Here is a 225,431-nt window from a genome sequence, read left to right as displayed (position 1 = left end):
CGTGCGAGGCCGTCGCGCTGCGGCGGCGATTGCCGAGCGGTATCCGGAAGCGACCTGGGAGTGCTCGCACCTGGGCGGGGACCGTTTCGCCGCGACGATGCTCGTATTGCCACACGGTCTGTACTACGGGCGTGTGGACCAGGCGCAGGACCCGGCCGACATCGTCGCGCGCTATGAGCAGGGCCGGGTCGACCCGCGGTACCTCCGCGGCCGCAGCAGCTATCCGGGAGTCGTGCAGGTCGCGCAGCACCATGCACGGATGTCCATGGGAGACGACCGTATCGACGCGTACGCCCCCCTCGCCGTCGTCGAGTCGGACGGTGAGGTGGAGGTGACGCTGGACGGGCCGCACGGCCCGGTGGTGGTGCGGCTACGGGAAACCTTCTCCGAGCCGATCTTCACGATGTGTCAGGCGCGCGCGCCCGGCCCCGTCAAGCAATGGGACCTGCTCGAGATCACGGGCCGCACGTAGCGGCGGATCCCGGCGGGATCCGCCGCCGTGGATCAGGTGTGGTTCCAGCTCGTCACCGGCGCCACCACGTTGCCGTCGGCGTCGTAGGTGTAGAAGCCCTCACCGTCACCCAGTCCGGTCTTGCCGGCGTCGATGCCCTTCTGCAGGATCTCCGCGAACTTTTGCTGCTTCTCGTCGCCCATGCGCGAGATGTTGGCGGCCACGTTGAATCCCACGGTGTCGAACACCTGGAACGGCCCGTGGGGTGACTGGGTGGCGGTGCGCCATACGTTGTCGATGTCCGCGGGGTTGGCGACGCCGTCGACGTAGAGGTTCGCGCCCGCCTGCAGCCACGGAACGAGAAGTCCGTTGAGCAGGTAGCCGGGCGTCTCCTTGAGAATGGGGATCGGTACCAGGCCGATCTCGTCGGCGAACTCCAACACGATGTCGAAGTACTTCTGCTCGGTCTCCTTGGCCACCATCACCTCGCCTGTGTTGTAGCGCCAGACGAGGTTGGCGAAGTGCAGGGCGAGGAACTTCTCGGGGCGGCCCGTCTCGGCGGCGAAGTCGCTGGGACGCAGGGTGGAGGTGTTGGTGGCGAAGATGGTCTTCTCCGGCGCACGCTCACCGATCTGTGCCCACACCTTCTTCTTGAGGTCGAGCTGCTCCGGGATGGCCTCGATCACCAGGTCGGCGTCGGCGACCGCTTCGGCGATGTCGGTGGTGGTGGTAATGGACTCGATCGCCGCGTCGAACCGCTTCTCATCGAAATCCGGCAGGTCGCGCCTGTAGTAGCCGCGCATCCACTCCCAGCGCTCGGGGAGCTTGGCAAGGAGGTCGTCGGAGATGTCGTAACCGGTCACGGTCTTGCCGTGGTAGGCCGCCTGCATCATGATCTGCGAACCGAGGACCCCGGTTCCGAAGACGGTGACGTTGGTGATCTCAGTCATTGTTCACTCCTGTGGTCGATCGGTCGGCTGTTGTCCCGCGCTGGCGGGTCCGTGCGTACTGCTGCGGCTGGTACACGACCACCTGCGGCCGACTGGTGGTGAGGTAGTCCCGGAACCACGACACGAGGGCCGCGATTCGCTGTTGCATGCCGGAGAGCAGCACCAGGTGGACGGCGAGCCAAGACAGGAACGCCAGCAGCCCGTTGATCTGGAATCGGCGCGGTGTGACCTCCGCGACCGCGTGGCCGCGTCCGATCATGGCCATGAAGCCGAGGTCACGGTATCCAAATGGCGTGGGGGCCTGCCCTGCGAGTTCGGCTTGGATGTTGTCTGCGGCCCACTGGCCGGACTGCTTGGCGACCGAACCCAGTTGGGGGAGTGTGCGGCCCTTGGCGTCGACGATGTTGGCGGCGTCGCCCAGTACGTAGACGCCGGGGAAGTCCGGGACGGTGAGGTCGGGTCGGACATCGACCCGACCTCCGCGTCCGGTGGGCAGACCGGCGGCGCCGAGTAGCCCGGACGCTTTGAGACCGGCTGTCCACACGACGATGCCGGCCGGGATGGTGGTGTCGTCCGCGAGCGTCACGCCGTTCTCCGTCACCGAGGCGACGGCTGCGCCCAGGTGGATGATGATGCCGAGGTCCTGGAGGCTACGGCGGGTGTACTTCTGCGACTGTTTCGAGAACGGTGGGAGGACCGTGTCGCCCATGTCGATCAGGTGGACGTTGATCGAGGCGGCGAAGTCAGGTGAGTACTGTTCGGACACCACGGCGTTGATGTTCTCCGCGATGGCGCCTGCCGTCTCGACCCCGGTGGGGCCCGCGCCGACGACGGCGACGCCGAACGGGCGCCGTTCCCCGCCGGCTTCCTGGGTGGCTGCTGCTCGTTCCAGTGCACCGAGCATCGCCGAGGACAGGCTCGTGGCATCGTCCACTGAGTACAGCGGGTAGGCGAGTTCACGTGCTCCGGGCGTGTTGAAAAAGTTGGGTTCGGTGCCCACGGCGATCACCAGGATCTTGCCACGGTAGACAAGGCCGTCTTCGGTGGTGACGGTCTTGGTGGTGGCATCGACATCCGCGACCCGAGCCGTCCGGATCTTCACGTGGTCCCGTTCGCCACGCAGGATCTCGCGTAGCGGTCGGGCGACGGTCGAGATTGCGATTTGTGAGGTGGCCGCCTGATAGAGCAGGGGCTGGAACTGGTGGTAGGGGTTCTGGTCCAGCAGGAGGACGTCGACTCCCGCTCGCCCGAGCTTTTTGGCGGCGTACAGACCGGCGAAACCCGCGCCAACTATCACCACGTCGTGGTCGAGGACCGTTGGCGATTCGGGGTGACTGGGTTCCGCGGCGGGGTGTTGGGTCATGTCTTGTCCTTACGCGAGTGGAGGTGCGTTGTCTACCAGTGTGACGCGTTTGGAGTGCCGCGGCGGACCGGTTGACGACGACGAAAACGACGACGACGAGGGCCCGCACCCAGTGCTTTCTCGCCGCGTCAGACTCCTAGGACGGACGCCTGTGCGAGAACGTCAGCGGGCATCGGTCGGCGGAGCGCCCATCTGATCTGGATCGGTCGCTCGCCGGAGTGAGACACGTAGTCAGCATTACCCAGCAAGACGAAAGGCGCCGTCGTGACGTCATCCTTCGGGGAGTTGCGAACCGCGAGCAACACGTTGGTTCCGGCTTCACGTTGGCCGAGGTAACGGCGGCCTGTCGCAGAAGTCTGGGTGGTGTTCGACTGTGATTCCCAGTCGAACAGGGTTGGCGAGACTGGGACATCCCGATACATCGTTGACGGGCTGAACGCGCTTTCATCCTTGTGAAGATTGATAAAGAAGATGTCGGTCTGGTGGGTGGCGCACCAGGCGACGCCCTCCCGCAGCGTCTTCGGGCGACCGTCCTCTGCGCGCCAATCAAGCGCGGACAGCAGTTCTTCACGGCTGTAGCTCGCATGAGTCCGCAGTGGAAGTGTGGCGAGATCGCCGTCAAGGGGAAGCGGTACGTGGTGAATGTTCCGAGTGGCTGCATCCATCAGCTGGATCAATTCCTCGAATAGCCGCGGAAACCCTGCGAGATCGCTGACCGTTTCATTGAAGTCGGCCGTGTACTGAACGGGCACCAGGAAGTCAATCAGCATCGACGCCCACACGTCATCGCGGGCGCACGACTTTCCTGCCAAGATGTCCTCGCCCACCCGTGTGTACTCGCGGATCCGGTCTAGATCATCGACCGTCCTGAGTCGCTGAAGTTTCTTGAGGAGGAGTTTTTCTCTGCCCTCAGGTTCTGGCTGCCCCGTTGCGATCGTAACGATTGTTGTCCACGAACGGTCAGCTCGGTAGATGTCGTCCAGATCGCGATTGGTCTCATCGAGAAACTCGGCGAGCACTGGAACGGCGCCGAGTGAGCGCAGGTCATTCGCCAATGCCTTCTTCGTGTTCGCCTTCACCGCCTGCTTAATGGAGCGCAAGACCTCACCCCGGGAAACCTCGTCGAGAACAATCCGCGACGCGCCGGGAAGCGAAGGAAAGCCAACTTCAAGATCGGTTTCGAGGCGACGCCTCGACAGCCCTGTCATTGCGTGATATCGGCCGGCAAGGTTGAAGTCAGCCCGATGGTGGCCCACAAAATCCAAGACAATCAGCACAGCCTTGCCTGGTGACCGACGCAATCCACGGCCGAGCTGTTGGATGAACACTGTCGAACTCGCGGTGGGACGCAGCATAAGGACAACATCAACCGAAGGGATGTCGACACCTTCGTTGAAGACATCAACGGTGAAGATGCAACGCAGATCCCCGGCTTTGAGACGCTCGACCAGAGCGCGCCGCTCGTCCGGGTCAGTGGTGCCGACGATGGCAGCGGACGGAAGACCGCGCGCTGTAAATGACTCGGCCATGTATTTCGCATGGTCAACCGACACGCAGAACCCAAGCGCGCGCATCCGTGTCGCGTCGAGGACCTTCTCCCGTAGGGCCTTGAGAATTAGCAAAGTCCTGGCGTCGTTGCCGGTGTATAAATCGGAAAGGGCTCCGGGGCTGTATTGACCTGCGCTCCACTCAACGTCCCGCAGATCCGTGTTGTCGGAAATGCCGTAGTAGTGGAACGGGCACAACAGATCCTGCTCCAGCGCATCCCACAGGCGAAGTTCGTATGCAGTGCGTCCGTGAAAAAATTCCCGTACGTCGACGCCGTCTGCACGCTCTGGTGTTGCAGTCAGGCCAAGAACTTCGGTCGCGGTGAACCGGGAGAAGAGTCGTCGATAGCTTGCCGCTTCAGCGTGGTGGAACTCGTCGACGACAAGGATTTCCCAGTCCTCCGGCACGTGGTGGTCCCGATCGAGAGATTGCACGCTGGCAAACACATGCTTCCAGTGACGAGGTTTCTCGCCGCCGACGAAGAGTTCGCCGAAAGAGCCATCACCAAGAACTGCGCGATATGTGCGCAGAGCTTGCACAAGAATTTCTTTTCTGTGGGCGACGAATAGCAAAGATGGTTGTCTGCTGTCTGCCTGCTCGGATAGCGCGCGGTAGTCGAGGGCTGCAACGACGGTCTTGCCAGTGCCGGTGGCTGCGACTAACAGGTTGAGATGGTGGTCAAACACGTTTCGTTCGGTCGCCAGCGCATCGAGCATCAGTTGCTGGTGGCCATAAGGACGTACCTCTAAGCCTGCGAGGGAGACAAGGACGGAAGTAGATTTGCGCCCCCCTGCCTCCTCGAGTGCTCTGTCTAATTTTTCGGCGTCGGTATCAGGGTTGTACAACTCGAAATCGGCCAAGTTCCAATAGGAATCGAAGACCGTCCGAAACTTCGCTATCTGAGCCGCGTGCGCGACGGAGGACAGGCGGACGTTCCATTCGAGTCCATCTACGAGCGCAGATCGGGAGAGGTTTGAACTTCCGACGTAAGCCGTGTCGAAACCGCTATGTCGCCGAAAAAGCCATGCTTTAGCGTGGAGGCGGGTGGAGGCTTTCTCGAACCGCACTTTAACTCGCGCTCCGAAGTCATTGACTAGAACGTCTAGGGCCCGCCGATCTGTGGCTCCCATATACGTCGTAGTGAGAATGCGTGGTGCGATGCCACGCTCAGCGAGCAGTTCAAATTGCGGTGCCAATACCGTTACACCAGTGAACTTTACAAAGGCACATAAGAGATCGACCTCGTCAGATGATTCCATCTCTAGGGCGAGTTCATTTCCGAGGCCGGGCTCGTCACGCGCGTTCGTAAGAAGTGCGCCTTCGGAGAGCGGAGTCGATGGGCGACGCGGTTCTGTTCTCCCGGTGGGGTAAATGGACTGAAGGATCGACCCACCTGCGAGGTCGTCACCATCAGAGTCGAGCGCATTAATGAACTGTTCGGCCACCTCGAGCCGTTTGGCCGGGTCGATGGACTCGAGGTGCCTGCGAACCGCGTCACCGACGTGCCGTCCAAGAATTTCAGGGGCGAGCCCCGGATCCAGGTCGATGATTCGTGACGACGCGGCTGTCGCATCGAGACGTTCTTGAAGCCGCGGGGTAATGACTGACTCGTAGAGTCCTTCGGGCAACGGGGCGCTCATGTGCGATCCTCGACGGGCTTGTGCCCGGTGGATGAAAGGACGGTCACCGCGGGGAGGTCCGGAGTGGCCCAATCAAGGGAAGGCAAAGCGTCGATGGATACCCAACGCAGTTGGTCGTGATCAGTACTCCGGAACGGTAATTCCTTCGACGAGACGATGTAGCAGGCTAGGTCGATCTCGAGATGATCGACCGTCGTCACAGTTCTATCGACGAGTTCGCCCACCGAGATGGAAATTCCAAGCTCTTCGTGAATTTCGCGAACCAGTGCGGTCGCAGGGGTCTCGCCGTCGTCAATCTTCCCGCCCGGAAACTCCCACTTGCCCGCTGCGGACTTACCCGGCGCTCGTCTACAGGCGAGGACGTTGCCATCTCGGTAGAACACTGCCGCCACTACTTTGATCCGTGGCAATGAAGCTCCCTCATCAGCGCGATCCACATTCGGGAGTAGACCTTATCTGCAGCGGCTCCGACTACTTGTCCTTATCGCCCCAGTCGGCGAAGCCTGACGGATCGTGCGGATCCGGTTTGGCGCATTCGAACAGGTTTCACGCGGATCCTCGGAACTAATCGTTCGCGGGCGCGGCCGGAGTGGGCGGCGATCAGTCGCTCTCAGTCCGCGATCAACCGCTCGAGCATGGTGTGGTGCAGGACGTACTCGTCCGGGCTGGCCGGGGCCTCCTGCTCACCGAAGTGGACACGACGGCGAGCGATTCTCGCCATGATGATCGCGTGCCGCAGCCCGGCGTACACGTAGTAGAACGGCAGATCCCTGACGGTGGAGCCGGTCTGGCTCTCGTACTGCTCGACGACCTCGCCGTGATCGAATACGTGCGGAATCCCCGGGAACTCGAAGGCCACCGCGAGGTCCTGGAACAGGTCGTGGAAATACAGGAACCAGCCCAAGTCGACTTCGGCCGGGGCGATCGCCGCCATCTCCCAGTCCAGCACAGCGGTCGGGGTGGTGCCCTCGTAGAGGATGTTGCCGATGCGGGCGTCGCCCCAGCTCAGCACGTCCGGGCCGGTCTCGGCGGGCCAGTGGGCCTCGATCCAGTCGAATGCGCGCTCGATGACCGGGATCGCCATCCCGTCCTCGCGGGTCGTCCACTCGTAGTAGGCGCGCTGTTCATCGACGTGGACCCGCAGCGCACTCATGCCGTCGGCGGGGGCCAGGGAGGCGACAAGGTCAGCCGGGCGCGGGATCTGGTGGATCTCCGCGAGCACCGCCACGGACGCGTCGCGCAGCTCCCGCTGCTGCTCCGCAGCCATTTCCAGCAACCAGCCGTCGAACACGTACGGAGGATTGTCCACCGGCGCCCGCCCGGAAGCCCGGTCCATCACCAGGAACGGCGCGCCCAGGATGGCCGGGTCCTGCTCGAGCCACCGGACGCGGGGAACCGGCAGTCGGGTGTTCTCGCCGACCACCCGCATCACATCGAACTGTGTGGCCAGGTCGTAGACGGGAAAAACCGGGAACGCCTCGTCCTGCGGGCACATCCGGGCGACCAGCTGAGCAGACCGGCGCCCGGCCGCGCCCCCTGGAGCGGCCGTTCCGGCGGGGGTCCAGGTGGCGTCGAAGAGCACCGAAATGTTCGACATCCCCGAGGACTCCGGCCTGCTCACCTCCGAGATCTCGACTCCAGCGGCGGCGTCGACCTCGTCGCGGGCGGCGAGCCACGCCGTGAGGCGCTCGCGGAACTCATCGAGGTCGGCCTCGCCCGAGGTCACCCGCTGATGCAACGGCTCGCTGGAGTGTGTCTGCGTCATGTGGTCGACCCCTTTGTGCAGCAGTAGTACGCGGGCTAGACCCGCGACTCACACAGTGTGACCTACTGCACAGTTCGACGGCTCTGGATCGCGCATCCTCGCAGTCGCTCACGCGGTCTGGGGCGGCGCACCTCGTCGTCGTCGCACTTTCGAGCCGATACGGTCCACGCCGACGTTCGCCAGGGAACAGTAGGCCAGAACAGACATGTTCGACCCAGCGGCGAAAGGTGCCACCATGCCCGAAACTCCCGAAGACCTCCAGAGGCCGCAACCACTGCGCGTCGACCCGGCGGACGAGGGCGCGCACCCGCCCGAGCCGGGCGAGCCGCTGTGGAGCGAGAGCCACTACATGGACGCCATCAGCGACGACGGCACTGTGGGCGTCTACGCCCGGCTCGGTGACACGGCGAACCTGGATGTGTCCATGATGTCGTTCGCCATCACCCGCCCGGGCCTGCCGTCGATCATCCTCAACGACACGGCTGCACCACCGCCGACCCGCGACGAGTTCAGATTCACGGTCGAGGCGCCCACGTACACCGCCTCGTTTGAGGTCACCGACCCCGTCAAGGCCTACGTCGTGACCTTCGAGGGCGCGGCGTACGAATACGCCGACGAGGGCGCGATCCTGCGCGGCGAGCCCGGCACGCCCACCCACGTCAAAGCAGATCTCACGTGGCTGACCGACGGCATCGACTACCAGTGGTCCATCACCACTCGCTACGAGATGCCGTGCCGCGTCACCGGGACCCTCACAATCGACGGCGAGGAGTTCCAGTTCGCCGGCGACGGTCAACGCGACCACTCCTGGGCCACACGCGACTGGTGGGGAGCGACGTGGATGTGGAATGCCTTCCGGCTCGACGACGGCGAGGGACTCACCACCGGAACCAAGATCCACAGCGTGGTGATGGACGGCATGGAGTACGCCTTCGGATACGTGCAGAAGGGCGAGGACCTCACCGAACTGTCCCGGGGTGCATCGAACGCGGAGTACGACGGCGACGGGCGCATAGCCAACGCCCGGATCCGCCTCGAGGACGTGGACCTGGAATTCACTGTCACCCCCACGGCGTACGCCAACCTCCTGCTGACCTCCGAGGAGGGCAAGGTCGCACACTTCGTCCGCGCCATGGCCGACTTCGCCGCCTCCGACGGGCGCACCGGGCGGGGCTGGATCGAGTGGGAGCGCGTAATCGACTGACCGGTCGCACTGCGCGCCAGCCCCACCAGGTCTATGACCCATCACCAAGATGGCGGGATGGGTAGCCTCGACCCATCGGCCGTCAAGGCCCGCACTAGCAAAAGTGAACGTAGAAGAGGTGTCCGTTGTCCGTCCCATTGAGCATTCTCGACCTGGTCTCCATCTCCGAGGGGTCCACCGCGCGTGAGGCGATCGCCGCGTCCATGAAGTCCGCGACGCTGGCCGACCAGCTCGGGTACACGCGGCTGTGGTTCGCCGAGCACCACAACACGCCCAACCTCGCCTCCAAGGCCACCTCGCTGCTGATCTCTCAGGCCGCCTCGGTGACCGAGCGGATCCGCGTGGGCTCCGGCGGCGTCATGCTGCCCAACCACGCGCCGCTCATGGTGGCCGAGCAGTACGGCACACTGGCCAACATCCACGGCGACCGGATCGACCTGGGCCTGGGCCGTGCACCCGGCACCGACGGGATGACCGCACAGGCACTGAGCCGCTCGTCCGCCGAACCGCAGGCCTTCGCCCGGCACATCTACGACCTGCAAGGCTGGTTCGGGGAGACCGGAACCGCGCACAGCACCCCCATCCTGTCGTCGGTCTCGCAGGGGATGGAGGTGCCGATCTGGGTGCTCGGCTCCACCGTCAACGGCGCCTCGATCGCAGGGCAGCTCGGACTGCCGTTCTCGCTGGCCTCGCACTTCGCGCCCGACCAGATCGACGACGCCATTCGCGTCTACCGCGAGACGTTCAGCACCTCCGCGCCCACCGCACGGATCGAGAAGCCACAGGTGATGGCAGGCATCAACGTGGTGGTCGCCGACACCGACGCCGAAGCGCAGCGGCAGTTCACAACCCTCCAGCAGATGTTTCTCGACCTGCGGGCTGGTCGCAGGCGCAAGATCCAGCCGCCCGTCGACCCGGCGGAGTTCGCCGGCAGCACGCCCTCGATGCTCGAGATCAGCGCCGTGGGCTCGCCGACCACCGTCAAGGCGCAGCTCGAGCAGTTCATCGAGCGCACCGGAGCCGACGAACTCATCACCGTCACCTACGCGTACGACCCGGAGGTGCGGAACCGGTCGATCGAGCTGCTCGCCGACCTCTGGTTCTAGGCTCCCGGGGTCGCACGGTCGGGCAGAGTGGGGTCGCCGGGGAACAGTCGCGGGCCGAGCCACAGCGCGACGTAGACCAGCCCGACCAACACGGGCACCTCGATGAGCGGACCCACGACGCCCGCCAGCGCCTGCCCGGAGGCGATGCCGAACGTGCCGATGGACACCGCGATCGCGAGCTCGAAGTTGTTGCCCGAAGCGGTGAAGGCCACGCTCGTGGACTTGGCGTAGTTCAGACCGATCGCGCGGGACACGAGCAGGCTGAAGAAGAACATCAGCACGAAGTACAGCAGGAGCGGCACTGCCATCCGAGCCACGTCCAGTGGTCGGGAGGTGATGGCCTGCCCCTGCATCGCGAACAGCAGCACGATCGTGAACAGCAGGCCGTACAGCGCCCACGGCCCGATCCGAGGCAGGAATGTCTCCTCGTACCACTGCCGCCCCTTGGCTCGCTCGCCCAGGACGCGGGTGAGGAAGCCGGCGAGCAGGGGGATCCCGAGGAACACGAGCACCGACGCCACGATCGCCCAGACGGAGAATTGCGCCGAGGTGGTCTCCAGCCCCAGCCACGACGGCAGCACCTGAAGGTAGAACCAGCCCAGCGCGCCGAAGGCCACCACCTGGAACACCGAATTGATGGCCACCAGCACCGCCGCGGCCTCCCTATCGCCGCACGCCAAGTCGTTCCAGATGAACACCATGGCGATGCACCGGGCGAGCCCCACGATGATCAACCCTGTGCGGAATTCGGGCAGGTCGGGCAGGAAGACCCAGGCCAGAGTGAACATGAACGCCGGGCCGAGGATCCAGTTGAGGATGAGCGACAGGGTGAGAAGTTTTCGGTCTCCGGTCACCCGGTTGGTTTCGTCGTAGCGGACCTTGGCCAGGACTGGGTACATCATGACCAGCAGTCCGACGGCGATGGGGACCGAGATGCCGCCGATCTTCACCGAGTCCAGGGCGCGGTCCAGGCCAGGGACAAAGCGACCTAGTAGCAGGCCGACCGCCATCGCCGCGAGGATCCAGACGGCCAGGTAGCGGTCGAGGAACGACATCTCTTTGGCGACCGGGGCGACGCTGCGCGCAGAAGTGGTGGCGCTCATCAGATGCGAGGCTCCCGTCAGATCGGTGGATGTTCAGGAGCGAGGTTAGGGTGACATATCGACGGACGTCAATCTGACTTCGGCAGGGGGCGGTGCGGGTATGACGACGACGGATTCAGTGGCTGGCGCGGGGCTCGCGAGTGCTGGGCTGGTCGGCGATACCGCGGTGGACGAACGCTGCTCCGTTCGGCGTACGCCCATCGACGCAGCCACGGCGGACGAGATGGCGACTCGGTTCAAAGCGCTGGCCGACCCGACCCGGCTCCAGCTCCTATCGCACATCGCGGCGAGCGGCTGCGAGTCCGTGTGCGCCTGCGACCTCCTCGACATAGTGGATATCGGCCAGCCGACCGTCAGCCATCACCTCAAGCGACTCGTCGACGCCGGCCTGCTGACCCGCGAGCAGCGCGGCAAGTGGGCCCACTACTCCGTGGCCCGCGAGGCCCTGGACGACCTGCGCGGACTCCTTGACCTGGCCTGATTGATGCGTTTGCGGCTGGCGACCGTGAAATCGCATTGCGCGAAGGCGGTGCCGGCCGCAGCGCCTCCCTTTGAGTCGTCCGTCGTCGCGCCGCCGGTCATCTCGGGCCCAGCTCGGAGGACGGGACTCACGGCACGAGGGTGTCCAACGGGGTGTCAGAGTCAGCCAGTGCGTCCGCGTCAACGGGGACGCGGGCGGCCACGAGTGCATCAAGCTGATCGCCGGCATCCCAGATATTGACGTTCATGGCGGCCAGGACTATCCCGGTGTCGTCGAGCCAGAACGCCAGGAACTGGAGCCCCTTCACGTCTCCCCGATACACGACCCGGGTGTAATCCGATGTCACGCCCCGGAACTCCATCCCCAGGTCGTACTGGTCTGTGAAGAAGTACGGGACCTTGTCGTACACGGCCTCCCGGCCACAAATCGTGGCTGCAGCCACGGCCGGCTGATTAAGGGCGGTTGCCCAGTGCTCGGTGCGTAGGTATCGCCCGTACATCGGGTAATCCACGGCGGCGATGTCGCCGACCGCGTAGACATTGGCCACCGCGGTGCGCAATCCGGCGTCCACGCGGACTCCACCGTCGACCACCGTCACTTCGGTGCCCTCCAGTATTTCGACGTTCGGCCGGGCGCCAACGGCGACCAACACGACGTCCGCTCCCACCACCTCGCCGCCGGCCAACTGCACGCCGGTAGCACGCCCTCCCTCGGTGGCGATCGACTCGACCCGGACGCCGAAGTGAAAGTGCACCCCGCGCTGACGGTGCAGGTCTGCGAACACCTCGCCCAGTTCGTCGCCAAGCGCCGTGTGCAGCGGGTGGGTGCCCGCCTCGATGATGGTGACCCCACACCCGCGGCCCATCGCGGCGGCCGCGACTTCGAGGCCAATCCAGCCCGCGCCAATGATGACGAGCCTGGCGCCCCGGACGAGCTCGTCAGCGAGCCGGGAGGCGTCGTCAATGCTGCGCAGGTAGTGAACGCCACTCGCCTCGCGCCCCTCGAACGGCGGCACGGCGGACCGCGACCCGGTGGCGAGGATGAGCGAGGAGTAGGTCAGCTTCTCCCCGTCCGCGAGCGTCACCGAGCGTTCCCCGGTGTCGACGGCCGTGACCGCGACCCCCAGCCGTAGTTCCACCCGATGTGCGTCGTACCAGTCGCGATCATGCACCGTGAACTCGTGTTGAGGCGTCCCGTCGATGAGGAAGCCCTTGGACAAGGGGGGCCGTTCATACGGGAGATGGGCCTCGTCGCCGATGAGAACAATAGGTCCGGCGAAACCTTCGGACCGCAAGGCTTCCGCAGACTTGGCGCCCGCGAGGCCGGCCCCGACGATGATCACCGACTCCGATGCTGAACTCGTCGTGGATGTCGTATCACTCATGGCGAACTCCGTGGTCGAGGGGACGTATGGGCCCCGCGATCTTTAAAATTCGCCCGAAACTGTTCTAGATCGTGGTGTACGACACAGTACAGCAGAAATTGCCGCATTTGCGCTGGTCGCGTGATAGGGGAATCCGGTGCGCCGAACAGGTTCCCCGACATCGGCATCCCCATGGCGAACCCGCCTAGGGCTTTCAGCCCCCCGAGATGTGCACCGAGCCACGGCACGTGGCGGTTAAAGCGTCCTCGTCGAACCACCCCGGCGCGCAGCGGACGAACTCGGCAGGGGAGAGGGCGCCAGCCCCCTCGGGAATCCTGCCTAGCACTGGCACTCTGGTGAGTCGCGGCAGGTCCTCGAGATTGCAGCGCTCGGCCAGGCTCGGATCGTCAGGCCACGACCCCACGACTATCCCCGCGCAGCGCAGCCCCGCCGACTCGATGGCGCGAACCGTGAGTTCAGTGTCGGACAGGGTGCCCAGTCCCGCGCGCGCGACCACGATCACCGGCGCACCCAGTGACCGGGCGAGGTCGAGGACGGTGAGGTCGGTGCCGAGTCGCACGAGAATCCCGCCCGCGCCCTCGACGAGGTCGAGGCGGGGTGTGCTTGCCGCCGGGCCACTGGGTGTGCCGAGCCACGCGCGGATCGGGTCGAGCAGCTCGGGCAGTGTGGACTGCGGTACCCCGGCCACACGAGCAGCGGTCTCGGGCGCCAGCGGATCGGGTAACCGCCGCACCTCCAGCACCCGTTCCACGCCGGACAGGCGCGCGGCCTCCTGCGCATCGCCGGGCTCGCCGGGCCCGAGGCCTGTCTGGACCGGCTTGCAGATGCTTACATCCAGGCCGGCGGAACGCCCGAGCGCAGCCAGCGCAGCGGTGGCGATTGTCTTTCCGACATCAGTGCCCGTGCCCGTGACGATGACAGGCGCGGCTGCCACGCCGCCGGAGGAGCCGCCAGCACTCATGGGCGGGCCCCAGCGGATGCGTCGGCGAGCGCGGGGTTGGCCACGTGGTGCCCGTGCTCGTCGAGGACGCGGGTGAGCACGTCGCCAGCCCGCGCCAGGTCGGCGTCGGACAGATCGGCACGGGCCGTGAGGCGCAGCCGCGCGGTGCCCTCGGGAACCGACGGCGGCCGGAAGCAACCGACGCGCAGGCCCAACTCCAGGCATCTGCCTGCCGCGGAGACCGCGCGCGCGGGATCACCGAGGATCACCGACACCACCGCCGACCGCGGCCGCTCCGCGCCGGTCACCGCCGCCAGGTGCTCGGCGACCTCCACCACGCGCGTGGCCAGCGCGGGCTCGCGGCGCAGGACGGCGAGCGCCGCCCGGGCCGCGCCCACCGCGGCGGGTGCCAGACCGGTGTCGAAGATGAAGGTCCGGGCACTGCTGATGAGGTGTTCGCGAACCCGCTCCGAGGTCAGCACCACCCCGCCCTGCGAGCCGAGCGCCTTGGACAGCGTCGCCGTGACCACGACATCCTCGTGGCCGGCCAACCCGAGTTCTTGCACGAGCCCCCGCCCCCCGCTGCCACGCGCGCCGAGACCGTGGGCCTCGTCGACCAGCAGGACCGCGCCGTGCGCGCGGCTCGCATCGTGCAGCGCGAGCAGGGGTGCGAGCTCGCCGTCAGCGCTGTACACCGAGTCGGTGACGACCAGTGCCCGCTCCTCGGTCCGCTCGGCCAGAGCCCTGGACACTGCGCCGACGTCGCCCCGGTCGACGACGACAACGCGTGCCCTCGACAACCGGCACGCATCCACGAGCGAGGCGTGGGAACCGCCGTCGGAGACGATGAGCGATCCCCGCCCGGACAGCGCGACCACGGCCCCGAGGTTGGCGGTGTATCCGGAGGAGAACACCAGCGCGGCAGGCGTGCCGCAAAATTCCGCGAGCTCTGCCTCCAGTGCAGCGTGATCGGCGGTCGTGCCGGTAACCAGCCTCGAACCGGTGGCGCCCGCGCCCCAGCGGCGGGTCGCCGCCACTGCCGCCTCGACGACCTCCGGGTGCTGGCCCAGGCCCAGATAGTCATTAGACGCGAGGTCGATCACCCCGTCGTCGGGCAGTCGCGGTCTCAGGACCCGGCCGGTATGGCGGGCGGCCCGGTCGTCGGCGGCGGCGTCGAGCCAATCCAGGGCGGGGGAGCGGTGTCCGGTCATCGGCCCGCCCCCGCCGCCGCGTCCGCCCCGGCAACGGCTGCCGCACAGATCTGGTCGATCTCGTCGTCCGTCGAGGTGAACGGCGGCATCGTGTAGATGAGGTCCCGGAAGGGGCGGAGCCACACGCCGCGGTCGGTGATCGCGGTCGTCGTCGTCGCCATGTCCACCGCGGCGTCGAGCTGGATCACCCCGATCGCCCCCAATACCCGCACGTCCACCACGCCGGGTAGCTCGCGTGCGGGCGCCAGGCCGCGGCGCAGGCGCGCCTCGATCCGCGGCACGTCGCGCCGCCACCCGCCGGCCTCCACCAGGTCCAGCGACGCGCACGCCACCGCGCACGCCAGCGGATTGCCCATGAACGTCGGCCCGTGCGCCAGGCCACCCGCCTCGCCGGCACTGATGACCTCGGCCACGTGGTCCGTGGTCAGGGTCGCCGCGAGGGTGAGATACCCGCCGGTCAGGGCCTTGCCGACGCACATCACGTCGGGTGCGACGCCAGCATGGTCGGCGGCGAACAGTTCACCAGTGCGGCCGAAGCCGGTGGCGATCTCGTCAAAGATGAGCAGTGCGCCGGTCTCGTCGGCCAGCCGCCGCAGGTCATGCAGATAATCCGGGTGGTGGAAGCGCATCCCCCCCGCGCCCTGGACCATCGGCTCCACGATGATCCCGGCCAGCTCGTCGGCGTGTCCGCGGATCACCCGCTCGAGCTGAGTCACGTAGCTGGGGTCGTAGTCGGCGGGCGGCATCGGCGCGAACACCTGCTCGGCCACGACGCCCCGCCACATGCTGTGCATACCGCCGTCGGGATCGCACACGCTCATCGGGGAGAGTGTGTCGCCGTGGTAGCCGCCGCGCCACGTCGCCAAACGGGTATGTCGCGAGTGTCCCAGCGAACGCTGGTACTGGATGGCCATCTTGGCGGCGACCTCGACGGACACGGAACCCGAGTCGGCCAGGAACACCTTGTTCAAATCGCCCGGGGCCATCCGCGCGAGGCGGGTCGCGAGCTCGACGGCCGGGGCGTGGGTGAGCCCGCCGAACATCACGTGACTCATCGTGTCGACCTGCCGGTGCGCGGCGGCGTCGAGGTGCGGGTGCCGGTAGCCGTGGATCGCCGACCACCACGAGCTCATCCCGTCGATCAGCTCGCGCCCGTCGGTCAGGCGCAGTCGCACTCCGTCGGCGGAGGCCACCGGCAGTGGCTGCGTCGACGCCGGGAACCCGCCGTAGGGGTGCCAGACGTGCTCGGCGTCGGCGGCCAGCAACGCCCCCGTGGCGGCCTTCTGGGCGGCGCGACCCAACTCCCGCGCCGGGGGAACCTGGAGCGAAGCGGACATGTCAGGCGTTCGCGGGCTCGCTAGTGCCGGCCCCGCGCGTACGGATGGCGACCTTCTCGTCACGGCCAGTGGCGGCGGGCACGACCGGGCCCTCGGCGGTGGCCGCGTCGGCCGGCTGCTCCATCTGCAGGACCTCGAGACCGGCGTCGGCGATCATCTGCAGGTCTTCGCCGCCGGGCTGGCCCTCGCTGGTGAGGTAATCGCCCAGGAACAGCGAGTTGGCGACGTACAGCGCGATGCCCTGCAGGTGGCCGAGATGGCGCTCGCGGCCAGCGGCCACCCGGATCTCCGTATCGGGCGCGACGAAGCGGACCATCGCGAGGATGCGCAGGCAGTCGCGCGGGTTGAGCGTGTCCACGCCCTCTAGCGGGGTGCCGTCGAAGGGCAGCAGGAAGTTGACCGGGATCGAGTCCACGCCCTTGGCGCGCAGGTCGAAGGCCAACTCGACGAGCTGCTCGTGGGTCTCACCCATGCCGGCGATGAAACCCGAGCAGGCAGACAGGCCGGCACCGTGGGCCTGGGCAACCGTGTGCTCGCGATCGGCGTAGGTGTGGGTGGTGCAGATGTCCTCGTAGTGGCTCTCGGCCGTGTTGAGGTTGTGGTTGTAGGCGTCCGCGCCGCTCCCGCAGAGCTTCTCGGCCTGGCCGTCCTTGAGCGCGCCGAGGCAGGCGCACACCTCGACCCCCGGGGTGTCGGACTTGAGGGCCTCGATGATGTCGGTGACCTTGTCGACCTCACGATTGCTGGGCCCGGTGCCGCTGGCGACCAGGCAGACCCGGGAGGCGCCGGCCGCGATGCCGGCCTTGGCGGCGGTGACGGCCTCCTCGGTGTCCAGCCAGGTGTAGCGCAGGATTCCGGCGGTGGAGTTGAGCCGCTGCGAGCAGTAGAAGCAGTCCTCCGGGCACAGGCCGCTCTTGAGGTTGACCAGGTAGTTGACCTTGACCTTGTTGTCGAAGTGCTGGAATCGCAGCCGGGACGCGGCCGCGACGACCTCCATGAGCTCGGAGTCCGGGGACTGGAGCACGGCGAGAGCGTCGGCTGAGGTGACGACTCCACCGCCTAGTACGTGATCCGCGAGCTCGTGCCAACGGGGGGTCGTGGTGGCCATAGTTCCTCCTGAACGCCGTTCATTGAACGCCGTTCAAGGTAGCCGACTGGTCCGGTCTTGTACAGCGTTCAGGAGGTGGGTGTGGCGGCCGGTAGGATCAGCGCTCGTGGCCCTGACAAAAACGGCGGTCGTCGACACCGCACTGGAACTGCTCCGCGAGTCGGGGCTGCCCGGCATGTCGATGCGCACGCTGGCGACTCGGCTTCACGTCCAGCCGAGCGCGTTGTACTGGCACGTGCCGTCCAAGCAGGCGCTGCTCACCGTCGTCGCGGAACGGATTCTGGCGACCATGGGCCCCATCGGGGCCGGGCACTCGGCCTCCGAAGAACTCCGCGCGGTCGGCGAGGCCCTGCGCGTAGCCGTCACGGGCATCCCGGACGGCGCCGAGATCGTGGCGCTGGGCTTGGCGGCAGGGGTGGCGAACCCGGTTGCCGAGGTGGTCGAGGCGACGTGCGAGCGCCACGGGCTCGCGGGCCGGGCGCCGGGGCTCACCACAGCGCTGACCGGTTACGTGGTGGGCGTGAGCCTGGAGGAGCAGACCCACCACAACCTCACCGTCGCAGACCCGGCGACCCCGCCGGTCGAGTTCGATCCGCGCTTCGAGCGAGGGCTCGACGCGCTGCTCGCCGGCGTCGCGCCGTAACCACCGCAAACGCTCAGCCCACTCGCGAACGCGGGCCCTCAAGCGGAGGTCAGTACCGGGCGAAGACCTGGGTCGCGTAGAGCTTGCCGTCGGCGGCGACCACGGCACCCATCCCCATCGCGGTGTGGCCCGGGTTGAGCAGGTTCGCGCGGTGGCCGGGGGAGTTCATCCACTGGTCCACCAGTTGCTGGGCGGTGGCATGCGCGTAGTTCTGCAGGACATTCTCTCCGTAATGGGCCCACCCTCGGGGGATCTGCGCCCCGACCTCCGGGTTGTGGAACATCCGGTTCTGTGCGGCCTGTGTGGCGCTCCAGTTGGTCGCCACCTCGGTGAGGCCGCCGTTGACCGCGAGCGGGGCCAGGCCGTGTGCGGCGCGGGCAGCGTTCGTGGCGTTCTCGAGCTGAGCCCGGTATTCGGCGGAGGCGGGGTCGATCGCGGGCGCGCGGGCAGGCGCGGGCTCGGCGAAACCGATCGTCAGGCCCGGCAGGTGTATCTGGGGCAACTGGATCTGCGGTATTTGGACCTGCGACGCCTGGGCCGAGGCCTGCGGGGCCGCGCCCAGGGCGAGGGCTGTGGTGGTGGCGGCTATCAGCACCAGGCCACGCCGGAGGGGATGGGGAGCTCGGGTCACGGGTGTCGTTACCTTCCGCGTGCTGCGACCCGACGGTCGGATCGCCGGACGCCACGGTAGGCACCGGCATTCGCCCTAAGCCAGAGGTTACTAAGCACACGGGCCCAGAGCACCGGCGACGGACCCGGTCGCCGGTGCTCTGGACGGATGTTCGTGAGTCAGTGGCGCGCGAAGTCCTGGACCACGTGGACGGTGCCGTCCTCGGCGGTGGCCACGCCCACCCCGACCCGGACGAACTGTCCGTCCAGCATCCGCTCGCGCATACCCGTATCGCTGAGTAGTGCCGTGAGTGCCTTCTGTGGGGTCGCACCCGCGGGCAGTGCCAGCACGGTGCGGTCGGCGGACCTGGTCTCCACCGTGCCGGGAGCGCCGGTGGCGTCGCCATCCCCGGCGTCCGCGGGGACGGGGAGGTCACCGGTCGTGGGGTCGCCCTCGGCGAGCTGGACCGCACGCTCGCGGGCCGACGCCTCGAGTGCGGGGTCTGCGACAAGCCGTTCGGCGCCCACCGCGAGGCGCGCTTCGTTCACCGCGGCGACCACACTGCCCTCGAACGCCATCAGCCTGACCTCCTCCGGCACCAGTTCGGCCGCGGCCGCTGCGGCCGGGTCGGTCTCTGTGCCGGGGGCGGTCTCGGGGGCGATCGAGGCCAGTCCGGGGATCGCGGAGAAGAGCGGCAGTGCGAGCTCCAGAGAGCCCTGCGCGGCCGCCGTGCCGGCGCCGGAGGCGAGCAGTAGGGCGGCCGCGCCCGTGGCGACGGCGGAACGAATGGAATGACGCACGCGATGGTCCTTTCCTCGGGCCGCGGTTCGCGCCGCGGCCTGCGTGTGGAGCAGTGCCGCACCAGGCGTAGTCGCCCAGCGGTGATCACTCCTACCTCTGTCGTCACTCTAGTCACATGCGTTACAGCTGTGTGAGTCGACGTGCGCCGATTCCGCGGACTACTTCAGGCGGACGAAATTCTGGGTGGAGTACAACTTCCGGCTATCCGCGACCGCCGCTCCCACGCCGAGGTGAGTGTGTGCCGGGTTGAGCAGATTGAGGCGGTGGGGTGTCGAGTTCATCCACTGCGCGACGAGCGCCTCGCCGGTCGCGCCGCACCAGTTCTGCAGGACGTTCTCGCCGTAACTGCTCCACTGACGCGGATAGGTCGCCTCGACCTGGCCACGGATGCCCGGGTTGTGGTACATCCGGTTCTCCTCCGCCATCTGCTGGCTCCAGTTCCGGGCGATCCGCTCCAGACTGTCGAGTCGCTTGACGGGGGCCACTGTGGCAGCGGCACGCTCGCGGTTGGTGTGCTCGTAGATGTCGTCGACCACCTGCTCGAGCTCTGCCGACGTGGCCTTCTCGCACGGCGCTGGCGTGCCTACGCTGAGCTGGAGTGATTGGGCGCCGGTGACCGGCGCGGACAGGGCGATGAAGGTGGCAGCCGCAGCTGCGACGGCTCCGATGCGCCGGCTGGCGATGCTTCGCATGAGGGAGGTGTCCTGAGGGGGTCGGGGGACGTCGGGAAGATGGCTGGGGGACGCCACTAGGTGAGAATAGAGTCGCGTTCGCGGAGATGTCCCCACAATCGCCTGCTTCGCCGCCGGTCCGGTAATGACGGTTTGTCTGCGGCATGCACCCACGCTTGGCACAGTCTGAGGCGAGGGAAGGGGAAATGATGAAGAAGACATCTCTGACGGCGCTCGCGCGCCAGCAGCTGGAACGCGCCCGTCAAGCGAAGAGCGGTCGGAGCGCGGACACGGTGTTCGGAGGACACGAACACGTCATGCGCCAGACGCTGATCGCCCTCCGCGCGGGCACCGCGCTGAGCGAACACGAGAACCCGGGGGAGGCGACGGTGTACGTCCTCGAGGGTCGGGTGTCGCTCACCGCCGAGGGTGATGCCTGGAACGGTTCGCCGGGAGACCTGCTCCGTGTCCCCGATAGTCGGCATGCCCTCGAGGCACTCGAGGACTCGGTCGTCTTGCTGACGGTGGCCAAACTCGGGTAGGAGTCCGGCCACCCGACTCTGCGCGACTGGTGGTGTCAGCAGCGCTTCTCGCGGCGACGGTCGACAATGCTGAACGCCAACGCGCCCGACGCCAGCGTCGCGATCAGCCCGAGCGCCACCCGGAACGCCAGCAGCCAGTCGTCCTGGGTCTCGACGATCCAGAACAACACGCCCGGCACGATTGCCGTGCCCACCGCGGTGCCCATGCGCTGGCCCAGCGAGATGATGCTGCCCGCGACTCCGCCGTACGCGGGATCCACCGCGCGCAATGTCAGCGTCTGGTTGGGAGAGATGGTCATGCCCTGCGCGGTGCCCATGAGGGTGGCGGGGACCATGAAGATCAGATAGCTCACCGCGCCCGATTCCACGACGCCCGCGAGCAGGATGAACGCGAGTAACGCGGTAATGGTGAGGCAGAAGCCGGCGATGACCATCCGTCGCCCGAGCTGGAGCACGAACCGCCCCGCCACCTGCGCCGAGATGGCAGCCATGATCGAGGCGGGCAGGCTGACGAGCGCCGAGTTGACGGGCGCGTAGCCCAGGTGGAACTGCAGGTACATCGGCATGACGATCCACAGGCTCGTGCCGCCCACGAAATAGATCGACACGATGATCATGCCGTTGCGAAACGCCGGATCGCGGAAGATGTCGGGGTTGACCAGCGGCGGACGTCCGATTCGCTCGTACCGTCGCTCCCACCACACGAACACGGCCAGGACACCCAGCCCGACCGGCACCAGCGCCCAGTAGGCGAGGCTCCCACCACGGGTCAGGAACGGGAGCATCAGAGACAGCACCGCCACGCCGAGCAGGATGATGCCGACGGGGTCGAGGTCCAGTCGGGCCCGCCGGTTCCCCCGGGTCGGCTTCGGCAGGGCCGCGTTCACCGCAGCGGTGAGCCGGGAGGCGCGGCCGGCCCCGTCGTCGTACACCCCACTGCGGTCACGATCGGTGTCGTCACCCCGCTCCGCGAGGAGTCGCGCCATGTCGCCGGCACGCGCGGCGGACCCGCCCACATCCGGCCCCTCGTTGCCGGGCGGGAGGCGGCGGTCGTCCGGCAACCACCGCTGCCCCAGCACCATCGCTACCACGCCCAGCGGGACGTTGACCAGGAACATCGCCCGCCAGCCGAGGTCGTCGCCGAGGGCCTCGATGAGCAGGCCGCCCACGAGCGGCCCGGACGCGGTGGCGATGGAGACCGTCGTGGCCAGCGTGGCGAACGCCCGTGCCCGTGCCTCGCCGCGGAAATACTTCTGGATGAGGCCGAACGTCTGCGGGTTGAGCATCCCGGAGCCGACGCCCTGGATCAGGCGCGCCAGGTTGAGCATCTCGATCGACTGCGCAAACCCCGCGACCACAGCACCGCCGACGAACACCGCCACGCCCGCCAGGAACAGGCGCTTGCGGCCGGTCGCGTCACCCATCCGGCCCGACGGCACGAGCAGGAGCCCGAACGCCAGCGCGTACCCGGACACCACCCACTGCAGGCCCCGAGAATCCGAATCGAGGGCGGTGCCGATCACCGGCAGCGCCACGTTGATCACCGACAGCGCGAGCAGCGCCATGAACATGGGGACCATCAGGGTCGTGAGGACCCGGGCGGTGCTCACCGGCCGTGTCGTCGCGGACGCGGTTGTCTGGAGCTCATCGGTCACTTCCGCGATGATATCCGCGCCGGCCGACATGCTCACGCGACCGCGCGCCGGCCACCGGGGCCGGAAGGTCACGGCGCCACAACAACCCGGTCACATCCTCGCCAACTCGCGCCGATATCAGTAACGTCAGGTCATGGCTGATGTCACCCGTACCGCAGAAGTCGATCCGATCCCTACGACCGATCTCGCCGAGCTGGGAACCGCCACCGGCAGGTCGGTGTCCATATTCATGCCCACCGCCCGCGGCGGCGCCGAGGTGCGCGAGAATCCCATCCGCGCCAAGGCGCTCATCAAGGAAGCCGAGGCGCAGCTCAAGGCGCACGGCGCAGCGCAGGAGGAGTCCGACGAGATCCTCGGCCCACTGGTCGCGCTGCTCGAAGACGACGCCTACTGGCAGCACCTCGCCGACGGCTTGGCGCTGTACGCCTCCAAGGGATTCTGGCGCGCATACCGCGTGGCAAAGGACTTCCCGGAGGCGGTCCACGTCAGCGACAGGTTCGCCGTCCGGCCCATCGTGCCCGCTGCGGTCGGCGACGGTGAGTTCGTGGTGCTGGCGGTGAGCCAGAACAAGGTGCGCCTCTTCGAGGGGACCGCCGCCACCATCCGCGAACTGGAGCTCGGGTCGATCCCGTCCTCGATGGATGACATGCCCGGGGAGGACCTGCCTCCCTCGCAGCAACAGTTCAGCCCAGGCCCGGCCTCCGGCTCGGTCTCGCGCAGCGTCGGCGGAGGCGTGCTCCACACCCACGGCACCGGCGCCGAGGTGGGCGACGTCCAACTGAAGAAGTTCCTACGGCAGGTCTCCCAAGGGCTCGACGAGGTGTTGGACCCCAACGACCGCCGCCCCGTCGTGCTGGCCTCCGTGTCCGAGTACCACGCACCGATTCGTGACAGCCTGCAGCACGGCAACCTCGTGGACGGTGTCGCGGCTGGCAACCCCGACGCCCTTTCACCGGCTGAGCTGCACGAGCGCGCGTGGGCAGTGGTCCAGCCGGAGATGAAGCAGAAGGCGGACGCAGACGCGGACCGCTTCGGCGACGCGCTCGGTGCTGGCCGCGCGCTTGCCGGCGGCGGCTCGGACATCCTGCACAGCGCCCGCGAGGGGCGCGTCGACACCCTGCTGCTGACGCGCCGCCGGTGCACTGCCGATCACGGCCCTGACGATCTGGACGCCGCCGTCGGTCACGTGCTGGCCACGTCCGGTTCCGTAGTGGTGGTCGACACGCTGCCGCAGGACGTGGCGGAGGGCGCGATCCTCCGGTTCTGATGAGGCTGAGGCTGAGGCGGGGGCGGGCGGTGTGCTTCGGTGCACCGCCCGCACCCGACCGTGTCCGGTGCACAGCTCCCGCCTATCTCGGATGTGTACCGTCGGCGTCTTCACGCACACGAACAACGTGAGGAGATCGAGTGCGCACAAGAACGTGGCGGGCGGCCGTCGCCGCCGTGGGAGCCGTACTGGTGGTCGCGGGCTGCGGCGCCGGGGGCGACGACGACGAGACCGGCGCGGCTGAAGCGCAGGCAGCGGCCGAGCAGTCCGAACAGGCGCCAGGGCCGGGGCAGGATGGCGAGCAGTCCGCGGACGGGCCCGACACGTCCGACATCCCCGACCCGGTGGCCGAGGTGAACGGCACCGAGATCTCGCGAGACGAGTTCGTCTCGGTGTTCCGGAACCAGTACCAGCAGATGACCATGCAGGCTCAGATGACCGGCCAGCCCGTCGACGAGGCCCAGCTCAAGAAGCTGACCGCCGACGGGTTGATCGGCACCGAACTGCTCACGCAGGAGGCCGGCAAGCGCGGGATCGACGTCTCCGAGGAGGAGATCCGGGCCGAGCTCGCGGTGTTCGCCGAGCGGAACCAGGTGAGCACCGACGAGTTCATCGAGGCGATGGGCAAGCAGGGGCTGGACCGTGAGGCGGTGCTGGACCAGATCGACAAGCAACTGCGCGTGGAGAAGCTGATCGTCGCCGAGTACGGGGAGTTCGAGGTGACCGACGCCGACGTCGAGGCCGCCTACGAGCAGGTCCGCCAGCAGCAGGCGATGTCCGGCGGCGGCGCGGCCGGTGGTGGCGAGCTGCCCCCGCTCGAGCAGGTCCGGGACCAGGTCGAGGAACAGGTGCGGGCCGAGCAGGAGGCCGGGTCGATGGAGAAACTGTCGCAGAAGCTCCGCAAGGATGCGGACGTGACCGTTCACCTGTAGATCGGTCGGACTCCTACACGGTGACGTCGGTGTGCGGCAGTTGTGCCGCCACCCACGGGAACACGACCTCCATGAGAATCAGGAACACCGCCGTCACCAAGATGAGGACGAGCAGGATCTTGACCGGCCGAGGGCCGGGTAGCGATCGCCAGAAGTAGGCGTACATTGTCTCACTCCTCCAGGGCGGCCGGCAGGCCGGCGGTCTTCGAGATGGTCTCCACCAGGGCGGCGTGCACGATGAGCCGCTCGGCGTTTGAGTACATCGGGTGGCAGGTCGTCAGGGTGAGCAGCCGCTCGGGGGCTTCAGCGATGTCGGCGCTCCCGGGCACGGGCGCGATCACGCCGACGTCGCCCGGAGTCGTGATGTGTCGGCCCGTCATGTGGGCGTAGTCGCCGGAGGTGACGCGGTCGACCTGATGCGGGGTGAGGCAGTCTCGCGCGGCGGCCAGTCGTTCCTCGCCGCCCCCCTCCACCGGCAGGAGACGGTAGGTCTGCCACTGCGTCTCGGTCTCGACGACGATCGCGTCGCACGAGTTCAACCGGTCGAGATGTTCGAAGACCGCGCCCGAGCCGTTGCGGTGCCCGGCAAGTGCGGCGTTGCCGGGCTCCCCGGGCATCTGGGTCCCCGGGTAGTGGCCGGGCCCGGTGCGTAGGTCCTCGGCCCGGACGCCCTCCACTGCCACGTAGACCGCGCCCTCACCGAGTGATGGCAGATGGACGCGGGCGAACGGCTCACCGAGCGGCGGAACGGGCGGCGGTATCGGTTCACCCGTCGCTACGGCGGCGGGATCGTCGCCCCACCGTTCCTCGAGGCCGGCGGCAGCCTCGGCCTGCAGGCGCCCGGCGGCCAGGTTTGTCCAGAACGCCTCGTAGAACGCGTACAGCAGCAGGACCGCCGCGACGGTGAGCAGGAGTTCGCCGACGATCCGGGCAGCCCCCGCGCGCGACGTGCGTGCGCTCATCAGCTCGATCTCCTCATCTGCCCCCGGTGGAGCCCATGGTCTCATGACGGGTCCGGCCCGCAGCGCGAGCGAGCGTGGCGGCGCCTCGAAGCGGGCGGATTGAATCACGACTAGCTTTTCCTCGCCCAGGAGCTGGCGGACAGCTCGTACCCGCATTCAGGCGGCAGTCATGAATGATCCAGCGGCCACCTTGTTCATGAAGCCAGGGAGCCAGAAAGGCGGGTAGACAGGGATCGGGATGGCGCGGATAGCGGTCAATGACCGGCAAGGCCGTGCGACAGATGCCACACTGATAGCGGAGTCCGCACCCGGCGTAAGCTCGAGGCCAAGGGGCCGTGGCACTTGCAGCCGAAGCGCCAGCCCGTCAAGAGGGGAACGCCGTCGTGACCAAGATTGTGGCCAGAGTCAGTCCCCGCCAATGGGCCGGTCTCATCATCGCGATTCTGGCGATAGTCTTCGTCCTCATGAACCGCGGCGAGATCCCGATCAACCTCTTTGGTGTGCAGGTCACCGGGCCCGCGTGGGTTCTCCTGTTGCTCGTGTTTCTCGTCGGCTGGCTCGTAGGGGTGCTCACCAACCGCAGGAGCCGCAAGTAGGCCCGCGGGCCCGCGCCGTCGCCGCGCTTGAGTTGTTTTGGCTCCGGGCGCTACAGACCCGGAGCCCGACTCGATAGTCGGGGACGCCTACTGCCGCGAAGCGGCGACGCGAGCGATTTCCGCCGGGTCGATCAGGTGTGAGTGATCGTCCTGGCCGACGTCGATCTGCACCACATCTATGCGTCCGTTGAATTTGGATGCTTCGCCGTAGTCGGTAGACACCGGCATCCCGTAGTCGTCGCCGATGTCTGTTGTCTCTTCGGCGGAGAAGACCATCGGTTGAGTCTGCTCGACGCGTCCCGATCCCACTGGCCGCCCGTCGTAGTAGAGCATTACATCGCCGCCCTTGGCGAGCCCACCTCCGTCATAGGTGAATGACGCTTGAATTTGCACGCTAGCTTCGGGAAGGTCCTCCGTCGCCGCTACGACGAACTCGCGCATGCCGAGCAGGTTGTAGACGAACTTTGCGCGTCCTTCCCGGATGTACAGCGCCCACCCTCCGAAGCGCCCGCCCTGGGCGATGAGAACCCCGTTGGCGACTGCGTCCCGTGGGGGATCGATCGCCGCCGTGACGGAGAACGATCGATTCTTGATGTCGATGACGCTGTTCTCGCTAAGGCGCTTCATTCCGGGAAATAACACTTGGGACGTGCCGGTCACGAGCTGCGGCCGGCCCGCGATCGTGGCATTGAGCCGTTCGAAGCGTCGATCGTCGATGGGTAGAACGTTGTACTTCACCGCCTCGATGAGCCACAGTCGCTGCAACGCCGCGAGCCTGTCAGGCATCTCCGCGGCTAGGTCTGTCGACTGGGTCCAGTCGACAGACCCGTCGTAGAGCTCCCAGACGTCATCGTCGAGTTCGGGCAGCTTCTCGTTGGGGAGCCATGGCGTGCTGTGGCGGGTCACGGCACTCCACCCCTTGTAATAGACCCCCCGATTGCCTGCCATCTCGAAGTACTGCAGATCATGACGCTCCGGTGCGTCCGGATCATTGAAGCTGTAAACCATGCTGTTGCCCTCGATCGGCGACTGCTGGATGCCGTTGACGAAGGTCGGCTCGGGTAGACCTGCGGCTTCGAGGACTGTGGGCGCCACGTCTATGACGTGGGCAAATTGCGATCGGATCTCGCCGCTGTGAGTAATACCGGACGGCCAGTGGACGATGGCCCCGTTGCGGGTGCCACCCCAGTGGGACGCGACCTGTTTCGTCCACTGGAACGGGGCGCACATCGCCCATGCCCACCCGACGGAGTAGTGGTTATATGCCTCGGGGGTGCCGAGTTTGTGGTTAACCTCTGCCAGGAATTCGGGGGTCTCGATGGCCGCGAGGCCATTGAAGTTGGCCATCTCGTTGAAGGCTCCGTTGACGGTGCCCTCGGCAGAGGCTCCATTGTCGCCGATGATGTAGTAGATGAGCGTGTTGTCGAGAGCGCCGAGGGCATCGATCGCGTCGACCACGCGACCCACGTGAAAGTCAGTGTGCTCGAGAAACCCCGCGTACACCTCCATCTGGCGCTCGAGCACTGGCTTGAGCTCCTCGCTCATGTCGCTCCACGCCGGAATGGCAGCAGGACGCGGTGTGAGCTCGGCATCCGCAGGGGCGATTCCTTTGTCGCGTTGCCGAGCAAGTGTCGCTTCGCGCTGGGCATCCCAGCCGTTGGCAAATCGCCCGGTATATCTGTCCGACCATTCTGTGGGAACGTGGTGCGGCGCATGGGTTGCCCCGGGAGCGAAGTACACGAAGAACGGTTTTTTCGGCGCCAGCGCCTTCTGGGTACGCACCCAGTCGATGGCCTTATCGGCAAGATCCTCGGTCAGGTGATAGCCGTCTTCGGGGCCCTTCTCGGCCTCGATTGGAGTGGTTCCCTCATAGAGCGCGGGGTAATACTGGTTATTCTCGCCGCCGATGAAACCGTAGAAATACTCGAACCCTCCGCCGCCGGTGGGCCACGCGTCAAACGGCCCTACCGGCGAGGTCTGCCAGGGCGGGACTTCGTGGCACTTGCCGAATTGAGCTGTCGAATAGCCGTTGAGCTTGAGTGTCTCGGCCAAGGTCGCCTTGGTGTTGGGGCGCAGTCCTGATGAGCCGGGCGCCGAGGTCGCGGTTTCGGTGATCATGCCCATGCCGACCGAATGGTGGTTGCGGCCACTGAGCAGGGCTGCCCTGGTGGGCGCGCACAGGGCAGTCGTATGGAACCTGTTGTAGGCGAGTCCGCCCCGGTGGAGGCGTTCAGCCGTGGGGGTGTTGATAGGGCCACCGAACGCACTGCTCGCGCCGAAACCGACGTCGTCAAGCAGGACTACCAGAACATTCGGGGCGGTGCCAGGGGGGAGCACGGGCGTTATGGGCGGGAAGGAGGTGTCAGGGTCCTTCGCGTCGTAGGTCACATGTCCAAGATAAGGGCGGTCCGGAATGGGTAGGACGGATCGCTGGCGGTCGGTTGCATCGTTCATGGGGACCCCCCGGTGAGTGGTCCTGCTGATGCTATGGCACGGGTACGCCGAAGACAATGGGGTAAACATTTGGGGTTCGGGGGTGGACTGCCAAAGCAGGCGACAGTTCCGGAGTTGAGCTTACCTGTGCGTTTCCGGTTCTATTCGATGCTTCGGCGCGTAGGCGGCGCGAGGCCATTTGAGAAAAGGCACAGAATTATGATATAGACGGCGTCCACACCGTCGTCTACCATCTGAAGCCAGTGTTGATTCGTCCATCGGTACCGCTGCCTGTGGCCAGCGCTCGTTTATAAGGAGATCGCCATGGCCACAACAGCAGAGCATCGAACCGACGTGGATCAGGAGGTGAGATTCAGTGGCGGCGCAGGGGCGGCGACCCTGGCGGCCGCAATACTGCTTCTGGTTTCAGGCGCCGCTCTCATCCTCCAGGGCATCGCAGCACTGCTGAAGGATGACCTCTTCATAGTCGGAGTCCAGTACATCTACAGCTTCAGCCTGACCGGCTGGGGGTGGGTGCATGTGATCGTCGGGATCCTAGTCGTGCTTTCCGCGCTCGGTTTGTTCAGTGGGGCGACGTGGGCCCGAGTGGTGGCGATCGGAATAGCAGGCGTGTCGATCATCGCGAACTTCCTGTGGCTCCCTTACTTCCCATGGTGGGCGATCCTGATCATCGCCCTGGATATCGTGGTGATCTGGGCGCTCGCAACCTGGGAGCCGCGCCCTACGACGAATCACGGGCGTCGCTGACCGGAGCGAACGGGCGTTCGCTCCGGCGCGGGGACTCCGAAAGTTGCGAACTCAGGGTCCCACCGGCCCCTGGGGTGATGAAATCGCTCCTATGGGAACAGTCAAACGACTCAGGGCGGCAGCGTCTGCGGCGATTGCCCTCGCCGCGGGCCTCTCCGCACTCCAAGCCCCCGTGGTCGTGGCGCGAGATGTTGCACCGCCGGGTCTCGGGCCCGCCGGCACGGCCACGGTCCACGGCGATGCCGCCGCGACCGACACGCTGCCCGGGCGCGGTCCCGGCATGAACCCGGCAATCGCCTCCGCGCTGACCGGGGCGACCTGTTCGACCGTGTTTGTCGGCGCCGACGGCATGCCGGTCGCCCTGTGCACCTCGTACGTCGGACTCAACCCGCCGACCCCGCTCGCGCCGACGGTCAAGCTCTTCCATCCGGACACCGCGGCGGTACTGGCGGAGGTGCAGTTGGCCAAGGGTGCTTTGCTCGGCGGCGTGTACGGCTACCTCGACGACCGTGACCGCGTGGTGGTCGCGGACGGCAATCGCAGACTGCTGGCCGTCGGGCACGAGCGCACCGCAGACGGCCCGTGGCGCATGACGGTCGACGTCCTGGCCGATCTGTCCCCGGCCGTGCCCGACGGCGACGCGATCACCGGGCTCATGCCTGGCTTCGACGGCCGGGTGTGGTTCGCGACCTCCGGCGGGGTGGTGGGGACGGTGCGCCCCGGTGGCGACGACGACGGGCTCCGCTTCTTCGCACTACCGGCAGGGGAGAAGATCACCAACGGGCTGACGATCCGGCCCGGGGGTGCGTCGGTGATCACCACCCGAGCCCTCTACGAGATCGATTCCTCGGCAGACGGGACACCGACCGTGCGCTGGAGGCACGGCTACGAGGTGGCTCCGGCGCGGAAGCCCGGCCTGCTCGCGCACGGGTCTGGGACCACGCCCACCTATTTCGGACCCGGTGACTCGTTCGTGGCGATCACCGATGACGCGGAGCATCCCGAACTGATCGTGCTGCGCCGCGACGATGGGACGCAGGTGTGCCGGATGCCCGCGTTCGCCACGACCTTGCGGCCCGAGTCCGCTGCCGCAGACGGGGTCCTCATCAACGGCCCCGCGGCCACGGAGAACTCGATCATCTCGTTCGGGCGGGCGCTGGTTCTGGTCAACACCTACGGCTTCGAGTACCCGCCGTTCGCCGTCGACGGGCCCGCAGCGCCCCCGTCGGCTCCGTACACCGGCGGGATGACACGGATCGATGTCGACGAGGACGGCTCGTGCTCGCGTGCCTGGACCTCGCTGGAACGCACGGCGTCCCTTCCCAAACTCACCACCGCTGACGGACAGATCCACGCCCTCGCCTACGGCCCGCCGCGTGCAGTCCCTGGACTCGAATCGGTGCCCGGCTCGTCGCCCGGCCCGGTGCTCGATCAGGGACTGGCGCAGAAGTTCGGCCCGGTGGACGTCATCTCGACCGATGTGGAGACCGGCCGCGAACTTTCCCGCACCTTCGTCGGCCACGCCCCGCTGGAGGAGCCCATGGAGCTCACCGGGACGATCACGTCCCGAGGCGACGCACCCGGGGTGATGTGGCAGCCCACCCTTACCCGCATGCTCCGGATCGGTCCCGCCTAGCCGACCCGACCTGCTCCGCCGACACCGCGGGCGCAGGCTTTGCGACGGTCGGACGGTGAGTCGGTCAGTCGGTCGGGCGGATGACCGCGACCGCGCACGGCGCCGTCTGCAGCAACCGCCGGCTCACCGAGCCCAGCAGCAGCCCGGCAAAGCCGCCGTGGCCCCGCGAGCCCGTGACCAGTAGTGATGCCCCCGCCGCCTCGTCGGAAATCGTCACGGAGGGCTCACCGACTACGAGGATGAGTTCGACGGTGACGTCCGGGTGGCGAGCCTCGTGCGGGGCGAGGGCGTCGAGGACCTCCTTCTCGTCCTCGGCGAGAACGCTCTCGGCTAACTGGTCGAGGTCGAACAGCGACGCACCCGGCAGCCGCGGGACCTCGACAGAGTGGACCGCACGCAGGGTGGTGCTCCGGCGCTCGGCCTCGGCGAAGGCGAACGCAACGGCAGCGTCGCTCGCGGCCGATCCGTCGGCCGCCAAGACGACCGGGCCCACGGCGGGGCTCTCCGGGGTCCGCGGGGTGATGACGATGACCGGACAGGTCGCGTGCTCGACCACGCCGGCAGAAGTCGACCCCATCGCGAAATCCTCGCGCGCGGTGAGACCGCGGCTGCCCACGATGATCGCCGAGGCGTCCCGCCCGGCCTCGACGAGCGCACCGACAGGGCTGTCCGCGATAACGCGGTAGCTGGTCGGGACGTCAGAGGTGAGCCCGGTGAGTTGCTCGCGCATCGCGCCCTCGACATTCGTGCGGGCCGTCTCGTCGAACGCCACGACGCGACCCACCGCGCGGTCGGCGGAGATCACCTCGAGCGGGGCGTCATGGTCGCGGGCCCAGGCGGCTGCCCAGGCCACGGCCCTGCGGGAGTCCTGTGAGCCGTCATAACCGCACACGACCGGTCCGATGGCGGTCTCCGACATGGCTTCCTCCTGCTGGTTCGGGGTTGCGGGTCAGCCTAGTCGTCGACTCCAGGCCCCGGTGTAGATGCCGCCTCGACCGAGACCTGCGACGTCTGGCCGCGGATGCGCCCCGCGCTGGGTCGGAGCTACTCCCATATCGGAATCTGACAAGTTCTGGACTGATTCCAGAATGTGGGCTATTGTGGTGAGCATGACGACAGCAATAGAGGACCAGGGAGCACTGCTCCGCGAGGCCGGTTTGAGGGTGACCTCTCCGCGTCTCGCGGTCCTCGCCGTCGTCGCCAGTCGTCCCCACGTCGCGGCGGAGGACGTCGCGTCGCTCGTCCGGGAGCGGTTAGGGGCGGTGTCCACGCAAACCGTCTACGACGCCCTGCGTGTGTGCACTGACGTCGGCCTCATGCGGCGCATCGAGCCCGCCGGCTCGCCGGCGCGGTACGAACGGCGGACGGGGGACAATCACCACCATCTCGTGTGCCGGCAATGTGGGCGCATCGAGGACGTTGAATGCGCGGTCGGGCACGCGCCCTGCCTCATTGCTGACAGTGACCACGGCTTCGAGATAGACGAGGCGGAGGTCAACTACTGGGGCACTTGTCCCGAATGTCGGGCGAAGCGCGCCCCTTCGTCGCAGACTGAGACTTAGACCACTTGTTTGTGCACCCGCCCGACCGCAAAACTATCGAGGAGTATCCGATGACCACACATCCCGCCGATCGCGGCGTTCGCCACATCGACCCGAAGGCGCCCACCACTACCGATAGCGGTGTGCCCGTCCCGCACGACGAGTTCAGTGCCCAGGTCGGTCGGCAGGGCCCCCAGCCGCTCCACGATTTCTACCTGATCGAGAAGCTCGCCCACTTCAACCGCGAGAACGTTCCCGAGCGGATTCCCCACGCCAAGGGATCGGGCGCCTTCGGCGAGTTCGAGACCACCGAGGACATCTCCGACATCACCTGCGCCGGCCTGTTCCAGAAGGGCGTCAAGACGCCCATGCTCGCCCGCTTCTCCACCGTCGCCGGGGAGAAGGGCAGCCCGGACACCTGGCGCGACCCGCGTGGCTTCGCCCTGAAGTTCTACACCGAAGAGGGCAACTACGACCTGGTCGGTAACAACACGCCGATCTTCTTCATTCGCGACGCCATCAAGTTCCCGGACTTTATCCACTCGCAGCGCCGGAAGAACGCCTCCGGCCTGCGCAGCCATGCGATGCAGTGGGACTTCTGGACCAAGAGCCCCGAGACGACCCACCAGGTCACGTGGCTCATGGGTGACCGCGGGATCCCCAAGACCTGGCGTCACATGGACGGCTTCGGCTCGCACACCTACCAGATGATCAACGCCGAGGGCGTCCGCCACTGGGTCAAGTTCCACTTCAAGACCAACCAGGGCATCGACTTCCTCACCCAGGAAGAGGCCGACACGCTGGCCGGTGAGAACGCCGACTACCACCGCCAGGACCTGTTCGAGTCCATCAAGAACGGGGAGTTCCCCTCCTGGGACCTGCACATCCAGGTGATGCCGGTCGACGAGGCGGAGACCTACAAGTACAACCCGTTCGACCTCACCAAGATCTGGTCGCAGAAGGACTACCCGCTGCGCAAGGTCGGCACCATGACGCTGAACCGGAATCCGCAGAACCATCATGCGCAGATCGAGCAGGCTGCGTTCGCGCCGACCAACATCGTGCGCGGCATTGGCTTCTCGCCGGACAAGATGCTGCTGGGCCGCGTCTTCGCATACCCGGACATCCAGCGCTACCGCATCGGGACGAACTACCAGCAGTTGCCCGTGAACTCGCCGCTGTCGCCTGTCAACTCCTACTCCAAGGAGGGCAACATGCAGTACGAGTACAACCATCCGGCGGTAGCCGAGTACCACCCCAATTCGATCGACGGCCCCACCGCCGACCCGTCCAAGGCCTACGACCTCGGGGAGTGGGACACCAAGGGTTCGGAGATCTTCCGCGGTGACGTCGAACCGCACGCGGAGGACACCGACCAAGCCCAGGCCACCATCCTGTACCGCGAGGTCATGGACGATGCCGCACGGGAGCGCCTGCAGAACAACATCGCCGGCCACGTGAGCGCGATCGACCCGTCCGAGACGGAGCTGCTCGATCGCGTGTACGCCTACTGGGCCGCGGTGGACCCGGATCTCGGTGCCGCCGTGAAGTCCAAGGTCGAGGCGTCTGAGCGCGGCAACACCCGCCTGCAGGACTGACCTGGCGGTAAGCAAGTGAGCTCGCCACAGGGCCCGATCTCGCACGACGCGAGATCGGGCCCTGTGGCGTTTCTGGCTGATCGGTCGGCCCCGCGGCCCCGTCCCTCCCGGAGGGTGCGTGTCCGGAATGGTCCCAAGGCGACGCACAAGTGGGGTGAGTGCGTACGTTCAGGGCGCGCGCCCCAGGGAGGGGCGGTGGCGTCGGCGTGTTGACCCGGCCCGGGCCACCGCCAGGAGGTGTGCGGCAGTGCCGGCCAGGCGGCGCCCGTCTACAAGCCCAGGACCGCCCGCGCGATGAGGAAGTACACCACCAGGCCGGTGGCATCGACGAAGGTCGAGATGAACGGGTTGGAGAACACGGCCGGGTCGGCGCGCAACGTCTTGGCGAGCATCGGCATGACCCCGCCGACCGACGCCGCGACCGTGCACAACGACAGCAGGGTCAGCCCGATCACTATCCCGAAGTTCATGCCGTAGACGAGCCCCGCCACACAGAACGCGACGATCCCCAGGATGAGCCCCAGGGTGAACCCGGTGCGGACTTCCTGCCAGAGCACGCGGAAAGTGTCCCGGGGGCTCACGTCGCCCAACGCCAGCGCGCGGGTGACCGTGGTAGCGGCCTGATTACCGGTATTACCGCCCGTGCCGATGATCAGGGGAACGAACAGGGACAGCGCCACGACCTGTTCGAGTGTCGACTCGAAAACTTCCAGAACCTGAACCGTGAGCGCGGCGCCCACGGCGAGTACGAGCAACCACAGCACGCGAGAACGGACGAGCGACCGCAGCGGCGTCGAGAGGTAGGGGCGCCGCAGGGGCTCGACACCACCCTGCCGGGCGGTGTCCTCGGAGTCGGCATCCTCGAGGATGCGCAGCGCGTCGTCGAAGGTGAGGATCCCGACAAGCCGGTCCTCGTTGTCGACGATCGGGAGCACGATGAATCGCTCGCCCGAGCATCGGCGGGCCGCCTTCTCGGCCGACTCGCGTGCGCGGGCGCTCACGGCGTCGTTCATCAGCTCACGGATCGGGGTCTCGGGATCCGCCCGCATCACCGCGCGCAGCCCCACGATCCCGACGAGTGTGCGCTCCTCGTCGGTCACCGGCAGGGCGTAGATCGTCTCAACGTCGTCGATCTTGCGCGAGACTCGTTCGAGCGTCTCGGCCGCTGTGGTGTCGGGGTGGGTGGAGACGAACTGCGGAGTCATGCGGCGACCCACCGAGCCGACGGGGTAATCGAGGACGACGGCGGTGAGTGCCTGCTCCTCGGGTGAGAGGTCCCGCATCAACCGGGTCGCCACATCGGCGGGGAGTTCGTCGATGAGACCCGCGCGGTCGTCCGGGTCGAGTTCGGAGAATATCTGTCGTACTCGGTCGTCTTGCAGGTCGTGGATCAGTTCGGACTGCAGCGGGGGGACGAGCGACTGGAACGCGAAATGTGCGTCGGCCTTCGGGAGCAGGCGGAAGAGGACGGCGCGGTCTTTCGCGCCGCTGCGTTCGAGGACGTCGACCACCAACCAGGTCGGCATGGACGACACCAGTTCGGCGGCGTCATGGAGGCCACCGGCAGCGATGAGGATATCGAGTTGGCGAGCGGCCACGCTCGGATCGCGCAACGCGACGGCGGTCATCTCCGCATCGGACGGATCCGTGACAGGGGAGCCGTGGTGGTCGTCGTCGCGGGTCTCTCCGTATTCGAGCATGTCAGTACTCCTCCGCGATGTCGTCGTACGCCGTCAATGGGTCGAGCTTGCCGTCGGCGCGGTAGGCGGCACGGGCCAGAGTGATGGAGGCGACCGAGGTCACCACCACCGTCGCGCCGAGGGCCACGAACGCCTTTGCGAGCTCCACCCAGCTGAACCCGGACCTCAGCTCATGCACGTACGCCGAGGAGATGAACAGCATCATCCCCAGGCCGGTCGCCACCGACAAGATATTGATGCGGGTGAGTGCGTCCCCGGCCCGGAACATGGTCACCGCGGCGACCAGGAAGCAGAGCGACCCGAGCAACGCCGGCACGCCGATCAGCAGGTCTGTGATCATCGTTCCCTCCACTGACGTCACCGGCGCCCACGCGAGAGCAGCCTCGCCAGGGCGACGGTCGAGAGCACACCGATGAGCGAACCGAGCATGACCACGTCCAGAGCCACCGTGGATCCCCGGCGGATCACGAAGAGCACGAACAGTGCCACGGCGCAGAAGTAGCTCAGGTCGGCCATGACGGCACGGTTGGCGTCGCCCGGCCCGCGTACCGCGCGGACCGCCGCCACCACCATGCTCGCCACGACGATCACGGTCGACACGGCCAGTAGCCCCGTCAGGAGTGGGCTCATCTCTCATCCCCCCGCAGTACGGAGAGGATCCGGTCCTCGGTGTGACCCAGCAACTCGATCATCTCCTCCCGGGGGCCGCCCATCACCACGTGGACCCACAACTCGTCATCACCGATGACGGTCACCAGTGTGCCGGGAGTCACTGTGATCGCCCAGGCCAGGGCCGTGATCTCGACGTCGGTGCGGCAGCGCATGGGGTATCGCACCAAGACCGGCGTCCCGATCGGTCCGGGAGTCAACGCCTCCTTGGCCAGCGCCCACGAGGAGAGCACGACATTCCACAGCAGCCAGCCCAGGACGAGCGGGGCGCGGAGCACGCGGCGGATCACGAGCCTCCCCCGATCGTGGAGGCTGTCATCGCGTCCGGACCGTCGAGCACGGCTGAGACGTACGCGCCGGTGTCGACGAGGCCGGCCACCGCGCGGTCCATCTCTGGGGCGACCGCTCCGTATCCCAGGAACAACGCCACCGACACGGCCGTGAGTGCGCCACCGGGAACGAGCATGCGCGCCGGCACGCGCAGCGTCCAGGGGGACTCGTCGTCGTCCGTCGGCGCGGCCTCGTCGATCCGGTCGGCGTCACCAGCAGGGTGGTTCGGCCCGCCCCACATCGTGCCGCGCCACAGGCGGAGCATCGCCACGAGCCCGATGAGGGAGGCTGCGAGGACGACGACGACGGTGACGACCCCCCACGGGCCGCCCGTCCCGAGGGCGGCGGTGATGACCTCCAGTTTGCCGATCAGTCCCGAGGTGGGCGGCAGTCCCACCAGGGCCGCGATGGCGAGCACCAGCAGAACGGCCAGGGGACGTTCGCGGTACCACAGCCCGGACAACCCACCGAGTTGACCGCTGCGATAGACGTGCTCGGCGGCACCGAACAGCATCACCAACGCCCCGATGGTGACCATGTGGTGGATCATGTAGACGATCGCGCCGCCGGGAGCCTGCGCGACGGCGAGCGCGGCCAGGATGACGCCGACCCCGGAGACCATCTGCCAGGCGAGGATCTCGCGGGCGCCGTCGGGGGCTGCCGAGGCGACGGCGCCCCACAGTGTGGTCACCAGCGCCACTACAAGCATCACGCGGCCCCACGCGGGGTCGAGGTCGAACGCGGTCGCCCAGATCCGGATGATCGCGTAGAGCGCCACCTTCGTGTGCAGCGCGGAGAACAGCGCCATCACGCCTGCGGAGGTGCCGGGGTAGGCGCGGGGCAGCCATCCGTGGACGGGGACTGCGCCGGCCTTGATGCACAGGGCCATCAACACCACACCCAGCGCGGCGCCGACCCGACCGTCGGCCATCGCGGCCCCCGCGAGCACAGCCAGGTTGACGCTTCCGGCGGTGGCGTACACAAAACCCACGCCCGCGAGCAGCAGTGTCGAGGTGAGCAGGTTGATCACCACGAACAATCGGCCCACCCCGAGCCGGCGCCACGTGCCCGTCATGGCGATGAGCGCGTACGAGGGCAGCAGCATGACCTCGACAAAGACGAAGAGGTTGAACAAATCACCGGTGAGCAGGGCGCCGTTGGCGCCGGCGAGCAGCAGCAACGCGAGCGGGGCGAAGTAGCGACTGCGACCGAACTCGCCGGTCTGAGAACAGAACACCAGGGACATCAGCGCCACCACGCCGGTGGTGACGAGCATGAGTGCGGTGAAGGAATCGGCGACGAAGGGGATCGCCACGCCCGGGATGAACCCGCCCACAGCGGTGGCGATCACCGGGTCCGAGCGGTGCAGCACCAGCAGTGCGACACCGGCGACCGCGGTGGCCGTCGGGACTGCCAGCGCCACGAGTCGTCCGAACAGTCGAGACGGTGCGACGGCGGTCACGGCGGCGGCCATCACCGGGATGGCGGCAAGCAAGGGCAGGAGCAGGGCGGTCACGACGCGTGGTCCTCACCGGTGGGCGGAACGACGTGGGTGTCGTCGTCGCGGCTCACCACGGCGAGGGCGAGCATGAACACCGTCACCGCGAGCGTGATGACGATCGCAGTGAGGACGAACGCCTGAGGCAGTGGGTCGGCCGACACGTCGGTCCCGTTCACGTCGGCGAGCGGCTCGGCCCGCCACGCGGCCACACCTGAGCTGAGCAGCGCGAGGTTGACCGCATGGCTGATCAGCGACAGGCCGAACACCACGCGGACCATGCCCCGCTGCATCATCAGGTACACGCCGCCGGCGGTGATGACTCCGATCATGATCGCGATGGTCACCGGACCACCTCCGCGTCAGCTCCGCGACGGGCTCGGCCGGGGCCGCGCGCTCGGCGGTGACCGGTACTCGGCGCATCCGGGCCCGGCACGACCTCGGTGGGGGCGCGGCCGGCACCGAGAGTGTTGAACGCGGTCATGACCAACCCGAGAACGGCGGCGAACACCCCGAGGTCAAAGATGAGGGCGCTGGAAATGTGCTGGCCCGCCACGAGCCAGTGGGCGGGCTCGAGGAACTGCCCGAGCGCATAGCCACCGATCCCGGTGAGCCCCGTGAGCAGCAGACCCACGCCGATGAGCGAGACCGGCGTCGAGGGCCGGCTGACTGGACGGTCCGACTCACGGGCCAGATAGATCAGGGCGAAGGCGCACGATGCCACCAGAGCAGCGATGAAACCGCCCCCGGGCTCATTGTGACCACGCCACAGCAGAATGAGCGAGATCAGGGCAAGGACCGGGGTCACCCCACGCGCCAGCAGTTGCAGCGGAACGGTGTTGCGGGCGGCGTCCTCCAGCGCTTCCGCGGCTGATCCGGTGCTCTGTTCAGTGCCGGGGAGCAATTCCTGATCAGTGGCGGACGCCACGGTGTCGGCGGGGGTCCGGACCGAGCCGAGGACGGCGAGGATCGCGACGCCGGCTACCCCCAGCACGGCCACCTCGCCGAGGGTGTCGAGTGCGCGGAACTCCACCAGGATCGTGTTCACCACGTTGTTCCCGCCCGTGATCCGGGGGCCGTTCTCCAACAGGTACATGCCGATCGGGGAACGCTCCCGACGCCCGGTGAAGACCAGTACACCAACGGTGGCGACGACGCCGGTGAGCGCGGCCACGATGAGGGCGGCGGTGTTCCTGCGGCGTGAGGCGGCGATGAAGTCGCGGGGCAGACGTCGCAGGACCAGCACGAACATAATGATCGTGAGCGCTTCGACCAGCAGTTGGGTCAGGCCGACATCGGGCGCGCCGAGGCCGAAGATCTGGACAGTCACGGCGATACCGACCGCCGACAGCAGCACTGCCGCGGACAGCCGCGAGCGCGCGATACACAGCCCGACCACGGCTACCGCGACCACCAGGAGCAGCATCACGTCGATCGCGCTGTCGAGCCCGGCGACGCGAGGAGGGATCGAGGCGCCGCTCACCAAGGCCCACCCGCCGACCCCGACGGTGTAGACGATCAGCGCCGCTAGCAGGGCGCCGGCATGGCGGGCGGGCGAGTCCGACGCGGTCGGCCGGACCAGGGCCCGGCCGGCGCGAGTGGTGGCCGTCATCAGTCCCTCGAGCGCGGAGGCGCCGGTGAACGGCAGCAGCTCGCGCGCGAGCACGCGGTCGATCGTCGCGCGCCGCCAGACCAACACCACGCCGACCACCAGGATGAGGGCGGTGAGCCCGGCCTCGAGGGTCAGCCCGTGCCACAACGCGAAGTGGGCCTCGTAGGTCAGGTCGTCGATCGTCCCGGCGGGCGCGGTTCCGTAGGCGACCGCGGCGCCCGGCTCGTGCGGGGGCCAGCCGAACGGCCCGGCAGCGGACTCGGCGATCGCCGACATCGGCACGTCGAACACCCAGACCACCAGCGCCAGAGGCAACCCGATCGCGGCGGGTAGCGCGGCAGGCAACCAGAGGCGTGCCTGGCCCTCGTGGACCTCGCCCGCGTCGGCAGCCGGGCGGGCCGGGTCGCGGTAGACGCCGAGGAAGCCGCCCAGCACGATGCGCGCACAATAGAGAAACGTGAGGATCGCTCCGATCACCGCGGCGGTGAGCAGGGCGGTGACCGCCACCGGGTGTCCACCAGCCACGTCACCGAACGCGATGAGCATGGACTCCTTGGAGACGTAACCGAGGGTGGGGGGCACGGCGGCCATGGCGCCCGCGCCGAGCACGGTGGCGCCGAACGCCCACGGCATGCGCCGCCACAGCGGGTCGAGCTCCCGAATATCGCGCGTCCCCGCCCCGTGGTCCACGACGCCGACCAGCATGAACAGTCCGGACTTGAACAGGGCGTGGGCGACGGTGTGGAGTGCTGCCGCGGCGAGCGCCCCCTGCGTCCCGACCCCGATCGCAGTGATGATCCACCCCAGTTGGCTGACGGTGGAATAGGCCAGGAGTTGCTTGAGGTCGGTCTTCTGCAGCGCGAACACGGCCGCCATCACCGCGGTACCCATACCCACGGACACGAGCAGTGCGTTCCACACCGGCACATCGTGGAACGCGGGTGAGAATCGCATCAACAGGAAGATGCCAGCCTTGACCACTGCTGCGGCGTGAAGGTAGGCGCTCACCGGGGTCGAAGCGGCCATCGCGTCGGGCAGCCAGAAGTGGAACGGGAACTGCGCGGACTTGGTGAAAGCCGCGATCGCCACGGCCACCGCCACCGCGGCGGTGAATCCGGGGTCCGCGGCCCACACGTCGTCGCTGAGGGCTGCAGAGATGGACGTGGTACCAGTGCGCAGCCAGATGGCCACGAGAGCGCCCAGCAGGACCAAGCCGCCGACGATCGTCACCGTGAGGGTGCGCAGAGCGGCCGCGTATGCGGGGCGACCCGAGTTGGCGATCAGCGCGAACGACGCCAGGGACGTGAGCTCCCAGCACACGTAGAGCAACACCATCGAATCGGTGAGGACGAGCCCCAGCATCGAGACCGTGAACAGGGTCATGAGCTGGTAGAAACCGTAGTGCTGCGGGCGGCCCCCGCCGCCGCGCCCGCGGTTGCCGTCGTCGGAGAGATACGACGACGAGTAGATCAACACGACCGCGCCGATCACCAGCGCGAGCATCGCGAACAGCAGGCCCGTGGGGTCCGCGAACAGGTCGAGGGTCCAGTCGCGGGCTGGCACCCAAGGGATGCGCACGACCGCGGTCGGCATCCCCGACAGGGCCAGAGACAGCGGTGACAACAGCGCGAACGCCCCGACGAGATACAGCAGCGCGAGAGGCCACCCGGCGCCGCGGCCCAGCCACCGCGTGAGCGGCCAAGCGAGTGTCGTCGCCAGGCCTGTGACAGCAATCGCGAGGACGGGGCTCATAGCTCCTTCCTGCGCGCGACGGGTGGTGAGGGTGGGCGAGGGTGTGCGGGGAGTTTATCAACAGGTCCGACAGCCGATACGGGGGCATGCCGAGTGACCTGCGGGAACGTCGGTTTCGCCCGGTTACGATCCGTCCATGAACTCCTCGGACACCCCCTCGGAGCCCTCGACGGACACCGACATCCTGCCGGTCGCCGAACACAGTCCCAGCACGGGGCTCGCCCGGCGCCTGCTGGGCCTGGTGGTGCTCGTGGCCCCACTGGTCCTCGCCGCCCTGTGGGCGGTGGTCGGCCCGACCCCGCAGCAGCCGGAAACCGCACCGGGGGCCGGCGGGCCCCTGCGCTCGGCCCTGTCTGAGGCTTCGGCCAACTCGTCGTTCACTGTCGCCGGGGCGGAGCAGCTGCGCTCCGGGACCAGCGAACTCGCCGACGGCGCCGGGCAACTGCGGGACGGCTCCGCCGAACTGGCCACCGGCATGGAGCAGCTGCAGGCAGGCATGGGGCAGGCCGGATCCGGAGCCGACGAGGTCGCAGGCGGCGTCAGCCAGGTCGTCGGGGCAGTCCGCGGGGTCGCCGTGATCCAGGGGCAGGTCTCCACCGCCATCGAAGACGCGCTGTCCCGACTCCGGGGGGACGCCCCCGAGGTCGTCCAGGCACGCAACGCCCTGACCGGACTACGCGACCAGCTGGCCGCCCAGGGGCTCGACCAGAACACGTTGAGCAACCTCGACCAACTCGACTCCGGCGCCACCGAACTCGCCCGGCAGCTCTCCGCCCCGGGCGCCGACCTGCGCGACGGTGTCTACGAGGCGACCCGCGGCGCCCGCGCACTCGCAGGCGGAGCGGGCGAGCTCGCCACCGGAGCCGACGCCCTGCGCGACGGCGCGGCCAGCGTCGCGGACTCCGCCGGCCGCACCCAGGAATCCATCGGAAAGACCGGACGGGCACTGGCCGTCGAGCAGGGCGACGCCGGGGTGGAGGCCGCCGAAGCCGCCGACGACTCCCAGCGCCGCACCTCCGCCGGGATCCTCGGCGTCGCCGCGGCCGCCGTGCTCGGAGCACTGCTCGTCCAGCTGGTCCGCCGGCCCGGCTCATCGATCGCCGAGTCGGTCCTCGCACTGGCCCTGCTGACTGCGGGCCTATCCGCATGGGCGCTGGCCACAGCCGACGTCCACTCTGCGGCCGGGGCGACTGCGGCCGTCGGTGTCGTCGCCCTCGTCGTCGTCGCCTCCGCCGCCCTGTGGCGCGCGCTCGTCGCGGTGCTCGGCCCCTGGCCCGGGCGGATCGCGGCGGCGATCCTCGCCGCTGCCTCGGCCGGCGCGGCGTGGTGGGTGTGGGTCGCCGGCGGCGCACCGTCCGCGGTCGTCACCGCCACCTCCGCCACAACGACCGGGCAGGCGACCGCAGCCCTCGACGCGGTGCTGCTCGCCGGCCCCGCCGCCGTCGCGTGGACCGGTGCGGCCGTCCTCGTCGCGGTCGCCGTGTTCTCGCTGCTGGCCGCCCGCATCGCCGGACGGCCCCGGCCCCGCGCGTAGGAGTCGAGTGGGCAGCCGGCTCAGTCGGCCAGGCCCGCGACCTCATACTCGTCGGCGGGCTCATCGGTGATCGTGTCCACGCCGCCATCGGTGAGCATGGGCACCTCAAAGACGAATTCCGGGATCGCGAACGCGTCCACCAAGGTGCGCGCCCGTCCCGCCAGCTTCGTGCACAACCGGTTACGGTCGGCCGTCGCGGCCTTCGTGCGCTCGGTGGTGAGACGGTTGTGCTCGAGGAACCAGCCCTTGTCGTGGTCGACGATGTCCAGCACGTACAGGTCGCACAGCATCCCCAGCACCTCCTTCGCCTCGGGATCGTCACACGCGTCCACGGCCTCGGCGAAGCGGGCGAACACCCAACTGTCCATGTGCGCACGGCCAGCCTGGAGGAGGTGATCCTGAGCCGAATTGAACACCTTGAACGCCGCAGACCCGTCCTGGCCCTCCGCCTTGCGTAGGCGGCGGGCAACGGTCTCCAGCAGGTGCTCCTCGCGATCAACGAGCAACTGGAGCTGATTGCCCCGGTCGAGCAGGTCCGTGTGCTCACGGTCGGTCACCGCGTCGACGAGCTTCTGCCACAGCGTGGACGTCCGGGCCTTCTCCTGCACCACGTCGACGGCGGTGCTGAGCGCGAACGCCACGGTCTCACGCTGGTCCATATTGCCGAACTCTGCGGCGTAGGCGCTCATGAGCTCCTTACCGACGAGCTGGGTGAGCACCACGTTGTCGCCTTCGAAGGTCGAGAAGACGTCGCAGTCCTTGCGGATCTCGGTGATGCGGTTCTCCGCCATGTAGCCGGCGCCGCCGCAGGCCAGGCGTGCCTCAGTGAGGGTGTCGTTGGCGAACGCCGTGACCGTGGCTTTGATGCCCGCGGCGTGGGTCTCCATCTCGCGGCGGCGGACCTCGTCGTAGGCCTCCGGGTTCCTCTCGAACTCGTCGAGCTGGGAGATGATCGCGTTTTGGGCGCACGCGTACGCGTACGCGCGGGCGACCCGCGGCATGAGCCGCCGCTGGTGCTCGCGGTATTCCAACAGCGGGATACCCCGGCCGGTCTCCGGGTGGTCGAACTGGCGGCGGACCAGTGAGTACCGCACAGCCATCGCCAGCGCGGTGCGGCCCGCCGCACCGGCCGCCGCGCCCACCGATACGCGTCCGCGGATGAGCGTGCCGAGCATCGTGAAGAAGCGGGCGCCCACAGACTCGATCGGGGAGGAGTACTCGCCGTTGGCGTCGACGGTGCCGAAGCGGTCGAGCAGCGCCTCGCGGGGGACGCGCACGTCGTCGAACCAGATGCGACCGTTGTCCACCCCGTCGAGACCGCCCTTGTGGCCGTGGTCGGTGGTCCGGACGCCCGGCAGGTCGTTGCCCGCCTCGTCCCGGATCGGCACCAGAAGGCAGTGCACACCGTGGCGGAGCTCTCCGCCGTCGTCGGCGGTGGTGATCAGCTGGGCGAACACTGCGGCCATCCGGCCGTCACGTCCGGCGTTGCCGATGTAGGCCTTCTCCGCGCTGGGGGTGGGGGTGTTGATGACGAACTCGTCGGTCTCACGGTCGAACGTGGCGGTGGTCTCCAGATTCTGCACATCGGAGCCCCCGCCGACCTCGGTCATCGCGAAGCAGCCGAGCAGGTCGAGCGACATAACGTCGGGGATGTACTTCTTGCGGGTCTCGGAGTTGCCGAGGTTGGCGATCGCGCCGCCGAACAGGCCCCACTGGACGCCGGCCTTGACCATGAGCGACAGGTCCACGTGCCCGAGCATCTCGAAGGACGTCAGCGCGCCACCCGTGTCCCCGGTACCACCGTCCTCCTTCCGGAACCCGAGCTCGGGCATGCCCGAGTCCGAGAGTCGCTTCATCTGCGCCATGACGTGGTCACGATGCTCTTCCAGGGTCAGCCCGATGGGATTGAGCATGTCCGAGGTCAGGGATTTGCGAGTGAGCTCGCGGACATCCGCCCGCGGCCCGTCGAGGACCTTTTGAAGCTCGGCCGCGACGGCCACGTTTCCCGCGCCGGTCGTGGTGATCCGGCCGTAGTTCGGGTGCACGATCCGGCCGGGTTCGGGTGCACTGTCTCCTGCGGCGGCATTCTGGACGTCGGTCTCGGAGGTCATGACACGACTCTACGGAGAGTCCGCGCTGCTGTGCACCGGAAAACCGGCCCCACGTGTGCGGCACCACGCCCAACAGAGCGGGAAATGAGCGGGGATCGAGATGAGCGGGGAGCGAAATGGCCGAGGGCCCGGAACACTCACGTGATCCGGGCCCTCGCATTGTCGGGGTGGCGGGATTTGAACCCACGGCCTCTTCGTCCCGAACGAAGCGCGCTACCAAGCTGCGCCACACCCCGGTCGACAACGAGGGATACTTTAGCGTCCCGCCGCCGGATTCGCGAAACCGGGTCAGACGGGCAGGGGCACCTTCACCCGCTGCGGGGTCACCGGCACCTTGGATTCCTCCCCGCCGCCACCGGGCGCGGCCACCAGTTCCAGCAGCGTGGCCTCCGGGCGGCAGAACGTGCGGACCGGAACGTACGGCGAGGTGCCGAGCCCCGCGGAGACGTGCAGAACCAGGTTCCGGCCCCACGCGGACAGGCCCTGCGCTCGCGAACGGTCGATCCCGCAATTGGTGACGATCGCGCCGGTCGGCAGACAGAGCTGACCGCCGTGGGTGTGCCCGGCAAGCGCGAGGTCGTACCCATCGGCATCGAATCGGTCCAGCACTCGCGGCTCCGGCGAGTGCAGCAACCCGATCCTCAGGTCGAAGGCCGGCCCGGCGGGCCCGGCGATCTCGTTGTAGCGGTCGCGGCCGATGTGGGGGTCGTCGACCCCGGTGACCAGCACGCGTCGGCCGTCCACGGCGATCTCGGAGCGCTTGTGGGTGGCGTCGACCCAGCCCCGCTCGGTGAAGGCGGCCTTGAGATCGCGCCACGGCAGTGGGATGGTCGAGTGCTTCTTGCGGCCGATCCCGATATACGGCAGCGGGTTCTTGGGGACCGGGGCGAAGTAGTCGTTGGAGCCGAACACGAACGCGCCGGGCCGGGCGAGCAGCGGGCCGAGGGACTGGACAACGGACGGCACCGCCTTGACGTCCGAGAGATTGTCCCCGGTATTGACGACCAGATCGGGCTCCAGAGCCGCCAGCGAAGCGACGAACTGCTGCTTGCGTTTCTGGCCCGGCATCATGTGCAGGTCAGAGATGTGGAGGATCGTGAGCGGCTGCGACCCGGCCGCGAGCAGGGGCAGGGTGTGTCGGCGCAGGGTGAAGGCGTTGCGCTCCCAGCCCGTGGCGTACACGGCCCCGGCCACGACCGTCCCGGCGAGGACGGCCGCCGCGCGGGCGGGGGAGGTCATCGAACCCTGGGTCTTCCGTGAGGGGCGTGGCATCCATCCAGACTACCGACGTCCCGGGCGGTCACCGCGGTGGTGAGATCGTGATGGGCGCCAGGCCCGGCACGTTGATCACGACGGGCTGGTCGCCGATCGCCGCCCCTGGGCCGGAGGTGCCCTGATCCTGTGTTCCGGCTGCGCCCCCGCCACTGCCTCCCGATCCATCGGACACGCGGAGCGTGACCTGGGATCCTGGGATCCCGGTGCCGCCGTCGACGCCGACGACCGTGCCGTACGGCCGGCCGGTACCGGACACGAACTGGGAATTGACGATGAACCCGGCGTTGGTGAGCAGGGATGTCGCCGCGGACTGACTCATGCCCTCGACGTCGGGCATGGCGGCTCCACTGGTCCCGGCCTGGTAGGCGGGGTCCGGTTCCGGCAGCTGGACCGGGCCGTAGACGTCGGCGATCGGGGAAAAGGCCGAGAACCAGGTCTGTGCGGGTTCGCGACCGCCGAAGAGGTTGCCGTACGAGCACTGGCGCAGCGGGCTGGTACACAACTCGGTCGTGGTGGTGCCGTCGTTGAACGCGTAGACGGCCGCCGCGTAGTGGTTGGTGAACCCCAGGAATGCCGAGGAACGGTTGGCCTCGGAGGTCCCCGTCTTCCCGGACATCGGCCGACTCCAGCCGGCCCCCGATGCGGCGGCGGCCGCCGTGCCGGCGCCGACGGCGTCCTTGGACATGGCGACGGCGAGGGTGTCGGCCAGCCCCTCCTCGACCACTTGCTCGCACTTCGGCTCGTTCAGTTCGACGCGTGCGCCCGTGCGGTCTGTGATCGATTCGATGGGGCTGGGGGGACACCAGACACCACCGGACGAGATGGTGGCACCGACGTTGGACAATTCCAGCGCGTTGACGGCGGTGGGCCCGAGCGTGAATGACCCGAGGTTGCTCTTCTTGACGAACCCGCTGATCGAGTCGCCCCCGGGGGCGGTGCCCTTGCGGTCGAAGGAACGCATGCCGAGCCGGACCGCCATGTCGACGGTGGGGGTCACGCCCACGTCTTTGATGAGGTTGACGAACGTCGTGTTGGGTGACTGGGCGAGGGCATCGGTCACCGACAGCGCGGAGGGGTACGAGCCGGCGTTCTCCACGCAATATTGGGCGGCCGGACAGCCGGCGGCGCCACCCGCCCCGAACCCGGAGATCTGGACGCGGCTCGGCACCGGGAGGGTGGTGTTGGTGCCCATGCCCTTCTCCATGGCGGCGGCCACGGTGAAGACCTTGAAAACCGACCCTCCACCATCGCCGACCAGGGAGAACGGCTGCGGTTGGACGGTCTGGCTATCGCCCAGTTCAAGCCCGTACTGGCGACTGGAGGCCATTGCGACGACCTTGTGGGAGTCCTTGCCGGGGCGGACGACGCTCATCACCTCGGCCACGCCCTGGGCAGTCGGGTTCCCGTAGGTGTTGACGGCGCGCTGGACGTTGCTCTGCACGGTCTCGTCGAGGGTGGTGCGGATGGTGTAGCCGCCCTGCTCCACCATCTCGCGGGTCAGACCATTCTCCTGGAGGTACTGCAGTACGTAGTCGCAGAAGAACCCACTGCTGCCGGCGGTGATGCACCCGCGGGGCAGCGGATTGGGCCGCTCAAGCACTCCGAGCGGTTCGGCGGTGTAGGCCTCGCCCTCGGCCGGGGTGATGGCGCCGGTCTCGACCATGGTGGCGATGACCGTGTCCCGACGTTGCTGGGTGTCCTCGGGGTTGGTGTACGGGTTGAACCGGCTCGTGGACTGCACCATGCCCGCGAGCATCGCCGCCTGGGGAACGGTGAGGTCCCGGGCGTCGACACCGAAGTAGGTCTGCGCGGCGGTCTGTACACCGAACGTGCCGTTGCCGAACGAGACTAGGTTGAGGTACTTGGAGAGGATCGCGTCTTTGCTCAATTCCGCGTCCAGGGTGAGCGCCATCCGGATCTCTTTGACCTTGCGGGCTGGTGTGGTCTCGACGGCGGCGCGACGCTCCGCGTCGTTCTCGGCGGAAACGAGGAACTGGTAATTCTTGACCAGCTGTTGGTCGATGGTCGAGGCGCCCTGCTCGACCTCCCCGGACGTCGCGTTAGTCAGGGCCGCACGGAGGGTGCCGCGCCAGTCGACACCGCTGTGGTCAGCGAACCTGCGGTCTTCGATGGCGATGATCGCCAGCTTCATCTGCTGCGAGATGTCTTCACTCGCAACCGGCACGCGCTGCTGGTCGTAGAGCCACGCGATAGGAGTCCCGGCGGCGTCGGTCACCGTGGAGATCGAAGGCAGGTCACCCTTGATGAGGTCCGCAGACGTCCCGGCCAACGAGTCGGCCATCTTGTTGGACGCGAGACCGGCGGCACCGGCTATCGGGAACATGGATCCCGCCGCGACCACCCCGGCGGCGACACACGTCGCGACCAGCTTTCCCAGCGAACTCATAGCCGACACAAGCTCAGGGTACGTGACCACCCCTGTCGGCCCACCCTCCGCGCCGTGATGATGAGGCAACTCTTTACTTCTGTTGTGTGACTGCGGTAACAATATGGGGGAACGCGGGACGGATCGGACCGGAATGGGATCGCAGTACGTGGATTCCAGGGACCGGGCGCCCGCGCTACAGGGAGCCCGCCGCGCCAGGCGGGCTCAGAAGGCCGGAGGCGTGCGCGGTGAACCCGTTCACGCCTCCACACAGACTAGGGGTATTTCGATGACGGCCACTCTCCCCGGGACCACCCGCTCCTTCGGCAACGGGGTCCGCCCAGGTGCAAGCAACCCCCTCGGATCCGAGGAGACCATCATCGGGGAGGGGCGACAGGAATGGGTTGCCCAGGCCCGGTGCAGGGACATCGACCCGGACGAGTTGTTCGTCCGCGGGGCGGCCCAGCGTAAGGCCGCCTCGATTTGTCGCCATTGCCCGGTCCTGCTGCAGTGCCGGGCCGATGCCTTGGACAACCGCGTCGAGTTCGGAGTCTGGGGTGGCATGACCGAGCGCCAGCGCCGCGCCCTGCTCAAGCAGCATCCCGAGGTCCGTTCCTGGGCCGACTTCTTCGCCCAGCAGCTCGAGCGACACTCCACCGCCTACTGAGTCACCGCCCGACGACCCGGCACTACTCCGGGCCAGACCTCGCGCCCGCGGCCCGCGGCAAACGCCGCGGGCCGCCTACGTCCCGGTCAGCCGCAGAGTTGGTCACCCACTGAACGCAGCGCCTCCAGGTTAGAGATCTCGAACGGCAGCGAGGGAACGCCGACGATCCGCACGTCCGGGTGGGTGTCGGTGAACGACTCGAGCAGGCGGACCTCCTGCTTGGCGGTGCCCGCTCGGTCGGCGTGGATTCGGAGCACCGCTTCCGCTTCCGGGTTGTCGCCGGCCAGTCGATCGGCGGCCGCGCAGGCCTGCTCGGCGCTGAGGTCCGTCAGTCGCGGGTGCGTGCGGTTGACCACGACCCCCGCCAGCGGCATCTTCTCCTCGGCAAGCCGCTCCGCGAAGAACGCTGCCTCGCGCAGCGCCGGGCGCTCTGCGGAGGAAACGACCAGGAATTCGGTGCCCTTGCGGCGCAGGATGGCCTGCGTCCGCGCCGCGCGCGTGGTGAAGCCGCCGAACGTGGAGTCCAGCGCCACCACCACCTCTGAGGCGTCCCGGAGCATCGACGACCCCACCACCGCGGAAACCCCGCGCATCGCGGTGCTCATCGCGCCGCTCACCAGTCGCCCCACTCCGCGGCCGGGCGTCGACAGCAGCCGCATGAGACGGCTGTCGAGGAACGCGCCGAGGCGACGAGGAGCGTCGAGGAAGTCCAGAGCGTTGCGCGACGGCGGGGTGTCGACGACGACGAGATCCCACGCCGAATTGTCGAGCAACTGCCCCAACTTCTCCATGGCCATGTACTCCTGCGTCCCGGCGAAGGAGGTGACCATGGTGTTGTAAAAGCGGTTGTCCAGGATCGCCTGCGCCTTCTTTTCCGAGGTGTTCGCCACCACGAGTTCGTCGAAGGTGCGACGCATGTCCAGCATCATCGCGTGCAGCGAGCCGCCACTCGAGGCCGCCCCGTCCCCGAGGTCGACGGGGGAGGGTTCGTTGGACAGGTCGTCGATGCCGAGGGCCTGCGCGAGGCGACGGGCCGGGTCGATGGTCAACACGACCGTGTCGCGGCCGAGCTCGGCGGCCCGCAGGGCGACCGCCGCGGCGGTGGTCGTCTTACCCACGCCGCCGGCCCCCGTGCACACCACGACTCGGGTGGCGGGGTCGGTGAGCATGGCTGTGATGTCGAGGCGACGTGTCATGTCAGTGGACTCCCTGGTCGACGAGGGCGGAGGCGAGGTCGTACAGGTCCGAGACCTCCACGCCGTGGGGCAGTGCCGGCAGGACGAGAGTGGGGCATCCGGCGGACGTGAGGGTCTCGCCGGCCCGGAGTTGGCCCCGCGCCACGCGTGCGTGCTCGATGGCCTGCACCAGGAGGCCCTGCAAGCCCTCGTCGTCGACCTCCACGCCGGCCTTGTCGAGGCCGTCCGCCACCGCCTCGGCGTCGATGTCCTCCTCGGCGATCCGTTGGAGTGCCTCGTCGTCGAGGTGTCGGGTCTCGGCTCGGTTGATGATCACCTGGCCGACCCGCAGACCGTGACTCTTCAGTTCGGCGATCGCCTCGATGGTCTCCTGCACCGGTAGTGACTCCAGCAACGTCACCAGGTGCACGACCGTCCGGCTGGAGTGGACCAGCTCGGACACGGCCTCGGCCTGGCGGCGGATGGGGCCGCCCCCGCCGGCGAGATCGGCCATCGCGGTGGTGACGTCGAGGAACTTGCCGATCCGGCCCGTGGGCGGGGCGTCGACCACGACGGCGTCGTAGACGACCTCGCGTTTGGCGTGCTCGCGCGCCACGACCTCGTAGATTTTGCCGGTGAGCAGAACGTCTTTGAGCCCGGGCGCGATGGTGGTGGCGAATTCGATCGCCCCGACCGACTTCATCACCTTGCCGACGACCCCCAGGTGGTAGAAGGTGTCGAGGTAGTCGAGCATTGCGGCCTCGGTATCTATCGCGAGAGCGAACACCTTGCCGCCACCGTCGACCCTGGCCACGAGCTCCTCGCGGTAGGGCAGGGGGGCTCGGTCGAAGATCCGCGCGATGCCCTGACGCTCCTCCACCTCCACCAACAGCACCCGCTTGCCGGTCGACGCCAACGCCAGTGCGAGGGATGTGGCGACGGTCGTCTTTCCCGTCCCGCCCTTCCCGGAGACGTAGTGCAATTCGGCCCGTTCGGAGCTATCGGACCATCCGGTGGACAGTTCGTCGGCGATGGTCGACCGCGTCGACTGCGTACCTGGTCTCTCTGTGGACGGCATGCGCTACACATTATGCGCTCACACCACTGCGCGCGGTCTGCTCGTGACTTACCTAGAGTGGGGCACATGAGTGAATCCACTGGAGCAGCCCGGTTCGAGTACGTGACGGTCCCGCTGCTGACGCACGCCACCAAGCAGATCCTCGACCAGTGGGGGAGCGACGGCTGGGAGCTGGTCTCCGTGCTGCCCGGTCCCACAGGTGAGCAGCACGTCGCCTACATGAAGCGCCAGTTGTGATGCCCGAGAGCGAACCCGTCGGTTATTGGAGCCGCAAGCTCGAGCAGCTCGGCCTCGAGTTGCCGACGGTCGTCCCGCCCCTCGCCAGCTACGTCCCGGCCGTGCGCACCGGCGCATTCGTCTACACCTCCGGGCAGCTTCCTATAGTCGACGGATCCCTGGTCGCGACCGGAAAGGTGGGGTCCGAGGTCACTGCTGACCAGGCCGCCGACCTAGCCCGCACCTGCGCCCTCAACGCCCTGGCTGCCGTCGACGGTCTCGTCGGTATCGACTCGGTGGTGAAGATCGTCAAGGTCGTCGGGTTCGTCGCCTCGGCTCCCGGATTCAGCGGGCAGCCCGGGGTCCTCAACGGCGCGTCCGACCTGTTCGGCGAGATCTTCGGCGACGCCGGCGTCCACGCCCGGTCGGCGGTCGGAGTCTCAGAGTTGCCGCTCGATGCGCCCGTCGAGGTCGAGCTCGTGGTCGAGGTCGAGGGGTAGCAGCGATGTCCGCAGGCCTGGCCCCGATCAGCTTCCCGGCATATGAGACTCTCCGGCCTGTCACAGAGCTGTCCGGGGTCATCCTCTGCGACAACCCCTCCGAGATGACCTTCGAGGGGACCAACACGGTCATCCTGCGGGCCCCGGGGTCGCCCACCTGCGTGGTGGTGGACCCCGGGCCCGACGACCGCGCGCACGCCGAGCGGATCGCGGCCATCGTGGGGGAGATCGAGCTCGTCGTCGTCACCCATCGCCACGGCGACCACACCGATGGCATCGACCATCTGCGCGCGCACACCCCCGCCCCCGTCCGGGCCATCCAAGAGCGCTTCTGCCGCGATGGCGCACCGCTTCACGACGGCGAGGAGATCCACGCCGCCGGCCTGGACATCATCGTTCTTTCCACCCCGGGGCACACGGCCGACTCGATCTGTCTCGAGGTTCGGGCCGCGGGTACCGGGTTCACGGCTCCGCCGGACTGCGTGGTCCTCGGGGACACCATCCTCGGCCGGGATTCGACCGTGCTGGACTCGACCGATGGCGATCTTGGTGACTACCTGGGCAGCATGGATCTGCTCGCGTCGCGTGCCGACGGCGTCACCGGCATCCCCGGGCACGGGCCCGACGTCGAGAACACCGGCCGCGCCGCCCAGGTCCTCGGACGGCACCGGCGCGACCGGCTCGAGCAGATCGTGGCGGCCCGCGCCGAACTCGGCCGCGACGCCTCGGCCGAGGCGATCACGCAGCACATCTACCGGGACGTGACGCCGTTCCTGCTCAAGGTGGCCGAGCAGTCGACCAAGGTCGCGCTGCGCTACCTCGACCGACTCGACGCCGCCGAGGCAGATGGTGAGGTTGGCGGGGCCGGGCGGTAACGCCAGCAGCCTCGTCCCGCCGCCCGCCCGCGACCCGACGGCGCTGGCGACCCGACTGCATTCGCCCGCCGCCCGCGACCCGACGGCGCCCGCGATCGCGTGGAGTCACTCCGTCAGCGCCGGGGCGCACACCTCCTGGGAAATCACTGCACGCAGCGACTCCACGCAAGGGAGATGGACCGGCGTGGATCAGGCGAGCCGTCCCCGCTCCTCACAGGGGCTAGCTGGAGTCAGCGGGCGCGGCGGGCCAGGCGCTCGGTGTCGGAGATGATGACGCTCTTGCCCTCGAGTCGCAGCCAACCGCGGTGCGCGAACTCGGCCAAGGCCTTGTTCACGGTCTCGCGGGACGCGCCGACGAGCTGGGCGATCTCCTCCTGCGTGAGGTCGTGCGTCACACGGATGTTGCCGCCCTCCTGCGTTCCGAAACGCTGGGCCAACTGCAGCAGGGCCTTGGCGACACGGCCGGGGACGTCGGTGAAGATGAGGTCGGCGAGGTTGTTGTTCGTGCGGCGCAGGCGGCGGGCCAGGACGCGCAGCAACTGATCGGAGATCTCGGGGCGCTCGGCGATCCAGCGCTTCAGGGCGGAGCGGTCCATGGCCTGGACGGTCACATCGGTGACGCACACCGCCGAGGAGGTACGCGGGCCCGGGTCGAAGATGGACAGCTCGCCGAACATATCGGACGGCCCGAGGATCGAGAGCAGGTTCTCGCGACCGTCGGGTGCCTTGCGGGAGAGCTTCACCTTGCCCGAGGTGACGATGTAGAGGCTGTCGCCTTGCTCGCCCTCGCGGATGATCACGTCACCCTTCGAGTACTCCTCGCGGGTCAGGTCGGCTCGCAGGGCGGAGACGGCTGCCGGCTCCACGCCCTGGAAAATTCCGGCTCTGGTGAGGACGTCGTCAGCAGACTGGTCCGTGCGGCGATCAATCGTCACAGTCTGTGACCCTCCGTTCGGGGGCGCGGACAGGCTCGTCCGCGCCATGGCGTGCGTGTGGCGAAAACCACTGTAGTCGTTCGCGCGTCATAGATGGTGCCGACCCGCGATCAGCGCGACAGTTCAGGAGTCGATCTGTTCCGGTTGGTCGAGTATCGCGTTCTCGAACCGGTCCATGAGAAGCGCGAACCCGGCGAGGAGAACCGGCACCAGGACGACGAGGATTCCCTGCATGCCGTCGATTATCCACCCCCGGACGCGGCGATGCACACGCGCCCGGCCGGAGCGGGTCCGCAGCGAGCGCGTTCCGGGCCGTAATGTGGACTCATGCCCGACCCCGCTCCAGCCGTGACGCGCCGCAGACCAGGGGTGGCCGCGAGGGGGGTGGAGACCGACCTCGGGCGCACCCGCCGCGCGAGACGCATGCTCCGCACTCTCGAGGAGGCCTTCCCACACGTGTACTGCGAGCTCGACTTCACCGACCCACTCGAGTTGAGTGTCGCCACGATCCTGTCCGCGCAGTGCACCGACAAGCGGGTAAACGAGGTCACTCCGGCGCTGTTCGCGCGCTATCGGACGGCCGCCGACTACGCCGGCGCGGACCGCGAGGAGCTGGAGGAGCTGATCCGGCCGACCGGTTTCTACCGCAACAAGGCGCGGAGCATCCAGGGACTGGGCGCGGCGCTCGTGGAAAAGTACGACGGCGAGGTGCCGCAGCGGCTTGAGGACCTGGTCACCCTCCCGGGATTCGGACGGAAGACGGCCAATGTGGTGCTGGGGAACGCCTTCGGGGTGCCGGGTCTGACCGTCGACACCCACTTCATGCGGCTGGTGGCCCGGTGGAAGTGGACGGACGCCCCCGACCCGGTCCGCATCGAAAGGGAAGTGGCCCGCCTGCTACCCCAGCCCACCTGGACCGACGCCAGCCACCGGATCATCTTCCACGGCCGCCGGGTGTGCCACGCACGGACCGCGGCCTGCGGTGCCTGCGTGCTGGCCGACGACTGCCCGTCGGCGGGCGAGGCTGGCCCGCTCGACCCGGTCGCCGCCGCTCGCCTCGTGGCGGGACCCGAGCGTGACCACCTTCTGGAACTGGTCGGACTGGGGGATCTCGCGTGAGCTCCTCCACTCGCTGGTCTTTGGTCGCTCTCGTGGCGCTGGTCGGCGTCGTCGTCGCGCTCGTCTCCACCCTCGGCGGCTCCGACGGCGACAGCAGCGCCGCCCGATCCGGTGACACCGGGGGCACGACACTGTCATCGCAGGCCGCCCCTCCTCCCGGGGGTCCTCCGGCCGACGAGCCGATCACGGTGGTCGACCCGGACACTCGCGCGACCGTCGACCTGCCCGAGTGTCGCGACAGTGCCGTCGCCGCCACCACCGACGGTCCGGTCGCCGGGCTCATGGTGCGCTGCATGGACGACGGATCCACCACCACGCTCGGCAAGATCCAGGCCGGCAAGCCGATGGTGGTCAACATGTGGGCGTACTGGTGCGAACCGTGCCGCCGGGAACTGCCCGCCATCCAGGACGCCGCCGCCACCCTGGGCGACGAGGTGCGCGTGGTGGTCTCCCACACCGACCCGTCCGAGACCAAGGGCTTCGACACGCTGGGGGCCCTGGGCGTCGACGAGCTGATATCGGTATCCGACCAGGAAGAGGAGTTGCCCACCATCCTCGGAGCGCCCCCCGTCCTGCCGCTGACGCTGTTCGTCCGCGCTGACGGGACGGTCGCGCACGTGCTGGTCCAGCCCATGTACAGCGAACAGGACGTGCTGGACGCCGTAGCCGAGTACCTAGGGGTGACCGCGTGAGAGACGACGTGAACGGCCGCACGCATGGCGACGCGGTCGGCCGCACAGGTTCTCCTGCAGGCGAGTCCGCGAGGACTTTTGTGCCCCGGCCCGGCGACGTCACAGGCGTCCCACACCCCGGTTGGATGGATCCGCTCATGGCGGCGTGCACCGACGGGCGTTTCGACGGGCTACTGCCGAGACGGCGCCCGCCCGAGGACCGCGGCCCCAACGAGGTCGGCCGCCCGCACCGCGACGCCGCCGTGCTGGTGCTGTTCTCCGGCTCGGAGCACGCACCGGGCCCGCAGCCGCCCGCCGATGCCCGAGTCCTGCTCACCCATCGCGCTCCCACCCTGCGCAACCACTCTGGGCAGATCTCGTTCCCGGGTGGCGGCGTCGACGCCACCGATAGCGGCCCGGTGGAGGCCGCGTTGCGCGAGGCGTGGGAGGAGACCGGCCTCGACCCGGACGGAGTAGACGTACTCGCGGTGCTGCCCGAGCTGTACATCCCGGTCTCGAACTACTCCGTCGCCCCGGTGCTCGGGTACTGGCGGGATCCGATGGAGGTCGGCGTCGTCGACCCGGGTGAGACCGCGCGCGTGATGACCGTGCCGGTCAGCGAAATGCTCGACCCGGCGAACCGTTTCCTGCTCCGGCACACCACAGGGTGGACCGGGCCAGCGTTCCAGCACGACGACCTCGTGGTGTGGGGTTTCACGGCGGGCATCCTCGCTGCGATGTTCCACTCCGCCGGATGGGATCTGGACTGGGACACCACCGACATCCGGGACCTCGAGAGGACCTTGGCCGCGTCTGCGAACGGTGAACAGCACCGCATGTCGGCCGAGGAAGCCCGGCGGGAATCAGCGGATCCACTGGCCGATCGCACGGTCGCCGGGGTGCCCGGGGTGCGCGCGGGCTCAGCCGCCGGCGTCGCCGACACCGCCGACGTGGCCCGCGACGCCGGGCAGACTGCCGAACGCGATCGCGCCGAGGGGCTGGGAGACGGCCGCGAGGAGCCGCTCGACCTGCCCGCTGACAATCCCCGCAGGGGGTACCGGTGACGGGCTCACAGTGGCTCGACCTGGCACTTTTCGCGCTCGCCGCGGCCGCGGCGATCTCCGGCTGGATCAACGGAGCCGCGTCGTCGGCCTTCGCGTTGCTCGGCGTGGGCATCGGCGCGACCTCGGGGCTGCTGGTCGCGCCGCACCTGGTGCGGGAGATCGACTCACCGCTGGGCAGGTTGACGGCGGGCCTAGCGATCATCGCAGTGATGGTGATCATTGGACAGATCGCTGGCGTGACTATCGGCCGCGCTGCCCGGCGTTTCATCTCCGGATCCGGAGCCAGACTCCTCGACAGCACGGTGGGCGCCATTCTGCAGGCCGCCGCCATGCTGCTGGTGGCTTGGCTGGTCGCCGTGCCGATCGCCGCGCAGGAGGGGCCCGGACTCGGTAAGGCGGTGCGGGGATCGTCCGTGCTGGCCAAGATCGACGACGTCGCCCCCGAGCAGCTGCAACGGATCCCCGCGACGTTCACCTCGGTGCTCGGCACCACCGGGTTCCCGGACATCCTCGGCCCGTTCGGCACCACCCCGATGCAGGAGGTGCCGCCGCCTGATCCGTTGCTGGCCGGTTCCGAGGTGGTGGCCAGGGTGCAACCGTCCGTGGTGAAGATCAGGGGGCGGGCCGAGTCCTGCAGGCGCGCACTGGAGGGATCCGGCTTCGTGGCCGCCCCGGGACTGGTGATGACCAATGCCCACGTGGTGGCGGGCACCGGGTCGGTGACCGTGGAGGCCGGCGGCGAGGAGTTGGAGGCCGAGGTCGTGGTCTATGACTCCAGTGTGGACATCGCGGTATTGCGCGTGAACGGTCTGGACGCGCAGGCCCTGCCGTTCGCCGATGACCGCGCCCGCAGCGGCGATGATGCGATCGTCGTGGGCTACCCGGGCAACGGACCCTACCGGCCGGACGCTGCGCGGATCCGCGAGCGCGTCACCCTGCGCGGTCCGGACATCTACCGCGAGCAGACTGTCGAGCGCGAGGTGTACATCCTCCGGGGCTCCGTCCGTGAGGGCAATTCCGGTGGGCCGCTGTTGACGCCGCAGGGGCAGGTCGCCGGCGTCGTGTTCGGCGCCGCGATGGATGCCGCCGACACCGGGTACGCGCTGACGGTGGAGCAGGTGCTGCCGCAGCTCCAGCTCGCGGTCGATGCGCGGGAGTCGGTATCGACGGGCCGGTGCGTGGGCGTTCGCTGACCGGCCCTCCCGGGGAGCGACCGTGGCTCGGCGGTCCGGTCGAACTGCGGTGTGCGCACTGGCAGTTCACTGACGCCGGCGGCCCAGCGCGTTCGGCTTGCCCTGCCCGCTGGCCGGCGTGCCCTGCTTGCAGACGTGCCCCGCCGACTTACCCTCGGCCGACGAGTCCCCGCCTACTCACCCCTTCGGCCGACGAGTCCCCGCCTACTCACCCCTTCGGCCGACGAGTCCCCGCCAACTTGCGCTGCGTGAATGGTCCATTCCGGGCGCGCATGTCGAAGAATGCGTGCACGGAGGACGCGTAAGCCGAAGGGGCAGCGTAAGCCGAGGCGGATGCGCGGCGATTCTGCCCGCATCTGCGTGCTGCAGGGACCACCAGTCGGGCCGGGTGCGGTCCAGAGGCGAATCCCAGCGGGCCGCGCCAGGCGGTGTGCCGGTCGCGCGGCGGTCGAGCGGCGGGAAGACGGCTCAAAGCCGGGTGGTGCGTCTCGCGAAGTCCACGATCAGCCGGGAGGTGGCCTCTGGGGCCTCCATCGCGGGATAGTGCCCGGCCCCCGCGACCAGTTCGGTGGTGAAGTCGCGTGCCCAGGCGGAGGACGCGCCGACGGTCGCCGGCAGGATAAACGTGTCCTCGGCTCCACTGATGCCGAGCACAGGCTGGGATAGCTTGCCCGAGACCGCGCGGCGGAAATCGCGGCCGTCGGGGCGGAATTGGCTCCGCACTATCCAGCGGCGGCTCTCCAGAGTCAAGTGGGCGACCTTCGGGATGAGCATGGCCTGCCTGAGGAGGTCCGCGGAGTCGCGGAAATCCTCGGTGTCGGGCCACGCGGCGCCTGATCGACTGCGGAGCATCGCCTCCACCGCCGCGGCGCCGTCACGGGTGAGACGCCGTTCGGGCAATCGCGGCGCCTGATCGGCGAGCAGGCGCGGGACGAGCGCGCGGCGTTGGGAGCGGTCCAGCAGCGCAGCGCGGCGGGTGGCGAGCGGGTGGGGGGATCCGACGACGACGAGGCCCCGCACCGCGCGGGGCCGGCGGTAGGCGGCGGTCCACGCTATGAATCCGCCTTCGCCCTGGCCGACGATCACAGCAGTGGAGTGACCAAGCGCCCGCACGAGATTGGTGATGTCCGAGGCTAACGTCCACGCGTCGTACCCACGAGGAGGCTTGTCCGAGTCACCGTGTCCCCGGAGGTCGACGGCCACGGCGTGGAATCCGGCTTCTGCCAGCGCGAGCATGGGTGCCCGCATCGTCCACCAGATGCCGCTGAGCCCGTGGATGAGCAGGACCAGCGGCGGAAGTCGGCCCGGCGGGGTATCGACCGGCAACGCCTCGGCTACGTGCAGGCGGATGCCGTTGGCCGAAACGTCACGATGCCGCCACGACCCGTCGATCCTGACGATCGACGGGTCGGGCGGCCTGTGGGCGAAAGTTCTCAGGGTCGCGCGGCGGGCAAGGGCGTCTCGGTGACACGCACCGTGCCGGGGCGGGGCTCGGTGCCCTTGGGCATGGCCAATTTCAGATCCGACACCGAGTCGATGGTGCGCTGCGGCTTACGGATCTTCTTGACCTTGCGGTAACCGAGCAGTCCGAAAACTACGGCCAGCAGGACCAGGACCACGAACACGATGAGGAAGCCCATCCAGTCCCAGGTCTTGGTACCGAACCACATCGAGATGAGCTTGGCCCACATGAACACGAACGGAAAGAACGACATCATGAGGAAGATCAGCGCGGCCACGAAGAACCCGGACCCGGTCGCAGCCTTCTTCACCTGTTCGGTGATCTCGGTCTTCGCCAGTTCGATCTCGGCACGGACGAGCGTCGAGACCTGCGTCGTGGCGTTCTTGACCAGCGTCCCGATACTGGCGTCGCCACGACCGATCGAGTCGGCGTCATGCAGGGGGATCGAGGCCTCAGTCGGCTTGTGCGTTCCCTGGGCGTGGCTCACGGTTGTTCCTCCATTGTCCGGCGACGGATGCACCGTCGTCCATCGTGCCACGACGCGTGGCTGCGTTCACCCGCTACCCGGTCAACCGCGCGTGCCCTTCTCGCGGATCTGGTCCATGATGGTCGGATCCGACAGGGTCGAGGTGTCGCCGCCTTCCTTTCCTTCGGCCAGGTTCTTCAGCAGACGGCGCATGATCTTGCCTGAACGGGTCTTCGGCAGCTCGGGCACGATCGTGATGTCGCGCGGCTTGGCGATCGGCGAGATCTCCCGCGACACCTCGGCGCGCAACTCGGCGATGAGCTTCTGGTGGTCGACCTCCTCGCCGGCACTGGTCCGCAGGATCACGTACGCCACGATCGCCTGGCCGGTGGTGTCGTCGTCCGCGCCGACCACGGCCGCCTCCGCTACGGAGTCGTGGCCGACGAGGGCGGACTCGACCTCCGAGGTGGAGATCCGGTGTCCGGAGATGTTCATGACGTCGTCGACACGCCCCAGCACCCACAGTGCACCGTCGGCGTCCCACTTGGCGCCGTCACCGGCGAAGTAGTAACCCTCTTCGGCGAACCGGGACCAGTAGGTGTCGCGGTACCGATCCATATCGCCCCAGATTCCGCGGAGCATGGCGGGCCACGGTTCGGTGATCACGAGGAAGCCCTGCTCCTCGGCCGCGACCTTCTTGGCGTCCCCGTCCACGACGGAGGCTTCGATGCCGGGAAGCGCTCGCATGGCCGAACCCGGCTTGGTCTCCGTGACGCCCGGCAGGGGCGAAATCATGATCGCTCCGGTCTCGGTCTGCCACCAGGTGTCGACGATGGGGACCCTGCCGCCGCCGATGTGGTCGCGGTACCAACGCCACGCTTCCGGGTTGATCGGTTCGCCGACCGAGCCGAGCAGGCGGATCGAGGACAGGTCGTGTTGGGCGGGGATGTTTCTGCCCCACTTCATGAATGTGCGGATCAGAGTGGGGGCGGCGTAGTAGATCGTGACGCCGTACTTCTCGATGATCTGGAAGTGGCGGTGCTCGTCCGGGGAGTTGGGGGTGCCCTCGTAGACGATGCACTCGGCGCCGTTGGACAGCGGGGCGTACACCCCGTACGTGTGGCCGGTGACCCAGCCTACGTCCGCAGTGCACCAGTAGATGTCCTCGCCGGGCTTGTGGTCGAACACGACGTGGTGGGTGTAGGACGCCTGAGTGAGGTAGCCGCCGGTGGTGTGGACGATGCCCTTGGGCTTGCCCGTGGTGCCCGAGGTGTATAGCAGGAACAGCGGGTGCTCCGAGTCGAAGGCCTCCGGAGTGTGGTCGGTGGACTGGGAGGGGATGACCTCGTCCCACCAGACGTCGCGCCCGTCCGTCCACTCCACGTCGAGGCCGGTGCGGCGGACCACCAGCACGTTCTGGACGGAATCGGCCGGACCGTCGACTCCGTCGAGATTGCCGGCGAGTGCATCGTCGACCCCGGCCTTGAGGGGTGCGGGCTTGCCGCGGCGGAACTGTCCGTCGGCGGTGATGACCACCTTGGCTTCGGCATCGTCGATGCGTGAGCGCAGGGCGGCGGGGGAGAAGCCCGCGAACACGACGGAGTGGGTCAAGCCGAGGCGGGCGCAGGCGAGCATCGCGATGTAGACCTCGGGCAGCAGCGGCATGTAGATCGCCACCCGGTCGCCCGCGACCAGCCCGAGGGAGGTGAGGTAGTTGGCGGTGCGACTGACCTCGTCCTTGAGTTCGGCGTAGGTGATGTCGCGGGAGTCGCCCTCGGGCTCACCGATCCAGTGGATGGCCACCCGGTCGCCGTTGCCGGCCTCGACGTGTCGGTCGACGCAGTTGTGGGCCACGTTGAGTTTTCCGCCGACGAACCACTTGGCGACCGGGGCGTCGGACCAGTCGAGGACCTCAGACCACTCGGTGTCCCAGTCCAGTCGACGGGCCTGCTCATCCCAGAAGGCGAGACGATCGTCCGCTGCGATGTCGTAGAGGTCGGCGTGCGCGTTCGCCTGGGCCGCGAACTCGGGATCAGGAGCAAAGGACGGGACGTTTTCGGGAGCGGACATCGACGGCTCTCTCTCGGAATCAGGTTGCACGGACGGCCGGAATCGTCACGGCAGACGCGACCGGACCAGTGCGTGTGAGCGTAGTCACATGGGATGTGCCGTGTTGGGCAACTCACCCGTCGGGGGGGTGTCGAGGGTGGTCCCGCCCGCCCCCGATCAGCCGCGACCGAGGCCCGTGCTTTTCCCCGCTGTGTCCCCGGACGGCTTACGGTCCGGCGTGGCGGGGTCGGGGCTGGCGGCCTTCGCGGGGGCCGGGACGTCGGCGGGCGAAGGAGAGTTTGTGGAGTTCGTCGTCGTCGACTCGTGGCCGCGCTGTGGCGCCGCGCCCTTTGCCGGGGCCCCCGCCGTGGTCGGAGGGGTCTTCGGCCGGGGCTTGGTGCTGCCGCTCGACGTCTTGGACCCGCTCTGCTCAGCGCCTGTGGAGGCAGTTTCAGCTCCGCTCGGGGTTGTGGCCCCGCTCGATGTATTGGCCCCGCTTGGTGTCTTGGCATCGCTCTGCGCGGCGTCGCTCGTCGTCTCGCGTGCGGTCTGCGTCTTTCCACCGCTCGATGGAGCCTTGTCGGGCGTGCCGGGCATTTCAGCGCCCTTGGGCTTGTCAGTGGTGCCGGGCTTGCCCTCCATCGCCTTGCCCATCTTCGCCTTGCCGTCGCTCGCCGCCGCCTTACCCGCCTCCGTCGCGGACTCGCGTGAGGCCGCCCCACGGAGCCGCGTCGGGGTCTCGATCCCGTAGTACTCCTGCAGCTTCACTTCCTGCTCGGGAGTGAGCGCGTCGTCAGTGTTCTCAGGGCGGGGGGAATCGCGGATGACGGCGCGGGTGTGGTCGACGTGGAGCTCGTTGTCGAGGAGCCGGGCGCCGTGGAGCGGGACGATCGCGTCGGCGGAGAAGATCCCGGTGGCGACAGTCGCGAATGTGGCCTTGCCGCTCGCATCGTCCACATAGATCTGGCGAACGGCGCCGACTTTGGCCCCCGTCGAGTCGAAGGCGGTCGAGTCGAGCAACGCGTCGAGCTGTTCCTTGAGGTTCACAGGGTCCTCCGGGGTCGAGGGGAAGGGACTGAGCCGGGCGCGGGCCCCGACGACTTGAGCTGATTACACCAGCTCGACAACGGTTGAGTCAGCTGAAAATCACCTGTGTCGGCCGATTCGGGTCGGGTGGGTAACCTCGACCCGTGACCTCCGCGACCCCCGACCCGCTCGCCCCGCTTCTGACTCTGCCCGGCGTGGCCGAGGCTGCGGACGCAGCCCGGGCCGCCCTGGCCTCGATTCACCGGCACCCCGCGAACCGACGAGGTTGGCCCACCACCGCCGCCGAATCGGTGTTGCGCGGCGCGCGCGCGTCCGCTGGGGTTGAGGGCGCCTCCGTGCGCTTGGACACCGACACCGAGCCGGATGAGGTGCTCTCTGCCGCGCTGCGGGTCGCCGGCGAACTGACAGGTGAGTCCCTCGACCGCGCCGTCGCGGTGTGGACCCGCTCGCCCCTGCAAGAACTCGCTCATCTTCATCTCCTCGCCGCCTCCGGGGCGGGGGTGGACCCGCAGGGCCTTGGCCGACCACGCTCCGAGCAGGGCGTCGCCGAGCGTCTCCAGGGCCTAGCCGAACTCGTCACCGGTGGCACTCGCGCACCTGCGCCCGTGCTGGCCGCGGTCGTCCTCGGTGAACTCTCGGGGCTCCGCCCGTTCGGGTCCGCGGACGGGATCGTCGCCCGTGCGGCATTCCGGCTGGTCGCGGTGTCCACCGGGCTCGATCCGCACTGCCTGGGCGTGCCCGAGGTGACCTTTTACCGCGACCCCGAGGGCCACCGCGCCGCTGTCGCGGGTTACATGTCCGGAACCGAGGAGGGCGTGGCCGCCTGGCTTCTCCACTGTTGTGGAGCGTTGGAGGCGGGGGCGCGGGAGGCGGTCTCGATCGCCGACGCTGCCGGGGCCTGACAGAGTGCCGCCGCGGCCGGGGCCTGGTCGACCGCAATGCGGCCCGGGCAACCGGGGTGGCGCCCTGACGAGCGAACGGCGGGCCGGCCGAAGCCGACCCGCCAACTCACTGCGGTCCATCGAGAGATCCGGGTACCAAGCGTCCTGTGGTCCGCCGTGTCGCCGGCCCGGGACAACCGTCGGTGACGGCTGGCGCGGACCCACGGCTGGTGTTGCCTCTCGGGCGTCATCCGTCGCGTGGGTTTCCGAATGTCGATGACGGTGAATCTGGCGGGGGGCCGAGACTTCTCTTCCGTCGCGGTCCTAGCGTCGTCAACACCGTGCCCTGAGCATGCCGCCTGAGACCGCCGCGGGGCGATGGTGGAACCCCACAAGGAACGCGGTGAGTCGTGGGGTGGTCCGGCTATCGCCCGATGCCATCAGCCGAGCCCATGATGAAGTGTTGGCGGCTCGTGTCACCGCCTCCGTCTGACGCCCCAGCCCTACCGTGTCGCGTGCCGGGCGGCGCGGGCGAACGATACGGCGGCGGCGCCCACCGCCACGGCGATGGCGGTGACCCCGACGATCGGTCCCGTCGCGCGTTCTAAGGTGGGCAGCAGAGGTGTGGGATTCTCGAACGTGAGGATCGGCCACCCGCGTTGGAGAGCCTCGCGCCGCAGCGCACGGTCGGGGTTGATCACCGTGGGGTGACCCACCGTCTCGAGCATGGGCAGGTCGGTCGAGGAGTCGGAATAGGCGTAACTCGCATCGAGGTCGTAGCCGTAGCGCTCGGCGAACCCCTGGATCGCCTCGGCTTTCCCGGGCCCCTGACAGTAGAACTCGATCTCCCCGCCGTAGCGCCCGTCGGCGTCCCGGTTCATGCGGGTGCCGGCGTAATGGTCCACGCCGAGCATCCGGGCGATGGGCGCCACCAGTTCTTCGCCCGAGGCGGACACGATGACCAGGTCGTGGCCCAGCGCGCGGTGCTCGGCGAGCAGGTCCTGGGCCTCGGAGTACACGGTAGGGGAGACGGTCTCGGTAAGGGCCTCGGTCACGATCCGCTCTACCTGCTCGGGCGCCCACCCCTTGGTGGCGGTCGCCATGGCCTGGCGGACCTTCTGCATTTGTTCGTCATCGGCGTCCGACAGGCTGAAGGCGAGCTGCGTGTAGGCCAGGTCGATCACCGACCTCCGCGACAGTAGACCCTCGCCGAGGAAGGATTTGTTGAACGCGAAGACCGATGAGGTCGCGATGATCGTCTTGTCGAGATCGAAGAACGCGGCGACCCGGCGAGGGCGATGCGACATCCTGGAACGCGTGGGGCGTGTGGCGGACACACCTCAACGATACGGATCTTGTGATGTCCACGCAGATGGGTAATACTGACCGTGCCCGTAATGGGCATCCCCCTAAAGGTGCCCAGTTCCGCCCCCCGAGAACTGGCGCTTTGAGAGACCGCGGCACCCCCCTGCCGCGGTCTCTTGCATTTCCGCGCAATTCCACAGCCCGCTCCCCCTCCACAGGCCGTCGGCCGTGGGCCCCCACGACGCCGGTCACGGCCGGATCGATGGTCGAGGCTGGGCTCCGTGAACACGACTACGAGAGCGCGGTCCGTCACGGTGGCCGTCGCCGACCCCGACCTGGACGCCGATGTGCGCGCCGTGGTGGCCGCTCTGGCCCTGGACCCGGGCACAGTGGGTGGGTCGCCCACCGATGTGGTGGTCACCGATCGTGCGGACGCGGCGACGTGGGCCGGAGGGTCACGCGTCGTACGGGTCGGGTCCGACAGGGAACCGGACGACGACGACGGGGTGGTCCGCCTGCCGTCAGGCACCGGCGATCTCGTGGGGGCGCTGCTCGCGCCGCTGCAGACCAGGTCAGGGCCGTTCATCGTGGTCACGGGCGCGGTGGGCGGCTGCGGGGCCAGCACGCTGGCGGCGGCACTGGCGGTGCGGGCCGCTCCGTCACTCCGGACCCTGCTGGTGGAAGCGGACCCGCACGGCACCGGCCTCGACCTCCTGCTGGGTGCCGAGGGCAGGCCCGGGCTGCGAATCGAGGACGTGCGCGCAGATCTGGGCGGGCCCGATCCGGAAGCCCTGTGGGGCGCGGTGCCGGAGGCGCAGCCAGGGCTCGGCGTGCTGGCCAGGTCCAGGAGTCGACCTGCCGACGCCGACCCGGCCCGCGTCCCCGATGGTGCTCCGGGCGCGGTGCAGGCCCACCGGGCGGCCGGGGGGCTTGTGGTGAGCGATCTCGGCGGTCTGGCCGACGCCGGGCCAGCGCTCGCCGGCGCCGATCTCGTCGTCGTCGCCACCAGGGCCGATATCCAGGGCGCGGTCGCCGCTGGCCGTGCGGTGAGCGACGTACCCGGCGCAGTTCTGGTGGTCCGGGCCGGACGCGGCGACCCCCTGCACGCGGCCGACATCGCCGATTCGGCCGGGGCGGCGCACTGGTATGTCCTGCCCGAGATCGGCGCGGTGCGCCGCGCGGCCGGCGCAGGCGGACTGGGCGACTCTCTGCGCCGCGGCCGGGCGGGCCGGGTGCGGAGACTCGCCGCGGTCGCCGACTCGTTACTGGAGCAGGTGACTCTCGGTGAACGGTGACGATCCGGGCGTGGTCGCGCCTTCCGCCGACCTCGTGGACAGGGTCCGCGCGCGGCTCGCGGGACTGGGAGTGGAGCCCGAGCCGGACGAGGTGGTTCGCGCCGTGAGGGCCGAGTCCGGGGTGCTGCACGGGCACCTCGATCTGCTGCAGACCGCCCGATTGGTCCGCGAGCACCTCGCCGGTGCCGGACCGCTTGAGGCATTGTTGGCGAGCCCGGGGGTAACCGACGTAGTGGTCGACGGACCCGGCCCGGCGCTGGTGGACCGCGGGCGGGGACTGGAGGAGACGGACGTCGTGGTGCCGACCGAGGCCGAGCTGCGGACCCTCGCGGTGCGACTGGCCGGGCGGGCCGGCCAGCGGCTCGACGACGCGCGCCCCTGGGCCGACGGAGTGGTGCGCTCACGAGACGGGATGGCGTGGCGGCTGCACGCGGTGCTGCCGCCGGTGGCCGTGGACGGGACCTGCCTGTCCCTGCGGGTGTCGAGGCCGGCGCAGGCGACGTTCGACCGGCTCGTTGAGGCGGGAACGGTTCCCGCCACCGCTGAGCCGCTGCTGCGCGGTCTGGTCGATGCCCGGGTGGGGTATCTCGTGGTGGGCGGGACCGGCTCGGGAAAAACCACCATGCTCGCGGCGCTGCTGGGGCTCGTCCCAGCGACCGAGAGGCTTCTGTGCGTCGAGGACTCTCCGGAGTTGCGGCCCGCCCACCCGCACGTCGTGCGCCTGGTGGTCCGGCACGGCAACGTTGAGGGCGCCGGCGAGGTGACCATGGCCGACCTGGTCCGGCAGGCCCTGCGCATGCGCCCGGACCGGATCGCGGTGGGGGAGGTGCGCGGCGGCGAGGTCGCTGACCTGCTGGCCGCTCTCAATACCGGGCACGACGGCAGCGCCGGCACCGTCCACGCCAACTCGCCGACCGAGCTGCCGGCCCGACTGGAAGCGCTCGGTGCGCTCGGTGGCCTCGACCGGGCGGCCCTGTCGGCGCAGGTCGCGGCGTCGTTGCGAGTGGTGGTGGGGATGCGCCGGTTACCCGACGGGCGACGGGGGGTCGACTCGATCGGGGTGGTTCGGCGCGGGGTGCACGGGATCGTCGTGGACCCGGCCTGGCGGGCGGACGGGGGAACAGCCCCAGGTCGTGCGGCTCTGGTCGCACTCCTCGAGGAGCGGGCTCCGTGACGGTCGCGCTGCTCCTGGCAGCTGCGCTGCTGGTCTGGCCGGGCGGGGTCGCGGTCGGACGCCTTCGTGCCCTCGGGGCCGACGGCGGCATATCGGGCCGCGGCTCGGGCGTCGGCGGTCGCGCTACCGTCAGCGGTCGTCCGGGGGTCGGCGCGTGGCCCACCGGCGTGCGCAGTGCGCTCGCGCAGGTACCGGCAGGAGTGCTGTGGCCCCTCATCGCGGGCACCGTCGGGCTCATGGGGGCGGGCCCATTCCACGCGTGCGCGGCCGCCGTACTCGGCGGAACTGCTGCTGACCTGTACCGTCGGGCCACCGAGCGCCGGAAGCGCCTCGTGCGGTTGGAAGCGTGGGAGCGCGCTCTCGACGATGCCTCGTCGGCTCTGCGCGCCGGCGCCAGTCCGGGGCGCGCCCTCGGGCAGGCCGCCGACGCGGCGGGGGCACACGACCCGCAGGTGGCCGGGATACTCACCACGGCCGGCTCCCATGCTCGCCTGGGGGGCGACGTCGCCGCAGCCCTGCGTCCGGCGGGCGGTGCAGGTCCGGGCGAAGACCGGGTCGCCGGTGAACTGGCCGGCGCCTGGCTCCTGGCCAACCGGCACGGCGTCGTGCTGGCCGACGTCGTCGACGGACTGCGGGCCGACGTGGCCTCCCGGCGGCAGCGCGCGATCCGGGTGGACGCCACCCTGGCCGGGCCACGCGCCACCGCCGTCATCCTCACCGCCCTTCCCGGACTGGGCGTGCTCCTGGGGTCCGGATTCGGCGCCGACCCCCTGGGAGTCCTCCTGGACGGCGCGCTCGGCGGCGTGTTGTGCCTGGCCGGGGCGGTCCTGCTGGCCGCCGGGCTGCTGTGGACTGACCGGATCGCGGGCGGTGCCGCCCGATGACCGCTGCCGTCCTGATGCTCGCGGCCGCGCTGTGCGTGGCGCCGTGGCGTGCACGTGCCGCCGACAGGGTGGACGAGCTCCGGACTGGGGCCGGCGCACCGCCACCCCGGGTCCGCGGCCGTGCCCGATCCGGCGCCCGGTTCCTGCCGCTGTCGGTGGCCGGTGTCCTCGGCCGGATTGTCCGTCCACGCACCGCCCCCGCCGACACCGGAGCCCTGGCCCAACTGGTGGATCTGCTGGGGGCTGCGCTGCTGGCAGGACTCCCCGCACCCGACGCACTGTCGGCGGTCTCCGACGCGGTCGAGCACACCGACCCTGCCTCGGCACGCCCATTGCGGGCGGCTGCAGCACGGATGCGTCTCGGCGCCACTCCCGCCGAGGCCTGGCGTGAGGTCACGGGCGCCGCCCGGCTGGCCCCGATCGCCTCGGAGTTGGCTCGCGCGACCGACGGCGGCGGATCCGTGCGAGCGGCCCTCGAGCACGCGGCCGGCCGGCTGCGCTCCGAGGCCGACGCCACAGCCATGGCCCGCGCCGAGCGGGCTGCCGTCCTGGTCGCAGGTCCTCTTGGCCTGTGCTTCCTCCCGGCGTTTGTGTGCCTGGGAGTTCTCCCCGTCGTGGTGGGACTAGCCGACGGGATGCTGCCGGGAGTCCTGCCGTGAGCGGACCCGCCGGCCACACCGATTCCGGGGCGGAGACGCCGACCCGGTCACTGAAGAAGGAGAACGCAGATGAACACGCACCTCACCAGCACGACGGCCGCCCGGATCATCGCCGCCCCCGGGATGGCGGCCATCAGGGCCCGTGCAACGCTGTCCCGGCGGTTCAGTTCCGTGAGCAAGCGGGATGCCGGCATGTCGACGGTCGAGTACGCCGTGGGCACTATCGCCGCGGCGGCATTCGGCGCGGTCCTCTACACCGTGGTCAGCGGCGATTCGATACCCGACGCGCTCGGCGGGATCATCGAGCAGGCGCTCAACACCTCGGTGTGATGATGCTGCGGTGGCACCGCGCGGCGACGGCCCGCGACGACGGGTCGGTGACGGTGGAGGCCGCCCTGGGCATCGCCTCACTCGTCGTGGTGATCAGCGTCGCCGCCGCCGGGGCCGCCGCGGCGCTTGCTCAGATACGGGTTGTCGATGCGGCACGGGAGGCGGCGCGGGTGGCGGCCATGTCCGGGCCGGCCGACGGGGTATCGGCTGGCCGGGCCGTGGCATCCGACGCCGAGGTATCCGTGGACGTCGGCGGACCGTACGTCACCGCCGTAGTCGTGGCGCCGGCGCGCGGGCTCCCCGGCGTCGAGCTCCGCGGCCGGGCCGTCGCGCGATCAGAACCGGGGGTGGTCGGATGACAGGCCGCAGCCGGTGGCTGCGGGTCGTCGGCGACGACAGGGGCGCCATGACCGTCATGACCGCCTTCGCCGTGGCCGCAGTCCTGGCCCTGACAGTGGCGGTACTTATGGTGGGCCGGGCGTCGGCGGCCGCGCACACCGCCCGGGCGGCAGCCGACCTCGCCGCGCTGGCCGGGGCGCACGCGCTGCGGGCGGGCGAGCCCGCGTGCACGGTCGCGGACCGGGTCGCCGGAGAGAACCGGGCACGTCTCGGGGCGTGCGTCATCGACGGCGTCGACGTCGTGGTGCGGGCCGAGGTACAGGTCGACCTCGGGGTGGTCCGTTCGCGGTCGGCCGTGGCGGTCGCCCGGGCCGGGCCGGCGTGAGGCCGACCCGTCCCGGGAGCGCAGGCCCGGCGTCGTTACTCCGCCAGGATCCAGTTGCCGCAGAACATCGATGTGAACACGGCATCTGATTCCAGAATCGTGACCGTCAGTGACGGGGCCGCCGAGACCGTGGCACTGTCCAGGATATTTCCCCGGGAATCAGCGCGTTCCCAGGAACAGTCCGACACCGGTTCCCGGATCGTGTAGGTGCCCGCTCGTATCTCCTCGCCGACCAGGAACCTCCCGGTGCCGAACTCGGTGGCCAGTGCCTTCTCGAACCTTCCGGCGCGGGCATCGTCGAGGACCTGCTGCTGGTCGGGGCACAAGGTGGGGACGATGACCGTCTCCATCACCTCCGGGCGGAGGTCCCCCTCGGGCCACTCCGCATTGCCGACCCCCCACACGTCGTGGACGAACTGGGCCGACGACAACGCAGGGAACCGGGCGTTTCCCTTGGTTTCGCCGTTTCGAAGTGTCTCGCAGATATCCCTGTGGTGCGCGTATGCCTGCTCGTCGGCTCCGTTTGAGTACGGCTCGTACGCTGCCGCCCACGCCTCGTACCGGCCCCGCTCGTCACCGGGGGTGGACGTGGACGTGGCCGTGTCGGCGGAGGGGTCGGGGACCGCGTCGTCGGTCGCGGGCTCCGCCCCGCAGGCGGTGAGCGCCCCGCAGGCGACGAGCGCCGAGCTGGCGAGGGCGAACCGCAGGGCCTCCATGGTGCGCATAGAGCGAAGGTAACCCATCGGGCGCCAGGACACGGACGGATCCGTGCACCGCAATTGCCCAGGCGGGGCCGACGAGGACTGGGAGGAGATCAGACCGCCCGGAGTTGTCCCACCACCTCGGTGAGCAGCGCGATCGCGCCCGGCTTGGACAGGGGGTCGTTGCCGTTGCCGCATTTGGGTGACTGGATGCAGGAGGGACAGCCGGACTCGCACTCGCAGGAGCGGATCGCGGCCAGTGTCGCGCCCAGCCACGAGGTGGCGCGCCGGAATCCGCGCTCGGCGAATCCCGCACCACCGGCGTAGCCGTCGTAGACGAACACCGTGGGTAGTCCGGTGTCCGGGTGCAGGGCGGTCGACACCCCACCGATATCCCAGCGGTCGCACGTCGCCACCAGTGGCAGCAACCCGATCGCGGCATGCTCGGCCGCGTGCAACGCGCCCGGCCAATCCGCCTCCTCCAGCCCGGCGACCCGCAGCAGCTGTGGGGCGAGCGTGTAGATCACGGCCCGCGTGGCCAGCGTCGTCTCGGGCAGATCCAGTGGGGTCACGTCCAGGATCTCGCCGCCGCGCAGCCGTCGTTGGTAGCCGGTGACGCGGGTGGTCACCTCCACGTCGGCCAGCGAGAGTGTGACCGGGCCGGCGGGCACCGACTCCAGGGTGTCCACCAGGTCGATCGACACCTGCTCGCGCGCACTGGTTGTCCACTCCGGCACCTCCGGGTGACACAGCGCGAGGCCATCCTCCAGGTTCAACTCGTCCACAACAAACGACTCGCCCTGGTGCAGGTAAAGCGCCCCCGGATGGACCTGGGAGCGGGCACGGACGGAGTCGATCGTGCCAAGCATGCGTCCGTCGGCGGCGTCGACGATCACCACCTCGGCCCCGCCCGTGCCGCGGATGTCGACCTCGGTGTGCGGGTTGTGGTCGTCGGCGGCCGGGTACCAGCCGGCCGGCCGACGCCGCACCAGCCCGTCGTCGGCGAGCCGTTCCAGCACTTCGGTGGCGCCCCACGCCCGGGCCTCCTCGTGAGACATCGGCCGCTCGCTCACAGCACACCGCAGCTGCCCGGCCAGGAGAACCGGGTTGCGGGGATCGGTGACGGTTGCTTCGACCGGGCGGCCCAGAAGCGCCTCGGGGTGGTGGACCAGGTAGGTGTCCAGCGGGTCGTCCCGTGCCACCAGCATCACGAGCGCGCCCTGCCCGCGACGCCCGGCACGTCCGGCCTGCTGCCAGAACGAGGCGATGGTGCCCGGGAAGCCGGCGCTGACCACGGCGTCGAGCCCGGAAATGTCCACGCCCAGCTCAAGCGCCGACGTCGACGCCACCCCCACCAGCTCCCCGTCGGCGAGGCCGCGCTCGAGGGCGCGGCGGTCGTCGGCGAGGTACCCGGCGCGGTAGGCGGCGATCCGTCCGGCCAGTTCGCGGCCGCGGGCGCCATGCTCGGAGGCCAACCGTTCGCGGGCGCGCAGCGCGGTGGACTCGGCGCCAGCCCGGGACCGGACGAAGGTCAGGGTCCGCGCGCCCTCGGCGACGAGGGTGGCCATCAGTGTGGACGCCTCGACCGGCGCGGGCCGCCGGACAGGGGCCCCATGTTCGCCGGACAGGCCCTCCATCAGCGGCGGCTCCCACAGGGCGACGGTCCGCCCGCCCTGTGGAGAGGCGTCGTCGGTGACCTCCACGCAGTCGCGGCCGACCAGAGTGGTCGCGGCGACGCCGGCGTCCGAGGTGGTGGCCGAGGCCAGGATAAATGTCGGGGCAGCACCGAGCGCCCGTGCGAGGCGGTCGAGCCGGCGCAGGACGAGGGCGACGTTGGAGCCGAACACGCCACGGTAGGAATGACATTCATCGACGACGACAAAACGGAGCCCCCGAAGAATCCGAGTCCATTGCCGGGCCCTGCCGAGCAATGACAGGTGGAGCATGTCGGGATTGGTGACGATCCATCTGGAGTTCTCCCGGATCCAGGGTCGGGCATCGGTCGGGGTGTCACCGTCGTAGGAGGCAGGTGCCACGTGGGAGAGCGCGGGCACGGCGTCCACCAGTGAGATGACAGACGACAGCTGGTCCTGCCCGAGGGCCTTGGTCGGGGCCAGGTACAGCACGCAGGCGTTGCGGTCCGCCGCGAGCGCGCTGAGCGCGGGCAGTTGGTAACCGAGGGACTTGCCCGACGCGGTGCCCGTCGCGACCACCACGTTGCGGCCGGCGTGGGCGTGTTCGGCCGTGGCCACCTGGTGAGCCCACGGGCGGTCGACCCCGCGGCCGCGTAGCTCGTCGGCCAGACCGGGGTGAGTCCAGGAAGGCCAGTCGTCATACCGGGCGTCGCGGGCGGGCAGGTCCACGGCATGTGTGAGCGGCGACGGCCCGGCCGGCATCTGCTCGAGCAGGTGGCCCAGGAGTTCGCGTCCGTAAGTCGTCACCCCTCGACCGTAGAGGGAGCGCGGCGTTCTGACCGCCTCGCCGGGTGGGAGCGCGGGCAGCCGCCGCGGGTGGGGGCGGCCGGCGGGCGGCAGCGAATTCCCGTCGGGTGCGAGCGTCCTGCCCCGGATCTGTTCTCCTCCTGCTGCCGTCATGGTGTACTGGAGCCGGTCGTCATCACCGTCCGCGGGCAGCCGCGGCCGGGGTCGCCGGCCCGACACGCGTGGCCATCCCGCGAGTCGCACCTGGCAGTACGGAAAAGGAACGCATCAGATATGGCACAGGGCACCGTCAAGTGGTTCAACGCGGAGAAGGGCTACGGGTTCATCGCCCCTGAGGACGGATCCGCCGACCTCTTCGTCCACTACTCCTCCATCGAGGGCTCGGGCTTCAAGTCGCTCGAGGAGAACCAGCGCGTCGAGTTCGAGGTCGGCGAGGGGCAGAAGGGACCGCAGGCCCAGGAGGTCCGCGCCATCTGACCGATCCGGTCGATCTCGGCGAGGCCCCCACCGCACGCGCGGGTGGGGGCCTCGCGATGTGTCGGGGGTCGACCGTAGGCTTTCGTCCGTGACGCAGCTGTCGTTCTTCGCCGCGGACGACCACGTCCCGGAGCCCTCGGATCTAGAGGGGGCGTTGGCCGCCCGGGGCCAGTCCACCCTGGCGGGCGGGCTCGCTCAGGTGTCCGTCGCCCTCGACGCGGCCTGGCGGGCGGACGCTCTGGAGATTCTCCTGGCTGAGGCGGGTCTCGAGCCGGTTCGCTCGGATGCGGGTCCGGACGGCCGGTGCACGGTGTCCACTGCACGAACCCCGGCCCTCGTCCCGGTCGTACGCCGGTGGCGGCGTGGCGCCGTCACCGCGGTGCCGGAGGGATGGACGCCCTCCGCCGGTGCGCTGCGCCTCTGGGTTCTCACCGCTGGCCGCAGCACGGACGGGGGAGCGGTCGAGCTGGGCATTGACGCCGTGGCGGAGCACCATGCGCCCCGACGTGACGCGCTCCGCGCAGCCCTGGACCGCGTCGGGATCCGGACGACGTATGTCGGCCCCAAGGGCGGTGGGCCGCTGCTGCGGCTCGGCACGGCGCGCGCCCGCGCGCGACTGGCACAGAGCATTGGCCCTGCGCCCGCCGGCGCGCCCCCGGAGCACTGGCCCGGTTAGTGCCGCGGCGTCCCCGCTAGGTCCGTGTTGTGGCCGCGGGGTTTGCGCTGCGTTGACTCCGCCGGAAGTACCGTGGGGGTATGTGCATGTTGGTCATCGCCCGCCGGGTCCACCCCCTCTACCCGCTGATCGTGGTGGCCAACCGGGACGAGGTCCTGAGTCGGCCGACCGAGCCGTTGCACGAGTGGGTCGCCGACCGGGACGGGGTCGGGGGCGTCGTCGCCGGCCGGGACGTGTCCGCGGGCGGGACCTGGCTCGCCGTGGCACCGGGTGGACGATTCGCGGCGGTGACCAACGTGCGTGAGGCCGGGCCTTCGCAACCCGCCCCCGCATCCCGTGGCGAGCTGCCGCTCGATGCGCTCACCGGGCCGGTGCCCGTCACGGAGTTCGCCCACCACGTCGTCGACGATCTCGACCGCTACGGGCCCGTGAACCTCCTGGCCGGTGACCTGGACCGGATGTGGTGGGCCTCCAACCGCTCCACGCGCGGCCCATTACCGCTCGGGATCGGCGTTCACGGGTTGTCGAATGCGTCCCTGGACACTCCCTGGCCGAAGGTGGTGGGCGCGGTCCACGATGTGCGGGCGCTCATGAGCACCGACGCGATGACGGGCCCGGAATGGTCAGAGACGCTGCTGGATGTGCTCGCCGACCGCCGGCCGGCATCCCCGTGGAAGATGCCGCGCACGGGCGTGCCCCTCACCCACGAATGGCGACTGTCGTCGCGGTTCGTCCGCCTCGGTCGCCAGTACGGCACCCGGTCGACCACCGCCGTACGAATTGACCAGCACGGCACGGCCGACGTGGTGGAGCGCACGTGGGACGCCCGTGGACGCGTTACGGGGACGGTCACCGAGCGCATCTGACCTGGTGACCGCCCCCGCGGGCGGGTGTGTCGGCGCCGTTGACGCGGCGAGGGGCGCGCCCCCGTCCGCGACGACGGCCCTAGTCGACGGTCCAGGTGTTGGGGCCGTCGAGCAGGGCCTGCAGATCGCTGGTGGCAGTCTCCTTGGCAGCGGCGACCTGGCCGCGGGCGAGGTCGTCGTAGGTGTCGCGTCGCACCTGCCGGATGATGCCGGTGACCGTGTACTCGAGGTCCTGGCTGGACAGTGTGGCCAGGGCGTGAGCGTAGGTGGGGTCGTCGGTGTAGGCGTCGTGGACGATGATGTCTGCCTCGTCCACGTCCGCGGTCGCGGCGACGGCGAGAGAGAAGCCGCGGCGGACGACGCAGTGCTGTCCCTCGTCGCCGAACACGATCTTCTCGCCGTGGCGCACCGGGATGAGGTGGTCGGCGGCGTCTTCCTTGCGTAGCAGGTCGAACGAGCCGTCGTTGAAGATCGGGCAGTCCTGCATGATCTCCACGAAGCTGGTGCCGCGGTGGTGGGCGGCAGCCTCAAGGACCTCGGTGAGCCCCTTGCGGTCCGAGTCGAGAGCGCGGGCGACGAAGGTGCCCTGGGCGCCCAGGGCCAGCGACAGGGTGTTGAACGGGTGGTCCAGCGAACCCATCGGGCTGGACTTGGTGATCTTGCCCGTCTCCGAGGTCGGCGAGTACTGCCCCTTGGTCAGGCCGTAGATCCGGTTGTTGAACAGCAGAATGTTCATGTTCACGTTGCGGCGCAGCGTGTGGATCAGGTGGTTGCCGCCGATCGACATGGCGTCACCGTCACCAGTGACCACCCACACCGACTGGTCGGGACGGGCGGTGGCCAGCCCGGTGGCGATCGCCGGGGCGCGGCCGTGGATCGAGTGCATCCCGTAGGTCTCGAGGTAGTACGGAAAGCGGCTCGAGCAGCCGATGCCGGAGATGAACGTGATGTTCTCGCGCTTGAGGCCGAGCTTGGGCAGAAGGGCACGGATGGTGGCCAGGATGACGTAGTCACCACAGCCCGGGCACCAGCGCACCTCCTGGTCAGACGTGTAGTCCTTTGGCTTCTGCGGTGCCGAGCCCTCGGGGGCCTTGGGCACCGAGGCCAGGGCGTCGAGCGGCAGCGGGCTGCCGACGAGTCCGGAATCGGTGGGGGTCATGGGGATCCTCTCCTCGCTCGCAGGTCAGCGGGTTCGGTTGGCGGTGGCGGTGCCGGTTGCGGTGTGGCCGACCCGAGGAGCGGGGGCCGCGGGCTCACCGGTGGTGGTGATGACCCCGTCGAGCGCCAAGCGGTACTTGTCGTGCTCGGTGTGGGTCAGGCGGCCGGCGAACTCGGCCTCGATGGCGGTCTGCAGCTCTTCCGCGGAGAAGGCCATGCCGTGCACCTTCGTGATGGGCTGGATGTCGGCGGGGAACCGGGCCTTGAGCAGCATCGCCAGCTGGCCCAGGTTCATCTCCGGAACCAGGATACGCCGGTACTTCCCGAGCACGTCGGCGATGTTGTGGGGCAGGGGATTGAGGTGACGCACGTGCGCTCGGGCCACGCGGTGACCGTTGGCACGGGCGCGGCGAACGGCCTCGCCAATGGGCCCGTAGGACGAGCCCCAACCCACGACCAGCACGTCGGCGTCGTCCGTGGGGTCGTCGACCTCGAGGTCCGGCACGTCGATCCGCGCGATCCGCAGCGCGCGGGTCCGGGTCATGAGGTCGTGATTCTCCGGCGTGTAGGAGATGTTGCCGGTGCCGTTGGCCTTCTCGAGCCCGCCGATGCGGTGCTCGAGGCCCGGCTCACCCGGGACCGCCCAGTCGCGGGCGAGGGTCTGCGGGTCGCGGGCGTACGGCAGGTACGCCGGGGCGTCCTCGCCTTCGGGCGCGGTGGCGAGGTTCTTCTCGATGGCCGGCAGCGTGGAGACCTCGGGCAGCAGCCACGGTTCCGAGCCGTTGGCGATCGCGCCGTCGGACAGCACGATGACCGGGGTGCGGTAGGTGACCGCGATGCGGGCGGCCTCGCGCGCTATCTCGAAGCAGTCGGCCGGCGACTGCGGGGCCACTACGGCCACGGGCGATTCGCCGTTGCGGCCGAACAGGGCCTGCAGCAGGTCGGACTGCTCGGTCTTGGTGGGCAGACCGGTCGAGGGTCCGCCACGCTGGACGTCGATGACCACCAGTGGTAGTTCGGTCATCACCGCCAGCCCGATGGCCTCGGACTTCAGCGCCAGGCCGGGGCCGGAAGTCGACGTCACGCCGAGTGCTCCGCCGTAGGAGGCGCCCAGTGCCGCGCCGATCCCGGCGATCTCGTCCTCGGCCTGGAACGTGGTCACGTCGAACTGCTTGAGCTTGCTCAGTTCATGCAGGATGTCGGAGGCCGGGGTGATGGGGTAGGTGCCCAGGAACACCGGCATCTCGGCGGACTTACCGGCGGTCACCAGCCCGTAGGCCAGGGCGGTGTTACCGGTGACCTGGCGGTAGCGGCCCGAGGGCAGCTTGGCGGGGGCGATCTCGTACTCCGAGGCGAACGCCTCGGTGGTCTCTCCGTAGTTCCAGCCCGACCGCAGCGCGAGGATGTTGGCCTCGAGGATGGCCGGCTTCTTGCCGAACTTGTCGGAGAGGAAGTTCTCAATCGAGTCGACCGTGCGACCGTACATCCACATGAGCAGGCCCAGCGCGAACATGTTCTTGCAGCGCTCGGCGTCCTTCTTGCCGATGTCCACACTCTCGACCGCGCCGATCGTCAACGTACTCATCGCGACCTCGTGCACCTGGAACGCCTCGAAGGCCGGCGACCCCAGTGGGTTGGACTCGTAGCCGACCTTGGTCAGATTGCGCTTGGTGAACTCGTCGGAGTTGACGATGAGGATCCCGCCCGAGGGGAGGTCGTCGATGTTGGCCTTGAGGGCTGCCGGGTTCATCGCCACCAGAACATCGGGGCGGTCACCGGCCGTGAGGATGTCGTAGTCCGCGATCTGGATCTGGAAGCTCGAGACACCGTGGATGGTGCCCTGGGGAGCGCGGATCTCGGCCGGGTAGTTGGGCTGGGTCGCCAGGTCGTTACCGAAGGCGGCGGCCTCGGAGGTGAACTGGTCACCGGCGAGCTGCATACCGTCACCCGAGTCACCCGCAATGCGGATGACCACCTTGTCCAGCTTGGTCTTGGACGCATTGCCCACCGGTGCTGACCTCCAAAAAGTCGTGATGAGTCGGGGCGTGTCGTGGGTCCCGTACGGCCATCGACGGTACGCCGATTCCGGCGCAACCCGCGGCCACGACCGAATTGCCAAAACTGTAACAGGTTGCAATAGCGGAACGTGATCGCTACTCGGCACTATAGACCGATCGGTCTATCAATGTCACTCGCGCCCGGTCAGTGCGGGGGACGACGTCGAGTCCGGAATCGGCGGAGTCAGTACATATAGAGGTGATTGCGGGAACCCGGGCAGCGGAGCGCCGGGGGGCGGCGGGCGGTGCCGCTCACCCCCCGTGGGGTCGATCACGGGGTAACGCGCGTTTCTCGTCGGGGGCATCTCTCCTGGTATGAATTCCTATAGAAGGGCCCCGGCACGCGTACCGTAGCCGGGACCGGACGCCGGTGATGGGCGTCGGCGACGGATCAGCGCAGGTTGGGAGCACTCCAGTGGCGAGCAAGAAGGCAGCATCGGGCGGCAAGCGGAGCCTGGTGATCGTCGAGTCCGCCACCAAGGCGCGCAAGATTCAGCCCTACCTGGGCTCCGACTACGTGGTCGAGGCATCGGTCGGACACATCCGCGATCTACCCAAGGGTGCTGCTGACATCCCGGCCAAGTACAAGAAGGAACCCTGGGCGCGGCTCGGCGTGAACCCGGACCACGACTTCGAACCCATCTACGTCGTCAGCGCCGACAAGAAGAAGAAGGTCGCGGAACTCAAGAAGCAACTCGCCGGGGTGGACCAGCTTCTGCTGGCCACAGACCCCGACCGCGAGGGCGAGGCGATCGCCTGGCATCTGCTGGAGGTGCTCAAGCCCAAGGTCCCGGTCAAGCGGATGGTCTTCCACGAGATCACCAAGCCGGCCATTCTCGCCGCCGCCGAGAACACCCGCGAGCTGGACACCGACCTCGTCGACGCCCAGGAAACCCGTCGTATCCTGGATCGGCTCTACGGCTACGAGGTCTCCCCGGTGCTGTGGAAGAAGGTCATGCCGCGGCTGTCCGCAGGCCGCGTGCAGTCGGTGGCCACCCGCGTCATCGTCGAGCGCGAGCGCGAACGCATGGCGTTCGTCGCCGCCGACTACTGGGACATCACCGCGACCCTGGCCACGCAGCAGACCGCCGGTGGGGACGCAGGTGAACCGCGCAGCTTCACAGCCCGACTCTCCGCCGTCGACGGCGCCCGGGTCGCGCAGGGCCGCGACTTCGGCCAGGACGGTCGCCTGAAGACCACCGGCGCGGCCAAGGACTCGGTCATCCTCGGGGAGTCGGCGGCCCGGGCGCTGGCTGACTCGCTGAAGGGTGCCGATTTCGTCGTCGACTCCGTCGAATCAAAGCCCTACACGCGGCGCCCCTACGCGCCGTTCATGACCTCCACGCTCCAGCAGGAGGCCGGGCGCAAGCTGCGGTACACCTCCGAGCGCACCATGCGGATCGCGCAGCGGCTGTACGAGAACGGCTACATCACCTACATGCGCACCGACTCCACAACCCTGTCCGAGGGCGGCATCGCGGCCGCCCGGGCGCAGGCCACGGAGCTCTATGGCAGCGAGTACGTCTCACCCACGCCGCGGCAGTACACCCGCAAGGTCAAGAATTCGCAGGAGGCCCACGAGGCCATCCGGCCCGCCGGAGAGACCTTCGCTACCCCCGGGCAGCTCCACAGTGTGCTCGACGCGGAGGAGTACCGCCTCTACGAGCTCATCTGGCAGCGCACCGTCGCCTCGCAGATGGCGGACGCCCGCGGCACCACCGTCAGCATTCGCATCAGCGGTGACGCCGGCGACAACGCCTCCGGGTACGCGCGCGCCACCTTCGCAGCCTCGGGTCGCACCATCACTTTCCCCGGTTTCCTCAAGGCCTACGTTGAGGCCACCGACGAGTCCTCCGAGTCCACCGACAAGCCGATGGCGGACGACGCCGAGCGGCGCCTGCCCCGTCTCGACGAGGGGCAACACCTCACCGGCGCCGACCTGATCGCCGACGGCCACACCACCAGCCCGCCGGCCCGCTACACCGAAGCGAGCCTGGTCAAGGCGATGGAGGAGATGGGCATCGGACGCCCGTCCACCTACGCCAGTATCATCCGCACCATCCAGGACCGCGGGTACGTCTACGTCCGCGGCAACGCGTTGGTGCCCAGCTGGGTCGCGTTCGCCGTGGTCGGACTTTTGGAGCAGAACTTCGGCAGGCTGGTCGACTACGACTTCACCTCGCTCATGGAGGACGAACTCGACGCGATTGCTGAGGGGCGCGAGAACCGTGACGACTGGCTACGGCGCTTCTACTTCGGCGCAGCAGAGGGCTCCGGCGACGAGAACAACGCGAACTACGCCGTGGGTCTCAAGAACCTCGTCGACGTCAACCTCGAGGCCATCGACGCCCGCAGCATCAACTCGATCCGCGTGTTCGACGACGCCGAGGGGCGTCCGGTCCACGTCCGGGTAGGACGCTACGGCCCGTACCTCGAGCGCATGGTGACCGGTGACGACGGCGCCGAGGAGTCTCAGCGCGCCAACCTTCCCGAGGGGATGAGCCCGGACGAGCTCACGCTCGAGGTGGCGGAGAAACTCTTCTCCACCCCCCAGGACGGCCGCCCGCTGGGCGTCGACCCCGAGACCGGACACGAGATCGTGGTCAAGGACGGGCGCTACGGCCCCTACGTCACGGAGAAGCTGCCCGAGCCCACCGACGCCGAGAAGGCCGAATGGGCCAAGAAGGTCCTCGCCGAGGCCGAGTCGGAGAAGGAGCGTATCGTCGCCGAGCGCGACGCCGCGATCGCCGCCGCCGCGGACGACGACGCCAAGGCCGAGGCCAAGAAGGCCGCGACCAAGGCCAAGGCCGCCGTGACCCGCCGGGCGAAGAAGGAGGCGGAGAATCCGACGGGGCCGAAGCCCCGCACGGGCTCGCTGATGCAGTCCATGGAGCCGGCGACGGTGACGCTCTCCGACGCGCTCAAGCTCCTGTCGCTGCCCCGCGTCGTGGGCGTCGACCCGGCGAGTGGCGAGGAGATCACCGCTCAGCTCGGCCGCTACGGGCCGTACCTGAAGAAGGGCACCGATTCCCGCACACTCGAGTCCGAGGATGCGGTCTTCACGGTGACGCTCGACGAGGCGGTGAAGATCTATTCCGAACCCAAACGTCGGGGACGGCAGGCCGCCGCTCCGAAGGCACTGCGCGAGATGGGGATCGACGAGGTCTCCGGCAAGCAGATGCTGGTCAAGGACGGACGCTTCGGCCCGTACGTGACCGACGGCGAGTCCAACGCTTCGCTGCGCAAGGGGGACACGGTGGAGAGCCTCACCGATGCGCGTGCCTCCGAGTTGCTCTCGGAGCGGCGGGCCAAGGCCCCGCCGAAGAAGACACCCGCGAAGAAGGCCTCGGCCCGCACGTCGCCGGCGAAGAAGACGGCTGCCTCGCGCCGCTGACGCGCCGGAGCGGGGGACTCAGTGCGCTGGGTCGTCGACCGGTCGCAGAGCGACGGTGCCCGCCTGCCACCGATCCGCGAGGGTCGGTCGCAGCGGGCGGGCGAGCTGGGTCATGATGCCGCGGCCGCGCAGTTCGACGCTGCGGCCCAGTACCCAGCGCGCCGCCTCGGGCGCGTCGGCCTGATGGATCGCGGCCGCTGAGGCGAGGACGTGTCCCTGCTCCATCTTGGCCAGCGTCGTGAGTCGCGCGGCCTCGTTGACCGGGTCGCCGATAACCGTGTACTCGAACCGCTTGGCGTGGCCGATGTGTCCAGCGATGACGGTGCCGTAGGAGACGCCGATCCCCGCCGAGAGCGGTGAGAGCTCCGTGAGCCGGCTCTGCAGCGCCCGCGCGGCTCGGAGTGCGCGGCCAGCCTCGTTCTCGACCTCCAGCGGTGCCCCGAATACCGCGAGTAGGGCGTCACCCTGGAACTTGTTGATGTATCCGCCGTTGGAGTCGACGGACTCGACGGCAATCCGGAAGAACTCGTTGAGCACGGACACCACCTCGGCGGGGTCATTCGCCGCCGCGAACTCCGTCGAGCCGGTGAGATCGACGAAGAGCACCGCGACCTGGCGTTCCTGACCGCCGAGTTCGGTGCCACGCTCGAGCGCGTTGCGGGCGACGTCCTCGCCGACGTAGCGACCGAACAGGTCCTGGATGGCCTCGCGTTCCTGCAGGCCCGTCACCATCTCGTTGAACCCCTGCGCGAGCCGGCCGATCTCAGAGCTGTCGTAGATCGTCACGCGGGTCTCGAGGTCCCCCTGCTTGACGCGACTGACGCCCGCCTGCATCTCACGCACCGGGTCGGCGATCGAGTCCGAGACCAGTCCCATGCCGATGGCTCCGGCGATCACGGCGACGCTGGCCAGCACGGCGAGCGGAACGAGGATCAATTCGGGGTCGTCGCCGAACAGGCCGAACCAGTGGCCGGTGAGGATGAGCAGGGCGCCGGCGATCGGGATGACCGTGGTGAGCGACCAGCCCAGGAAGATCCGGCGACGCACCCCGGGGACGTGCCGGTTCGCCGGCACCCCGCGGGACAGGGCGCGGACAGTGATCGGACGCATGATCCGCTCGGCCTGGAGGTAGGAGATCAGGCACGTCGTGCTGCCGCCAAGGAGGCTGGTCACGGCGACGATGAGCGCCAACCTGGGGGAGTGCCCCACATTCACGGCGACGAACAGCACCGTTCCGATCACCCACATGGCGCCCGAGATGAGCGCTTGGTGGAGTGGCAGCCGCAGGGTGCGACGCCGGATGGCGCCGTCGAACTCCGCGCCGGAACGGTCGACCTTCAAGACGGGGAGGAGTAGGAGGGTCGAGGCGATGACCCCGCCGATGAACGCCAGGACAAGGTAGCCGATGAACAGGTATTGGTTGAGGAATCGGAACTCGTTGAGATCGACGAACCGGTCCATCGGCAGGACGAAGCGTAGGAACGCGAACACGAAGACCGCGCCGATGATGTTGGCCTGCACCATCGTCAAGGCATAGACCGGCCAGGGCGTGGCCCACAGCCACCTGAACAACCTAGCCCATCGTTCCATCGGTCCCAGACTAGTTCGCGCCGGTTGTCCCGGAGACGCAGGTGTGTCGGGGGGCGAGGTTAGGGTAGGGGTCATGCCCGGGGTGTTCGATCGGTTGGCCGGACAGGCCGACGTCGTGGCGGAGCTGACCGCTGCCGCCACGGCAGCCCGTGCCCGGGTGCCGGGGCAGGGGTGGGACTCCTCGGACGCTCGGATGGTCCACGCGTGGCTGTTCACCGGCCCGCCGGGCAGCGGCCGGAGCGTGGCGGCCATGGCGTTCGCCGCTGCGCTGCAGTGCGAGCATCCGGACGTCGTGGGCTGCGGGGAGTGCCGAGCGTGCCACACGGTCCTCGCAGGTACCCACGCGGACGTGCACCTACTCGCGCCACAGGGCGTGAACATCCTGCTCAAGGACGTCAAGGAGACCATCCACCGCGCGGCTAGCCGCCCCGGCACCGGGCGCTGGCAGATCGTGGTGGTCGAGGAGGCGGACCGTCTCACCGAGCAGTCCGGCAACGCGCTGCTCAAGGTGGTCGAGGAGCCGCCCAGCCGGACCGTCTTCCTGCTCTGCTCGCCGACCACCGACCCGATGGACATCATGGTGACGCTGCGGTCGCGGTCGCGGAACGTCGCTTTGCGTCAGCCGAACGCGGCGGCGGTGGAGCGCGCGCTGCTCGCCGACGGGGAACCGATTGATCCCGACCTGGCCCGGTGGGCGGCTTCGGTGTCCTCCGGGCACGTGGGTCGCGCACGATGGCTGGCCACCGACGAGGCGACCCGGGAGCGAAGAGACGTCGTGCTCCAACTGCCCATGGTCATGCACAATCCCGGGCGGGCGTTCCCGCTCGCTGACCGGCTCGTCAGCGCCGCGGAGCAGGAGTCCCAGGCACGTAACACCGAGTCCGACGAACGCGAAGTCGAGGAATTGCGCACCGCGCTGGGTGCGGGCGGCACAGGCAAGGGCACCGCGTCGGCCGGGAGGGGTGCCACCGGGGCGGTCAAAGAGCTCGAGAAGGCCCAGAAGTCGCGGCGGACCCGCTCGACCCGCGACTCGCTGGATCTCTCGCTGGTCGACCTGGCCGGGTTCTACCGTGATGCGCTCATGGCCGCGATGGGTGCTCGCGACGTCGACCCGGTGCATCCGGACAAGGCAGACGAGGCGGCCCGCCTCGGCGGCCACTATCCGGCAGCTTCGATCCTCCAGGCGATCGAGGCTGTCCAGGAATGCCGAGCCGCGATCGAAGTCAATGTCAAGCCGAAGTTCGCCGTGTCGGCGATGGTGGGGGCGATCCGCGCTGCGCTCGGATCCTGATGCCGACGAGCGGATGGTCTAACGGGCCGGAGTCCAGCTCGTTTTCGGCGGCGGGGGTCGGTCGGATATAGTTGCGTCGCCCCACAAGGGCTCGCCGCGTTAGCTCAGTCGGTAGAGCATTTCACTCGTAATGAAAAGGTCGTCGGTTCGATTCCGACACGCGGCTCCATCAGGAAGAACTCGAACCCCGGTCCGTCCAGGCCGGGGTTTCGTCGTCTCCGGCCCAGGACCCCCGGGCGCAGTGGCCACTGCGGGAACGATGACGGCGGCGGTGGGCGCTGACTACAGTCGGAGTGAGATTGACGGAGTCAGAACACGGATCGTCAGAACACGGACTGTCGGAACGTGGACCGGAACCTCTACCCAGGAAGAAGCCCCATGGCCTCAACTCCCCTGCTCGTCGAGCGAGCCGACCACATCGAGACGTGGACCCTCAACCTGCCCGAGGCTCGCAACCCCATTTCCGATCCAGCCATTGTTGACGCGATCTGCGAACAGGTGGCGGTGGTCAACGCGGACCACGACGTGCGGGCGGTCGTGCTCACCGGGGCGGGATCCGCGTTCTCCGCGGGCGGCAACGTCAAGGACATGGTCAACAGGTCCGGGATGTTCGGAGGTAGCCCGTATGAGCTCCGCGACGGGTACCGCCAGGGCATCCAGCGGATCCCGCGCGCGCTGTATCACTGCGAGGTTCCGGTAGTCGCGGCGGTCAACGGGCCGGCGGTCGGGGCAGGGTGCGACCTCGCCGTGATGTGTGACCTCCGAGTCGCCTCCACCACGGCGTGGTTCGCCGAGAGCTTTGTCCAGCTGGGCATCATTCCCGGCGACGGCGGGGCCTGGCTGCTCACCAAGGCGATCGGCCCGGCGCGAGCCGCGGAGATGGCACTGACCGGGGACCGGGTCACGGCCGAGCAGGCCGCCGAGTGGGGCCTGGTCAACCGGGTGGTTGACCCCGACGCACTGATGGGCGCTGCCCGCGAGCTGGCGGCCAGGGTGGCCAAGAACCCGCCGCACGCGGTGCGGATGGCCAAGAGACTCCTGCGCGAGTCCCAACACCAATCGCTTGAGTCGCTGCTCGAACTCTCGGCCACGATGCAGGCGCTCGCCCACCACACCGAGGACCACCGCGAGGCACTTGCCGCGTTCGGGGAGAAGCGTCCCGGCAACTTCACCGGCCGCTAGCGGTATCGATGCCGACGCGAATCGCCCCACCGACCACGCTGGCGTCGGGGGAGATGGCCGCACTGAGAGCCGAGGTGCGGGCCTTTCTCGCGGAAGAGATCGACGCGGGGCGGCTCACCCCGTGGATCGACACGTGGCTGACCAGGTGGGATGAGGACTTCACCCGCCGGTTGGCTCAACGGGGTTGGGTGGGGATGACGATCCCCACCGAGTACGGGGGCCGCGGGCGTACCTTCCTCGAACGCTTCGTCGTGACCGAGGAACTGCTCTCGGTGGGCGCGCCCGTCGCGGCGCAGTGGGTCGCCGACCGTCAGATCGCCCCGTCCCTGCTGCGGTACGGAACGGAGGAGCAGAAGCGCGAGTACCTGCCCCGGATCGCCGCGGGCGAGTGCTGCTTCGGCATCGGGATGAGTGAACCGGACTCGGGCTCCGACCTCGCGAGTGTCCGGACAAAGGGGGTCCGCGTCGACGGCGGCTGGTCGATCACCGGGACAAAAGTGTGGACGTCCGGCGCCCAGCATGCCGAGGCCTTCATCGCCTTGTGCCGGACCGAACCCCTCGATACGTCGAACCGTCACGCGGGCCTGAGTCAGTTCATCGTGGACCTACGCAGCGAGGGTGTCACCATCCGCCCGATCGTGTCGCTGTCGGGGGATCACCACTTCAACGAGGTGGTTCTCGATGAGGTGTTCGTGCCTGACCAGATGGTCTTCGGCACCCTCGGCCACGGCTGGGAGCAGGTCAACTCCGAGCTTGCGTTCGAGAGGAGTGGCCCCGAGCGGTTCCTGTCCTCGTTCCGCGTGTTCGCCGCTGAGATCGGTGCGGTCGCGGCGGGGGCGCTGCCCGCCCGCGCGGACCTCGGCCGGTCGGTGGCCCGCATGGCCGGGCTACACGCCCTCAGCCAGAACATCGCCGGTTCCCTCCAGCGAGGCGAGCCGGCAGACACCGCGGCGGCACTGGTCAAGCTGCTCGGAACCACTACCGAGGGTGATCTCGTGGATGCGGTGTCCGCCGGTCTCGGTGACGAGTTCGCCGCCGGGGACCTCCCGGTGGTGGCTGAACTCTCTGACCTACTCAGGGCCGGGCTGCACCAACGCCCCGGTTTCACGCTCCGTGGCGGGACCAATGAGATCCTGCGCGGCGTGATCGCGCGAGCACTGGGGATGCGATGAGCGGCGTCATCGATCCGAGCTCCGTTGATCCGAGCGCCGCGGCCGCCGCTCTCGCCGTCGACGAGGACCTCCTCGCGATGATGGGCGACGTCCTCGCCGGGCACTCAGGCTCGGACGTCGAGCCCGACCCGGTGAAGGTGTGGCAGAGCCTCGTCGAGGTGGGGCTGGCCCGGCTCACCGCCCCCGAGTCCAGCGGCGGCAGCGGCGCGAGCTGGGCGGAGGCGGCTGCGCTCCTCCGTCTGTCCGCGGCCGCGGGAGTGGCCACCCCTTACGCCGAGACCGACCTCGTCGTCGGGCCTCTTCGCCGCGCCGCAGCCCTCAACGATGCCACCGACGGGACGGCGACCCTCGCAGTGATCGGCCACGATGGGCACGCGCGGCGCGTGGCCTGGGCGGGCGGCACGGACTCTGTCCTGTTCGTCCGACGAGCCGGAGGGGACGACGACGAGGTGCGCTCGGGCGGGGCCAGAGGCTACGAACTCGCCGAGGTGCCGACAGGTCGAACCGGGGTCACGTCCGCCCAGGGGATCTCGGCGGTCCCGCTGGGCGATCTTCGACCGCCGCCGGATGCGGCGTGGACTGCGGTCGACGGTGCTGCGGTCGAGGCCGCGGTGCTGCGAGGAGCGCTGGCCAGGGCGCTGCAGTGCGTGGGCGCCGCGGAGGGGATGCTCGACTCGGCGATCGCCCACTCGATCGAGCGGAATCAGTTCGGCCGGCCACTGGCCCGGTTCCAGTCAGTGCAAAACCTCGTCGTCGACATCGCCGCGGAGACGGTCCTCGCGCGGGCGGCGGTCGACCAGGCCGTCGCTGACGCCCTCACCTCGGACCTCGCCGGGCCGCTGTCCGGTTTCCGGGTGGCCGTGGCGCGTAGCGTCGTCTCACAGGCGCTGGCGGTGGCTGTCCGCAACGCCCACCAGGTCCACGGCGCGATGGGCACCACCCACGAGCACCCCCTGCATCGCCTGACCCTGCCCGCCCTGCAGTGGCGTGGCGAATTCGGATCCGCTGCATTCTGGGAGTCGTTGCTCGCCGACGCGGCCGTGGCCGGGGGAATGGACGGGGCGTGGCCGATGGTCGTCGAGGGCGCCCCAGTCGAGGGCGCCGCGGCTGCGTGGCTCGACTGTGTGACGGGAGCCCACTCACGTGGTCGCCGGGCGGCCGAGCCCCGATAGGACCGCGCGCCCGCAAGCCGTGATCTCGGTACCCTCGGGAACAGTACCGAGAAAGGTCGTGTCGTGGAGTTTCTCCTCATCGCCGCAGTGATCGCGTTGGCCGTCGCTGTGGTCTCCCGCAGCCAGAACAAGGGTCAGACCCAGCTGGAGGCGCACCACAACCGCCACCTCGAGGACTATCGGGCCGAGGCGGCCCGGTGGATCGAGCGACTCGGTGGCCAGGTGTTCAACCTCGACGGCACGGACGAGGCGTCCAAGCAGGCCATGGCAGACGCGTCGGAGCGCTATACAGCGTCCGTGTCCGAGTTGGAGAACGCCCGCACCCCGGTTCAGGCGCAGCTGGCCAAGGACACCGCCCTGGAGGGCTTGTACTACGTGCGAGCCGCCCGCTCGGCGATGGGCCTGGACCCGGGGCCCGAGCTGCCCACTACCCCCGGTCAGGACCGCGCGGGCCGGGTGACCGAAGACCGCACCGTCGACGTCGAGGGTCGGACCATGAAGGCGGCGACCGAGCCGAGTGACGAGACTCCGCACTACTACCCGGGTGGCGTCGTGGCCGGTCGACCGGTCCCGGCCGGCTGGTACTCGGAGCCCTGGTGGGCGTCGGCCCTGTCCACGGGCGTGTGGATGATGGGCTCGATGATGATGTTCAACATGATGTTCGCCGGGATGGGGGGCGTCGGTTACTCCGGTGAGGATTTCGCTGCCGGTATCGGCGAAGGCGGCGTCGACGTCGGCGACATGGGGGGTGACGGCGGCGATGGGTTCTTCGACGGGGGACTCATGGGCGGTGACGGCGGAGACGCCGGCGGCGATGGCGGGGGCTTCTTCGACGGTGGACTGTTCGGCGGCGACGGTGGGGGAGACGGCGGCGGGGGCTTCTTCGACGGTGGCCTGTTCGGTGGCGACGGCGGCGGCTTCTTCGACTTCTGATCCGGCCGCATCGCGCCCCGGCCAGCCCCGGTCCGCGCACCGCCGGGATCAACAGCCGGCGAGGACACGGTCCATCGCGTCCCGCTCGGCCTGCGTCACCCACAGCCCGTAGCGCTCCTTGACCAACACCTGCCGTGACACGTACGAGCAGCGGAACTCGCGACGCGGCGGGAGCCAGGTGGCGGTATCGCCGTCGCCCTTCTGCTGATTGGCCCGGCCCGCCACAGCCAGCAGGTTGAGCGGGTCGTTCGCGAAGTCACGCCGCTGCTCCTCGGTCAGTTGCTGCGCACCCTTCTGCCAGGCGTCCGACAGGGCCACCACGTGGTCGATCTGCACCTGCGACGATGTGGCCTGTCCGCGGACGAACTCGATTCGCTCCCCGGTGTACGGCCCGTCCAATACTCCGGTGAGCACCACGCAGTCCCTGGTCCCTGGGCGGAAAGTGACGTCCTGCAGGTCCCGTTTGAGGATGTCGTTGCGAGTGTCGCAACCATTGCGTCCAAACTCGACGGACACGTCGTCGGTCCACGACTGCCCGAACAGGGCGCGGTCGTACCCCGTTTTGGGCGCACGCCCCTTGACCGCGAGCCGGGGCAACGCCCCGCGCGCTGAGGCGATGAGGGGATCGCCCGCCGTGTCGCCCCCGGGCGCGGCCGGAGGCGCGTGCTCGTCCGGGCTCGCCGACTCCGCACCGGCGGTGGGCGCCGGTACCGGCGACGACGGCGAGATGGTCCTTTCCGGAACGACCACCGACGTCGGGGGAATGCCGATCGTTCCCGGGCGGGCGTCCTCGGCCTCGGCGCACCACCCGATCCCGGCCAACACCACCACACCGAGGACGACGGCACCGATTGCGCGAGGGGTTCCGGAACTCATGCCGGTCACCATAGGAGACCCCTGAACACGGCGTCCTGTACGCCCTAGGGTGACTAGCAGGCCAAACCGAGGTGCAGCGACCGCCGCACCCGTTGATGCCCTGCTCGCGAACCGAAAGGTCTCATCTCATGGTGGATCCGGACTTTCCGCTCTGGCTACGCACGGCCCACCTGCTCAACTTCGTCCTCATCGGGATCCTGCTGCGCAGTGGCTGGGAAATCATCGCGTCGCTGCCCCGCTTGTGGTGGCGGAACGACTGCAAACCCGGTACCGAATGGATCAAGTTCACCCGGCGCGCACTGCCGGAGGAGGAGGGTGTCTACACCTCGCTCATGGATGAGCGCTCGGCCAGCCCGCTGCTGACCCTGCCGGGGCACAAGAACATCGGGCTCGGCCGGCATTGGCACGGTCTCGGCGTCACCTTGTGGCTCATCAACGGCATCGCCTACGTGGTCCTGCTGTTCGCCACCGGGCTGTGGCGGCGCATCGTGCCCACCTCCTGGGACGTGATGCCCGACGCTTGGGAGTCGATGAAGATCTACGCCGGACTCGGCGTGCCGTCGATCGAGCACTTCCAGCCGTACGACGCCCTCCAGATGCTCACCTACACCGGCGTGGTGTTCCTCCTCGCGCCGCTGCTCATCTTCACGGGCATTGCCATGTCCCCGGCGGTGCGGTCCCGTTTCCCCTGGTACGTCAAAATGTGGGGCGGACACCAGGGTGCCCGGTCGCTGCACTTCATCGGCATGGTTCTCATGACGCTGTTCATCATCATGCACGTCGGCCTGGTTTTTCTCGTGCACACCGAGTACAACCTGCCGCACATGGTCTTCGGCGTCACCGACACCGCCCGGTTCGCGCAGGCGTTCACCATCACCCTCATCACGATCGCCGCCGTCATCGCCTTCTGGATCGCGCTGAGCTACCTCACGCTGCTCGACCGCGCCCGGTCGCAGCGCATCCTCGTCGCACTCACCGAGCCGGTCCGCAAGCTCACCCTCAACTGGATGAAGCCCCGTTGGGGCCAGCAGAACACCTTTACCGAGGACGACATCTCAGAGTTCCACTGGACAAACGGCCTGCCCCCCACAGACGACGAGTCGCCCGAATGGCTCCGGTTCAAGGCGGACAACTTCGTCGACTGGCGGCTTGAACTCGGCGGTGAGCTCAACGGCGAGACGCGGTACCTCAACCTGGAGGACCTGCGGGCCCTGCCGAAGACTGAGTACATCGCCGTGCACTCCTGCATGCAGGGGTGGACCGCGACGGCCAAGTGGGGCGGGGTGAGACTGCGCGACGTCCTGGACCTGCTCGGACCGAGGCCGGCGAACGGCAACTACGTGATGGTCACGTCCCACGGTCTGGCCCAGGAGATGTACGACCACCGTCCTCGGGAGCCGTTCTACGCGGTGCTCGACCTCGACATGGTCGCGGAGGACGACACGATCCTCGCGTATGAGCGCAACGATCATCCGCTCGACATCCACCTCGGGGCGCCTCTACGTCTGCGCGTCGAGTCCAACCACGGGTACAAGATGGTCAAGTGGATCAAGTCCATCGAGTGGATCGAGGACTACTCGGAGTACGGTGACGGTCGCGGCGGGACCCGGGAGGACGCCGCCCTGCAGGCGTTCAACGGCCGCATCTGACGCGGCGGCGAGAGGATCCACGATGAAGAGCACGATCTACTTGGTCAGCGGGATGACCTGCGACCGCTGCGCCCGGGCGATCAAGGACAGCGTGAGCACCGTGACGGGCGTCGGCGGGGTGGCCGTCGAGATACTTCCTGACGGCAAGTCCCGGCTCATCTTCAAGCACAAGGACGACGTCGAACTGGATCGGTCCGAGGTCGAGGCCGCGGTACATCGTGCGGGTGACTATCGCCTCCTCTGAGTCCGCGGTGAAAAGACACTCCCGGCCGGCGGATAGTCCTCTCCCCCTTCTGGCGGCCTGTGCCCTCGTGGTGGTGGCGGCCACTGCGCTACGTGCGTGGGTCGCGGCGGCGGGCTGGTTCTACTGGGATGACCTCATCCTGCACAGCAGGGCGGCCGCGCGACCGTTCCCGGACCTCCCGTTCCTGTTCGCGGACCACGACGGTCACCTCATGCCCGGCGGGATGGCGCTGACCTGGATCGCCGCCCACGCCGCACCGTTGGACTTCCGCATGCCGCTGCTGCAGATCGCGGTGCTCCAACTGGTGGCTGGCGCCGCGCTCGCCCGGATGCTCTGGGTCCAGCTGTCCGGGCGCACGGTGATGCTGGTCCCGCTCGTCGCGGCGCTCGCGATCCCCCTCGGACTGCCCTCGGCCACATGGTGGGCGGCCGCCCTCAACGCGCTGCCGCTCACCGCCGCGATGGCGTGGACGGTGGCGTCGATGGTCCGGCTCGGGCGGACGGGTCGTCGACGGCACGCTGTGGGCGCCGCGGTGGCCACTGTGGTCGGGCTGCTGTTCGTGGAAAAAGCTCTCCTCATCCCGGTGGTGGCCGCCGCAGTGCTCGCGGGCTCGTGGTGGACTGCCGGAGGGAGCCGCGCTGAACTGCAGCTGCTCTGGCGCCGGACCCGCTGCGCCTGGTCGGCGCTGGCCGCGATCGTGACGGTGTGGGCGGCGATCTTCGTCGTCGTCGTCGGTCGTGTGGGCGGGGCGTCGTCAGGCCCCCTCCCCGTTGAGCGCGAGGCCGGCGCCGGGGGCGCCGGTCCCGGCGTCATCGAGCTGCTGGACCACGCCTACAGGCTGGCGGTGGTGCCGACGCTGGGCGGGGGACCCTGGCGGTGGGGCCGCTGGCACCCGGGACCCCCCATGGCCGACCCGCCTGTGGTCGCCGTCGTCGTGGGCTTCCTGGCCGTCGCGACCGTGCTGACGTGGTCCCTGATCGCCCGGCGGCGAACCGGCGCCATCTGGGCGGCTGCGGCACTGTACCCGCTGGTCTCGGTGGTCCTGGTCGCAGTCGGGCGCACCGGCCCGGACACCGCGGCGGAGATCGTCCAGACCCTCCGGTACCACGCGGAACTGCCGGTGGTACTCGCCGCGGCTGCCGCCCTGGCGATCGCGGCACCGCGATCGGAGCACGGAGAACAGCGTCTCAGCCACGCCAGGAGGTGGCTGCCGGCGTCAGGCGCGCTCGGCCTGGCCGTGCTGGTCGCCTCCTCCGTCGTCTCGACCGTCACGTACCGGCACGTCTGGTCCGAGCAGCCCTCCCGCGACTACACCGAGCCGCTGCTCGCCACGCTGCGGGAGCGCACCGAGCCCCTGCTGGACACGGAGGTCCCGCTCGAGGTGCTGCTGCCCGTCACGACGCCCGCGAACCGACTGTCCGCGCTGCTGACCGGCGTGCCCGATGTCCCGGAGGTGGGGGCATGGACCCGCGACCCGGTGGCGATCGACGCGCACGGTGCCCTGCATCCCGCCGACGTGGTCCCTGGCCGCTCCCTCCCGCAGGGGCCCGAACCCGGCTGCGGTCACCGCGTCGGCCCGGACGGCGCCCGGCTCGCGTTGGACGGGCCGCTGCTCGGGCGCGACTGGGTGGTCCGGCTCAACCTCTTTGCGGACGCCGACGGTCACGTGGCCGTCCGACTCGACGATGGCGATGAGGTGACGGCCCCCGTGGAGTCCGGGTTGGGGACGGTGTTCGTCCGCGTCGAGGGCGGAGGGACGAGAGTGACCGTCACCCCGGGCGGGGGTGCATCCGAGCTCTGCGTGGGGAGCGGGCCGGTGGGCGTGCTGGTGCCGCGCTGAGGTTTCCGGATCCGGTGGACCATAATGGGAGGTCTGACGACAAGGCCGCGGGCAGGGCGACGAACGGAGGCGGGTCATCGACATCGCGTTGGTCATGATGACCCTCACCGCACTCTTGGTGGTGCCCGGCGCGTTCGTCGGCGTCGCCGCACAGTTGCCCTTGCGCCTCGCGGTGGGCACGTCGATCCCGGTCTCATTCGGCATTGCCGCGATCGCCGGATACGTCTACGGGCGGTTCGAGGTGCCCTGGTCACTCGGCGGGTACGCAATCGCCACGGCCGCCACCGCCGCGGTGGTCGGTGTCGTGGGTCTGCTCATCACCGGGGTGACGTGGGTGTGGCGACGACGACGTCGCAACGCGGAGTCGGCGGGCGGCCGGGACGGGGGCCGCCGAGCCGGTCAGCGCTCGTGGTGGTGGTTGCTCCCGGGCGCGGCGATACTCGTCAGCGCCTGGCTGATCGGTCAGATGATCCTCACCGAGCTCTCGGCGACCCCCGGTGGGACGGCGAACGTTTTCCAGGGCTGGGACGCGCACTGGCACGCCAACTACATTCGCTTCATCCACGACGCCGGACTGGCCTCGCCCGATCAAGCGGGGCAACTGCGCTACCCCGAGAACGGTGCGGCCCTCTACTACCCGAGCACGTGGCACGCGATCGCCGCGCTGGTCATGGGCCTGCGTGGGATCGGCGCGGTCGAGACGTACAACCTCGTGCAGATCGGCAGCGTGGCCCTGGTGTTCCCGCTGGGTGTAGCGGCGCTGGCCTGGCTGATCACCCATCGCCGGTTCTCGCGGCCGGTCGTCGCCACTTCGGCGGCCGTCGCGGCGATGGCCACTCCGCTGTTCCCGGGCCTGCCGTTCGTCGAGGTCATGGTGGCCGCGACCCCCTCCGCTGTGGCCAACGGCATGTCCGGGCTGGGGGCTGCTGTCGTCGTGGCGGCCCTGGCCGATCGGCGCCTCATCCCTGCCGCCGCGCTCGGGTTGGTAGGCATCGGCGGTGTCCACCCCTCGGCCATGGTCACTGCCGGCGTGTTCGTTCTGTTCTGGTGGCTCTTCGACGGGCTGTGGCGACCGGTCCGTGGCCGCGTCCGGGATTTCGTGGTCCTGGCCGGCATCGGGTTGGCCGGTGTCCTCACCCTGCTGCCGCAGGTGCTCACGGTGTCCGAGGAAGCCGACGACATTTCCGCCTTCGAGTTCGAGATCAACGCCGATCGCGCCGCCACCTGGGGCAAAGCGGTGGGCCTACAAGTGCGCCACGTCCAGGATTGGGGCGTGCGATGGGTGCTGCTCTCCCTGGCCGCGCTGGGACTGCTAGTGATGCTGCGCCAAAAGATCTTCTGGCCGCTTCTGCTGTGGGGCGGGCTGCTGGTGGTGTGCGTCAACTCGATGAGCGTGTTCGGAAACTGGACCGGCGGCGTACTCCGCGGGATGGGCAGCGTCTACTACAACGACCCGCGCCGGATCGGCGTGGCGCTGGCCGTCGTGGTGGCCGCCGCGGTGGGTGTGGGCGTGGGGGCGACCGCGCAGATGCTGGCGGGCTGGCTGGGCCGGTTGGTCGACCCCATCACCGACCCGGACGGCGGCGGGGTGCTGCTCGCCCGGGTGGCCGTGGCGCTTGCTGCCCTGGTAGGGGTGGGCTCCTGGGTTATCCAAGCTGCTCCCGAGTACGCGTCGGCGGCCGGGCTCAGCCAACGCTGGGGCCGCATGGTCGACGAGCACGACCTGCGCGCCTTCCGGTGGCTGTCCGAGCAACCCAACGCCTACTCGGGCTTGATCTACACCAACCCCGACGAGGGGTCCGGCTGGATGTACGCCACCGACGGGCTGCCGTCGACCTCGCGGCACTACCTGCAGCCCGGTCCCACCGCCCCGCTGACCTCCTTCCTGTCGAACCGGATGGACCAGGCCGGAGTCGACCCGCGGGTCGACCGCGCGTTGGCGGACCTGGGCGTGACCTACGTGTACATCAGCCCGCCGAATTATTGGGGCTTCCAAAAGCCGAACGAGCATCTGCTGCGATTGGACAGCACGCCCGGGTTGGTCAGGGTGTACGGCGAGTCGCAGGTGCGGATCTACGCCGTCCGGGCCGCGTTCACCGACGCCGAGTTGGCGCAGGTGCTGGCGGACTCGCCGTTCCCTCCCGAGCGACGTACCCCGCTCACAAGGGCGACGGGGCTGTACGGCCCGGAGTGATTTCGCGACCTGGCCGCCGGTCGTATCCTGAGCAGTGGCTTCCGGCAGGGGAGCCGCGGCGGGTTCGCCGCATGACGTGAGGGGATCAGATGCGCGCACTCGTGACGGGAGGGGCCGGATTTATCGGTTCGACCCTGGTGGACAGGTTGTTGGGCGAGGGTCATGAGGTGACCGTGGTGGACAACCTGTCGCGCGGCCGGCTGGAGAACCTCGCAGGCGCCCGTGAGGCCGGTGACCGCTTCGAGTTCCACGAGCTCGACCTGACCGACCCGGCCATCGAGGACGTCATCGCCCGCGACCGGCCGGAGGTGATCTTCCACTTGGCCGCGCAGATCGACGTGCGCCTGTCGGTCGACGACCCGGTCCACGACGCCGAGGTCAATGTCGTGGGCACCGTGCGGCTGGCTGAGGCTGCCCGCAAGGTCGGCGTGCGGCGGATCGTCTTCACCTCCTCCGGTGGGTCCATCTACGGTCCCGTCACCGAACTCCCCGTCGCCGAGACCCGGCCCGTGGACCCGCTGAGCCCGTACGCCGCGGGCAAGGTGGCGGGGGAGATCTATCTGGAGATGTTCTCCCGCCTGTACGGCATCGAGTGGGCGGGCGTGGCTCCGGCCAACGTGTACGGTCCGCGCCAGGACCCACACGGCGAGGCCGGAGTGGTGGCGATCTTCTCCCAGCGACTACTGGCAGGTCAGCCCACGCGCGTGTTCGGCGACGGGGGCAACACCCGTGACTACGTGTACGTCGACGACGTGGTGGACGCCTTTGTCCGGGCCGCCGAGGTCCCGGCCGCCGCGGGCCTGCGTTTCAACGTCGGCACCGGCGTGGAGACCACTGACCGTGGGTTGCACACGCTGGTAGCCGAGGCCGCAGGGGCAGCTGACGATCCCGAAACCGCACCCGCCCGCCTGGGCGACGTCGCACGGTCGGCGCTCGATTCTGAGCGCGCCGCCGAGGTGCTCGGGTGGACACCGAGGGTGACGATCCGCGAGGGAGTCGCCCGGACCGTCGACTTCTTTCGCGACTGAGGCGCTAGTCCTCGTCGGTGCCGGCTGCGCCCGCCGGAGCCGGCGCTACCGCACCCGCGTCAGCCGCGCCGGCTCCGGCAGCCTCGGCGCGGACGGTGTTCGGCTGCGGGGCCACGTTGGGGCGGGGCAGGAACGGGCGGAGCAGGTCGGGGAATCCGGGTGCGGGGCGGGGGCCTTCGGGCTGCCTGACGTCGAGTCCGCCCTCGCCGGCATCGTCGACACCGCCCGCAGCGTCGCCCGCCGCGTCAGCCTCCGCTCCCGTTCCGCCCGCATCTTCGGCAGGCGCCGCCGCAGCGGCAGCCGGGGCCGGGGCCGCCGGCACGATCGGGACCTGACGGGCGGCGGCGACCTGCGGAACTGGGGCCACGGTCGGCACACTGGTCGCTGGCGCCCCAGGCTGGGACACAGGGTCGGTCTGATCGTCGGCGACCGCGGCCCGGTGAGCCTCGGTCGGCTCTTCCGTGCCCTGCTCTTCTGTGGTGGGGTCAGTGCTGCTCGGTTCAGTGCGGCGCTCGGAGGTCGTTCCGGCGATCCGCTCGGCGGTGGACCCAGCGGTTTGTGCGGATTCGACCTGCATGCGGGCCCGCTCGACGGCCTGGGCGCTGCGGTGCGAGTCGTACCAGAGGCCGGTGGAGATCAACCCGACAGACAGGACGCCCAAGACGCCCATCCCCACGGCGGTGAAAGACGGTCGGGTGAACCGGGTGTCGAGCCAAGCCATGGGCTCCAGTATCAAACAGCCCCAGCGGGAACGCCAACCTCGTCCACTGCCGCGCGCGTCGCCGGCGGGACCGTGGTCAGTCGCTCCGGCGCCTCCCAGAGCACGGTCGCGTCGCCGTACGGGTCCTGATCGCGACGGAGCAACAGCCCCACGGTGTGTCGACGGAGGATGGGGACGATCCGCCCCTCTTCGCCGCGGCCGACGCTGGTGTGGCGCGCCCGAATCTCCCGTTCTCGCCAGAGGGCGACCGGACCGCCGAGCATCACGGTGAGCATCGCCCGGAACGCGCCACAGTCCCGGTCGAATACTCCGCCGTGGCCGCGGGTGCCGTAGACCGGGGAACCGTCGGTGAAATAGCCGGTATCGAGCCGCACGGTGCCGTCACCCAGGTCGGAGTGCGACCATCGCCGCCGCAGACCGAACCGGACCTGCAGGAGTTCCACCGGGTCGCCGGGAGCGGTGAGGGAGTACCGGCGCACCGGGCCGGGGGAGCGCCAATCCGACGGCACTGTGACGCCGGCCCCGAGATCCGGCGACTCAGCGTAGATCACCCGGTCGGCGCGCAGGCCCAACCGTTCGGCGGTGCCCACGATCCGTCCGCCGTACGAGTGGCCTACCACCGTGAGCGCGGCGCCAGGGCACTCGATCTCCATGACCCTGTCAACCTCGCGGCAGAACCGGACCAGGCGTGGAGCCATGGTCTCGGCGAATCGAGGATTGCCGGCGTCGGCCATGATGTCCTGCGGGAACTCGCCGTCGAGGAACGTCAGCACTGCCAGGCGTCCGCCGCCGGCGTCGACGAGGTCCAGTGCGACGTCGGTGTTGACGTGGGACATGTCCAGGTTGGTGCCGGTGCCGGGCACGTAGACCGCCACCGCCTCGGTATTCCGGCCGAGCTCGCCCACCAGCTCGATCATCTTCCCACCGCGGTGCGGCGAGAACGCCGGAAAGGAACGACGACGACGAGCATCGCGTCGCGCCATCGTCTCCAGACGCCCGATGCGCGGGCTCCACGGAGTACCCGCCAGTTGTTCGCGGTGGAGCGTCCTGCGCACGGCCACCGCGTTGGCCCGGGCCCGCACCGGCCAAGGCACGCCGTACGTCCCGCCCACGGCCTCGGGCTCCGCCAATGCCAGGAGCCGCCGGTCGGCGACGGGCATTTTCTCGATGCTGGCATAGACCTGTTCGGGTTCGGCCGAGGCCCAGGAAGTGACCGTCGTGGCGGTGTCGAGTCCGTCCGACTCGACCGCTTCTTCCGGTTCGTCCGGCTCGCGAGCCGAGCCCGCCGAGCCCGCCGGGACCCCGGCCAGCCTGGCCAGATCGGTGAACGCGTTGTCCACGGCGCGGTCCAGTTTCTCCCGCAAGGCCTCGCGCTCGGGTCGGGGGAGCGGGTCCGGGCCGTCGAGGTCGTCCCAGGAGTCCTCTGCGAGCTCGACCAGCCGGTACACGCCCGCCAGGATCTCGGTCAGTCCCCGGGCCTCGCCGTCGACCGCGTCGGCGCACGCGTCCAGGGCGGGGGAGCGGATGGCCGAGGTGAGCAGCGCGTTGCGAGCCGTCGCCAACGCATCCCGCACCGAGACGAGCGCTGCCGCCAGGTCGAGTAGTCGGGTTACCCGGGCCGGTGGCGGGTTTTCCGGGAGTGCACCGGTCACCGTGGCCGCCGGTGCGGCTGGGTGCCCGCCACCGCCCGGACCGCATCCCCGGTTGACGCCTCGGGCAGCGTGCCGTCCGCAAACGCCTCGGTCAGCTCGACCAGGCGCGCAATCCGGGCGGCCGCGGGCTGAAGGAGGGCGCGGATCTCGTCGTCGTCGTCGATACGAGCGATACCCTCGCCCGGCCCGGCCCCCACGGCGGCGACGCCGGCACCCACACGGTCCCCTGCACCGGCGAGGATCGCGTCGAGGCGGTCGCGCGCGACCTCGAGTCGGCGCCGCAACCGCGCGGCCTCACCAGCGATGTCCTCGTTCACGGGTGGGTCAGGGCGCCATCGGGTCGTCGTCGTGCGGGGCCGGCTTCATCGCTCCCGCGTCGACCCGGTCTCCGGGACGCACCGCGTTCTGCAACGCGATCGTCCGGGCCAGACGCGAGTACCGCAGCTCCTGTTCACGGAACCGGACATACGTGGAGACGGTGACAAAGGCGAAGCCCATGACCAGCGCGTACAACACCAGATCGGTGCCGCGCTGCACCCCGAGTGAGTTGGCGACCACGGTGAGATCATCGGGACGGATCACGGCGTACACCATGAACACCACGAACAGTACGAACCCGATCTTCACCCCGGCTTTCGCCCTCGCCTTGCGGCGGTTGGCCAAGAAGAACACGACCAGCGCGGCGCCGGCCAACAGAAGCAGGACTTTGATCATCGGGGCAGTCTCTTTCCCACGAACCCGTCGGAGAGGATGTTGATGCCGTTGAGCAACGACTGGCCCTTGGACATCGAGTATTCGGTGTAGAGGATGTCCACCGGTTGCTCGGCCACCCTCCAGCCGTGTGAGTCCATGAGTTCCACGAACTCGCTGGCGTGGCTCATCCCGTTCATCCGCAGGTTGAGGTCGTCCGCGACGCGACGGTTGAACACGCGCAGGCCGTTGTGGGCGTCGGTCAGACCGAGCCGCCGGGTGCGCGGGCTCAGCAGCACCACGGTGCGCAGCACGAGACGCTTGATCAGCGGGACCTGGTCGTCGCCGCCGCGAGGGCGGCCGAAGCGGGTGCCGACGATGATATCCACCGGCTCGGCGCGCAGCCGCCCCACCATGGCCAGCACGTCCTTGACCTGGTGCTGACCGTCGGCGTCGAAGGTGACGAAGTAGCGGGCCCCCGGCTGCGCGCGGGCGTACTCCACACCGGTCTGGATGGCCGCGCCCTGCCCCAGGTTCACGGGGTGGCGCACCAGGTGGGCGCCCGCACGGTGGATCGCCACAGCCGAATTGTCCGCCGAACCGTCGTCCACCGCCACGATGTTGGGGAACGTCTCGAGCGCCGAGCGCAGCACGTCCTCGATCACGGAGCCTTCGTTGAAGCAGGGAACGATCAACCAGACATCGCGGTTCTCGACGGTCAGATCCCCGCCGGCCGCGCCCGGCCCCGTATCCCGCACACTGTCCCCGTTCATCGGAGGTCGATACTATGCGATCGAACGGACAATCCGGTGACGAGAAGGACGGCGGTTCCCCTGATGGCCATCGACGTGATGCTCCCCTACTACGGGGACGTCGACCATTTCAAGAAGGCCGTGGACAGTGTCCTCGCGCAGAGCTACCGCGATTTCCGGCTGGTCGTGGTGGACGACGGCTACCCGGATCCGGAGCCGGCCCGCTACATGGGCGAGATCACCGCGCGCGACGAGCGGGTGACTTACGAGAAGAACGAGACCAACCTCGGCGCCAACGGAAACTACCGCAAGTGCGTCGGCATGGTCACCGCGCCGGTTGTCGTGATCATGGGTGCCGACGACATCATGCTGCCCAATTACCTACAGGTCGTGGCGGACGGATTCGACGCCGTGCCCGACGCTGCGGTGATGGAGGTGGGCGTCAGCGTGATCGACGAGCACGGCGCGCCCGTCCGGGGACTGTCCGACTCGGTGAAGGCGCTCACCCAGCCCAAGGCGCAGGGCCGCACAGTGCTGCACGGCGAGAAACTCATGACCTCGCTCATGCACGGCAACTGGACCTACTTTCCGTCGCTGGCGTGGAACTCCGAGTGGGTTAAGCGGATCGGGTTCCGTGAGGGCCTCGACGTGGTCCAGGACCTCGCTCTGCTGGTCGACGTCATCACCGGCGGCGGCCACATGATCTACGACCCCACCCTGGCGTTCCTTTACCGCCGGCACGGGGCGTCCGACTCGTCGGTGCGTGCACTCGATGGCCGTCGGTTCGACGAGGAGGCTCGCTTTTTTGCCGGTGAGGCCGACGCGTTTGCTGCCCGCGGGTGGAAGAGCGCCGAGCGGGCTGCGCGCCTGCATGTGACGTCACGGCTCAACGCGCTGTCCCTGCTGCCGACCGCGGCGAAGGCCGGCAAGCTCGCCGAAGGCGGGAAGAAGTTGCTCGGGCACACGTTCCGCAAGTTCTGACCCGAGGTCCGGCGCCGTGCGGGGGAGGGCACGGATGATCGACTGGCACGAGGCGGAGGAGATCCTCAACGGCATCGGCCTGCGATTTCTGATTGCGTGACAGAGCGCCGGGCGTCAGCTGCCCAGGGTGAGAGCGTGGCCGACGCCCGCCACCAGCGCGAGACTGGCCGACATGAACGCGCCGAGAATTGTGTACGGCGGGAGGTTCCCCGTCTGGAGCCAGTCTGTGAATTCGGCTGACAATTGGGATGTCGAGCCCAATGACATGTCGAACATCGCTGCACCTCCGTGCGGTCGACGGCCACGGGCATGGCCGATAGCCCTAGCCTAGCGGCCGACCTCGGTACCAGCGGCTGATCCGGCTGTGGAGAACGCGTTCGTGACGAGATCGGCGATGGCGTCGATGGCGGTGGGGCCGATCTCGTTATGGCCGAATGTGGTGTTCAACAACAGTGGTCCGACGATGATCTCCAGGACAAAGCGCGGGTTGACGTCATCGCGCACCTCGCCGCGTGCTTTGGCCCGGTCGACGACCCGGGACAGGTCCCGCAAGATCGGGGCCCAATGTTCGCGTTGGGTCTTCGCGACTTCGGAGTCTCTGTCGGAGGCGAGCACCGCGTTCATCGCTGCCTCGACGGGGTCTGAGAAGAATTCCGCTAGTTCGCGCGTAAGGGCGTCGATGTCCGTAGCCCAGGAACCCGTGTCGGGTACGACCAGGCGGGCGGTGTGAAGCGTCAGCGCCTCCTTGATGAGTTCGAGGCGGGTGGGCCACCAGCGGTACACCGTAGAGCGATGGATTCCGGCGCGCTTCGCCACTTCCGCAACGGAGAACGCCGAGTTTCCCTGGCGCAGCATCTCCAGCACCGTGGTCGCCACGGTCTGGCGGACGATTTCGCTACGTCCACCGGCGCGTATTCGCTGCGTGCGCGGTTCTCCACTGGACATGCGCCTCACCCTACTCATCGACGGGCCAGGCTCTGGAGGGGACGATCGCGAGCACTAACGCAACAAATGTTGCGTTAAGCGGGGTCGGCGTGGTTTGATGTTGTCCAGATCACAGCAACCTGCACCGTCCACGTTGTACAAGGAGTTCTCATGGCTGAACTGACCCGGGTCCACGCGTCCGCGCCGATCGCGACCATCACCGATACCCTCCTCGAGCAGGGCGCAGTGCTCGTCGAGGATCTACTGGATACCGACCTGCTCGCCCGTTTCAACACTGAGCTGGACCAGCATCTGACGGAATCGGCGCAGGGCGCCGAGCGGGGGTTCGTCAATGAGGGTGTCGCCGCGTTCTTCGGCAATCGCACGGAACACCTGGCCGGGCTGGCGGCTAAATCGCAGGTCTTCGCCACCGAGATCCTCACCCACCCCATCTACCGGGCGGTGTGCGACGAGGTGCTCTTGCCGAACTGTGCCGCGTACCAACTCAACCTGGCTCATGTGCTCAACAGGGGCCCCGGCGGTACGCCACAGATGTTGCACCGTGATGAGGAGGTCTGGTCGCAGCTGCCGTCGCCCCGCCCGAACGTTCAGCTCGCATCGGTGGTCGCGCTGCGCGACTTCACCGCGGAGAACGGCGCCACGCGGGTCGTGCCGGGCAGTCACCTGTGGGACCGCGACCGTCAGCCCACCGAGGACGAGATCGTTCCCGCGGTGATGAAGGCCGGGTCCGGCATCATCTACCTCGGCTCGACCATCCACGCCGCAGGCGCGAACACCACCGCGGACCAGTGGCGTCGTGGAATGCACATCAGCTACTGCCTCGGCTGGCTGCGCACGGAAGAAAACCAATACCTTTCGATCCCGCTGGAGCAGGCGCGCCAGCTGCCGCGTGAATCGATGGAGCTGCTGGGCTTCGGTGTTCACGACGCGATCGCCGATGGCGGTGGATACGTGGGCACCGTCGACCTGGCCGACCCGGTGGACCTGATCGCCGCCGGCAGACTCTGACTGCTGAGCCCGCCGCCGTGCGGGGTCACCGGCGGACGATCACCATCTGCGACCCGACCCGGCGAACGTCGAACAGTGCGGGGTCATCGAATTGCCGCGGTCGGAAGACGATCTCCTCCCGCGAGTTGTTCTTGATGCGCGGCATCTCATTGACCACCGCGGGGAAAATCCACCGGCGGGACCCTTCCCGGGTGAGTACGAGCACGTCGGGACTGCGGAATGCGCTCGACTCCAGTGCTGCGTTCAGTTCCTCGGGGGTCGTGGTGTCCGCCCACTGGCGGATCTCGTCGAGGCGCTCGCCGTACCGGGCCGCCGGTGTCGCGTAGGCCTGCGCAGGGCCCTGGAAGGTGAAGTACGGCCTGTAGACGTACAGGGTCGGGTCTGCGGTCAGCACCACCAGTTCGGAAGGCTCCCGGTCGCCGGTCATGTCGTCGATCGCATCGAGGACACGGTGGGGTACGGCAGGAGTCTGTCTGGCGGCGGCGGCGAAGTGCGTGTCCTCCTCGGAGACGTGTTGCACCATCTGTACCGCTGCGAGCCCGGCGACCAGCACAGCCGCTGCGGTCACCCGGCCGCGGGACTGGTCAGGTGACGTATCCACGGCCCACCGGGCCAGAGCCACCGCGCCCACGGCTCCGGCCACCGAGAGAGCCAGCGTGATGATCGGGATCATCCGGAACGGCAGCAGCGTGCTCCCGGTGACCGCACGCACGCCGGAGAGCACGTACCACCCGAGGACGGCCAGCACCACCAGTCCCAGTGCCTGCGCCAGGATGCGCCTGCGGTCCGCAGTCGGGAGGGCGCTGTCACCGGAGCGGGTGGTCTGCGCGTCGTCTTCCGTACCCATTCGTGTGCGCAGCGCCGTCGTCGCCCGGTCGGCGGCCCGGCCGATCCCGGCGGGCCACACGGTGACCACGATCCACACCACACCGATCAGGCACAGCAGCCCTGACGCGGACACCTCGAACATCGGCAGCGGCCACCGGGACGCGATCTCGGGCGCGAAGTCGTTGGCCACGGAGGTCTCGGTCTCCGCGCCGCCGAGCACCGCGAACAGGTACCGGTGCCAGAACAGCAGGGCGATCGCCGCAGAGATCCCGGCCATCGCGGCCAGTCGGGCGAGCAGAGCACGGACCGCGGCGCGGTCGGTGCGGAACCGCCAGACGTGGATGACGACGACGAGCCCCACCAGCAGCGCCGCGAAACCCGCGATGAGGGTGTAGCCGAGCGCGGCCCAGCCGAGGTACACGCCGATCGTCACGACGAGTGGCCACGTGGGCCTGCGGTGCGTCAGGGATCCAGCTCCTGCGGTGACGCGTGCGCAGAGCAGGAACGTCGCCACGACGACCTGCGGAAGCAGACAGATGAGGATCCACGAGTACGGCTCGTAGGCGTTGGTGTGCACGCCGACGATGGCGGTGACCAGGCCGAACAGGACCGCAAGTCGCGCCGGGACGAGCCACCGCCAGGCGACGAACGCGATCGCGCCCGCGATGCCCATCGTGACGATGGCGTAGGGCTTGTAGAACTCCCAGCCGTCGACGCCGGACAGCGCGGCCAGACGCCCTCCCACCCAGAACCACTGCGGTGGGTAGAAGGGTGCGGCGTCCGCGTAGAACGGATCTGCCAGGGCGGGGGAGTCGGCGAAGCGGGTGACGTAGGCGACGCGATTGAGTTGGTCGCCGCCCAGGCCGTACAGGTAGTGCGGCGTCCCGCCCAGCAGGAGCCCGAGATGGGACGACGCCAGGAAGGCTGGGCCGGCGGTTCCGAGCAGCCACAGGGTCCGCATGCTCGCGGACCGGCGCAAGAGCAGCCACCCGGCAAGGATGACCACGGCCGCGGCCAGGGTCCCGCCGAAGGTCTCGGGCAACCAGCTGGGTTCGACGAACGGAAGGGCGTCGACCGCGGCGAACGTGACGGTCCCGACGACGGCCGCCACCAGCAGCGCGGCGAGCAGTTCGGCGGCGGGCCGAGCGAGGATCTGGGCACGGCGGGCGAGGACGCGGGCGTCGGTCACGGCGCGGGGTGGCCTTCCGCTCGCCCGGAACGCGCAATTCCGAGCAGGTGTAGCGCCACCCCGAATCCGGGTCCGGCGAGCAGCGCGATCGCCGAGCGGGCATCCACGGTGCCGGGCAGGGCGAGGAGGAGGACCGCGGCAGCGACGACCGCGACCCACCACCCGGCGTTGTAGAGCAGGTGATGGCCAAAAGCGAGTGCAGCGTTGCCGGTGATCATCAGCGCGGCCGTCCCCAAGGACGCGGCGGTGAGCGCCGCCAGGACTGGTCCGGGGAGGACGAACTCGTCCTCGAACAGAAGGCCGATCAGCCAGGGGCCGATCAGCCATGCGGCGCCGGCGCCCGCGACACCGACGGCCGTGACGAGCCCCAGGGGTGCCGCCAGAGCGCGGACGCCACGAGCGCGGCGTTCGACGAAATACACGATGATCGCGCTCTGGAAACTCGTGAGCGGGACCAGAAGCGGAGCCCGGGTGAGAGTGATGGCGAGGATCACGGCGCCGACCAGGGGGGCGGAGTCGGACTCCCGGGCGGTGGCGGTGACGAACACCGGGAACCCCACGACTAGGGCGGACGTCCCCGCGGAGGCGAGCATCGCCGACCCCGTATGGCGCCAGAACGCGCTGCGGCCGACATCGAGGGCCGACCGGAGAGCGGCCCGGGTCGCGGCGGAGAACGCGACGAGCAGCGCCCACGTGAGCGTTCCCGCGACGGTGGCGACGGCGAATCCCAGCCCGGCGTCGCCGAGCCACCAGGCGACGCCCGCGACAGCGAGCCGCAGCGTCGCGTCCACGGTGAGGAGGACCGCGTACATCCCCCATCGTTCGGTGCCCGACAGCGCACCGGCGGTGGCGGCCTGCAGCGCGAACCCGAGGATGCCCACGGCCATGATCGCCACCCCGGCACCGGAGTGCGTAGCCAGCCCCAGGGTGGGCCAGGCGGGCCAGCTCAGCAGTACGGCGGCGGCCAGCCCGAGCCCGAGCATCAATCCGGCCGGCAGCAGTCGCACCCGCGGCCCGAACGGTGCCGGAGACTGACCGCCACGGGCCGCACGGACGGCCCGCGTTGTCTCCTGCATGAGACCGTTTGCCACGCCGCCGAGGGCGAAGAACGCCCCCCAGTAGGAGGCAAAGAGTCGGTAGTCGGCCGGGCCCAGAGAGCGACCCACGATGACCATGATGAGGTATCCGGAGGCGGCGGCGAACACCGTCGCCAGGGTCAGTGCGCGCAGCCCTCCCGCGCCGGCGGGAGCGGGCGCTGGGCGCGGGGCGGACTCAGCGGCTGCCGGTGTCGTCATCGGGCATACCGAGTGTCGGCGGCAGGGGCTCGGAGAACAACCAGGCGTTCCACAACGGGCGCAGATCGACGGGGGAGTGGTCGGCGGCCATGTGGAGGAAGTCGTCGGTGGTGACGGATTTTCCGGTGTGCTCGGCCACCCACGCGCGCAGGAGGTCGAAGAAGCGGTCGTCGCCGATCGTCAGGCGCAGTGCATGCAGGGTCAGGGCGCCACGCTTGTAAACGCGGTCGTCGAACATGTTCTTCGGCCCGGGGTCGGACAAGAGGATGTCCTGGGGGGAATTCTGCAGCTTGGAGTAGTAGCGCAGGGCGTGGCTGGCGGCGTCGGCGCCGCCGGAGAATTCGGTCCACAGCCACTCTGCGTAGCAGGCGAACCCCTCGTGCAGCCAGATGTGTTTCCACTGGGCGACGGTCACGGCGTTGCCGAACCACTGGTGGGCGAGTTCGTGGGCGATGAGCCGCTCGTCCGAGTCCGGCCGGTCCCCGGCCTCACACGTGGTGCGGCCGAACGTCGACATGCCCATCGCCTCGAGCGGGATCTCGAGCTCGTCGTCGGTCACCACGACCTTGTAGCTGTCGAACGGGTACGGGCCGAAGAGGTCGGAGAAGACCGCGAGCATCTCGAGCTGACGGTCGAAGGCCTGCCTGAATCCGCGCTTGAGTTCGGCGGGGACGAAGGCGTGGAACGGCACCGGCCCCCCGGTCAACTCGAGATGCTCATAGCGGCCGAGGTTGATGGTGACAAGGTAGGTGGAGGTGGGGTGCGGCAGGTCGAAATCCCAGGTGGTCGTGCTTCCGCTGCGCTTCTTGCCGACCAGCGTGCCGGTGACGACGGCGCGGTAGGGCGAGTCCGTCGTGAGCCGGATGCGGAACGGGGCTTTGGAGGAGGGATGGTCGTCGCAGGGGAACCAGCTGGAGGCGCCGTTGGGCTGGTTGGCTACTAGGACGCCGTCGGTCAGTTCCTCCCACCCGACCTCCCCCCACGCGCCGCGGATCGGCTTCGGGTTGCCGGAGTAGCGGATGGTCAGCGTGAACGACGATCCCGCGTCGAGCGGTTCGGCGGGGGTGATCGAGAGTTTGCCGCGGGGTCGGGTGTAGCGGACGGCCCCGCCGCGGTCGATCACCACCTTCGACACTTTGAGGTGCGGGGAGAAGTCGAGCTGTATCGACTCGAGCGTCTCGGTGGCGGTGGCCGTGATGACCGCCTCCCCACGGAGGTTGTTGGGGCTCATCTTGTAGTCGAGATCCAACTCGTATCGCGTCACGCGGTACCCGTGGTTGCCGGTGCCGGGCAGATAGGGGTCGACCGGGTCGGCGCCCGACGGCGTGTGCGGGGCCGCGATCCTGGCGACGAGGTCTGACGTGACTGCCTTCAATTCCATGACCTGCGCGAGTCTAGAGGACCTGAGGTGGTGACCACCGTCGCCGGCGCGGAAATGCGAGGTTTGTAAACTACTTGCCAGTTAGGCAAGTAGTTGCATAGGCTGAACCTCTCTCCACGACGGAAACCCCGCGGGAGACCGAGGGAAGGCAGAACCATGGACCCGCAGCACTCCACGACAGGCGAGGTCGATCAACGAGAGGCCGCCCGCCTCCTCGCCGAGGCCGAGGGGCGTCCACCGGTGAGTTCCCGACACGACGTCTGGGTGTTCGCCGGCTTCGCCGCGGGCATCGCGGTACTGATGGGCGTCGGAACCATCGCGACGATGTACTCGAACTGGGCGATGGTGCCGTACGTGGCGCTCCTGTTCGTGGCGGTCTTCTGGCAGCGGCGAGCGATCAGCGCGAGTCCCCGGGGGTCGGGGCGGACGTACACCTGGGGCGTCGCGGGATCCGCTGTCATGGTCCTCGTTGCGGTCACGGGCCTGCACGTCATCCGCACCACGATCGGCCTCACGCCCTGGTGGTTCGCCTTCGCCGTGCTGGTGGTCGCGCTGCCCGGATTGGTGGCCGCCGCGATCATCGTCCGTCGCGGTGGCGAGCGATGAGTCAGGAACAGTCGACGACGACGAGCGGCGCCACCGCGTCGGGGGGCTCGGTCCCGGGGGCCGGCGGCCGTTCGGACAGGCATGCGCGTCACCAGCTCGACGAGGTGATCCACGCCCCGGTGCGGTTTTCGATCGTCGCCGCACTCGCCGGAGTCGACGACGCCGAGTTCGCGACAATCCGGGACGCGGTGGAGGTGACCGATTCGACCCTGTCCAAGCAGGCCGCGGTGCTGGAGAAGGCCGGGTACGTCAAGGTCCGTAAAGGCTATGTGGGCAAGCGTCCCCGGACCTGGCTCTCGCTCACCCGCGGCGGGCGTCGAGCATACGAGTCGCACCTGGCCGCGCTGCGGGCGATCGCCGGCGCCTGATCCGCTCCTGTCAGTCAGATCGTGTCGACACCCGGTCCTCCGCCGGCAGGGCTCGCTAGCCGCGCCAGGGCGCGATCGGGTTGCCCTGCCAGCGGGTGCCGGGCGGGATGCGGTCGCCGCGCATAACGAGCGAGGCGGGACCGACCGTGGAGCCGTCACCGATCGACGACGCCGGCAGTGCCACGCAGTGGCAGCCCAGCGTGGCGCCGGGCTCGACCGTCACTCGGTCGATCTGCATGACGCGGTCGTGGAACAGGTGTGTCTGGACCACGCAACCGCGGTTGACGGTGGCGCCGTCGCCCAGCGAGACCAGATCGGCCTCGGGCAGCCAGTACGACTCGCACCACACGCCGCGGCCGATGCGCGACCCCAGCAGGCGAAGCATCGCGTTCATCACCGGGGTTCCCGAAGCGGGGCGCGCCATCCACGGCGCGGCCAGCAACTCGACGAACGAGTCGGCGACCTCGTTGCGCCACACGAACGAGGACCACAGCGGCTGCTCTCCCGCGCGAATTCGACCCACGAGCACCCACTTGGCCAGCACGGCCACCACGAGGGCAACGAGTCCCGCAGAGGCGAGAACCAGTCCCGAGCTCAGCGCCGCCACACCGAAGCCCCACTTGAGATGGATTGCCTGCATCACCACGAGCACGCTGACCAGCAGGACTAAGGAAAGCCACGTGGGAACCAGCCGCAGGGTCTCCCACGCGCCTCGCGCCACTTTGAGACGGCGAGGTGGTTGATAGGTGCGGACATCGTCGTCGTCGTCGGACACCGCACGGTGCAGTTTCCGGGGCGGCGACCCCAGCCACGACGTGCCCTTCTTGGCCTTCTGCGGGGCGGAAGACAGTACTGCGACCAGGCCCCGTGCGGGCACCTTACGCCCTGCCGAGGCGATCCCGGAATTGCCGAGGAAGGCGCGCTTGCCGATCTGGGCGTGCTCCAGACGCATCCACCCGGAGCCCAATTCGTACGGTGCGACCATGGTGTCGTCGGCGAGGAACGCCCCGTCGCGGACCGTGGTGAGCGAGGGGATGAGCAGGACGGTCGAGGCCTCGACGTCCTTACCGATCGTCGCGCCCAGCATGCGCAGCCAGACCGGGGTGAGCATCGAGGCGTAGAGCGGGTACAGCCAGTTTCGGGAGGCGTCCATGATCCGCTCGCTGCACCACGCCTGCCAGGCGATGCGCGAGTGGACCGGGTGGAAGCCCGGGGTCAGCCCGATCGACAGCAGCCGGATCGACACGAGGGTGGCCGAGGCGAAGAGTGCGAGCGCGAGGAGTGTGGCGGGGATCGACCACAGCGCGGCGCGCAGAATCAGCCCGCCCGGGCTGTCCGCGCCGCGGACTCCCCACGCGACCAGCGCGAGACCGGCGAACAGGGCCAGCAGCGGCATCGCCCCCAGAGCCACCGCAGAGAGCTGGTAGACCAGGCTCCAGCCCCGGCTGTGGGGCGCGGGCTCGGCGGGCCAACTAGACCCCCGCTTACCGCGTTTGAGCGCTGGCGATCCGGCGTAGCGCTTACCGGCCTTCACGGTGCCGACCACCGCGGATCCGATCTCGACGTGCGCCCCGCGGCCTACCACCGCGCCGGGCAGCAGTGTGGACCTGGCGCCCACCACCGCGTTCTCGCCGATCTCCACCGCGCCCACGTGCACGAGGTCGCCGTCGACCCAGTACCCGGCCAGGTCCACCTCGGGTTCGATCGAGGCCCCGTCGCCCACATGGAGCAGCCCGGTGACCGGCGGCAGGGTGTGCATGTCGACACCGTGACCGATCCGCGCGCCCAGCAGCCGCGCGAACGGGGTGAGCCAGCCGGCACCCTCCAGGTTCGCCGCCCCGGAGACCTCGAGCAGTCGCTCGGCCGCCCAGATCCGCACATGCACCGCGCCCGCCCTCGGGTACGTCCCCGGGATCACGCCGGCGGTGAGCGCCCGGCACAGTCCGGCGGTCACCACCATCCGCCCGGCGGGCAGCAGAAGCAGCACCGCCAGGATCCCGAGCACCCACCACGAGACGGGGCGCGCCCACGCCACCCCGGATCCGGCGGCGAGGGTGCTCGCAATCCCGAGCCAGGTGAGCCACTGCAGGCCGGTCACGGTGAGCAGCGGGATCGTGGCGAGTACCTGCATGAGCTGCGCGCCGCGGCCGACGGGCCGGACGTGTCGCGGCTCGACCTCGGCCTCGGGCTCCAGCTCTTCGAGGTAGGCGGCGAAGTCACCCAGCCGCGAGCGGTCGTAGATATCGCCGACGGTGACCGCGGGGAAGCGCTCGCGGACCCGGACCACCACGTGGGCGGCGGCCAGCGACCCGCCGCCGAGGGCGAAGAAGTCCTCGTCTACCCCGGAGACGTCGGCACCGAGTGCGGAGGACCACAGCTCGGCGACCCACGCCTCGGTGCCGTCGAGTTCGGACTCCGCCGCCGACGTCTGGGCCAGCGGCCAAGGGAGGGCGGCCCGGTCGACCTTGCCGGAGGTGCGGGTGGGCAGCTCGTCGACCAGGGCCAGGCGCGGCACCACGCCGGCGGGCAGTTGCTCGCGAAGAAGTCCGGCCGCGCCCGCCAGGTCGAAACCGCTCGCGTTCTCGGCCACGAGGTAGGCCACGAGCACCGGCTGGCCCGCGTCGGTCTTCCTCACCGCCGCGGCACCGGCGCTCACCCCGGGCAGGGCAGATACGGCGGTGTCGACCTCGCCCAGCTCGAGCCGCCGCCCGCCGATCTTGACCTGGTCGTCGACCCGGCCGGTGAAATACAGGCCGTCGGCCTCGAACCGGACGATGTCCCCGGACCGGTAGGCGCGTTCCCAGCCGAGGGACTCCATCGGCCCGTACTTCTCGGCATCCTTCTCGGGGTCCAGATACCGCGCGAGCCCGACGCCGCCGATCACCAGCTCGCCGGACTGCCCGTACCCCACCGGCCGGCCGGTGGGGTCGACCACCGCGAGGTCCCACCCGTCGAGCGGCAGCCCGATCGGCACTTCGCCGTGCCCGTCCAGCCGGGCGGCACAGGCCACCACGGTCGCCTCGGTGGGGCCGTAGGTGTTCCACACTTCGCGCCCGTCGCCGGCCAGTCGTTCGGCCAGCTCGGGCGGGCAGGCCTCGCCGCCGAGGATCACCATCCGGATGTCGCGGAGCATCGAATCGGGCCACATCGAGGCGAGGGTGGGCACCGTGGAGATGACGGTGATCCGGCGTTCGAGCAGCCACGGCCCCAGGTCGAGCCCGGACTTGACGACCGAGCGCGGCGCGGGCACCAGGCACGCCCCGTGTGCCCAGGCCAACCACATCTCCTCGCAGGAGGCGTCGAAGGCTACGGATAGCCCCGCCAACACGCGGTCGCCGGGGCCCAGCGGCGTGTCCTGCAGGAAGATCCGCGACTCGGCGTCGACGAACGCGGCCGCGCTGCGGTGCGTGACGGCCACGCCCTTGGGTAGGCCGGTGGTGCCGGAGGTGAAGATGATCCAGCAGTCGTCGTCCACGGTCGGGCCGCGGTGGCGGGCGGGGTCGGCGGGCCGGTCGGGGTCGGTGACACGCAAGCCGTCGGCGGTGTAGACGGCCGCGACCTGTGCCTGCCCGAACACCAGCTCGGCGCGCTCGGCCGGGTCGTCCACGTCGACGGGAACATACGCGGCGCCGGCCGCCAAGGTGCTCAGGATCGCCAGGTACAGGTCGGCGGAGCCCGAGGGCATGTGGATACCGACCCGGTCGCCGGCGCCGACGCCCTGCTCGTGCATCCACCGCGCGGATGCGTGGATCGTGCGCGCGACCTCGGCGTAAGTCAGGACGCGGGCGCCGTCGTCGATGCACGGCGCGTCAGGATGACGGCTCGCCGCGGCGCCCAGCACGTCGAGGAGCGTCCGGGGATCCGCCACGTGTGAGCTGCGAAGATACTGCTCAGGGATGCTGGCCACCTGCGGATCGTATCCCGCGTAGGTGAACTCCCCACCGCGCTCGCCTGCGGGCTGGTTAAGTGAGTCGAATGACAGAGAGCCTGAGCAACAAGACCATCGTGATCGTCGGAGCGGGCCCGGGTTTCGGTCGCACGCTCGCCCTGCGAGCCGCAGCGAAGGGCGCGACCGTGGTCGTCGCGGCGCGTACGGAGTCGCGCGTGGTCGAGATCGCCGAGGAGGTTCGCGCGGGCGGCGGAAACGCGATCGCGGCGTCCGTCGACGCCACCGATCCCGGGTCGGTGCGCGCGCTGCGCGAGACGGTCGCCGGTCACACGGACGCCGTTCACGGCTTGGTGTACAGCGCGTTCGCTGTGCCCAGCATGAAGCCGCTCGCGCAGACCGACCACGAGCAGATCTCGCGCGGCATCGACCTGTCGGTGCTGGGCGCGCTGCGCACCACGCAGGAGTTCACCTCGCTGCTCGAGGCCGGTGCCGCGGACACCGGCGCCAGCGCGGGGGCGGGCACGAATGAAGATGGAGCAGGCGCCGCGCAGGACGGCGCCGCGCCGGCGAGCAGTTCGGTGGTCATGATGGCCTCGGCGGTCATCCACCACTCCCGCGAGCGCTACGCCGGCTACAAGATCGCCAAGACCGCCCTCGTCGCGCTCGGCCACTCTCTCGCCACCGAGCTCGGCCCGCGCGGCATCCGCGTCAACACCGTGGCGCCCGGGTACATCTACGGGGAGACCCTCAAAGCGTATTTCGAGCACCTGGCCACCAAGTACGGCGGCACGCTCGAGGACGTCTACGCACACACCGCCGAGAAGATGGACCTGCGGCGCCTGCCCGGGGAGCGGGAGATCGTCGACCCGGTGTTGTTCCTGCTCTCCGACGCCGCCTCCGCGGTCACGGGACAGACCCTCACCGTGGACTGCGGCGAGTTCCACACGTGACGCTCGGGGCTCGGCGCATCCCCTGACTGGAGAGGCGCGCACCCCGACGCGCGATCAGGGTCGTAAATCGGGGTCGTACCCCGATGTGGATCGGGTGGGCGGCGAGGAGGGTGGAGGTCACCGGGGAGGAGGTCCCCGAGCTACTTTTCACGACGACGAGGAGAACTGTCATGACCTACTACCCAGACTCCCAGCCCAAGCGACTGACCAGGTCCGAGGACCGCTGGATCGGCGGCGTGTGCGGCGGCCTGGCCGACTACTTCGGGCTGGACCCGGCGTTGGTCCGCGTCCTGTTCGTCGCCTCGATCCTGCTGCCGGGTCCGCAGCTGCTCATTTATCTGATCCTGTGGTTCGTCATGCCCGACACCCGCGACTGAGACGCCCGTGGCAGGCTGAGTCCATGAGCACTCCTGACACCTCAGCCACTGCCGGCGAGTACGTTTCCGTCCGCATCGAGAAGGGGGCTCGGCACCCGCACGTCGCCCAGGTGACGCTGATCGGCCCGGGTCGCAACAACGCGATGGGCCCGGACTTCTGGGCCGAGATGCCCCGCGTCATGGCTGAGCTCGACGCCGATCCCGAGGTTCGCGCCGCCGTGATCGCGGGCGAGGGCCGCAACTTCACGTACGGACTGGACCTGATGGCGATGATGCCGCAGTTCATGGAGTTCCTGCCCTCCGACAAGGCTCCAGACGCCTCGCGTAACGAGAAGATCCTGGACTTCGTGGAGGCCATGCGCCAGGCGATCGACTCGGTCGCGGCGGCCAGGACCCCCACGGTGGCTGCCGTCCAGGGCCGCTGTATTGGTGGCGGCATCGACCTCATCTCGGCATGCGACGTCCGCCACGGTTCGGCGGACTCGACCTACTCGGTCCGCGAGGTCAAAGTGGGCATCGTCGCCGACATGGGGTCGCTCGCGCGGTTGCCGTACATCATCGGTTCCGGGCTGACCCGTGAGCTGGCGCTGACCGGCCGAGACATCGACGCTGAGACGGCCCTGCGCTACGGCCTGGTCTCGCACGTCGCCGACGACGCCGCCGCGGTGCTGGACTCGGCACACGCGACGGCCGCCGAGATCGCGGACAACCCGCCCCTGGTCGTCCGCGGCACCAGAGAAGTACTCAACCGGGCGATCGAGGGGCCGATCTACGAGTCCAACCGCTACGTCGCCACATGGAACGCCGGCTTCCTGGCGTCCTCCGACATGATGGAGGCCATCAGCTCGACGATGGAGAAGCGCGAGGCGAAGTACACAGGCCGCTAACCCTGCCGCTGAGTCTGCCGGTGAGCCGGCCCGCGCGTTCGTCCGGGCCGAACCCGCACCCGGATTTCAGGGCCGAACCCGCACCCGCACCCCGGGCCCGCTTTCGGCCGTGTGGAGTCACTCCGTCAGCGGTCCGGCGGGGCGGTCCTGGGCTTTTGCTGCACCGAGTGACTCCACACGGGGCTGGGTCGGTGCGAGGTGGGGTCGGTGCGGCGCTGAGCCGGCCGCGGGGCTGGCCGACACGCACAGCACCGCCGCACAACGACAGGAGCGTTCCGCAGACACCCCACTCGGGCGGTGTGTGCGGAACGCTCGTCTTTGTACGGGCGGCCAGGTCAGCCGCGGAAGGGCACGGCCTTCTCCTCGGGGTGCGTGCGGAAGTTCTCGAGACCCTCCACGACGAGCTTCTCGCCGTGAGCCTTGTCCCGCCATTCGCCCGGGATGACGTGCTTGCCCGGCTCGAGGTCCTTGTAGTGCAGGAAGAAGTGCTCGATCGCCTTGAGTTCAAAGTCGGGGACGTCGTTGATGTCCTGGATGTGCTCCCAGCGCGGGTCCTTGGCCGGCACGCACAGCAGCTTGTCGTCGCCGCCGGCCTCGTCGGACATGGTGTAGACGCCCACCACACGCGAGTTGACGATCACGCCGGGGAAGACGGACTCGTCGAGCAGGACCAGGGCGTCGCAGGGATCACCGTCGTCGGCGAGGGTCTTGTCGATGAAGCCGTAGTCGGCCGGGTAGCCCATCGAGGTGAAGAGAAACCGGTCGAGGTAGATCTTGCCGGTCTCGTGGTGGATCTCGTACTTATTACGCGAACCCTTGGGGATCTCGATGGTCACTTCGACAGACACGGGCTACCTCACAAATCGTCATGCTCGGGACCCGGGACGGCTCTCCCGGTCAATTCGGGCTGATTCTAGTAGGCGGCACCGGCGCCGGGGGTGGGCGCGGTCACGCGGGCCGCTAGCGTGGGTCTCTGCAGACGGCGGTGACAGTGGGGGCGTGAGCGTCCGGGAGGGTGCGTGAGTGGCGTGACCGAGCGGGGAATGTGGCGGGGGCGTGGGCTCGCGTGGCGGGCCGGGATCGTGCTCGTCGTCGTCCTCCTCCTTGTCGGCGGACTCGTCGCGGCAGCCCTGGTCACCGACGTCGACGATGACCTTCGAGCCGCCGTCGACTCCCCGTCGGAGGCCGTAGCCGATCCGAGCCCGGGCCTCGTCGCGGCGGACGACTCGGCGCCCGCGCCGGACCCGGCCGCGCTCGGACGGATCCTCGGACCGCTCGCGGACTCCCCGGCCGTCGGCGACCTCACCGCGAGCGTGGTCGACGACGCGACCGGAGAGGTGATGTGGGAGCGTCGGCCGCGCGATCCGAAAGTCCCCGCGTCCACCACCAAACTGCTCACCGCGGCCGCCGCGCTGACCCGCCTGCCCGGCGACGCCCGCGTCGACACAGTCCTCGCGCGCGGCGTCGAGCCGGACACGCTGGTCGTCGTCCCCGGTGGCGACCCCACCATGTCCCGCGGCGCCGAGCCCGGAGCGCTCTTCCCCGGCGCGGCCACGCTCGCGCAGGCCGCCGGGGTCGTCCGCGCGGCCGGGATGACGCCCGCCCGCATCGTCGTCGACCCGGGCCCGTACACCGGACCGCGGCTGGGCCCGGGCTGGTCACCGGCGGAGATTCCGGCCGGCAACATCGCACCGGTCGAGGCGTGGATGCTCGACGCGGGCCGCCTCGACCCGGCCGACGAATACTCGCCCCGCTCCACCGACCCCGCCCTCGCGGCCGGCCGTGCCCTGGCCGGTGAACTGGGCGTTGACCCGGAGCGTGTGGAGGTCTCGACAGGGTCGGTGGAGACCACCGAGGAGCTGGGCCGAGTCTCGTCGGCTGAGCTCATTGAACGCGTCCGCTCGATGCTCGTCTACTCCGACAACGTGCTGGCCGAGGCGATCTGCCGCGAGGTGGCGTTGGACCGCGACCCCGAACGGCCCGCCGACTTCGCGACCGGGACCGCCGCCGTGCTCGACACCCTGACCGAACGCGGGCTCGACATGTCCGGGGTGCGCCTGGATGACTGCTCCGGGATGAGCGCCGGCAACCGCATCTCGGCGGCCGTGCTCACCGACGTCCTGCGCACCGCGTCGGCGCCCGACGCCACCCGCGAGATGCGCGACCTGCTCGACACGCTGCCGGTGGCCGGCGGGTCGGGGACGCTGATCGACCGGTTCTCCGGCCCGTCAGCGGCGGGCGCCGGGTGGGTACGCGCCAAGACCGGCACCCTCGCCGGGGCGAGCGCCCTTGCGGGTTCGGTGACCAGCGCCGACGGTCGCACCATGAGCTTCGCTCTGCTCGCATCCGGCACCGATCCCGCCGTCGCCCGTCCGGTCCTCGACCGGATCGCCGCGGAACTGCGCGCCTGTGGCTGCCGCTGACCGGCTCGGCCCGGCCTGGACCGGCCCGGCCTGGACCGTGCGCGCGGCGATGCGGGAGTTCCGCCGCGACCACCCCGAGGTGGGCGACGAGGTGTGCGTGGCCCTGTCAGGGGGAGCGGACTCGCTGGCCCTGACCGCCGCGGCTGCCGTCGAGTTCGCCACCGTGACCGCCCTCGTGGTGGACCACGGCCTGCAGGAGGGCTCGGACGTCGTCGCCCGGGACGCGGCCGCCGCGGCCCGCGGGCTCGGTGTATCGGCGGAGGTCCTCGTCGTCGTCGTCCCCTCCGACGGCTCCGGCCCCGAGGCCGCCGCCCGCACTGCGCGGTACACCGCGCTCGAGTCTGCGCGCCGCGGCCGCCCCGTGCTGCTCGCCCACACCCTCGACGACCAGGCCGAGACCGTCCTGTTGGGCCTGGGGCGCGGATCCGGCGCCCGGTCGCTGCGGGGGATGGCCACATGGAACGCGCCGTGGGGGCGCCCACTGCTCGGCGTACGCGCCGCCGATACCCGCGCTGCGTGCCGCCACCTCGGGATCACGTGGTGGGACGACCCGCACAACACGGACCCCACATTCACACGGGTACGCCTGCGCCATGAGGTCGTCCCGCTGCTCGAGGATGTGCTGGGGGGCGGCGTCGCCGAGGGCCTGGCGCGAACCGCGGCACTGCTGGGGGTCGACGACGACGAGCTCGACCGCCTCGCAGGGGCCGTGCCCGTCGGCGACGACGGCACCCTGGAGGTGAGCCGACTTGAGCCGCTGCCGGCCGCCGTACTGACCCGGGTCCTGCGCCGCTGGCTGCTGGCCCAGGGGGTTGTCGCGCCCACATACGCACACATCACGTCGGTGGCCGCGCTCATCACGGACTGGCGCGGGCAGGGCGGGGTGGCGGTCGGAGGCACCGGACCTGCGGATGCTGGTGGGGCGGGCCCCTCTGCCAGGTTGGTCGCCCGGCGTCGACATGGAAAGGTGGTCGTGGAGAACGACCGGGCGAGCGGAGCGGGGACGCAAGATGACCACGGATAAGTACGCGGACGAAATCGAATCGGTACTGCTCGACGCTGACACCATCCGGGAGCGGATAGCCGAGATGGGCGCCCGGATCGGTGAGCGCTACGCCGACGTCGAGCAGGAGGTCGTGCTGGTCTGCGTGCTCAAGGGCGCGGCGATCTTCGTATCCGATTTCGCGCGGGCACTGACCATCCCCTCCGAGCTGGAGTTCATGGCCGTCAGCTCGTATGGGTCTTCCACCAGTTCGTCGGGTGTGGTGCGGATCCTCAAGGATCTCGACCGTGACATCGCCGGCCGCGACGTGATCATCGTCGAGGACATCATCGACTCCGGCCTCACGTTGTCCTGGCTGATGCGCAACCTCCGCACGCGGAACCCGCGGTCGCTGGAGATCGTCACCCTGCTGCGCAAGCCCGACGCTGTCAAGGCGGATCTGGACATCCTCGAGATCGGGTTCGACATCCCCAACGAGTTCGTAGTGGGCTACGGCCTGGACTTCGCCGAGCGCTACCGCGACCTGCCGTACATCGGCCGGCTGCACCCCCGTATGTACTCCTGAGCTGGGGCAGCGCCCACCCACGGTAGCCGGCTACCGGCCGTCAATTTGGTGACCCGGGTCACTCTGTGGGGCTAGGCTCTGGACATGTTTCCAGGAACCTTCGCTGCCTCCACCCCCGACAAGCCTGCCGTGATCCGTCCGGCGACGGGTGAGCAGATCACCTACGCCGAGCTCGAGGCCCGTTCCGCCCAGCTCGCCCACGTCCTGACCGACGACTGGGGGCTCCGTCCCGGCGAGACGATCGCGGTGGTCTCTGACAACACCCTTGAGATGGTCGAAATCTACTGGGCCGCGCTCCGTACAGGCCTGTACGTCGCGGCGATCAACCACCACCTGACGGCGGACGAGTCGTCCTACATCATCAGTGACTGCGGCGCCCGGGCTCTGTTCGTCTCGGCTCCGGTGGCCGATCATGTCGACGTCACGCCGGGCGCACACCCGGATGTGGAGCACCGGGTGGTGTTCGGTGGCGAGCTGGAAGGCTTCGAGGACTACCGGTCACTGCTCGAGGGCAAGCCGACCGCGCCGCCTACGGACCAGCCCCGCGGCCACGACTTCCTCTACTCCTCCGGGACCACCGGCCGGCCCAAGGGCGTCCGCGTGGACCCGCCGGAGGGGCAGATCGACGAGGTGCCCGACCCGTATACCCCAGTGTTCAGCTTCCTCTACGCGTTCGACGCCGACAGTGTGTACCTGTGCCCCGCGCCGCTGTACCACGCGGCACCGCTCCGGTTCTGCGGCGTGGTCAACTCCGTCGGCGGGACCGTGATCCTCATGGACCACTTCGACGCGGAGGAGTCGCTTCGGCTCATCCAGGAATACCGGGTCACGCACTCCCAGTGGGTGCCGACCATGTTCGTGCGGATGCTCAAGCTGCCGGAGGAGACACGGGCGCGCTACGACGTGTCCAGCATGACTCACGCGATCCACGCGGCCGCGCCGTGCCCGCCCGAGGTCAAGCGTCGGATGATCGAGTGGTGGGGCCCGGTGATACACGAGTACTACTCGGCCACCGAGGGGATGGGTATCACGTTCATCAACTCGCAGGAGGCACTCGAACGCCCCGGGTCGGTAGGCCGGGATGGGCTCAAGGGCATCGCGCACATCTGCGACGAGGAGGGTCGCGAGCTCCCCGCGGGCGAGATCGGCGCCATTTACTGGCAGCAGGACGAGGGCACCTTCTCGTACCACGGTGATCCGGAGAAGACGGCGTCCGTATTCCACCCCGACCATCCCACCTGGTCGACGTTCGGCGACGTGGGTTACCTCGACGAGGACCGCTTCCTCTACCTCACGGACCGTAAGGCGTTCACCATCATCTCGGGCGGGGTCAACATCTACCCGCAGGAGATCGAGAACGCGCTGGTCCTGCACCCTGCGGTCGAGGACGTCGCAGTGATCGGGCTCCCGGACGAGGAGATGGGGGAGAGGGTGCACGCCGTGGTGGTACCCGCCGCCGGTCGTGCGGGAGATCCCGGTCTCGCCGAGGAGATCCTCGGCGCCTTGCGCGGAACGATCTCCGACTTCAAGATCCCGCGTGGCCTGGATTTCGTGGACGAGTTGCCGCGCACCCCGACCGGCAAGTTGGTCAAGCGCCGGATCGTTCAGCAGTACGTCTGATCGGGGCCTGCGGGAGGCGGCAATGGCGGGGCGGGAACAGATCCGCCGATGATGTGGTTCTAGTGGGTGGACTGGGACGCGGCAGTGTCCCCCGGGCTCACCCCAACGCCCTCGCGGAATTCCGTCCGGCTGGAACCGCGTTGCGCACCTCGCCGAGAGGCGACCCCGCGTCCCGGCCCACCCACTTCTCTCTCGCGCACCCACGATGCCGCCGGCCAGCTGGTCGGAGGCTTCTGTGAAGACCGCTCTCGCACTGTCGGATCCAAGGGGCTGTGGAGGATACGTGCGTGGACCGGACTACTGAGTTCCAGCGCGAACGCCCCAGGCTCGTCCGGATCGCCGCGAGTGTGCTCAGCGATCCGGCTGAGGCCGAGGACGTGGTGCAGCAGGCTTGGCTCCGGCTGGCGCGCGCCGACTCCCGGATGATCGACTCCCTCCCGGCCTGGCTCACCACTGTTGTCACCCGCCTGTGTCTGGACCGGCTCAAGGCCGCGGTCCCGCCGCCTATGGAGCCGGCCGACGCCGCCGCGGCCGCGCCGGACCCCGCCGACGAGGTACTCCTCGCCGACTCGGTGGGCGCGGCGCTGCATGTCGTGATCGACCGTCTCACCCCGGCGGAGCGGGTGGCTTTCGTGCTGCATGACTCGTTCTCGGTCGACTTCGCGGCGATCGCGGCCGTACTGGACTGCTCACCGGTCGCGGCCCGCAAACTCGCGTCGCGGGCGCGCGCGAAGGTCGCGGATGCGGGCCCCACCGTCGAGCAGGCGGATTGGCTCGTCGTCGACGCCTTCCTCGACGCCGCGCGGCGCGGCGAGTTCACCCGGCTCCTCGGTCTCCTCGCGCCGGACGTGGTGGTGGCCGGCGACCCGATCGCCATCGGCCTCGGGACCCCTGCGCGCATCGAGGGGCGCGACGCCGTGGCCGAATTCTTCGACGGGGCGGCAGCCTCGGCGCTGCCGGTGTTCGTCGACGAGCGACCGGGTGCGGCGTGGTTCGACAGGGGAGTGGCCCGGGTGGCGTTCGACTTCCGGGTCGCGGACGGCGTGGTCAGTCGCATCGAGTTCCGCGCGGATCCCGACGTGCTCGCGGCTACCCGTCGGCGCAGGGACGGAGAACCGAGATGAGCGACCCGGTCACACTTCGGACCGGCCACTCGTCATCAGGGTGAGGCGACGCGCTTCGGCGTCGCCATGACAGAGAGGATATCCCCGTGAAGACGATGACCTGCCAAGACCTGGGTGGCCCCTGCGATCTGGCGCACCCAGGTGCGACGGCGGACGACGTGATCAACGCCCAGGACGCCCACCTCAAGCAGCGCGTGAAGGCCGGCGATGAGGCGCACGTCCCCGCGCGGGAAGAGATGAAGAGCCGTTGGCGGCGGCCGCGGCAGTCACTCGGGTGGTACCGGGACGTCAAGAAGCGTTTCGCGGAGTTGCCGGAGGACTGAACCGCCCGGTCAGCGGATGCGGCTCAGCGGCTGCCCTTCTCGATCACGGCGGCCAGCGCGAGCAGCGTCGCCTCCGAGCCGGGCCGGCCCACGAGCTGAACCGACGTGGGCAGCACCCGACCGAGAGGGCTGTGTGTGGCGCCGCACGGGACGGACATCGCGGGCCAGCCGAGCACGTTGGCCAGTGGGGAGAACGGTGAGAACTGCATCGACGCCCACAGGGAGCGACCCCAGGACCGCCGGTGCCAGTCGGTCGCCTCGGGCGGCACGTCTGCGAGCGAGGGGGTGAGCCACACGTCGACGCCGGCGGAGTCCATTGCATCGTTGACCTCTGCGCGGAGCGACTCGACACCGCGATTCCAGCGCGTGTCCCCGTCACCCGCTCCGCCGCGCCGGAACACTGTGCGGCCGAGCAGCGCGTGGTGCCGGGTGCGGCGCTCCATAGCGGACAGCGGCAGGTTCTCGTCCTCGGCCGCCCGTGCCACGCCGGCGGTCCACCGGGCGAGGTAGAGAACCGGGTCGCGTGGGGAGGGCAGGGCGGTGTCGACGACGACGAGGTCGCCGCCACGCAGCAGCGCCGCGGCCTCCCGCGCGGCGCGCACCCAGGGTTCGTGGATGCGCACCAGATCGCGGCCGAGCCGGATCGGGGAGGTAAAGGACAGTCCGACACGTGTCCCGCTGGGGACGGGCCCGATGTCCGCGAGCTCGGACCGACCGGACATCACCGAGAGTGCCAGCGCGACGTCGTCGACGGTCCTGGCCAGCGGACCAGACTCGGCCAGTCCGCCCCAGTTGTCACCCGCCAGGCACGTGGGAACGACGCCGGGTCCGGGCTTGATGGTGACGATCCCGCACGCCGCGGCGGGGATTCGAAGTGACCCCATCCCGTCGTCGCCCACGGCGAGCGGCACCATGCCGGAGGCCACCGCCGCCGCTGATCCACCCGAGGACCCGCCCGCGGACAGGGCAGGGTCGCGAGGGTTGCGGGTGATGCCGTGCGCGTCGGAATCGGTCATCCCCCAGGTGCACAGCTGGGGCGCGGCGGTGATGCCCACAGGTACCGCGCCCGCGGCCAGCAGTGGGGCGACAACCGGGTTGTCGAGGGTGACGGTGCTCTTGATCGCCAGCGGTACCCCGGCCAGGGGCAGGGCCGCGCGTTCATTCGCGCTCGCGGCGTCGACGGCCGCCCCGGCGGCGCGACCCTCCGCCCGCAGCAGGCTGGTGAACGCGCGGAGTGACGGGTCGAGGTGGTTTACCCGGTCGAAGGCCGCGTCGAGTGTGGCGAGCGCACCGACGGCGCCGGTCCGTACGGCCTCGGCTGTCTCGACTGCGGAGAGGGGGTCGGTGGTCACGGCCACGATCGTACGACGGCGACGGTGTCCGCCCATGGCGATCATCACGGTGAGCGGTCCCGCCCGGCGGGTAGCCTGGGGCGATACCGACGAAGTCGGATGCACGACCGGGCCCGTCGACCGGCTGGGCCGTCCTTCCACACGAGGACCGAATGGAACGCAAGAGCAACACCGTCTTCCGCAACGTCGCGATCGCGGGCGTGATCATCCTGGCGATCGTCGGCTTCTCGTTCTTCGCCAACGATGACCGCGACTACGCCGAGGTCGACACGTCCGTCGCATTGGCGCAGGTCGATGCGGGAAACGTGAAGGAAGCGTTGATCGAGGACCGGGAACAGCAGCTCCGGCTCACCCTCAAGAACCCGATCGCCCCGGAGGACGGTGCGGCCGAGACCGACAAGCTCCTCACCAAGTATCCGGCGCGGGCCGCCGACCAGGTCTTCGACCGGGTCGCCGCGGCGGAGCCGGAGAAGTACGACACGGCCGTCAACCAGCAGGGCTTCCTGGCCCAGATGCTGTCGTTCCTGCTGCCGATGCTCATCCTGTTCGGATTGCTGTTTTACTTCATGTCCCGGATGCAGGGTGGCAAGGGCGGCTTGTTCGGCGTGGGTAAGTCGCGAGCCGTGGAGTTCACCAAGGACATGCCTCAGACGACGTTCGCGGACGTCGCGGGTGAGGACGAGGCGGTCGAGGAACTCAACGAGATCAAGGACTTCCTCCAGAATCCCGCGCGGTACGAACGACTCGGCGCAAAGATCCCGCGAGGTGTCCTGCTCTACGGCCCACCCGGGACGGGCAAGACCCTGCTGGCCCGGGCGGTCGCGGGTGAGGCTGGCGTGCCGTTCTACTCGATCTCCGGTTCGGACTTCGTCGAGATGTTCGTCGGTGTCGGCGCTTCGCGGGTGCGCGACCTGTTCGAAAAAGCCAAGCAGAACGCTCCCTGCATCGTGTTCGTGGACGAGATCGACGCGGTGGGCCGACATCGTGGTTCGGGAACCGGCGGTGGCCACGATGAGCGCGAGCAGACGCTCAACCAGCTGCTCGTCGAGATGGACGGGTTCAGTGATCGCGAGACGGTCATCATGATCGCCGCGACCAACCGCCCAGACGTCCTCGACCCGGCGCTCCTCCGTCCGGGCCGTTTCGACCGCCAGGTACCGGTGACCAACCCCGACCTCAAGGGGCGCGAGGCGATCCTCGCCGTCCACGCCGTGGGCAAACCGCTGGCGGAGGATGTGAACATGACCTCGCTGGCCAGGCGCACGATCGGCATGTCGGGCGCAGACCTGGCCAACGTGCTCAACGAGGGTGCTCTGCTCGCGGCCCGGCTGGGTCGCGACGAGATCGACATCGACATCCTCGAGGAAGCCACCGACCGCGTGGTGGGTGGCCCGCGCCGCAAGCACCGGGTGATCAGCGAGCACGAGAAGAAGGTCACCGCGTACCACGAGTCCGGCCACGCCCTGGCGGCGTGGGCGATGGAGGACCTCGAGCCCGTCCACAAGGTCACCATCCTCGCGCGAGGTCGCACCGGCGGTCACGCGTTGGTGGTTCCCGAGGACGACAAGTCCTTGATGACGCGGGCGGACATGATCGCCCGCGTCGTCATGGCGATGGGTGGCCGGGCCGCCGAGGAGTACGTGTTCGGCGAGCCCACCTCGGGTGCCAGCTCGGACATCGAGCAGGCGACCCGGATCGCGCGGACGATGGTCGCCGAGTACGGCATGAGTGCGAAGCTGGGCGCGGTGAAGTACGGCGGCGAAGGAGGGGACCCGTTCCTCGGTCGCGGCGGTCCGGCGGCGGGGGAGTACTCGCCCGAGATCGCCAAGATCATCGACGACGAGGTTCGCCGGATCATCGACGCCGCCCACACCGAGGCCTGGCAGGTCCTCGAATCCAACCGCGACATCCTCGATGCGGTCGCGGCAGAGCTCCTCGAGAAGGAGACTCTGCGGCAGGACGATCTCGAAAGGCTTTTCGCCGACGTGGTCAAGCGGCCGCGCATCACCGAGTTTGACGACTTCGGTGGCCGCATCCCGTCGACTCGGCTACCCATCAAGACCCCGGGTGAGCTGGCAAAGGAGCGCGGCGAGCCGTGGCCCCCGCCGGTGACCGACCCGTTCGCGATGCCCGTCCTCCCCGCCAGCCGCGAGACCGCGGACCACGGACCGGAAGAGGCGCGCGGCCCCGGTGAGTACGAGGGCGACCGCAACGGCGTGGACGCGGCTGTCGGGGAGGCCAGAGGCCGCGGCGGATCCGATCGCGGCGGGGCCGCTGGCGGCGTGCAGCGGCCGGCCGGCATGCCGGCCTATGGGACGCCACCACCGCCGGGGTGGTCGGCGCCCGGGTGGCCCCCGCGTCAGTCCACCTACCGCGGTACCAGGGGTCCGAGCGGTGCCGAGACCACCCGGCTCCCGGCCGCGCCCGGTAACGAGCAGCCGCCTGTTCGGACAGGCGACTCCGACGGTCCGGCCGGACCAGATCCGCGCGAACAGCCTTCCGAGGCCCCGACGCGTGCATGGTCTGCCGTCGGCGATGGCGGCGAATCCGATAATGACGACAACCCCGGTGGCTCGACCTCGGACCCCGCGGGCGGCGGTTCGCACCGCCGCGAGAACAAGGATCCCGACTGGCGTGCGCCGTGGGAACGTGAGGACTGACCGCACGGTCGGCTCCGTGCGAGAAGAGGATTGAATGACGACGCCTGACCACATTCCCGCGGCTGACGCCCGGTCGCTCCACACTGGACAGGTCTTCGACGCCGAGCGCGCCGAAGCTGCCGTCCGAGAGTTGTTGATCGCCGTCGGCGAGGACCCCGACCGCGAGGGACTACGGGAAACCCCTGCGCGGGTGACGAGGGCCTACCGGGAGGTCTTCGCCGGGATGTACACCGACCCGTCGGAGGTGCTGTCGAAAACCTTCGACGAGGACCACCGCGAGCTCGTACTGGTGCGGGATATCCCCATCTACTCGACCTGCGAGCATCACCTGGTGCCCTTCCACGGTGTCGCACACATCGGGTACATCCCGGGGCACACCGGGGCGGTCACCGGGCTGAGCAAGCTCGCGCGTCTGGTGGACCTGTATGCGAAGCGGCCCCAGGTCCAAGAGCGGCTCACCGGCCAGGTCGCCGACGCGTTGGTCGACAGGCTCGACCCCTCGGGCGTGCTTGTGGTGATCGAATGCGAGCACCTGTGCATGTCGATGCGCGGTATCCGGAAGGCGGGCGCAGTCACCACCACGTCGGCTGTGCGGGGAATCATGCGGTCCAACGCGTCCACCAGGGCGGAGGCGCTCGGCCTCCTGCGCGGGACGTGAGCGCGCCCGGCCTCCTGCCCCGCCCTGACCGGTGCGCGGTGATGGGCGTCCTCAACGTCACCGCGGATTCCTTCTCCGATGGTGGCCGGCACCTCGCGTTCTCCGACGCGGTCGCGCACGCCCGGCGGATGGTCGCGGAGGGCGCTGACCTCATCGACATCGGTGGCGAGTCCACGCGGCCCGGCGCCATCCGTGTCGAGGAGTCCGACGAAGAGCAGCGGGTCGTCCCGCTGGTGCGGGCGGTGTCCGGCCTCGCGCCGGTCTCGGTGGACACCATGCGCGCCAGGGTCGCCGCGCGCGCGCTGGAGGAGAATGCGGCGATCATCAACGACGTCTCGGGTGGGCTCGCCGACCCCGACATGCTGCGGGTCGTGGCCGAGCATCGGAGCCCCGTGATTCTCATGCACTGGGTGTCTCCGGACGACTATCGCGCCGGCGCCGGTGGCCGGGCCGACTACGGAGGGGACGTGGTGGGCGCGGTACGAGACCACCTGGCTCGCCGGGCCGACGCCGCGCTCGAGGCGGGCGTCGACGCTGCGGGCATCGTGCTCGACCCGGGTCTCGGTTTCGCCAAGAACGCTGACGACAACTGGGCGCTACTGCATGGGCTGGACCGGCTGATCGCGCTGGGGTTCCCGGTACTCGTCGCGGCGTCTCGCAAACGGTTCCTCGGCTCGCTGCTGTCGGGAGAAGGCGAGGAGCCCCGCGCGGTGTCGGGTCGCGATCCAGCGACGGCGGCGATCACGTCGCTCGCCGCTGCCGCCGGCGCCTGGGCGGTCCGCGTCCACGACGTGGCCCCCAGTGCGGACGCGGTGCGGGTGGCCGCCGCATGGGCGGACGGAAGAGTGGAGGCTCGGTGATGGCCGATCGCATCGAACTACGCGGTCTCAGGGTGCGGGGCACCCACGGGGTCTTCGAACACGAGAAGCGGGACGGCCAGGACTTCCTGGTGGACCTGGTGCTGTGGACCGACTTCACGGCCGCGGCCACGTCCGATGACCTGGCCGACACCGTCGACTACGGGGCGCTCGCTCTGTACGCGCGTGACGTGGTGTCCGGGCCGAGCTGCGACCTCATCGAGACCGTTGCTTCGCGGATCGCCGACGGGGTCATGGAAATGGCCCCGGCTGCCCACGCGGTGGAGGTGACTCTGCACAAGCCTGAGGCTCCGATCCCCGCGGACTTCGCCGACGTCGCAGTCGTGGCACGTCGCTCGCGCAGGGGCGAGCGGGGCGCCGCGGGGGGAGAGCGATGAGCTGTAGGGCGGTGCTGTCCATCGGGGGCAATCAGGGGGACGCGCTCGCGCTCCTGCGCGGGGTCGCCGACGCGGCGGCCGCGGACGGGATCCTGCGGGCGGTCTCCTCGGTCTACGCGACCCCGCCCTGGGGCGGTGTCGAGCAGGACGATTTCCTCAACGCCGTCCTCATCGTCGACCACCCCGGCTCCCCGACGGATGTCCTCGAGTGGGGCTTCACGCGTGAGCGTGCCGCTGGGCGGACCCGTGATGTGCGCTGGGGTCCGCGCACCCTCGACGTGGACGTCGTGACCGCCGAGGTCGACGGCAAGTCGGTCTCGTCCGACGAACAGTCCCTGACGCTTCCCCATCCCCGCGCAGCCGAGCGTGCGTTCGTGCTGGTCCCGTGGCTCGAGATCGACCCGGGCGCGCAGCTGGACGGGGTGCCGGCCAGGGTGTGCCTCGACGCGCTCGACCCCGGGGACGTCGCCGCGGTGCGCCGATTGCACGATCCCCTGACGTCGGCAGTGGAAAGGGACCGGACGTGAACCGCGTTGCGAAGTCCACCCTCGCCTTGGTGGCAGTGGTTGCGGCCGTGGCCGCGTATCTCCTCAACGGGACCTTTCTCGGATCGTTGCCCCCGATCGGTTTCGGCTGGGTGACCCTGCTCGCGGTCGCAGTGGTCGACGTGCTGCTTGCCCTGCGGATTCGCGCAGCGATCTCCGACGGCGGGATCGGGCAGGACCGCAGTCAGATGCATCCGCTGACCGTCGCGCGCAGTGCCGCCCTCGGGCAGGCCTCCGCCGTACTCGGCGCGGTGGCCAGCGGGATCGGGGCCGGGCTGGCCCTGTACTACCTGCAACGACTCGGCGAACTCGCGGTCGCGGGGGCCGAACTGTCCGCGTCCGTTGCCGTCCTGGTGTCGGGTGCGGTGCTGGTGGGTGCGGGCCTGTTCCTGGAATCGTCGTGCGAAACACCCCCGGACGACGACGAGAATGGCGGTCTGGCCGAACCCGCCTGAGGCGCGGCCGATCGAGCGGGCAGGGTGACTGGCGCCCTCGTTAGCGCAGACACGCGAGGGTTACCCGTGTGACCCGTGATTCTCCGCGTATCATGCGGGGCATGAGTTCCGACGGCGCGATGGATAAGCCCCGGTCAGTTCGCCCCGCGCGGGGCGACGACCGCGGACTGGCGAGTATCGCACTGGGGGTGCTACTGGTCCTGGCGCTCATCGCCACCATCGTGATGGTGTTCTCCGATAACCCGGTCTGGATGCGCATCGGGACTCTGGCCGCGCTGTGGGCGGCGTTCATCGGTGCGTTCCTCGTCGCCCGGTACCGCCGGCAGGCCGCAGCCGAGGCGGCCCGGGTCCGCGACCTGCACACCGTTTACGAACTGCAGCTCGAGAGGGAGATCGCCGCCCGCCGTGAGCACGAGCTCGTGGTGGAGAGAGATCTTCGCGCCTCCGTTCGCGCCGAGACCGGCGATTCGATCATGGCGCTGCGGCACGAGATTGCGGCGCTGCGTGAGCAGCTCGGCGCACTGGGTGTCAGCCTCCCCGAGGACCGTTTCGCGGTCGGGGGCCCCGGTACCGCCGGACAGTTGGGAGCCGGCTCGTCCTTGCCGTCGGTCCCGTCCGAGCGTGTCGCGCCCCGTCGGCGTGCCGCCGGATCGGATTCCGGGCCCATCGGGGGCTTCGGGTCAACCCCCGGCGCGGCGCCCACCCCCGGCGTCGGTCCGGACGCCACCCCGAGCACTGAGCGCACCGAACGGCTGTCCCCGGTCTCCGAGGGTCCTGCTCGGGCGGAGACGTCGGCCGGGGAATCCCGTCGCCCGGCAGTGCGCCCCACAGGCGGCATCCGGGAGCCCCGCCCCGGAGCGGTTGCCGGTACCACCCCGGGGCCGAAGGCCCGGGCCGAGACCGTGACCGGCCCCCAGGCTCCTGCCACGCCGCAGGGCACAGCCCAGCCGCAAACCCCAGCTCCGTCCGGGAGTGCGACCGCGTCCGGCAAGGTCGGCAAGCACGAGAGCGCGTCCACGGCAGAGCCCGACAAGGCAGGCAATGTCGAGCATGCCTCCTCGCCAGGGTCACCGGCCGCGTCTGGCAAGGCCGCTACGTCCGACAAGACGACCACCCCGCCGCAGTCCCATCCCCGGACCGCCCCTGCAGCCGAGGCGGCGCCACCGAGCCGCCACGGCGAGGGGTCCGGCCTCTCGGTCGCCGAGATCATGGCGCGGCTGGGTGGGGACGCCGAGCCGACGTCGGGTCGGCGTCGCCGTCGCGCGGAGGACTGACCGCCACCCAGCCGGACCCCCAACCGGACTAGTGCCGCCACCGGTCGGGACAGTTGTGTGAAGTGCGCCACTGAATGGTGCTCGGCGCCGTCGTCGCGACTACTCTCGCCAGCGAGATGTCCGGGACCCGCCAACAGTGAGTGGGCCTGGAACGGATCGAGCACTGGAGCACCCTGAGATGTCCGAACCCGGCGTCACCGGATCACCCCCTGCCCGCCTGTCCATCGGTCTCGTGTCCGCGGGACGGGTAGGCACCGCCGTGGGCGCCGCTCTCGAGCGGCGTGGGCACGTTGTCTCCGCCCTCGTCGCGCGCTCGGCGCGGTCCCGAGACCTCGCCGCGAGTCGCCTCCCCGAGGCCCGCATCGCCGACCCGGCCGCCGTGGCGGAGGCTTGCGAACTCCTCATTCTCGCGGTCCCGGACGCTGCGCTGCCCCGGGTCGTGGCCGAACTCGCGGACGCGAACGCGTTCCGACCGGGTCACATCGTTGTCCACGTGGCCGGAGCGGTCGGCGCGGAAGTGCTGCGTCCGGCGGCCGACGCTGGCGCGGTCGTCGTCGCTGCGCACCCGGCCATGACCTTCACCGGGGGAGCTGCCGATATCGACCGCATGGAGGGATGCTCGTGGGCGCTCACCTCCCCGGATGAAATCGGACTGATCGTCGGCCAGATGCTGGTCATGGAGACCGGCGGCCTGCCCGTCACCGTCGCCGAATCTCACCGGGCCCTCTACCACGCCGCGCTCGCGCACGGCGCCAACCACCTCGTCACCCTCGTGAACGATGCCGCGGAGGCTCTCGCCGCTTCCTTCACGGTCCTGCCCGGGGGCGGTGTCGAGGGCGATCCCGACGGAATGCTCGGTCAGGACGCGGAGGCGCTCGCCCGCCGTACCCTGGAACCCTTGCTCCGCGCGGCACTCGACAACGTCCTGGCCTCCGGCGACTCCGCCCTGACCGGGCCCGTGATGCGCGGTGACGCCGTCACCGTCTCCCGCCACCTCGATGCCCTCGAGGGCGTCGACGGCGGCATCGCCGCAGGCTACCGGGCGCTCGCGCTGCGCACAGCCGACCGTGTTGGAGCCGGACCCGACGTGACCGACCTGTTGGCCCCCGACCTCACGGAGCAGCTGCGATGACCCCCACCACGTTCCCGGCCCGGACCGCGGTGCCCGGTCGGCCGAGCACCGGATACAACCGGGGCGAGCTGACCGTCCACCATGATCCGTCCTCCCTGCGCGCGGTCACCGACTCCCTGCGCAAGGTCGGCAAGCAGATCACCCTCGTCCCGACGATGGGTGCGCTGCACGAGGGCCATCTCGCGCTGGTCGAGGCCGCCCGTAAGACCCCGGGCTCGGTGGTCGTGGTGTCGATCTTCGTCAACCCGCTGCAGTTCGGGCCCGGCGAGGACCTCGACGCCTACCCGCGCACGCTCGACGCGGATGTGGCCCGGCTCGCTGACGCCGGCGTGGAGTTGGTCTTCGCCCCCAGTGCCGCCGCCATGTACCCCGACGGCCCGCGCACAACTGTCCAGCCCGGCCCCACCGGCGAGATCCTCGAAGGCGCCGCGCGTCCAGGGCACTTCGCCGGGATGCTCACCGTGGTCAACAAGTTGTTCAATATCGTCGCCCCGCACCAGGCGTTCTTCGGGGAGAAGGACTACCAACAGCTCGTCCTCATCCGCCAGATGGTCGCGGACCTCGACATGGACGTGCGCGTCGTGGGAGTCCCCACCGTCCGCGAATCGGATGGTCTGGCGATGAGCTCACGCAACCGCTATCTGTCCGACGACGAGCGAGAACTGGCCACCGTCCTCAACGCCGCCCTCGTGGCGGGGACGTTCGCGGCGAAGGGAGGGCAGCTCGCTGTCGTCGAGGCCGCCCGCGCCGTGCTCGCCGAACGGCCGCAGATCTCGATCGACTACCTCGAGTTGCGCGCCGGAGATCTGGGCGAACCGCCGGAGGAGGGCCCCGGTCGGCTGCTCATCGCGGCCCGGATCGGGACCACCAGACTCATCGACAACGTCGGCGTGGCGATCGGCACCGGCTTCCTCGCCGCGGCCGAGGCGACCGTCGCCGCCCAGCAGGCCGAGTTGGCCGAAGACCTCGAGGAAGGCCTGTAAATGCAGCGCACCATGCTCCACTCCAAGATCCACCGAGCCACTGTCACTCAGGCCGACCTGCACTACGTCGGCTCCTGCACGATCGACGCCGACCTCATGGACGCCGCCGACCTGCTCGAGGGGCAGCAGATCGATATCGTCGACATCGACAACGGCGCCCGTCTGACCACCTACGCCATCACCGGCGAGCGCGGATCCGGCGTCATCAGCATAAACGGCGCCGCCGCCCACCTCGTCCACCCCGGCGACCTGGTGATCATCATCGCCTACGCCCAGATGGAGGACGCCGAGGCGCGGGCCTACAAGCCCCGGGTGGTGTTCGTCGACGGCAACAACCGCATGCTCACCGAGGGCACCGACCCGGCCGATGTACCCGAGGGCTCGGGCCTGAAGAATCCGCGCGTACCGGAGCCCGCCGCCGTCTAGGCGTCGCGGACGAATCATGCTCCTCACCGTCGACGTCGGCAACACCCACATCCGGCTCGGCGTCTTCCCCCAGGGCGGTGGGCCGCTCGAGCGCACCTGGAGTATGCGCACCTCCCCGTCCGTGACCTCCGACGAGCTGGCGCTGACGATCCGCGGCCTGTTGGGGGAGTGCGCGCTGCGGCTCACCGGTATCTCCGCAATGTCAGTGGTGCCGTCGGTCACCGGGGAACTGCGCCGGATGGCCGCCGACTACTGGCCGGGGTTGCCGGCCGTCGTCGTCGCGCCCGGGGTGAAAACCGGGGTGCCACTCAAAGTGGACAATCCGCGGGAAGTGGGCTCGGACCGCGTGGTCAATGCGCTGGCCGCCCACTCCATGTTCGAGGGGCCCGTCGTCGTCGTCGACGTCGACACGGCGACCACCGTTGACGCCATCTCCGCGCGGGGAGAGCTACTCGGCGGGGCCATCGCGCCCGGCATCGACATCTCCGTCGACGCCCTGGCCGAACGTGCCGCCGCCCTGCGCAAGATCGAGGTCGTTCGCCCTCGAGGCGCACTGGGCAAGAACACCGTCGCGGCGCTGCAGGCCGGCATCGTGATCGGATTCGCCGGGCAGATCGACGCCCTGGTGGATCGGCTGCGCACCGACGTGGCCGAACTGTCCGACGCCTCCGTGGTGCTGACCGGGTTGCGCGCGGACGTGGTGGCGGAGGAGTCGCGGACCATCACCGACGTCGAGCCCGAACTGGCGTTGGAGGGACTGCGGCTGGTGTTCGACCGGAACACCTGACCCCGCTCGCCGTCGTGGAGGCGTCACCGGTCAGCTGCGCCGACAACTCTGGTGCGCCCGGGGCCGGGTAGTCGTATGCGTAGAACTCGCGGGGGACGCGGTGGAAATCGTGGCGTGATGCACGCGGTCCCCACGCGCCCGCTCTTGCGGTAGATAGACCGGTCTGTCTATTATTGCCCTGTGAATCTGCGACGAATGCCCCCGGCCGGTCCGGCGTGGTCTGACGTGCGCGTGCAGCACTGGTGTCCTCGGCCGGCAGGCCCCGCCCGCAGTAGTCGACCAACTCCACCCGGGAGCATCACATGACCACCAGCTTCAGCATCTCTCCGGCCGCGCCGACCTCGCCTGCCGCGGAGCTCGCCACCACGATCGCCGCAGCGGACTACCCGGCCGCGGTCCGCGGGGGCGCCCTCGTCGTCGACATCCGGTCCAGGGCCCAGCGTGAGCGGCAGGGGGTGCTTGCGGGTGCCATCGCGGTGGAGGCCCGGCCCGTCGTCGACCTCCTCGACCCCCGATCGGCCGCGCCCCTCGCCGCCGTGAGCGAAGGTCGGACGGTCATCCTCGTCAGCGACGACGGCCTGGACGCAGAACTGTTCACCCTGGAGCTGCACTCGCGGGGTGTCCGCGGAATCCGTGCGGTGGACGGCGGGCACGATGCACTCCGGGCTGCCCGGGCGCTCAGCCTGCTCTCCGACGCAGATCACCTCCAGCGGGAACGCTCAGCCATCTCGGCCCACTGAGTCCCGCCCGCGCCTGCCTGGGGCGGCCTCCCGAGGCTACGGGTTCGATGCTGCAGGCTAGGGACGACTATCCTCGACTGTCGTGACCGATTCGACTCCCGCCGCGCCCGGGGCCGCCACCGGTGAGCCCGCCGACGACACTCCTGAGCAGCTGCGTATCCGCCGCGACAAGCGACAGCGCATCCTGGACTCCGGGGAGCAGGCCTACCCGGTGGACGTCCCCCGCACCCACGGGCTCGCGGACATCACCTCGGACCCCCGCTTCGCTGCGCTGGAGCCGGGCGAGGAGACCGAGGTCGAGGTCTCGGTGGCCGGCCGGGTCCTCTTCGTCCGGAACACCGGCAAGCTGTGCTTTGTCCGCCTGCAGGACGGCCTCGACCCATCGGCCGACCTCTCCGTCGCGGTGCCGGAGGGGGAGGTGGGGCCTCTCACTCCCCAGCTGCAGGTCATGCTCTCCCTGGCAATCGTCGGCCAGGAGCGGCTCGACGCATGGAAGCAGGACGTCGACCTGGGCGACCACGTCTCGGTCACCGGCCGGGTTGTCCGGTCCAAGCGCGGCGAACTGTCGGTCATGGCCGACTCCTGGGTGCTGGCGGCCAAATCGCTGCGCCCGCTGCCGGTGGCACACAAGGAGCTGAGCGAGGACACCCGCGTCCGTCAGCGCTACACCGACCTGATCATGCGGGACGCCGCCCGCCGCAACGCCCTCACGCGCATCAAGGTAGTCCGGGCACTGCGCGACGCCCTGGGTAAGCGCGGCTTCCTCGAGGTGGAGACGCCGATGCTGCAGACACTGCACGGCGGCGCCGCGGCCCGACCCTTCGTCACCCACTCCAACGCGCTGGACTTGGATCTGTACCTGCGCATCGCTCCAGAGTTGTTCCTCAAGCGGTGCGTGGTGGGTGGGATCGAGCGGGTCTTCGAGATCAACCGCAACTTCCGCAACGAGGGCGTGGACTCCTCCCACAGCCCGGAATTCGCGATGCTTGAGACGTATCAGGCCTACGGGGACTATGACACCTCGGCCACGATGATCCGTGAGGTCATCCAGGAGGTCGCGACCGCAGTGTTCGGCTCCACCACGGTCACACTCGCCGACGGCAGCGAATACGACCTCGGCGGCCAGTGGCGCGAGATGCGGATGTACCCGTCCCTCAACGAGGCCCTACGCGCCAAGCATCCCGAGCTCGCTGCTGGCGACGGAGAAGACACCGTTACTGTCGACTCGACTGTCGGCGAGCTCACGGAACTGGCAGGGAAGGTTGGTCTCGAGGTCCCCAGTGGGCAGGGATGGCTGCACGGCAAACTCGTCGAGGAGCTCTGGGAGCACCTGTGCGGCGATCAGCTCGACGGGCCCGTCTTTGTGCGGGACTTCCCCGTGGAGACCTCGCCCCTGACCCGCGACCACCGCACCGACCCCGGGGTCACCGAGAAGTGGGATCTCTACGTCCGCGGTTTCGAGTTGGCCACCGGCTACTCGGAGCTCATCGACCCCGTGATCCAGCGTCAGCGCTTCGAGGACCAGGCCCGTTTGGCAGCGGCCGGCGACGACGAGGCGATGGTCCTCGACGAGGATTTCCTCGCCGCGATGGAGCAGGGCATGCCGCCCACCACCGGGCTCGGGATGGGGATCGATCGACTGCTCATGGCGCTGACCGGCTTGGGGATCCGCGAGACCATCCTGTTCCCGATGGTCAAGCCGCTGCCGCGCGACTGAACCCCGCCATGTGAGGTTCGCGTCCTCGCCGGTGCTCTAGCCGTTCGCTAGGGCGACCCCGGTGTGGCGTCGCGTCGATTCCACGCGCTCGCGACCAAGTCGCGCAGCACGTGTTCGTCTATCCGTTCCAGCCGGGGGGGGGGCACCGAGTTGAGACGGCCCGATTCCGTGGAGCGCCAAGACGTGCTTCTCCGAGGTGCCGTCGAGCTGTCGCAGGTCGGTGATGTCGGCGGAGGCTAGCGATCGCGTCGCCGGGGCCGAAAGCCGCGGCAGTGGTAGCGGGAAACCTGTCATGGGTCCGACGGTAGATCACGCGGGCGGCCAGTCTTGTGTGGAGCGCCATGCCGCTTCAGTTCAAGTAGGTCGAGTCCGGCATCGGGGCGTCGAGCGTCCAGCTGTGGTCGTGATCGAACATGACCGTGATCGAACATGACGTAGCGCGCTCACCGCTGCCCGTCGGCCAAGGGGGGACGCAGGTCGGGCAAGGCGTACTCCGCCGCCCGCGCGGCCCACGCGGACCCGGCCGCCACAAGAAGGAAACCGAGCGCCGCCACGAAGGGGCCGAAGCTGACGGATGCGCCGGCGGGCAGACCAGTCAGGGTCGGCTCCGTACCGCTGGTGGAGGACATCAGTGCCCACAAGAAGGCCAGGTGCGCCGCGAGGACGCCCAGGGCAACGATCGCGGCGGCGGCGGCGAACGCACCCAATCGGGTCACCGCGGTGACCCCCACCAGGAACAGCAGGACCACCAAACCCAGGAAGAGCACCGGGGCGACACTGCGGACATCGATGATGTCGGTGATGCCCAGCGCAGTGATCCGGTCCTTACCTGTGCTCAACCAGGGCAGGTAGAGGCTCACCAGGGCGAGTGCGAGCCCCACGACCGCGATGAGTGCACCGAGCCGGTTGTTGCCATGGGGGATGACCTTGGTCCTCGACTGGGTCCGGGTCGGGAGGGGGGAGCGGTGCGGGGACGGGGGCGTGTACGCAGTCACTGCGATCACCCTTTCACGGACGGGCATTGTGTGGTACAAGTCACACTCTAGGTCAGAAGCCCCCACCTATCCACCGCGCGGACGGCCGCGACCGTGGTACCCGCCGGTCAGCGTCTCGGGTTGGTCCGGCGGGTCGGCTCGGCCGACATCGGGTCCTCCGGCCACGGGTGCCTCGGATATCGGCCCCGCATCTCCGCGCGCACTCCGGGGTAGGCCTCGCGCCAGAAAAACTCCAGGTCCCGAGTCACCGCGAGCGGCCGGCCGGCGGGCGAGAGCAGGTGGACCGTCACGGGCACCCGTCCGTCGCAGACGCGGGGCGAGGTGGTCCAGCCGAAGCACTCCTGCAGCTTCACCGCCAGCACCGGTGGGTCGTCGGACCCGACCTCGGGATAGTCGACGCGGTACGACGACGACGAGGGCACCTGCAGCCGGTCGGGCACCAGTTCGTCGAACCGCCCTGCCTCGGGCCAGGGCAGCAGCCTGCGGAGGGCCGGTCCGAGGTCTCGTCCCGCCAGTCGGGAGCCGTGCGCGAGGGCATCGATCTCGGGTCCGAGCCAGTCGTCCAGCCGCCCGGCGAGGCCGTCGGCGGACACGTCGGGCCACGGCGGGCCGATCTCCCGGTGCGCGATCCCGAGGCGGCGCCACAGGCGGAGCGAATCGTCGTCGGGTCCCAGCGCGGAGAATCCGCCGGCCCGGATCGCTGCTGACACCGCCTGCCTCGCCGCCGCGTGGGTGGGCCGTACCGGTGTGGAGGACAACTCGATAGCGCCGAGCCGCCGGATGCGTCGACCCGCAATTGATCCCCGGTCGAAGACGGCGGTCTCGTCGTCGTCGAGAAGGTGTGATGCCGCACGTTCCGCGCCCTCCCGATCCACCGCGGCACCGGCGCGGATCACCGCGCCGGCCTCTCCTGCGGCGCGTCCTGATGCGCGCCCGACCTCGGCCACCGCCAGCCACTCGTGGCCGGCGAGTGCGGACCCCGGCGGCAGCACCGCGCCGGTCCCCGAGACGAACGTGTACTGGTCACCGCGTCGGCGCGCGACACGGTCCGGGTGAGCGAGCGCCACGACCGTGCCGACCGCGTCGGCGAGGTCCGTCCCGTTGCCGCCGACCCCGCCCCGTGACGTGCCACGATGGCCCTGCGCGATCCGTTCGAGCCGTCGAACCTCCCGCGCCCACACCGACGCCTCCGGCGCGCGACCGGCCCGCAATGCGCGGAGGTCCGCGACCAGGTCGCCACCGGGGGAGCGACGTCCCGACGCGAGCAGCGCGACCACCTCGGCGGCCACCGTCACCCCGACCAGCCCGGCTCCGTCGAGCAGCGCGCGGGCGTGGCGCGGATCGGCCGGCACCCGTGCCAGGTCTCGACCGCGGTCGGTCACGCGGCCGCCGTCGTCGAGCGCGCCCAGTCCGCCCAGCACCGTCTCGGCGCGGGCGATCTCGGCAGTCGGCGGCGGATCGGGCAGCGCCAGACCCTCTCCGCGGGGAGCGCCCCAGCACGCCACGTCGAGTGCGAACGTCGTCAGGTCCGACGTCGCGATCGCCGGGGTGCGGTGGTCGGGCAGGTGCGCGTACTCCTGTTCCGTCAGGCAGCGCACCGCCACCCCGGGGCCGAGACGGGCGGCCCGGCCCGAGCGCTGGACGCACGAGTCGCGGGACGCCGAGATCGTCACCAGCCCGGTCATGTCTCGCGCGGTGTCCCTCCGCGGTTCGCGGCTCAGGCACGCGTCGACGACCAGTCGCACTCCGGGCACCGTCAGCGAGGACTCCGCCAGGTCGGTCGACACCACGATCCGCGGCCGGGCCCGGCCATCCGGCCCGGAGTGCGTCCCGACGCCCGACACCGCCCGGTCCTGGGCAGCGGCGCCCAGGCTGCCGTGCAGCGGAAGGATCTCGGCAGCGTCCCCCAGACGCGCGGACAGTGCACGTACGACCCGCTCGATCTCGCGGACGCCGGGCAGAAACACCAACGCGTCGACGCCGCGCGCGCCGACTTCGTCCGCCGTCACCGCCGCCACGTGGTCGAGGAAGGCGTCGGTGACGCCGCGGGCGTCCAGGCGGGCCCCGGGCGGCGGGGCGTAGCGGATCTCCAGCGGATGCAGCTCGGCCGGGACGTCGATCACCGGCGCGATGCCGTCGCCGCCCCCGCGGCCGAGCAGCGAAGCGAACCGGGTGGCCTCGACCGTGGCCGACATCGCCACCACTGGCAGATCGTCCCGCAGCTGGCGCACCTCGCACAGCAGAGCGAAGGCTAGGTCGGACTCGACGTCGCGTTCGTGGACCTCGTCGAGGACCACGGCCCCCACCCCGGGCAGATCGGGGTCCGCGATCAACCGTCTCACCAGCACTCCCGGTGTCACGAACTCGACGAGGGTCTGGCCCCCGACGCGGGAGTCCCCCCGGACCGAGTACCCCACCGCGCCGCCGGGTTCGGTCCCTGTGAGCGCGGCCAGTCGCCGCGCTGCAGTACGGGCGGCGACCCGCCTGGGCTGGGTGACCACGACCCGACCCGTCACCGTCTCGGCGACGGCCACCGCGGGTGGCACGAGGGTCGTCTTGCCGGTGCCCGGCGGGGCCTGGACCACCGCGGTACCCGCCGTGGCGAGGGCGTCCCGCAGTGCGGGAAGCGCCCGGGCGAACGGCAGCCCGGCGCCGATGCGGCCGAGGTCGAACGTGCTCACCGGCCCCGACCGCCGCTCGCGTACCTCATGGGGATGACCCTAGTCGTCGATGAATCCGGCCCCCCGCGGCTGCGTTCGCTGACGGCGTACACGAATCGGCAATCATTACCCCACCTGCCGCGTTGCACATACATGACGGACCGACTGCCGCTCCTGTGGCTCCCGTCGTCGGACCGGGCCACTACAGTGGTGAATACCCGAGGAATGTGAGGTAGCACGATGTTCGAACGGTTTACCGACCGCGCGCGTCGCGTCGTCGTCCTGGCCCAGGAAGAGGCCAGGATGCTCAACCACAACTACATCGGCACCGAGCACATCCTGCTGGGTCTCATCCATGAGGGTGAGGGAGTGGCCGCCAAGGCCCTCGAGTCCCTGGGGATCTCGCTGGAAGCGGTGCGGAGTCAGGTCGAGGAGATCATCGGCCAGGGCCAGCAGGCGCCCAGCGGGCACATCCCGTTCACGCCGCGGGCCAAGAAGGTGCTTGAGCTGAGCTTGCGCGAGGCGCTGCAGCTCGGCCACAACTACATCGGTACCGAGCACATCCTGCTGGGTCTCATCCGTGAGGGCGAGGGCGTCGCCGCCCAGGTGCTGGTCAAGCTCGGAGCGGACCTCACGCGGGTTCGTCAGCAGGTCATCCAGTTGCTGTCCGGGTACCAGGGCAAGGAAGCCGAGGGTGCAGGCACTCCCGCGGGTACCGGTGGCCGCGAGGCCGGGACCCCGTCGTCGTCGACGGTCCTGGACCAGTTCGGTCGCAACCTCACGCAGGCCGCCATGGAGGGCAAGCTCGACCCGGTCGTTGGTCGCGCCAAGGAGGTGGAGCGCATCATGCAGGTGCTCTCCCGGCGCACCAAGAACAACCCGGTGCTCATCGGTGAGCCCGGCGTGGGTAAGACCGCCGTCGTCGAGGGCCTCGCTCAGGCCATCGTCAACAACGAGGTCCCCGAGACCCTCAAGGACAAGCAGCTCTACTCGCTGGACCTCGGCTCGCTCGTGGCCGGGTCCCGCTACCGCGGTGACTTCGAGGAGCGCCTGAAGAAGGTCCTCAAGGAGATCAACCAGCGCGGTGACATCATCCTGTTCATCGACGAGATCCACACACTCGTCGGGGCGGGCGCCGCCGAGGGCGCGATCGACGCCGCGTCGATCCTCAAGCCCAAGCTTGCCCGCGGTGAGCTGCAGACCATCGGTGCCACCACGCTCGAGGAGTACCGCAAGCACATCGAGAAGGACGCGGCGCTAGAACGTCGTTTCCAGCCGGTGCAGGTGCCCGAGCCGAGTGTGGAGCTGTCCATCGAGATCCTCAAGGGGCTCCGGGACCGCTACGAGGCGCACCACCGCGTCACCATCACGGACGGTGCCCTGGCCGCGGCCGCCCAGCTGGCGGACCGCTACATCAACGACCGGTTCCTGCCGGACAAGGCCATCGACCTGATCGACGAGGCCGGCGCCCGCATGCGCATCAAGCGGATGACGGCTCCGCCGGACCTGCGTGAGTTCGACGAGAAGATCGCCGAGGCCCGCCGCGAGAAGGAGTCCGCGATCGACGCGCAGGACTTCGAGAAGGCCGCCGGCCTGCGGGACACGGAGAAGAAGCTCATCGCCGAGCGCGCCGAGCGCGAGAAGCAGTGGCGCGCGGGTGACATAGACGTAGCTGCCGTGGTCGACGAGGAGCAGATCGCCGAGATCCTGGGCAACTGGACCGGCATCCCCGTCTTCAAGCTCACCGAGGAGGAGACCACCCGTCTGCTCCGCATGGAGGACGAGCTGCACAAGCGGATCATCGGCCAGGAGGACGCCATCAAGGCGGTCTCCCGGGCGATCCGCCGGACGCGTGCGGGCCTCAAGGACCCCAAGCGTCCGTCGGGATCGTTCATCTTCGCCGGCCCGTCCGGTGTCGGTAAGACCGAGCTGTCGAAGGCGCTCGCGAACTTCCTGTTCGGCGAGGACGACGCGCTCATCCAGATCGACATGGGCGAGTTCCACGACCGCTTCACCGCCTCGCGGCTCTTCGGCGCGCCCCCCGGGTACGTCGGCTACGAGGAGGGCGGCCAGCTCACGGAGAAGGTGCGGCGCAAGCCGTTCTCGGTGGTCCTGTTCGACGAGATCGAGAAGGCTCACTCGGAGATCTACAACACCCTTCTCCAGGTGTTGGAGGACGGCCGTCTCACCGACGGTCAGGGCCGCATGGTGGACTTCAAGAACACCGTGCTGATCTTCACGTCCAACCTGGGCACGAGGGATATCTCCAAGGCCGTCGGTATGGGCTTCCAGTCCTCCGACAACACCGAGGACGCCTACGAGCGGATGAAGCAGAAGGTCAACGACGAGCTGAAGAAGCACTTCCGCCCGGAGTTCCTCAACCGCATCGACGAGATCGTCGTGTTCCACCAGCTCACGCAGGAGCAGATTGTCCAAATGGTCGATCTCATGATCGGTCGCGTGGGCGTGGCCCTCAAGGCCAAGGACATGACCATCGAGGTGACCGACCGGGCCAAGCAGGTGCTGGCCAGGCGGGGCTTCGATCCGGTTCTGGGTGCGCGACCGCTGCGTCGCACGATCCAGCGCGAGATCGAGGACACGCTCTCGGAGAAGATCCTCTTTGGCGAGGTCGCGGCCGGCGAACTGGTCAAGGTCGATGTCGAGGGCTGGGACGGTGAGTCCGAGAAGACCGAGGACGCCAAGTTCACGTTCACCGGAGTGCCGCGTCCCGATGCCCCCGCGGATGACGAGGGTGAAAAGATCACCGCGAGCGTCGCGCCCACCGGTGAGGCCGGCCCGGGCGACTCGCTCCCGCCGAGCACGGGCGGCTTTGGTGGAGGCTCGACCGGCGGACCCTCGGGCTCCGGCGGTGGGGCGGCTCCCGCCACCACCTGACCGGGCGCCGGTCCGCCCCGACCGGCTGATAGAGAGAACGGCCCCCGCCTTCGGGCGGGGGCCGTTCTCTTGTCTCCGGTCGAACCCCGTGGGGCTGGCGTGGCCTCTACGCTGGGCTGCCGGGACCGATGGGACGGGTGGTCGACTCTAAATCTGGTCCCACAGCACAGCCACGGCCGACCAGCCCGCCAGGCCGACGGTTGAGTAGAGCAGCGCCCACAGCAGGCATCCCACGGTGACCGCGGGTAGGTAGCGGCGCATCGGCATGCTGGTGAAGCCCGCGCTGAAGTTGATCGCCGTCTGGATCCCGATAGTGAGAAATGACAGCGGCACTGCCACGACCCCGTATCGTGCCGATAGTCGCCGGGCCCGCTGCATGGCCGGCCCCTCGAGGTGGCGGGCCATCTTTCGGCTGAGCCGTCCGCCACTCAGGGCGCCGCGACCGAGCCAGTAGGTGGCGTTCGCTCGAAGCATCACGATGACGAACAGCGACACGAACGCCACTGCGAACGGCTGTTCCGCGACAGTGTCCACGAGCGGGCGGGGGCGCGGCGGGTGTCGGGGTCGGGAGGGTGGTCAGGCGGAGGGCTTGATGTCCATCACGACGTCGAACTCAAGTAGGTTCGCGCCGTCGGCGACGGGCTTGCCGTGCTCGCCGGCATGGGCCGCGCGGGCGTCACCGTCGCGCCACGCCGCGAAGGACTCCTCGTCCTCCCAGGTGGTGACGACGAAGTACCGGGTCTCGCCGCCGGTGGGGCGCAGCAACTGGAAGCCGAGGAATCCGGGGGAGTTCTCGACGGTGTGTGCGCGTTCGGAGAAGCGGCGCTCGAGTTCGGCTCCGGCTTGCGGCGGGACGTTCAGGGCATTGATCTTCACGACGGGCATAAGGGGAGCCTACCCTCAACTAGTTCTCTCCCGGCAGCGAGTAGGTGCCGCCCGCTTGGACGACGAGCCCGTCAGAGAGCAGCGAGCCTAGCGCGCGGTCGCGTTGAGTTGCATCGGGCCAGACCGCGTCCAGTGCGTTGCGGGCGGCGGTGCCGTCGCCGTCGCGCAGCACGTCGAGCAGTAGCCCGCGCACTTGCCGGTCGGTACCGGCGAACGTTTGCACCTTGCGGCGGGGGCCGTCCCACGCCGGTTTGCCGGCGGCCAACCACGCACACGACGCGGCGAGCGGGCAGTCGTCGCACTTCGGCGACCGGGCAGTACACACGAGCGCGCCGAGTTCCATGACCGCCACGGAGAACGCCACGGCCTGCTCGCGGTCGGTCGGGAGGAGTGCGTCGACCGCCGCCAGGTCGCGCCGCGTCGACGGGGGGCCGGCTTCGGCGGCGCCGCCCACGGCCCGCGCGACCACCCGCCGGACATTGGTGTCAACCACTGGGACGCGCTGTCCGTAGGCGAAGCAGGCCACGGCGCGGGCGGTGTAGTCGCCGATGCCAGGAAGGGCGAGGAGGGCATCAACGTCGGTGGGCACCTCGCCCCCGTGCTGTTCGACGACGACGAGGGCACATTCTCGGAGCCGGAGCGCGCGGCGGGGATAGCCGAGCTTTCCCCACATGCGGATCACGTCGGCGGGGGCGGCGGCCGCGAGATCAGCGGGGCCGGGCCAACGATCACGCCACTCCCGCCACACGGGCTCGACCCGCGCGACGGGGGTCTGTTGGCTCATGACTTCGCAGAGCAGGATCTCCCACGCGCCGACCCCCTCGTCCCGCCACGGCAGTCGGCGGCCAGCGTGGGCGAACCAGGACAGGAGAGCGGGTGTGTCGAGGGAGGTCACCGCGAACCTTCCGGGGTCACCCGTGCACAATATGAGCCATGCCTCATACCAATCCCATCAGTGCCTGGGCCTCGCTCCGCGACGGCAATCACCGATTCGTCGAGGGGGATATGCGTCATCCCAGCCAGAATACCCAGCGTCGGGAGGATCTCGTCGCCGCGCAGCACCCCAAGGCGGTGCTGTTCGGCTGCTCGGACTCGCGGGTAGCGGCCGAGATCATCTTCGATCAGGGGCTCGGCGACCTCTTTGTCATCCGCACCGCCGGGCACATCATCGATACGGCGGTGCTCGGCTCGATCGAATACGCCGTTCACCTTCTGGAGACGCCCCTCATCGTGGTGCTCGGGCACGACAGTTGCGGGGGCGTCGCGGCGGCCGTCGACGCCTTGCGTACCGGTGAGATCCCCCCCGGTTTCCTTCGTGACGTGGTGGAGAAGGTGTCGCCCTCGATCCTCAACGGGCGTCGCGAGGGGCTCACGACCACCGACGATTTCGAGGCACGGCACATCCTGGAGACCGGCGAGCTGCTCAAGCAGCGTTCCAAGATCATCAGCGACAAGATCGACGACGGTCGGCTGGCGATCGTCGGCGTGACCTACAAGCTCTCGGACGGCCGCGCCTACCTGCGCAGCGTCGTCGGGGACGTGGACGACGTGCCGCACGGTCCCGGCGAGAAGATGGTCGCAGTCTGACGGCGGCACCGTCTGAGGGACACGCCGCGACGAGGGGCCGGTGGGGTGCTCGCTCGGCTCTAGAGTTGGTCCTGTGCAGGAACCCCAGGGCCCCCTACCGCGCGAAGTCTATGTGCGCCGCCGCGTCGCCGCGGTCGCTGTTGCCGTCATCGCCGTAGCCGTAGTGCTGCTCGCCCTGTTCCTCGCGTCCCGCGACAGCGGGACGGATACGCAGGAGACCGCCACAGGTGGCGAGAGCGGCGCCACGGGGGCGGTCGAGACCTCGGAGACGACCACCTCCGCAACGACCAAGCGGGATGGCGGCGCCTCGCGGGGCCGGTGCGCGGACGAGGACCTCCGTCTGGACGTGTGGCCGGCAGAGCCCAATGTGCCCGTGGGGTCCGACGTGAGGTTCTTCGTCAACATCATCAACGTCTCGGACACGACGTGTGACCGCGACCTGTCCGAGGCTCCGCTGTCGTTCGAGGTCTACCGGCTCGACGACAACTCCAAGGTGTGGTCGAGCATTGACTGCACCACCCCGCGCGACGAGGACAAGGTCGAACTTCGCCCCGAAGAGGCGGAGCCGCGTCAGATCGACTGGACCGGCCGGCGCTCTGCCGAGGGAGCGTGTTCAGAGACGGATCGCACGCCGGTCGAGGTCGGTGCGTACCAGGTGTATGCGCTGGTCGGTACCGTCTTCAGTCCGGCCGCCACCTTCAACGTCGTCGAGTCGCCCGACGCCTGATCGGGTTCGCCCGAGCGTCACAGGGAGGGGCGGACGAGTCGGTGTCCGCGTCGGCGGCGGTCAGACTGTGCCCAGCCCCGTGAGGCGTTGCCGAACGTGGCGCGCCCACAGAGCCCCGACGCCCTCGACATCGGCGAAATCCGACTGCTCGGCTGCCAGGAGTGCGGGCACCGACCCGAAACGCTCGACGAGCGCGGTGATCTGCACGGGCCGCAGACGCGGGATGTGGGCCAGCATGCGGTGACCACGCGCAGTGACGTGCTCGTCCAGGTCCTCGGGCTCGGCCGGCAGGCCCAGGCATCGGGCGACGGGTGCGGGCAACAGAAGATCGGCATCGGACAGTGCGGCAAGGCGCTCGAGCCCGTTGGCGACCTGCTCGGCGGTCGGGATCGGCGTCGGGTCGCCGTCGACGGGCTCCACCCGGAGATGATCCGCGACCAGACCCCACAGTTCGTTCGGGGTGTCGGACAGCAACTCCTCGAGTTGCAGGGTGGTCTGGCGACCGTACTCACCCATCTCGACTGTGAGTTCGGCGAGCTCGGCCCCCAGACGTTCGAGCCTGAGCAGGCGCTGGGCCATCGTCACCACGTCGCGCACAGAGGCGTACCCGCCCATCTCCGCCCGGTCGAGCCGGGCGCGGGCGCGGGCGGACCGGGCGCCGTGCCGCTCCATCGTGGCGACTGTCTGGTCGGCGCGGGCCAGCAGGACCACCGGGTCGGCCAGCACCCTGGCGAGGCCGCCGGCGTACACGGTCACGGTGGTCATAGACGCCGACACCGCCACGGTGGGAACACCCGTGTGCAGGGCGGTCCGCTCGGCCGCGCGATGACGGGTACCGGTCTCCACGGCGGGAAGCGACGGGTCGGGGACCAGATGGACATTGGCGCGGGTGATCCTGGAACCATCGCTGGACAGCACGACAGCGCCGTCCATCTTGCTCAGTTCCCGCAATCGGGCAGGCGCGAACTCGACGTCGAGGTCGACACCGCCGTCACAGATGGCCTGCACGACAGGATCGTCGCCCAGTACGACAAGGCCCCCGGTGCCGCTCCGGCGGATTCGGTCGAGCGCGTCACGCAGCGGGGTGCCCGGGGCGAGCCGCCGTAGTACGGCCCGCATCTCGGGGTCGACCGGTGAGTCGGCCGAGCGGGCGGAGAGGGCGGACGTGTCAGTGCTCCTCGGACTCGCCGGCGTAGTCCGTCGGACGGTCGTACGTGCCGGCCTTGAGGACCTCGCCCACGACTGCGGCCTCGGTCTGGATCTGGTCGCCGTTGGAGAACGCGATGGTCGCGGGGACGGACACGCCGATATTCAGATCGTCGGCCGAGGGGAGGGTCGCGGAGGTCTGCTCGACGCAGACACCCTCCACGGGGGCCGGCTTGGTGCCCTCACGTGGGTCGACGACGATTGAGCAGCCGCGTTCGATCGGCCGGGTCTCACCGATCTGGACCGGCTTGCCGTCGATTTCCACCCGGTCGAGGGAAACCCCGGCGCCGAGGCCGTATCCGCTGTAGGAGGCCACAAACCCGACTCGGGCCTCGCCACCATTCTCGGGGACGACCACCTGTAGGTCGTTGACATACAGATCGCCCGCCGAACCCCGCCCGCCGTCGACCGCTGCGACCTGGTTCGCCGTCTGGGAGACCTGGCCGGCGCTGCAGGCCGACGCCCCGAGGGCGGCACCCACGGCCAGGACTACGAGCGCGCTGCGGCGCAGGCCGGTGTTCGGTGAAGTCACGTCAGGCTCCTCGGGGATGGTCGTCTCTCAGGCCGGTCTCATCGTAGTCCACCACCGGTCGGGACCGGAGCCAGAGTGGCCCTCTCGCACCCTTGAGAATCCCTCGTCGGCCCGTTCACGTTGCTGACCTGCGCAAACGGAAACGCCTGCCCTGAGGGCGTGCTAAGATAGGGCAGTCGAAAGGGGAAAGCCACTCATGGAGTTCAAGGTCGGCGACACCGTCGTCTACCCGCATCACGGCGCCGCAACCATCCAGGCGATCGAAATGCGGACGGTCAAGGGCACCGAGAAGGAATACCTCGTCCTCAAGGTGTCGCAGGGCGACCTCACGGTGAAGGTACCGGCCGAGAACGCCGAGTACGTGGGCGTCCGCGACGTAGTGGACCAGGCGGGCCTCGACAAGGTTTTCGAGGTTCTGCGTACCGAGCACGCAGAAGAGCCGACCAACTGGTCGCGCCGCTACAAGGCCAACGGCGAGAAGCTGGCTTCCGGTGACGTGAACAAGGTCGCCGAGGTCGTGCGTGACCTCTGGCGCCGCGATCTCGATCGCGGCTTGTCCGCGGGCGAGAAGCGCATGCTCGCCAAGGCTCGTCAGGTGCTCGTCGGTGAGCTCGCGCTCGCCGAGCGTTCCGACGAGGAGCGCGCCGACGCACTCCTCGACGAGGTTCTGGGCTCCGCCGCTCCGGCGTGACGCGACCAGGGCAGTGACGCGACGACGGAAGTGACGGCACACGATCCGAACGGCCACCCCGCCCCCACGGGCAGGGTGGCCGCAGTCGTCCCCGCGGCCGGTTCAGGCGTGCGGCTCGGGGCCGGCGTGCCCAAGGCATTCGTCGAACTCGACGGGCGGACGATGCTGGAGAGGTCCGTCGCCGGCCTTCTGGCGTCCGGAGCGGTCGACGACGTCGTCGCGGTAGTTCCCGACGACCGCGTATCCGAGGCGGAGGCACTGCTGGATCCGCTCAGGGCCGGGGGCCACCTCGTCGTCGTCACCACGGGCGGCGCGGAGCGCACCGACTCGGTACGCAACGGACTCGCGGCGCTGACCGCCACCCACGGCACACCCGGCGCGGCGGTGTACGACGTCCTGCTCGTCCACGACGCGGCGCGGTGCCTCACTCCCGGCGCACCGATCCGGCGCGTCGTGAAGGCAGTGCGGTCCGGTGAGGTCGCAGTGGTCCCTGTCCTGGCGGTCGTCGACACCGTCAAACGGGTTGATGCCGACGGTTACGTCGTGGGCACCCCCGACCGCTCGACGCTCCGCGCCGTCCAGACGCCGCAGGGCTTCGCGCCCGGCGTCCTGCTCGCCGCCTACGACGCCGCAGGCGACGTCGCAACCGACGACGCCGGACTGGTCGAGCGGCTGGGGCAACCGGTCGCGACCGTCGACGGCGACCCGTTGGCGTTCAAGATCACCACCGCCACCGACCACGCCCGCGCACTGACGGAACTCGCCACCGCGCACCTCGTCACCGCGGGCCGCCCCCAGGAGGACTCGTGACCGGACCAGTCATCCCGCGGGTGGGCATCGGCACGGATGCCCACCGCGTCGAACCCGGCAAACCCTGCATGATGGCGTGCCTACACTTCCCGGACGACCACGGCTGCGAGGGCCACTCCGACGGCGACGTTGTCGCCCACTCCCTGGTCGACGCGCTGCTCTCGGCGGCGGGCCTCGGCGACCTGGGCACCCTGGTGGGCACGGGTCGACCAGAGTACGACGACGTCTCCGGAGAGCGACTGCTGCGCGAAGCGGTAGCCGAACTCTGCAAGGCCGGGTGGACGATCGGCAACGCCGCCGTGCAGATGGTGGGCAACCGGCCCAAGATGGGGCCACGCCGCACCGAAGCCGAGCACCGGCTGTCCGAGATCATCGGCGCCCCGGTCTCGGTCTCCGCCACCACCACCGACGGCATGGGCTTCACCGGCCGCGGCGAAGGGGTCTCCGCCGTGGCCACCGCGCTGGTGTACCGGGCCTGACAGCCCGACACCGGTAGACTCGGCACCCGTGACGCTCCATCTGTACGACACCGCCACCCGCTCCCCGAGGGAGTTCACCCCCGTCCGCGAAGGGCATGCGTCCATCTATCTCTGTGGAGCCACCCCGCAGGCGGTGCCGCACATCGGCCACGTCCGCTCGGGCGTCGCGTTTGACATCCTCCGCCGCTGGCTGATGGCCAGCGGCTACGACGTGGCGTTCGTCCGCAATGTCACTGACATCGACGACAAGATCCTGACCAAGGCCGCCGAGAACGGGCGGCCGTGGTGGGAATGGGCCGCCACCCACGAGCGCGAGTTCACCCGGGCCTACGACGCGCTCGGCGTGCTCCCGCCGTCCACCGAACCGCGCGCGACCGGGCATATGACCCAGATGATCGAGTACATGGAACGGCTCATCGAGCGCGGTTATGCCTACCCGGCCGAGGGCAGCGTCTACTTCGACGTCGCCGCCTGGTCCGCCTCGCCGGAGGGCGACTACGGGCACCTGTCCGGCCATCGGCTCGACGAGGTCGACCAGGGGGAATCCGCGGACCTGCGAGGCAAGCGGGACCCGAGGGACTTCGCTCTGTGGAAGGCCGCCAAGTCCGGGGAGCCCAGCTGGCCCACACCGTGGGGGGACGGCCGGCCCGGCTGGCACCTCGAGTGCTCGGCCATGGCCACGTGGTATCTCGGCGGTACCTTCGACATCCACGGCGGTGGCCTCGACCTGCAGTTCCCGCACCACGAGAATGAGGCCGCACAGTCCCACGCCGCCGGTGACGGGTTCGCCCGCTACTGGCTACACAATGGCTGGGTCACCATGTCCGGCGAGAAGATGAGCAAGTCCCTGGGCAACGTTCTCAGCGTGCCCAACATCCTCACCACCGTCCGGCCGGTGGAACTGCGCTACTACCTCGGAAGTGCGCATTACCGGTCGATGCTGGAATACTCACCCGAGGCGCTGCAGGAGGCGGCCGCGGCATACCGCCGCATCGAGGCGCTCGTGCACCGGGTGAACGAGGCCGTCAGGTCGGGCTCGGACCCGGAGGCCGAGGTACCGGTCGGCGAGTGGACCGGGCCGTTCGCCGCAGCGATGGACGACGACCTCGGGGTCCCCGCCGCACTGGCGGAGATCCACGGCCGGGTCCGCGCGGGCAACACCGCACTGTCGTCGGGAGATCTCGACGCGGCGCTGGTTGCGGCCTCGTCCGTCCGGGCGATGACCGCGGTGCTGGGCGTCGACCCGCTGGACCCGCAGTGGGCCTCCGCGGGGGGCGGGGAAGACGCCGCGGCAACAGCACTCGATCTCCTCGTGCGCGCAGAACTCGAGGCCCGCGCGGACGCGCGGGCGAACAAGGACTTCGCCACCGCCGACGCCATCCGTGACCGACTGGTCGCGGCGGGCATCGAGGTGGCTGACACCGCGGACGGCCAGAAGTGGTCGCTCGCCAACCGGAAGGACTGACATGGCGGGCAATTCGAGCCGGCGCGGAGCGATCCGCAAATCCGGCACCAAGAAGGGGCAGGTCGTCGGCTCCGGCGGCCAGCGCCGTCGCGGGCTCGAGGCGCGCGGCGCCACCCCCAAGGCGGAGGAACGGACCTACCATCCTGCGCACCGCCGGGCCAAGGCCGCGTCGCGTAAGTCGGAGGGCGCACAGCAGCGTCGCCAGTACGCCCAGAAGAAGGCGGACGGGCCCGAACTCGTGGTGGGCCGCAACCCTGTCGTGGAATGTCTCCGTGCCGGGGTCCCGGCGACGGCGCTCTTCGTGGCCGTCGGGGCCGATAACGACGAGCGGCTCACCGAGGCCGTGCGCTTCGCCGCGGACAAGGGGATCTCGATCCTCGAGGTGCCCCGCCACGATCTCGACCGGATGACCTCCAACGGCATGCACCAGGGGATCGGTCTGCAGGTTCCGCCGTATGAGTACGCCGACCCCGACGACCTCATCGCCAGCGCCATGAATTCATCGCAGCCGGCGCTGTTGGTGGCGCTGGACAACATCACGGACACGCGGAACCTCGGCGCCGTCATCCGCTCGGTTGCGGCCTTCGGTGGGCACGGCGTGCTGATCCCCGAGCGGCGCAGCGCGTCCATCACCGCGGTGGCCTGGCGCACCTCCGCCGGTGCCGCCGCGCGCCTGCCCGTGGCCCGTGCGACCAACCTCAACCGGACGCTGCTCGACTGGGCCAAATCGGGCGCCCAACTCGTCGGCCTCGACGCCGGCGGTGACGTCTCCCTGGACGACTACGACGGCACCGGCCCCACGGTCATCGTCGTGGGGTCCGAGGGCAAGGGCCTGTCCCGACTTGTCCGCGAGAACTGCGACTCGATCCTGTCCATCCCTATCGCCTCACAGGTCGAGAGCCTCAATGCCTCCGTCGCCGCGGGTGTGGTGCTCTCGGAGTTCGCCCGTCAGCGCCGCGTCAAAGGCTGATCGGACCCGGGCGTAGAGGACGGCGGGGGCCGGCCTCACGCTCGCGGGCGATGCGGCGAGCGGCAGCGGTCGAATGCCGACCGGGCGTACTCCCACGTTTCCACGCCGTAGTACAGGTGGCCGGCGATCATGTAGAGCGCGGCCAGTCGCTGGTACGTCCATGCTCGGTCGAGAAAGGTGTCGTCGACCCTGCCGGTATAGCGGGCCAGCACGTCCTCGACGAAGCGCGGGCCGTATTCGTACAGTTCGGCGAAGTCGACGGCCGGGTCGCCCAGGCACATGTCGGTGAAGTCGATGAGCCCGAGTCGACCGCCGCCCGGCCCGCGGTCCCAGTACAGGTGCCGCTCGTAAACGTCGTTGTGCAGCAGCACCCGTGGCAGCAGCGTGGACTGCAACGCCCCGACCTCGTCGCAAATCTCCCGGGCCGTGTGCATCTCGGCATCGGTGAACACCGACGGCAGGTTGTTCTCCACGATCCCGCGGACGAAGTCCAGATTTTCCGGCTGGTAGGAGTGCGGCACCCGATCGATCGGGGGAGCCGAGGTGTCCTGGATGTGCAGCGCGGCCAGCAACGCGCCCAGCTGAGCCGCGAGCATCGTCTTCTCGGTCGTTGGTAGGCGCTGGTACAGGTCCGGGGTGAGGCGCTCGCCCCGCACCATCGGGTAGCCGGCGAACGCCCCGCCCTCGGGGACGTGGGTGTAGTGCGGTAGCGCGGCGTCCACCTGGTCGGCCAGGTGCTCGAGAACCGCGATCTCCATGGGCAGCTGCGCCGAACTCTGCTCATCGGTGGGGAAGCGGAATACCAGGTCCTGGTGCCCGCCCGCATCTGGACCGCTGCAGCCGTGGCAGAACACCACCGCGTGATCCCAACCTTCTTCGGTCCGGGAGGTCGACTCCCACTGCAACGCGGGGAAGGCCGCGCGGATCGCGTCGAGTTCCGGGGAGTCTGCCTGGTGGCTGGAGGTCACCCATCAGACGCTAGATCGTCATGGCGTGGTTGTAGTGCACCGCCACACGGCAGAAGCAGCCGTTTCCCTCTTCGCAACCCGTGTTGAGTCACTCCGTCAGCAGTTCCCGCGATTCGACCTGGGGAAACGCTGCACGCAATGACTCCACGCGTTCCCTTGGCGCACTCCGCCCGCGTCTCGCTGCCCCGTCACGGTCCCGCCCGCGCCCCGCCCACGGCCCCGCCGGCGTCAGCGCCGCAGCGTCGCGACCGCGCGGCACACCAAGTAGATGACGAACGAGATGGTGGTGACGAACACCGAGACGGGCACGCCGGGGGCGAGTGAGAGCAACATCCCGCCGACGGCCGCGATCTCGGCGAAGAGGATCGTCAGCCCGATCGCCCGCCCCGGGCTGGAGGTGACGGCGGCTGCGGCGGCGGCCGGCGTGATGAGCAGCGACAGGACCAGGAGAGCCCCGACGACCTGGACAGCCTGCGCGGCGGCCAGTCCCACGAGGACGGCGAAGATCATGTTGATGGCCCGGACCGGAACGCCCCGCGCCTCGGCGACCTCGGGATCGGCGGAGGAGAACACGAGCGGCCGGTACAGGGCGATCAGTGCGCCGCAGATGATGGCCGCGACCACCGCCATCTGCGCCAGCCCGTGCTCGGACACCCCGACGATCTGTCCCGTGAGCAGGGAGAAGCTGGTGCCGGACCGCCCGGGGTAGAGGTGGATGAACAGCACCGCCAGCCCCAGGCCGAACGCCAACACCACGCCAATGGAGCTGTCGCGTTGGGACGCGCGCGAGCCCATGACCCCGAACATGAGGGCCGCGATCACCGATCCGACGATCGCGCCGAGGCCCAGGTTGAGCCCGAACAGTAGCGCGGCGGCGGCGCCTGTGAGAGCGAGCTCGCTTGCGCCGTGGACGGAGAACGACATTTGCCGCATGACGATGAACGGGCCGATCGCGCCGGAGAGCAGGCCGAGTAGTGCGATCGCGGCGAGGCCGAAGAGTACGAACTCCTGCTCCAGCAGGTACGCGGTGGTCTCGGTGTCGGCGATGGACCCGAAGATCTCGAGCAGTCGGTCCATCAGTGCGCTCCGTGTCCGTGGTCGTGGTCGCTGGTGCTGTTCTCGTGATGGTGGTGCCCGCTCGCCCAGGGCTCGGCGACGAGATGGTGGGTGTCGCCCACCACGACGATCTGCCCGCGTACTCGCAGTACCTCGACGGGGGAGGAGTACAGGTCGGACATGACCTCCGTGGTGAACACCTCGTCCGGGGTGCCGATGCGATGCCGGCCGTCGACCAGGTAGACGATCCGGTCGACCATCGGTAGCACCGGGTTGATCTCGTGGGTGACGAACACGACCGCGGTGTCGTGCTCGCGGCGCCGGTGGTCGAGCACGGAGGCGACCGTGCGCTGGCCCGTGAGGTCGAGGCTGAGCAGTGGTTCGTCGCAGAGCATGACGCACGGGTCGCAGGCGATGGCCTGCGCGACCCGCACGCGTTGTTGCTCACCACCGGACATCCGGCCGAGCGGCTTGTCTGCCAGCTTGCCGGCCTCGAGCCTGCCCAGGGCGTCCTCGACGATGCGGCGCTTGCCGGCACGCCGCGACGGCCATCCGGGGCCCCAGCGCGTGCCGTCGATCCCGAGGGACACCAGGTCGCGTCCGCGCAGGGTGATGCCGGGATCGAAAGCTCGTTGTTGGGGCACGTAGCCGAGGTGGGTGCCGCGGTGGCCGGGCGCGCGGCCGTCGACCAGGACGGTGCCGGAGTCGGGTCGGTGTTCGCCGAGCAGCACCTTGAGCAGGGTGGTCTTGCCGGCACCGTTGGGTCCGAGCACTGCGACGAACTCACCCGGAGCGATCTCCAGGTCGAGGTCGCGGATGAGGGTGCGGTCGCCGCGTGAGACCGTCACGCCCTGAAGTGAGACGACCGGTCCGGGGCCGGGGGTGCCGCGGACGTGGGCCGCCGCCGGATCAGTGCCCACCGTCACCCACCGGGGAGGCGTCGGCCACCGCGCCGGAGATCTCGTCGACGATCCCGGTCATCCAACTGACGTAGTCGGCACCCTCCGGGAGGGTCTCGGTGAGGTCGACGACGACGAGGTCCGCATCTTCGGCTGCGTTGCGGACGCGGTTCGTCACGGATGTCTCGGTCTGGGCGTTGAAGGCCAGGAAGACGACCCGTCGCTCGGCCAGCAGGTCGAGCAGGGCGGCGAGGTCGGCGGCGGAGGGGTCGGTGTCGTCCTCGACGGAGGCGAGGAACCCGCGCGGCGTGAGGTCGGTCAGGTGTGCGGAGTCGAAGAGGTGCGCGCCGACCCGCTCTGTCTGGGCGTAGGGGAAGTGTCCGCGCGCTGCGATCTCGTCGAGCTTGTTCTCAAGGGGGGTTACGGCGTCGGCGAAGGCGCGCGCGTTGTCGCGATACTGCTCGGCATTGTCCGCGTCGATCGCTGCGAGTTCCTCGGCCACGCGCGCGGCCACAGCAGTGGCGGTGGGCAGGCTGAACCAGACGTGCTCGTTCTCGGCGGCTTCGTGCGAATGGCCGGCCCCGTCGTGCTGGTCGTCGTGCCCGGTCAGGGCGTCACCGGTGAGGCGTTCGTATTCGTCGACCCCCCGCACCACCGGGACATCGTTCGTGGTGGCCAGTGCCTGGTCCACGAAGCCGTCGTAACCGGCGCCGTTGTAGACGACGAGGTCGGCGCTGGCCACTGCGGCGGCATCGGCGGGGCTGGCCTCGTAGGAGTGGGGGTCGGCGGTCGGGTCGGAGATCACCGAGTCCACCGAGGCGTTCCCGCCGGCGACGTGTTCGGCGATGTCGGCGTAGACGGTCGTCGAGGCCACCACTCTGGGACCGTTCCCGTCGCCGGCCGCTGTTCCCGCTCGCTCGGTGGTGCTGCAGGCGGTGAGCGCTCCGGCGCCGATCAGGGCCGCCGCGGCCAGCGCCGAGGTCCGTTTCCAAGTCGCACGCTGCGGGTGGGTGCCGGGGATGCGGGCACCGCGGGGGAGTCGGGGCCGGGGGAACGACGTCACGAGCACCACTCTCGTTGTAATGGGAACCGTTGTCGTTAAGTGTAGAACCGCGTCGTCGATGGTGTGTGCATCCGGGGGTGTCAGCCCCGCAGGTCGGCGAGCGTGTCCAGCAGGCCGACGACGGTGGGGATGTCCGCCACCCGGTACGCGGCGGCCGTCTGTCCATCGCCGACCTTGACCCCGACGTCCTGCGGCCGGAGGCGGGCGAAGCCGCGCTCATCGGTGACGTCGTCGCCGATGAACAGCGCGACGTCGGCCCCCGTCTGCTCGACCATCCTCTCGATGGCCGCTCCCTTGCTCGCCTCCCGTACGGCGATCTCCACAACGTTCTTGCCCTCGGTGACGAACACCCCATCGAGGGCGGCGGGCCCGGACATCGCCTCGGTCTGCGCGCGTTCGCGCTCCTCAGGATCGGCCACCGGCCGAACGTGCAGGACAGCGGCCGTCGGCTTGATCTCGACGTGCGCCCCAGGGGTGCGGGAGACGATCTCCTCGAGGGCGGAACGTACCCGCGTCAAAAGCGCGACCTCGTCGTCGTCGAGGGGGGAGTCGAACCCGCCCTCCCACTCCGACCCGTGGCTGCCCACCAGGACCACCGGGGCGCCGGCACCGCTCACCTCGGCGAGTGCGGCACGGTTGCGGCCGGACAGTAAGGCGACGGTCGTGCGGGGCAACTGCGCCAGGCGGGCGAGCGCATCGGTGGCGCCGGGAACAGGCACGGCCTGCGTGGGGTCGTCAACGAACGGGGCGAGGGTGCCGTCGTAGTCGCACGCGACCACGAGGGTGGGGGCGTCAGCGGCGCGGCGCAGCGCCTCGGCGAGGTCGGGTGGGAGTGCGGCGGACCGGGCGTCGGAACTCATGGCCCCAGCGTAGAAGCCGGGCGCGGCGCCGGTGGTCATGCGGGAGGGATCGGTGTGCGCGTAGGCGGCGCTTGACGGCCCCACGGCCAGCTGTAGGATTGTCGACAATCTGACGGAGGGTGGACGAATGACCACATCGATGAGCGCCCTGCACCTGGCCGCGGCGTACCGCAGCGGGGAGGTCTCACCGGTCGACGCGGCCCGCGACGCACTGGCGGCGATCGAGCAGATCGACGGCGGGATCAACGCCTTCTGCCACCTCGATCCTGAGTCCACCCTGACATCCGCCCGCGAGGCGGCAGACCGGTACCGGAGGGGCGAACCCCTCGGCCCACTCGACGGGGTGCCGACCTCGATCAAAGACATCTTCTACACCCGGGGTGTGCCCACACTGCGGGGATCCCACCTGCTGGCAGACAAGCCCGACGCGGCCGACCCCGCCGCATGGCCCGACGACGCGCCCGTCACCGCGGCCACCCGCGAGGCCGGATGCGTGGTGATCGGCAAGACCACCACCCCCGAGTTCGCGTGGAAGGGCGTCACCGACAACACACTCACCGGAATCGCTCGCAACCCCCACGACCCGGCCCTGACGCCGGGTGGCTCCAGTGGCGGTGCCGCAGCCGCGGTGGCCGCCGGCCTCGGGCAACTCGCATTGGGCACCGACGGCGGGGGATCAGTCCGGATCCCCGCCGCGTTCTGCGGGATCGTCGCGTTCAAGCCCACCTACGGCGTCATCCCGATGTTCCCGTCGAGCCCCTTCGGCACCCTCGCCCACGCGGGCCCCATGACCCGGACCGTCGCCGACACCGCCGCGTTCATGGACGTTCTGCTGCGCCCGGACCCGCGGGACTGGTCCGCAGTCCCCGCCCGGGCCACCACGCCCGGCCCCGGCGGCTACCTGGCCTCGGCCACCGAAGGTGCGCGCCGCGGCGACCGCCCGCTCGAGGGCCTACGGGTCGCCTACAGCGCCACGCTGGGATTCGGCCGAAACGACGACGACGTCGAGCGCGAGGTCACACGAGCCGTGGGCGTACTCGAGGCGCTCGGCGCCCGCGTCGACGCCGTCGACCCGCGCGTGAGCGACCCCGTCGACGCGTTTCACGTTCTCTGGTTTGCCGGACTCGCGGCGGTGCTGGCCCCACACGGCCCGGGAGCGATCGACCGCGTCGACCCGTCCATGCGGGAGGCGCTGGGCCGCTACCGCGACTACTCGGCGGCCGACTACCTCGACGCCGTGGCCGTGCGAATGGCGCTGGGCGCGACCATGGCCGACTTCCACCGGGACTATGACCTCCTGGTCACGCCCACCACACCGATCCCGGCCTTCGCCGCGGGCTCCGACGTGCCGCCGGGCTGGCACAGCCCCGACTGGACCTCGTGGACCCCCTACACCTACCCGTTCAACATGACGCAGCAACCGGCGCTGAGCATCCCCTGCGGCATCACCGACGCCGGGCTGCCGGTGGGGCTGCAACTGGTCGGACCCCGGTTCGAGGACCGGCTGGTGGTCCGGGCCGGGGCGGCACTGGAGGCCGCGCTGGGGTCCGCAGCGGGGGCCCCGTCCGGTGGTGTCGTACCCGTCCCTCGGATCCACGCCGGCGCGCCGGGAGGCGACCGCCCGTGATCGTCCCCGATGCGCCCGGCGGCCTCGAACCCGTCGTGCAGGAATCGACGCCCGCGCTCATCGCACGGACCCTCCGCCGCGCCATCTCCGACGGGACGTTCGCCCCGGGCACGCAACTCGGGGAGGCGGCCCTGGCGCGCTCGCTCGGCGTGAGCCGCGGGCCGCTGCGCGAGGCCATGCAACGGCTCACCCAGGAGGGACTGCTCGTCTCGCACCGCAACCGGGGACTGTTCGTCGCCGAGCTCACCCCGGAGGCGGTGCAGGATATGTACCTCCTGCGCACGACCGTCGAGACCGCTGCCCTGGACAGGGTTCTCGAATCCGGCCGGACAACCGAGACCGCCGACGCACTCGACGCCGCCGTGGACGCCATGGCGGCACTCTCCGGCGAACCCCGCTCCGCGGCGATGGTCGCGGCGGACCTGGACTTCCACCACGCCCTCGTAGAGTCGGCCCGCAGCCCGCGACTGTCCCGGGTGCACGAGACCGTCCTGGTGGAGACGAGCATGTGCCTGCACGCCATGAGCCCCACCTATACGGACGCCCAGTCCAGGCTCACCGAGCACCGGGCGATCGCCGACGCGGTCCGCGCAGCTGACCCTGCCCGGGCCCGATCGCTGCTGGTCGACCACATGAAGGACGGTTACGCCCGCGTCCGGGCCGCGGGAGAAGACAGCTGAGCGTTCAGTAACGGGCAGATCACGCTTTGGCCGGTTACCTGACGGCCGATGTGAGCCCGGTTCTACGGTGCAGAGACCGTTAACTTCGGCCTACGAAAGGCAACGATGAGCACGAACATCTCACGACGACAACTGTTCCAGGGCGCACTGGCATTGGGCGGGGTGGTCGCGGTTGGCGGCTCACTGACAGCCTGCAGCACCACCGACCCCGGAGGGCCTGAGGCAGGAGGGGGTGGCGGACTCCTCGAACGGGCCAAGACGCAGGGGCTGCGCATCGCGATCGGGAACGAGCCGCCCTACACCGAGCTCGCCGCGGACGGCACCGTCACCGGCTGCGAGCCGGATGTCGTGCGCGCGGTGTGTGAGCGGATGGGCATCGACAAGGTCGAGGGGATCGTGTCCGGCTACGACGCGATGATCCCGGGTCTCAAAGCCAACAGGTGGGACGTCATCGCCGCGGGGCTGTTCATGAAACAGTCGCGCTGCCGCGAGGTCATCTACGCCTCGCCGGTCATCGTCTCCACCGAATCGTTCGGGGTCCGGCCAGGCAACCCCAAGGACATCCGGACGATCGCCGACGTGAAGGGCCGCGACGACGTGCGGGTGGGCGTCGTGCCCGGCGGGTTCGAGCAGGGGATCCTGGAAACGGCCGGGATCGACGCGGCCCGCATCGTCAACGTGACCGACGCGCGCGGTGGCGCGGACGCCCTCGCGGCCGACCGGATCGACGCGTTCCTGTTGCCCACCCTCTCGTTGCGGGAGCTGGACGGCGTGGAGGTCACCGACCCGATCGAGGACGCGCCCAGCACCGGTTCGTCCGCTGCTTTCCGCCCGGACGACCAGGACTTCCTCGATGCGTACAACACCGAGCTCGAGGCGTTCAAGACCGAGCCGGAATTCGCCGAGATCCTCAATAAGTGGGGCTTCGACCCGAGCGTCGTCGCCGGGGTCACCACCGAGGAACTCTGCGCGGTCGACGGCTGACCCGACCAGATGGATGCGATAGCCGAATACCTCCCCCTGATTCGCCAGGGTTTAGTCACCACCGTCGAGGTGACGGTCCTCGGTGCGGTGCTGGCCCTGGTCGTGGCCTTCGTGCTGGGGCTGGCACGGCTGTCCACCCACCGATGGTTGCGCTGGACGGCCGCGTGCATTGTGGAGTTCCTACGCGGTACCTCGCTGGTGGTGCAGCTGTTCTGGCTGTTCTTCGCACTGCCGTTTTTCGGGATCCAGCTCACCGCCCTCTTCGCCGGCGTCCTCGCGTTGGGCCTCAACGAGGGGGCGTACGCGTCGGAGGTCGTCCGCGGCTCGATCGCGTCGCGGCCACGGGGGCAGACCGAGGCGGCGATCGCGCTCAACATGACACCCGCACTGCGGATGCGCCGGATACTGCTCCCGCAGTCGGTCCCGGCGATGTTGCCGCCCATGGGCAACGTCATGGTCGACCTGCTCAAGAACAGTTCGCTGGTCTCGCTCGTCACCGTGGCCGACCTGACGTTCAACGCCGGTCTCATCCGCTCCTCGACGGGCGAGACCGCGTTGGTCTACGGGATCATCCTGATCCTGTACTTCCTGCTGTCCCTGGTGATCTCGGCGATCGTGGCGCTGCTGGAACGGCGATTCTCGCCGACGCGTGAACGCCGTCCGCTGCTCACCTCCCTCGCCGGTCGGATGCAGGGGGTGAGTTGATGATCTGGGACAACGCCTTCGCGATCAGCATCCTGCCGAAGCTGCTCCAAGGCCTGGTGACGACCGTGCAGATCACCATCGCCGGGATGGCTATCGCCGCCGTCCTCGGTCTGATCGTCGCGGTGTTCCGGTTCCTCCGGATCCCGGTGCTCTCGCAGGTCCTCGGCTTCCTGGTCTACTTCATCCGCGGCACGCCGCTGCTCGTCCAGGCGTTCTTCGTGTTCTACGTCCTGCCCGAGTACGGAATAGCCATGAGCGCGCTGCTCACCGGCATCATCGTCATCGGCATCAACTACAGCGCCTATACCGCCGAGGTCTACCGCTCCGGCATCGAGGGCGTCCCGGTAGGCCAGTGGGAGGCCTCAACCGCGCTGAATCTGCCCCGGGCCCGTACGTGGACCCGGATCGTGTTGCCCCAGGCCGTGCGGCGGGTCGTCCCCCTGTTGGGCAACTACCTCATCCAGATGTTCAAGGATTCGGCGATCCTGTCCGCCATAACCGTCTACGAGTTGATGTCGGTGGCAAAGGCGATCGGCCAGTCCGAGTTCCGCTACATCGAACCGTTCACCATCGCGGCGCTGCTCTTCCTCATCGTGAGCGTCCCGTGCACCCTCGTTCTGCGTCGATTGGAGACCCGCTATGGCACCGTCCACTGAGCTCGGCACGCCCGGGGAACCGATGGTCCGCTTCGAACGGGTGAGCAAGAACTGGGGCGACAACCACGTGCTCCGCGAGCTCGACTTCACCGTCTCGAAAGGCGAGAAGATCTCGATCATCGGGCCGTCCGGCTCGGGCAAGACCACGATCCTGCGTGTACTGATGACCCTCGAGTTCCCGACGTCGGGTCGCGTCCTGGTGGAGGGCGATGAGCTGTGGAACACCGACGACGCGCGCCGACGGCCACGGGAGACAAAGCGGCTGCGACAGATCCGCAGCCGGATCGGGATGGTGTTCCAGCAGTTCAATCTGTTCCCCCACATGACGGCGCTGGAGAATGTCATGGAGGCGCCCGTCCACGTCCTGGGCAAAGACAAGGCCACCGCCCGGCGGGAGGCCGAAGACCTGCTGGCACTGGTCGGGTTGGCCGATCACTCGGCCAAGAAGCCGCCCCAGCTGTCCGGAGGTCAGCAGCAGCGGGTAGCGATCGCCCGGGCCATGGCCACCAAGCCGGACATCATGCTCTTCGACGAGCCCACCTCCGCGCTGGATCCCGAGCTCGTGGGGGAGGTGCTCAAGGTGATCCGAGATCTCGCCAACGACTCGTCGATGACCATGCTGATGGTGACCCACGAGATGAACTTCGCGCGCGAGATCTCCGATCGTGTGGTGATGTTCGACGGCGGAGTCGCGGTGGAGTCGGCACCCCCGGCGCAGTTCTTCGACTCACCGCAGAACGAGCGCACCAAACGCTTCCTCGGCGCGGTGCTGGGCTACTGAGGCAGGCAAGTCCCGACCACGGTCGTGATCACACGTGGTTCAGCGGGAGGGCTCGAGGCCGTTTTGCATCGCCCACGCAACGGCCTGCGGCCGGGTCGCGACCCCGATCTTGCGGTAGGCGTCCCGGATATAGGACTTGACGGTGTTGATCGACAGGTAGCAGGCCAAGGCGATGTCCTCGTTGGACCAGCCCTGCGCGATGAGCGCGAGCATCTCCGCCTCCCGCGGGGACAGGCCCGCGCTACCGGCGGGCCACGGAGAGGCGGGACCGGGCTCCTCGTCCTCGCCGAGTAGGACCACCTGCTCGCCGGCCGCGATCCGTTCGAGTCCTACGACGAGATCCTCGCCGACCAGCGATTTGGTGAGGAAGCCCTGCGCCCCGGCCGCCAGTGCCGCCTTCACGGCGCGCGGATCGGTGATGAACGAGTAGATCACTACGGCACCGATCCGGGGATCGCTGGCGTGGTCAGTGCATCGGTCCTGCCACCCCGGCCCCGAGCTGAAGATGTCGAACAGGGCCACGTCGACCGGTTCGGCGACCTCGAGCGTCGACTGCCCGGGGACTACGGTCACCCGGTCGGCGTACGGGCCGAGCAGGGCCTGAACACCTGCGACCAGCACCGGGAAGTCATTGATGACCGTGAGAGTGACCGTCATAAAGAAATGTTATCAGCAGAAAGGGACCCCACCCCTGGGGGTGTACCGAATCACCCCGCGACGTCGGAAGCTGGATCCGACCGTGGAGGGGAGTGGCATGTTTGGGACAGCGAGGACCGAGATCGACGAACAGTGGGCGTGGGCCGACTACGGAAACTGCCAGGAGTTGCCCGATCTGTTCTACAACTCCGAGGACGAGGCCAAGAGTCTGCGTCGCCGTAAAGAGTCAGCGGCCAAGAAGTTGTGCGGCCGGTGCCCCGTGATCGCCCAGTGTCGAGCGCATGCCCTGGCTGGCCGCGAACTGTACGGAGTGTGGGGCGGGATGACCGAGGCCGAGCGGCACCGCCTGGCCGGCCGAGCGCGCACCGGTTAGACCCCCGCGCCTAGCGGACCGCCCGCACACCCACTCGCGCCCCCTGCCCACACCGGTCGGACCGCACGGTCGGCGAACAGCCGGGTCAGCGGACGGGGATCGCCACCAGCTTGGTCTCGACGAACTCCTCGATGCCGCTGAGGCCGCCCTCGCGCCCCAGTCCGGACTGCTTGATGCCACCGAACGGTGCGGCGGGGTTAGACACCACCCCGACGTTGATACCGACCATGCCCGCCTCCAAGCGCTCGGACATCGTCAGGGCGTGGTCGAGGTTCTCGGTCATGACAAAAGAGACCAGCCCGAACTCGGTGTCGTTGGCGAGCCGGATCGCCTCGTCGTCGGTGTCGAAGGGCACCAGGGCGGCGACGGGGCCGAAGATCTCGGTGGACATCAACTCGGCATCCGGGGTGACCCCGGTGAGCACGGTGGGGGGGTAGAAGTACCCGGGCCCGTCGCTGCGCGATCCGCCGCACAGCACCTCGGCGCCGCGGGACACCGCGTCGTCGACCAGGTCGACGACCTTTGTCACGGCCTTCTCCTCCACCAGCGGGCCGACGTCGGTGCCCTCCGCGGTGCCGTCGCCTACCTTGAGCGCGGCCATCTCCTCGGTCAACCGGCGCCCGAACTCGTCGATCACTGACCGGTGCACGAGGATCCGGTTGGCGGAGGTGCAGGCCTCACCCATATTGCGCATCTTGGCGGCCATCGCCGCGCTCACAGCGGTGTCCATGTCCGCGTCCTCGCACACTACGAACGGGGCGTTGCCGCCGAGCTCCATCGAGGTTCGCAGTACTCCGCGCGAACACTGCTCGAGGAGCTTTCGTCCGACGGGCGTGGACCCGGTGAAGGACAGCTTGCGGGCGATGCCGGAGTCGATCCATGGCTCCACCACGCTGCCGGCGTCGGTCGTGCACACCACGTTGAGCACGCCGTCGGGCAGTCCGGCCTCCCGCAGGATGTCCACCACGTACAACGAGGTCAGGGGGGTGAGTCCCGCGGGCTTGAACACCATTGTGCAGCCGGCGGCGACCGCCGGGCCGATCTTGCGGGTGGCCATGGCGAGGGGGAAGTTCCACGGTGTGATGAGAATGCACGGCCCGACCGGTTCCTGGGTGACGATGAGACGGGTCTTGCCGTCGGGGGAGCGGCGGGCATCGCCGCGGATACGGCAGGCCTCCTCGGAGAACCAGCGGAAGAACTCGGCGCCGTAGGTCACCTCGCCGCGCGCCTCGGCCAGCGGCTTGCCCATCTCGGTGGTCATGAGTAGGGCCAGTTCGTCGGCGCGCTCGATGAGCAGCTCGTAGGCGCGGCGCAGGATCTCCGCCCGGTCGCGCGCGGGGACCGCAGCCCAGCTCTCCTGTGTGCGTCCGGCGGCCTCGATAGCGGCGGTGGCGTCGTCGGCGCCGCCGTCGGCGACGGTCGCGATGGTCTCGCCTGTAGCGGGGTTGACCACGTCGAACCTCGCCCCGGAGGCGGCGTCTCGCCACCGTCCGTCCACGTGGACTCCGGTGCCGAGTCCGGCGATGATGTCGGTGACGGTCCGGGTCATGTCTGCCTCCTGAGTAATGGTGCGGCGGGATCGGGTTCGGGGTCGAGTAGTTCGAGCAGGTGGTGTCCGGTCCGACCGAGGTGGTCGACCTGGGCCGCGCACGAGAATCCGTCGGTGAGCACGAGCGCGTCAGGGTCGGCGCGCAGGGCGGGCGCGAGCGCCTGCTCGGCGACGGCGGCGGTGACGGACTCGTGCCCGGCCGTGAAACCGAAGTCGCCGGCGACGCCGCAGCACCCGGTGGCCTCGCGGACGGACCCCACGCCCAGGGCCGTGAGGGTCGCCCGTTGCACACGGTTGCCGAACGTCGAGTACTCGTGGCAGTGGGTCTGCACGGTGACACGGTCGGGTGCGGTGCCGCCGGGCCAGGCAGGCGCCCGGTCCTCGGCGGCGAGCCGGCCGAGGTGGTCGGCGGCGGAGCGGACGCGTGCGGCGACCCGGCGGGCGGTGTCGGCGTCGGGAGTGTCGGCGAGCAGGCGGGGCAGGTCGCCGCGCAGGGTGGCGGCGCAGGAGGGTTCGACGACGACGACGGGGATCTCTGCCCCATCCGGCCCGCGGATCGCGTCGAGGTGCCGCGCGGTCGCGGTCATGGTGCGGCGGGCTGCCTCGAGCCGACCGGTGGTGACGTGGGTCAGCCCACAGCAGTGGTCTGCGCTGCACGCGACGGACTTGTGCGTGCCGCCCAGAACGCGGGCGGCCGCACCGGCGACGCGGGGGCGCAGTCCCCGGGTGAACGAGTCGAGGAACAGCACGATCTCGGCGGAGGTGCGCGGGTTCACCCCGCCCGCCGGCCCGACGTGCCACACGCTGGCGGGGACCCGCTCGAGTTCCCGGCGTAGGTCGCGGGCGGAGGCGAAGCGAGGCAGGGTGCGGTCACCCGTGATCCCGCCCAGTCGCGCGGCGGCCCGCCCTATCGGGGTGTCCAGCAGCGCATTGAGCGGCCGCGCCGCGCGGGTGGTCCCGCGCAGCCACAGTGGCAGCAGCCCCAGCGAGTAGTGGACCCGCGGCCGCAGCCGACGCCGGTAGCGATGATGCAGTGCCTCGGACTTGAAGGTGGCCATGTCGACGCCGGTGGGGCAGTCCGACGAGCACGCCTTGCACGCCAAGCACAGGTCCAGGGACTCCTCGACTGCCGGGGAGTCGATCGGCAGAGTGCCTCGGATGACCTCCTGGAGGACGCGGGCCCGCCCGCGGGTGGAGTCGCGCTCGTCTCCGGTGGCGCGGAAGGACGGGCACATCACTCCGCCGGTAGTGGTGCGGCAGCGGCCTACGCCGATACAGGCCTGCACGGGGTGGGCCCCGTCGGGTGAGATGTCGGCGCCGAGAAGGTTGCGGCCGCGGTGGCCGATTCCGGCGAGGGCGAGGTCGGCGTCGATCGGCCGGGTGTCGGTGAGCCCTCCGGGCGCGAGTAGTCCCGTGGGGTCCCAGATGTGAGCGAAACGGTCGAACGCGTCGAGCATCTCGGGTGAGTACATCACCGGCAGCAGTTCGGAGCGGGCACGGCCGTCGCCGTGCTCGCCGGACAGTGACCCGCCGTGGCGGACCGCCAATCGGGCTGCCTCCGTGCAGAAGGCGCGGAATACGGTCCGGCCGTCGTCCGAGCGTAGGTCGAAGGTGATGCGGATGTGCATGCACCCGGCGCCGAAGTGGCCGTACATGACCCCGGTGAGCTCATGCCGGGCCAGTAGGTCGCGGAACTCGGCGAGGTAGTCGGCCAGCCGCTCGGGTGGCACCGCCGAGTCTTCCCAGCCGGGCCAGGACTCCGTGGTGGCGCCGGTGGCGGGGTCGGTCAGCCGTGAGCTCAGCCCGGCGCCGTCCTCGCGCACCCGCCACAGGTCCGCGCGGGTCACCGGATCGTTGACGACGAGCACGTCGAGGGCGTGTCCGTCCCGCGTCAGTTCGTCGGCCAGTTCGGCGACCCGGGCATCGAGCCCCTCACCGGTGGAGTCCACCTCGTCGTCGAGCTCGACGAACAGCCACGCGCTTCCCTGCGGGAGGTCGGCGACCGAGTCTGTGCCGCGGCGCTGCCGCATGGTTTCGACGATCACCTCGTCGATACCCTCTACGGCTGTGGGGCGGTAGCGCAGGATCGCGGGGACATCCCGCGCGGCGTCCACGACGTCGGCGTATCCCACCACCGCCAGTCCGGTGCGCACGGCGCGGGGGACGACCCGCATCGTCGCGGCGGTGACGATCGCGCACGTACCCTCCGAGCCGACGAGCGACCGCGCCACGTCGAAGCCCTCCTCGGGCAGCAGGTGACGCAGGTGGTAGCCGGACACCTGTCGGGGGATGCGGCCGAGCTCGGTGCGGATCGCCGCCAGGTGGTCGGCGGCCAGGTCGCGCAGCTGCGCCGTCAGGTGCTCGGCCCGGGCGGTGGCGGCGGGGTCGGCCGGATCTGTCGCCTCGACTCCGGTGCGGGTGGCGGTCAGGCGCAGGCCGTCGGCGGTGACCAACTGCAGCGCCTCGACGTGATCGGCGGTCCGGCCGTGGCGCACCGAGTGGTTGCCGCAGGCGTCGTTGCCGATCGCCCCGCCCAGGCAGGCTCGGGACTGGCTGGACGGGTCGGGCGCGAAGGTCAGGCGATCCCCGGTGGCGACGTGGACGGCCGCGCGCAGGGCGGTGAGGACGGTGCCCGCCTCGGCGGTGACGGTCCGCGCGGCCTCGTCCACGGCGAGCACGCGGTTCAGGTGGCGGGACAGGTCCAGCACCACTCCGGTACCGATCGCGTTGCCGGCCATCGAGGTGCCGCCGCCGCGGGCGATCGCGGGCACGCCGAGCCGGTGACATACGGCCAGGGCGGCCGCGACCTCGGCCTCCGACCGCGGGAACAGCACGGCCGTCGGCACCACGCGATAGTTGGACGCGTCGTAAGAGTACTCGGCGATCCTCCGTGGGTCGGCCTCGGGAGCGAGGCCCGCTTGGACGAGCGCCCCCACCACCGTCTCGACGGACGCCTCCGCTCTGCCGGTGGCGGACGGTGCGACGCGGGAGGTCACGCCGCCCCGTCGCACACCCGGTGCACTGCGCGGGTGAACCGCTCGATGCCGATCTCTACCTCGTCGGGGGAGATGATCAGGGCGGGGATGAGGCGCACGACAGAACCGGTCGGGCCGCAGGTCAGAGTGAGCAGGTCCTCGTCGACGCACGCCTGCTGGACCGCGGCGGCCAGGCGAGCGGCCTCCAGCGCGCCGGTGCTCCCGGCGGGTGCGGTGGGGTCACCGAACTCGACACCCAACATGAGCCCGGTCCCGCGGATGTCGCAGATCTCGCTCACGTCCGCAAGGCTACGCCGCAGCCCGTCTAGCAGTTGGGTTCCTCGCTCGGCCGCGCGTGCAACAAGGCCCTCGCGCTCGACCACGCCGAGAGTCGCGACCCCGGCCGCGGCGGCGACGGCGTTCCCGCCGTACGTGCCCCCCTGCGACCCCGGCCACGCCTTGGCCATGAGGGCCTCGGGTGCGGCGATTGCGGAGATGGGGAAGCCCGACGCGATGCCCTTGGCGGTGATGATGATGTCCGGTACCACCCCGTCGGTGTGCTGGTAGCCCCAGAACCGGCCGGTACGGCCGATGCCTGCCTGGACCTCGTCGAGAACGAGCAGGGCGCCGACCGCGTCAGCTCGCTCGCGCAGCCCCTGTAGGTAGCGCGGGGGAGTGGCCAGGTATCCGCCGTCGCCGAGGACGGGCTCGATGAGGAATGCCGCGATCTCCTTTGCGTCGACCCGGGTGGCCATGAGGTAGTCGAGTTCGGTCAGGGCGAAGTCCACGGCGTCGTCCACGGTCCACCCGTGGCGTAGAGCGTGAGGGAACGGGGTCGTCACCACGCCGCCCATGAGTGGGGAGAAGCCGGCGGAGAACCGGGTTCCGGCGGTGGTGAGGCTGGCCGCGGCGACGGTGCGGCCGTGGAAGCCGCCCTGGACGGTGACGATGGTGGGTCGGCCCGTGGCCATGCGCGCCAGCCGGACCGCGGCCTCGACCGCCTCCGAGCCGGAGTTGGCGTAGAAGACCGAATCGATCCCGGAGGGCAGGTGCTCGCCGAGCTTCTCCGTCAGCTCGAGAAGCGGCTGGTGCATGACGGTCGTGTATTGGGCGTGGATGATCTTGCCGCACTGCTCGCGCGCGGCCGCGACCACCTCGGGGTGGCAGTGGCCGGTGCTGGTCACGCCGATGCCGGTCGTGAAATCCAGGTAGTCGCGCCCGTCGGTGCCGTGGATCCACGAGCCGAGCGCGTGGTCCACCACGACGGGCGTGGCCTGCTTGAGGAGGGGCGACAGGTGCGCGGTCATGGATGTCAGTGTGTGGCGGACCAGTGCGATTGTCAACAATCCGACGATCCTGGTCTGGGGGTGGCCCGGCGCGTTACGGTGGGGACATGACGCAACCGCACCGAGGTTCGGGCACCCGGCCGACCGTCGTCGTCCTCAGCGCGGACGGCCTGGAACCCCCCACCACCCTCGAGCAGATCCGCGAGTTCGCCGACGTGCGCGAATGCACGGCGGACACGCTCGCCGACGCCCTCCCTGGGGCGGAGATCCTGCTCGTGTGGGACATTTTTTCCGGGGTCCTGGCCTCGGCATGGCACGCCGCGGACTCGTTGCGCTGGGTGCACGTGGCCGCCGCCGGGGTGGACACACTGCTCTTTGACGAGCTGCGGGACTCAGACGTACTGGTGACAAACGCCCGCGGCGTCTTCGACGAGCCGATCGCCGAGTACGTCCTGGCCTGCGTCCTGGCCCACGACAAGCGGCTGCACGAGACGGAGGCGCTCCAGCGCGCGGGACGGTGGCGCCACCGCGAGACCACCCGGGTGGCCGGCCGGCGCGCCCTGGTGGTGGGAACAGGCGGGATCGGTCGCGCCACCGCGCGACTTCTCCGGGCGGTCGGGCTCGACGTCAGCGGAGCAGGGCGCCGTCCCTCCGACGACGACGAGGACTTCGGTTGTGTCCTGGATTCCGCGCGACTGGTCGATCACCTCGGCGACGTGGACCACCTCGTGATGGTGGCGCCACTGACCGACGCCACGCGGGGGATGCTCGGCCCCGCGGAACTGGCCGCCCTTCCCGACGGCGCCCACGTGGTGAACGTCGGTCGCGGAGAACTCGTGGACCAGGACGCCCTGACGGCTCAAATCGCAGCGGGCAGGCTCTCGGCGCATCTGGATGTCCTCGTCGTCGAACCCCTCCCCGAGGGCGACCCGCTCTGGACCCTCGACGGCGCGCACATCAGTCCCCACATGTCCGGCGACGTGACCGGGTGGCGCGATGTGCTCTCGCGCCAGTTCAGCGGCCACCTGCGCACCTGGGTCGATGGCGGGACGCCCGGCCCGGAAGTGGACAAACATCGAGGATACGTCAGCGGTTGACTGGTTGTCCGCTCCATCGGACGCCGATACGGTCGGCGTCGCGAGGGGCGGCACCCCTCGCTTTCCCGAGTCAGCCTGGGTTTTTCAAGGCTGAGGAGAGAAAGGAGACGTAGTGACCGTTGCCGTTGATGACTACCTGACCCGCGTGAGTGGGCGTCCGGAGATCGTCGAGCGCCGCGACCCCGTCGTGTGGGGCCGGACCGAGGATCCCGAGGTTCTCCGGTTTTCCGAGCGCGGATACGTCCAGCGAGAGGGTGCGCTGGATAGTCGGCAGATCGACGCCTGCCTGGCGGAGATCGACCGAATCGGGGCGGACCCGCAGATGGCCGATGATCCCCGGATCATCCGCGAGGAGGGCAGCGAGGCCGTCCGCTCGGTCTTCGACGTCCACGCCCTGAGCGAGGTGGTGTGGGAGGCCGTCGAGCAGTCCGGTGCGATCGACCTGGCCCAGCAGATCCTCGGCTCGGACGTGTACGTGCACCAGAGCCGACTCAACTACAAGCCCGGATTCGCCGGCGGGGCGTTCTACTGGCACTCGGACTTCGAGACCTGGCACGCCGAGGACGGCATGCCCCGGCCGCGCGCGTGCAGCGCGTCGCTCGCGCTGACGCCCAACGAGACCTACAACGGTCCCCTGATGATCATGCCGGGCACGCACAGGTACTACGTGCAGTGCGCGGGCGAGACGCCGGAGGACTACTACAAGGAATCGCTGGTGACCACGGCGCCGAAGATCGGGGTGCCGTCCGAGGAGCACATCACCGAGATGTATGAGCGCCACGGTCTCGACGTCCTCACCGGCGGTGCGGGTTCCATGACGATGTTCGACTGCAACGCTTTGCACGCGTCGGGTGGCAACATCACGCCGCTGCCGCGGGCGAATGTGTTCATCGTGTTCAACAGCGTCGAGAACGAGTTGACCGAGCCGTTCGCCGGTACCCCGCCCCGGCCGGACTTCCTCGCGCGCAGGCCCTGAGCCCTGTATCGACGTCGTCGGTCAGACCGGGCCCAGGCCCACCTCACGGGCTGCGAGGGCGAAGGCCTCGACGAACGCCTGGAGCGGTCGGCGGCGAGCGTCGCGTCGGCGGTAGGTGATCGACACCGTCCTGGACAGGTCGTCGGTCAGTGGCAGCACCTCCACGTCCGCCGGGTAGGTGCTCAAGCCCAGGTCGGACACGAGGGTGACGCCGAGGCCTGCGGCGACCAGGGCCAGCGCCGTGGACTGCTCCCCGGCCTCGTGTCGCACCTCGGGCTCGAACCCCGCTTCGCGGCAGGCGATCCGCACCGCGCGGCCGAAGTGCGAACGCGGATGCGCGAGCACCCACGGCGCCGCGGCCAGGTCGGCCAACGACACGCGCTTCGAGTCCATCGAATCGCGGGGCACCACCGCGTGCAGTGATTCCCTCGCGACCGGCACCCGCACCAGGTCGGAGACGTCCGCCATGGCGTAGCTCGAGTAGTCCAGCACGAACGACAGATCGAGTGAGCCGTCCCGGACCGCGCCGGTCGTATCCTCCGGCGCCAGCTCCCGGGTTCGCACCACGATGCCCGGGTGGTCCCGGGACAGAATCCGGATCCCGGCCGGCAACAGCGTGGACGCCACCGACGCCCACACCCCGGCCGAGAGCGTGGTCCCGACGCCCGCGCGGGCCGACTCCATGGCGTAACTGGCGTCCTCGACCGCGGCCAGAATGGTCCGCGCATGCCCGGACAATACGAGACCGGCCTCGGTCAGCGCGAGCCCGCGCCCCCTCTTCTCGAACAAGGCAGTCCCGGCTTCGCGCTCGAGCAACGACAGTTGCTGGGAGACAGCCGACACCGTGTAGCCGAGTGCGGCGGCGACCGCGGTGACGGTGCGACGGCGCTCCAGTTCGTTGAGCAGTCGCAGTCGGTGCAGTGACGGCTCCATAGCCCGAGCGTAGGAGTCCGCGGGCACACCGTGCAGGAAAAGTGAATGGTCCGGTCCATGAAGTCTCGCTGGACCGGTCGAGCGCTCGATCCCATGCTGGAGACACGCCGTCGGACCAGCCGACGGACGAGGTCGCCGAGGAGGCGAGCACCATGACGTCCATCGAGATCCCGGGCACCACCGGTCACACCGGAACGGTCCCACAGACCGTGCCCGCTGCCGCGCCGGAGACCGCCCCCCGGCCCAGCCGCGAACCGTACCTGCGGCTGCACTGGGAGGACGATGAGACCGGGGCGCGCGGCTACCTCGTCGTCGACACCCTCGTCGGGGGCCTGGCCACCGGCGGAACCCGCATGCGCGCCGGGTGCACCCTCCGCGAGGTCGAGGACCTGGCCCGAGGCATGACCCGCAAGACCGCAGCGTTCGACCTGCCCGTCGGCGGGGCCAAAGGCGGCATCGACTTCGACCCCAAGGACCCTCGCGCGGTCGAGGTGCTGGGGCGGTTCTTCGAGGCCATGCGGCCGTTCCTCGACCGTCACTGGGTCACCGCAGAGGATCTGGGCGTCACGCAGCATCTGATCGACGAGGTGTTCACCCGGCTGGGGATGCGGCAGTCCTATCATGCGGCGATCGAGCGGTCGGCTGGCCCCACCGCGACCGCAGACCGGATCTTCCGTGGGCTGAACGCCGAGGTTCCGGGCGGGCTGCTGGGGGACGTCATCGGTGGTTACGGGGTCGCGCAGGCATGCCTGGCTGCGGCCTACGTCCGCGGATGGGATCCGGAACGCACCTCGGTGGCGATCCAGGGTGTGGGCACGATGGGTGGCGGCGCAGCGTGGTACCTGCACGAGGCGGGAATGCGCGTGGTCGCCCTGGCAGACGCAGCCGGCACCCTCTACGACCCGGCAGGGCTCGACGTCCCGGCGCTACTGGCGACGCGCGACCGGTTCGGGGAGATCGATCGCGCCGCCGTTCCCGCCCGGGTGCAGCGGCTGGACCGCGACCGGATCCTCGGCATGGACGTCGACGTACTCGTCCCGGCCGCGGTCTCGTACGCGATCACCGCCGAGAACTGTGGGGAGGTCACCGCGCCGATCGTGGTCGAGGCGGCCAACTCCGCCACCACTACCGACGCGGAACTCGACCTCACGGCTCGCGGGATCGCGGTGCTGCCGGACTTTGTCGCCAACGCCGGGGCCGTCGCCTGGGCATGGTGGCTGATTCTCGGGGAGGTCGACGACCAGCCCGAGACCTCTTTCCTTCGCCTGAGTCGCGAGATGACCGGCAAGGTCGCGGATCTGCTGACCGACTGGGACCCGGCCGGTGGCCCGCTGCGGTGGGTCGCCGACCTGTCCGGCCCGGTTCGCACGGTCCCGACGATCGTCGTGCCCTGACGCCGGACGCTCCCTCTCTCGCCACCCGCCAAGGCTCGGCCGAAAGTCGCGGGGCGGGCGGAATCAAGCGTCCGGGGCGGTACCCACGGCCGGATCGCCGTCAGTCTTGTCGGAGTCGTTGCCGTTCCCGATAGCCGAGTGCATCCGCGCCCGACGGGGGGAGTCATCGCTTCCCAACAGTAGATCGATGGTCAGGCCGAGCCGGTTGGAGACCTCGGCGGCCGATGAGCGGCGGGTCAGCCACGCCACGAGGTTGGACATCCACACGTCGGAGACGACGCGGGCGATCGTGAGCTGCACCTCGTCCGGGGTGCCCTGGGCCATCGCGCGGGCGAGGATCCGGTCCATGTAAAAGCCGACCTCCTCGACCTCGTTGGCCACGGAGGCGTCGGCGAACATGAAGGCGCGCGTCATGGCCTCGGTGAGGTTCGGGTCGCGCTGCATGGACTTGGTGATCATGTCCACCACGACCTTCATCCGTTCCTGCGCGGTGTCGCCGGGCGGGGCCGACCGCTCAGTGCGCTGGTCGAGTCGGCGAAACTCTCGTGCGAGCGCGGATACGAGCAGGTGAACCTTGGACGGGAAATACCGGTAGAGGGTGCCCACCGCGACCTCCGCCTTCTCCGCGACGGCCCGCATCTGCACCGCCTCGTAACCGCCCTTGGCGGCCAGAGCCAGCGTGGCGTCCAGGATTCGACGGCGGCGTTCCCGTTGCGACGACGTGCTGGGTTCGTCGCTCCGGAGGGCGGGGTCCGACGCGGCGGTGGCGGAACCGGTCTCGGTCGAGCTCTTGTTCATGGAAGCGAACCTTCTGCGCTGGTCGGATCGGTACCGCGGGATCAGCTGGCGATCCCGGGAGGTGTCCGGGTGGCATTGCGGACCCTGCTGGTGCATTCTAGAACACGTTACCTAGAACACGTTCTATATTGGGCGTGGAGTGCGTGGGTCAACGACCCGCGCCCAGTACGCAACCCCGCCCGTGTCGAGGAGCCCACCAGTGAGTATCGCCACTACCCCAGATCAGACCGAGATCCAGAATTCGATCAAGGCCTGGGCCAAGTCCGCCGACCCCGTGGCCACGGTACGCGCCCAGGAGGACGATCCGAAAGCCTGGAAGGCGCTGTGGCCCCAGCTCGCCGAGCTAGGCCTTTTCGGAGTCGCGATCGCGGAGGAGCACGGCGGTGCCGGCGCCGAGATCGTCGATCTGGCCTGCATGCTCGAGGAGGCCGCCGCGCGGATGGCGCCGGGGCCGATCCTGTCCACGGCGCTGACCGGCGTGCTGGTCTCGCGCGCGGGAGGGGCCGTCGCGCAAGCGCTCGGCGAGACGCTCGCAGAGGGCGGCCTGCCCGTGGGCGTGTGCCTGGGCATCGGTACCGCGACCCTGGACGGGTCGGGGCCGGTCACCGGCGATCCTGGCGTCGTCTACGGGGGCACCCCCGACGGTGGCGTGCTGCTGCCCGTCGAGGTGGACGGCGCCACTCGCTGGGCCCTGCTCGAGGCGGGCACCGAGGGCGTCACGGTGACCCCGTCGACCCCGTACGACATCTCGGCCTCGATCGGCCGCGTCAGCCTGCAGAACGTGACCATCCCGGCCGACCGCATCCTCGACGGCGTCACCACCGACCACGTCCACCAACTGTTCGTCACCCTGGCCGCCGCCGAGGCTGCGGGCGTCGCGGACTACACGCTCGCCACCGCGGTCGACTACGCCAAGATTCGCGAGCAGTTCGGCCGCACCATCGGCTCGTTCCAGTCGATCAAGCACCTCGCCGCCGACATGCTCTGTCGGACCGAGCAGGTCCGCGCGCTGGCGTGGGACGCCGCCGTGGCCGCCGAGGATCTGCTCGCTGCGGACTCGGAGCTGCCCGTCGCCGCCGCCGTGGCCGGGGCGTTGGCCTTCGACAACGCCGTGCGTAACTCCCAGGACTGCATCCAGATCCTCGGCGGGATCGGCTTCACCTTCGAGCACGACGCGCACTTCTACATGCGGCGGGCGGGCGCACTGCGCCAGGCGATCGGCGGCGCGGCCCGCTGGCGGCGCGCGCTTGCCGAGCTCACCCTGGCCGGGACTCGCCGCCACCTCGACATCGACCTGTCGGAGATCGAGGGCATCGACGCCAAGCGCGAGGAGATCCGCGAGCTGGTGGCCCGGGTCGCGGCCGTCTCCGGCGACGAGCGCAAGCGGGCCCTGGCCGACACCGGCCTGTTCATGCCGCACCTGCCCGAGCCCTGGGGCCTCGGCGCGAGCCCGGCTGTGCAGCTGCTCATCGACGAGGAGCTCGAGGCCGCCGGCGTGACCCGCCACGACATCACCATCGGTGGCTGGGCCGTCCCGACCGTTCTCCAGGCCGCTCCGGAGCACGCCGATCTTCTCGTGCGCGACACCATGGCCGGCGCGGTCAAGTGGTGCCAGCTGTTCTCCGAGCCCGGTGCCGGCTCCGACCTGGCCGCGCTCCGCACGACCGCCGAGAAGGTCGAGGGCGGCTGGAAGCTCAACGGCCAGAAGGTGTGGACCTCGCTGGCGCGCGAGGCCGACTGGGCCATGTGCCTGGCCCGGACCGACAAGGACGCCCCCAAGCACAAGGGCATCACCTACTTCCTCGTGGACATGCGCTCCGAGGGCATCCGTACCCGGCCGCTGCGCGAGATCACGGGCGAGGCCCTGTTCAACGAGGTCTACCTCGAGGACCTCTTCGTCCCGGACGAGTTCCAGGTCGGCGAGGTCAACGACGGCTGGAAGATCGCCCGGACCACCCTCGCCAACGAGCGGGTGGCCATGGGCGGCGGCTCCTCCCTCGGCGACGCTGCCGAGGAGATCATCGGCCTCATCAAGGCCGCCGATGTCACCGACGACGCGCTCGTGCTGGATGAGTTCGGAAAGCACGTCGCCGACGGCGTCGTCGGCAACCTCCTCGACCTGCGCACGGCACTGCGGAGTCTCGCCGGGTCCGGTCCGGGCGCCGAGTCCTCGGTCCGCAAGATCGTGGGCGTGCGTCACCGTCAGGACATCGCCGAGTTCGGTCTGCAGCTCACCGGCACCGGCGGCGTCGAGTTCACTGAGCAGGGTCGCAAGTTCCTCATGGTCCGCTGCCTGTCGATCGCCGGCGGCACCGAGCAGGTGCTGCTCAACGTGGTGGGCGAGCGCATCCTCGGCCTGCCCCGCGACTGACCTTCACCCCATTAAGGACTGATCCCCGTGGACTTCACCCGTACCGAGACCCAGACCGCCGTCGCCGAGGCGGTGGCCGGCGCACTGTCGACGGCCGCCCCCGCCGAGGAACTGCTCACGGCGCTGCCCAGCCGCAGCGTCGACGACGCTGGCTACGACGAGCGACTGTGGGCGGCGTTCGCCGATTCGGGGCTGCTCTCCCTGGGCCTGCCGGCCGCGCTCGGGGGGGACGACCTCACGGCTGCTGACATCGCGGTGGTGCTCGAGGAGGTCGGACGTGCCGGTGTGGTGATCCCGGCCCTGGAGACTCTCGGTCTGGGCGTCGCGCCGATCGTCGCGCTCGGCACCGCCGAGCAGCAGGCCAGGTTGCTCGAGGGCATCGAGGACGGCCGTATCCTCACCGCCGCCGTCGCCGAGCCCGGCACCCCGCTGCCGCTCGAGCCCACCGTGCGGCTGGACTCCGGGACGCTGACGGGGACCGCCACCTCCGTGCGGTACGCGGCCCAGGCCAGTTCGGTCCTCGTGCCGGTGTCCACGCCGGAGGGTGCGGCCCTCGTCGTCGTCGCCCCCGACGCTCCCGGGGTCACCCTGACCCCCACCCTCGGCTCCCTCGGCGTGCCCGAGTACGCGATGCGGTTCGAGGCCACCCCGGTCGACGACGACGACGTGCTGCGCGGCTCGGGGTCAGAGCCCGTCCTCGAGGTGTTCCGACGTCTCGTCCTGTCGGCCTGCATCGCGCACGGCGACGGTCTCATTGCCGGCGCGCTGGACATGACGGCCGGCTACCTCAAGGACCGGGTGCAGTTCGGGAAGCCGCTCGGGTCGTTCCAGGCGGTCCAGCAGGAGCTCGCGGACGTCTACATCGTGTCGCAGACGCTCCACGTGATCGCGCAGTCGGTGGCGTGGCGCGTCTCGGAGGGGCTGGCCGGACCCGGCGACCGCTACGAGACCGACCCGACGATCGGCGCCTACTGGCTGGCGGCCGAGGGACCGCGGGCGGTCCAGATCCTCCACCACCTGCACGGCGGAGTCGGGGTGGACGTCACCTACCCCATGTTCCGGTTCTCCTCGGCGGTCAAGGACTTGGCCCGGTTCGTCGGCGGCGCGCAGTTGCACCTCGACGCGGTCGGAGCAGCGGTCGCCGCCGACCCGGTCGAGCAGGTGGCTCCTGCCGTCACCGACGCCGACGCGGCTTCCGACGGTGCGTTCATCGACCTCACGCCCGAGCAGCGGGCACTCCAGGCCGAGCTGCGCGAGTATTTCTCGACGCTCATCTCGCCGGAGGAGGCCGCGGACATTGCCACGACCCGCCACGGTGACACCTACGCCGAGATCATCAAGCGCATGGGTCGCGACGGCTGGCTGGGCGTGGGGTGGCCCACCGAGTACGGAGGCAAGGGCTTCGGGCACATCGAGCAGCAGATCTTCACGAACGAGGCCACGCGGGCGGACGTGCCGCTGCCGTCGGTCACGCTGCAGACCGTGGGGCCGACGTTGCAGAAGTACGGCACCGAGGCGCAGAAGGCGAAGTTCCTGCCCGGCATCCTCGACGGCTCGATCCACTTCGCGATCGGGTACTCCGAGCCCGACGCCGGCACCGATCTGGCCGCCCTGCGCACGACCGCCAAGCGCGACGAGGCCACCGGCGACTGGATCATCAACGGGCAGAAGATGTGGACGACCGGCGGGCATCACGCCGACTACATCTGGCTGGCCGCCCGCACCGGTACTCCGGACTCCCGGCACCGGGGATTGACGATCTTCATCGTCGACACCACCGATCCCGGTTTCTCGTTCACGCCGATCATCACTTGCGACGGTGCGCACCACGTCAACGCCACCTACTACTCGGACGTGCGCGTGCCCGCCGACATGGTCGTCGGCGAGGTCGACGGCGGCTGGAAGATGCTCACCACCCAGCTCAACCACGAGCGCGTCATGCTCGCACCCGCTGGGCGGCCCGGCGGCTACTACGACGAGCTGGCCGCCTGGGCCCGAGGCACCGGCCCCGACGGGATCCGCCACCTGGACCGCCCCGAGGTGCGGCGCGGGCTCGCGGAGATCTTCGCGATCGTCCGGCTCAACGAGTTGCTCAACTGGCAGGTCTCCTCGATGGGAGAGAACCCGTCGATGGGCGACTCCGCGGCCTCCAAGGTCTTCTCCACGGAGAAGATCCAGCACGTCGGCCGGATCGTCGAGGAACTCCTCGGCCGTTTCGGCGATCCGACCGACCCCGACACCGCGGTACTGCAGCGCTGGTTCGACATGATGAACAAGCGCAACGTGGTGATCACCTTCGGCGGCGGCGTCAACGAGGTCATGCGCGAACTGACCTGCATGGGCGGCCTCGGCATGCCCCGCACCGCCCGCTAGAGACACACCCCCCTGATCCCCCGAGAAGGTACTCATGAGTGACGAGCAGGCCGCCCGCATCCTCGCTGCCGCCGAGGAGGTCCGCGCCTCCGGCGGGAGCGCCCGCCGCGCGGGCCGCGACCCGATCAACCTCCCGATGATCCGCAACTGGACCGAGGCGATCGGCGACACCAACCCGATCTACGAGTCGGAGGACGCGGCCCGCGCCTCCGGCCACGGCGGTCTGGTGGCGCCGCCCGCGATGGCGCAGGTGTGGACCATGCGCGGACTCGGCAAGACCCGCGAGGCCGACGATCCACTGGGCCGGATGACCGACCTCCTCGACGCGGAGGGCTTCACGTCGGTCGTCGCGACCAACTGCGATTCGACCTACCACCGGTACACCCGCCCGGGCGAGGAGGTGACCATCGAGTCCGTCCTCGTCGACGTGGTCGGGCCCAAGACCACAGGTCTGGGGGAGGGTTGGTTCTTCACCACCCGCAACTATTGGCGCGTCGGCGACGAGATCGTGGCGGAGATGGACTTCCGCATCCTCAAGTTCCGTCCCGCAGCGAAGCCCACCGAGCCCGCCGCCGGTGACGGGGCCGTGGACCGCATCGTGGCCAGCTCCGGCTCGGCCGCCGACGACCTGGTCGTGGGCAAGGTCCTTCGCCCGTCTGTCTCGCACGACACCCGCTTCTTCTGGGACGGGGTCCGCGCCCACGAGCTGCGCATCCAGAAGCGCGAGGACGGCTCGCTGCAGCACCCGCCGGTGCCGGCGCTGTGGAAGGACAAGACCGAGGAGACCGACTACGTCGTGGCCTCCGGCCGCGGCACGGTGTTCAGCTTCGTCACCCACCACGCGCCGCGCGTGCCGGGCCGGACGCGGTTCCCGTTCGTCATCGCCCTGGTCGAACTGTCCGAGGGCGTGCGCATGCTCGGCGAGTTGCGCGACATCGAACCCGACGACGTGCGGATCGGCATGGAGGTCGAGGTCGAGTTCCTCGATATGCCCGGCGACACGAGCGAGGATGCCGCGTTCGGCACCGAGCCGTGGACCCTCTACGCGTGGCGTCCCGCCGGTGCCCCGCCCGTCGCCCGTCAGATGCCCGAAGTCACGGAAGGTGGCGCCAAGTGAGCGAGAACCACACCATCTGCCCGGCCGAGCCGCCCGCCGTCGCGGTGGGGGACCGGCTCCCCGAGTTGACCATCGAGGGCACGCCGACATTCATCGTGGCCTCCGCGCTGGCGACCCGGGATTTCCAGGATGTCCACCACGACCGCGACCTGGCCCATCAGAAGGGCTCGAAGGACATCTTCGTCAACATCCTCACCGACACCGGCCTGGTGCAGCGGTTCGTCACCGACTGGGCGGGTCAGCGGGCGCGCATCACGTCGATCAAGCTCCGCCTTGGAGTGCCTTGGTACGCCTACGACTCCCTCACCCTCACCGGTGAGGTCACGGGGGTCGACGACGACGGACTGGTCACGCTGAAGATCGTCGGCACGGACTCATTGGGCGCGCACGTGACGTCGACGGCGACCCTCTACATGAACGGAGACCCGCAGTGAGCACCCTGGCGGACAGCACCCTTTCCGGCAAGGCGGCGATCGTCGGGATCGGCGCCACCGATTTCTCCAAGGACTCGGGCCGTTCCGAGTTGCGGCTGGCCGCCGAGGCCGTCCGCGCGGCGGTCGCGGACGCAGGACTTCAGCCCTCGGACGTCGACGGCCTGGTCTCGTTCACCATGGACACCAACACCGAGATCGCCGTAGCCCGCGCGGCAGGGATCGGGAGCCTGAACTTCTTCTCCCGCATCCACTACGGCGGCGGCGCGGCGTGCGCGACGGTGCAGCAGGCGGCGATGGCCGTGGCCACGGGCGTGGCCGAGGTGGTGGTCTGCTACCGCGCGTTCAACGAGCGTTCCGGGATGCGCTTCGGCCAGGTCAACTCGGCTCTGGTGCAGCAGGTCAACTCGTCTGGTACGGACAACGCGTTCTCCTACCCGCACGGCCTGTCGACTCCGGCGGGCTTCGTGGCCATGGTCGCGCAGCGCTACATGCACGAGTACGGAGCCACGAGCGAGGACTTCGGACGGGTCGCGGTAGTGGACCGCAAGCATGCCGCGAACAACCCCGCCGCGTTCTTCCACGGCAAGCCCATCACTCTCGCCGATCACCAGAACTCGCGCTACATCGCGGAGCCGTTGCACCTGCTGGACTGCTGCCAGGAGTCCGACGGCGGGCAGGCGATCGTCGTGACGACCCCCGAGCGGGCTCGTGACCTGCCGCACCGGCCGGTGTCGATCGCGGCGGCCGCGTCGGGCTCCGGTCCGGACCAGTACATCATGACCTCCTACTACCGTCCCGAGCTCGCGGGACTACCGGAGATGGGCATCGTCGGCGATCAGCTGTGGACCCAGTCCGGCCTGCGGCCCGACGACATGGATATGGCGGTGCTGTACGACCACTTCACCCCGTACGTGCTCATGCAGCTCGAGGAGCTCGGCTTCTGTGGCCGCGGTGAGGCCAAGGACTTCGTCCGGGAGCCCGGCGCGCTCGAGGTGGGCGGCCGACTGCCGCTCAACACGCACGGTGGCCAGCTCGGGGAGGCCTACATCCACGGCATGAACGGCATCGCTGAGGGCGTCCGGCAGTTGCGCGGCGACTCGGTGAACCAGGTCGACGGAGCCGAAAAGCTCGTCGTCACCGCCGGGACCGGGGTGCCCACTTCGGGGCTTGTGCTCACCGTCTGACCCGCTCCGGTGGGTCCCCGGGGGGGCGGGGGCCTGAGACAGGCCCTCCGCCCCCCCGGTCAGCCTCGCAGGCAGCCGCGCACGAACGACCCGATGTCCCGCACCGCCACCCTCGCCTCGGGGACGATCGGGTGGAAGACCTGGAATACGTGGAATTGGTGTGGCCACATCTGGAACTCGTGACGCACCCCGTGCTCGGCGAAGTTCTCCGCCATCTTCTCGATCCCCCCGCGGAAGATCTCCTCGCCCCCGCACTGGATGAGGAACGGCGGCCAGTCGGGGGATGGCACGTAGTTGATCGGCGAGATCGCAGGGTCGTCGGTGTCCACGCCCGGCGCGTACTGGCGACGGCACAACTCGGCCAGTCCCAGGGCGAGGAACGGGTCCTTCCGCGCCCGGTCCCGCGCAGTCATGTCCGTGAAATCGAGGTCGACCCACGGGGAGAGCAGGACGACGCCAGCCGGCATCGCCGCCCTGGTCTTCTCGAGGTGGGCCACCAGCTGCAGCGCGAGGTTTCCGCCCGCGGAATCCCCGGCCACCACGATGTTCTCCGCGCGGAATCCCATCTCGAGCAGCCACTCCCACCCGGCGATGGCGTCCTCGGTGGCTGCGGGATGCGGGTGCTCCGGGGCGAGCCGGTAGTCCGGTAGGAACACCGGCGTGCCGGTCTCGCCGGCGATCCGCGACGCCAATGCCTTGTGCGACCACGGCGATCCGAAGGTGAAACCACCTCCGTGGATGTGGTAGATGACCTGGTCCGAGTCGAAGAAGCGTTTGCGTCCCACCCACAGCCCGGGGACGGGTCCGTCTGAGGACCAGTCGTTGGTGGTCTCTAGGGCGGCCGCTCGCCCGGCACCCGAGGTGAGTGTCCGGAGTCGGCCGAGGGAGACGTCAGTCGCGGGCATCCGGTCCAGGGCCGGTCGCACGAACATCCGCAGCCCCCCGACGAGCCCGCGGGACCGCAGCGTGCCCTGCTCGGTCGGGCCGTGCAGCGCCGGGCCCGTCCGCCGTGAGGGACGGTCGGCTTCCCGCTCGGACGACCGACTGCCGTCCTGGGGCACGTCGCCCGAACCCGTCGAGCGCGGCAGTCGGAGACGACTGTCGTGCGGCGGGTCGGGATTTGTGGACCGTGAACCGCTCATGTTCGCAATCTAGGCTGTCCCCGGCTCTCCCGCTGTGGCGACCTGCCGAGCCGGCTTCATATTATGGATAGAACCTGTTTCAGCTATCGTGGATCTGTGCAGGTCAGCTTCTCGTCTGGACATGAGAACAAGTTCAGGTAACAATGTGAGAGCAGACACAGTTCGCCCCCGCGTGTAAAGGAACTGCCCCGATGACCGATGCAGCAGCCGCCCAGTCCACCGATCCCCTCGCCGGGACCAATCCTGAGATGAACGAGGCCGCCGTCTTCGAGGCCGTGGCGGACAAAATCCCCGACAACCTCCTGCTCACCATGGACGGTGTCGACTACACCTACCGGCAGATGGATGAGCTCGCCAACCAGATGGGTCATCTTCTCCAGGCCCATGGGATCGAGCCGCGGAGCCATGTCGGGCTGTACATGAAGAACAGTGCCGAACACATGGCGGCGATCGTCGCAGCCATGAAGATCCGAGTGGCCGGGATCAACGTCAACTACCGCTACACGCCGGCCGAACTGGTCTACCTGTTCAACGACTCGCAGTGCGGCGCCATCCTTGTCGACGCAGAGTTCGCGGAGACCATGGCCGCCGCCGTGCCGAAGCTCGAGACCACCCGCACGGTATTCGTCGTGGGTGGGGTCCCTCAGGTGCTGGCAGACGCCTGCGCCGAGAACGGTCTCACGGTCGTGGATGTGGATGCCGAGCTGCCGAAGCAGTCCGCGGAGCGCGGCTTCGAGCCGGCCCGCGGTGACGACCACTGGATCGTCTACACCGGCGGGACCACTGGATTCCCCAAGGGCGTCCAGTGGCACATGTCGGACTACTACTACGCCTGCTTGTCCGGGGGTAACCCCTACGGCGACAAGCGGCACAGCCCGCAGGAGGTCGCCGACAACGTCTCGCCCGACGGCGGCTTCAAGATCGTCATGTCGGCCCCGCTGATGCACGGCGCCGGCCTGTTCACCCTGCTGACGTTTGTCAACCTGGGTGGCCACCTGATCATGTTCCGCGACTTCGACGCGCAGGTGATCGTGGACGCGACCGCCGACTACAAGGCCCAGCTGCTGATGTTCGTCGGCGACGGCATGGCGGTCCCGATCACCGACGCGCTCCTCGAGGCCAAGAAGACCAAGGACTTCAGCTCGCTGTTCATGGTCGCCTCCGGCGGCGGCATCTGGTCCAAGACCTCGCGGGATCGGGTGGTCGCGGAGTTCCCGAACATGATCATCCGTGACAACTTCGGTGCCTCCGAGTCCGGTAACGACGGCGAGATGAGCTTGAACGAAGAGGGCGAGATGCTCCTTCCGCCCGGCCCCCGGCTGGGACTGATCGACGAGTCGAACAAGCCGATCGCGCCCGGTTCCGACGAAATCGGCTACATCGTCCGCCGCGGCCACGTTCCGGTGGGGTACTGGAACGACCCGGAGAAGTCCGCCAAGACCTTCCCGGTCGTCGACGGACACCGCGTGTCGGTGCTCGGCGATATGGGCCGGATCCGCGAGGACGGCACCATCGTCTTCCTGGGCCGCGGCTCGGGCTGCATCAACACCGGTGGCGAGAAGGTGTTCCCGGAAGAGGTCGAGCAGGCACTCAAGGCGCACCCGGCCGTCCACGACGCGCTGGTCGCCGGCGCCCCCGACGAGCGTTACGGTCAGAAGGTCGCCGCGGTCGTGTCGTTCCGCGAGGGCATGTCGGCAGAGGAGGAGGAGCTCACGGAGTTCCTGCGCGAGTCCCTGGCGAACTACAAGGTCCCCAAGGTGATCGTTGACGTCCCCGAGATCCGCCGCTCGCCCGCGGGCAAGGCCGACTACAAGTGGGCCAAGGACCGGATCTCGAGCAACTGACCTTCCACCACGTCGCTCTGGCGTCCACCCGCCCGGCCGGGCCCGCAGCAGCGGGCCCGGCCGGGCCCGGTTAGCCGGCGGTGAGGATGCGCTCGACCGCGCCCATCGGCACCGCAACCCACCCGGGCCGGTTCCGCGTCTCGTACACCACCTCGTAGAGCGCCTTGTCGAGCGTGTACGCCCGCAGCAACGCGCCGGTGTCACGCGGGTCGTAGTCACTGACCTCGGCGTACCCCCGGCAGAAGGCGTCGACGTTGCGATCGCGCCACTCGCGGGCCCGGAACCGCAGTTGCCGGTCCTCGACCCCGACCAGGGTGTGCTGCGCCGCATAGTCGAGGCTGCGCAGGATTCCGGCTACGTCACGGGCAGGGGAGTCCGGCACCCGCCGCTCGGCAAGCGGCGCGGCCGGCTCACCCTCGAAGTCGATGACGATCCACCGGTCCGGCACCCGCAGTGTCTGCCCGAGGTGGAGGTCACCGTGGACGCGATGCACCCGCACCGCGCCCGACCCGGCGACCTCGTCGAACACCGCGCGGGCCGCGTCGACGTACCCCGCCAGCTCCGGCACCTCCGCCACCGCCGAGTCCAGGCGCGCCCGCATCGACGCCACCAGGTCGGTGCCGTCGCGAGTGCTCACCCCGGTCGCCGCGGCCAAGTCCTCGTGCACCTGCGCCACGGCCGCTCCGAGCCGGAACGACTCGTCGGCGAAGTCCGTGCCGACCTCCTCTGCCAGCAGGTCGGCCTCGGCGAACAGGTCGCGGACGCTCGCCGTGGCCATCGCCCACCCGTCAGCCGCGCCCGCCATGAACTCCTGGGCCATGGCGAGTGTGGTGGGCCCGGTTCCGGTGTCGACGCCCTCGTCGTCGTCCAACTCCACCCAGCCCCGCAGCGGCGCCACCGACGGGCACTCCCGGTCGGCCAGCGCGGCGTGGAGTTCCACGTCCGGGTTCACGCCCGGCTGGATCAGCCGGAACACCTTGACCATGAGGTCGTCGCCGAACACCAGCGACGAGTTGGACTGCTCGCCCTCCAGCAGGCGCCCCCACGTCGGTTCGGGAAGCGTGGCGCCGGCGACCAACCGGAACCTCAGCCCGCCCACCTCGTGTTGACCGCCCAGGTGGCGGAGCAGGGACTCGGTGCCGCGGGGATCGCGCAGCCCGTCGTAGACCACCGGCGACGCGCCCTCCGGGGTCAGCGGGAACGCGCGCCGGTCACCAGGCAGTTCAAGCGCGGTCGCGATCGGCACCTGGTACCGCTGGGGCCGCCCGTCCACCTCAAGATCCACCAGCAGATGCTCGACCAGCACCTCCGGCTCGTCCAGGAACACCACTCTCCGGGCGATCCGCACGCCGGTGAGTTCGAGACCCTTTCCGGCGAACCACCGCTGTTCGGGGAGCCACTCGGCGAGTAGCCGAGTCAGGATCTCGTCGTCGACCGCGCGGATCGACGTGTCGGGTCCGGTCATCTAGGGTCCCTCCTCCGGGCTGCGCAACTCGAGCCAGTAGAAGCCGTACCCGGGCAGGGTGAGCTGGTACGGGTCGGCATCGATCTCGGGGAACGGCACCCCGCCGGTGAGTTCGACGGGTTGGCGGCCGGCGTACTCCGCCAGATCCAGGCGGACCGCCTGCGGGAACCGTGACAGGTTGTTGACGCACAGGATCACGTCGGTGCCGGGCCCGCCGGAGTCGAGCGTGCGCAGGTAGGACAGGATCGACGGGTTGGATCCGCCCAAGTCGGTGAACTCGCCCAGCCCGAATGCGGGCTGGCTCTTGCGGACGTGGATCATGCGCCGCGTCCAGTGCAGCAGGCTGGCAGTGGAGTTGAGCTGCGCCTCCACGTTGACGCCCTGGTAGCCGTACAGCGGGTCCATGATCACCGGCAGGTAGAGCCTGCCCGGGTCGCAGCGGGAGAACCCGGCGTTGCGGTCGGGGCTCCACTGCATCGGCGTACGGACGGCGTCGCGGTCGCCGAGCCAGATGTTGTCTCCCATGCCGATCTCGTCGCCGTAGTACAGCATCGGCGATCCGGGCAAGCTCAGCAGCAGCGCGGTGAACAGTTCGAGTTGGTTGGTGTCGCCGTCGAGCAGCGGGGCCAGCCGCCGGCGGATACCGATGTTGGCCTTCATCCGCGGGTCTTTGGCGTACTCGGCATACATGTAGTCGCGTTCCTCGTCGGTCACCATCTCGAGCGTCAGCTCGTCGTGGTTGCGCAGGAAGATCGCCCACTGCGCCGAGGACGGGATGTCGGGGGTCTGGGCCAGGATCTCGGTGACGGGGAACCGGGACTGTCGCCGCACCGCCATGAAGATCCGCGGCATCAGCGGGAAGTGGAACGCCATGTGGCACTCGTCGCCCACCTCGGGCTCGCCGAAGTAGTCCACCACGTCCTCCGGCCACTGGTTGGCCTCGGCCAGCAGCACGCGCCCGGGGAACTCCTCTTCGACCACGGACCGGCACTTGCGGAGGAATTCGTGCGTCTCGGGCAGGTTCTCGCCGTTGGTTCCGTCGCGCTCGAACAGGTACGGCACGGCGTCCAGGCGGAACCCGTCGATGCCGAGGTCCAACCAGAACCGCAGGACGTCGATCATCGCCTCCTGAACCTCGGGATTGTCGTAGTTGAGGTCGGGCTGGTGGGAGAAGAAGCGGTGCCAGTAGAACTGTCCACGCACCGGGTCGTAGGTCCAGTTGGACGACTCGGTGTCGACGAAGATGATTCGGGCCTCCGGGTACCGCGTGTCGTCGTCCGACCACACGTAGTAGTCGCCGTACGGCCCCGTCGGGTCGGAGCGGGACTCGGTGAACCACGCGTGGGTGTCGGAGGTGTGGTTCATGACCAGGTCGGTGATGACGCGGATCCCGCGACTGTGGGCCTGTTCGAGGAGTTCGACGAAGTCCTCGACGGTGCCGAACTCCGGTAGCACCGTGCGGAAGTCGCGGATGTCGTAACCGCCGTCGCGCAGTGGGGAGTCATAGAACGGCGGCAGCCACAGGCAATCGACGCCCAGCCACTCCAGGTAGTCGAGCTTCTCGATGAGCCCACGTAGGTCGCCGGTGCCGTTGCCATCCGAGTCGTAGAAGGCGCGCACCAGGACTTCGTAGAACACTGCGGACTTGTACCAGTCCCGGTCGATCTCGAGCTCGGTCGCGTGACGGTAGTCGTCGGCGCTGGGCTCGACGACGTGCCCGTCCTCCGTGAGCTCCGGGTCGGCTGCTCGTGGGTCGGCTGGGAGTGAGTCACGAGAGTGTGAATCGGACTGAAGACTCGGCTTCGGTGCCATGGGGCGAGCCTACGGCCCAGTACGATTCGCTGCATGCGGATAAAGGACCCGAGGTTGCGGATCCGCGGCCTGGTGCGGTCGTATCGGGACCGGCACGGCCGGCGCGCCCGTGCCCTGGCGGTCAGGCTCGACGGCGACGACGACGAGGTGGTCGTGCGCCCCTGGGAGCTACGGCTTCCCCGGTCAGTCGTCTATGCGGCGGCCCGGTCCAGGGGCCTGGAACCCGTGGGGGGTACGCGGGCACTCGTGCAGCGGGGCCCGTGGCTCGAACCGATGCGTTTCACGCGTACGTCCGCCCCCACATCCCGCCGCGTGGCGGGTCGTTCCATCCCGGCGCAGGACCGATGAGCCTCGGCTGGGTGCTCACGATGGTGGCGCTGCTCCCGCTCGCCGCGTGGGGGATCGCGGTCGCCGTGGTGGCGGTGCGCCGGTGGCTGCGTCGCCGGGGGGACGAACGGACGCGACGGCTGCGGCTGGCACGGATGCTGGGGGCCGCCGACCTCGTCGTCGTCCCCACCGCCGACGTCGACCTGCCCGAAACCGCCGTCTTGGAGGTGGCCTCCGACGCGGGCATGCGCCTACTCGGCTACGAGCGCACCGACACGCCCCTGCGTCGCCGCGTCGGCGTGTTCGTGCGGGTGGGCGGAGAGGTCGACATGGTGATCAGAGGGGACGGCGGTCAGGCCCGCGAGAGAGACGCCACGACCCCCCGGTAGCGTTGTGTACATGCGCATTGGAATGGCTCTCAACTACAGCGGCGGGTTCGCCGAGACGGCCGCGGAGGCCGCCGACCTCGAGCGGGCGGGACTCGACATCGCGTTCGTCCCCGAGGCCTACTCCTTCGACGCGGTGAGTCAGCTCGGTTACCTCGCCGCCAAGACGTCCACGATGGAGCTGGCGTCGGGGATCCTGCAGATCTACACGCGCACGCCCACGCTCACCGCGATGACCGCGGCGGGCTTGGACTTCGTCTCCGACGGTCGCTTCACCCTCGGCCTGGGCGCCTCCGGACCACAGGTCGTGGAGGGCTTCCACGGCGTGAAGTATGACGCCCCGCTGGCCCGCACCCGCGAGATCATCGAGATCTGCCGCAAGGTGTGGCGCCGCGAGAAGCTTGTCCACAACGGGGCGAAGTACCAGATCCCCCTGCCTGCGGATCAGGGCACGGGACTCGGCAAGCCGCTCAAGCTCATCAACCACCCGGTGCGCGAGAACATCCCGATCATCCTCGCCGCCCTGGGCCCGAAGAACGTTCAGCTGGCCGCCGAGATCGCGGACGGCTGGCAGCCGATTTTCTTCCACCCGGAGAAGGCGCACGTGGCCTGGGGCGACGCGCTGGCGAAGGGCCGCGCCAAGCGCGATCCCGCGCTGGGGGATCTCGAGGTCTACGCCGGCCCGCCGCTGGCGATCGTGAAGGAAGACGAGGTCCCGGGTTACCTGGATCTCGTGCGGCCGCACTTGGCCCTTTACATCGGTGGCATGGGCGCGCGGGGGAAGAACTTCTACAACGAACTCGCGTGCCGCTACGGCTACGAGGCAGACGCCGCCCGTATCCAGGACCTGTATCTGGACGGCAAGAAGGATGAGGCGGCCGCTGCCGTGCCTGACGAGCTCGTCCGGTCGGTCTCGCTCATCGGCCCCGCGGGGTACGTCGCCGAGCGTGTCGAGGCATTCCGCGAGGCCGGCGCCACGACGCTGACCGTCGTCCCCATGGCTCTCGACGCGCCCGGTCGACTCCGGCTGGTGGAGCAGTTCCGCGAGCTCTGCTGATCGGCCTTCGGGCCGCAGATACGAGAACACCCCGCGGTGGCGACCGCGGGGTGTTCGTTGACCGTCGATCAGCGCCGGTCAGGCGAGGTCGACCACCACGTTCTTGAGCACGGGGGCGTCGTCGCGCTCCACGACGGTCGCCGCCACGAGCAGTCGCGAGCCCTCTTCCCACACGCGGATGCGCATGGTCTCACCGGGGAAGAAGATGCCGCCGAAGGTCACGCCGTAGCCGCCGACCCGCGCGACGTCGCCGCCGAGCACCTCGTCCACGACCGCGCGCAGGACCAGGCCGTACGAGCACAGGCCGTGGAGGATCGGGCGAGGGAACCCGGCCGCCTCGGCGAACGCGGGGTCGGAGTGCAGCGGGTTGCGGTCACCGCAGAGGCGGTAGAACAGGGCCTGCTGGGGGAGCGTGGCCACCTCGAGGGTGTGGTCGGCCTCGCGCTCGGGGTACTCGACCTTCTCGGAGGTTCCGCGCTCGCCGCCGAACCCGCCCTCGCCACGGGCGAAGATGCCCGAGCGGGAGGTCCACAGCTTCTCGCCGTCGGCGGAGACCGTCTCGGATTCCTGGATGATGACTGCGGCGGAGCCCTTGTCCTGGATCTCGGCGATCTTCGTGGTGGTCACGGCGGTGCCCGCGGCCGGGATCGGCCGGTGAAGCGTGACGGACTGGCTGCCGTGGACGACCTTGGCCAGGTCGATCTCCACGCCCGGGAAGGACACCCGGGGGGCCTCGGTGATGTTCATCGTGGCCGCGACGGTGGCGAACGACGGCAGGACCTTGGGATCCGTGTCGTGAACGTACTCCAGACCGGTGGTGTCCATCGGATCGGAGGCCGCACCCACCGACAGCGCGTACAGCGCCACGTCCGAAGCGGTCCAGGAGAACTCCTGCGAGGGCAGTTCCGCCCCGAGGGCGGTGTCGAGGTCGATCGGCACGTCAGACTCCCGTCTTCTTGGCAGTGGGGGCGGAGGCGAGCATGTTCTCCACGGCGAGGTAGCCGAAGACCATCGCGGGGCCGATCGTCGCGCCCGGGCCTGCGTAGGTGTGGCCCATGACCGGCGACGAGGCGTTACCAGCGGCGTAGAGGCCCTCGATGACGGAGCCGTTTTCGCGCAGGACGCGGCCGTGGACGTCGGTGTCCGCGCCGCCCTTGGTGCCGAGGTCACCGGGCACCATCTTGGCGGCGTAGAACGGCGCCTTGCGCACCGGACCGAGGCTCGGGTTGGGCTTGTTGGTCGGGTCGCCGTAGTAGTGGTCGTAGCCCGACTTTCCGCGTTCGAAGTCCTCGTCGACGCCATTGGTGGCGAAGCGGTTGAACTTCTCGGTGGTCCGCTCCAGCGCCTCGGCCGGAACGCCGATGAGGGTCGCGAGCTCGGCGAGGGTGTCCGCCTTGTGGAAGTTCTCGGTCGCGAGCCACTTCTTGGGGAGCGGCTGCTTGGCCTGGAGGCCAGCGAAGAGGTACCGGTTCTTGTATTCCTGGTCAAAGATGATCCAGGCGGGGACGTTCTCGCCCGGACCGTCACCCTGTCCGTACTCGCCGCCGTACATCTTGTGGCCGGCCTCGACGTAAGGCAGCGACTCGTTCATGAACCGCTCGCCGCGGGCGTTGACCATGAACGAGCAGGGCAGCGAACGCTCGGCGAGGGCGAACCAGGGTCCGCGCGGAAGCAGGAGCGTCGGGCCCCACCAGGAGTCCTCCATGAAGGACAGCGACGCGCCGGTCTTCTCCATGTACTCGATGCCCTCGCCGGTGTTGGCCTTGGCTCCGACGGTCCACGAGGTGGGGATGGGCTGGCGCTGGTACTTGTCGCGCATCTCCTGGTTGTGCTCGAATCCGCCGGACCCGATCACCACACCGTGACGGGCGCGGAGGGTCACCTCTTCGCCGTTGCGGGTGACGGTGATGCCCACGACCCGTTCCTGATCGCCCGAGCCCTCGGTCACCAGTCCGGTCATTGGCGTCTCCAGCCACACCGGCACACCGGCGTCGAGGAGGCCCTTCCGCATCGCCGCGATGAGTGCACGACCCATCCCGACCAGCTGGGCTCCGCGAGCCTTACCCGCGAACATGCGGGCGGTCACACGAATCGAGCGACGAATGCCCTTGGTGTGGGGACGCTGCAGGAGGTTGAGCCAGCGGAAGTCAGACTGCTTGATGACCATGTTGACCGGCGCCTTGGCGTAAGGCGGCTCGAGCTTGTCTGCCTCGGAGCCGAGCTGCCGGAGGTCAAACGGCTTGGGCTCGACGGAGCGGCCGCCCAGGCGTCCACCCGGGGCTTCGGGGTAGTAGTCGGCATAGTCCTTGACCCACTCCAGGCGCAGGGGCGAGTTGTTCAGGACGAAGTCGAGCACCTCCGGCCCGCGGTCGATGTAGGCGTCGATCCTCTCGGGCGACACGACGTCGCCGATGATCGAGCGGAGGTAGGTCCGGGCCGCCTCCGGGGTGTCCAGAACGCCGTCGCGCTGGAGTACGGAGTTGTTGGGGATCCACACGCCTCCGCCGGAGCGGGCGGTGGAGCCACCGTAGTGCGGAGCCTTCTCTACGAGGACCACGCTGAGGCCCTTCTTTGCTGCCGCGAGGGCGGCCGTCATGCCTGCTGCGCCGCTGCCGACGACGACGACGTCGAATTCCTGGTCTGCCATGTAGAACACGTTATAGAACTGAACGTCGTCGCGCCAGACGGCCCAGGTAGCATCCCCGTCATGCTCAACGAGGAGACCCGCGCCACTCTTGCCCAGCGACTCTGGGACGCCGAGACCAACGTCTCGCCGATCGCGCCGCTGACTGACGATCACCCGGACCTGACCCCGGACGACGCCTTCGAGATCCAGCTGGTGAACATCCGGCGCAAGCTCGACGCCGGCGCGGTGGTGACTGGCCACAAGGTAGGGCTGGCGTCCAAGGCAATGCAGGAGATGATGGGTGTCGACGAGCCCGACTACGGGCATCTGCTCGACACCATGGAGTACCCGGAGGGTACCGCGATCGAGGCGGCCCGCTTCTGCTTCCCGCGCGTGGAGGTCGAGGTGGGCTTCATCCTGGGCGCAGACATCCCGCCGGAGGGTTGTTCCCAGGAGGAGGCGGCCGCGGCGATCGAGTGGGTCGTCCCGTCGATCGAGTTGATCGACTCCCGTATCCGGGACTGGAAGATCACGCTGGCCGACACGATTGCGGACAATGCCTCGTCGTGTGGGTACGTGGTCGGCGAGGGCCGCGTGCGGCTGGCCGACATCGACGTCGCCGCCATCGACGCGACTCTGTTCAAGAACGGTGAGTTCCTCGCGTCCGGGCGATCCGACGCCGTGCTCGGCAACCCGCTCAACTCGGTGGGGTGGCTCGCGTCGACTGTCGCCAAGTTCGGTGTCCGGCTGCGCAAGGGTGACGTGATCCTCCCGGGTACCGCGATTCGCGCCATGGACGCCACACCGGGCGACAGCTTCCGTGCCGAGTTCGCGGGCCTCGGCGACGTCACCATGGACTTCCGCTAGCCGGGGCGCTCAGCCACCGGGCGCTCAGCCACCGGGCGCTCAGCCACCGGGCACATTGTCACCGTGCGCGAATGCGGACGGTGCACGCGTGCGGCGAGGTGAACGGGTGCAGGTCAACGGTCGCCTCGCCGCCGTCCACCAGGCCATCGAGCATTCCGCCGTGGATCGCGCAGACCAGGCCGTCGTCTGGGTCGACCAGCTCCAGGAAGGGGCAGTTGCGCAACTCCACGTCGTCGCCGCGAGGGTCGGTAGTGGGCTCGAACCCCAACTCGTCGAGGACGGTCACGACCCGTTCGCGCGCCTTGGGCACCGACCGGCCGGCGTCGTCGCTGGCGCCAGCCGCGAGCCTGCGCCCCCATGCGTGCCCCACGCGTCGGACCTCGGTGGTCAGTCCGCCCTCGGTTGCGTGAAGCTCAGAGAGCAGCAGCGAGGCCAGTAGCCGGTAATCGCGTCGTCCGGTCCACGCGCCGCGCGGGCTCGTGCTGTAGGTGGTTTGGGGCCGCCCGCGCCCGGTGCCGGGGCGGCTGGCCTGTGTGATCAGGCCGGCGTCCCGGAGCACCGCGGCATGCAGCCGTACCGAGTTGTGGTGCAGGTCGAGCTGGCGGGCGATCTCGTCGACCGTCGGGGGAGTCGCGGCCCTGCGGATGGCCGCGAGAACCTTGTCCCGGGTGTCCGCTGATTCCCGCGCATTCGTCGACTCGGCATCGCTCGACATCGCCACCTCCGGCTCGGTTGTGGTGACGTCGCGTTGTCCGTGGCAGTGGCGACGCCCTGATTGATGACAAGCCTATTGTGATCTAATGGATTCCATCATCGTCGAAGGGGTCCGACATGCACGAACTGTCTGTCACGGATGTCACCGAGGGGTCCGGCCGCGAGACGCGTACTGAGTTCCCGGAGCTCGACGCCCGCGCCATCCCCCATGCGATTCGCCACGGCGCCGTGATCGGCGCGTTCGGCCAGGTCCGTTTGGGTGCCGCGATGGTCCTGGTCGCCCCGCACAATCCCGTGCCCCTGCTCGCGCAGCTCGCCGAGATCGAGGGCGACGCGCTGGAGGTCAGCTACCTTCAACAGGGGCCGGATGTGTGGCGGCTCCTGCTGACGCGGAAGTAGCGGACCGCGGTCATGACAGACACCTCCGGCGTCACCGTCGGGCAGCTGCTGGAGCGAGACCACCGCCGCATTGACGAGGGTTTCGAACGGTTTTCCGGATCGCTGGCCGGCCCTACGGCCGACCTGGCCGCGTTCGAGGACGCGGCGCGCGCACTGCGCCACCACATCTATGTCGAAGAGGTCTATCACTTCCCCGTGGTCAGGGCGTCTGGCCTCATGGCTCCGGTCCTCGTGATGCTCCGGGAGCACGGCGAGATCTGGGATCTGCTCGACGCGATCACCGAGGCGCTCGACCGTGACGACGTCGCCACCGCGAGCAGTCATTGGCCGCGTTTGGCGAACGTGCTGGAACAGCACAACGCGAAAGAGGAGCGGATCGTCTACCCGGCCGGTGACCAGCAGCTCCCGACCCAGATCGCCAGCACGATCACCGCTGCCCTCGCGACAAGGGAGACACCGTCGGGCTGGACGTGCGAGATGGCGGGACGACGGGCGCCGGGCGACTCCTAGCGGTCCTCGGCCAACGCGCGGCCGGCGGCGACCGCGACGCGGGTGACCAGCGGCTCCAACCGGGCAAGGGCGTTGGAGTCCCCGGCGCTTGCGGACAGCGCCGCGACCGCTCTGCTCCCGCCTGTGCCGTCCTCGTCGTCGAACACGGGCGCCGCAACGCAGTACAGCCCGGGCGTCAGCTCGGCGCGGTCCACCGCCCGCCGCCTGCGTCGGATCTCCGCCAGTTCCACCGCCAGCGCGTCAGCGGAGGTCAGGGTGGTATCGGTCCACGCCACCATCGGGCCCAGCGCGACCCGTTCGGCCGCGTCCTCGTCAAATGCCAGCATCGCCTTTCCCACCCCGGTGCAGTACGCGGGCAGCCCGCCCCCGATGCGAGACGGCGACGGGATCGGCCGCGGCCCGTGCAGCTTGTTGAGGTAGATGACCTCATCACGGTGCAGCGTGGCCAGGTGCACGGTCGCGCGGGTGGCCTCAAAAAGATGCGCGAGAAAAGGCGTGAGTACTCTCCGGATCCGCTCGTACGCGGGCGACGCGGGAATCGGATCCAACTCATGCACCAGCGGCCCCAGTCGATAGCGCTGCCCGATCCGAGTCACCGCCCCGTTTCGCTCGAGGGCGGCGAGAAGTCGGAGCGTTGTGGACTTGGCCAGGCCTGTCTCGCGTGCGAGCTCGCTCAGCGTCAGTCCGTTGCCCGCGGCCGTGGCGCGCAGGATGTCGAAGGCCCGGTCGACGGGGGACGGGCGTGGCGAGGTCATGGGGTCGAGTCTAGCGCGCGGGCTGGCCTCCGAGGCGCGCTTTGATCGAACACTTGTGCGATGTTCGGACCTTCGGTAGACTAGAACAGGAATTCGATAGAACCAGGCGTGAGGGGGTGAGGTCGGTGGGTGCGACGACGACGTCGGCCATCCTTGGGGCGCTGCGCGCGGTGGAGGAGCCGTTGGAGTCGTTGGACGCCGCGGCGTTGAGTGAGGTAGCGCGGTCGGTCACGGTGGCGCAGAATCTCGCGGCGGCGACCCGGCTGCGGGCGGCGTTTCTGCTGGTGGAGAGTTTCCGTCGTCTGGACCGTGCCGCGCACGGTGAAGACGGCGCCGGTGATTGTCGTCCTGCCTATTCCCGTCTCGATCCGGCCGATCGGGCTCGGGATCATTTGGCGGCGGCGATGTCGTTGACCGGGTGGCACGCTGCGCGCCTGGTGCGCGCCGGGGTGCAGATCCATTGCCGGTTGCCTCGTCTGCGCAACGCCGTCGAGCGGGGCTTGCTGCCCGAGCAGTTGGCCATCGACGCGGCCTGCCGGCTGGCCGGAGTGCCCGCCCCGATCGTCGGAGCAGTGGAATCCGACGTCGTCGGCGCCCTGACCCGCGCCCTGGATGGCGGGCACCGGCCCAGTCGGACCGCCCTGGACACCGCGGTCGACGCCGCCAGGGAGCGCCACGACCCCCGGGTGGCAGAGGATGCCGTGCACGATGCCGTCGAGCAGCGCACCGTCCGGTTTCGCCCCGCCCGCGACGGCATGACCAGCATGTGGGCCTCGCTACCGTCGGGTGATGCGGAGAAATTGCGCCGCCGTATCGATGCCGCGGCCCGGGCCGCCTGCGAGGCCGGCCATCCCCGCACCCGTGACCAATTGCGCGCCGACGCCCTGTGTGCCCTCGGGGACCCGGCCACCACTGACATCGGCGACGCCCTGCACGATCCGGAAGACCCCACCAATGCCGCCGGCACCACCCACCCCGCCACCGACAGCGCTGGTGCCGGGGGCGGGGGCGGGCGGCCGCGGTTGGGCGCCTCGTGGGGCACCGAGCAGCCGATCCGAATCTCGATCGTCACCAGCGTCGCCCAGGGCCTGCCCAACCGCGTGCAGTTCGTCACCGGCGCCTACTCCAGCTTCGACTGGCTATGCGAGGAACTCCTCTCCGGAGGCGACGCCACAGTGCGGTTCGAACTGCTCGACCCCCAGCCCGGGGTGCTGGACGCCCCGGACGCGGCCCTGAAGTACCACATCGCCCCGGCGCTGGCCGAACGGATCCGGCTACGCGACGGCACCTGCCGTCACCCGGGTTGCACCGTCGATGCCTATGACTGCGACATCGATCACGTCATCGCCTTCGATCACCACCGCCCCGAGCTGGGCGGGCCCACCGCCGAATGGAACCTGGTGTGCCTGTGCCGCACGCACCACCGCGAGAAAACCTTCGGCCACTGCGCCTACCGACCCGGCCCGCTGGGCGAGTTGACCATCATCACCGAAACCGGCCACGAACACCGCACCACGCCCCACGGACCCCTCGCCCAGGCCCGCGACCAGATCCTCGACCACCAATGGCAACAACACCTCGACCGACTACTCACCGACGACGGCCACCTCACCAACCCACCCGGCACCGACCGCCACAGCCGCCCACCGCGAGGCGATGCGCCACACACCGCGTGGTGACGCTGCGTCCACACGGAGGGCTCGGGATGTGCCGTTCAGTGGAACATTCGATTGTGGCTTAAGGGCGCGCTCCGCCAGACTGTCTGCATGACACAGAAGACCAAGCTCACTGCCGCGATCGTGGGGTCCGGCAATATCGGCACCGATCTCATGTACAAGCTCGAGCGCAGCGAGTACATCGAGCCGAAGTGGATGATCGGCATCGACGCCGAGTCCGAAGGGATGAAGCGTGCGGCTGACCACGGCCTGACCTGCATGGCGGGCGGAGCAGACGAGCTCCTCGCCTCGATTGAGGCTGGCGGCGAGAAGCCTGACCTGCTGTTCGAGGCGACCAGTGCCTACGTGCACAAGGAGTACGCCCCCAAGTACGAGGCCGCAGGCATCGTCGCCATCGACCTGACCCCCGCCGCGGTCGGGCCCATGGTGATCCCGCCAGCGAACCTTCGTGAACATCTCGACGCGCCCAACACCAACATGGTCACGTGCGGCGGCCAGGCCACGATTCCTATGGTGCATGCCGTCTCCTCCGTGGTGCCGGTCGACTACGCGGAGATTGTCGCGTCGGTGTCCAGTGAGTCCGCCGGCCCGGGAACGCGCGCCAACATCGACGAGTTCACCGAGACCACCAGGATGGCCATCGAGAAGGTCGGCGGCGCCAAGAAGGGCAAGGCGATCATCATCCTCAACCCAGCCGAGCCTCCCATGATCATGCGCGACACCATCTTCTGCTCGATCCCGGAAGACGCGGACCACGACCTCATCACCACCGCGATCCGTAAGCGCGAAAAGGAGATCCAGGCGTATGTGCCGGGATACCGGCTGCTCCAGGAGCCGCAGTTCGACCCGCCCACCGAGATCACCGGGGGCATGGCCCGCGTGGCGATCTTCGCCGAGGTCGAAGGCGCAGGCGACTTCCTGCCGCCTTACGCGGGCAACCTCGACATCATGACCGCCGCCGCCGCAAAGGTCGGCGAGGAGATCGCCAAGAGCAAGCTCGGAGTGTGACAGACATGGACATGAACAACCCGCTCAACGCACAGGCCCGCGCCTACAGCGCCGACCTCGACATCCGTATCACCGATTCCTCGCTCCGCGACGGCTCACACCACAAGCGTCACCAGTTCTCCGTGGAGGACGTCCGGAACGTCGTCGCGGCACTCGACGGCGCCGGCGTCCCGGTCATCGAGGTCACGCACGGTGACGGGCTCGGCGGAGCGTCATTCAACTACGGCTTTGCAAAGTCGTACGACCAGGAACTGATCAAGGTCGCTGCCGAGACCGCCAAGCAGGCCAAGATCGCGTTCCTCACGCTGCCCGGTCTCGGAATCAAGGACGACATCCTCAAAGCCCGCGACAACGGCGGGTCGATCTGCCGCGTAGCTACCCACTGCACCGAGGCAGACGTCTCGATTCAGCACTTCGGTTACGCACGCGACCTCGGACTCGAGACCGTCGGATTCCTCATGATGAGCCACACCCAGCCACCCGAGGTGCTCGCCAAGCAGGCCCGGATCATGGCTGACGCCGGCTGCCAGTGCGTCTACATCGTCGACTCGGCTGGCGCCCTCGTCATGGACCAGGTTTCCGACCGCGTCTCAGCGCTCGTCGCCGAACTCGGCAACGACGCACAGGTCGGATTCCACGGCCACGAGAACCTCGATATCGGCGTGGGCAACTCGATCATGGCTATCCGGGCGGGCGCCCAGCAGATCGACGGCTCTACCCGCCGCTTCGGTGCGGGCGCCGGGAATACCCCGGTCGAGGCGCTCGTGGGCTGCTGCGACAAGCTCGGCATCACCACCGGAATCGACTTCTTCAAGATCGCCGACGCGGCAGAGGATGTGGTGCGTCCGCTCATGCCGAGCGAGTGTGTGGTCGACCGCCAGGCCATGATGCTCGGCTATGCCGGCTGCTACTCGTCGTTCCTCAAGCACGCCGAGGGACACGCGCAGCGGTACAACGTGCCTTCGTCCGAAATCCTCATCCGCGCTGGGGAGCGCCGCCTCGTGGGCGGGCAGGAGGATCAGCTGATCGACATCGCATTGGAGATCCAGAAGGAGCAGGCCAACGCCTGAGCCGGGTAGGGCCGGCCCGGTCAGGCCTTCCTGACCACGCTCGACTTGAGGTGCATGGAGCCGAATCCATCGATCTTGCAGTCGATGTCGTGGTCACCAGGCCCGTCGACCAGCCGGATGTTGCGCACCTTGGTGCCCACCTTGATCGGGCCGGACCCACCCTTTACCTTGAGATCCTTGATCACCACTACAGTGTCGCCGTCGGCCAGAACAGTGCCGACGGCGTCCCGGATCTCCGCAGACCCCGCGCCGTCATCGGCCGCGGGGTCTGTCGCGTTCTCGGGTGACCATTCGTGTGCGCACTCGGGGCACACGAGCAGCGGCGGCATCTCGTAGGTGTACTCGGAGGCGCATTCGGGGCACGAAGGGAGACTCGACTGGCTCATGGCTCGACCCTAGCGTCGTCGAGTACGCATGCCGCCACCGGTTCGAGCGTGGCTCCGTGGCGAGACGCGGCGACGACGTTGCGGTGCCCTGGGTGTCGACGGGAACACGTCGACGACGACGCTGACGGTGAGCCGTGGAGTGCGTCAGCGTTCAGGTCACTCCGAGTACGACACCTCGACGCGGTCCGTCTTGGGGAGGAGTTGGCAGCTCAGGACGTAGCCCTCGTCGACCTCTTCCGGGTCGAGGATCCCGTTGTGGATCATCTCGACCTCACCGGACTTGAGGATGCAGGCACACGCCGAGCATTCGCCCTTACGGCATGAGAACGGTGCCTTGATGCCCTTGGAGAGCAGGACGTCGAGCAGCGGGGTGTTGCGGGGCCAGGAGACTTCGTGGACCTCGTCGTCGAGCTCGACGATCGCGGTGGCGGGGCCTTCGCCGTCGTCACCGGGGGAGTCGTCGATGACGATCTCGGCGAACGGGTCACCTTCGATCGAGGAGAACACCTCGGTGTGGATGAGGTGCATGTCGGCGCCGGACCGACGGAGCCCGTCCTTGACGGTCTCCATGAACGGTGCCGGGCCGCAGATGTAGGAGTGCCGCTTGGCGGCGACGGGCTGGAGGAGATTGCCGATCATCTCCGCGGTGGGGATACCGGAGACCGACTCCAGCCAGTGCAGGACGGTGAGGCGGTCGGGGTTTTCCCGCTGAAGAGTCTGCAGTTCGTCCTTGAAGATGACTGAGTTCTCGTCGCGGTTCGCGTACACCATGACGATGTGCCCGGTGCCCTGCGCGAGAGCCGATTTGAGGATCGACATCACCGGCGTCACGCCCGACCCGGCGGCCAGGAGGATGAAGTCCTGGTCGAGGTTCTTGGGCGTGAAGATGCCAGACGGGGCCAGCACGTGCATGCGCATGCCGGCTTCGGCGTTGTCGCACATCCAATTCGACCCGTACCCGTCGATCGTGCGCTTGACGGTCACCTTGAGCTGGGCGTCCTCGGTGGGGGAGCTCGACAGGGAGTAGCAGCGCGCCACGGACCCTGTCTCCTCGCTAGGGATGCGCAGAGTGAGGAACTGTCCGGGGGTGTACCGGAAGTCATCCTCCCCGTCGGCGGGGATGTCGAAGACGATCGACTTCGCGTCGGCGGTCTCCTCGATCACCTCGGCGATCGTGAGCTCGCGCACGAAGGAGCCGAGCTGGGGTGTTTCGGTCATGAATCGGGAGCCTATCGCTTGGATACGCACGGGCAGGGGGCGCTCCAGGATGTGCAGTGCACATCCTGGAGGGTTGCTTCTCAGTCGGGGGCGGGTCTCACTCGGGGACGAAGAGCGGGTTCACCATGTGCTCGTCGTCGGCCGGATCCACGCCCTCGGCGATGGTGAGCAGTCCCTCGGCGTAGGCGTACCGGATGCTGGCAAGCATCCGGGGGCACGTGTCTTCGCCGTCGGGGAGAGAGCCGTCCTCGCGCCACTCTGAGAGGACCGGGCAGTTGCGGTCGCTGCCATTGGTCCACTGGATCGAGGTGTGCTTCTCGCTGTTTTTGCGCACGGACACGCAGGTGCCGCAACTCCGGCACTCAACGGGTTGGAACCCGGCCCGGGTGTACGTCTCACGGTCGAGCGCGGTGTATGTGCGCAGCCGCGCGGCGCGCGCCGGGTCAGTCTCGTCCCAGGTGGGCGCGCGCCGCGAGTCGTTCTTCTTGAACATCAGTTTTTCGACCTGGCGGCGTCTGCATCGCCCGCGACCTCGGCCATTCCGGTGTACTGGGTCTGCTCGTCAGAGAAGCCGACCTCGCCGGCTTCCTGCTTGCGCATGTTCTCGGCGACCTCCTGCTCCCAGTACTTGTTCGCGGCGGTGGTGTCGACCTCGAACTCGAAGCGCTCCTGCATCTCCGGAGTCACCTCGTCGCGGTTGACGTAGAACTGCTCGTACCAGCGGCGAAGCTGGTAGACGGGACCATCCTCCTCGCAGAGGAGCGGGTTGGCGATCGCGGTCTTGCGCTGCCAGATCCGGACATCCTGAAGGAAGCCTTCACCGAAGAACGTTGCGATCTTCGCGGCCATGGCGCTCGCCGTCTCGTCGTCGAAGCCCTGGGGCTTCTTCACCGACAGCCCGTACATGAGCACGAACGAGTTCTGGTCGATCGGGTAGTGGCAGTTGATGAGGATCGCGTCGGTGACGAAATCGCCGTACATCTGCTTGAGCGGGTTGATCATGTACGAGGGGCCGAAGTAGGACGCCTCCGACTCGAGCAGGGTGTCACCGTACTTTCCGCCGGTCGGGTCGTGATCGGGGCGGCCCTTGGTGTTGAGGTACTGAGTTGCGGTCTGCCCCTCGAAGACGTTCTTGAAGTAAGTGGGGAACGCGAAGTGGATGTAGTAGAAGTGCGCCATGTCGACGACGTTGTCAACGATTTCCATGCAGTTGGAGCCGTCGATGACGAGGCGGTTCCACTGCCAATCGGTCCACTCGTCGGTCCCGTACTCGGCGATGACCGGGATGGCGTCTTCCTCGCGGGGCGGGTTGCCCTCATGGTCGTGCCAGACGAAGACCTGTCCCGACTGGACGTTGGTGATCCACGCACGGGTCTTGGCGCGCAGGGGGACGCGCTTCGCGTACGGGATGCCCTTGCACTTGCCGTCGCCGCCCCAGCGCCAGTCGTGGAACGGGCACGCGATGTTGCCGTCCTTGATCTCGCCGTCGGACAGGTCTCCGCCCATGTGTCGGCAGTAGGCGTCGAGGACATTGATCTCGCCCTCGTTGTCGGCCCACACGACGAGCTTGGTGCCGAAGGCCTGGATGGAGTGCGGCTTGCCGTCGGAGAACTCCTTGACGGTGCCGATGCAATGCCAGCCGCGTGCGTAACGATCCCGGGCTGCGCCGGTGTCGATCTCGCGGACGGCTCCGGGGGCTGAGCCTGAAGCGGTCATGATCTTCCTCCTGAGGGGCGTTCACCGTATGAGAACAGGTTATAGAATAGGCGGACCGGCGACAACCGTTGGTCGAAAATGCTGGCACGCAGTGCCAGTGGCTCGCGACTTGGGTAGCCGGTCTGGTGCAAAACTGTAACGTGTTCTAGTCTTTAATGCATCATCTTCACCAACGCCAGTTTCATCAACGTCAGAGAGGTTCACATGAGCGAGTACGCCTCCCACGAGGTCATCGACCGCATCAAGGTGCTGCTGCCCGGTTTCGCCGAGCGCGCCCAGGAGACCGAGGATCTGCGCAAGGTCCACCCGAAGAACATCGCCGAACTCGATGAGGCCGGTTTCTTCAAGCTCTGCCAGCCGGCCCGCTGGGGCGGCTACGAGGCCGATATGGAGACCTTCTACACCGCGGTGCGTCACATCGCCTCGGCATGCCCGTCGACCGGCTGGTGCGCGAGCATCCTCGGAATCCACAACTGGCACCTCGCCCTCTTCTCCGAGCAGGCGCAGAACGATGTCTGGGGTGAGGACAGCACCGTCCGCATCTCGTCGTCGTACGCGCCCATGGGTGCCGCCAAGAAGACGGACCAGGGTCTGGTCCTCAACGGCAAGTGGTCCTGGTCCTCGGGCTGCCAGCACGCCGACTGGGTCTTCGTCGGCGGGCCCGTCATGGACGAGAACGACAAGATGGTCGACTTCTGCACCTTCCTGGTGGAGAAGTCCCAGTACGAGATCCTCGACGTGTGGCACGTCGCCGGACTCAAGGGCACCGGGTCCAACGACATCCTCATCAAGGACGCCATCATCCCGGAGCACCGCGTGCTCTCCTTCGGCCTGATGGCCGCCACCAAGAGCCCGGGCCTCGAGATCAACACCAACCCGATCTACAAGATGCCGTGGGGCACCATCCATCCCACCACCATCTCGGCCCCGATCGTGGGGATGGCGTTCGGCTGCTACGACGTGCACCGCGAGCATCAGCGTGAGCGCGTCCGCGCCGCCTTCGGCACCAAGGTCAAGGACGACGTGTTCGCCAAGGTCCGCCTCGCCGAGGCCGCCGGCGATATCGACGCCTCCTGGCTGCAGCTCATGCGTAATGTGCGTGAGGAGATGGATCTGATCAAGGCAGGCGACTACCCGGGGATGGACATCCGCACCCGTGCCCGCCGTGACCAGGTGCGCGCCACGCAGCGGTCGATCGACGCCATTGGTCTGCTGTTCCAGAACTCCGGCGCACGCGCGCTGGAGGACACCTCGCCGATCCAGCGGTTCTGGCGGGACGCCAACGCCGGGCGGGTCCACGCCGCCAACGAGGCCACGAAGGCGTACATCATGTTCGGACAGAACGAGTTCGGCGAAAAGGTCACCGACTCGATGGTCTGATCCGCCCTCACGGATCAGAAAGGACTGGCAACTATGGCGATCAGTAACTTCGGCTACGTCCGGATCTACGCCACGGACATGGACGCCTGGCGCGAATACGGCACCAAGGTGCTGGGGTTCGTCGTGGGCGACGGCGACGACCCGGATGCGCTCTACTTCCGGATGGATGACCACCCGCACCGGTGGATCATCGTTCCCGGCAGTGAGGACAAGCTCGCGCAGGTGGGCTGGGAATGCGCGAACGAAGCGGAGTTCGATGACGTCAAGAGGCGTCTGGATTCCGCGGGTGTGCCCTGGGAGGATGCGCCGGACGAGGTCAAGCGTGACCGCAAGGTGCGTGGCCTGATCACTTGCCAGGACCCGGCCGGGTTCACGCTCGAGATCTACCACACGATCGCGTTGCAGCACCGTCGCATCCCGACGCCCTATGGCCACCAGTTCGTCACCGGTGACCAGGGCGCGGGGCACATCGTGCTGTCCACGCCGGACGAGGACGCGGCGCTGGAGTTCTACCGTGACGTGCTCGGATTCTCGCTGCGCGACTCGATGAGCCTCCCGGCGGAGATCGTGGGCCGCCCGGCCGACGGTGAGCCCGCATGGCTGCGGTTCCTCGGCTGCAACCCGCGGCACCATTCGCTGGCGTTCACCCCGTTCCCCAACCCGACCGGGATCATCCACCTGATGGTCGAGGTCGGCACTGCGGACGACGTGGGATTGGCGCTGGACCGTGCGATGCGCAAGAAGGTCAGGATGTCGGCCTCCCTGGGCCGGCACGTCAATGACAAGATGCTGAGCTTCTACATGAAGACGCCCGGCGGCTTCGACTGCGAATACGGCTGCGAAGGCGTTCAGGTCGAGGACGACGAGAAGTGGGTGGCGCGCGAGTCCACGGCCGTGAGCCTGTGGGGGCACGACTTCTCCGTCGGATTCAAGTAGGCCAGCCTAGGCTGGGCCCCACAGACCGCTCACGCGAGACTGTGGGGCCCAGCCGCCCATGAGCACCAGTTCGCGTCGACACCAGTTCACGAGCCTTGAGTCCAGGGAGGACCGACCCATATGAGCAGCACCGACGAAAGCCCGGAGGGCCAGTCCTTCAGTAGCCGCGAACTGCGGGATGCACTGGGCCAGTTCTGTACGGGTATCACCGTCATCACGGCGGTGGAGGACGACAAGCCGGTGGGCTTCGCCTGCCAGTCGTTCTCGGCGCTGTCGCTGGAGCCGCCGTTGATTCTCTTCTGCCCGATGAAGACCTCGGGCTCGTGGAAGGGCATCGAGAAGGCGGGCCGGTTCGCGGTGAACATCCTGTCCGAGGAGCAGGAGGACGTCTCCTCGACATTCGGCCGCCGCGGTGACGACAAGTTCGCCCATATCGACTGGTCGCCCAGCCCGATGGGCTCGCCGGTGATCAACGGCGTCATGGCGTGGTTGGACTGCGAGATCGACCAGGTCCTCGACGGCGGCGACCACTGGATCGTCCTGGGGCGGGTCGACAATATCGGCCCGACCAAGCGGGACATCCGCCCGCTGCTGTTCTACCGCGGGGCCTACCTCAGCATCGAGGAGGACGTGGTCGATCCGGCTCCCGAAATGCAGGAGCTGGAGAACTTCATCACTTCCGCCGACTCGTACACGTGGCTATGACCGCGGCCCGGCAAGCCACGGCTCCGCTGGCCGCGGCGTTGGCAGAGGCGGAGGAGATCATCCGCTCGGCTCCGCACGTCCGGTCGGAGGAGGACGTCGCGGAGGGGCTCGACTACTTGCTCGGGACGATCCGCGGCGCCATCGAGACGGGCCAGCACCGCGGGCGCACCCACCCACAGCTGTTCGAGGCCACCGGCCCGTACACGAAGATGGGGCTCGACAACCCGGACACGCTGTACTTCTACGCCAACCTTGCTGGCGGTGCGGAGTACGTCATCGAGGGCAGGCGCGGCACCACCGCTGACCTGTCGTTCCAGGTGATGGCCGGGACCTATTCGGCCGACGAGCGTGCCGCATCGCACGCCGCGTTCGACGACCGCGCGCTGGAGATCGACGCCGACGGCCGGTACTCGTTCCGCCTGGGGCCGGCGAGGTACGACGACGACGAGGGCGACTCCGGCTACGTGGTGCTCCACCCGGGGTCGTCCATGATCGCCGTCCGCGAGGTGTACTCCGACTGGAGCAGCGAGGTGGCGGGATCCGCGATCCTGCGCAGGCTCGACTCAGTGGGCACGGCTCCGGAGCCGGTGACGCTCGCGGGGCAGGAGAAGTTCTACGCCAAGCTCGCCGAGGCACTCATCGGGCGCCTGCGGACGTGGCTGGCATTCCCGGGCTGGTTCTTCGGCGACCAGCCGCGGAACACGTTGAACGAGCCGCGGCAGACGCCGGGCGGGCTCACCACGCAGTTTTCCTCCGCCGGTCTCTTCGAGCTCGGTCCGGACGAGGCCCTGGTGATCTCGGTGCCCGTCGCCGGGGTGCCCTACCAGGGTTTCCAGCTGGGCAGTATGTGGTACGCCTCGCTGGACTACGTCCACCACCAGACCAGCCTCACCGCTGACCAAGCCCACGTCACCGCCGATGGACTGATTCACCTGGTGGTCTCCGAACGCGACCCCGGGCTGGCCAACTGGATTGAGACACTGGGCCGCCGCGAGGGCATCATGCAGTTCCGGTGGCAGCGGGTGGGCGCGCCCATCACACCGGAGCTGGGCCCCACGGTCAAGCTGGTGCCATTCGACAGGCTCGCCGACGAGGTACCCGGGTACGAGGAGCTGCACGTGACCCCCGAACAATGGCGCGATCGGATCGCCGCCCGGCAGGATGCGTTCGCGCGGCGGGGACTGTCATGACCAGGAGGCTGAGCTGATGTCCGCTGCTAGCGATACCGATCGCGTCCACGTCGGGACAGTCGAGGACCTGCACGACAGCGCCTCGCGCACGGTCGGGCTGGAGGACTTTGGGGACGGTGAGGACAGGCACCGTGAGGCGCTGGGGATTCTGCTGGATTCCCTGCACACGGACGCGGGGCTCACCCCCGCCGGCAGCAAGTATTGGCGGTCGGTCCTCAAGAGTGCACTCACCGCCCGTTTGCTGGCCAACGCGGGGTTCGCCGCTGGCCAGTCCCGGGAGGAGGTGGCGATCGAGCGGCCCGTCGTCGTCACCGGGTTGCCCCGGACCGGCACCACGGCGCTGCACCGACTGCTCGGCGCCGACCCCGCCAACCAGGGACTCGAATTGTGGCTGACCGAGGTCCCGCAGCCACGGCCACCGCGCGAGAAGTGGGAGGACGACCCCGCCTACGTCGGCCTGCGTGACCTGTACTCGGGCTTTATGGCGGAGAACCCCGACTACGGCGGCGTGCACTACATCTCCGCCGACGATCTCGAGGAATGCTGGCAACTGTTGCGGCAGTCGGTGACCAGCGCCTCCTACGAGTGCCTGGCCCGGCTTGACGGCTACTCGACGTGGCTGTCCGGCGCGGACTGGGTGCCGGCGTACCGGCGGCACAAGCGGAACCTGCAGCTGATCGGTGCCAACGACCCGGGACGTCGTTGGGTGCTCAAGAATCCCAGCCACCTGTTCGCGCTCGACGCGTTGTTGGAGGTGTACCCCGACGCCGTGGTGGTGCAGACCCATCGGGATCCGCGCAAATCCATGGCGTCGATGTGCTCACTCGCCCACCGGACCGCAGCTGAGTGGTCCACGCGCTTCACTCCTGAGTACATCGGCTCGTCGCAGCTCGACCTGTGGGCGCGCGGCGTGAGCGAGTTTGACGCCGTCCGCGCGCAGCACGAGCAGGACCCGGCATCGCGGGCGACGTTCGTGGATGTCGACCACCACGAATTGCTGGCCGACCCGGCGTCCGTGGTGGAACGTGTGTACGCCGCCGTGGGCACGGACCTGTCCGAGGACGTCCGCGCGGCCGTCGTGGCCGAGAACGACAAGAGCCTGTCCGGTGAGCGCGCGCCCGCTCACCGATACACGCTCGCCGACTACGGGCTCAGCAAGGAGCTGATCGCGGAGCGGTTCGCCGGCTACCGCGGGCTGGAGGCCTGATCCGGCCGGGAGGTCGACTATCTGACCCGGCCGGGAGGCCGACTAGAGGTACTTGCGGACTGCGTCGATGATCTTCTCGGCCACGTCCTGCGTGCACACCAGCAGATCTGGGAATTCGATCTGCTCGGTGTTGTAGACGAGTTCGGACCCGTCGAGCCGGCTCGCGTGCAGTCCGCGCTGGGTCACCACGCCGACGGTCGCGGCGGAGTCCCATTGGTGGTGCCCGCTGGTGTGGATGTATGCGTCGCATTCACCCTCGAGCACGGTGGCGGTTTTGCCGCCGCCGGATCCGAGGTGGACCAGTGAAGCGTCGAGATCGCGCGCGAGTTCCTCGGCGAACTCGGGCGGTTCGGCCTCGGAGACCGCGATGCGCAGGCGGTCGTCCTCGCGGGGCGGGACCAAGGGTCCGGGCCGGGGGCCGCGGATGATCGAGATGGGCTGGTAGGTGGTGGCTCCCCGGCCGGTGAGGACCCTCCCGTAGGCCGGAATGGCGATCGCGCAGGCGGTGATGCCTCCGACACCCTGTGGATCCTTCTCCCACAGTGCGACGTGCACTGCCCAGTCGGGTCGCCCCTCGGTGACGTAGGAGTGAACCCCGTCGAGGGGGTCGACGAACCACACCCGGTCCGCCTCCAGCCGCGCGCGGGAGTCGGGGTCCCATTCGCCGAAGACGAGGTCGTTGGGCCGCGCCACGGCGAGGCGGTCCAGGATGACCGATTTCGCCTCGCCCTCGGCGAACGTACCGAGGTCCTCCGGCGGCACCTTCGAGACCCGCAGGTCGGTGAGCAGGCGCCCGGCCTGGGCCGCGAGGTCCTCGGCCGACCGCTGGTCGTTGGTCCGTCCATGCGCGGGAAAGGGACTCATGCGGGCAATTCTAGAGCCCCTGGCTACAGTCCCGCCGCAGCCTCCAGCGCACCGAGGATCTCGTGGGGTTGTCCGAGCAGCTGCGCGGTTCCGTGCGCGCGCTTGAAGTACAGGTGGGAGTCGTACTCCCAGGTGATGCCGACGCCGCCGTGGAGCTGGATCGATTCGCCGGCGATCCACTGCAGGGCCTCGGAGCAGTAGACCTTGGCGGCCGCCGCCTCGATCTCCGCGGCGTAGGCCGCCTCGTCGGCGGCCGTCCCGTCCCCGAGGGCCTGCGCCTCGGCGACCATGGCGGCAGCGGAGTAGGACAGCGACCGGGCGGTCTCGACCTTGACGTACATGTCGGCCATCCGGTGCTTGAGCGCCTGGAACGACCCGATGGCACGGCCGAACTGCTTGCGCTCCTGGGTGTACTGCACGGTGGCGTCAAGCACGGCGCGGGCGGCACCGACCTGCTCGGCCGTGAGGGCTGCCCATGCTGCGGCGCGGAGGCGGGACAGGAAGCTCGGGCGGGTGGCGATCGCAGTGGCCGCGGCGCCGGCGAATTCCACCCGCGCCAGCGTGCGGGTGGGGTCCATGACCGGTACGCGGGTCACCGTGACCCCGGCGGCGTCGGCGGGCAGCTCGAACAGGCCCACCTCGTCGCCGGTGACCGCTACGACGAGCAGCGTGGTGGCGGTGTCTGCGCCCAGCACGTGGTGGGCGGTGCCGTCCAGAGTTGCGCCGTCGGACCCGCTGTCGGCGCGGACGCCCGGGGTGGCCCAGCCGTCGAGCCCGGCCCAGCAGAGCGCGGCCAGCTCACCGGCGGCGATGCCGGGCAGCAGGCGTGCGGACGCGGCGGCGTCGCCCGAGGCCAGCACCGCCTGGGCGGCGAGGACCGCAGACCCGAGCATGGGCGAGGGCGTCAGCCGGCGGCCCAGCTCCTCGCACACGAGATGGGTCTCGACCCAGGTCGCCCCGGCACCGTCGTGGTCCTCGGGGATCGACAGGGCGGCGGCCCCGATCTGCTCGACCAGCGTCGACCACAGTGCGGGGTCGTATCCGTCCTCTGAGGCCATCGCGGCGCGCACTGCGGCGGAGTCTGACTTCTTCTCCAGAAGTGCGGCCACGGATTGCCGCAGCGCCGCCTGTTCGTCGGTGTCGACGCCGGGGGTGGCGGGCGCGGGCGTGGCGGGGGCGCTCATCGGGCGGTCTCCGCGACGCCGCCGCGCAGCGAGTCCAGCACCCGCCCGCGGTGGTAGCTCTGCGTGCCCCACGCCGTCTGCAGGGCACGGGTCTTGGTCAGCCACAGGCCCAGGTCGTGTTCGAGCGTGTAGCCGATGGCGCCGTGGATCTGCAGGGCCGTGCGGGCCGAGAGGTAGGCGGCGTCGGCCACCGCCACCCGGGCGGCGGAGACGTCGCGGATGGCTGCGGCGGGCTCGTCGGGGTTCTCGGCGATCGCGAGGGCACCGGCCCACAGCAGCGGTCGGGCCATTTCGAGCGCGATCGCCACCTCGGCGAGCTGGTGCTTGAGCGCCTGGTACTCGCCGATGAACTTGCCGTACTGCTTGCGCTGTTTGGCGTAGTCGACGGTCATGTCGAGCATTGCCTGACCGAGACCGAGGAGCTGCGCTGCCGTCCCGAGGGCGCCGTGGTTGACGAGGTCGACGGTGCTCACCGTGGCCACCTGGTCGCCGCGGGTCGGGGTCGTGACGGTGCGGGCGCGGTCGACCGAGCGGCGGGACTCGCCGGCCTCGCCGGTGAACACCTTGTCGTCGTCGACGACCCACAGGTATTCGGCGACGTGAGCGTCGGGCGCGAAGGGGGAGACCCCGGGCGCGGCGACGGAGGCCGGGGTGCCCGCGGCGATCTCACCCGCGACGCCCTCGTCGCCGAGCGCCGCGGCGATGCGCGGGGCGACCATGACGGACTCCACCACGGGGCCCGGCACGGCGTGGCGGCCCAGGACCTCGAGTGCGGTGATGGCTTCGACGGCGGTGGCGCCGGCGCCACCGGACTCCTCGGGCACGAGCAGGGCGGCGGCGCCGGTTTCGGCGACGCGTCCCCACACAGCGGTGCCGGGTCCGGTGTCGCCGTCGGACCAGGCGCGGATGACGGAGGGCAGGTCGGACTTGGCCAGCAGCGAGTCGATGCTGTCGGCGAAGTCGACGATCTCCGGATCGAGTGCGAATTTCATGATGTCTTTCCCGTCATCCGCGCGGCAGGCCGAGGAGGCGCTCGGCGATGATGTTCTTCTGGACCTCGTTGGTGCCCGCGTAGATGGGCCCGGCGAGGGCGAACAGGTACCCGTCCATCCACTGCTCCCCGGCGAGTTCGCCGGCGGTGTCGAGGACGTCCAGGGCGGTCTCGTGAGTGGCGATGTCCCAATCCGACCAGAAGACCTTGTTGATCGAGGACTCGAAGCCGAGGTTGGCACCGCCCGTGAGCTTGGTGACCGTGTTCCAGGTGCTCAGCTCGTAGGCGCGGGAGCCGATCCAGGCGTCCACCACGCGATCCGCGAGGACTCCGCGGTTCCGGTCGTCGAGGTCGGCCTCGGCGGTGCCCCACAGTTCGAGCAGGCGGTCCGTGGTGGCGAGGAAGCGGCCCGGCGAGCGCAGTGAGAGGCCGCGCTCGTTGTTGGCGGTGGCCATGGCCACCTTCCAGCCCTGGTTGACCTCGCCGATCACGCCGGACTCGGCCGGGTTCGCGGGGTCGTCGGGGACGAAGACGTCCTCGAGGAACAGCTCCGCGAAACCGGGCAGCCCGTCGAGTTGGTCGATCGGGCGGACGGTGACGCCCTCAGCCCGCAGGTCGAACATGAAGTAGGTCAGGCCCTTATGGCGGGGCTCGTCCGGGTTGGTGCGGAACAGGCCGAAGCCCTTGTCTGCGAACGAGGCGCGGGTGGACCACACCTTCTGGCCGTTGAGCACCCAGCCGCCGTCGACCTTCTTCGCCGTCGACCGCAGGGAGGCGAGGTCGGAGCCGGCTTCCGGCTCGGACCAGGCCTGTGCCCAGATGTCGTCGGCCCGGGCCATGCGCGGCATGATGTGCGCGAGCTGCTCGGGGGAGGCGTGGTCGAACAGGGTCGGCGCCAGCAGGAAGATGCCGTTCTGGCTCACCCGAAGTGGGGCGCCGGCGCGGAAGTACTCCTCCTCGAAGACCACCCAGTTGACCAGCCCGCAGTCGCGGCCGCCGAACTCCTCCGGCCATGAGACGACCGACATGCGCGCGTCGGCCATCTTCCGCTCCCACTCGCGGTGGGCCTCGAAGCCCTCGCGGGTGTCCATGTGTGGCAGGGGCTCGGCGGGCACATTGGCCTCGAGCCACTCGCGCACCTCGAGGCGGAACTCCTGCGTCGAGGTGTCCAGATCCAGATCCACGGTTTCAGCCCTCCGTCTTCCCGGTGGAACCCTTGTCGGCTGTCGAACCCTTGTTGGCCGAGTCGCGCATCGAACGCGCGTCCATTCCGCCCAGCGAGGCGGAGAACGAATCGGTGTCGTCGGGCTCGGCGTTGGCCGAGTGGGCGAACATGTGCCAGCCGAACGCAGTGTCCAGGGAGGTCTGCAGACCCATCTGGTCCTCGTTCGAGTTGATGACCTTCTTGGCCAGCGTCAACCCGAACGCCGGCATGGCCTTGATCTCGTCGGCGATGGAGTCGACCTTGGCCTGGAGCTCGTCACGCGGCACGACGTGGTTGAGCATTCCCCACTCCAACGCCTCGGCGGCACCGAACCTGCGACCGGTGTAGAGGATCTCCTTGGCGCGGCGGGGGCCCAGGACGAAGGCGTGGGCGAAGTACTCGACGCCGGGGATGCCCATCTTCACCACGGGGTCGGAGAAGAAGGCGTCGTCGGAGGCCACGATGAAGTCGCAGATCCAGGCCAGCATCAGGCCGCCGGCGATGCACGCGCCGTGCACCTGGGCGATCATCGGCTTGGGGATCTCCCGCCAGCGCCGGCACATCTGGACGTAGACCTCGGTCTCGCGCGCCAGGCGCCGATCGCCGCCGCCGCGGGTGGTGTGGTCCCACCAGATCGCGGCACGGTTGGGGTACTCCACGTGGTGGTCGCGGCCGGGCGTGCCGATGTCGTGGCCCGCGGAGAAGTGCTTGCCGTTGGCGCGCAGGACGATCACCTTGACCGAGTCGTCCTCGACGGCCTTGATGAACGCGTTGTCGAGCGAGTACGTCATGACCGAGTTCTGCGCGTTGCGGAAGTCCGGCCGGTTGAGGGTGACGTACGCCGTGCCGTCGTGGACCTCATAGGCCACCGGCTGCGTGTCCGGCCCGAGGTCGTCGACCCCGAGGACCGGAGGGATGGGTGCGTCGGTCATGAGCTGGGACTCTCCTTACCTAGCAAGTGCTTGGTTGGTACTGTACCGGACCCGCTCGCCCGGGCGGATTCAGACGCCGTACCCGCCGTCCACATCGAGCTTCTGGCCCGAGATGAACCCGGCACGATCCGAGGCCAGGAACGCCACCGCCTCGGCGATGTCGGCAGCCGTGCCGAAGCGACGCAGCGGGATGTTGCCGCGGGTCACCTCCAGCGCACGGTCGTCGAGGTCGCCGGAGGCGATGAGCCTCTCGGCCATGCCGTCGGTGAGCATCCCGGGGCCCACGCAGTTCACCCGCACGCCGAAGCGCCCTTCCTCGGCGGCCAGGCCCCGGACGAGTTGCTCGACCGCGCCCTTGGGGGCGGCGGACAGTCCATCGCGTACCGGATAGCGGGTGGTCGCCGCAGTGGTGACGACGACGACGTTGCCCGCCACCGCGCGCAGGTGCTCCAGCGCGGGGCGCACGACCGCGAAGAAGCCGACCGCGTCGTCGTCGAGCTGCCGCCGGAGCTCGGACGGCTCGATCCGGGACAGGTGCACCATCGGCACGTGCGGACCGGCACAGTGGGCCAACACCCGGATTCCGCCGTGCCGAGAGGCGATCCCGTTGATCGTGGCGGCCACTTCGTCGTCGTCGGACTCGTCCCTGCCCGGTGCCAGGCGGACGGACTCGGCGCCCAGCTCGTCGGCCAGTTCCACCGGCTCGGTCGAGCGGTATCCGAGGACGACGGGGGCATCGGGGAACTCGGCGGCCAGCCGGCGGGCGACGGCGGACCCGATCCCGCCCGACGCGCCGGTGACCACGACGGCGCCGGGGGAGCTCATCGCAGTTCGGTCTTGACGACTTTGCCTGAGGCGTTGCGGGGCAGCGAGTCCACGAACTCGACCGACCGGGGCCGCTTGAAGTTCGCCAGGTGCTCGGAAGCGAAGTCCAGGACATGCTGCTCGGTGAGTTCGGAATCCGCGCGGCGGACGATGAAGGCCTTGCCCACCTCGCCCATCCGCTCGTCCGGCACGCCGACCACCGCCGCCTCGACGACGCCGTCCAGGCGGGCGAGGGTCTGCTCGATCTCCGCCGGGTACACGTTGAACCCGCCGTTGATGTACATGTCCTTGAGCCGGTCGGTGATGCGGAGGTTCCCGCGCTCGTCGATCTCGCCGACGTCACCGGTGTGCAGCCACCCCTCCGGGTCGATCGTCTTGGCCGTGTTTTCCGGGTCGTCGAGGTAGCCCTGCATGACCATCTCGCCGCGGGTGAGGATCTCGCCGTGCTCCCCGATCCGGATCTCCATGCCGGGGTAGGCGCGGCCGCAGGTGGTGGCGACGGTGACGTCGTCGTCGTCCGCCCCGGTCGTGGTGATGAACCCCATGGTCTCGGTCTGTCCGTACGCGGTGATCACCGTGTCCAGGCCGAGGTCGGACTGCATACGCTCGACCAACACCACCGGCACCACCGACGCGCCGGTCACGGCCAGGCGCAGGGAGGACAGGTCGTACTCGCCGCGGGTCGGGTCGTCGAGCAGCGTCTGGAAGATCGTCGGCGCGCCCGGCAGGACCGTCGCGCGCTCGGACTGGATCAGGCGCATTGTCTCGCTCGTCGAATACACGGACAGCGGGATGACCGTCGAACCGAGCAAGACGCAGACGAGGAAGCCCGCCTTGTAGCCGAAGCTGTGGAAGAACGGGTTGACGATGAGGTAGCGGTCGTCCTCCGTGAGCCCGTTGTTGGTGCCCCAGGCGTGGGCGCCGGCGATGGTCTGCCGGTGCAGGGCCACGACGCCCTTGCTCTTGCCGGTGGTGCCGGAGGTGAAGAGGATGTCGGCGACGTCGTCGCCCGTCACCGCGTCCGCGCGGGCGTCGGCCTCGGCGAGCAGGGCATCGGTGGCCAGGGAGCGAAGGTCGGCGTAATCGAGGACGTCCACACCGGCGGCGTCGCCGGTCGTCGCGGTGTCGTCGCCGCCGAGTGGGATGCGGACGATGGTCCGCAGCTCGGTGACCCCGGCGAGCGAGGTGTTCGCCGACCCTCCCGCGGGGTCGCCGGCTGCCGTGTTCGCGGCGGAGGCGAGGTCCGCGATCCGCTCGGACCCGAGGAACGACCCGGCGACCACGGCCGCCACCGCGTGCGTGCGCTGGATGATCTCGAGTGTCTCGCTCCCGGTGTAGCGGGTGTTGGCGGGGACGACGGTGCCGCCGGCGAACTGCACGCCCAGCGCTGCGACGACCCAGTGGCGGGTGTTGGGCGCCCAGATCACGACGCGGTCGCCGGGGGAGACCCCGCGTGCGATGAGGCCGGCCGCGAATAGGCGGACCTCGTCAAGCAGCTGTGCCCAGGTCCAGCGGGTGTCCTGGCCGGGTTGGACATCGGCGATCGCCTCGCGGTCCGCCCACGTCCGGGCCGCGCGGCGCAGAGCGGCGGGCGTGGTCTCGACGGGGGCGCCCTGGGTGGGCGCGCTCTCGGCGGTCGGGTTCATCGCGGACTCCTCGGTGGGGCTGCGGGTGTGGCGCACACAACCCTACCTAGCAAGTGCTTGGTCAGATCTGCCCGGTGCTCGTCGCTAGTATTTGAGCGCCCCCCGGTCGACCGTGAGCTGGACGCCGGAGATCGACCGCGAGCCGTCGCCGGCGAGATAGGAGACGACGTCGGAGACTTCCTCGGGCGGCATGAAGTCCTTGAGGGTGCTGGCGCCGTCGAGACGTGCGTTCTTCAGCGGCATCGGCGAGAAACTGTGGAGGAACGAGGGGAACCGGCCGAAGAGTTCGGCCATCCCTTCCGGATCGATCATCGGCGTGTCGACCGAGTACGGATGGATCGAGTTGACGCGGATGCCGAACTCGCCCGCCTCCAGCGCGAGGGCATTGGTCAGCGCGACGAGGCCGGCCTTCGAGGCGGAGTAGTGCCCGTTGCCGGGCGTGGCCTTGAGCCCGGCGGACGAGCTGACGATGATGATCGACCCGCCGTTGCCCGCCTCGATCATCGCGGGCACCACCGCGCGGACCGTCCGCCACGTGCCGCTGAGGTTGACGCCGATGACCGTGTCCCAGTCGTCCTCCGGCATCTCCCACAGTCGGCCCCAGGTGAGCACGGCGGCATTGGCGACCAGGATGTCTAGCCGCCCGAAGGTGTCGATCGTGCGGGCGACCAGTTCCTGGAGAGCGCCGAGGTCGCGGACGTCGAGGACGGCCGAGAGCGCGCGCTGGCCGGTCTCCTCGATCAGGCGGACGGTCTCGGCCAGGTCGTCCGGCGTGGGCGCCGGGTACGTGGCCGATCCGGAGACCGGCGCGCAGACGTCGGAGACGACGAGGTCGGCGCCTTCCGAGGCGAGGCGGATCGCGTGGGCCCGACCCTGGGCTCGTGCGGCCCCGGTGATGAAGGCGACCTTGCCCGCAAGGGGCTTCGAGGAGGAGTTCATGGGGGTCATCCAAACCGATTCGGGTGGGGGTGGAGGGCGGATCCGGCAAACCAAGCAAGTGCTTGGTAGTGTGGCGGTATGACCGAGAGCACCAGGCCTGCGTCGGAGATGTCCGACGACGAGTTCGCCGCGGAGTTCCGCACCTGGCTGGACGACAACCTCGTCGGCGAGTTCGCCGAGATCAAGGGCGTCGGCGGCCCGGGGAGCGAACACGAGTTCTTCCCCCAGCGTCTCGCCTGGGAGCGCCACATGGCGGCGGCCGGGTGGACCTGCGTCGGGTGGCCCACTGAATACGGAGGCCGCGGCGCGTCGCTGAGTCAGCAGGTGCGCTTCCACGAGGAATACGCCAAGGCCGACGCCCCGGCGCGGGTGTCCCACCTCGGGGAGACACTCCTCGGCCCGACGCTCATCGCCCACGGCACACAGGAGCAGAAGGACCGCTTCCTGCCCCGCATCATCGATGTCACCGAGTTGTGGGCGCAGGGATATTCCGAACCCGGCGCCGGCTCCGACCTGGCGAACGTCTCCACGACCGCCGAACTGCGCGAGGACGGCAAGTGGCACCTCAACGGTCAGAAGGTGTGGACCTCGCTCGCACACCTCAGCCAATGGGCCTTCGTGGTGGCCCGCACGGAAGAGGGCACGAGCCGCCACAAGGGGCTGAGCTTCCTCCTGGTCCCGCTCGACCAGCCCGGCGTGGAGATCCGCCCGATCCAGCAGCTGACCGGGACGAGCGAGTTCAACGAGGTCTTCTTCGACGACGCGGTCACCGAGGCCGGCATGATCGTGGGGGAGCGGGGCGAGGGCTGGAAGGTCGCCATGACCCTGCTCGAGTTCGAGCGCGGGGTCTCCACCCTCGGACAGCAGGTCGGCTTCGCCCGCGAACTTGACCAGATCGTGGCAATGGCCCGCGACAACGGCAGCGCCCGGGTGCCCGCCGTGCGCGAACGCATCACCCGCGCGTGGATCGGCTTGAAGGTGATCCGGGCACACGCGCTGCGAACCCTCGCCGACCGTGACGCCTCCGGCGGCAACGCCTCCGCGGCGAAGCTGCTGTGGGCGAACTGGCACCGCGACCTCGGAGAGCTGGCAATGGAAGTGCAGGGGGCGGAGTCCCTCACCGGACCCACCCAGACGTCCGAGGGCGCCCCCAACGACCTCCACGACCCCGAGAATGTCGAACTGGCACTGTGGCAGCGGCTCTTCCTGTTCACCCGCTCCGACACCATCTACGGCGGATCCAACGAGATCCAGCGAAACATCATCTCCGAGCGCGTGCTCGGACTACCCCGAGAGGCCAGGCCGTCATGACCGAGCGCACATCCCCCCTCGCCGTCGTCCCCGAGGAGACTCCCGGCCACGGGTTGCTCAAGGGCAAGAAGGTCGTCGTCACCGCGGCAGCCGGAACCGGCATCGGCTTCTCCGCCGCACGGCGAGCGGCCCTCGAGGGCGCCGACGTTCTGGTCTCCGACTTCCACGAGCGTCGGATGAACGAGGCGCGCGACGCCCTCGCTGCCGAGTTCCCCGACCAGCAGATCGAGGCGCTGACCTGCAACGTGCAGTCTACCGCCGATGTCGACGCACTGATCTCCGGTGCCGCTGAGAAGCTGGGCCGGATCGACGTTCTCATCAACAACGCGGGGCTCGGCGGCGAGACCGAACTCGTCGACATGACCGACGAGGACTGGGACCGCGTCCTGGACATCACCCTGAACGGCACGTTCCGGGCCACCCGCGCCGCGCTGCGCTATTTCCGCGACGTCCCGCACAACGGCGTAATCGTCAACAACGCCTCCGTGCTGGGCTGGCGCGCGCAGCGGGCGCAGGCCCACTACGCCGCGGCCAAGGCCGGAGTCATGGCGCTGACCCGCTGCTCGGCCATCGAGGGTGCTGACTTCGGGGTGCGCATCAACGCGATCGCGCCGTCGATCGCTCGCCACAAGTTCCTCGAGAAGTCGGCCTCGGCGGAACTGCTCGACGAGCTCGCCGCCAAGGAAGCATTCGGGCGGGCCGCCGATGTGTGGGAGGTCGCCGCGACCATCGCCATGCTCGCCAGCGACTACACGACCTACCTCACGGGCGAGGTCATCTCCATCTCCTCGCAGCGCGCCTGAGGGACGGCCCACCCCGCTTACTGCCCGCCCGGTTCTCCGGGCGGGCAGTCGCGTCTGTCAGGCGTTGCGGACCTTCTCGGCCTGCGCGGCGAAGAGCTGGACAGCGGTGTTCCGGGCCTCGTCAGACACCGGACCGTCGGTGCCGGCCGCGGTGACGGAGATGCCGAGCCCCCGGACAACGCCCGTGATCATCACGTTCGAGGTCCGGATGGTCTGCCCCATCATGTCCATCGAGTTGTCCTGGACGACCACGGCGAAGTCCTCGACCCCCTCCGGGGCGTCGATCTCCAGCAAAGAGTTCTGGGTCTCGGTGACCATCTCCTCGCCCTGGAGGGGGAACGCGACCGTCATGACGGGGCAGTCCTCGACCTGCCGCACACGCTCGGACAATCCGTCGGTCACCCGGGTCACCGCCACCGCGATCGAGGTCTCGCCGACCTGGCCGGCCTGGATCGCCATGGCCCCCGGCTCCGACTGCGCGCCCATCCCGTCCTTGCTGATGTCCGCGCACCGTTCCGGCTCGACGCGGACGTCCGAGGTGAACGCGCCGAGCGCGTCCATGCCTCCGGCGATCTCGTCCGCCGGCACGGGCTGCAGGCCCACCTCCGGGGCGTCCTCGGCGGTGAGGACCAGCTGCTCGACGGCCGTGGACGGTGGGGCCGATCCCGGATCCGCGGACTCCACCGGATCGGTCGACTCGGATGCTGTGGCCGTTGGGGTAGAGCCGCTCTCGTCGTCGTTCCCCTCGCCGACCGTGCATGCTCCCAGGCCCAGCGTCAGGCCAAGCGCGGCGGATGCCGCGAGCACGCGGGTTCGAGAGAGTCGGGATGTCAGGGGTGGGGTTGTCCGCATGCGCCGGAGTCTAGTGGCGCCGGATGGCCCTCGGCGGCGCGCGTCCAGAGGTAGGGGAGGACCGATCGTCGACCTAACAAGTGCTTGGTTGGTAGACTGTGGCTATGACCAGCACGACCAGACGTGAGGAGCTCCTGTCGATCGCGGCAGGGCTCTTCGCCGAACGCGGCCTGCGTGCGACCACCGTCCGAGACATCGCCGATGCGGCGGGCATCCTCTCGGGAAGCCTTTACCATCACTTCTCATCCAAGGAAGCGATCGTCGACGAGATCCTGCGCGGATTCCTCGACTCCCTCTTCAATGACTACCGCCGCATTGTGGAGTCCGGCCTCGGCCCGCGCGAGACCCTCGAACAGCTGGTCCGGGCGTCCTTCGAGGCGATCCACCGCAACCGCGACGAGGTCGCCATCTATCAGGACGAGCTGAAGCATCTGCGCGGCAACCCCCGATTCGACTACCTCCGTGAGCGCAATACCGAGTTCCGCGAGATGTGGAGCGATGTGCTGACGAGGGGGATGAAGTCCGGGGAGTTCCGCGACGACCTCGACGTGCGACTCACCTACCGATTCCTGCGCGACACCGTATGGGTCGCCGTGCGGTGGTATCGACCCGACGACGACACCGACCACGCCGCCGTCGCCGACCAGTACCTCAACATCGTGCTCGACGGCCTGGCCGTCGGCTGACTATCTCACCCACCCCGAGGAGACACATGACCAACGTGACCGGCCGCGAGGCCTACGTGATCGACGCCGTGCGGACCCCCGTCGGCAAGCGCGGCGGCAGCCTGTCCGGACAGCACCCGGCTGACATGGGCGCGCACGTCATCAAGGCGGTCGTCGAGCGCACGGGAATCGACCCGGAGGTCGTCGACGACGTCATCTTCGGCTGCGTCGACACCATCGGTCCCCAGGCCGGCAACATCGCCCGCTCCTCTTGGCTCGCCGCCGGGATGCCCCTCGGCGTCCCGGGCACCACCGTGGACCGCCAGTGCGGCTCCAGCCAGCAGGCCATCCACTTCGGCGCGCAGGCCATCTGGTCCGGCAGCCAGGACGTGATCCTCTTTGGTGGCGTGCAGAACATGAGCGCCCTGCCCATTTCTTCGGCCATGCTCGCCGGCCGTGAGTACGGCTTCGACGACCCGTTCACGGGCTCCACCGGCTGGGTCGAGCGCTTCGGCTCGCAGGAGATCTCCCAGTTCAACGGCGCCCAGATGATGGCCGACAAGTGGGGCATCACCCGCGAGCAGATGGAGGAGTGGGCGCTGCAGTCCCACACCCGTGCACGTGCCGCGATCGCCGAGGGGCGCTTCGCGAACGAGTACGTCCCGATGGCCGGCCTCGAGGCAGACGAGACTCCCCGTGAGACCACCCTCGAGAAGATGGCCTCCCTTCCCGTGCTGGCAGAGGGTGGTTCACTCACCGCCGCCGTCGCCTCGCAGATCTGCGACGGAGCGTCGGCCGGGCTGCTCGCCTCCGCCGAGGCCGTGGACAAGTACGGTCTTAAGCCGCGCGCCCGCATCCACCACCTCACTGTTCGCGGCGACGACCCGGTGATGATGCTCTCCGCACCCATCCCGGCCACCAAGTGGGCGCTGGAGAAGACCGGCCTGTCGATCAACGACATCGACGTCGTCGAGATCAACGAGGCCTTTGCCCCGGTCGTCCTGGCGTGGCTCAAGGAGACCGGCGCCGACCCGGCCCGCGTCAACCCCAATGGTGGCGGCATCGCGCTGGGCCACCCGCTGGGCGCCACCGGCGCGAAGCTGTTCGCCACCATGCTCAACGAGCTCGAGCGCACCGGGGGCCGCTACGGCCTGCAGACCATGTGCGAGGGCGGCGGCACCGCCAACGTCACGATCATCGAGCGGCTCGACAGCTGACGCTGCTGGAAGAATGCGCCCCGCTTACGGGGTAGAGCGGGCCCCACACCCTTCGCAGGGTGTGGGGTCCGTTGTCGATCTGGCGGCGTACTACCTAGGTCGTCAGAGTCTTCACGAAAAGCTGAGTGTGCACTGACAGCATGCTGTCAACGGTGCGCGGTTGCTCGTAGCTTGTGTCCGTCGACCCCGAAATCTCGCCCAGCTAAGCACGTCGTGAACAGCCTCGGAGCCTCTCGCTCTAAGGAACGTCAAGGTTTTTTGCGGAATCTGGTTAATTTGTTAGAAGATTCTCTGAGGCCATCCCTGCGCGCGTGTGGGTTGGCCATTCGCAGGGATTATTCGGGCGCTCACGCCCATCAACTGAGGGGAGAGGCCGTGCAGCGGTCGAATGACTCAACGGAGAGGCCGGGCGTGGTCCCGCCAGGTCTCCAGATACGGGTGCCCGCACTGGCGTTCGTGATGTTTCTAGTGGCCACCTTCACGCCGGTGCTGTTCAACTCTGCGATGGTTCCGGCGGCCAACGCTGCGCCGGTAGTGTCCGGTGCTACTTGTAAATTCACAGAAGAATCGATCACGGGCTCAACGTGGATTCAGGCTAACGGGCGTCCCGGTGGCTCGCTTCCAGCAAGCGATACCGGCGCCACCAAGCTCCCCGGGGCATCGTTCCAGTTCCGTTACACTCTGGGCGACTCCAACGCCGAAGCCGCGGTCGGACCCTGGTCCGAATGGATCGCGGTGACGTCGGGTCCGGGCGGCGACTACTGCGTCAGCGGGTTGAATGGGTTTCGGCCGACTACAGGTGGCATCCGGGGATCCTTGGTCCAGTTCGAGGCTGCTGATCAGACGGTGACAGGGACGCCATACGTACCGGCTTCGCTCCCGGGGCACGGAAATGCCGTCCAAGCCCAGATCGACCCGAACAGTGGCAGTACTACCTGGGGCACCGTTGATCCGGCGACCCGCTCGGTGTACAACTACCAGGTCCAGTTCATGCAGGCGCCACCTGCAGCTGGGCCGATGGGGGCGGACAGTCAGCAGTCAGACTGTCGTTTGCGCATCGGGGGAATTAATTACGACAACACCAACTGCGCGTCGATCAGGGGTGCGGTCGGCGTCGAGCAGGTCCTCGGACGCGAGACGCGCGATGGTGCTGATTACGACGTCGCGGGTGCAACGGTGTGTGCGCAACCAACGGGCACCACAATCGTCCGCTGCGACACGACCGACTCCGATGGTGACTACGAAATCAACTTCCTCGGGTCCGACCGGTGGGATCATAACGGGCACAACGTGTCGTTTAACATGAACAGTGACCGTTTCACCATGTGGGTCATCCCGCCGAGCGGGTATAGAACTTTCATTAGTCGTCCGTTTGCTCAAGGTGTGAAGGACAGCCTCGCATCGGATGCTAATGGCGGCTATCTGGTCCCAGGAACAATTACCAAGACAGGACACACCCTTACTCAGTTCGGGCGAACGATTGGCAATCTCTGGACATTCGCGCTGGCTCCCGCCAGTGAAGAGGCGCTGACTGTTCCAGCTCCCGTATGCCCAGCTCCGGACGACATCACCGTTGAGTTCAGTGGGTTGATCTCGAACGGTGCCTACACGTACTCGATCCGTGTCGGTGGAGCGTCGGGGACGACCTATCCGATTGCATCGACCGCCGACACTTCCCTGACCATCCCGGCTCCGACAGCACCTGGGCTCATCGAACTTGTCCGCACTCAGGCTTCGGGAAATCTGGTGGCAGTACCCCAGACCCAGGAGTACACGCCGCTGGATTGCCCGTCGAAGACGGATGCGGATGAGTTCACGCCGTCGTATGCGGTGGTGTCTGCGCCTGTTGGTGTTAAGGCGACGTCTCCGGTGTCATTCGTTGATGGTGATGGTCCGGTGAGTGTTCCGGCTGGCACTGTTTTTGAGTTGGGTGACGGTGCGCCTGCGGGTGCGTCGGTTGATCCGACTTCGGGTGTGGTGTCGTACACGCCGCCGGTCGGGACTGATCTGGGCACTGTGGGTGTGCCGGTGACGGTGACGTATGCGGATTCTTCGTCGGAGGAGACGACGGCGACGTTTGATGTGACTGCTGCGCCGGTCACGGATGCTGATGAGAATGTTCCGGTGTACTCGGATGTGGAGGTGCAGCCGGGTGAGTCGGTGACGGTGGAGCAGACTGCTGATCTGCCGGCGGGCACGGAGTTCGCGGTGGAGGACGGGTTTGTTCCTCCGGCCGGGTGGACTGTGGTTGTGGATCCGGACACTGGTGCGGTGACGGTGACGGCTCCTGAGGGTGCTGCGCCGGGTACTGAGCTGACGGTGCCGGTGACGGTGACGTATCCGGATGGTTCGGTCGATGAGGCTGAGTTGACGGTGACCGTGGGTGATCCGGTGGTCACGGATGCTGATGAGAATGTTCCGGTGTACTCGGATGTGGAGGTGCAGCCGGGTGAGTCGGTGACGGTGGAGCAGACTGCTGATCTGCCGGCGGGCACGGAGTTCGCGGTGGAGGACGGGTTT

At 69.2% G+C, this 225,431-nt stretch carries 206 protein-coding genes, 2 tRNA genes and 2 pseudogenes (1 of these 210 running past the window's edge); 115 read left to right on the top strand and 95 right to left on the bottom strand.

What is annotated here, in order from left to right:
- On the top strand, window positions 1-472 hold the 3' portion of the coding sequence (locus FQ137_RS01040) for a sucrase ferredoxin (RefSeq protein ID WP_149292557.1). The gene continues 341 nt to the left of window position 1, outside the view; the window shows 472 of its 813 coding nt (coding positions 342-813); the start codon falls outside the window, past its left edge; the stop codon is at window positions 470-472.
- 32 nt (window positions 473-504) lie between these two features.
- Here the strand turns inward: FQ137_RS01040 and FQ137_RS01035 are convergent, their stop codons facing one another.
- From FQ137_RS01035 to FQ137_RS01015, 5 genes are all read right to left on the bottom strand, one after another.
- Entirely contained in the window at window positions 505-1,401 is an 897-nt protein-coding gene (locus FQ137_RS01035; protein ID WP_149290744.1) for a 3-hydroxyacyl-CoA dehydrogenase, read from the bottom strand.
- Window positions 1,394-2,764, bottom strand: coding sequence for an NAD(P)/FAD-dependent oxidoreductase (locus FQ137_RS01030; protein ID WP_149290743.1), 1,371 nt, complete (start codon window positions 2,762-2,764; stop codon window positions 1,394-1,396). The genes FQ137_RS01035 and FQ137_RS01030 overlap by 8 nt, the downstream gene beginning before the upstream one ends.
- A gap of 128 nt (window positions 2,765-2,892) precedes the next feature.
- Window positions 2,893-5,952 carry a DUF3427 domain-containing protein gene (locus tag FQ137_RS01025; RefSeq protein ID WP_188064709.1) on the bottom strand — a complete coding sequence of 1,020 codons (3,060 nt, stop codon included), beginning with the start codon at window positions 5,950-5,952 and terminating at the stop codon, window positions 2,893-2,895.
- Entirely contained in the window at window positions 5,949-6,389 is a 441-nt protein-coding gene (locus FQ137_RS01020; protein ID WP_255583297.1) for a (deoxy)nucleoside triphosphate pyrophosphohydrolase, read from the bottom strand. The genes FQ137_RS01025 and FQ137_RS01020 overlap by 4 nt, the downstream gene beginning before the upstream one ends.
- A gap of 173 nt (window positions 6,390-6,562) precedes the next feature.
- Entirely contained in the window at window positions 6,563-7,717 is a 1,155-nt protein-coding gene (locus FQ137_RS01015; RefSeq protein WP_188064707.1) for a phosphotransferase family protein, read from the bottom strand.
- A gap of 235 nt (window positions 7,718-7,952) precedes the next feature.
- On the opposite strand from FQ137_RS01015, the gene FQ137_RS01010 reads away from it, so the two are divergent.
- Both FQ137_RS01010 and FQ137_RS01005 read left to right on the top strand, forming a co-directional pair.
- Window positions 7,953-8,921, top strand: coding sequence for a hypothetical protein (locus FQ137_RS01010; protein WP_149290742.1), 969 nt, complete (start codon window positions 7,953-7,955; stop codon window positions 8,919-8,921).
- Between the two features lie 125 nt (window positions 8,922-9,046).
- Window positions 9,047-10,027 carry an LLM class flavin-dependent oxidoreductase gene (locus FQ137_RS01005; RefSeq protein ID WP_149290741.1) on the top strand — a complete coding sequence of 327 codons (981 nt, stop codon included), beginning with the start codon at window positions 9,047-9,049 and terminating at the stop codon, window positions 10,025-10,027.
- On the opposite strand, the gene arsB is transcribed toward FQ137_RS01005, so the two are convergent.
- A complete protein-coding gene (gene arsB / locus FQ137_RS01000) occupies window positions 10,024-11,130 on the bottom strand; it encodes an ACR3 family arsenite efflux transporter (RefSeq protein WP_149290740.1) in 1,107 nt (368 codons plus the stop codon). The genes FQ137_RS01005 and arsB overlap by 4 nt on opposite strands.
- A 100-nt stretch (window positions 11,131-11,230) precedes the next feature.
- Between arsB and FQ137_RS00995 the strand changes: the two genes are divergently transcribed.
- Entirely contained in the window at window positions 11,231-11,611 is a 381-nt protein-coding gene (locus FQ137_RS00995; protein ID WP_149290739.1) for a helix-turn-helix transcriptional regulator, read from the top strand.
- Window positions 11,612-11,738: 127 nt separating this feature from the next.
- Here FQ137_RS00995 and FQ137_RS00990 read toward each other — a convergent pair whose 3' ends face one another.
- From FQ137_RS00990 to bioB, 5 genes are all read right to left on the bottom strand, one after another.
- Window positions 11,739-12,995 carry an NAD(P)/FAD-dependent oxidoreductase gene (locus FQ137_RS00990; RefSeq protein ID WP_149290738.1) on the bottom strand — a complete coding sequence of 419 codons (1,257 nt, stop codon included), beginning with the start codon at window positions 12,993-12,995 and terminating at the stop codon, window positions 11,739-11,741.
- Between the two features lie 193 nt (window positions 12,996-13,188).
- Window positions 13,189-13,956, bottom strand: coding sequence for a dethiobiotin synthase (gene bioD, locus FQ137_RS00985; protein WP_149290737.1), 768 nt, complete (start codon window positions 13,954-13,956; stop codon window positions 13,189-13,191).
- Window positions 13,953-15,146 carry an 8-amino-7-oxononanoate synthase gene (locus FQ137_RS00980; protein ID WP_149290736.1) on the bottom strand — a complete coding sequence of 398 codons (1,194 nt, stop codon included), beginning with the start codon at window positions 15,144-15,146 and terminating at the stop codon, window positions 13,953-13,955. The genes bioD and FQ137_RS00980 overlap by 4 nt, the downstream gene beginning before the upstream one ends.
- Window positions 15,143-16,483, bottom strand: a complete 1,341-nt coding sequence (locus tag FQ137_RS00975; protein WP_149290735.1) for an adenosylmethionine--8-amino-7-oxononanoate transaminase — start codon at window positions 16,481-16,483, stop codon at window positions 15,143-15,145. Before FQ137_RS00975 ends, FQ137_RS00980 begins: the two co-directional genes overlap by 4 nt.
- 1 nt (window position 16,484) lies before the next feature.
- Window positions 16,485-17,591 (bottom strand): biotin synthase BioB, encoded by a 1,107-nt coding sequence (gene bioB / locus FQ137_RS00970; protein WP_149290734.1) that lies wholly within the window; start codon window positions 17,589-17,591, stop codon window positions 16,485-16,487.
- 106 nt (window positions 17,592-17,697) lie between these two features.
- Here bioB and FQ137_RS00965 point away from each other — a divergent pair, with 106 nt between their 5' ends.
- Window positions 17,698-18,234 (top strand): TetR family transcriptional regulator, encoded by a 537-nt coding sequence (locus FQ137_RS00965; RefSeq protein WP_149290733.1) that lies wholly within the window; start codon window positions 17,698-17,700, stop codon window positions 18,232-18,234.
- 49 nt (window positions 18,235-18,283) lie between these two features.
- On the opposite strand, the gene FQ137_RS00960 is transcribed toward FQ137_RS00965, so the two are convergent.
- The 3 genes from FQ137_RS00960 to FQ137_RS00950 form a co-directional block, all read right to left on the bottom strand.
- Complete coding sequence (locus tag FQ137_RS00960; protein ID WP_149290732.1) at window positions 18,284-18,865, bottom strand: CAP domain-containing protein; 582 nt, start codon at window positions 18,863-18,865, stop codon at window positions 18,284-18,286.
- Between the two features lie 158 nt (window positions 18,866-19,023).
- Entirely contained in the window at window positions 19,024-19,644 is a 621-nt protein-coding gene (locus FQ137_RS00955; protein ID WP_149290731.1) for a CAP domain-containing protein, read from the bottom strand.
- Window positions 19,645-19,803: 159 nt separating this feature from the next.
- Window positions 19,804-20,337, bottom strand: a complete 534-nt coding sequence (locus tag FQ137_RS00950; RefSeq protein WP_149290730.1) for a CAP domain-containing protein — start codon at window positions 20,335-20,337, stop codon at window positions 19,804-19,806.
- A 188-nt stretch (window positions 20,338-20,525) separates the two neighbouring features.
- Here FQ137_RS00950 and FQ137_RS00945 point away from each other — a divergent pair, with 188 nt between their 5' ends.
- A complete protein-coding gene (locus tag FQ137_RS00945; protein ID WP_149290729.1) occupies window positions 20,526-20,858 on the top strand; it encodes a cupin domain-containing protein in 333 nt (110 codons plus the stop codon).
- A 35-nt stretch (window positions 20,859-20,893) separates the two neighbouring features.
- Here the strand turns inward: FQ137_RS00945 and FQ137_RS00940 are convergent, their stop codons facing one another.
- Window positions 20,894-22,513 carry an MFS transporter gene (locus tag FQ137_RS00940; protein ID WP_255583295.1) on the bottom strand — a complete coding sequence of 540 codons (1,620 nt, stop codon included), beginning with the start codon at window positions 22,511-22,513 and terminating at the stop codon, window positions 20,894-20,896.
- A gap of 133 nt (window positions 22,514-22,646) precedes the next feature.
- On the opposite strand from FQ137_RS00940, the gene FQ137_RS00935 reads away from it, so the two are divergent.
- Window positions 22,647-23,780, top strand: a complete 1,134-nt coding sequence (locus FQ137_RS00935) for a hypothetical protein (RefSeq protein ID WP_149290728.1) — start codon at window positions 22,647-22,649, stop codon at window positions 23,778-23,780.
- A 140-nt stretch (window positions 23,781-23,920) separates the two neighbouring features.
- Window positions 23,921-24,712 (top strand): SurA N-terminal domain-containing protein, encoded by a 792-nt coding sequence (locus FQ137_RS00930; RefSeq protein WP_255583294.1) that lies wholly within the window; start codon window positions 23,921-23,923, stop codon window positions 24,710-24,712.
- A gap of 13 nt (window positions 24,713-24,725) precedes the next feature.
- Here FQ137_RS00930 and FQ137_RS15280 read toward each other — a convergent pair whose 3' ends face one another.
- Both FQ137_RS15280 and FQ137_RS00925 read right to left on the bottom strand, forming a co-directional pair.
- Window positions 24,726-24,878, bottom strand: coding sequence for a hypothetical protein (locus FQ137_RS15280; protein ID WP_188064705.1), 153 nt, complete (start codon window positions 24,876-24,878; stop codon window positions 24,726-24,728).
- A 4-nt stretch (window positions 24,879-24,882) separates the two neighbouring features.
- Window positions 24,883-25,674, bottom strand: coding sequence for a class E sortase (locus tag FQ137_RS00925; RefSeq protein ID WP_149290727.1), 792 nt, complete (start codon window positions 25,672-25,674; stop codon window positions 24,883-24,885).
- 383 nt (window positions 25,675-26,057) lie between these two features.
- On the opposite strand from FQ137_RS00925, the gene FQ137_RS00920 reads away from it, so the two are divergent.
- On the top strand, window positions 26,058-26,270 hold the full coding sequence (locus FQ137_RS00920; protein ID WP_149290726.1) for a hypothetical protein: 213 nt from the start codon (window positions 26,058-26,060) through the stop codon (window positions 26,268-26,270).
- A gap of 87 nt (window positions 26,271-26,357) precedes the next feature.
- On the opposite strand, the gene FQ137_RS00915 is transcribed toward FQ137_RS00920, so the two are convergent.
- Window positions 26,358-28,724 (bottom strand): arylsulfatase, encoded by a 2,367-nt coding sequence (locus FQ137_RS00915; RefSeq protein WP_149290725.1) that lies wholly within the window; start codon window positions 28,722-28,724, stop codon window positions 26,358-26,360.
- A 303-nt stretch (window positions 28,725-29,027) separates the two neighbouring features.
- Between FQ137_RS00915 and FQ137_RS00910 the strand changes: the two genes are divergently transcribed.
- On the top strand, window positions 29,028-29,471 hold the full coding sequence (locus FQ137_RS00910; RefSeq protein WP_149290724.1) for a hypothetical protein: 444 nt from the start codon (window positions 29,028-29,030) through the stop codon (window positions 29,469-29,471).
- Window positions 29,472-29,562: 91 nt separating this feature from the next.
- The gene (locus FQ137_RS00905) at window positions 29,563-31,107 is read left to right on the top strand and encodes a hypothetical protein (protein WP_255583293.1); all 1,545 of its coding nucleotides are present in this window, start codon (window positions 29,563-29,565) and stop codon (window positions 31,105-31,107) included.
- Window positions 31,108-31,171: 64 nt separating this feature from the next.
- Here FQ137_RS00905 and FQ137_RS00900 read toward each other — a convergent pair whose 3' ends face one another.
- Window positions 31,172-32,026 carry a universal stress protein gene (locus FQ137_RS00900; RefSeq protein WP_149290723.1) on the bottom strand — a complete coding sequence of 285 codons (855 nt, stop codon included), beginning with the start codon at window positions 32,024-32,026 and terminating at the stop codon, window positions 31,172-31,174.
- A 190-nt stretch (window positions 32,027-32,216) separates the two neighbouring features.
- Between FQ137_RS00900 and FQ137_RS00895 the strand changes: the two genes are divergently transcribed.
- Window positions 32,217-32,669: a Fur family transcriptional regulator gene (locus FQ137_RS00895; RefSeq protein WP_149290722.1), complete on the top strand. Its 453-nt coding sequence runs from the start codon at window positions 32,217-32,219 to the stop codon at window positions 32,667-32,669.
- A gap of 50 nt (window positions 32,670-32,719) precedes the next feature.
- Window positions 32,720-34,246, top strand: a complete 1,527-nt coding sequence (locus FQ137_RS00890) for a catalase (protein WP_149290721.1) — start codon at window positions 32,720-32,722, stop codon at window positions 34,244-34,246.
- 269 nt (window positions 34,247-34,515) lie between these two features.
- On the opposite strand, the gene mgtE is transcribed toward FQ137_RS00890, so the two are convergent.
- The 7 genes from mgtE to mbhE all read right to left on the bottom strand — a co-directional run bounded on the left by mgtE (window position 34,516) and on the right by mbhE (window position 41,807).
- Entirely contained in the window at window positions 34,516-35,874 is a 1,359-nt protein-coding gene (gene mgtE, locus FQ137_RS00885; protein WP_370452367.1) for a magnesium transporter, read from the bottom strand.
- A gap of 73 nt (window positions 35,875-35,947) precedes the next feature.
- Window positions 35,948-36,286, bottom strand: a complete 339-nt coding sequence (locus FQ137_RS00880) for a monovalent cation/H(+) antiporter subunit G (protein WP_149290719.1) — start codon at window positions 36,284-36,286, stop codon at window positions 35,948-35,950.
- Between the two features lie 17 nt (window positions 36,287-36,303).
- Window positions 36,304-36,576: a monovalent cation/H+ antiporter complex subunit F gene (locus FQ137_RS00875; protein WP_149290718.1), complete on the bottom strand. Its 273-nt coding sequence runs from the start codon at window positions 36,574-36,576 to the stop codon at window positions 36,304-36,306.
- Complete coding sequence (locus FQ137_RS00870) at window positions 36,573-36,905, bottom strand: Na+/H+ antiporter subunit E (protein ID WP_188064703.1); 333 nt, start codon at window positions 36,903-36,905, stop codon at window positions 36,573-36,575. The genes FQ137_RS00875 and FQ137_RS00870 overlap by 4 nt, the downstream gene beginning before the upstream one ends.
- On the bottom strand, window positions 36,902-38,461 hold the full coding sequence (locus tag FQ137_RS00865) for a proton-conducting transporter membrane subunit (RefSeq protein ID WP_223146481.1): 1,560 nt from the start codon (window positions 38,459-38,461) through the stop codon (window positions 36,902-36,904). The genes FQ137_RS00870 and FQ137_RS00865 overlap by 4 nt, the downstream gene beginning before the upstream one ends.
- Window positions 38,458-38,790 (bottom strand): sodium:proton antiporter, encoded by a 333-nt coding sequence (locus FQ137_RS00860; protein ID WP_149290716.1) that lies wholly within the window; start codon window positions 38,788-38,790, stop codon window positions 38,458-38,460. The genes FQ137_RS00865 and FQ137_RS00860 overlap by 4 nt, the downstream gene beginning before the upstream one ends.
- Complete coding sequence (mbhE, locus tag FQ137_RS00855) at window positions 38,787-41,807, bottom strand: hydrogen gas-evolving membrane-bound hydrogenase subunit E (protein ID WP_149290715.1); 3,021 nt, start codon at window positions 41,805-41,807, stop codon at window positions 38,787-38,789. The genes FQ137_RS00860 and mbhE overlap by 4 nt, the downstream gene beginning before the upstream one ends.
- Before the next feature lie 136 nt (window positions 41,808-41,943).
- Between mbhE and FQ137_RS00850 the strand changes: the two genes are divergently transcribed.
- Window positions 41,944-43,341: a hypothetical protein gene (locus FQ137_RS00850; protein WP_149290714.1), complete on the top strand. Its 1,398-nt coding sequence runs from the start codon at window positions 41,944-41,946 to the stop codon at window positions 43,339-43,341.
- A 20-nt stretch (window positions 43,342-43,361) separates the two neighbouring features.
- Here FQ137_RS00850 and FQ137_RS00845 read toward each other — a convergent pair whose 3' ends face one another.
- The 4 genes from FQ137_RS00845 to FQ137_RS00830 all read right to left on the bottom strand — a co-directional run bounded on the left by FQ137_RS00845 (window position 43,362) and on the right by FQ137_RS00830 (window position 49,134).
- Entirely contained in the window at window positions 43,362-45,452 is a 2,091-nt protein-coding gene (locus FQ137_RS00845; RefSeq protein WP_149290713.1) for an acyl-CoA dehydrogenase, read from the bottom strand.
- Window positions 45,453-45,614: 162 nt separating this feature from the next.
- Window positions 45,615-45,688 (bottom strand) — tRNA-Pro (locus tag FQ137_RS00840).
- Between the two features lie 52 nt (window positions 45,689-45,740).
- Window positions 45,741-46,724 carry a metallophosphoesterase gene (locus FQ137_RS00835; protein ID WP_149290712.1) on the bottom strand — a complete coding sequence of 328 codons (984 nt, stop codon included), beginning with the start codon at window positions 46,722-46,724 and terminating at the stop codon, window positions 45,741-45,743.
- 28 nt (window positions 46,725-46,752) lie between these two features.
- Window positions 46,753-49,134, bottom strand: coding sequence for a transglycosylase domain-containing protein (locus tag FQ137_RS00830; protein ID WP_149290711.1), 2,382 nt, complete (start codon window positions 49,132-49,134; stop codon window positions 46,753-46,755).
- Window positions 49,135-49,402: 268 nt separating this feature from the next.
- Here FQ137_RS00830 and FQ137_RS00825 point away from each other — a divergent pair, with 268 nt between their 5' ends.
- A complete protein-coding gene (locus FQ137_RS00825) occupies window positions 49,403-49,780 on the top strand; it encodes a WhiB family transcriptional regulator (protein ID WP_149290710.1) in 378 nt (125 codons plus the stop codon).
- An 86-nt stretch (window positions 49,781-49,866) separates the two neighbouring features.
- Here FQ137_RS00825 and FQ137_RS00820 read toward each other — a convergent pair whose 3' ends face one another.
- A complete protein-coding gene (locus tag FQ137_RS00820) occupies window positions 49,867-50,976 on the bottom strand; it encodes an ArsA-related P-loop ATPase (RefSeq protein ID WP_149290709.1) in 1,110 nt (369 codons plus the stop codon).
- 1 nt (window position 50,977) lies between these two features.
- On the bottom strand, window positions 50,978-52,033 hold the full coding sequence (locus FQ137_RS00815; RefSeq protein ID WP_149290708.1) for an ArsA-related P-loop ATPase: 1,056 nt from the start codon (window positions 52,031-52,033) through the stop codon (window positions 50,978-50,980).
- 66 nt (window positions 52,034-52,099) lie between these two features.
- On the opposite strand from FQ137_RS00815, the gene FQ137_RS00810 reads away from it, so the two are divergent.
- From FQ137_RS00810 to FQ137_RS00800, 3 genes are read left to right on the top strand one after another with little or no spacing between them, the layout of a single operon-like run.
- A complete protein-coding gene (locus FQ137_RS00810; protein ID WP_149290707.1) occupies window positions 52,100-52,270 on the top strand; it encodes a DUF4177 domain-containing protein in 171 nt (56 codons plus the stop codon).
- The gene (locus FQ137_RS00805) at window positions 52,270-52,749 is read left to right on the top strand and encodes a RidA family protein (protein WP_149290706.1); all 480 of its coding nucleotides are present in this window, start codon (window positions 52,270-52,272) and stop codon (window positions 52,747-52,749) included. The genes FQ137_RS00810 and FQ137_RS00805 overlap by 1 nt, the downstream gene beginning before the upstream one ends.
- A 5-nt stretch (window positions 52,750-52,754) precedes the next feature.
- Window positions 52,755-53,624: an MBL fold metallo-hydrolase gene (locus FQ137_RS00800; protein WP_149290705.1), complete on the top strand. Its 870-nt coding sequence runs from the start codon at window positions 52,755-52,757 to the stop codon at window positions 53,622-53,624.
- 230 nt (window positions 53,625-53,854) lie between these two features.
- Here the strand turns inward: FQ137_RS00800 and FQ137_RS00795 are convergent, their stop codons facing one another.
- A complete protein-coding gene (locus tag FQ137_RS00795) occupies window positions 53,855-54,559 on the bottom strand; it encodes a Crp/Fnr family transcriptional regulator (protein ID WP_063972214.1) in 705 nt (234 codons plus the stop codon).
- Between the two features lie 327 nt (window positions 54,560-54,886).
- Between FQ137_RS00795 and nth the strand changes: the two genes are divergently transcribed.
- The 4 genes and pseudogenes from nth (at window position 54,887) to FQ137_RS00775 (ending at window position 58,606) form a co-directional block, all read left to right on the top strand.
- Complete coding sequence (gene nth, locus FQ137_RS00790; protein ID WP_255583289.1) at window positions 54,887-55,678, top strand: endonuclease III; 792 nt, start codon at window positions 54,887-54,889, stop codon at window positions 55,676-55,678.
- Window positions 55,675-56,370, top strand: coding sequence for a TlpA disulfide reductase family protein (locus tag FQ137_RS00785; protein WP_149290704.1), 696 nt, complete (start codon window positions 55,675-55,677; stop codon window positions 56,368-56,370). Before nth ends, FQ137_RS00785 begins: the two co-directional genes overlap by 4 nt.
- Window positions 56,371-56,495: 125 nt before the next feature.
- A pseudogene (locus FQ137_RS15465) lies at window positions 56,496-57,173 on the top strand (CoA pyrophosphatase); the annotation flags it as partial.
- Window positions 57,174-57,409: 236 nt separating this feature from the next.
- Window positions 57,410-58,606, top strand: a complete 1,197-nt coding sequence (locus FQ137_RS00775) for a MarP family serine protease (protein WP_149290703.1) — start codon at window positions 57,410-57,412, stop codon at window positions 58,604-58,606.
- Between the two features lie 468 nt (window positions 58,607-59,074).
- On the opposite strand, the gene FQ137_RS00770 is transcribed toward FQ137_RS00775, so the two are convergent.
- The 4 genes from FQ137_RS00770 to FQ137_RS00755 form a co-directional block, all read right to left on the bottom strand.
- Window positions 59,075-59,932: an alpha/beta fold hydrolase gene (locus FQ137_RS00770; RefSeq protein ID WP_255583288.1), complete on the bottom strand. Its 858-nt coding sequence runs from the start codon at window positions 59,930-59,932 to the stop codon at window positions 59,075-59,077.
- A 107-nt stretch (window positions 59,933-60,039) separates the two neighbouring features.
- Complete coding sequence (locus tag FQ137_RS00765) at window positions 60,040-60,555, bottom strand: phage holin family protein (RefSeq protein ID WP_149290701.1); 516 nt, start codon at window positions 60,553-60,555, stop codon at window positions 60,040-60,042.
- An 81-nt stretch (window positions 60,556-60,636) separates the two neighbouring features.
- Window positions 60,637-62,604, bottom strand: a complete 1,968-nt coding sequence (gene acs, locus FQ137_RS00760; RefSeq protein WP_149290700.1) for an acetate--CoA ligase — start codon at window positions 62,602-62,604, stop codon at window positions 60,637-60,639.
- Window positions 62,605-62,760: 156 nt separating this feature from the next.
- A complete protein-coding gene (locus FQ137_RS00755; RefSeq protein ID WP_149290699.1) occupies window positions 62,761-63,630 on the bottom strand; it encodes a PRC-barrel domain-containing protein in 870 nt (289 codons plus the stop codon).
- Between the two features lie 143 nt (window positions 63,631-63,773).
- Here FQ137_RS00755 and FQ137_RS00750 point away from each other — a divergent pair, with 143 nt between their 5' ends.
- Window positions 63,774-64,532, top strand: coding sequence for an oxidoreductase (locus FQ137_RS00750; RefSeq protein ID WP_149290698.1), 759 nt, complete (start codon window positions 63,774-63,776; stop codon window positions 64,530-64,532).
- A 482-nt stretch (window positions 64,533-65,014) separates the two neighbouring features.
- On the opposite strand, the gene FQ137_RS00745 is transcribed toward FQ137_RS00750, so the two are convergent.
- Entirely contained in the window at window positions 65,015-65,818 is an 804-nt protein-coding gene (locus FQ137_RS00745) for an HAD family phosphatase (protein ID WP_149292547.1), read from the bottom strand.
- A 279-nt stretch (window positions 65,819-66,097) separates the two neighbouring features.
- On the opposite strand from FQ137_RS00745, the gene FQ137_RS00740 reads away from it, so the two are divergent.
- The 7 genes from FQ137_RS00740 to FQ137_RS00710 all read left to right on the top strand — a co-directional run bounded on the left by FQ137_RS00740 (window position 66,098) and on the right by FQ137_RS00710 (window position 70,882).
- Complete coding sequence (locus FQ137_RS00740) at window positions 66,098-67,111, top strand: chromosome partitioning protein (RefSeq protein ID WP_255583286.1); 1,014 nt, start codon at window positions 66,098-66,100, stop codon at window positions 67,109-67,111.
- Window positions 67,101-68,285: a TadA family conjugal transfer-associated ATPase gene (locus FQ137_RS00735; RefSeq protein WP_255583285.1), complete on the top strand. Its 1,185-nt coding sequence runs from the start codon at window positions 67,101-67,103 to the stop codon at window positions 68,283-68,285. The genes FQ137_RS00740 and FQ137_RS00735 overlap by 11 nt, the downstream gene beginning before the upstream one ends.
- The gene (locus tag FQ137_RS00730) at window positions 68,282-69,169 is read left to right on the top strand and encodes a type II secretion system F family protein (RefSeq protein ID WP_149290697.1); all 888 of its coding nucleotides are present in this window, start codon (window positions 68,282-68,284) and stop codon (window positions 69,167-69,169) included. Before FQ137_RS00735 ends, FQ137_RS00730 begins: the two co-directional genes overlap by 4 nt.
- A complete protein-coding gene (locus FQ137_RS00725; protein WP_149290696.1) occupies window positions 69,166-69,828 on the top strand; it encodes a type II secretion system F family protein in 663 nt (220 codons plus the stop codon). The genes FQ137_RS00730 and FQ137_RS00725 overlap by 4 nt, the downstream gene beginning before the upstream one ends.
- A gap of 123 nt (window positions 69,829-69,951) precedes the next feature.
- Window positions 69,952-70,158, top strand: coding sequence for a DUF4244 domain-containing protein (locus tag FQ137_RS00720; RefSeq protein ID WP_255584091.1), 207 nt, complete (start codon window positions 69,952-69,954; stop codon window positions 70,156-70,158).
- Window positions 70,158-70,517, top strand: coding sequence for a TadE family type IV pilus minor pilin (locus FQ137_RS00715; RefSeq protein ID WP_149292544.1), 360 nt, complete (start codon window positions 70,158-70,160; stop codon window positions 70,515-70,517). Before FQ137_RS00720 ends, FQ137_RS00715 begins: the two co-directional genes overlap by 1 nt.
- Window positions 70,514-70,882, top strand: a complete 369-nt coding sequence (locus tag FQ137_RS00710) for an Rv3654c family TadE-like protein (RefSeq protein ID WP_255583284.1) — start codon at window positions 70,514-70,516, stop codon at window positions 70,880-70,882. Before FQ137_RS00715 ends, FQ137_RS00710 begins: the two co-directional genes overlap by 4 nt.
- Window positions 70,883-70,917: 35 nt before the next feature.
- Here FQ137_RS00710 and FQ137_RS00705 read toward each other — a convergent pair whose 3' ends face one another.
- The gene (locus FQ137_RS00705) at window positions 70,918-71,607 is read right to left on the bottom strand and encodes a hypothetical protein (protein WP_149290694.1); all 690 of its coding nucleotides are present in this window, start codon (window positions 71,605-71,607) and stop codon (window positions 70,918-70,920) included.
- Window positions 71,608-71,696: 89 nt separating this feature from the next.
- A complete protein-coding gene (locus FQ137_RS00700; protein WP_188064701.1) occupies window positions 71,697-74,024 on the bottom strand; it encodes a DEAD/DEAH box helicase in 2,328 nt (775 codons plus the stop codon).
- 273 nt (window positions 74,025-74,297) lie between these two features.
- Here FQ137_RS00700 and FQ137_RS00695 point away from each other — a divergent pair, with 273 nt between their 5' ends.
- From FQ137_RS00695 to FQ137_RS00685, 3 genes are all read left to right on the top strand, one after another.
- Complete coding sequence (locus FQ137_RS00695) at window positions 74,298-74,501, top strand: cold-shock protein (protein ID WP_067711447.1); 204 nt, start codon at window positions 74,298-74,300, stop codon at window positions 74,499-74,501.
- Between the two features lie 88 nt (window positions 74,502-74,589).
- A complete protein-coding gene (locus FQ137_RS00690; RefSeq protein WP_188064699.1) occupies window positions 74,590-75,177 on the top strand; it encodes a hypothetical protein in 588 nt (195 codons plus the stop codon).
- A gap of 80 nt (window positions 75,178-75,257) precedes the next feature.
- The gene (locus tag FQ137_RS00685; protein ID WP_149290692.1) at window positions 75,258-76,043 is read left to right on the top strand and encodes an NRDE family protein; all 786 of its coding nucleotides are present in this window, start codon (window positions 75,258-75,260) and stop codon (window positions 76,041-76,043) included.
- A 79-nt stretch (window positions 76,044-76,122) separates the two neighbouring features.
- Here FQ137_RS00685 and FQ137_RS00680 read toward each other — a convergent pair whose 3' ends face one another.
- Both FQ137_RS00680 and FQ137_RS00675 read right to left on the bottom strand, forming a co-directional pair.
- Window positions 76,123-77,202, bottom strand: coding sequence for a 2-oxoacid:ferredoxin oxidoreductase subunit beta (locus tag FQ137_RS00680; RefSeq protein WP_149290691.1), 1,080 nt, complete (start codon window positions 77,200-77,202; stop codon window positions 76,123-76,125).
- Between the two features lie 24 nt (window positions 77,203-77,226).
- Window positions 77,227-79,209 carry a 2-oxoacid:acceptor oxidoreductase subunit alpha gene (locus tag FQ137_RS00675; protein WP_149290690.1) on the bottom strand — a complete coding sequence of 661 codons (1,983 nt, stop codon included), beginning with the start codon at window positions 79,207-79,209 and terminating at the stop codon, window positions 77,227-77,229.
- A gap of 422 nt (window positions 79,210-79,631) precedes the next feature.
- Here FQ137_RS00675 and topA point away from each other — a divergent pair, with 422 nt between their 5' ends.
- The gene (gene topA, locus FQ137_RS00670; RefSeq protein ID WP_370452280.1) at window positions 79,632-82,652 is read left to right on the top strand and encodes a type I DNA topoisomerase; all 3,021 of its coding nucleotides are present in this window, start codon (window positions 79,632-79,634) and stop codon (window positions 82,650-82,652) included.
- Between the two features lie 18 nt (window positions 82,653-82,670).
- Here the strand turns inward: topA and FQ137_RS00665 are convergent, their stop codons facing one another.
- Window positions 82,671-84,242: an adenylate/guanylate cyclase domain-containing protein gene (locus FQ137_RS00665; RefSeq protein ID WP_149290688.1), complete on the bottom strand. Its 1,572-nt coding sequence runs from the start codon at window positions 84,240-84,242 to the stop codon at window positions 82,671-82,673.
- A gap of 73 nt (window positions 84,243-84,315) precedes the next feature.
- Between FQ137_RS00665 and FQ137_RS00660 the strand changes: the two genes are divergently transcribed.
- From FQ137_RS00660 to FQ137_RS00635, 6 genes are all read left to right on the top strand, one after another.
- A complete protein-coding gene (locus FQ137_RS00660) occupies window positions 84,316-85,533 on the top strand; it encodes a DNA polymerase III subunit delta' (RefSeq protein ID WP_149290687.1) in 1,218 nt (405 codons plus the stop codon).
- 93 nt (window positions 85,534-85,626) lie between these two features.
- A tRNA-Thr gene (locus FQ137_RS00655) sits at window positions 85,627-85,702 on the top strand.
- Window positions 85,703-85,911: 209 nt separating this feature from the next.
- Window positions 85,912-86,715: a crotonase/enoyl-CoA hydratase family protein gene (locus FQ137_RS00650; protein WP_149290686.1), complete on the top strand. Its 804-nt coding sequence runs from the start codon at window positions 85,912-85,914 to the stop codon at window positions 86,713-86,715.
- Window positions 86,716-86,723: 8 nt separating this feature from the next.
- Window positions 86,724-87,887, top strand: a complete 1,164-nt coding sequence (locus FQ137_RS00645) for an acyl-CoA dehydrogenase family protein (protein WP_149290685.1) — start codon at window positions 86,724-86,726, stop codon at window positions 87,885-87,887.
- Window positions 87,884-89,059, top strand: a complete 1,176-nt coding sequence (locus FQ137_RS00640; RefSeq protein ID WP_149290684.1) for an acyl-CoA dehydrogenase family protein — start codon at window positions 87,884-87,886, stop codon at window positions 89,057-89,059. The genes FQ137_RS00645 and FQ137_RS00640 overlap by 4 nt, the downstream gene beginning before the upstream one ends.
- 63 nt (window positions 89,060-89,122) lie before the next feature.
- The gene (locus FQ137_RS00635; protein ID WP_149290683.1) at window positions 89,123-89,992 is read left to right on the top strand and encodes a DUF1542 domain-containing protein; all 870 of its coding nucleotides are present in this window, start codon (window positions 89,123-89,125) and stop codon (window positions 89,990-89,992) included.
- A gap of 48 nt (window positions 89,993-90,040) precedes the next feature.
- Here the strand turns inward: FQ137_RS00635 and FQ137_RS00630 are convergent, their stop codons facing one another.
- Complete coding sequence (locus FQ137_RS00630; RefSeq protein WP_149290682.1) at window positions 90,041-90,868, bottom strand: HNH endonuclease family protein; 828 nt, start codon at window positions 90,866-90,868, stop codon at window positions 90,041-90,043.
- A gap of 128 nt (window positions 90,869-90,996) precedes the next feature.
- Between FQ137_RS00630 and FQ137_RS00625 the strand changes: the two genes are divergently transcribed.
- From FQ137_RS00625 to FQ137_RS00605, 5 genes are all read left to right on the top strand, one after another.
- On the top strand, window positions 90,997-92,517 hold the full coding sequence (locus FQ137_RS00625; RefSeq protein ID WP_149290681.1) for a molybdopterin-dependent oxidoreductase: 1,521 nt from the start codon (window positions 90,997-90,999) through the stop codon (window positions 92,515-92,517).
- Window positions 92,518-92,539: 22 nt separating this feature from the next.
- On the top strand, window positions 92,540-92,761 hold the full coding sequence (locus FQ137_RS00620) for a heavy-metal-associated domain-containing protein (protein WP_149290680.1): 222 nt from the start codon (window positions 92,540-92,542) through the stop codon (window positions 92,759-92,761).
- A 73-nt stretch (window positions 92,762-92,834) separates the two neighbouring features.
- Window positions 92,835-94,601: a hypothetical protein gene (locus FQ137_RS00615; protein ID WP_255583283.1), complete on the top strand. Its 1,767-nt coding sequence runs from the start codon at window positions 92,835-92,837 to the stop codon at window positions 94,599-94,601.
- Window positions 94,602-94,698: 97 nt separating this feature from the next.
- Window positions 94,699-96,795, top strand: coding sequence for a DUF6541 family protein (locus FQ137_RS00610; RefSeq protein WP_255583282.1), 2,097 nt, complete (start codon window positions 94,699-94,701; stop codon window positions 96,793-96,795).
- Between the two features lie 89 nt (window positions 96,796-96,884).
- Window positions 96,885-97,823 (top strand): NAD-dependent epimerase/dehydratase family protein, encoded by a 939-nt coding sequence (locus FQ137_RS00605; protein WP_149290677.1) that lies wholly within the window; start codon window positions 96,885-96,887, stop codon window positions 97,821-97,823.
- A gap of 4 nt (window positions 97,824-97,827) precedes the next feature.
- On the opposite strand, the gene FQ137_RS00600 is transcribed toward FQ137_RS00605, so the two are convergent.
- From FQ137_RS00600 to FQ137_RS00580, 5 genes are read right to left on the bottom strand one after another with little or no spacing between them, the layout of a single operon-like run.
- On the bottom strand, window positions 97,828-98,544 hold the full coding sequence (locus FQ137_RS00600; RefSeq protein ID WP_149290676.1) for a hypothetical protein: 717 nt from the start codon (window positions 98,542-98,544) through the stop codon (window positions 97,828-97,830).
- 11 nt (window positions 98,545-98,555) lie between these two features.
- A complete protein-coding gene (locus tag FQ137_RS00595) occupies window positions 98,556-100,196 on the bottom strand; it encodes an alpha/beta hydrolase (protein WP_149290675.1) in 1,641 nt (546 codons plus the stop codon).
- The gene (locus FQ137_RS00590) at window positions 100,193-100,513 is read right to left on the bottom strand and encodes a hypothetical protein (protein WP_149290674.1); all 321 of its coding nucleotides are present in this window, start codon (window positions 100,511-100,513) and stop codon (window positions 100,193-100,195) included. Before FQ137_RS00590 ends, FQ137_RS00595 begins: the two co-directional genes overlap by 4 nt.
- 7 nt (window positions 100,514-100,520) lie before the next feature.
- Window positions 100,521-100,910, bottom strand: coding sequence for a DUF2304 domain-containing protein (locus FQ137_RS00585; RefSeq protein ID WP_149290673.1), 390 nt, complete (start codon window positions 100,908-100,910; stop codon window positions 100,521-100,523).
- Complete coding sequence (locus tag FQ137_RS00580) at window positions 100,907-101,659, bottom strand: glycosyltransferase family 2 protein (protein WP_149290672.1); 753 nt, start codon at window positions 101,657-101,659, stop codon at window positions 100,907-100,909. The genes FQ137_RS00585 and FQ137_RS00580 overlap by 4 nt, the downstream gene beginning before the upstream one ends.
- A gap of 63 nt (window positions 101,660-101,722) precedes the next feature.
- On the opposite strand from FQ137_RS00580, the gene FQ137_RS00575 reads away from it, so the two are divergent.
- Complete coding sequence (locus tag FQ137_RS00575) at window positions 101,723-102,619, top strand: glycosyltransferase family 2 protein (RefSeq protein ID WP_149290671.1); 897 nt, start codon at window positions 101,723-101,725, stop codon at window positions 102,617-102,619.
- A 114-nt stretch (window positions 102,620-102,733) separates the two neighbouring features.
- Here the strand turns inward: FQ137_RS00575 and FQ137_RS15275 are convergent, their stop codons facing one another.
- Together FQ137_RS15275 and FQ137_RS00570 are read right to left on the bottom strand one after the other, a co-directional pair.
- A complete protein-coding gene (locus FQ137_RS15275; RefSeq protein ID WP_188064697.1) occupies window positions 102,734-102,895 on the bottom strand; it encodes a hypothetical protein in 162 nt (53 codons plus the stop codon).
- Window positions 102,896-102,946: 51 nt separating this feature from the next.
- Entirely contained in the window at window positions 102,947-103,564 is a 618-nt protein-coding gene (locus FQ137_RS00570; RefSeq protein WP_188064695.1) for a TetR/AcrR family transcriptional regulator C-terminal ligand-binding domain-containing protein, read from the bottom strand.
- Between the two features lie 150 nt (window positions 103,565-103,714).
- On the opposite strand from FQ137_RS00570, the gene FQ137_RS00565 reads away from it, so the two are divergent.
- Window positions 103,715-104,572 carry a phytanoyl-CoA dioxygenase family protein gene (locus FQ137_RS00565; RefSeq protein WP_149290669.1) on the top strand — a complete coding sequence of 286 codons (858 nt, stop codon included), beginning with the start codon at window positions 103,715-103,717 and terminating at the stop codon, window positions 104,570-104,572.
- A gap of 25 nt (window positions 104,573-104,597) precedes the next feature.
- Here FQ137_RS00565 and FQ137_RS00560 read toward each other — a convergent pair whose 3' ends face one another.
- The 3 genes from FQ137_RS00560 to FQ137_RS00550 are packed head-to-tail and all read right to left on the bottom strand — an operon-like array spanning window position 104,598 to window position 109,259.
- Window positions 104,598-106,589, bottom strand: a complete 1,992-nt coding sequence (locus tag FQ137_RS00560; protein ID WP_149290668.1) for an arabinofuranosyltransferase — start codon at window positions 106,587-106,589, stop codon at window positions 104,598-104,600.
- Window positions 106,586-107,884, bottom strand: a complete 1,299-nt coding sequence (locus tag FQ137_RS00555) for a polysaccharide biosynthesis protein (protein ID WP_149290667.1) — start codon at window positions 107,882-107,884, stop codon at window positions 106,586-106,588. The genes FQ137_RS00560 and FQ137_RS00555 overlap by 4 nt, the downstream gene beginning before the upstream one ends.
- Entirely contained in the window at window positions 107,862-109,259 is a 1,398-nt protein-coding gene (locus FQ137_RS00550; protein ID WP_149292541.1) for a M1 family metallopeptidase, read from the bottom strand. The genes FQ137_RS00555 and FQ137_RS00550 overlap by 23 nt, the downstream gene beginning before the upstream one ends.
- Window positions 109,260-109,421: 162 nt before the next feature.
- On the opposite strand from FQ137_RS00550, the gene FQ137_RS00545 reads away from it, so the two are divergent.
- Both FQ137_RS00545 and FQ137_RS00540 read left to right on the top strand, forming a co-directional pair.
- Entirely contained in the window at window positions 109,422-109,871 is a 450-nt protein-coding gene (locus tag FQ137_RS00545) for a hypothetical protein (RefSeq protein WP_149290666.1), read from the top strand.
- Window positions 109,868-110,239, top strand: a complete 372-nt coding sequence (locus FQ137_RS00540) for a transcriptional regulator (protein ID WP_149290665.1) — start codon at window positions 109,868-109,870, stop codon at window positions 110,237-110,239. Before FQ137_RS00545 ends, FQ137_RS00540 begins: the two co-directional genes overlap by 4 nt.
- Window positions 110,240-110,294: 55 nt before the next feature.
- Here FQ137_RS00540 and FQ137_RS00535 read toward each other — a convergent pair whose 3' ends face one another.
- Entirely contained in the window at window positions 110,295-114,146 is a 3,852-nt protein-coding gene (locus FQ137_RS00535; protein WP_149290664.1) for a Pls/PosA family non-ribosomal peptide synthetase, read from the bottom strand.
- 68 nt (window positions 114,147-114,214) lie between these two features.
- Between FQ137_RS00535 and FQ137_RS00530 the strand changes: the two genes are divergently transcribed.
- From FQ137_RS00530 to FQ137_RS00520, 3 genes are all read left to right on the top strand, one after another.
- The gene (locus FQ137_RS00530; protein WP_149290663.1) at window positions 114,215-115,078 is read left to right on the top strand and encodes an SDR family oxidoreductase; all 864 of its coding nucleotides are present in this window, start codon (window positions 114,215-114,217) and stop codon (window positions 115,076-115,078) included.
- A 170-nt stretch (window positions 115,079-115,248) separates the two neighbouring features.
- A complete protein-coding gene (locus FQ137_RS00525; protein ID WP_149290662.1) occupies window positions 115,249-115,455 on the top strand; it encodes a PspC domain-containing protein in 207 nt (68 codons plus the stop codon).
- 23 nt (window positions 115,456-115,478) lie between these two features.
- Entirely contained in the window at window positions 115,479-116,342 is an 864-nt protein-coding gene (locus FQ137_RS00520) for a crotonase/enoyl-CoA hydratase family protein (RefSeq protein WP_149290661.1), read from the top strand.
- A 335-nt stretch (window positions 116,343-116,677) separates the two neighbouring features.
- Here FQ137_RS00520 and FQ137_RS00515 read toward each other — a convergent pair whose 3' ends face one another.
- Complete coding sequence (locus FQ137_RS00515; protein WP_149290660.1) at window positions 116,678-117,190, bottom strand: inorganic diphosphatase; 513 nt, start codon at window positions 117,188-117,190, stop codon at window positions 116,678-116,680.
- Window positions 117,191-117,361: 171 nt separating this feature from the next.
- On the opposite strand from FQ137_RS00515, the gene dacB reads away from it, so the two are divergent.
- The 6 genes from dacB (at window position 117,362) to FQ137_RS00485 (ending at window position 123,400) form a co-directional block, all read left to right on the top strand.
- Window positions 117,362-118,765, top strand: a complete 1,404-nt coding sequence (gene dacB / locus FQ137_RS00510; RefSeq protein WP_255583281.1) for a D-alanyl-D-alanine carboxypeptidase/D-alanyl-D-alanine-endopeptidase — start codon at window positions 117,362-117,364, stop codon at window positions 118,763-118,765.
- 49 nt (window positions 118,766-118,814) lie between these two features.
- Window positions 118,815-119,789 carry a tRNA lysidine(34) synthetase TilS gene (tilS, locus tag FQ137_RS00505; RefSeq protein ID WP_149292539.1) on the top strand — a complete coding sequence of 325 codons (975 nt, stop codon included), beginning with the start codon at window positions 118,815-118,817 and terminating at the stop codon, window positions 119,787-119,789.
- Window positions 119,776-120,333, top strand: coding sequence for a hypoxanthine phosphoribosyltransferase (gene hpt, locus FQ137_RS00500; protein WP_149290659.1), 558 nt, complete (start codon window positions 119,776-119,778; stop codon window positions 120,331-120,333). Before tilS ends, hpt begins: the two co-directional genes overlap by 14 nt.
- An 84-nt stretch (window positions 120,334-120,417) precedes the next feature.
- Window positions 120,418-121,953: an acyl-CoA synthetase gene (locus FQ137_RS00495; RefSeq protein WP_149290658.1), complete on the top strand. Its 1,536-nt coding sequence runs from the start codon at window positions 120,418-120,420 to the stop codon at window positions 121,951-121,953.
- 287 nt (window positions 121,954-122,240) lie between these two features.
- Entirely contained in the window at window positions 122,241-123,077 is an 837-nt protein-coding gene (locus FQ137_RS00490; RefSeq protein ID WP_149290657.1) for a sigma-70 family RNA polymerase sigma factor, read from the top strand.
- Window positions 123,078-123,172: 95 nt separating this feature from the next.
- Window positions 123,173-123,400, top strand: a complete 228-nt coding sequence (locus FQ137_RS00485; protein WP_255584090.1) for a hypothetical protein — start codon at window positions 123,173-123,175, stop codon at window positions 123,398-123,400.
- Window positions 123,401-123,423: 23 nt separating this feature from the next.
- On the opposite strand, the gene FQ137_RS00480 is transcribed toward FQ137_RS00485, so the two are convergent.
- Complete coding sequence (locus FQ137_RS00480) at window positions 123,424-124,752, bottom strand: amidase (protein ID WP_255583280.1); 1,329 nt, start codon at window positions 124,750-124,752, stop codon at window positions 123,424-123,426.
- A gap of 152 nt (window positions 124,753-124,904) precedes the next feature.
- Here FQ137_RS00480 and ftsH point away from each other — a divergent pair, with 152 nt between their 5' ends.
- The 13 genes from ftsH to lysS all read left to right on the top strand — a co-directional run bounded on the left by ftsH (window position 124,905) and on the right by lysS (window position 137,384).
- Window positions 124,905-127,412, top strand: a complete 2,508-nt coding sequence (gene ftsH, locus FQ137_RS00475) for an ATP-dependent zinc metalloprotease FtsH (protein ID WP_149290655.1) — start codon at window positions 124,905-124,907, stop codon at window positions 127,410-127,412.
- Window positions 127,413-127,446: 34 nt separating this feature from the next.
- On the top strand, window positions 127,447-128,070 hold the full coding sequence (gene folE, locus FQ137_RS00470) for a GTP cyclohydrolase I FolE (protein ID WP_149290654.1): 624 nt from the start codon (window positions 127,447-127,449) through the stop codon (window positions 128,068-128,070).
- Window positions 128,071-128,111: 41 nt separating this feature from the next.
- The gene (folP, locus tag FQ137_RS00465; RefSeq protein WP_149292537.1) at window positions 128,112-128,930 is read left to right on the top strand and encodes a dihydropteroate synthase; all 819 of its coding nucleotides are present in this window, start codon (window positions 128,112-128,114) and stop codon (window positions 128,928-128,930) included.
- A complete protein-coding gene (gene folB / locus FQ137_RS00460) occupies window positions 128,930-129,325 on the top strand; it encodes a dihydroneopterin aldolase (protein WP_149290653.1) in 396 nt (131 codons plus the stop codon). Before folP ends, folB begins: the two co-directional genes overlap by 1 nt.
- Complete coding sequence (gene folK / locus FQ137_RS00455) at window positions 129,322-129,852, top strand: 2-amino-4-hydroxy-6-hydroxymethyldihydropteridine diphosphokinase (RefSeq protein WP_149290652.1); 531 nt, start codon at window positions 129,322-129,324, stop codon at window positions 129,850-129,852. The genes folB and folK overlap by 4 nt, the downstream gene beginning before the upstream one ends.
- A complete protein-coding gene (locus FQ137_RS00450) occupies window positions 129,849-130,325 on the top strand; it encodes a DUF3180 domain-containing protein (protein ID WP_149290651.1) in 477 nt (158 codons plus the stop codon). The genes folK and FQ137_RS00450 overlap by 4 nt, the downstream gene beginning before the upstream one ends.
- Window positions 130,326-130,426: 101 nt before the next feature.
- Window positions 130,427-131,599, top strand: a complete 1,173-nt coding sequence (locus FQ137_RS00445; RefSeq protein WP_149290650.1) for a DUF6779 domain-containing protein — start codon at window positions 130,427-130,429, stop codon at window positions 131,597-131,599.
- Window positions 131,600-131,777: 178 nt separating this feature from the next.
- Complete coding sequence (locus FQ137_RS00440) at window positions 131,778-132,731, top strand: Rossmann-like and DUF2520 domain-containing protein (RefSeq protein WP_149290649.1); 954 nt, start codon at window positions 131,778-131,780, stop codon at window positions 132,729-132,731.
- Window positions 132,728-133,714, top strand: coding sequence for a pantoate--beta-alanine ligase (panC, locus tag FQ137_RS00435; RefSeq protein ID WP_149290648.1), 987 nt, complete (start codon window positions 132,728-132,730; stop codon window positions 133,712-133,714). Before FQ137_RS00440 ends, panC begins: the two co-directional genes overlap by 4 nt.
- Window positions 133,715-134,140: an aspartate 1-decarboxylase gene (gene panD / locus FQ137_RS00430; RefSeq protein WP_149290647.1), complete on the top strand. Its 426-nt coding sequence runs from the start codon at window positions 133,715-133,717 to the stop codon at window positions 134,138-134,140.
- 16 nt (window positions 134,141-134,156) lie between these two features.
- On the top strand, window positions 134,157-134,927 hold the full coding sequence (locus tag FQ137_RS00425) for a type III pantothenate kinase (RefSeq protein WP_149290646.1): 771 nt from the start codon (window positions 134,157-134,159) through the stop codon (window positions 134,925-134,927).
- Window positions 134,928-135,229: 302 nt separating this feature from the next.
- On the top strand, window positions 135,230-135,667 hold the full coding sequence (locus FQ137_RS00420; protein ID WP_149290645.1) for a rhodanese-like domain-containing protein: 438 nt from the start codon (window positions 135,230-135,232) through the stop codon (window positions 135,665-135,667).
- An 82-nt stretch (window positions 135,668-135,749) separates the two neighbouring features.
- The gene (gene lysS, locus FQ137_RS00415; protein ID WP_149290644.1) at window positions 135,750-137,384 is read left to right on the top strand and encodes a lysine--tRNA ligase; all 1,635 of its coding nucleotides are present in this window, start codon (window positions 135,750-135,752) and stop codon (window positions 137,382-137,384) included.
- Window positions 137,385-137,827: 443 nt separating this feature from the next.
- Here the strand turns inward: lysS and FQ137_RS00405 are convergent, their stop codons facing one another.
- Together FQ137_RS00405 and hrpB are read right to left on the bottom strand one after the other, a co-directional pair.
- Window positions 137,828-138,379, bottom strand: a complete 552-nt coding sequence (locus FQ137_RS00405) for a hypothetical protein (protein WP_149290642.1) — start codon at window positions 138,377-138,379, stop codon at window positions 137,828-137,830.
- 107 nt (window positions 138,380-138,486) lie between these two features.
- The gene (gene hrpB, locus FQ137_RS00400) at window positions 138,487-141,060 is read right to left on the bottom strand and encodes an ATP-dependent helicase HrpB (protein WP_149290641.1); all 2,574 of its coding nucleotides are present in this window, start codon (window positions 141,058-141,060) and stop codon (window positions 138,487-138,489) included.
- A gap of 219 nt (window positions 141,061-141,279) precedes the next feature.
- Between hrpB and FQ137_RS00395 the strand changes: the two genes are divergently transcribed.
- Window positions 141,280-143,934 (top strand): ATP-dependent Clp protease ATP-binding subunit, encoded by a 2,655-nt coding sequence (locus FQ137_RS00395; RefSeq protein WP_149290640.1) that lies wholly within the window; start codon window positions 141,280-141,282, stop codon window positions 143,932-143,934.
- A gap of 147 nt (window positions 143,935-144,081) precedes the next feature.
- Here the strand turns inward: FQ137_RS00395 and FQ137_RS00390 are convergent, their stop codons facing one another.
- From FQ137_RS00390 to FQ137_RS00380, 3 genes are read right to left on the bottom strand one after another with little or no spacing between them, the layout of a single operon-like run.
- Window positions 144,082-144,468, bottom strand: a complete 387-nt coding sequence (locus FQ137_RS00390) for a DedA family protein (protein WP_149290639.1) — start codon at window positions 144,466-144,468, stop codon at window positions 144,082-144,084.
- Window positions 144,469-144,510: 42 nt separating this feature from the next.
- The gene (locus tag FQ137_RS00385; RefSeq protein WP_149290638.1) at window positions 144,511-144,819 is read right to left on the bottom strand and encodes an antibiotic biosynthesis monooxygenase; all 309 of its coding nucleotides are present in this window, start codon (window positions 144,817-144,819) and stop codon (window positions 144,511-144,513) included.
- Window positions 144,820-144,838: 19 nt separating this feature from the next.
- Window positions 144,839-145,714 (bottom strand): A/G-specific adenine glycosylase, encoded by an 876-nt coding sequence (locus tag FQ137_RS00380; RefSeq protein ID WP_149290637.1) that lies wholly within the window; start codon window positions 145,712-145,714, stop codon window positions 144,839-144,841.
- Window positions 145,715-145,752: 38 nt separating this feature from the next.
- Between FQ137_RS00380 and FQ137_RS00375 the strand changes: the two genes are divergently transcribed.
- On the top strand, window positions 145,753-146,406 hold the full coding sequence (locus FQ137_RS00375; protein ID WP_149290636.1) for a carbonic anhydrase: 654 nt from the start codon (window positions 145,753-145,755) through the stop codon (window positions 146,404-146,406).
- Between the two features lie 73 nt (window positions 146,407-146,479).
- Window positions 146,480-147,133, top strand: a complete 654-nt coding sequence (locus tag FQ137_RS00370) for a hypothetical protein (RefSeq protein ID WP_149290635.1) — start codon at window positions 146,480-146,482, stop codon at window positions 147,131-147,133.
- A gap of 60 nt (window positions 147,134-147,193) precedes the next feature.
- Here FQ137_RS00370 and disA read toward each other — a convergent pair whose 3' ends face one another.
- Both disA and FQ137_RS00360 read right to left on the bottom strand, forming a co-directional pair.
- Entirely contained in the window at window positions 147,194-148,252 is a 1,059-nt protein-coding gene (disA, locus tag FQ137_RS00365) for a DNA integrity scanning diadenylate cyclase DisA (RefSeq protein WP_149290634.1), read from the bottom strand.
- Between the two features lie 49 nt (window positions 148,253-148,301).
- Window positions 148,302-148,871, bottom strand: a complete 570-nt coding sequence (locus FQ137_RS00360) for a hypothetical protein (RefSeq protein ID WP_149290633.1) — start codon at window positions 148,869-148,871, stop codon at window positions 148,302-148,304.
- A gap of 196 nt (window positions 148,872-149,067) precedes the next feature.
- On the opposite strand from FQ137_RS00360, the gene FQ137_RS00355 reads away from it, so the two are divergent.
- From FQ137_RS00355 to rlmB, 5 genes are read left to right on the top strand one after another with little or no spacing between them, the layout of a single operon-like run.
- A complete protein-coding gene (locus tag FQ137_RS00355; protein WP_061916532.1) occupies window positions 149,068-149,562 on the top strand; it encodes a CarD family transcriptional regulator in 495 nt (164 codons plus the stop codon).
- Between the two features lie 30 nt (window positions 149,563-149,592).
- Entirely contained in the window at window positions 149,593-150,372 is a 780-nt protein-coding gene (gene ispD / locus FQ137_RS00350) for a 2-C-methyl-D-erythritol 4-phosphate cytidylyltransferase (RefSeq protein WP_255583276.1), read from the top strand.
- The gene (gene ispF, locus FQ137_RS00345) at window positions 150,369-150,851 is read left to right on the top strand and encodes a 2-C-methyl-D-erythritol 2,4-cyclodiphosphate synthase (protein ID WP_149290632.1); all 483 of its coding nucleotides are present in this window, start codon (window positions 150,369-150,371) and stop codon (window positions 150,849-150,851) included. The genes ispD and ispF overlap by 4 nt, the downstream gene beginning before the upstream one ends.
- A 28-nt stretch (window positions 150,852-150,879) precedes the next feature.
- The gene (cysS, locus tag FQ137_RS00340) at window positions 150,880-152,316 is read left to right on the top strand and encodes a cysteine--tRNA ligase (RefSeq protein WP_149290631.1); all 1,437 of its coding nucleotides are present in this window, start codon (window positions 150,880-150,882) and stop codon (window positions 152,314-152,316) included.
- Window position 152,317: 1 nt separating this feature from the next.
- Complete coding sequence (gene rlmB, locus FQ137_RS00335; protein ID WP_149290630.1) at window positions 152,318-153,286, top strand: 23S rRNA (guanosine(2251)-2'-O)-methyltransferase RlmB; 969 nt, start codon at window positions 152,318-152,320, stop codon at window positions 153,284-153,286.
- Window positions 153,287-153,321: 35 nt separating this feature from the next.
- Here the strand turns inward: rlmB and FQ137_RS00330 are convergent, their stop codons facing one another.
- The 5 genes from FQ137_RS00330 to otsB all read right to left on the bottom strand — a co-directional run bounded on the left by FQ137_RS00330 (window position 153,322) and on the right by otsB (window position 158,132).
- The gene (locus tag FQ137_RS00330; RefSeq protein ID WP_255583275.1) at window positions 153,322-154,254 is read right to left on the bottom strand and encodes an aminoglycoside phosphotransferase family protein; all 933 of its coding nucleotides are present in this window, start codon (window positions 154,252-154,254) and stop codon (window positions 153,322-153,324) included.
- 228 nt (window positions 154,255-154,482) lie between these two features.
- Window positions 154,483-155,331 (bottom strand): metal ABC transporter permease, encoded by an 849-nt coding sequence (locus FQ137_RS00325; protein WP_149290629.1) that lies wholly within the window; start codon window positions 155,329-155,331, stop codon window positions 154,483-154,485.
- Window positions 155,331-156,230, bottom strand: coding sequence for a metal ABC transporter ATP-binding protein (locus tag FQ137_RS00320; RefSeq protein ID WP_370452276.1), 900 nt, complete (start codon window positions 156,228-156,230; stop codon window positions 155,331-155,333). The genes FQ137_RS00325 and FQ137_RS00320 overlap by 1 nt, the downstream gene beginning before the upstream one ends.
- A complete protein-coding gene (locus FQ137_RS00315; protein ID WP_149290627.1) occupies window positions 156,220-157,272 on the bottom strand; it encodes a metal ABC transporter solute-binding protein, Zn/Mn family in 1,053 nt (350 codons plus the stop codon). The genes FQ137_RS00320 and FQ137_RS00315 overlap by 11 nt, the downstream gene beginning before the upstream one ends.
- A gap of 80 nt (window positions 157,273-157,352) precedes the next feature.
- Window positions 157,353-158,132 carry a trehalose-phosphatase gene (otsB, locus tag FQ137_RS00310; protein WP_149290626.1) on the bottom strand — a complete coding sequence of 260 codons (780 nt, stop codon included), beginning with the start codon at window positions 158,130-158,132 and terminating at the stop codon, window positions 157,353-157,355.
- Between the two features lie 127 nt (window positions 158,133-158,259).
- Here otsB and FQ137_RS00305 point away from each other — a divergent pair, with 127 nt between their 5' ends.
- From FQ137_RS00305 to FQ137_RS00280, 6 genes are all read left to right on the top strand, one after another.
- Window positions 158,260-159,759 carry an amidase gene (locus tag FQ137_RS00305; protein ID WP_149290625.1) on the top strand — a complete coding sequence of 500 codons (1,500 nt, stop codon included), beginning with the start codon at window positions 158,260-158,262 and terminating at the stop codon, window positions 159,757-159,759.
- Window positions 159,756-160,439, top strand: coding sequence for a GntR family transcriptional regulator (locus FQ137_RS00300; RefSeq protein WP_149290624.1), 684 nt, complete (start codon window positions 159,756-159,758; stop codon window positions 160,437-160,439). The genes FQ137_RS00305 and FQ137_RS00300 overlap by 4 nt, the downstream gene beginning before the upstream one ends.
- A 105-nt stretch (window positions 160,440-160,544) precedes the next feature.
- A complete protein-coding gene (ehuB, locus tag FQ137_RS00295; RefSeq protein WP_149290623.1) occupies window positions 160,545-161,423 on the top strand; it encodes an ectoine/hydroxyectoine ABC transporter substrate-binding protein EhuB in 879 nt (292 codons plus the stop codon).
- Window positions 161,424-161,432: 9 nt separating this feature from the next.
- Entirely contained in the window at window positions 161,433-162,128 is a 696-nt protein-coding gene (ehuC, locus tag FQ137_RS00290; RefSeq protein WP_149290622.1) for an ectoine/hydroxyectoine ABC transporter permease subunit EhuC, read from the top strand.
- Entirely contained in the window at window positions 162,128-162,784 is a 657-nt protein-coding gene (gene ehuD / locus FQ137_RS00285; protein ID WP_149290621.1) for an ectoine/hydroxyectoine ABC transporter permease subunit EhuD, read from the top strand. The genes ehuC and ehuD overlap by 1 nt, the downstream gene beginning before the upstream one ends.
- 22 nt (window positions 162,785-162,806) lie before the next feature.
- Window positions 162,807-163,565, top strand: coding sequence for an amino acid ABC transporter ATP-binding protein (locus tag FQ137_RS00280; protein WP_149292534.1), 759 nt, complete (start codon window positions 162,807-162,809; stop codon window positions 163,563-163,565).
- A gap of 39 nt (window positions 163,566-163,604) precedes the next feature.
- Here FQ137_RS00280 and FQ137_RS00275 read toward each other — a convergent pair whose 3' ends face one another.
- Entirely contained in the window at window positions 163,605-164,222 is a 618-nt protein-coding gene (locus tag FQ137_RS00275; RefSeq protein WP_149290620.1) for a response regulator transcription factor, read from the bottom strand.
- 97 nt (window positions 164,223-164,319) lie between these two features.
- On the opposite strand from FQ137_RS00275, the gene FQ137_RS00270 reads away from it, so the two are divergent.
- On the top strand, window positions 164,320-164,595 hold the full coding sequence (locus tag FQ137_RS00270) for a WhiB family transcriptional regulator (protein ID WP_149290619.1): 276 nt from the start codon (window positions 164,320-164,322) through the stop codon (window positions 164,593-164,595).
- 85 nt (window positions 164,596-164,680) lie between these two features.
- Here the strand turns inward: FQ137_RS00270 and FQ137_RS00265 are convergent, their stop codons facing one another.
- The 3 genes from FQ137_RS00265 to FQ137_RS00255 are packed head-to-tail and all read right to left on the bottom strand — an operon-like array spanning window position 164,681 to window position 170,426.
- A complete protein-coding gene (locus FQ137_RS00265; RefSeq protein WP_149290618.1) occupies window positions 164,681-166,144 on the bottom strand; it encodes an NAD-dependent succinate-semialdehyde dehydrogenase in 1,464 nt (487 codons plus the stop codon).
- A complete protein-coding gene (locus FQ137_RS00260) occupies window positions 166,141-169,140 on the bottom strand; it encodes an FAD-binding and (Fe-S)-binding domain-containing protein (protein WP_370452275.1) in 3,000 nt (999 codons plus the stop codon). The genes FQ137_RS00265 and FQ137_RS00260 overlap by 4 nt, the downstream gene beginning before the upstream one ends.
- Window positions 169,137-170,426, bottom strand: a complete 1,290-nt coding sequence (locus FQ137_RS00255) for an aspartate aminotransferase family protein (RefSeq protein ID WP_149290616.1) — start codon at window positions 170,424-170,426, stop codon at window positions 169,137-169,139. Before FQ137_RS00255 ends, FQ137_RS00260 begins: the two co-directional genes overlap by 4 nt.
- 86 nt (window positions 170,427-170,512) lie before the next feature.
- On the opposite strand from FQ137_RS00255, the gene FQ137_RS00250 reads away from it, so the two are divergent.
- Both FQ137_RS00250 and thpD read left to right on the top strand, forming a co-directional pair.
- Window positions 170,513-171,502, top strand: a complete 990-nt coding sequence (locus FQ137_RS00250; RefSeq protein WP_149290615.1) for a D-2-hydroxyacid dehydrogenase — start codon at window positions 170,513-170,515, stop codon at window positions 171,500-171,502.
- 112 nt (window positions 171,503-171,614) lie between these two features.
- On the top strand, window positions 171,615-172,478 hold the full coding sequence (thpD, locus tag FQ137_RS00245) for an ectoine hydroxylase (RefSeq protein WP_149290614.1): 864 nt from the start codon (window positions 171,615-171,617) through the stop codon (window positions 172,476-172,478).
- A gap of 21 nt (window positions 172,479-172,499) precedes the next feature.
- Here the strand turns inward: thpD and FQ137_RS00240 are convergent, their stop codons facing one another.
- Window positions 172,500-173,411 carry a LysR family transcriptional regulator gene (locus FQ137_RS00240; RefSeq protein WP_149290613.1) on the bottom strand — a complete coding sequence of 304 codons (912 nt, stop codon included), beginning with the start codon at window positions 173,409-173,411 and terminating at the stop codon, window positions 172,500-172,502.
- Between the two features lie 152 nt (window positions 173,412-173,563).
- Between FQ137_RS00240 and FQ137_RS00235 the strand changes: the two genes are divergently transcribed.
- The gene (locus tag FQ137_RS00235) at window positions 173,564-174,805 is read left to right on the top strand and encodes a Glu/Leu/Phe/Val dehydrogenase (RefSeq protein ID WP_188064691.1); all 1,242 of its coding nucleotides are present in this window, start codon (window positions 173,564-173,566) and stop codon (window positions 174,803-174,805) included.
- Window positions 174,806-174,868: 63 nt separating this feature from the next.
- Here the strand turns inward: FQ137_RS00235 and kstR are convergent, their stop codons facing one another.
- Window positions 174,869-175,603 (bottom strand): cholesterol catabolism transcriptional regulator KstR, encoded by a 735-nt coding sequence (kstR, locus tag FQ137_RS00230; protein WP_149290612.1) that lies wholly within the window; start codon window positions 175,601-175,603, stop codon window positions 174,869-174,871.
- Window positions 175,604-175,802: 199 nt separating this feature from the next.
- Here kstR and FQ137_RS00225 point away from each other — a divergent pair, with 199 nt between their 5' ends.
- The 6 genes and pseudogenes from FQ137_RS00225 to FQ137_RS00205 all read left to right on the top strand — a co-directional run bounded on the left by FQ137_RS00225 (window position 175,803) and on the right by FQ137_RS00205 (window position 183,082).
- Window positions 175,803-177,974, top strand: a complete 2,172-nt coding sequence (locus FQ137_RS00225; RefSeq protein WP_149290611.1) for an acyl-CoA dehydrogenase — start codon at window positions 175,803-175,805, stop codon at window positions 177,972-177,974.
- 27 nt (window positions 177,975-178,001) lie between these two features.
- A pseudogene (locus FQ137_RS15650) lies at window positions 178,002-179,096 on the top strand (acyl-CoA dehydrogenase family protein); the annotation flags it as partial.
- A 39-nt stretch (window positions 179,097-179,135) separates the two neighbouring features.
- On the top strand, window positions 179,136-180,347 hold the full coding sequence (locus tag FQ137_RS15645; protein ID WP_370452364.1) for an acyl-CoA dehydrogenase family protein: 1,212 nt from the start codon (window positions 179,136-179,138) through the stop codon (window positions 180,345-180,347).
- A gap of 34 nt (window positions 180,348-180,381) precedes the next feature.
- Entirely contained in the window at window positions 180,382-181,464 is a 1,083-nt protein-coding gene (locus FQ137_RS00215; RefSeq protein WP_149290609.1) for a bifunctional MaoC family dehydratase N-terminal/OB-fold nucleic acid binding domain-containing protein, read from the top strand.
- Window positions 181,461-181,898, top strand: a complete 438-nt coding sequence (locus FQ137_RS00210) for a MaoC family dehydratase (protein ID WP_304506050.1) — start codon at window positions 181,461-181,463, stop codon at window positions 181,896-181,898. Before FQ137_RS00215 ends, FQ137_RS00210 begins: the two co-directional genes overlap by 4 nt.
- Before the next feature lie 5 nt (window positions 181,899-181,903).
- Window positions 181,904-183,082 carry a lipid-transfer protein gene (locus FQ137_RS00205; RefSeq protein ID WP_149292531.1) on the top strand — a complete coding sequence of 393 codons (1,179 nt, stop codon included), beginning with the start codon at window positions 181,904-181,906 and terminating at the stop codon, window positions 183,080-183,082.
- Window positions 183,083-183,141: 59 nt separating this feature from the next.
- On the opposite strand, the gene FQ137_RS00200 is transcribed toward FQ137_RS00205, so the two are convergent.
- On the bottom strand, window positions 183,142-184,224 hold the full coding sequence (locus FQ137_RS00200; RefSeq protein WP_149290608.1) for an alpha/beta hydrolase: 1,083 nt from the start codon (window positions 184,222-184,224) through the stop codon (window positions 183,142-183,144).
- Between the two features lie 191 nt (window positions 184,225-184,415).
- Here FQ137_RS00200 and FQ137_RS00195 point away from each other — a divergent pair, with 191 nt between their 5' ends.
- On the top strand, window positions 184,416-186,068 hold the full coding sequence (locus FQ137_RS00195; RefSeq protein ID WP_149290607.1) for an AMP-binding protein: 1,653 nt from the start codon (window positions 184,416-184,418) through the stop codon (window positions 186,066-186,068).
- Window positions 186,069-186,138: 70 nt separating this feature from the next.
- Here FQ137_RS00195 and FQ137_RS00190 read toward each other — a convergent pair whose 3' ends face one another.
- Together FQ137_RS00190 and treS are read right to left on the bottom strand one after the other, a co-directional pair.
- Complete coding sequence (locus tag FQ137_RS00190; protein WP_149290606.1) at window positions 186,139-187,533, bottom strand: hypothetical protein; 1,395 nt, start codon at window positions 187,531-187,533, stop codon at window positions 186,139-186,141.
- Window positions 187,534-189,345: a maltose alpha-D-glucosyltransferase gene (gene treS, locus FQ137_RS00185; RefSeq protein WP_149290605.1), complete on the bottom strand. Its 1,812-nt coding sequence runs from the start codon at window positions 189,343-189,345 to the stop codon at window positions 187,534-187,536.
- Between the two features lie 33 nt (window positions 189,346-189,378).
- Here treS and FQ137_RS00180 point away from each other — a divergent pair, with 33 nt between their 5' ends.
- The 3 genes from FQ137_RS00180 to FQ137_RS00170 are packed head-to-tail and all read left to right on the top strand — an operon-like array spanning window position 189,379 to window position 191,115.
- Window positions 189,379-189,693, top strand: a complete 315-nt coding sequence (locus FQ137_RS00180) for a hypothetical protein (RefSeq protein ID WP_149290604.1) — start codon at window positions 189,379-189,381, stop codon at window positions 189,691-189,693.
- Entirely contained in the window at window positions 189,690-190,061 is a 372-nt protein-coding gene (locus FQ137_RS00175; protein WP_149290603.1) for a hypothetical protein, read from the top strand. Before FQ137_RS00180 ends, FQ137_RS00175 begins: the two co-directional genes overlap by 4 nt.
- A 10-nt stretch (window positions 190,062-190,071) precedes the next feature.
- Window positions 190,072-191,115 (top strand): LLM class F420-dependent oxidoreductase, encoded by a 1,044-nt coding sequence (locus FQ137_RS00170; RefSeq protein ID WP_149290602.1) that lies wholly within the window; start codon window positions 190,072-190,074, stop codon window positions 191,113-191,115.
- A 78-nt stretch (window positions 191,116-191,193) separates the two neighbouring features.
- Here the strand turns inward: FQ137_RS00170 and FQ137_RS00165 are convergent, their stop codons facing one another.
- Both FQ137_RS00165 and kstD read right to left on the bottom strand, forming a co-directional pair.
- Window positions 191,194-192,054, bottom strand: coding sequence for a MaoC/PaaZ C-terminal domain-containing protein (locus FQ137_RS00165; RefSeq protein ID WP_149290601.1), 861 nt, complete (start codon window positions 192,052-192,054; stop codon window positions 191,194-191,196).
- 1 nt (window position 192,055) lies between these two features.
- Window positions 192,056-193,762, bottom strand: coding sequence for a 3-oxosteroid 1-dehydrogenase (gene kstD, locus FQ137_RS00160; protein WP_188064686.1), 1,707 nt, complete (start codon window positions 193,760-193,762; stop codon window positions 192,056-192,058).
- A gap of 60 nt (window positions 193,763-193,822) precedes the next feature.
- Here kstD and FQ137_RS00155 point away from each other — a divergent pair, with 60 nt between their 5' ends.
- Entirely contained in the window at window positions 193,823-194,608 is a 786-nt protein-coding gene (locus tag FQ137_RS00155) for a 2-keto-4-pentenoate hydratase (RefSeq protein ID WP_149290599.1), read from the top strand.
- Window positions 194,609-194,666: 58 nt separating this feature from the next.
- On the opposite strand, the gene FQ137_RS00150 is transcribed toward FQ137_RS00155, so the two are convergent.
- Complete coding sequence (locus tag FQ137_RS00150) at window positions 194,667-195,323, bottom strand: metalloregulator ArsR/SmtB family transcription factor (RefSeq protein ID WP_149290598.1); 657 nt, start codon at window positions 195,321-195,323, stop codon at window positions 194,667-194,669.
- A 116-nt stretch (window positions 195,324-195,439) separates the two neighbouring features.
- On the opposite strand from FQ137_RS00150, the gene FQ137_RS00145 reads away from it, so the two are divergent.
- A complete protein-coding gene (locus FQ137_RS00145) occupies window positions 195,440-195,721 on the top strand; it encodes a DUF2249 domain-containing protein (protein WP_149290597.1) in 282 nt (93 codons plus the stop codon).
- Window positions 195,722-195,733: 12 nt separating this feature from the next.
- Window positions 195,734-196,231: a hemerythrin domain-containing protein gene (locus FQ137_RS00140; protein ID WP_149290596.1), complete on the top strand. Its 498-nt coding sequence runs from the start codon at window positions 195,734-195,736 to the stop codon at window positions 196,229-196,231.
- Here the strand turns inward: FQ137_RS00140 and FQ137_RS00135 are convergent.
- Complete coding sequence (locus FQ137_RS00135) at window positions 196,228-196,986, bottom strand: IclR family transcriptional regulator (protein WP_149290595.1); 759 nt, start codon at window positions 196,984-196,986, stop codon at window positions 196,228-196,230. The genes FQ137_RS00140 and FQ137_RS00135 overlap by 4 nt on opposite strands.
- Window positions 196,987-197,111: 125 nt before the next feature.
- On the opposite strand from FQ137_RS00135, the gene FQ137_RS00130 reads away from it, so the two are divergent.
- The 3 genes from FQ137_RS00130 (at window position 197,112) to dmpG (ending at window position 200,740) form a co-directional block, all read left to right on the top strand.
- On the top strand, window positions 197,112-198,665 hold the full coding sequence (locus FQ137_RS00130) for an HNH endonuclease signature motif containing protein (RefSeq protein WP_255583274.1): 1,554 nt from the start codon (window positions 197,112-197,114) through the stop codon (window positions 198,663-198,665).
- Window positions 198,666-198,752: 87 nt separating this feature from the next.
- Entirely contained in the window at window positions 198,753-199,670 is a 918-nt protein-coding gene (locus FQ137_RS00125; RefSeq protein ID WP_149290594.1) for an acetaldehyde dehydrogenase (acetylating), read from the top strand.
- A gap of 5 nt (window positions 199,671-199,675) precedes the next feature.
- The gene (dmpG, locus tag FQ137_RS00120; protein ID WP_370452363.1) at window positions 199,676-200,740 is read left to right on the top strand and encodes a 4-hydroxy-2-oxovalerate aldolase; all 1,065 of its coding nucleotides are present in this window, start codon (window positions 199,676-199,678) and stop codon (window positions 200,738-200,740) included.
- 20 nt (window positions 200,741-200,760) lie between these two features.
- Here dmpG and FQ137_RS00115 read toward each other — a convergent pair whose 3' ends face one another.
- The 4 genes from FQ137_RS00115 to FQ137_RS00100 form a co-directional block, all read right to left on the bottom strand.
- On the bottom strand, window positions 200,761-201,126 hold the full coding sequence (locus FQ137_RS00115; RefSeq protein WP_149290593.1) for a zinc ribbon domain-containing protein YjdM: 366 nt from the start codon (window positions 201,124-201,126) through the stop codon (window positions 200,761-200,763).
- 156 nt (window positions 201,127-201,282) lie between these two features.
- Entirely contained in the window at window positions 201,283-202,344 is a 1,062-nt protein-coding gene (locus FQ137_RS00110) for a ferredoxin--NADP reductase (RefSeq protein ID WP_149290592.1), read from the bottom strand.
- A gap of 97 nt (window positions 202,345-202,441) precedes the next feature.
- Window positions 202,442-202,837 carry a hypothetical protein gene (locus FQ137_RS00105; RefSeq protein WP_149290591.1) on the bottom strand — a complete coding sequence of 132 codons (396 nt, stop codon included), beginning with the start codon at window positions 202,835-202,837 and terminating at the stop codon, window positions 202,442-202,444.
- The gene (locus FQ137_RS00100; RefSeq protein WP_149290590.1) at window positions 202,837-204,060 is read right to left on the bottom strand and encodes a Rieske 2Fe-2S domain-containing protein; all 1,224 of its coding nucleotides are present in this window, start codon (window positions 204,058-204,060) and stop codon (window positions 202,837-202,839) included. Before FQ137_RS00100 ends, FQ137_RS00105 begins: the two co-directional genes overlap by 1 nt.
- A 204-nt stretch (window positions 204,061-204,264) precedes the next feature.
- Between FQ137_RS00100 and hsaA the strand changes: the two genes are divergently transcribed.
- The 5 genes from hsaA (at window position 204,265) to FQ137_RS00075 (ending at window position 209,478) form a co-directional block, all read left to right on the top strand.
- Window positions 204,265-205,440, top strand: coding sequence for a 3-hydroxy-9,10-secoandrosta-1,3,5(10)-triene-9,17-dione monooxygenase oxygenase subunit (gene hsaA, locus FQ137_RS00095; protein ID WP_149290589.1), 1,176 nt, complete (start codon window positions 204,265-204,267; stop codon window positions 205,438-205,440).
- 33 nt (window positions 205,441-205,473) lie between these two features.
- Window positions 205,474-206,376, top strand: coding sequence for an iron-dependent extradiol dioxygenase HsaC (hsaC, locus tag FQ137_RS00090; RefSeq protein ID WP_149290588.1), 903 nt, complete (start codon window positions 205,474-205,476; stop codon window positions 206,374-206,376).
- A gap of 120 nt (window positions 206,377-206,496) precedes the next feature.
- A complete protein-coding gene (gene hsaB / locus FQ137_RS00085) occupies window positions 206,497-207,081 on the top strand; it encodes a 3-hydroxy-9,10-secoandrosta-1,3,5(10)-triene-9,17-dione monooxygenase reductase subunit (RefSeq protein ID WP_149290587.1) in 585 nt (194 codons plus the stop codon).
- Window positions 207,078-208,271: a hypothetical protein gene (locus tag FQ137_RS00080; protein ID WP_149292528.1), complete on the top strand. Its 1,194-nt coding sequence runs from the start codon at window positions 207,078-207,080 to the stop codon at window positions 208,269-208,271. Before hsaB ends, FQ137_RS00080 begins: the two co-directional genes overlap by 4 nt.
- Before the next feature lie 16 nt (window positions 208,272-208,287).
- Window positions 208,288-209,478, top strand: a complete 1,191-nt coding sequence (locus tag FQ137_RS00075; protein WP_149290586.1) for a sulfotransferase — start codon at window positions 208,288-208,290, stop codon at window positions 209,476-209,478.
- Between the two features lie 42 nt (window positions 209,479-209,520).
- Here the strand turns inward: FQ137_RS00075 and FQ137_RS00070 are convergent, their stop codons facing one another.
- The 8 genes from FQ137_RS00070 to FQ137_RS00035 form a co-directional block, all read right to left on the bottom strand.
- Window positions 209,521-210,342 (bottom strand): inositol monophosphatase family protein, encoded by an 822-nt coding sequence (locus FQ137_RS00070; protein ID WP_149290585.1) that lies wholly within the window; start codon window positions 210,340-210,342, stop codon window positions 209,521-209,523.
- A gap of 23 nt (window positions 210,343-210,365) precedes the next feature.
- Window positions 210,366-211,526 (bottom strand): acyl-CoA dehydrogenase family protein, encoded by a 1,161-nt coding sequence (locus FQ137_RS00065; RefSeq protein ID WP_149290584.1) that lies wholly within the window; start codon window positions 211,524-211,526, stop codon window positions 210,366-210,368.
- A complete protein-coding gene (locus FQ137_RS00060; protein ID WP_149290583.1) occupies window positions 211,523-212,518 on the bottom strand; it encodes an acyl-CoA dehydrogenase in 996 nt (331 codons plus the stop codon). The genes FQ137_RS00065 and FQ137_RS00060 overlap by 4 nt, the downstream gene beginning before the upstream one ends.
- A 13-nt stretch (window positions 212,519-212,531) precedes the next feature.
- A complete protein-coding gene (locus FQ137_RS00055; RefSeq protein WP_149290582.1) occupies window positions 212,532-213,701 on the bottom strand; it encodes an acyl-CoA dehydrogenase family protein in 1,170 nt (389 codons plus the stop codon).
- A 4-nt stretch (window positions 213,702-213,705) separates the two neighbouring features.
- Window positions 213,706-214,653, bottom strand: a complete 948-nt coding sequence (locus tag FQ137_RS00050; RefSeq protein WP_149290581.1) for an enoyl-CoA hydratase — start codon at window positions 214,651-214,653, stop codon at window positions 213,706-213,708.
- 69 nt (window positions 214,654-214,722) lie between these two features.
- The gene (locus FQ137_RS00045) at window positions 214,723-215,478 is read right to left on the bottom strand and encodes an SDR family NAD(P)-dependent oxidoreductase (RefSeq protein WP_149290580.1); all 756 of its coding nucleotides are present in this window, start codon (window positions 215,476-215,478) and stop codon (window positions 214,723-214,725) included.
- On the bottom strand, window positions 215,475-217,124 hold the full coding sequence (locus FQ137_RS00040) for a FadD3 family acyl-CoA ligase (protein ID WP_149290579.1): 1,650 nt from the start codon (window positions 217,122-217,124) through the stop codon (window positions 215,475-215,477). The genes FQ137_RS00045 and FQ137_RS00040 overlap by 4 nt, the downstream gene beginning before the upstream one ends.
- A gap of 84 nt (window positions 217,125-217,208) precedes the next feature.
- The gene (locus FQ137_RS00035) at window positions 217,209-218,063 is read right to left on the bottom strand and encodes a mycofactocin-coupled SDR family oxidoreductase (protein ID WP_149290578.1); all 855 of its coding nucleotides are present in this window, start codon (window positions 218,061-218,063) and stop codon (window positions 217,209-217,211) included.
- Between the two features lie 78 nt (window positions 218,064-218,141).
- Here FQ137_RS00035 and FQ137_RS00030 point away from each other — a divergent pair, with 78 nt between their 5' ends.
- Window positions 218,142-219,374: an acyl-CoA dehydrogenase family protein gene (locus tag FQ137_RS00030; protein ID WP_149290577.1), complete on the top strand. Its 1,233-nt coding sequence runs from the start codon at window positions 218,142-218,144 to the stop codon at window positions 219,372-219,374.
- On the top strand, window positions 219,371-220,177 hold the full coding sequence (locus FQ137_RS00025; RefSeq protein ID WP_149290576.1) for an SDR family oxidoreductase: 807 nt from the start codon (window positions 219,371-219,373) through the stop codon (window positions 220,175-220,177). Before FQ137_RS00030 ends, FQ137_RS00025 begins: the two co-directional genes overlap by 4 nt.
- Before the next feature lie 57 nt (window positions 220,178-220,234).
- On the opposite strand, the gene FQ137_RS00020 is transcribed toward FQ137_RS00025, so the two are convergent.
- Window positions 220,235-221,029 carry a hypothetical protein gene (locus FQ137_RS00020; RefSeq protein ID WP_149290575.1) on the bottom strand — a complete coding sequence of 265 codons (795 nt, stop codon included), beginning with the start codon at window positions 221,027-221,029 and terminating at the stop codon, window positions 220,235-220,237.
- A 104-nt stretch (window positions 221,030-221,133) separates the two neighbouring features.
- Between FQ137_RS00020 and FQ137_RS00015 the strand changes: the two genes are divergently transcribed.
- The 3 genes from FQ137_RS00015 to FQ137_RS15620 form a co-directional block, all read left to right on the top strand.
- Window positions 221,134-221,715 carry a TetR/AcrR family transcriptional regulator gene (locus FQ137_RS00015; RefSeq protein ID WP_149290574.1) on the top strand — a complete coding sequence of 194 codons (582 nt, stop codon included), beginning with the start codon at window positions 221,134-221,136 and terminating at the stop codon, window positions 221,713-221,715.
- A 26-nt stretch (window positions 221,716-221,741) separates the two neighbouring features.
- Window positions 221,742-222,911, top strand: coding sequence for an acetyl-CoA C-acetyltransferase (locus FQ137_RS00010; protein WP_149290573.1), 1,170 nt, complete (start codon window positions 221,742-221,744; stop codon window positions 222,909-222,911).
- A 459-nt stretch (window positions 222,912-223,370) separates the two neighbouring features.
- Window positions 223,371-225,431 (top strand): Rib/alpha-like domain-containing protein (locus FQ137_RS15620; RefSeq protein ID WP_304506054.1); only part of this gene is annotated, 2,061 nt, incomplete at its 3' end.

The organism is Dietzia sp. ANT_WB102 (assembly GCF_008369165.1).
GTDB lineage: Bacteria > Actinomycetota > Actinomycetes > Mycobacteriales > Mycobacteriaceae > Dietzia.
Note: the sequence above shows the minus strand (reverse complement) of the source record. Positions and strands in the feature narration are given on the sequence as shown.

What these genes read in the sequence shown, in the direction of transcription:
- hpt (WP_149290659.1), top strand. Translation starts at nt 119,776, where the DNA reads ATGACCACGGATAAGTACGCGGACGAAATCGAATCGGTACTGCTCGAC.
- FQ137_RS01025 (WP_188064709.1), bottom strand. Translation starts at nt 5,952, where the DNA reads ATGAGCGCCCCGTTGCCCGAAGGACTCTACGAGTCAGTCATTACCCCG.
- hsaC (WP_149290588.1), top strand. Translation starts at nt 205,474, where the DNA reads ATGGCGATCAGTAACTTCGGCTACGTCCGGATCTACGCCACGGACATG.
- FQ137_RS00945 (WP_149290729.1), top strand. Translation starts at nt 20,526, where the DNA reads ATGAAGAAGACATCTCTGACGGCGCTCGCGCGCCAGCAGCTGGAACGC.
- FQ137_RS00555 (WP_149290667.1), bottom strand. Translation starts at nt 107,884, where the DNA reads ATGACGACACCGGCAGCCGCTGAGTCCGCCCCGCGCCCAGCGCCCGCT.
- FQ137_RS00255 (WP_149290616.1), bottom strand. Translation starts at nt 170,426, where the DNA reads ATGACCGCGCACCTGTCGCCCCTCCTCAAGCAGGCCACGCCCGTCGTG.
- FQ137_RS00155 (WP_149290599.1), top strand. Translation starts at nt 193,823, where the DNA reads ATGCTCAACGAGGAGACCCGCGCCACTCTTGCCCAGCGACTCTGGGAC.
- FQ137_RS00425 (WP_149290646.1), top strand. Translation starts at nt 134,157, where the DNA reads ATGCTCCTCACCGTCGACGTCGGCAACACCCACATCCGGCTCGGCGTC.
- FQ137_RS00025 (WP_149290576.1), top strand. Translation starts at nt 219,371, where the DNA reads ATGACCGAGCGCACATCCCCCCTCGCCGTCGTCCCCGAGGAGACTCCC.
- FQ137_RS00915 (WP_149290725.1), bottom strand. Translation starts at nt 28,724, where the DNA reads ATGAACGATGCAACCGACCGCCAGCGATCCGTCCTACCCATTCCGGAC.
- FQ137_RS00975 (WP_149290735.1), bottom strand. Translation starts at nt 16,483, where the DNA reads ATGTCCGCTTCGCTCCAGGTTCCCCCGGCGCGGGAGTTGGGTCGCGCC.
- FQ137_RS00035 (WP_149290578.1), bottom strand. Translation starts at nt 218,063, where the DNA reads ATGAACTCCTCCTCGAAGCCCCTTGCGGGCAAGGTCGCCTTCATCACC.
- FQ137_RS01030 (WP_149290743.1), bottom strand. Translation starts at nt 2,764, where the DNA reads ATGACCCAACACCCCGCCGCGGAACCCAGTCACCCCGAATCGCCAACG.
- FQ137_RS00620 (WP_149290680.1), top strand. Translation starts at nt 92,540, where the DNA reads ATGAAGAGCACGATCTACTTGGTCAGCGGGATGACCTGCGACCGCTGC.
- FQ137_RS00100 (WP_149290590.1), bottom strand. Translation starts at nt 204,060, where the DNA reads ATGACCGCTTCAGGCTCAGCCCCCGGAGCCGTCCGCGAGATCGACACC.
- FQ137_RS00440 (WP_149290649.1), top strand. Translation starts at nt 131,778, where the DNA reads ATGTCCGAACCCGGCGTCACCGGATCACCCCCTGCCCGCCTGTCCATC.
- folE (WP_149290654.1), top strand. Translation starts at nt 127,447, where the DNA reads ATGACGACGCCTGACCACATTCCCGCGGCTGACGCCCGGTCGCTCCAC.
- FQ137_RS00530 (WP_149290663.1), top strand. Translation starts at nt 114,215, where the DNA reads ATGACAGAGAGCCTGAGCAACAAGACCATCGTGATCGTCGGAGCGGGC.
- disA (WP_149290634.1), bottom strand. Translation starts at nt 148,252, where the DNA reads ATGCGGGCCGTACTACGGCGGCTCGCCCCGGGCACCCCGCTGCGTGAC.
- FQ137_RS00565 (WP_149290669.1), top strand. Translation starts at nt 103,715, where the DNA reads ATGGCTGAACTGACCCGGGTCCACGCGTCCGCGCCGATCGCGACCATC.
- FQ137_RS00880 (WP_149290719.1), bottom strand. Translation starts at nt 36,286, where the DNA reads ATGATCACAGACCTGCTGATCGGCGTGCCGGCGTTGCTCGGGTCGCTC.
- FQ137_RS00520 (WP_149290661.1), top strand. Translation starts at nt 115,479, where the DNA reads ATGAGCACTCCTGACACCTCAGCCACTGCCGGCGAGTACGTTTCCGTC.
- FQ137_RS00540 (WP_149290665.1), top strand. Translation starts at nt 109,868, where the DNA reads ATGAGTCAGGAACAGTCGACGACGACGAGCGGCGCCACCGCGTCGGGG.
- FQ137_RS00850 (WP_149290714.1), top strand. Translation starts at nt 41,944, where the DNA reads ATGAACTCCTCGGACACCCCCTCGGAGCCCTCGACGGACACCGACATC.
- FQ137_RS00980 (WP_149290736.1), bottom strand. Translation starts at nt 15,146, where the DNA reads ATGACCGGACACCGCTCCCCCGCCCTGGATTGGCTCGACGCCGCCGCC.
- FQ137_RS00815 (WP_149290708.1), bottom strand. Translation starts at nt 52,033, where the DNA reads ATGCCGTCCACAGAGAGACCAGGTACGCAGTCGACGCGGTCGACCATC.
- FQ137_RS00265 (WP_149290618.1), bottom strand. Translation starts at nt 166,144, where the DNA reads ATGACCCGGACCGTCACCGACATCATCGCCGGACTCGGCACCGGAGTC.
- FQ137_RS00895 (WP_149290722.1), top strand. Translation starts at nt 32,217, where the DNA reads ATGACGACAGCAATAGAGGACCAGGGAGCACTGCTCCGCGAGGCCGGT.
- FQ137_RS00355 (WP_061916532.1), top strand. Translation starts at nt 149,068, where the DNA reads ATGGAGTTCAAGGTCGGCGACACCGTCGTCTACCCGCATCACGGCGCC.
- FQ137_RS00835 (WP_149290712.1), bottom strand. Translation starts at nt 46,724, where the DNA reads ATGCCACGCCCCTCACGGAAGACCCAGGGTTCGATGACCTCCCCCGCC.
- FQ137_RS00420 (WP_149290645.1), top strand. Translation starts at nt 135,230, where the DNA reads ATGACCACCAGCTTCAGCATCTCTCCGGCCGCGCCGACCTCGCCTGCC.
- FQ137_RS00580 (WP_149290672.1), bottom strand. Translation starts at nt 101,659, where the DNA reads ATGAACGGGGACAGTGTGCGGGATACGGGGCCGGGCGCGGCCGGCGGG.
- FQ137_RS00650 (WP_149290686.1), top strand. Translation starts at nt 85,912, where the DNA reads ATGGCCTCAACTCCCCTGCTCGTCGAGCGAGCCGACCACATCGAGACG.
- FQ137_RS00585 (WP_149290673.1), bottom strand. Translation starts at nt 100,910, where the DNA reads ATGATCAAAGTCCTGCTTCTGTTGGCCGGCGCCGCGCTGGTCGTGTTC.
- FQ137_RS00660 (WP_149290687.1), top strand. Translation starts at nt 84,316, where the DNA reads ATGCCCGGGGTGTTCGATCGGTTGGCCGGACAGGCCGACGTCGTGGCG.
- FQ137_RS00195 (WP_149290607.1), top strand. Translation starts at nt 184,416, where the DNA reads ATGACCGATGCAGCAGCCGCCCAGTCCACCGATCCCCTCGCCGGGACC.
- FQ137_RS00240 (WP_149290613.1), bottom strand. Translation starts at nt 173,411, where the DNA reads ATGGAGCCGTCACTGCACCGACTGCGACTGCTCAACGAACTGGAGCGC.
- FQ137_RS00115 (WP_149290593.1), bottom strand. Translation starts at nt 201,126, where the DNA reads ATGAGCCAGTCGAGTCTCCCTTCGTGCCCCGAATGCGCCTCCGAGTAC.
- FQ137_RS00105 (WP_149290591.1), bottom strand. Translation starts at nt 202,837, where the DNA reads ATGTTCAAGAAGAACGACTCGCGGCGCGCGCCCACCTGGGACGAGACT.
- FQ137_RS00810 (WP_149290707.1), top strand. Translation starts at nt 52,100, where the DNA reads ATGAGTGAATCCACTGGAGCAGCCCGGTTCGAGTACGTGACGGTCCCG.
- FQ137_RS00830 (WP_149290711.1), bottom strand. Translation starts at nt 49,134, where the DNA reads ATGAGTTCGCTGGGAAAGCTGGTCGCGACGTGTGTCGCCGCCGGGGTG.
- FQ137_RS00125 (WP_149290594.1), top strand. Translation starts at nt 198,753, where the DNA reads ATGACACAGAAGACCAAGCTCACTGCCGCGATCGTGGGGTCCGGCAAT.
- rlmB (WP_149290630.1), top strand. Translation starts at nt 152,318, where the DNA reads ATGGCGGGCAATTCGAGCCGGCGCGGAGCGATCCGCAAATCCGGCACC.
- FQ137_RS01035 (WP_149290744.1), bottom strand. Translation starts at nt 1,401, where the DNA reads ATGACTGAGATCACCAACGTCACCGTCTTCGGAACCGGGGTCCTCGGT.
- FQ137_RS00710 (WP_255583284.1), top strand. Translation starts at nt 70,514, where the DNA reads ATGACAGGCCGCAGCCGGTGGCTGCGGGTCGTCGGCGACGACAGGGGC.
- FQ137_RS00375 (WP_149290636.1), top strand. Translation starts at nt 145,753, where the DNA reads ATGCCTCATACCAATCCCATCAGTGCCTGGGCCTCGCTCCGCGACGGC.
- FQ137_RS00825 (WP_149290710.1), top strand. Translation starts at nt 49,403, where the DNA reads ATGACGGCCACTCTCCCCGGGACCACCCGCTCCTTCGGCAACGGGGTC.
- folB (WP_149290653.1), top strand. Translation starts at nt 128,930, where the DNA reads ATGGCCGATCGCATCGAACTACGCGGTCTCAGGGTGCGGGGCACCCAC.
- FQ137_RS00250 (WP_149290615.1), top strand. Translation starts at nt 170,513, where the DNA reads ATGACGCAACCGCACCGAGGTTCGGGCACCCGGCCGACCGTCGTCGTC.
- FQ137_RS00305 (WP_149290625.1), top strand. Translation starts at nt 158,260, where the DNA reads ATGACCACATCGATGAGCGCCCTGCACCTGGCCGCGGCGTACCGCAGC.
- FQ137_RS00485 (WP_255584090.1), top strand. Translation starts at nt 123,173, where the DNA reads ATGACCTGCCAAGACCTGGGTGGCCCCTGCGATCTGGCGCACCCAGGT.
- panD (WP_149290647.1), top strand. Translation starts at nt 133,715, where the DNA reads ATGCAGCGCACCATGCTCCACTCCAAGATCCACCGAGCCACTGTCACT.
- FQ137_RS00845 (WP_149290713.1), bottom strand. Translation starts at nt 45,452, where the DNA reads ATGACCTCCGAGACCGACGTCCAGAATGCCGCCGCAGGAGACAGTGCA.
- FQ137_RS00990 (WP_149290738.1), bottom strand. Translation starts at nt 12,995, where the DNA reads ATGAGTGATACGACATCCACGACGAGTTCAGCATCGGAGTCGGTGATC.
- ehuC (WP_149290622.1), top strand. Translation starts at nt 161,433, where the DNA reads ATGGATGCGATAGCCGAATACCTCCCCCTGATTCGCCAGGGTTTAGTC.
- FQ137_RS00175 (WP_149290603.1), top strand. Translation starts at nt 189,690, where the DNA reads ATGAGCCTCGGCTGGGTGCTCACGATGGTGGCGCTGCTCCCGCTCGCC.
- FQ137_RS00715 (WP_149292544.1), top strand. Translation starts at nt 70,158, where the DNA reads ATGATGCTGCGGTGGCACCGCGCGGCGACGGCCCGCGACGACGGGTCG.
- FQ137_RS00145 (WP_149290597.1), top strand. Translation starts at nt 195,440, where the DNA reads ATGCACGAACTGTCTGTCACGGATGTCACCGAGGGGTCCGGCCGCGAG.
- FQ137_RS00605 (WP_149290677.1), top strand. Translation starts at nt 96,885, where the DNA reads ATGCGCGCACTCGTGACGGGAGGGGCCGGATTTATCGGTTCGACCCTG.
- FQ137_RS00015 (WP_149290574.1), top strand. Translation starts at nt 221,134, where the DNA reads ATGACCAGCACGACCAGACGTGAGGAGCTCCTGTCGATCGCGGCAGGG.
- FQ137_RS00045 (WP_149290580.1), bottom strand. Translation starts at nt 215,478, where the DNA reads ATGAGCTCCCCCGGCGCCGTCGTGGTCACCGGCGCGTCGGGCGGGATC.
- FQ137_RS00805 (WP_149290706.1), top strand. Translation starts at nt 52,270, where the DNA reads ATGCCCGAGAGCGAACCCGTCGGTTATTGGAGCCGCAAGCTCGAGCAG.
- FQ137_RS00180 (WP_149290604.1), top strand. Translation starts at nt 189,379, where the DNA reads ATGCGGATAAAGGACCCGAGGTTGCGGATCCGCGGCCTGGTGCGGTCG.
- FQ137_RS00890 (WP_149290721.1), top strand. Translation starts at nt 32,720, where the DNA reads ATGACCACACATCCCGCCGATCGCGGCGTTCGCCACATCGACCCGAAG.
- FQ137_RS00030 (WP_149290577.1), top strand. Translation starts at nt 218,142, where the DNA reads ATGACCGAGAGCACCAGGCCTGCGTCGGAGATGTCCGACGACGAGTTC.
- FQ137_RS00150 (WP_149290598.1), bottom strand. Translation starts at nt 195,323, where the DNA reads ATGTCGAGCGATGCCGAGTCGACGAATGCGCGGGAATCAGCGGACACC.
- FQ137_RS15280 (WP_188064705.1), bottom strand. Translation starts at nt 24,878, where the DNA reads ATGTACGCCTACTTCTGGCGATCGCTACCCGGCCCTCGGCCGGTCAAG.
- nth (WP_255583289.1), top strand. Translation starts at nt 54,887, where the DNA reads ATGCCCGACCCCGCTCCAGCCGTGACGCGCCGCAGACCAGGGGTGGCC.
- ehuD (WP_149290621.1), top strand. Translation starts at nt 162,128, where the DNA reads ATGATCTGGGACAACGCCTTCGCGATCAGCATCCTGCCGAAGCTGCTC.
- FQ137_RS00935 (WP_149290728.1), top strand. Translation starts at nt 22,647, where the DNA reads ATGGCTGATGTCACCCGTACCGCAGAAGTCGATCCGATCCCTACGACC.
- FQ137_RS00525 (WP_149290662.1), top strand. Translation starts at nt 115,249, where the DNA reads ATGACCTACTACCCAGACTCCCAGCCCAAGCGACTGACCAGGTCCGAG.
- FQ137_RS15275 (WP_188064697.1), bottom strand. Translation starts at nt 102,895, where the DNA reads ATGTTCGACATGTCATTGGGCTCGACATCCCAATTGTCAGCCGAATTC.
- FQ137_RS00325 (WP_149290629.1), bottom strand. Translation starts at nt 155,331, where the DNA reads ATGGACCGACTGCTCGAGATCTTCGGGTCCATCGCCGACACCGAGACC.
- mbhE (WP_149290715.1), bottom strand. Translation starts at nt 41,807, where the DNA reads ATGAGCCCCGTCCTCGCGATTGCTGTCACAGGCCTGGCGACGACACTC.
- FQ137_RS00575 (WP_149290671.1), top strand. Translation starts at nt 101,723, where the DNA reads ATGGCCATCGACGTGATGCTCCCCTACTACGGGGACGTCGACCATTTC.
- FQ137_RS00695 (WP_067711447.1), top strand. Translation starts at nt 74,298, where the DNA reads ATGGCACAGGGCACCGTCAAGTGGTTCAACGCGGAGAAGGGCTACGGG.
- FQ137_RS00905 (WP_255583293.1), top strand. Translation starts at nt 29,563, where the DNA reads ATGGGAACAGTCAAACGACTCAGGGCGGCAGCGTCTGCGGCGATTGCC.
- hsaB (WP_149290587.1), top strand. Translation starts at nt 206,497, where the DNA reads ATGAGCAGCACCGACGAAAGCCCGGAGGGCCAGTCCTTCAGTAGCCGC.
- folP (WP_149292537.1), top strand. Translation starts at nt 128,112, where the DNA reads ATGGGCGTCCTCAACGTCACCGCGGATTCCTTCTCCGATGGTGGCCGG.
- FQ137_RS00800 (WP_149290705.1), top strand. Translation starts at nt 52,755, where the DNA reads ATGTCCGCAGGCCTGGCCCCGATCAGCTTCCCGGCATATGAGACTCTC.
- tilS (WP_149292539.1), top strand. Translation starts at nt 118,815, where the DNA reads ATGCGGGAGTTCCGCCGCGACCACCCCGAGGTGGGCGACGAGGTGTGC.
- arsB (WP_149290740.1), bottom strand. Translation starts at nt 11,130, where the DNA reads ATGAGCGCCACCACTTCTGCGCGCAGCGTCGCCCCGGTCGCCAAAGAG.
- FQ137_RS00275 (WP_149290620.1), bottom strand. Translation starts at nt 164,222, where the DNA reads ATGACGGTCACTCTCACGGTCATCAATGACTTCCCGGTGCTGGTCGCA.
- FQ137_RS00070 (WP_149290585.1), bottom strand. Translation starts at nt 210,342, where the DNA reads ATGAGTCCCTTTCCCGCGCATGGACGGACCAACGACCAGCGGTCGGCC.
- FQ137_RS00060 (WP_149290583.1), bottom strand. Translation starts at nt 212,518, where the DNA reads ATGAAATTCGCACTCGATCCGGAGATCGTCGACTTCGCCGACAGCATC.
- FQ137_RS00925 (WP_149290727.1), bottom strand. Translation starts at nt 25,674, where the DNA reads ATGAGCGCACGCACGTCGCGCGCGGGGGCTGCCCGGATCGTCGGCGAA.
- FQ137_RS00725 (WP_149290696.1), top strand. Translation starts at nt 69,166, where the DNA reads ATGACCGCTGCCGTCCTGATGCTCGCGGCCGCGCTGTGCGTGGCGCCG.
- FQ137_RS00235 (WP_188064691.1), top strand. Translation starts at nt 173,564, where the DNA reads ATGACGTCCATCGAGATCCCGGGCACCACCGGTCACACCGGAACGGTC.
- acs (WP_149290700.1), bottom strand. Translation starts at nt 62,604, where the DNA reads ATGTCCGCTCCCGAAAACGTCCCGTCCTTTGCTCCTGATCCCGAGTTC.
- FQ137_RS00190 (WP_149290606.1), bottom strand. Translation starts at nt 187,533, where the DNA reads ATGACCGGACCCGACACGTCGATCCGCGCGGTCGACGACGAGATCCTG.
- FQ137_RS00600 (WP_149290676.1), bottom strand. Translation starts at nt 98,544, where the DNA reads ATGGCTTGGCTCGACACCCGGTTCACCCGACCGTCTTTCACCGCCGTG.
- FQ137_RS00665 (WP_149290688.1), bottom strand. Translation starts at nt 84,242, where the DNA reads ATGGAACGATGGGCTAGGTTGTTCAGGTGGCTGTGGGCCACGCCCTGG.
- FQ137_RS00215 (WP_149290609.1), top strand. Translation starts at nt 180,382, where the DNA reads ATGAGTGACGAGCAGGCCGCCCGCATCCTCGCTGCCGCCGAGGAGGTC.
- FQ137_RS00110 (WP_149290592.1), bottom strand. Translation starts at nt 202,344, where the DNA reads ATGACCGAAACACCCCAGCTCGGCTCCTTCGTGCGCGAGCTCACGATC.
- FQ137_RS00395 (WP_149290640.1), top strand. Translation starts at nt 141,280, where the DNA reads ATGTTCGAACGGTTTACCGACCGCGCGCGTCGCGTCGTCGTCCTGGCC.
- FQ137_RS00495 (WP_149290658.1), top strand. Translation starts at nt 120,418, where the DNA reads ATGTTTCCAGGAACCTTCGCTGCCTCCACCCCCGACAAGCCTGCCGTG.
- FQ137_RS00270 (WP_149290619.1), top strand. Translation starts at nt 164,320, where the DNA reads ATGTTTGGGACAGCGAGGACCGAGATCGACGAACAGTGGGCGTGGGCC.
- panC (WP_149290648.1), top strand. Translation starts at nt 132,728, where the DNA reads ATGACCCCCACCACGTTCCCGGCCCGGACCGCGGTGCCCGGTCGGCCG.
- FQ137_RS00680 (WP_149290691.1), bottom strand. Translation starts at nt 77,202, where the DNA reads ATGACCCCCACCGATTCCGGACTCGTCGGCAGCCCGCTGCCGCTCGAC.
- FQ137_RS00545 (WP_149290666.1), top strand. Translation starts at nt 109,422, where the DNA reads ATGGACCCGCAGCACTCCACGACAGGCGAGGTCGATCAACGAGAGGCC.
- kstR (WP_149290612.1), bottom strand. Translation starts at nt 175,603, where the DNA reads ATGAACAAGAGCTCGACCGAGACCGGTTCCGCCACCGCCGCGTCGGAC.
- bioB (WP_149290734.1), bottom strand. Translation starts at nt 17,591, where the DNA reads ATGGCCACCACGACCCCCCGTTGGCACGAGCTCGCGGATCACGTACTA.
- hsaA (WP_149290589.1), top strand. Translation starts at nt 204,265, where the DNA reads ATGAGCGAGTACGCCTCCCACGAGGTCATCGACCGCATCAAGGTGCTG.
- FQ137_RS00445 (WP_149290650.1), top strand. Translation starts at nt 130,427, where the DNA reads ATGAGTTCCGACGGCGCGATGGATAAGCCCCGGTCAGTTCGCCCCGCG.
- FQ137_RS01010 (WP_149290742.1), top strand. Translation starts at nt 7,953, where the DNA reads ATGCCCGAAACTCCCGAAGACCTCCAGAGGCCGCAACCACTGCGCGTC.
- bioD (WP_149290737.1), bottom strand. Translation starts at nt 13,956, where the DNA reads ATGAGTGCTGGCGGCTCCTCCGGCGGCGTGGCAGCCGCGCCTGTCATC.
- FQ137_RS00065 (WP_149290584.1), bottom strand. Translation starts at nt 211,526, where the DNA reads ATGAGCGCCCCCGCCACGCCCGCGCCCGCCACCCCCGGCGTCGACACC.
- FQ137_RS00640 (WP_149290684.1), top strand. Translation starts at nt 87,884, where the DNA reads ATGAGCGGCGTCATCGATCCGAGCTCCGTTGATCCGAGCGCCGCGGCC.
- FQ137_RS00050 (WP_149290581.1), bottom strand. Translation starts at nt 214,653, where the DNA reads ATGACCGACGCACCCATCCCTCCGGTCCTCGGGGTCGACGACCTCGGG.
- FQ137_RS01015 (WP_188064707.1), bottom strand. Translation starts at nt 7,717, where the DNA reads ATGACGCAGACACACTCCAGCGAGCCGTTGCATCAGCGGGTGACCTCG.
- FQ137_RS00720 (WP_255584091.1), top strand. Translation starts at nt 69,952, where the DNA reads ATGGCGGCCATCAGGGCCCGTGCAACGCTGTCCCGGCGGTTCAGTTCC.
- FQ137_RS00900 (WP_149290723.1), bottom strand. Translation starts at nt 32,026, where the DNA reads ATGTCGGAGACCGCCATCGGACCGGTCGTGTGCGGTTATGACGGCTCA.
- dmpG (WP_370452363.1), top strand. Translation starts at nt 199,676, where the DNA reads ATGGACATGAACAACCCGCTCAACGCACAGGCCCGCGCCTACAGCGCC.
- FQ137_RS00385 (WP_149290638.1), bottom strand. Translation starts at nt 144,819, where the DNA reads ATGCCCGTCGTGAAGATCAATGCCCTGAACGTCCCGCCGCAAGCCGGA.
- FQ137_RS00875 (WP_149290718.1), bottom strand. Translation starts at nt 36,576, where the DNA reads ATGAGCCCACTCCTGACGGGGCTACTGGCCGTGTCGACCGTGATCGTC.
- FQ137_RS00570 (WP_188064695.1), bottom strand. Translation starts at nt 103,564, where the DNA reads ATGTCCAGTGGAGAACCGCGCACGCAGCGAATACGCGCCGGTGGACGT.
- FQ137_RS00140 (WP_149290596.1), top strand. Translation starts at nt 195,734, where the DNA reads ATGACAGACACCTCCGGCGTCACCGTCGGGCAGCTGCTGGAGCGAGAC.
- kstD (WP_188064686.1), bottom strand. Translation starts at nt 193,762, where the DNA reads ATGGCAGACCAGGAATTCGACGTCGTCGTCGTCGGCAGCGGCGCAGCA.
- FQ137_RS00630 (WP_149290682.1), bottom strand. Translation starts at nt 90,868, where the DNA reads ATGAGTTCCGGAACCCCTCGCGCAATCGGTGCCGTCGTCCTCGGTGTG.
- treS (WP_149290605.1), bottom strand. Translation starts at nt 189,345, where the DNA reads ATGGCACCGAAGCCGAGTCTTCAGTCCGATTCACACTCTCGTGACTCA.
- FQ137_RS00745 (WP_149292547.1), bottom strand. Translation starts at nt 65,818, where the DNA reads ATGTCGCATCGCCCTCGCCGGGTCGCCGCGTTCTTCGATCTCGACAAG.
- FQ137_RS00910 (WP_149290724.1), top strand. Translation starts at nt 29,028, where the DNA reads ATGGCCACAACAGCAGAGCATCGAACCGACGTGGATCAGGAGGTGAGA.
- FQ137_RS00820 (WP_149290709.1), bottom strand. Translation starts at nt 50,976, where the DNA reads ATGACACGTCGCCTCGACATCACAGCCATGCTCACCGACCCCGCCACC.
- FQ137_RS00685 (WP_149290692.1), top strand. Translation starts at nt 75,258, where the DNA reads ATGTGCATGTTGGTCATCGCCCGCCGGGTCCACCCCCTCTACCCGCTG.
- FQ137_RS00625 (WP_149290681.1), top strand. Translation starts at nt 90,997, where the DNA reads ATGGTGGATCCGGACTTTCCGCTCTGGCTACGCACGGCCCACCTGCTC.
- ehuB (WP_149290623.1), top strand. Translation starts at nt 160,545, where the DNA reads ATGAGCACGAACATCTCACGACGACAACTGTTCCAGGGCGCACTGGCA.
- ftsH (WP_149290655.1), top strand. Translation starts at nt 124,905, where the DNA reads ATGGAACGCAAGAGCAACACCGTCTTCCGCAACGTCGCGATCGCGGGC.
- FQ137_RS00280 (WP_149292534.1), top strand. Translation starts at nt 162,807, where the DNA reads ATGGTCCGCTTCGAACGGGTGAGCAAGAACTGGGGCGACAACCACGTG.
- FQ137_RS00075 (WP_149290586.1), top strand. Translation starts at nt 208,288, where the DNA reads ATGTCCGCTGCTAGCGATACCGATCGCGTCCACGTCGGGACAGTCGAG.
- FQ137_RS00080 (WP_149292528.1), top strand. Translation starts at nt 207,078, where the DNA reads ATGACCGCGGCCCGGCAAGCCACGGCTCCGCTGGCCGCGGCGTTGGCA.
- FQ137_RS00200 (WP_149290608.1), bottom strand. Translation starts at nt 184,224, where the DNA reads ATGAGCGGTTCACGGTCCACAAATCCCGACCCGCCGCACGACAGTCGT.
- FQ137_RS00610 (WP_255583282.1), top strand. Translation starts at nt 94,699, where the DNA reads ATGACCCTCACCGCACTCTTGGTGGTGCCCGGCGCGTTCGTCGGCGTC.
- FQ137_RS00040 (WP_149290579.1), bottom strand. Translation starts at nt 217,124, where the DNA reads ATGAACCCGACCGCCGAGAGCGCGCCCACCCAGGGCGCCCCCGTCGAG.
- FQ137_RS00995 (WP_149290739.1), top strand. Translation starts at nt 11,231, where the DNA reads ATGACGACGACGGATTCAGTGGCTGGCGCGGGGCTCGCGAGTGCTGGG.
- mgtE (WP_370452367.1), bottom strand. Translation starts at nt 35,874, where the DNA reads ATGACCGCCGTCGCGTTGCGCGATCCGAGCGTGGCCGCTCGCCAACTC.
- otsB (WP_149290626.1), bottom strand. Translation starts at nt 158,132, where the DNA reads ATGAGTTCCGACGCCCGGTCCGCCGCACTCCCACCCGACCTCGCCGAG.
- FQ137_RS00950 (WP_149290730.1), bottom strand. Translation starts at nt 20,337, where the DNA reads ATGCGAAGCATCGCCAGCCGGCGCATCGGAGCCGTCGCAGCTGCGGCT.
- FQ137_RS00135 (WP_149290595.1), bottom strand. Translation starts at nt 196,986, where the DNA reads ATGACCTCGCCACGCCCGTCCCCCGTCGACCGGGCCTTCGACATCCTG.
- FQ137_RS00645 (WP_149290685.1), top strand. Translation starts at nt 86,724, where the DNA reads ATGCCGACGCGAATCGCCCCACCGACCACGCTGGCGTCGGGGGAGATG.
- FQ137_RS00170 (WP_149290602.1), top strand. Translation starts at nt 190,072, where the DNA reads ATGCGCATTGGAATGGCTCTCAACTACAGCGGCGGGTTCGCCGAGACG.
- folK (WP_149290652.1), top strand. Translation starts at nt 129,322, where the DNA reads ATGAGCTGTAGGGCGGTGCTGTCCATCGGGGGCAATCAGGGGGACGCG.
- topA (WP_370452280.1), top strand. Translation starts at nt 79,632, where the DNA reads ATGGGCGTCGGCGACGGATCAGCGCAGGTTGGGAGCACTCCAGTGGCG.
- FQ137_RS00705 (WP_149290694.1), bottom strand. Translation starts at nt 71,607, where the DNA reads ATGCGCACCATGGAGGCCCTGCGGTTCGCCCTCGCCAGCTCGGCGCTC.
- FQ137_RS00020 (WP_149290575.1), bottom strand. Translation starts at nt 221,029, where the DNA reads ATGCGGACAACCCCACCCCTGACATCCCGACTCTCTCGAACCCGCGTG.
- FQ137_RS00010 (WP_149290573.1), top strand. Translation starts at nt 221,742, where the DNA reads ATGACCAACGTGACCGGCCGCGAGGCCTACGTGATCGACGCCGTGCGG.